224 protein-coding genes, 1 tRNA gene, 1 other RNA gene, 1 pseudogene and 1 riboswitch (2 of these 228 only partly in view) are annotated in these 224853 nt (G+C 70.1%); of the genes and pseudogenes, 118 read left to right on the top strand and 109 right to left on the bottom strand.

What is annotated here, in order from left to right:
- A protein-coding gene (locus ACGFY5_RS27150) for a PucR family transcriptional regulator (RefSeq protein WP_392724098.1) crosses the window boundary here: on the bottom strand, nt 1-965 show its 5' portion. 205 nt of this gene lie to the left of the window's left edge; 965 of the gene's 1170 nt are visible here — the first part of the coding sequence; the start codon lies at nt 963-965; the stop codon falls past the left edge of the window.
- A 68-nt stretch (nt 966-1033) separates the two neighbouring features.
- Between ACGFY5_RS27150 and ACGFY5_RS27155 the strand changes: the two genes are divergently transcribed.
- From ACGFY5_RS27155 to ACGFY5_RS27170, 4 genes are all read left to right on the top strand, one after another.
- Nucleotides 1034-1882, top strand: a complete 849-nt coding sequence (locus ACGFY5_RS27155) for an alpha/beta hydrolase family protein (RefSeq protein WP_392724100.1) — start codon at nt 1034-1036, stop codon at nt 1880-1882.
- Nucleotides 1863-2417, top strand: a complete 555-nt coding sequence (locus tag ACGFY5_RS27160; protein WP_392724101.1) for a PAS domain-containing protein — start codon at nt 1863-1865, stop codon at nt 2415-2417. The genes ACGFY5_RS27155 and ACGFY5_RS27160 overlap by 20 nt, the downstream gene beginning before the upstream one ends.
- A complete protein-coding gene (locus ACGFY5_RS27165) occupies nt 2414-3337 on the top strand; it encodes a methyl-accepting chemotaxis protein (RefSeq protein WP_392724102.1) in 924 nt (307 codons plus the stop codon). The genes ACGFY5_RS27160 and ACGFY5_RS27165 overlap by 4 nt, the downstream gene beginning before the upstream one ends.
- Before the next feature lie 125 nt (nt 3338-3462).
- Complete coding sequence (locus ACGFY5_RS27170) at nt 3463-3903, top strand: hypothetical protein (RefSeq protein WP_392724104.1); 441 nt, start codon at nt 3463-3465, stop codon at nt 3901-3903.
- Nucleotides 3904-3983: 80 nt separating this feature from the next.
- On the opposite strand, the gene ACGFY5_RS27175 is transcribed toward ACGFY5_RS27170, so the two are convergent.
- Together ACGFY5_RS27175 and ACGFY5_RS27180 are read right to left on the bottom strand one after the other, a co-directional pair.
- A complete protein-coding gene (locus ACGFY5_RS27175) occupies nt 3984-4856 on the bottom strand; it encodes an LLM class F420-dependent oxidoreductase (protein ID WP_392724105.1) in 873 nt (290 codons plus the stop codon).
- Between the two features lie 47 nt (nt 4857-4903).
- The gene (locus ACGFY5_RS27180; protein ID WP_392724107.1) at nt 4904-5215 is read right to left on the bottom strand and encodes a hypothetical protein; all 312 of its coding nucleotides are present in this window, start codon (nt 5213-5215) and stop codon (nt 4904-4906) included.
- Between the two features lie 170 nt (nt 5216-5385).
- On the opposite strand from ACGFY5_RS27180, the gene ACGFY5_RS27185 reads away from it, so the two are divergent.
- From ACGFY5_RS27185 to ACGFY5_RS27195, 3 genes are all read left to right on the top strand, one after another.
- The gene (locus ACGFY5_RS27185; RefSeq protein WP_392724108.1) at nt 5386-6459 is read left to right on the top strand and encodes a sensor histidine kinase; all 1074 of its coding nucleotides are present in this window, start codon (nt 5386-5388) and stop codon (nt 6457-6459) included.
- Nucleotides 6452-7105 carry a response regulator gene (locus ACGFY5_RS27190; RefSeq protein ID WP_392724110.1) on the top strand — a complete coding sequence of 218 codons (654 nt, stop codon included), beginning with the start codon at nt 6452-6454 and terminating at the stop codon, nt 7103-7105. Before ACGFY5_RS27185 ends, ACGFY5_RS27190 begins: the two co-directional genes overlap by 8 nt.
- Nucleotides 7106-7175: 70 nt before the next feature.
- Nucleotides 7176-8270: a glycosyltransferase 87 family protein gene (locus tag ACGFY5_RS27195; protein WP_392724111.1), complete on the top strand. Its 1095-nt coding sequence runs from the start codon at nt 7176-7178 to the stop codon at nt 8268-8270.
- Here the strand turns inward: ACGFY5_RS27195 and aceE are convergent.
- Nucleotides 8230-10965: a pyruvate dehydrogenase (acetyl-transferring), homodimeric type gene (aceE, locus tag ACGFY5_RS27200; protein ID WP_392724112.1), complete on the bottom strand. Its 2736-nt coding sequence runs from the start codon at nt 10963-10965 to the stop codon at nt 8230-8232. The two genes, ACGFY5_RS27195 and aceE, sit on opposite strands and share 41 nt — an antisense overlap.
- Before the next feature lie 221 nt (nt 10966-11186).
- On the opposite strand from aceE, the gene ACGFY5_RS27205 reads away from it, so the two are divergent.
- The 4 genes from ACGFY5_RS27205 (at nt 11187) to ACGFY5_RS27220 (ending at nt 12820) form a co-directional block, all read left to right on the top strand.
- The gene (locus tag ACGFY5_RS27205) at nt 11187-11591 is read left to right on the top strand and encodes a YjbQ family protein (RefSeq protein ID WP_392724114.1); all 405 of its coding nucleotides are present in this window, start codon (nt 11187-11189) and stop codon (nt 11589-11591) included.
- Between the two features lie 149 nt (nt 11592-11740).
- Complete coding sequence (locus tag ACGFY5_RS27210; protein ID WP_392724115.1) at nt 11741-12178, top strand: DUF3052 domain-containing protein; 438 nt, start codon at nt 11741-11743, stop codon at nt 12176-12178.
- A gap of 78 nt (nt 12179-12256) precedes the next feature.
- Nucleotides 12257-12721: a peroxiredoxin gene (locus ACGFY5_RS27215; RefSeq protein WP_392724116.1), complete on the top strand. Its 465-nt coding sequence runs from the start codon at nt 12257-12259 to the stop codon at nt 12719-12721.
- Nucleotides 12722-12748: 27 nt separating this feature from the next.
- Nucleotides 12749-12820: transfer RNA gene (locus tag ACGFY5_RS27220), tRNA-Val, on the top strand.
- On the opposite strand, the gene ACGFY5_RS27225 is transcribed toward ACGFY5_RS27220, so the two are convergent.
- Both ACGFY5_RS27225 and ACGFY5_RS27230 read right to left on the bottom strand, forming a co-directional pair.
- Entirely contained in the window at nt 12780-13250 is a 471-nt protein-coding gene (locus ACGFY5_RS27225) for a Fur family transcriptional regulator (protein ID WP_392725043.1), read from the bottom strand. The two genes, ACGFY5_RS27220 and ACGFY5_RS27225, sit on opposite strands and share 41 nt — an antisense overlap.
- Nucleotides 13251-13301: 51 nt before the next feature.
- Nucleotides 13302-13967 (bottom strand): FadR/GntR family transcriptional regulator, encoded by a 666-nt coding sequence (locus ACGFY5_RS27230; protein ID WP_392724118.1) that lies wholly within the window; start codon nt 13965-13967, stop codon nt 13302-13304.
- Between the two features lie 180 nt (nt 13968-14147).
- Between ACGFY5_RS27230 and ACGFY5_RS27235 the strand changes: the two are divergent.
- Nucleotides 14148-15452, top strand: a pseudogene (locus tag ACGFY5_RS27235) (2-isopropylmalate synthase); the annotation flags it as partial.
- Here ACGFY5_RS27235 and ACGFY5_RS27240 read toward each other — a convergent pair.
- The gene (locus tag ACGFY5_RS27240) at nt 15449-15835 is read right to left on the bottom strand and encodes an NUDIX domain-containing protein (protein ID WP_392724120.1); all 387 of its coding nucleotides are present in this window, start codon (nt 15833-15835) and stop codon (nt 15449-15451) included. The pseudogene ACGFY5_RS27235 and the gene ACGFY5_RS27240 sit on opposite strands and share 4 nt — an antisense overlap.
- 159 nt (nt 15836-15994) lie before the next feature.
- Nucleotides 15995-16912, bottom strand: a complete 918-nt coding sequence (locus ACGFY5_RS27245; protein WP_392724122.1) for an NAD-dependent epimerase/dehydratase family protein — start codon at nt 16910-16912, stop codon at nt 15995-15997.
- 208 nt (nt 16913-17120) lie between these two features.
- On the opposite strand from ACGFY5_RS27245, the gene ACGFY5_RS27250 reads away from it, so the two are divergent.
- From ACGFY5_RS27250 to ACGFY5_RS27280, 7 genes are all read left to right on the top strand, one after another.
- Nucleotides 17121-19709 carry a glutamate--cysteine ligase gene (locus tag ACGFY5_RS27250; RefSeq protein WP_392724123.1) on the top strand — a complete coding sequence of 863 codons (2589 nt, stop codon included), beginning with the start codon at nt 17121-17123 and terminating at the stop codon, nt 19707-19709.
- A 21-nt stretch (nt 19710-19730) separates the two neighbouring features.
- Nucleotides 19731-21506, top strand: a complete 1776-nt coding sequence (locus ACGFY5_RS27255; protein WP_392724124.1) for an N-acetylglutaminylglutamine amidotransferase — start codon at nt 19731-19733, stop codon at nt 21504-21506.
- Nucleotides 21503-23293 carry a S9 family peptidase gene (locus ACGFY5_RS27260; RefSeq protein ID WP_392724126.1) on the top strand — a complete coding sequence of 597 codons (1791 nt, stop codon included), beginning with the start codon at nt 21503-21505 and terminating at the stop codon, nt 23291-23293. Before ACGFY5_RS27255 ends, ACGFY5_RS27260 begins: the two co-directional genes overlap by 4 nt.
- Nucleotides 23294-23618: 325 nt before the next feature.
- Complete coding sequence (locus ACGFY5_RS27265; protein ID WP_392724127.1) at nt 23619-24497, top strand: aminoglycoside phosphotransferase family protein; 879 nt, start codon at nt 23619-23621, stop codon at nt 24495-24497.
- 40 nt (nt 24498-24537) lie between these two features.
- Nucleotides 24538-25440: a Nif3-like dinuclear metal center hexameric protein gene (locus ACGFY5_RS27270; protein WP_392724129.1), complete on the top strand. Its 903-nt coding sequence runs from the start codon at nt 24538-24540 to the stop codon at nt 25438-25440.
- A 94-nt stretch (nt 25441-25534) separates the two neighbouring features.
- A complete protein-coding gene (locus ACGFY5_RS27275; RefSeq protein WP_392724131.1) occupies nt 25535-26275 on the top strand; it encodes a zinc ribbon domain-containing protein in 741 nt (246 codons plus the stop codon).
- Nucleotides 26272-27660: a bifunctional RNase H/acid phosphatase gene (locus ACGFY5_RS27280; RefSeq protein WP_392724133.1), complete on the top strand. Its 1389-nt coding sequence runs from the start codon at nt 26272-26274 to the stop codon at nt 27658-27660. Before ACGFY5_RS27275 ends, ACGFY5_RS27280 begins: the two co-directional genes overlap by 4 nt.
- Here ACGFY5_RS27280 and ACGFY5_RS27285 read toward each other — a convergent pair.
- Nucleotides 27657-28112, bottom strand: a complete 456-nt coding sequence (locus ACGFY5_RS27285; protein ID WP_392724135.1) for a heme-binding protein — start codon at nt 28110-28112, stop codon at nt 27657-27659. The two genes, ACGFY5_RS27280 and ACGFY5_RS27285, sit on opposite strands and share 4 nt — an antisense overlap.
- On the opposite strand from ACGFY5_RS27285, the gene ACGFY5_RS27290 reads away from it, so the two are divergent.
- From ACGFY5_RS27290 to mctP, 3 genes are all read left to right on the top strand, one after another.
- Nucleotides 28111-28278, top strand: a complete 168-nt coding sequence (locus tag ACGFY5_RS27290) for a hypothetical protein (protein WP_392724137.1) — start codon at nt 28111-28113, stop codon at nt 28276-28278. The genes ACGFY5_RS27285 and ACGFY5_RS27290 overlap by 2 nt on opposite strands.
- A 130-nt stretch (nt 28279-28408) precedes the next feature.
- On the top strand, nt 28409-28636 hold the full coding sequence (locus ACGFY5_RS27295; RefSeq protein ID WP_392724139.1) for a DUF3311 domain-containing protein: 228 nt from the start codon (nt 28409-28411) through the stop codon (nt 28634-28636).
- A gap of 3 nt (nt 28637-28639) precedes the next feature.
- Nucleotides 28640-30292 (top strand): monocarboxylate uptake permease MctP, encoded by a 1653-nt coding sequence (mctP, locus tag ACGFY5_RS27300; RefSeq protein ID WP_392724141.1) that lies wholly within the window; start codon nt 28640-28642, stop codon nt 30290-30292.
- 17 nt (nt 30293-30309) lie between these two features.
- Here the strand turns inward: mctP and ACGFY5_RS27305 are convergent, their stop codons facing one another.
- Nucleotides 30310-31065, bottom strand: a complete 756-nt coding sequence (locus ACGFY5_RS27305; RefSeq protein WP_392725045.1) for a sulfite exporter TauE/SafE family protein — start codon at nt 31063-31065, stop codon at nt 30310-30312.
- 50 nt (nt 31066-31115) lie between these two features.
- Here ACGFY5_RS27305 and rnpB point away from each other — a divergent pair.
- From rnpB to ACGFY5_RS27325, 4 genes are all read left to right on the top strand, one after another.
- An RNA gene (gene rnpB, locus ACGFY5_RS27310) (RNase P RNA component class A) lies at nt 31116-31524 on the top strand.
- Nucleotides 31525-32293: 769 nt separating this feature from the next.
- On the top strand, nt 32294-33241 hold the full coding sequence (locus tag ACGFY5_RS27315) for a DNA adenine methylase (protein ID WP_392725047.1): 948 nt from the start codon (nt 32294-32296) through the stop codon (nt 33239-33241).
- On the top strand, nt 33234-35318 hold the full coding sequence (locus tag ACGFY5_RS27320; RefSeq protein WP_392724142.1) for an ATP-binding protein: 2085 nt from the start codon (nt 33234-33236) through the stop codon (nt 35316-35318). The genes ACGFY5_RS27315 and ACGFY5_RS27320 overlap by 8 nt, the downstream gene beginning before the upstream one ends.
- A gap of 743 nt (nt 35319-36061) precedes the next feature.
- The gene (locus tag ACGFY5_RS27325; RefSeq protein WP_392724144.1) at nt 36062-36739 is read left to right on the top strand and encodes a hypothetical protein; all 678 of its coding nucleotides are present in this window, start codon (nt 36062-36064) and stop codon (nt 36737-36739) included.
- 35 nt (nt 36740-36774) lie between these two features.
- Here ACGFY5_RS27325 and ACGFY5_RS27330 read toward each other — a convergent pair whose 3' ends face one another.
- Nucleotides 36775-37806, bottom strand: a complete 1032-nt coding sequence (locus ACGFY5_RS27330) for a DUF1152 domain-containing protein (protein ID WP_392724146.1) — start codon at nt 37804-37806, stop codon at nt 36775-36777.
- A 104-nt stretch (nt 37807-37910) separates the two neighbouring features.
- On the opposite strand from ACGFY5_RS27330, the gene ACGFY5_RS27335 reads away from it, so the two are divergent.
- From ACGFY5_RS27335 to ACGFY5_RS27380, 10 genes are all read left to right on the top strand, one after another.
- Nucleotides 37911-38654, top strand: a complete 744-nt coding sequence (locus tag ACGFY5_RS27335; protein ID WP_392724148.1) for a GntR family transcriptional regulator — start codon at nt 37911-37913, stop codon at nt 38652-38654.
- Between the two features lie 111 nt (nt 38655-38765).
- The gene (locus tag ACGFY5_RS27340; RefSeq protein WP_392724150.1) at nt 38766-38966 is read left to right on the top strand and encodes a hypothetical protein; all 201 of its coding nucleotides are present in this window, start codon (nt 38766-38768) and stop codon (nt 38964-38966) included.
- 21 nt (nt 38967-38987) lie between these two features.
- Complete coding sequence (locus tag ACGFY5_RS27345; RefSeq protein ID WP_392724151.1) at nt 38988-39206, top strand: hypothetical protein; 219 nt, start codon at nt 38988-38990, stop codon at nt 39204-39206.
- A gap of 263 nt (nt 39207-39469) precedes the next feature.
- Nucleotides 39470-39886 carry a hypothetical protein gene (locus ACGFY5_RS27350; protein ID WP_392724153.1) on the top strand — a complete coding sequence of 139 codons (417 nt, stop codon included), beginning with the start codon at nt 39470-39472 and terminating at the stop codon, nt 39884-39886.
- A gap of 68 nt (nt 39887-39954) precedes the next feature.
- Nucleotides 39955-41319 carry an FtsK/SpoIIIE domain-containing protein gene (locus ACGFY5_RS27355; protein WP_392724155.1) on the top strand — a complete coding sequence of 455 codons (1365 nt, stop codon included), beginning with the start codon at nt 39955-39957 and terminating at the stop codon, nt 41317-41319.
- A 6-nt stretch (nt 41320-41325) separates the two neighbouring features.
- Complete coding sequence (locus ACGFY5_RS27360; protein WP_392724156.1) at nt 41326-41688, top strand: hypothetical protein; 363 nt, start codon at nt 41326-41328, stop codon at nt 41686-41688.
- An 84-nt stretch (nt 41689-41772) separates the two neighbouring features.
- Nucleotides 41773-43437 (top strand): replication initiator, encoded by a 1665-nt coding sequence (locus tag ACGFY5_RS27365; RefSeq protein WP_392724158.1) that lies wholly within the window; start codon nt 41773-41775, stop codon nt 43435-43437.
- A gap of 16 nt (nt 43438-43453) precedes the next feature.
- Entirely contained in the window at nt 43454-43672 is a 219-nt protein-coding gene (locus ACGFY5_RS27370) for a helix-turn-helix transcriptional regulator (RefSeq protein ID WP_392724159.1), read from the top strand.
- Nucleotides 43672-44904: a tyrosine-type recombinase/integrase gene (locus ACGFY5_RS27375; RefSeq protein WP_392724161.1), complete on the top strand. Its 1233-nt coding sequence runs from the start codon at nt 43672-43674 to the stop codon at nt 44902-44904. Before ACGFY5_RS27370 ends, ACGFY5_RS27375 begins: the two co-directional genes overlap by 1 nt.
- 180 nt (nt 44905-45084) lie before the next feature.
- Nucleotides 45085-46575, top strand: coding sequence for a restriction endonuclease (locus tag ACGFY5_RS27380; RefSeq protein ID WP_392724162.1), 1491 nt, complete (start codon nt 45085-45087; stop codon nt 46573-46575).
- A gap of 107 nt (nt 46576-46682) precedes the next feature.
- Here ACGFY5_RS27380 and ACGFY5_RS27385 read toward each other — a convergent pair whose 3' ends face one another.
- Both ACGFY5_RS27385 and ACGFY5_RS27390 read right to left on the bottom strand, forming a co-directional pair.
- Nucleotides 46683-47078: a hypothetical protein gene (locus ACGFY5_RS27385; protein ID WP_392724164.1), complete on the bottom strand. Its 396-nt coding sequence runs from the start codon at nt 47076-47078 to the stop codon at nt 46683-46685.
- Nucleotides 47079-47113: 35 nt separating this feature from the next.
- Nucleotides 47114-47491, bottom strand: coding sequence for a hypothetical protein (locus ACGFY5_RS27390; RefSeq protein WP_392724166.1), 378 nt, complete (start codon nt 47489-47491; stop codon nt 47114-47116).
- A 433-nt stretch (nt 47492-47924) separates the two neighbouring features.
- Here ACGFY5_RS27390 and ACGFY5_RS27395 point away from each other — a divergent pair, with 433 nt between their 5' ends.
- A complete protein-coding gene (locus tag ACGFY5_RS27395; protein ID WP_392724167.1) occupies nt 47925-48170 on the top strand; it encodes a hypothetical protein in 246 nt (81 codons plus the stop codon).
- 12 nt (nt 48171-48182) lie between these two features.
- Here ACGFY5_RS27395 and ACGFY5_RS27400 read toward each other — a convergent pair whose 3' ends face one another.
- Entirely contained in the window at nt 48183-48551 is a 369-nt protein-coding gene (locus tag ACGFY5_RS27400) for a hypothetical protein (RefSeq protein WP_392724169.1), read from the bottom strand.
- 321 nt (nt 48552-48872) lie between these two features.
- Here ACGFY5_RS27400 and ACGFY5_RS27405 point away from each other — a divergent pair, with 321 nt between their 5' ends.
- The 7 genes from ACGFY5_RS27405 to ACGFY5_RS27435 all read left to right on the top strand — a co-directional run bounded on the left by ACGFY5_RS27405 (nt 48873) and on the right by ACGFY5_RS27435 (nt 55824).
- Nucleotides 48873-49379, top strand: coding sequence for a PadR family transcriptional regulator (locus ACGFY5_RS27405; protein ID WP_392724171.1), 507 nt, complete (start codon nt 48873-48875; stop codon nt 49377-49379).
- Nucleotides 49376-50104, top strand: coding sequence for an ABC transporter ATP-binding protein (locus ACGFY5_RS27410; RefSeq protein ID WP_392724173.1), 729 nt, complete (start codon nt 49376-49378; stop codon nt 50102-50104). The genes ACGFY5_RS27405 and ACGFY5_RS27410 overlap by 4 nt, the downstream gene beginning before the upstream one ends.
- 4 nt (nt 50105-50108) lie before the next feature.
- Nucleotides 50109-51911, top strand: a complete 1803-nt coding sequence (locus ACGFY5_RS27415) for an FtsX-like permease family protein (RefSeq protein ID WP_392724175.1) — start codon at nt 50109-50111, stop codon at nt 51909-51911.
- 543 nt (nt 51912-52454) lie between these two features.
- Nucleotides 52455-53447 (top strand): sensor histidine kinase, encoded by a 993-nt coding sequence (locus tag ACGFY5_RS27420; protein WP_392724177.1) that lies wholly within the window; start codon nt 52455-52457, stop codon nt 53445-53447.
- Entirely contained in the window at nt 53444-54064 is a 621-nt protein-coding gene (locus ACGFY5_RS27425) for a response regulator transcription factor (RefSeq protein ID WP_392724179.1), read from the top strand. Before ACGFY5_RS27420 ends, ACGFY5_RS27425 begins: the two co-directional genes overlap by 4 nt.
- Nucleotides 54065-54073: 9 nt before the next feature.
- Nucleotides 54074-54436: an ACT domain-containing protein gene (locus ACGFY5_RS27430; protein WP_392724180.1), complete on the top strand. Its 363-nt coding sequence runs from the start codon at nt 54074-54076 to the stop codon at nt 54434-54436.
- 2 nt (nt 54437-54438) lie between these two features.
- Complete coding sequence (locus tag ACGFY5_RS27435) at nt 54439-55824, top strand: tetratricopeptide repeat protein (protein ID WP_392724182.1); 1386 nt, start codon at nt 54439-54441, stop codon at nt 55822-55824.
- Here ACGFY5_RS27435 and ACGFY5_RS27440 read toward each other — a convergent pair.
- A complete protein-coding gene (locus tag ACGFY5_RS27440; RefSeq protein ID WP_392724183.1) occupies nt 55806-56465 on the bottom strand; it encodes an SDR family NAD(P)-dependent oxidoreductase in 660 nt (219 codons plus the stop codon). The genes ACGFY5_RS27435 and ACGFY5_RS27440 overlap by 19 nt on opposite strands.
- A 96-nt stretch (nt 56466-56561) precedes the next feature.
- On the opposite strand from ACGFY5_RS27440, the gene ACGFY5_RS27445 reads away from it, so the two are divergent.
- The 3 genes from ACGFY5_RS27445 to ACGFY5_RS27455 are packed head-to-tail and all read left to right on the top strand — an operon-like array spanning nt 56562 to nt 57849.
- The gene (locus tag ACGFY5_RS27445; RefSeq protein ID WP_392724184.1) at nt 56562-57191 is read left to right on the top strand and encodes a TetR family transcriptional regulator; all 630 of its coding nucleotides are present in this window, start codon (nt 56562-56564) and stop codon (nt 57189-57191) included.
- Nucleotides 57192-57196: 5 nt separating this feature from the next.
- On the top strand, nt 57197-57382 hold the full coding sequence (locus tag ACGFY5_RS27450) for a hypothetical protein (protein ID WP_392724185.1): 186 nt from the start codon (nt 57197-57199) through the stop codon (nt 57380-57382).
- Between the two features lie 50 nt (nt 57383-57432).
- Nucleotides 57433-57849 carry a DUF1707 domain-containing protein gene (locus ACGFY5_RS27455; RefSeq protein ID WP_392724187.1) on the top strand — a complete coding sequence of 139 codons (417 nt, stop codon included), beginning with the start codon at nt 57433-57435 and terminating at the stop codon, nt 57847-57849.
- A 2-nt stretch (nt 57850-57851) separates the two neighbouring features.
- Here ACGFY5_RS27455 and panB read toward each other — a convergent pair whose 3' ends face one another.
- The gene (panB, locus tag ACGFY5_RS27460; protein ID WP_392724188.1) at nt 57852-58685 is read right to left on the bottom strand and encodes a 3-methyl-2-oxobutanoate hydroxymethyltransferase; all 834 of its coding nucleotides are present in this window, start codon (nt 58683-58685) and stop codon (nt 57852-57854) included.
- Nucleotides 58686-58873: 188 nt separating this feature from the next.
- Between panB and ACGFY5_RS27465 the strand changes: the two genes are divergently transcribed.
- The 3 genes from ACGFY5_RS27465 to ACGFY5_RS27475 all read left to right on the top strand — a co-directional run bounded on the left by ACGFY5_RS27465 (nt 58874) and on the right by ACGFY5_RS27475 (nt 64183).
- Nucleotides 58874-60226, top strand: a complete 1353-nt coding sequence (locus tag ACGFY5_RS27465) for a glutamine synthetase family protein (RefSeq protein ID WP_392724190.1) — start codon at nt 58874-58876, stop codon at nt 60224-60226.
- A 23-nt stretch (nt 60227-60249) separates the two neighbouring features.
- Complete coding sequence (locus tag ACGFY5_RS27470; protein WP_392724191.1) at nt 60250-61008, top strand: type 1 glutamine amidotransferase; 759 nt, start codon at nt 60250-60252, stop codon at nt 61006-61008.
- Nucleotides 61009-61084: 76 nt separating this feature from the next.
- A complete protein-coding gene (locus ACGFY5_RS27475) occupies nt 61085-64183 on the top strand; it encodes a bifunctional [glutamine synthetase] adenylyltransferase/[glutamine synthetase]-adenylyl-L-tyrosine phosphorylase (RefSeq protein WP_392724193.1) in 3099 nt (1032 codons plus the stop codon).
- A gap of 1574 nt (nt 64184-65757) precedes the next feature.
- Here ACGFY5_RS27475 and ACGFY5_RS27480 read toward each other — a convergent pair.
- Complete coding sequence (locus ACGFY5_RS27480) at nt 65758-67020, bottom strand: helix-turn-helix domain-containing protein (RefSeq protein ID WP_392724195.1); 1263 nt, start codon at nt 67018-67020, stop codon at nt 65758-65760.
- A 202-nt stretch (nt 67021-67222) separates the two neighbouring features.
- On the opposite strand from ACGFY5_RS27480, the gene ACGFY5_RS27485 reads away from it, so the two are divergent.
- The 3 genes from ACGFY5_RS27485 (at nt 67223) to ACGFY5_RS27495 (ending at nt 69120) form a co-directional block, all read left to right on the top strand.
- The gene (locus ACGFY5_RS27485) at nt 67223-67519 is read left to right on the top strand and encodes a hypothetical protein (RefSeq protein ID WP_392724197.1); all 297 of its coding nucleotides are present in this window, start codon (nt 67223-67225) and stop codon (nt 67517-67519) included.
- Nucleotides 67520-67735: 216 nt separating this feature from the next.
- The gene (locus ACGFY5_RS27490) at nt 67736-68245 is read left to right on the top strand and encodes a DUF6932 family protein (RefSeq protein WP_392724199.1); all 510 of its coding nucleotides are present in this window, start codon (nt 67736-67738) and stop codon (nt 68243-68245) included.
- The gene (locus ACGFY5_RS27495; protein WP_392724201.1) at nt 68242-69120 is read left to right on the top strand and encodes a hypothetical protein; all 879 of its coding nucleotides are present in this window, start codon (nt 68242-68244) and stop codon (nt 69118-69120) included. The genes ACGFY5_RS27490 and ACGFY5_RS27495 overlap by 4 nt, the downstream gene beginning before the upstream one ends.
- A gap of 95 nt (nt 69121-69215) precedes the next feature.
- Here ACGFY5_RS27495 and glnA read toward each other — a convergent pair whose 3' ends face one another.
- Complete coding sequence (gene glnA / locus ACGFY5_RS27500) at nt 69216-70637, bottom strand: type I glutamate--ammonia ligase (RefSeq protein WP_392724202.1); 1422 nt, start codon at nt 70635-70637, stop codon at nt 69216-69218.
- A gap of 199 nt (nt 70638-70836) precedes the next feature.
- Here glnA and ACGFY5_RS27505 point away from each other — a divergent pair, with 199 nt between their 5' ends.
- Entirely contained in the window at nt 70837-71217 is a 381-nt protein-coding gene (locus ACGFY5_RS27505; protein ID WP_392724204.1) for an RDD family protein, read from the top strand.
- Between the two features lie 166 nt (nt 71218-71383).
- Here ACGFY5_RS27505 and ACGFY5_RS27510 read toward each other — a convergent pair whose 3' ends face one another.
- From ACGFY5_RS27510 to ACGFY5_RS27535, 6 genes are all read right to left on the bottom strand, one after another.
- Nucleotides 71384-72100, bottom strand: a complete 717-nt coding sequence (locus ACGFY5_RS27510) for a DUF4191 domain-containing protein (protein WP_392724206.1) — start codon at nt 72098-72100, stop codon at nt 71384-71386.
- A 47-nt stretch (nt 72101-72147) separates the two neighbouring features.
- Nucleotides 72148-72345, bottom strand: coding sequence for a hypothetical protein (locus ACGFY5_RS27515; RefSeq protein WP_392724207.1), 198 nt, complete (start codon nt 72343-72345; stop codon nt 72148-72150).
- A 93-nt stretch (nt 72346-72438) separates the two neighbouring features.
- Nucleotides 72439-73392, bottom strand: a complete 954-nt coding sequence (gene lipA, locus ACGFY5_RS27520; protein WP_392724209.1) for a lipoyl synthase — start codon at nt 73390-73392, stop codon at nt 72439-72441.
- Between the two features lie 38 nt (nt 73393-73430).
- Complete coding sequence (locus ACGFY5_RS27525) at nt 73431-73853, bottom strand: PPOX class F420-dependent oxidoreductase (protein ID WP_392724210.1); 423 nt, start codon at nt 73851-73853, stop codon at nt 73431-73433.
- Nucleotides 73854-73942: 89 nt separating this feature from the next.
- The gene (gene lipB / locus ACGFY5_RS27530; RefSeq protein WP_392724212.1) at nt 73943-74599 is read right to left on the bottom strand and encodes a lipoyl(octanoyl) transferase LipB; all 657 of its coding nucleotides are present in this window, start codon (nt 74597-74599) and stop codon (nt 73943-73945) included.
- Between the two features lie 10 nt (nt 74600-74609).
- Nucleotides 74610-75449 (bottom strand): HEAT repeat domain-containing protein, encoded by an 840-nt coding sequence (locus tag ACGFY5_RS27535; RefSeq protein ID WP_392724214.1) that lies wholly within the window; start codon nt 75447-75449, stop codon nt 74610-74612.
- 168 nt (nt 75450-75617) lie between these two features.
- Between ACGFY5_RS27535 and ACGFY5_RS27540 the strand changes: the two genes are divergently transcribed.
- On the top strand, nt 75618-75953 hold the full coding sequence (locus tag ACGFY5_RS27540; protein WP_392724216.1) for a hypothetical protein: 336 nt from the start codon (nt 75618-75620) through the stop codon (nt 75951-75953).
- Here the strand turns inward: ACGFY5_RS27540 and ACGFY5_RS27545 are convergent.
- The 3 genes from ACGFY5_RS27545 to lpdA all read right to left on the bottom strand — a co-directional run bounded on the left by ACGFY5_RS27545 (nt 75907) and on the right by lpdA (nt 80255).
- Entirely contained in the window at nt 75907-76800 is an 894-nt protein-coding gene (locus ACGFY5_RS27545; protein ID WP_392724218.1) for a TIGR01777 family oxidoreductase, read from the bottom strand. The two genes, ACGFY5_RS27540 and ACGFY5_RS27545, sit on opposite strands and share 47 nt — an antisense overlap.
- 191 nt (nt 76801-76991) lie before the next feature.
- A complete protein-coding gene (gene sucB, locus ACGFY5_RS27550; RefSeq protein ID WP_392724219.1) occupies nt 76992-78830 on the bottom strand; it encodes a 2-oxoglutarate dehydrogenase, E2 component, dihydrolipoamide succinyltransferase in 1839 nt (612 codons plus the stop codon).
- Nucleotides 78831-78875: 45 nt separating this feature from the next.
- Nucleotides 78876-80255 (bottom strand): dihydrolipoyl dehydrogenase, encoded by a 1380-nt coding sequence (gene lpdA / locus ACGFY5_RS27555; protein WP_392724221.1) that lies wholly within the window; start codon nt 80253-80255, stop codon nt 78876-78878.
- 126 nt (nt 80256-80381) lie between these two features.
- Between lpdA and ACGFY5_RS27560 the strand changes: the two genes are divergently transcribed.
- Nucleotides 80382-80705 (top strand): hypothetical protein, encoded by a 324-nt coding sequence (locus ACGFY5_RS27560; protein WP_392724223.1) that lies wholly within the window; start codon nt 80382-80384, stop codon nt 80703-80705.
- Nucleotides 80706-80808: 103 nt separating this feature from the next.
- Here the strand turns inward: ACGFY5_RS27560 and ACGFY5_RS27565 are convergent, their stop codons facing one another.
- Nucleotides 80809-82350: a leucyl aminopeptidase gene (locus ACGFY5_RS27565; protein ID WP_392724224.1), complete on the bottom strand. Its 1542-nt coding sequence runs from the start codon at nt 82348-82350 to the stop codon at nt 80809-80811.
- 91 nt (nt 82351-82441) lie between these two features.
- Here ACGFY5_RS27565 and gcvT point away from each other — a divergent pair, with 91 nt between their 5' ends.
- Complete coding sequence (gene gcvT, locus ACGFY5_RS27570) at nt 82442-83578, top strand: glycine cleavage system aminomethyltransferase GcvT (protein ID WP_392724225.1); 1137 nt, start codon at nt 82442-82444, stop codon at nt 83576-83578.
- A gap of 179 nt (nt 83579-83757) precedes the next feature.
- The gene (locus ACGFY5_RS27575) at nt 83758-85281 is read left to right on the top strand and encodes a hypothetical protein (protein WP_392724227.1); all 1524 of its coding nucleotides are present in this window, start codon (nt 83758-83760) and stop codon (nt 85279-85281) included.
- Nucleotides 85282-85327: 46 nt separating this feature from the next.
- Here ACGFY5_RS27575 and ACGFY5_RS27580 read toward each other — a convergent pair whose 3' ends face one another.
- The 3 genes from ACGFY5_RS27580 to ACGFY5_RS27590 are packed head-to-tail and all read right to left on the bottom strand — an operon-like array spanning nt 85328 to nt 87976.
- A complete protein-coding gene (locus ACGFY5_RS27580; RefSeq protein WP_392724229.1) occupies nt 85328-86125 on the bottom strand; it encodes an adenosylcobinamide-GDP ribazoletransferase in 798 nt (265 codons plus the stop codon).
- The gene (locus ACGFY5_RS27585; protein ID WP_392724231.1) at nt 86118-87413 is read right to left on the bottom strand and encodes a nicotinate-nucleotide--dimethylbenzimidazole phosphoribosyltransferase; all 1296 of its coding nucleotides are present in this window, start codon (nt 87411-87413) and stop codon (nt 86118-86120) included. Before ACGFY5_RS27585 ends, ACGFY5_RS27580 begins: the two co-directional genes overlap by 8 nt.
- Complete coding sequence (locus tag ACGFY5_RS27590) at nt 87410-87976, bottom strand: bifunctional adenosylcobinamide kinase/adenosylcobinamide-phosphate guanylyltransferase (protein WP_392724232.1); 567 nt, start codon at nt 87974-87976, stop codon at nt 87410-87412. The genes ACGFY5_RS27585 and ACGFY5_RS27590 overlap by 4 nt, the downstream gene beginning before the upstream one ends.
- A 25-nt stretch (nt 87977-88001) precedes the next feature.
- On the opposite strand from ACGFY5_RS27590, the gene ACGFY5_RS27595 reads away from it, so the two are divergent.
- Entirely contained in the window at nt 88002-88187 is a 186-nt protein-coding gene (locus ACGFY5_RS27595) for a hypothetical protein (protein ID WP_392724234.1), read from the top strand.
- Here ACGFY5_RS27595 and ACGFY5_RS27600 read toward each other — a convergent pair whose 3' ends face one another.
- On the bottom strand, nt 88188-89186 hold the full coding sequence (locus ACGFY5_RS27600) for an aldo/keto reductase family protein (RefSeq protein ID WP_392724236.1): 999 nt from the start codon (nt 89184-89186) through the stop codon (nt 88188-88190). It lies immediately after the preceding gene.
- 110 nt (nt 89187-89296) lie between these two features.
- Between ACGFY5_RS27600 and ACGFY5_RS27605 the strand changes: the two genes are divergently transcribed.
- The 3 genes from ACGFY5_RS27605 to ACGFY5_RS27615 are packed head-to-tail and all read left to right on the top strand — an operon-like array spanning nt 89297 to nt 91813.
- Nucleotides 89297-90076 carry an ABC transporter permease gene (locus tag ACGFY5_RS27605; protein ID WP_392724237.1) on the top strand — a complete coding sequence of 260 codons (780 nt, stop codon included), beginning with the start codon at nt 89297-89299 and terminating at the stop codon, nt 90074-90076.
- On the top strand, nt 90069-90866 hold the full coding sequence (locus ACGFY5_RS27610; protein WP_392724238.1) for an ABC transporter permease: 798 nt from the start codon (nt 90069-90071) through the stop codon (nt 90864-90866). Before ACGFY5_RS27605 ends, ACGFY5_RS27610 begins: the two co-directional genes overlap by 8 nt.
- Entirely contained in the window at nt 90863-91813 is a 951-nt protein-coding gene (locus tag ACGFY5_RS27615) for an ATP-binding cassette domain-containing protein (protein ID WP_392724240.1), read from the top strand. Before ACGFY5_RS27610 ends, ACGFY5_RS27615 begins: the two co-directional genes overlap by 4 nt.
- On the opposite strand, the gene ACGFY5_RS27620 is transcribed toward ACGFY5_RS27615, so the two are convergent.
- Both ACGFY5_RS27620 and nadA read right to left on the bottom strand, forming a co-directional pair.
- Nucleotides 91791-92402 carry a DUF3043 domain-containing protein gene (locus ACGFY5_RS27620; protein WP_392724241.1) on the bottom strand — a complete coding sequence of 204 codons (612 nt, stop codon included), beginning with the start codon at nt 92400-92402 and terminating at the stop codon, nt 91791-91793. The genes ACGFY5_RS27615 and ACGFY5_RS27620 overlap by 23 nt on opposite strands.
- Nucleotides 92403-92431: 29 nt before the next feature.
- Entirely contained in the window at nt 92432-93634 is a 1203-nt protein-coding gene (gene nadA / locus ACGFY5_RS27625) for a quinolinate synthase NadA (protein WP_392724243.1), read from the bottom strand.
- 125 nt (nt 93635-93759) lie between these two features.
- On the opposite strand from nadA, the gene ACGFY5_RS27630 reads away from it, so the two are divergent.
- From ACGFY5_RS27630 to ACGFY5_RS27640, 3 genes are all read left to right on the top strand, one after another.
- Nucleotides 93760-94890 (top strand): glycerate kinase, encoded by a 1131-nt coding sequence (locus ACGFY5_RS27630; protein WP_392724244.1) that lies wholly within the window; start codon nt 93760-93762, stop codon nt 94888-94890.
- A gap of 98 nt (nt 94891-94988) precedes the next feature.
- On the top strand, nt 94989-95351 hold the full coding sequence (locus tag ACGFY5_RS27635; RefSeq protein ID WP_035849970.1) for an iron-sulfur cluster assembly accessory protein: 363 nt from the start codon (nt 94989-94991) through the stop codon (nt 95349-95351).
- A 139-nt stretch (nt 95352-95490) separates the two neighbouring features.
- Nucleotides 95491-96462, top strand: coding sequence for a carbohydrate kinase family protein (locus ACGFY5_RS27640; RefSeq protein ID WP_392724246.1), 972 nt, complete (start codon nt 95491-95493; stop codon nt 96460-96462).
- A gap of 138 nt (nt 96463-96600) precedes the next feature.
- Here ACGFY5_RS27640 and ACGFY5_RS27645 read toward each other — a convergent pair whose 3' ends face one another.
- Together ACGFY5_RS27645 and ACGFY5_RS27650 are read right to left on the bottom strand one after the other, a co-directional pair.
- Nucleotides 96601-96819, bottom strand: coding sequence for a sulfurtransferase TusA family protein (locus tag ACGFY5_RS27645; RefSeq protein ID WP_392724247.1), 219 nt, complete (start codon nt 96817-96819; stop codon nt 96601-96603).
- Nucleotides 96816-97985 (bottom strand): cysteine desulfurase family protein, encoded by a 1170-nt coding sequence (locus tag ACGFY5_RS27650; protein ID WP_392724249.1) that lies wholly within the window; start codon nt 97983-97985, stop codon nt 96816-96818. Before ACGFY5_RS27650 ends, ACGFY5_RS27645 begins: the two co-directional genes overlap by 4 nt.
- A gap of 135 nt (nt 97986-98120) precedes the next feature.
- On the opposite strand from ACGFY5_RS27650, the gene coxB reads away from it, so the two are divergent.
- Entirely contained in the window at nt 98121-99020 is a 900-nt protein-coding gene (coxB, locus tag ACGFY5_RS27655; RefSeq protein ID WP_392724251.1) for a cytochrome c oxidase subunit II, read from the top strand.
- A gap of 11 nt (nt 99021-99031) precedes the next feature.
- Complete coding sequence (locus tag ACGFY5_RS27660) at nt 99032-99448, top strand: cytochrome c oxidase subunit 4 (RefSeq protein ID WP_392724252.1); 417 nt, start codon at nt 99032-99034, stop codon at nt 99446-99448.
- A gap of 91 nt (nt 99449-99539) precedes the next feature.
- Here the strand turns inward: ACGFY5_RS27660 and ACGFY5_RS27665 are convergent, their stop codons facing one another.
- The 4 genes from ACGFY5_RS27665 to ACGFY5_RS27680 all read right to left on the bottom strand — a co-directional run bounded on the left by ACGFY5_RS27665 (nt 99540) and on the right by ACGFY5_RS27680 (nt 102951).
- Nucleotides 99540-100307, bottom strand: a complete 768-nt coding sequence (locus ACGFY5_RS27665) for a nucleotidyltransferase domain-containing protein (RefSeq protein ID WP_392724254.1) — start codon at nt 100305-100307, stop codon at nt 99540-99542.
- Nucleotides 100308-100482: 175 nt separating this feature from the next.
- The gene (gene trpD / locus ACGFY5_RS27670) at nt 100483-101514 is read right to left on the bottom strand and encodes an anthranilate phosphoribosyltransferase (protein ID WP_392724256.1); all 1032 of its coding nucleotides are present in this window, start codon (nt 101512-101514) and stop codon (nt 100483-100485) included.
- Nucleotides 101511-101930, bottom strand: coding sequence for a hypothetical protein (locus tag ACGFY5_RS27675; protein ID WP_392724258.1), 420 nt, complete (start codon nt 101928-101930; stop codon nt 101511-101513). Before ACGFY5_RS27675 ends, trpD begins: the two co-directional genes overlap by 4 nt.
- 52 nt (nt 101931-101982) lie before the next feature.
- A complete protein-coding gene (locus ACGFY5_RS27680) occupies nt 101983-102951 on the bottom strand; it encodes a cytochrome c oxidase assembly protein (RefSeq protein ID WP_392724260.1) in 969 nt (322 codons plus the stop codon).
- Between the two features lie 143 nt (nt 102952-103094).
- On the opposite strand from ACGFY5_RS27680, the gene ACGFY5_RS27685 reads away from it, so the two are divergent.
- Genes ACGFY5_RS27685 through ACGFY5_RS27700 form a run of 4 tightly spaced genes read left to right on the top strand, consistent with a single transcriptional unit; the run spans nt 103095 to nt 107161 of the window.
- A complete protein-coding gene (locus ACGFY5_RS27685) occupies nt 103095-103643 on the top strand; it encodes a heme-copper oxidase subunit III (RefSeq protein ID WP_392725048.1) in 549 nt (182 codons plus the stop codon).
- Between the two features lie 49 nt (nt 103644-103692).
- Nucleotides 103693-104484 (top strand): c-type cytochrome, encoded by a 792-nt coding sequence (locus ACGFY5_RS27690; protein ID WP_392724262.1) that lies wholly within the window; start codon nt 103693-103695, stop codon nt 104482-104484.
- Complete coding sequence (locus tag ACGFY5_RS27695) at nt 104481-105545, top strand: ubiquinol-cytochrome c reductase iron-sulfur subunit (protein ID WP_392724263.1); 1065 nt, start codon at nt 104481-104483, stop codon at nt 105543-105545. The genes ACGFY5_RS27690 and ACGFY5_RS27695 overlap by 4 nt, the downstream gene beginning before the upstream one ends.
- Nucleotides 105545-107161 carry a cytochrome bc complex cytochrome b subunit gene (locus ACGFY5_RS27700; protein ID WP_392724265.1) on the top strand — a complete coding sequence of 539 codons (1617 nt, stop codon included), beginning with the start codon at nt 105545-105547 and terminating at the stop codon, nt 107159-107161. Before ACGFY5_RS27695 ends, ACGFY5_RS27700 begins: the two co-directional genes overlap by 1 nt.
- 59 nt (nt 107162-107220) lie before the next feature.
- On the opposite strand, the gene ACGFY5_RS27705 is transcribed toward ACGFY5_RS27700, so the two are convergent.
- The 4 genes from ACGFY5_RS27705 to ACGFY5_RS27720 all read right to left on the bottom strand — a co-directional run bounded on the left by ACGFY5_RS27705 (nt 107221) and on the right by ACGFY5_RS27720 (nt 110986).
- A complete protein-coding gene (locus ACGFY5_RS27705; RefSeq protein WP_035849987.1) occupies nt 107221-107508 on the bottom strand; it encodes an Lrp/AsnC family transcriptional regulator in 288 nt (95 codons plus the stop codon).
- A 64-nt stretch (nt 107509-107572) separates the two neighbouring features.
- Nucleotides 107573-108379 carry a sugar phosphate nucleotidyltransferase gene (locus ACGFY5_RS27710; RefSeq protein ID WP_392724266.1) on the bottom strand — a complete coding sequence of 269 codons (807 nt, stop codon included), beginning with the start codon at nt 108377-108379 and terminating at the stop codon, nt 107573-107575.
- Nucleotides 108376-109023 carry an NUDIX hydrolase gene (locus tag ACGFY5_RS27715; RefSeq protein WP_392724268.1) on the bottom strand — a complete coding sequence of 216 codons (648 nt, stop codon included), beginning with the start codon at nt 109021-109023 and terminating at the stop codon, nt 108376-108378. The genes ACGFY5_RS27710 and ACGFY5_RS27715 overlap by 4 nt, the downstream gene beginning before the upstream one ends.
- Nucleotides 109001-110986: a DEDD exonuclease domain-containing protein gene (locus ACGFY5_RS27720; RefSeq protein WP_392724270.1), complete on the bottom strand. Its 1986-nt coding sequence runs from the start codon at nt 110984-110986 to the stop codon at nt 109001-109003. Before ACGFY5_RS27720 ends, ACGFY5_RS27715 begins: the two co-directional genes overlap by 23 nt.
- A gap of 129 nt (nt 110987-111115) precedes the next feature.
- Here ACGFY5_RS27720 and ACGFY5_RS27725 point away from each other — a divergent pair, with 129 nt between their 5' ends.
- The 4 genes from ACGFY5_RS27725 (at nt 111116) to ACGFY5_RS27740 (ending at nt 115320) form a co-directional block, all read left to right on the top strand.
- On the top strand, nt 111116-112492 hold the full coding sequence (locus ACGFY5_RS27725; RefSeq protein WP_392724272.1) for an NYN domain-containing protein: 1377 nt from the start codon (nt 111116-111118) through the stop codon (nt 112490-112492).
- A gap of 71 nt (nt 112493-112563) precedes the next feature.
- On the top strand, nt 112564-112839 hold the full coding sequence (locus ACGFY5_RS27730) for a hypothetical protein (protein WP_392724273.1): 276 nt from the start codon (nt 112564-112566) through the stop codon (nt 112837-112839).
- Between the two features lie 73 nt (nt 112840-112912).
- Nucleotides 112913-114208, top strand: a complete 1296-nt coding sequence (locus ACGFY5_RS27735) for a M48 family metallopeptidase (protein ID WP_392724275.1) — start codon at nt 112913-112915, stop codon at nt 114206-114208.
- The gene (locus ACGFY5_RS27740; RefSeq protein WP_392724277.1) at nt 114205-115320 is read left to right on the top strand and encodes a glycosyltransferase family 4 protein; all 1116 of its coding nucleotides are present in this window, start codon (nt 114205-114207) and stop codon (nt 115318-115320) included. The genes ACGFY5_RS27735 and ACGFY5_RS27740 overlap by 4 nt, the downstream gene beginning before the upstream one ends.
- Nucleotides 115321-115364: 44 nt before the next feature.
- Here ACGFY5_RS27740 and ACGFY5_RS27745 read toward each other — a convergent pair whose 3' ends face one another.
- From ACGFY5_RS27745 to ACGFY5_RS27755, 3 genes are all read right to left on the bottom strand, one after another.
- Nucleotides 115365-116060, bottom strand: a complete 696-nt coding sequence (locus ACGFY5_RS27745; RefSeq protein WP_051569974.1) for a response regulator transcription factor — start codon at nt 116058-116060, stop codon at nt 115365-115367.
- 159 nt (nt 116061-116219) lie between these two features.
- Nucleotides 116220-117821 (bottom strand): GAF domain-containing sensor histidine kinase, encoded by a 1602-nt coding sequence (locus ACGFY5_RS27750; protein ID WP_392725049.1) that lies wholly within the window; start codon nt 117819-117821, stop codon nt 116220-116222.
- A gap of 97 nt (nt 117822-117918) precedes the next feature.
- Entirely contained in the window at nt 117919-119709 is a 1791-nt protein-coding gene (locus tag ACGFY5_RS27755; protein ID WP_392724279.1) for an AMP-dependent synthetase/ligase, read from the bottom strand.
- A gap of 98 nt (nt 119710-119807) precedes the next feature.
- On the opposite strand from ACGFY5_RS27755, the gene ACGFY5_RS27760 reads away from it, so the two are divergent.
- From ACGFY5_RS27760 to ACGFY5_RS27785, 6 genes are all read left to right on the top strand, one after another.
- On the top strand, nt 119808-120617 hold the full coding sequence (locus ACGFY5_RS27760) for a metallophosphoesterase (RefSeq protein ID WP_392724281.1): 810 nt from the start codon (nt 119808-119810) through the stop codon (nt 120615-120617).
- 9 nt (nt 120618-120626) lie between these two features.
- Nucleotides 120627-121064, top strand: coding sequence for an SRPBCC family protein (locus tag ACGFY5_RS27765; protein WP_392724283.1), 438 nt, complete (start codon nt 120627-120629; stop codon nt 121062-121064).
- Entirely contained in the window at nt 121061-122209 is a 1149-nt protein-coding gene (locus tag ACGFY5_RS27770; RefSeq protein WP_392724285.1) for an ArsA family ATPase, read from the top strand. The genes ACGFY5_RS27765 and ACGFY5_RS27770 overlap by 4 nt, the downstream gene beginning before the upstream one ends.
- Nucleotides 122206-122463, top strand: coding sequence for a hypothetical protein (locus ACGFY5_RS27775; protein ID WP_392724286.1), 258 nt, complete (start codon nt 122206-122208; stop codon nt 122461-122463). The genes ACGFY5_RS27770 and ACGFY5_RS27775 overlap by 4 nt, the downstream gene beginning before the upstream one ends.
- 106 nt (nt 122464-122569) lie before the next feature.
- Complete coding sequence (locus tag ACGFY5_RS27780; RefSeq protein WP_392724287.1) at nt 122570-123514, top strand: ROK family glucokinase; 945 nt, start codon at nt 122570-122572, stop codon at nt 123512-123514.
- Entirely contained in the window at nt 123511-124179 is a 669-nt protein-coding gene (locus ACGFY5_RS27785; RefSeq protein WP_392724289.1) for an endonuclease/exonuclease/phosphatase family protein, read from the top strand. The genes ACGFY5_RS27780 and ACGFY5_RS27785 overlap by 4 nt, the downstream gene beginning before the upstream one ends.
- Here the strand turns inward: ACGFY5_RS27785 and ACGFY5_RS27790 are convergent.
- The 3 genes from ACGFY5_RS27790 to ACGFY5_RS27800 form a co-directional block, all read right to left on the bottom strand.
- Nucleotides 124169-124390 (bottom strand): hypothetical protein, encoded by a 222-nt coding sequence (locus ACGFY5_RS27790; RefSeq protein WP_392724291.1) that lies wholly within the window; start codon nt 124388-124390, stop codon nt 124169-124171. The two genes, ACGFY5_RS27785 and ACGFY5_RS27790, sit on opposite strands and share 11 nt — an antisense overlap.
- Nucleotides 124391-124484: 94 nt before the next feature.
- Nucleotides 124485-125534, bottom strand: a complete 1050-nt coding sequence (locus ACGFY5_RS27795) for a hypothetical protein (protein WP_392724292.1) — start codon at nt 125532-125534, stop codon at nt 124485-124487.
- On the bottom strand, nt 125531-126310 hold the full coding sequence (locus ACGFY5_RS27800) for an alpha/beta hydrolase (RefSeq protein WP_392724294.1): 780 nt from the start codon (nt 126308-126310) through the stop codon (nt 125531-125533). The genes ACGFY5_RS27795 and ACGFY5_RS27800 overlap by 4 nt, the downstream gene beginning before the upstream one ends.
- Nucleotides 126311-126511: 201 nt before the next feature.
- On the opposite strand from ACGFY5_RS27800, the gene ACGFY5_RS27805 reads away from it, so the two are divergent.
- From ACGFY5_RS27805 to ACGFY5_RS27815, 3 genes are read left to right on the top strand one after another with little or no spacing between them, the layout of a single operon-like run.
- Nucleotides 126512-127222, top strand: coding sequence for a lysophospholipid acyltransferase family protein (locus ACGFY5_RS27805; RefSeq protein ID WP_392724296.1), 711 nt, complete (start codon nt 126512-126514; stop codon nt 127220-127222).
- Nucleotides 127197-128357, top strand: a complete 1161-nt coding sequence (macS, locus tag ACGFY5_RS27810; RefSeq protein WP_392724297.1) for a MacS family sensor histidine kinase — start codon at nt 127197-127199, stop codon at nt 128355-128357. Before ACGFY5_RS27805 ends, macS begins: the two co-directional genes overlap by 26 nt.
- Entirely contained in the window at nt 128344-128994 is a 651-nt protein-coding gene (locus ACGFY5_RS27815; protein WP_392724298.1) for a response regulator, read from the top strand. Before macS ends, ACGFY5_RS27815 begins: the two co-directional genes overlap by 14 nt.
- Here ACGFY5_RS27815 and ACGFY5_RS27820 read toward each other — a convergent pair.
- Entirely contained in the window at nt 128958-132566 is a 3609-nt protein-coding gene (locus tag ACGFY5_RS27820) for an adenylate/guanylate cyclase domain-containing protein (RefSeq protein ID WP_392725051.1), read from the bottom strand. The two genes, ACGFY5_RS27815 and ACGFY5_RS27820, sit on opposite strands and share 37 nt — an antisense overlap.
- 284 nt (nt 132567-132850) lie before the next feature.
- On the opposite strand from ACGFY5_RS27820, the gene ACGFY5_RS27825 reads away from it, so the two are divergent.
- Nucleotides 132851-133000, top strand: a complete 150-nt coding sequence (locus ACGFY5_RS27825) for a hypothetical protein (protein WP_392724300.1) — start codon at nt 132851-132853, stop codon at nt 132998-133000.
- Here ACGFY5_RS27825 and ACGFY5_RS27830 read toward each other — a convergent pair.
- On the bottom strand, nt 132997-133686 hold the full coding sequence (locus ACGFY5_RS27830; protein ID WP_392724301.1) for a Crp/Fnr family transcriptional regulator: 690 nt from the start codon (nt 133684-133686) through the stop codon (nt 132997-132999). The genes ACGFY5_RS27825 and ACGFY5_RS27830 overlap by 4 nt on opposite strands.
- A 161-nt stretch (nt 133687-133847) precedes the next feature.
- Here ACGFY5_RS27830 and uvrC point away from each other — a divergent pair, with 161 nt between their 5' ends.
- From uvrC to whiA, 4 genes are all read left to right on the top strand, one after another.
- Nucleotides 133848-135992: an excinuclease ABC subunit UvrC gene (gene uvrC, locus ACGFY5_RS27835; RefSeq protein ID WP_392724303.1), complete on the top strand. Its 2145-nt coding sequence runs from the start codon at nt 133848-133850 to the stop codon at nt 135990-135992.
- The gene (gene rapZ / locus ACGFY5_RS27840; RefSeq protein ID WP_392724305.1) at nt 135989-136915 is read left to right on the top strand and encodes an RNase adapter RapZ; all 927 of its coding nucleotides are present in this window, start codon (nt 135989-135991) and stop codon (nt 136913-136915) included. Before uvrC ends, rapZ begins: the two co-directional genes overlap by 4 nt.
- A gap of 142 nt (nt 136916-137057) precedes the next feature.
- On the top strand, nt 137058-137999 hold the full coding sequence (yvcK, locus tag ACGFY5_RS27845; RefSeq protein ID WP_392724306.1) for a uridine diphosphate-N-acetylglucosamine-binding protein YvcK: 942 nt from the start codon (nt 137058-137060) through the stop codon (nt 137997-137999).
- A gap of 66 nt (nt 138000-138065) precedes the next feature.
- A complete protein-coding gene (gene whiA / locus ACGFY5_RS27850) occupies nt 138066-139046 on the top strand; it encodes a DNA-binding protein WhiA (RefSeq protein ID WP_344649616.1) in 981 nt (326 codons plus the stop codon).
- A gap of 97 nt (nt 139047-139143) precedes the next feature.
- On the opposite strand, the gene ACGFY5_RS27855 is transcribed toward whiA, so the two are convergent.
- From ACGFY5_RS27855 to ACGFY5_RS27885, 7 genes are read right to left on the bottom strand one after another with little or no spacing between them, the layout of a single operon-like run.
- Nucleotides 139144-139452, bottom strand: coding sequence for an SCO4225 family membrane protein (locus ACGFY5_RS27855; protein ID WP_392724307.1), 309 nt, complete (start codon nt 139450-139452; stop codon nt 139144-139146).
- Between the two features lie 47 nt (nt 139453-139499).
- Entirely contained in the window at nt 139500-140348 is an 849-nt protein-coding gene (locus ACGFY5_RS27860; RefSeq protein ID WP_392724308.1) for an STM4011 family radical SAM protein, read from the bottom strand.
- A complete protein-coding gene (locus ACGFY5_RS27865) occupies nt 140348-141652 on the bottom strand; it encodes an STM4012 family radical SAM protein (protein WP_392724309.1) in 1305 nt (434 codons plus the stop codon). The genes ACGFY5_RS27860 and ACGFY5_RS27865 overlap by 1 nt, the downstream gene beginning before the upstream one ends.
- Nucleotides 141649-142440, bottom strand: coding sequence for an STM4013/SEN3800 family hydrolase (locus ACGFY5_RS27870; RefSeq protein ID WP_392724310.1), 792 nt, complete (start codon nt 142438-142440; stop codon nt 141649-141651). The genes ACGFY5_RS27865 and ACGFY5_RS27870 overlap by 4 nt, the downstream gene beginning before the upstream one ends.
- Nucleotides 142437-143528, bottom strand: a complete 1092-nt coding sequence (locus tag ACGFY5_RS27875; protein ID WP_392724311.1) for an STM4014 family protein — start codon at nt 143526-143528, stop codon at nt 142437-142439. The genes ACGFY5_RS27870 and ACGFY5_RS27875 overlap by 4 nt, the downstream gene beginning before the upstream one ends.
- Nucleotides 143525-144076, bottom strand: a complete 552-nt coding sequence (locus ACGFY5_RS27880) for a hypothetical protein (protein WP_392724312.1) — start codon at nt 144074-144076, stop codon at nt 143525-143527. Before ACGFY5_RS27880 ends, ACGFY5_RS27875 begins: the two co-directional genes overlap by 4 nt.
- Nucleotides 144077-144079: 3 nt before the next feature.
- Nucleotides 144080-144982 carry an STM4015 family protein gene (locus tag ACGFY5_RS27885; protein WP_392724313.1) on the bottom strand — a complete coding sequence of 301 codons (903 nt, stop codon included), beginning with the start codon at nt 144980-144982 and terminating at the stop codon, nt 144080-144082.
- Between the two features lie 189 nt (nt 144983-145171).
- On the opposite strand from ACGFY5_RS27885, the gene ACGFY5_RS27890 reads away from it, so the two are divergent.
- The 7 genes from ACGFY5_RS27890 to ACGFY5_RS27920 all read left to right on the top strand — a co-directional run bounded on the left by ACGFY5_RS27890 (nt 145172) and on the right by ACGFY5_RS27920 (nt 152505).
- On the top strand, nt 145172-145672 hold the full coding sequence (locus ACGFY5_RS27890; RefSeq protein WP_392724314.1) for an NADPH-dependent FMN reductase: 501 nt from the start codon (nt 145172-145174) through the stop codon (nt 145670-145672).
- Nucleotides 145669-146157, top strand: coding sequence for a flavin reductase family protein (locus ACGFY5_RS27895; protein ID WP_392724315.1), 489 nt, complete (start codon nt 145669-145671; stop codon nt 146155-146157). Before ACGFY5_RS27890 ends, ACGFY5_RS27895 begins: the two co-directional genes overlap by 4 nt.
- 85 nt (nt 146158-146242) lie before the next feature.
- A complete protein-coding gene (locus tag ACGFY5_RS27900) occupies nt 146243-148642 on the top strand; it encodes an Hsp70 family protein (RefSeq protein WP_392724316.1) in 2400 nt (799 codons plus the stop codon).
- A gap of 179 nt (nt 148643-148821) precedes the next feature.
- Nucleotides 148822-149826: a type I glyceraldehyde-3-phosphate dehydrogenase gene (gene gap, locus ACGFY5_RS27905; protein ID WP_392724317.1), complete on the top strand. Its 1005-nt coding sequence runs from the start codon at nt 148822-148824 to the stop codon at nt 149824-149826.
- A gap of 1 nt (nt 149827) precedes the next feature.
- Nucleotides 149828-151027 (top strand): phosphoglycerate kinase, encoded by a 1200-nt coding sequence (locus tag ACGFY5_RS27910; RefSeq protein ID WP_392724319.1) that lies wholly within the window; start codon nt 149828-149830, stop codon nt 151025-151027.
- 3 nt (nt 151028-151030) lie between these two features.
- Nucleotides 151031-151834, top strand: a complete 804-nt coding sequence (gene tpiA / locus ACGFY5_RS27915) for a triose-phosphate isomerase (RefSeq protein ID WP_392724320.1) — start codon at nt 151031-151033, stop codon at nt 151832-151834.
- Between the two features lie 50 nt (nt 151835-151884).
- The gene (locus tag ACGFY5_RS27920) at nt 151885-152505 is read left to right on the top strand and encodes a thiamine diphosphokinase (protein ID WP_392724322.1); all 621 of its coding nucleotides are present in this window, start codon (nt 151885-151887) and stop codon (nt 152503-152505) included.
- Nucleotides 152506-152544: 39 nt separating this feature from the next.
- Here ACGFY5_RS27920 and ACGFY5_RS27925 read toward each other — a convergent pair whose 3' ends face one another.
- From ACGFY5_RS27925 to ACGFY5_RS27955, 7 genes are all read right to left on the bottom strand, one after another.
- Entirely contained in the window at nt 152545-153264 is a 720-nt protein-coding gene (locus ACGFY5_RS27925; protein ID WP_392724324.1) for an ABC transporter permease, read from the bottom strand.
- A complete protein-coding gene (locus ACGFY5_RS27930) occupies nt 153264-154220 on the bottom strand; it encodes an ABC transporter ATP-binding protein (RefSeq protein ID WP_392724325.1) in 957 nt (318 codons plus the stop codon). Before ACGFY5_RS27930 ends, ACGFY5_RS27925 begins: the two co-directional genes overlap by 1 nt.
- Complete coding sequence (locus ACGFY5_RS27935) at nt 154217-155083, bottom strand: ABC transporter permease subunit (RefSeq protein WP_392724326.1); 867 nt, start codon at nt 155081-155083, stop codon at nt 154217-154219. Before ACGFY5_RS27935 ends, ACGFY5_RS27930 begins: the two co-directional genes overlap by 4 nt.
- Nucleotides 155080-156012 (bottom strand): ABC transporter ATP-binding protein, encoded by a 933-nt coding sequence (locus tag ACGFY5_RS27940; protein ID WP_392724328.1) that lies wholly within the window; start codon nt 156010-156012, stop codon nt 155080-155082. Before ACGFY5_RS27940 ends, ACGFY5_RS27935 begins: the two co-directional genes overlap by 4 nt.
- 378 nt (nt 156013-156390) lie before the next feature.
- Entirely contained in the window at nt 156391-156960 is a 570-nt protein-coding gene (locus ACGFY5_RS27945; protein ID WP_392724330.1) for a Uma2 family endonuclease, read from the bottom strand.
- A gap of 152 nt (nt 156961-157112) precedes the next feature.
- Nucleotides 157113-159203 carry a 3-hydroxyacyl-CoA dehydrogenase NAD-binding domain-containing protein gene (locus ACGFY5_RS27950; RefSeq protein ID WP_392724331.1) on the bottom strand — a complete coding sequence of 697 codons (2091 nt, stop codon included), beginning with the start codon at nt 159201-159203 and terminating at the stop codon, nt 157113-157115.
- The gene (locus tag ACGFY5_RS27955) at nt 159200-160399 is read right to left on the bottom strand and encodes a thiolase family protein (protein ID WP_392724333.1); all 1200 of its coding nucleotides are present in this window, start codon (nt 160397-160399) and stop codon (nt 159200-159202) included. The genes ACGFY5_RS27950 and ACGFY5_RS27955 overlap by 4 nt, the downstream gene beginning before the upstream one ends.
- Before the next feature lie 235 nt (nt 160400-160634).
- Nucleotides 160635-160729: riboswitch (ZMP/ZTP riboswitch) on the top strand.
- Between the two features lie 22 nt (nt 160730-160751).
- On the opposite strand from ACGFY5_RS27955, the gene glyA reads away from it, so the two are divergent.
- Nucleotides 160752-162008, top strand: coding sequence for a serine hydroxymethyltransferase (gene glyA / locus ACGFY5_RS27960; RefSeq protein WP_392724334.1), 1257 nt, complete (start codon nt 160752-160754; stop codon nt 162006-162008).
- A 133-nt stretch (nt 162009-162141) separates the two neighbouring features.
- Here the strand turns inward: glyA and ACGFY5_RS27965 are convergent, their stop codons facing one another.
- Nucleotides 162142-163407 (bottom strand): HRDC domain-containing protein, encoded by a 1266-nt coding sequence (locus ACGFY5_RS27965; protein WP_392725052.1) that lies wholly within the window; start codon nt 163405-163407, stop codon nt 162142-162144.
- Nucleotides 163408-163610: 203 nt separating this feature from the next.
- On the opposite strand from ACGFY5_RS27965, the gene ACGFY5_RS27970 reads away from it, so the two are divergent.
- Together ACGFY5_RS27970 and ACGFY5_RS27975 are read left to right on the top strand one after the other, a co-directional pair.
- Nucleotides 163611-164915, top strand: coding sequence for a S1C family serine protease (locus ACGFY5_RS27970; protein ID WP_392724335.1), 1305 nt, complete (start codon nt 163611-163613; stop codon nt 164913-164915).
- Nucleotides 164916-164955: 40 nt separating this feature from the next.
- Complete coding sequence (locus ACGFY5_RS27975) at nt 164956-165741, top strand: hypothetical protein (protein ID WP_392724336.1); 786 nt, start codon at nt 164956-164958, stop codon at nt 165739-165741.
- Here ACGFY5_RS27975 and ACGFY5_RS27980 read toward each other — a convergent pair whose 3' ends face one another.
- Nucleotides 165742-166314 carry a DUF3000 domain-containing protein gene (locus ACGFY5_RS27980; RefSeq protein WP_392724338.1) on the bottom strand — a complete coding sequence of 191 codons (573 nt, stop codon included), beginning with the start codon at nt 166312-166314 and terminating at the stop codon, nt 165742-165744.
- A 181-nt stretch (nt 166315-166495) separates the two neighbouring features.
- Here ACGFY5_RS27980 and hemE point away from each other — a divergent pair, with 181 nt between their 5' ends.
- The gene (gene hemE, locus ACGFY5_RS27985; protein WP_392724340.1) at nt 166496-167635 is read left to right on the top strand and encodes a uroporphyrinogen decarboxylase; all 1140 of its coding nucleotides are present in this window, start codon (nt 166496-166498) and stop codon (nt 167633-167635) included.
- Here the strand turns inward: hemE and ACGFY5_RS27990 are convergent.
- Complete coding sequence (locus tag ACGFY5_RS27990) at nt 167632-168594, bottom strand: DUF4349 domain-containing protein (protein ID WP_392724342.1); 963 nt, start codon at nt 168592-168594, stop codon at nt 167632-167634. The genes hemE and ACGFY5_RS27990 overlap by 4 nt on opposite strands.
- 190 nt (nt 168595-168784) lie before the next feature.
- Here ACGFY5_RS27990 and hemG point away from each other — a divergent pair, with 190 nt between their 5' ends.
- Both hemG and hemQ read left to right on the top strand, forming a co-directional pair.
- Nucleotides 168785-170317: a protoporphyrinogen oxidase gene (gene hemG / locus ACGFY5_RS27995; RefSeq protein ID WP_392725054.1), complete on the top strand. Its 1533-nt coding sequence runs from the start codon at nt 168785-168787 to the stop codon at nt 170315-170317.
- Nucleotides 170310-171017 (top strand): hydrogen peroxide-dependent heme synthase, encoded by a 708-nt coding sequence (gene hemQ / locus ACGFY5_RS28000; protein ID WP_392724344.1) that lies wholly within the window; start codon nt 170310-170312, stop codon nt 171015-171017. Before hemG ends, hemQ begins: the two co-directional genes overlap by 8 nt.
- A 31-nt stretch (nt 171018-171048) precedes the next feature.
- Here hemQ and msrB read toward each other — a convergent pair whose 3' ends face one another.
- The 3 genes from msrB to ACGFY5_RS28015 form a co-directional block, all read right to left on the bottom strand.
- Nucleotides 171049-171468 carry a peptide-methionine (R)-S-oxide reductase MsrB gene (msrB, locus tag ACGFY5_RS28005; protein WP_392724346.1) on the bottom strand — a complete coding sequence of 140 codons (420 nt, stop codon included), beginning with the start codon at nt 171466-171468 and terminating at the stop codon, nt 171049-171051.
- Between the two features lie 22 nt (nt 171469-171490).
- Nucleotides 171491-174028 carry a lamin tail domain-containing protein gene (locus ACGFY5_RS28010; protein WP_392724347.1) on the bottom strand — a complete coding sequence of 846 codons (2538 nt, stop codon included), beginning with the start codon at nt 174026-174028 and terminating at the stop codon, nt 171491-171493.
- Nucleotides 174029-174206: 178 nt separating this feature from the next.
- Nucleotides 174207-175550 (bottom strand): class I SAM-dependent methyltransferase, encoded by a 1344-nt coding sequence (locus tag ACGFY5_RS28015; protein ID WP_392724349.1) that lies wholly within the window; start codon nt 175548-175550, stop codon nt 174207-174209.
- 243 nt (nt 175551-175793) lie between these two features.
- Here ACGFY5_RS28015 and ligD point away from each other — a divergent pair, with 243 nt between their 5' ends.
- Both ligD and ACGFY5_RS28025 read left to right on the top strand, forming a co-directional pair.
- Nucleotides 175794-176831: a non-homologous end-joining DNA ligase gene (ligD, locus tag ACGFY5_RS28020; RefSeq protein ID WP_392724351.1), complete on the top strand. Its 1038-nt coding sequence runs from the start codon at nt 175794-175796 to the stop codon at nt 176829-176831.
- A 94-nt stretch (nt 176832-176925) separates the two neighbouring features.
- On the top strand, nt 176926-177669 hold the full coding sequence (locus tag ACGFY5_RS28025; RefSeq protein WP_392724352.1) for a dienelactone hydrolase family protein: 744 nt from the start codon (nt 176926-176928) through the stop codon (nt 177667-177669).
- 159 nt (nt 177670-177828) lie between these two features.
- On the opposite strand, the gene ACGFY5_RS28030 is transcribed toward ACGFY5_RS28025, so the two are convergent.
- The 3 genes from ACGFY5_RS28030 to ACGFY5_RS28040 are packed head-to-tail and all read right to left on the bottom strand — an operon-like array spanning nt 177829 to nt 181282.
- Complete coding sequence (locus tag ACGFY5_RS28030) at nt 177829-179412, bottom strand: alpha/beta hydrolase (RefSeq protein ID WP_392724354.1); 1584 nt, start codon at nt 179410-179412, stop codon at nt 177829-177831.
- Nucleotides 179409-180554 (bottom strand): ATP-dependent DNA ligase, encoded by a 1146-nt coding sequence (locus tag ACGFY5_RS28035; protein WP_392724356.1) that lies wholly within the window; start codon nt 180552-180554, stop codon nt 179409-179411. Before ACGFY5_RS28035 ends, ACGFY5_RS28030 begins: the two co-directional genes overlap by 4 nt.
- 5 nt (nt 180555-180559) lie before the next feature.
- On the bottom strand, nt 180560-181282 hold the full coding sequence (locus ACGFY5_RS28040; protein WP_392724358.1) for a pyrimidine reductase family protein: 723 nt from the start codon (nt 181280-181282) through the stop codon (nt 180560-180562).
- 24 nt (nt 181283-181306) lie between these two features.
- On the opposite strand from ACGFY5_RS28040, the gene zapE reads away from it, so the two are divergent.
- Both zapE and ACGFY5_RS28050 read left to right on the top strand, forming a co-directional pair.
- Nucleotides 181307-182359 carry a cell division protein ZapE gene (gene zapE / locus ACGFY5_RS28045; RefSeq protein ID WP_392724360.1) on the top strand — a complete coding sequence of 351 codons (1053 nt, stop codon included), beginning with the start codon at nt 181307-181309 and terminating at the stop codon, nt 182357-182359.
- Between the two features lie 214 nt (nt 182360-182573).
- The gene (locus ACGFY5_RS28050) at nt 182574-184415 is read left to right on the top strand and encodes an ATP-binding protein (RefSeq protein ID WP_392724361.1); all 1842 of its coding nucleotides are present in this window, start codon (nt 182574-182576) and stop codon (nt 184413-184415) included.
- Nucleotides 184416-184537: 122 nt separating this feature from the next.
- Here ACGFY5_RS28050 and ACGFY5_RS28055 read toward each other — a convergent pair whose 3' ends face one another.
- The gene (locus ACGFY5_RS28055; protein ID WP_035850071.1) at nt 184538-184906 is read right to left on the bottom strand and encodes a response regulator transcription factor; all 369 of its coding nucleotides are present in this window, start codon (nt 184904-184906) and stop codon (nt 184538-184540) included.
- A 136-nt stretch (nt 184907-185042) separates the two neighbouring features.
- On the opposite strand from ACGFY5_RS28055, the gene ACGFY5_RS28060 reads away from it, so the two are divergent.
- The 10 genes from ACGFY5_RS28060 to ACGFY5_RS28105 all read left to right on the top strand — a co-directional run bounded on the left by ACGFY5_RS28060 (nt 185043) and on the right by ACGFY5_RS28105 (nt 193138).
- Nucleotides 185043-187421 (top strand): chemotaxis protein CheW, encoded by a 2379-nt coding sequence (locus ACGFY5_RS28060; protein ID WP_392724363.1) that lies wholly within the window; start codon nt 185043-185045, stop codon nt 187419-187421.
- A complete protein-coding gene (locus ACGFY5_RS28065) occupies nt 187418-187870 on the top strand; it encodes a chemotaxis protein CheW (protein WP_392724364.1) in 453 nt (150 codons plus the stop codon). Before ACGFY5_RS28060 ends, ACGFY5_RS28065 begins: the two co-directional genes overlap by 4 nt.
- Nucleotides 187867-188142 carry a hypothetical protein gene (locus ACGFY5_RS28070; protein ID WP_392724366.1) on the top strand — a complete coding sequence of 92 codons (276 nt, stop codon included), beginning with the start codon at nt 187867-187869 and terminating at the stop codon, nt 188140-188142. Before ACGFY5_RS28065 ends, ACGFY5_RS28070 begins: the two co-directional genes overlap by 4 nt.
- 145 nt (nt 188143-188287) lie before the next feature.
- A complete protein-coding gene (locus ACGFY5_RS28075) occupies nt 188288-189256 on the top strand; it encodes a hypothetical protein (protein WP_392724368.1) in 969 nt (322 codons plus the stop codon).
- A 123-nt stretch (nt 189257-189379) separates the two neighbouring features.
- Nucleotides 189380-190564: a chemotaxis response regulator protein-glutamate methylesterase gene (locus ACGFY5_RS28080; protein WP_392724370.1), complete on the top strand. Its 1185-nt coding sequence runs from the start codon at nt 189380-189382 to the stop codon at nt 190562-190564.
- Nucleotides 190561-191412: a CheR family methyltransferase gene (locus ACGFY5_RS28085; RefSeq protein ID WP_392724371.1), complete on the top strand. Its 852-nt coding sequence runs from the start codon at nt 190561-190563 to the stop codon at nt 191410-191412. The genes ACGFY5_RS28080 and ACGFY5_RS28085 overlap by 4 nt, the downstream gene beginning before the upstream one ends.
- A gap of 5 nt (nt 191413-191417) precedes the next feature.
- On the top strand, nt 191418-191804 hold the full coding sequence (locus tag ACGFY5_RS28090) for a response regulator (RefSeq protein WP_392725055.1): 387 nt from the start codon (nt 191418-191420) through the stop codon (nt 191802-191804).
- Complete coding sequence (locus ACGFY5_RS28095; protein WP_392724373.1) at nt 191801-192277, top strand: chemotaxis protein CheX; 477 nt, start codon at nt 191801-191803, stop codon at nt 192275-192277. The genes ACGFY5_RS28090 and ACGFY5_RS28095 overlap by 4 nt, the downstream gene beginning before the upstream one ends.
- Nucleotides 192274-192636, top strand: coding sequence for a response regulator (locus ACGFY5_RS28100; RefSeq protein ID WP_392724375.1), 363 nt, complete (start codon nt 192274-192276; stop codon nt 192634-192636). The genes ACGFY5_RS28095 and ACGFY5_RS28100 overlap by 4 nt, the downstream gene beginning before the upstream one ends.
- Before the next feature lie 4 nt (nt 192637-192640).
- Entirely contained in the window at nt 192641-193138 is a 498-nt protein-coding gene (locus ACGFY5_RS28105; protein WP_392724377.1) for a hypothetical protein, read from the top strand.
- On the opposite strand, the gene ACGFY5_RS28110 is transcribed toward ACGFY5_RS28105, so the two are convergent.
- The 5 genes from ACGFY5_RS28110 to flhA are packed head-to-tail and all read right to left on the bottom strand — an operon-like array spanning nt 193099 to nt 199513.
- Nucleotides 193099-193998, bottom strand: a complete 900-nt coding sequence (locus ACGFY5_RS28110) for a helix-turn-helix domain-containing protein (protein ID WP_392724378.1) — start codon at nt 193996-193998, stop codon at nt 193099-193101. The genes ACGFY5_RS28105 and ACGFY5_RS28110 overlap by 40 nt on opposite strands.
- 4 nt (nt 193999-194002) lie before the next feature.
- Nucleotides 194003-194770, bottom strand: coding sequence for an alpha/beta fold hydrolase (locus ACGFY5_RS28115; protein WP_392724380.1), 768 nt, complete (start codon nt 194768-194770; stop codon nt 194003-194005).
- A 51-nt stretch (nt 194771-194821) separates the two neighbouring features.
- The gene (locus ACGFY5_RS28120; protein WP_392724382.1) at nt 194822-195115 is read right to left on the bottom strand and encodes a hypothetical protein; all 294 of its coding nucleotides are present in this window, start codon (nt 195113-195115) and stop codon (nt 194822-194824) included.
- Entirely contained in the window at nt 195115-197454 is a 2340-nt protein-coding gene (locus ACGFY5_RS28125) for a hypothetical protein (protein ID WP_392724384.1), read from the bottom strand. Before ACGFY5_RS28125 ends, ACGFY5_RS28120 begins: the two co-directional genes overlap by 1 nt.
- Entirely contained in the window at nt 197432-199513 is a 2082-nt protein-coding gene (gene flhA / locus ACGFY5_RS28130; protein ID WP_392724386.1) for a flagellar biosynthesis protein FlhA, read from the bottom strand. The genes ACGFY5_RS28125 and flhA overlap by 23 nt, the downstream gene beginning before the upstream one ends.
- Nucleotides 199514-199628: 115 nt before the next feature.
- Between flhA and ACGFY5_RS28135 the strand changes: the two genes are divergently transcribed.
- Nucleotides 199629-200879: an EAL and HDOD domain-containing protein gene (locus ACGFY5_RS28135; RefSeq protein WP_392724388.1), complete on the top strand. Its 1251-nt coding sequence runs from the start codon at nt 199629-199631 to the stop codon at nt 200877-200879.
- Here ACGFY5_RS28135 and ACGFY5_RS28140 read toward each other — a convergent pair.
- The 27 genes from ACGFY5_RS28140 to ACGFY5_RS28270 form a co-directional block, all read right to left on the bottom strand.
- Nucleotides 200869-201969, bottom strand: coding sequence for a flagellar biosynthesis protein FlhB (locus ACGFY5_RS28140; protein WP_392724390.1), 1101 nt, complete (start codon nt 201967-201969; stop codon nt 200869-200871). The genes ACGFY5_RS28135 and ACGFY5_RS28140 overlap by 11 nt on opposite strands.
- 3 nt (nt 201970-201972) lie before the next feature.
- Entirely contained in the window at nt 201973-202737 is a 765-nt protein-coding gene (gene fliR, locus ACGFY5_RS28145; protein WP_392724393.1) for a flagellar biosynthetic protein FliR, read from the bottom strand.
- On the bottom strand, nt 202734-203009 hold the full coding sequence (locus ACGFY5_RS28150; protein ID WP_392724394.1) for a flagellar biosynthetic protein FliQ: 276 nt from the start codon (nt 203007-203009) through the stop codon (nt 202734-202736). Before ACGFY5_RS28150 ends, fliR begins: the two co-directional genes overlap by 4 nt.
- A 9-nt stretch (nt 203010-203018) precedes the next feature.
- Nucleotides 203019-203828, bottom strand: a complete 810-nt coding sequence (gene fliP / locus ACGFY5_RS28155) for a flagellar type III secretion system pore protein FliP (RefSeq protein WP_392724396.1) — start codon at nt 203826-203828, stop codon at nt 203019-203021.
- Nucleotides 203825-204223, bottom strand: coding sequence for a flagellar biosynthetic protein FliO (gene fliO, locus ACGFY5_RS28160; RefSeq protein ID WP_392724398.1), 399 nt, complete (start codon nt 204221-204223; stop codon nt 203825-203827). The genes fliP and fliO overlap by 4 nt, the downstream gene beginning before the upstream one ends.
- Nucleotides 204220-204978, bottom strand: coding sequence for a flagellar motor switch protein FliN (gene fliN, locus ACGFY5_RS28165; RefSeq protein WP_392724400.1), 759 nt, complete (start codon nt 204976-204978; stop codon nt 204220-204222). Before fliN ends, fliO begins: the two co-directional genes overlap by 4 nt.
- Nucleotides 204975-205931 carry a flagellar motor switch protein FliM gene (locus ACGFY5_RS28170; RefSeq protein WP_392724401.1) on the bottom strand — a complete coding sequence of 319 codons (957 nt, stop codon included), beginning with the start codon at nt 205929-205931 and terminating at the stop codon, nt 204975-204977. The genes fliN and ACGFY5_RS28170 overlap by 4 nt, the downstream gene beginning before the upstream one ends.
- Before the next feature lie 76 nt (nt 205932-206007).
- The gene (gene fliL / locus ACGFY5_RS28175) at nt 206008-206466 is read right to left on the bottom strand and encodes a flagellar basal body-associated protein FliL (RefSeq protein WP_392724403.1); all 459 of its coding nucleotides are present in this window, start codon (nt 206464-206466) and stop codon (nt 206008-206010) included.
- Between the two features lie 85 nt (nt 206467-206551).
- Nucleotides 206552-207457, bottom strand: a complete 906-nt coding sequence (locus tag ACGFY5_RS28180) for a flagellar motor protein MotB (protein ID WP_392724404.1) — start codon at nt 207455-207457, stop codon at nt 206552-206554.
- A gap of 1 nt (nt 207458) precedes the next feature.
- Complete coding sequence (locus ACGFY5_RS28185) at nt 207459-208226, bottom strand: motility protein A (protein WP_392724405.1); 768 nt, start codon at nt 208224-208226, stop codon at nt 207459-207461.
- A complete protein-coding gene (locus ACGFY5_RS28190; RefSeq protein WP_392724406.1) occupies nt 208226-208501 on the bottom strand; it encodes a flagellar FlbD family protein in 276 nt (91 codons plus the stop codon). Before ACGFY5_RS28190 ends, ACGFY5_RS28185 begins: the two co-directional genes overlap by 1 nt.
- A gap of 96 nt (nt 208502-208597) precedes the next feature.
- Entirely contained in the window at nt 208598-209797 is a 1200-nt protein-coding gene (locus tag ACGFY5_RS28195) for a flagellar hook protein FlgE (RefSeq protein WP_392724408.1), read from the bottom strand.
- Nucleotides 209798-209829: 32 nt separating this feature from the next.
- Nucleotides 209830-210585 carry a flagellar hook capping FlgD N-terminal domain-containing protein gene (locus tag ACGFY5_RS28200; protein WP_392724410.1) on the bottom strand — a complete coding sequence of 252 codons (756 nt, stop codon included), beginning with the start codon at nt 210583-210585 and terminating at the stop codon, nt 209830-209832.
- A 2-nt stretch (nt 210586-210587) separates the two neighbouring features.
- Entirely contained in the window at nt 210588-212522 is a 1935-nt protein-coding gene (locus tag ACGFY5_RS28205) for a flagellar hook-length control protein FliK (protein WP_392724411.1), read from the bottom strand.
- A complete protein-coding gene (locus ACGFY5_RS28210; protein ID WP_392724412.1) occupies nt 212519-213625 on the bottom strand; it encodes a transglycosylase SLT domain-containing protein in 1107 nt (368 codons plus the stop codon). Before ACGFY5_RS28210 ends, ACGFY5_RS28205 begins: the two co-directional genes overlap by 4 nt.
- 22 nt (nt 213626-213647) lie before the next feature.
- On the bottom strand, nt 213648-214121 hold the full coding sequence (locus tag ACGFY5_RS28215) for a flagellar FliJ family protein (protein ID WP_392724413.1): 474 nt from the start codon (nt 214119-214121) through the stop codon (nt 213648-213650).
- Between the two features lie 99 nt (nt 214122-214220).
- The gene (locus ACGFY5_RS28220; RefSeq protein ID WP_392724415.1) at nt 214221-215570 is read right to left on the bottom strand and encodes a FliI/YscN family ATPase; all 1350 of its coding nucleotides are present in this window, start codon (nt 215568-215570) and stop codon (nt 214221-214223) included.
- Between the two features lie 7 nt (nt 215571-215577).
- Nucleotides 215578-216303: a FliH/SctL family protein gene (locus ACGFY5_RS28225; protein ID WP_392724417.1), complete on the bottom strand. Its 726-nt coding sequence runs from the start codon at nt 216301-216303 to the stop codon at nt 215578-215580.
- Nucleotides 216287-217306, bottom strand: a complete 1020-nt coding sequence (fliG, locus tag ACGFY5_RS28230; protein ID WP_392724418.1) for a flagellar motor switch protein FliG — start codon at nt 217304-217306, stop codon at nt 216287-216289. The genes ACGFY5_RS28225 and fliG overlap by 17 nt, the downstream gene beginning before the upstream one ends.
- Nucleotides 217306-218919, bottom strand: a complete 1614-nt coding sequence (gene fliF / locus ACGFY5_RS28235) for a flagellar basal-body MS-ring/collar protein FliF (RefSeq protein ID WP_392724420.1) — start codon at nt 218917-218919, stop codon at nt 217306-217308. The genes fliG and fliF overlap by 1 nt, the downstream gene beginning before the upstream one ends.
- Nucleotides 218920-218927: 8 nt before the next feature.
- Nucleotides 218928-219314: a flagellar hook-basal body complex protein FliE gene (gene fliE, locus ACGFY5_RS28240; RefSeq protein ID WP_392724422.1), complete on the bottom strand. Its 387-nt coding sequence runs from the start codon at nt 219312-219314 to the stop codon at nt 218928-218930.
- A gap of 3 nt (nt 219315-219317) precedes the next feature.
- The gene (locus ACGFY5_RS28245; protein WP_392724423.1) at nt 219318-219722 is read right to left on the bottom strand and encodes a flagellar basal body rod protein FlgC; all 405 of its coding nucleotides are present in this window, start codon (nt 219720-219722) and stop codon (nt 219318-219320) included.
- Between the two features lie 15 nt (nt 219723-219737).
- Entirely contained in the window at nt 219738-220133 is a 396-nt protein-coding gene (gene flgB / locus ACGFY5_RS28250; protein ID WP_392724425.1) for a flagellar basal body rod protein FlgB, read from the bottom strand.
- Between the two features lie 49 nt (nt 220134-220182).
- Complete coding sequence (locus ACGFY5_RS28255) at nt 220183-220503, bottom strand: hypothetical protein (protein ID WP_392724427.1); 321 nt, start codon at nt 220501-220503, stop codon at nt 220183-220185.
- A 2-nt stretch (nt 220504-220505) separates the two neighbouring features.
- Nucleotides 220506-220895 carry a flagellar export chaperone FliS gene (fliS, locus tag ACGFY5_RS28260; RefSeq protein ID WP_392724428.1) on the bottom strand — a complete coding sequence of 130 codons (390 nt, stop codon included), beginning with the start codon at nt 220893-220895 and terminating at the stop codon, nt 220506-220508.
- A 13-nt stretch (nt 220896-220908) separates the two neighbouring features.
- A complete protein-coding gene (gene fliD, locus ACGFY5_RS28265; RefSeq protein ID WP_392724430.1) occupies nt 220909-222231 on the bottom strand; it encodes a flagellar filament capping protein FliD in 1323 nt (440 codons plus the stop codon).
- Nucleotides 222232-222321: 90 nt separating this feature from the next.
- Nucleotides 222322-223182, bottom strand: coding sequence for a flagellin (locus tag ACGFY5_RS28270; RefSeq protein WP_392724431.1), 861 nt, complete (start codon nt 223180-223182; stop codon nt 222322-222324).
- A 172-nt stretch (nt 223183-223354) separates the two neighbouring features.
- Here ACGFY5_RS28270 and ACGFY5_RS28275 point away from each other — a divergent pair, with 172 nt between their 5' ends.
- Nucleotides 223355-224497, top strand: coding sequence for a sensor histidine kinase (locus ACGFY5_RS28275; RefSeq protein WP_392724433.1), 1143 nt, complete (start codon nt 223355-223357; stop codon nt 224495-224497).
- Here the strand turns inward: ACGFY5_RS28275 and ACGFY5_RS28280 are convergent.
- Nucleotides 224481-224853: the 3' portion of a PHP domain-containing protein gene (locus tag ACGFY5_RS28280; RefSeq protein ID WP_392724435.1), read on the bottom strand. The gene runs 476 nt beyond the window's last position; only the last 373 of its 849 coding nucleotides appear in the window; its start codon lies beyond the right edge, outside the window — the gene reads right to left on this strand; the stop codon is at nt 224481-224483. The genes ACGFY5_RS28275 and ACGFY5_RS28280 overlap by 17 nt on opposite strands.

A 224853-nucleotide genomic window follows, 5' to 3' on the forward strand; every position in this document is an offset into this window, starting at 1 on the left:
GGTCCGGCCGCGTCCAGCGGCTTGTAGACGTCGGACACCAGCCGACGTCGGGCTTCGGTGTCGCCGGCGAGCACCCGTTCGGGCAGGAGGTCGGCGGCCGCGACCGGGCGAGGTGCCGCGGGCCAGGCCGCGACCGCCCGCCAGCCCGCCTCGGCCGCGCGGGCGGACTCCGGAGCACCGGAGAGCGTCGGGACCGCGTGGCCGACGACCACCGGGCCTGTCCCGAACTCGGCGAGCAGCATCTGGGTGGCCCGGACCGGGTCGTCGGCGCCGCCGAGGACCGCGACCAGGCGCTGACCCTGCACGCCGGCGAGCACGTCGAGGCCGGAGCGGCGACCGATGTGCACGAGGCTGTCCACGATCTGGTCGGAATCCGCCACGGTGGCCGAGCCCGGCGCGGTGCCGATCACCACCGAGACGGGGGAGAGGTCCGTCCAGCCGAGGGCGGCGGCGCGACTGGCCAGCGCGTCCGCCGGATCGCCGCGCAGCAGGGCGTCGACCAGCAGGGCTTGAAGGCGCAGGTCCCACGCGCCGCGGGTCTCCGCTGCGCGGGCGTAGACCTCGGCGGTCGCGAAGGCGACCTCGCGGGAGTAGCGCAGGATCGCTTCCCGGAGCTCGGACTCCTCGCCGGGGGCGGCCAGCTCACCGGCCTGTTCCTCGGCGACCTCGACGGTGATCTTCACCATCGCGAGGGCCTGCTGGAGCGTGACCGAGCGGGCCATCTCGCGGGGGGCGGCGCCGAAGACGTCGCCGGTGACCTTCGGACGGCTGATCGGGCTGCGCATCCACTGCACGAGGGAGCCGATGCCGGCCTGGACGACGAGCGTCACCCAGGAGCGCTGGTCGGCGGGGAGAGCGCGGAACCAGGGGAGGGTGTCGTCCATCCTCGCCACGCTCCGTGTCGCCAGCGCGCCGGATGCGCGTTCTATCCGGCGGAGCGTCGCGGCGAGTGGAGCGGTGGTCACGGGCGAAGCGTGCCACGTCGGCGGAGCCGACCAGTAATCACAGAATCGACGTGACCGACAATCTTCGGATGAGCGAACCATTGCCGGAGGGCGGCGTGCCCGGTCGGTTGCTGGCGTACGGGCCCGGGCCGGAGCAGGTGGCCGAGTTCTATCCGGGGCGGGATCCGGGGGCGCTCGTGGTGTTCCTGCACGGGGGGTACTGGCGGGCGATGTACGACCGGTCGCACGCGCGTCCCTTGGCCGGGGCGCTGGCCGAGGCCGGGTATGCGGTGTTGCTCGCGGAGTACCGACGGGTCGGGCAGCCCGGGGGTGGGTATCCGGGCACGCTGCTCGACGTCGCTGCGCTTCTCGACACCCTTCCGGACGCGGTGGCGCCGGATCTGCCGGTGATCCTCGCCGGCCACTCCGCCGGCGGCCACCTGGCCCTCTGGGCCGCCGCCCGCCCGGCCCTCCCACCCGGCACCCCCGGGGCGCCGAGTGCGGCTGGTGCGCCGGGCGTGGCTGGAGGGCTCGGCCGGATCGTGGGGGTGTTGGCGCTTGCTCCGGTTGCCGACCTGGTGTCGGGGGCGGAACTAGGGCTGGGGGACGGGGCTGTCGAGGCGTTTCTCGGGGGGGTGCCGGGGGTCGTGCCCGAGCGGTACGCGGTGGCGGACCCCGCGAGCCTGCCCGCACCGGCCGTCCCGGTGACCATGCTGCACGGCGACGCCGACGACGTCGTGCCTCCGGACGTCGCGCGCAGCTACGCCGCGGACGGTCGCGCGACCCTCACCCTCCTCCCCGGAGCCGACCACTTCGGAGTGATCACTCCCGGCTCGCCCGACTGGTTGCACGTGCTAACCGCACTGGACGCTCTGAAATCCGTAAAATCGGCGGCAATTACGCCTAAGGGGGACTTTGGTGGCGGAGCGGACACGTAAGACGGTCGTGCCGAGCGGTGTCGAGCGCACCATCGCCGACGACGAGCTGATCGTCAGCAAGACCGACACCAAAGGGATAATGACCTACGTCAACGATGTGTTCCTCCGCGTCTCGGCATACCCCGAGAGCGAGGTGGTGGGCCAGCCGCACAACATGATCCGGCACCCCGACATGCCGCGCTGCGTGTTCAAGCTGCTCTGGGACACGATCAGGTCCGGGCAGGAGATCTTCGCCTACGTCGTGAACCTGGCCGGCGACGGCGCCCACTACTGGGTGCTCGCCCACGTCACGCCCTCGTTCGGCCCGGGCGGCCAGATCATCGGCTACCACTCGAACCGACGTACGCCCGACCGCGCGGGCATGGACGTCATCCGTCCGCTCTACGGCCAGCTGGTCGCCGAGGAGCGTCGGCACGCCAAGTCGTCCGAGGCGCTCGCCGCGTCGACCGCGATGCTCACCACGAAGGCCGAGGAGCTCGGCGGCTACGAGCGGTTCATCTGGTCTTTGGAGTCGGCGAAGGCGGGGGCGCGATGAAGCCGGACGCACAGTCCGAGCTCGAGGTCTACCGCGGTGCGCTGCGTGCGCTCGCCGTCGCGTGCGAGGCCACCGGCAAGGGCGACTTCGAGGTGCGGGTGCCGCAGTTGCCCGGCGAGGACCGCTATTCCGACGTCGTCACGATCCGGCACAGCCTCAACCACCTGCTCGACATGACCGACGCGTTCATCCGGGAAGCGGCAGCTTCGCTGGCCTCGGCTACCGAAGGGCGCTACCACCGGAAGTTCCTCGAGCGCGGTATGCAGGGCACGTTCCGCGCGGGCGCCCGGTCGATCAACGAGGCCCGGGACTCGATGCAGGCGAGCGCGCGGCAGGTGGAACAGGTGGCCGACCACCGCCTGGCGCTGGCGGCCGACTTCGAGAACGCGGTGCTCTCGGTGTCGGAGACCGTGGCCGCGGCGTCCACGCAGCTGGGCGCCTCGGCGCAGACGCTGGCCGGCGCCACGCGCAACGCAGTGGAAGCCACCGATCAGGCCACCGGCACGATCCAGACGATGAGCGAGGCGTCGGCGCAGATCGAGCAGATCGTTCAGATCATCACGAAGATCTCGGCGCAGACGCGGTTGCTGGCGCTCAACGCGACGATCGAGGCGGCGCGGGCCGGTGAGGCGGGGAAGGGATTCGGCGTCGTCGCGACCGAGGTCAAGCAGCTTGCCGACGAGACGTCGCGGGCGAGCGAGCGGATCCTCGAGCAGGTCACGAACGCGAGTTCGCGCACGGACGACGCGGTGACGGCGATTCGGAGCGTCACGGCGTCGGTGTCGGAGATGGATCAGATGGCGGCGGGGATCGCCGAGGCGGTCGAGGGTGGCGGGGGTGGTGGCGGGGGCCTTTCGCAGATGGCCGAAACGCTCAGCAGCGAGGTGACGAAGTTCCTCGGAGTGCTGCGCCAGGGCTGATCTGCTGAGACACGGCGCAATCACGGGTGTGTCACACTCGTGTAATTACGTCACAGAAGTTCTAATCTGTGCGCATGGCGAAGCATCGTGCGATTTGTCCGTCTCTGGTTACTGTCGCGTCTCTCTTGACCCTGTTGCTCGGGGCCGCGGTGATGGCCGAGGTTGCGGTCGCTGCGGTGCCGGGTGTTCTGATCTGGCAGTTGGCGGTGGCGTGGGTGGCGTGTTCGGTCGCTCTCGGCCTGCGCGAGGGCCGGTCCTGGGCGCTCTACGCCACCGCGATCCTGGCCGCGATCAGCCCCGGCCTGGCTATCGTCGCCGCCGACGTGGTCGGTCCGGTGGCTGCGGCGCCGTTCCTGTTGGCGCCCGCAGCCGTCGCGCTGCTCGTTCCCGAGCGCTCGGCGCGCTGGCTGCGGCGCCGCCGGCCGATCTCGTCTCCCACCGGGCGCATCATGGTCAGCACCCCGGTGCCCGGGAGCACGACCCGGACGTCGGCGGCGCTGGCGGTGCAGAGCGACTACGCGCTCGTCGGCGCCGCACCGGCCCACGGCTCAGCAGCCTCGGTCTAGCGCGCCCCACCCCGGCCGGGCAGCGTATTCACGCGCTGCCCGGCCGCTTCGCGTCCGCGGCCGAGAACGCGTGAGTCGCGTCAGATTTCGCTCAGGCGGGGGAGGACTCGGTCGCAGACCTCGGTGGTCCAGGACGCGGGGTCGTCGGTGCCGCGGTTGCTGACCCAGACCTGTCGGACGTCGATCTTGGCGTAGCTCTCCATCGTGCGGAGGAAGCCGTCGGTGTCGTCCAGCGGGTTCTGGCCGAAGATGATCGTCTTCTCGATCTCCGCCGGGTCGCGCCCCACGTCCGCGCAGTGCTGGTTCAGCACGTCGATCTTGTGGGCCACCGTCTCGACGTCCGGCGCGGACAGATTGCACAGGTCGCCGTACTGCGCGACCAGCCGCAGCGTCTTCTTCTCCCCGGACCCACCGATCATCACCGGCGGACCCGGCTGCTGAACGGGCTTGGGCCGGCACAGCGTCTCCGCCAGCTGGTAGTGCTTGCCCTCGAACGGGCCGTCGTCGTCACCGAACATCTGCCGGGTGATCCGGAGCGTCTCCTCGAGCCGCTCGAACCGCTCGGCGACCGGCGGGAACGGCACGCCCAGCGCCTTGTGCTCCTTCTCGTACCAGGCGGCGCCGATGCCGAACATCGCGCGACCCTCGGACAGCACGTCCAGCGTCGCGACGGTCTTGGCCAGCAGGCCCGGATAGCGGTAGGTGACGCCGGTGACCAGCAGGCCGAGCGTGATCCGCCGGGTGATCCCGGCCAGGAAGCCCAGGCTCGTGTAGCCCTCGAGCATCGGTTCGGTGGCCGGGGCGAAGGCCTCCATCTGGAACCAGTGGTCCATCAGCGTGAACGTGCTCGCGCCGCCCTCGTCAGCGGCGCGCGCGGTCGCGGCGAGCAGCGGCGCGATCGCGGTGTTCCCGCCCGGGAAGGAGAAGTTCGGGTAGTGGATCGCAAGTTTCACAGTGCAACCGTAAGTCCTCAGCCGGTGGTGCGCGCTGCCGTTCTCGCTCAGGACATCGTCGGCGGGGCGGCGCCCGGACGCTGGGTGGGGACGACGACGCCGGGCGGCGGGCCCGGAGGAGCGTCGGCGGCCGACGGTGGACGCTCGGGGGCGACGTTCCACGACACGGTCACCGAGACCGGTGCGCGGGCGCCGACGGTCGGGGTGTCGTAGTGGACGTCGACCCGGTCCGGCCGTCCCGGGGTGCCGTCGCAGATGCGTTCGGCGAGCCACGTGCCGGAGTGGGTCCGGTCGGGGCCGTCCGACGGGGCGTGGATGACCACCGCGGTTCCGTCGGAGAGTCTGACTTCAGAGGGCACGGGGGATCGCCTCCTTCAGGGCGTGCTGAATGGAGTAAGAAGAGCGGGGGGTTGTGTCACCGGGCGATAGCTGATGGTTACCCCGTCGCGCATTCGCTGAATCGGGGTAGCCCACGGGCTTACGTCTCCGGGCCGCTGTGCGGGCGATTCGCCGTGGCTACGTTGGCCTGATGCGACGTCTGCGTGTTGTCCCACTAGTCGTCATCGTGCTGCTGTGCGCGGTGATCGTCGCAGCCACCGGCAACCAAGGCGGCCCTCCGGCCGTGCCTCCGCTGTTCGTCGTGCTGGCGTGGCCGATCCTCCTGCGGAAGCGGCCGGTTCTCGCGTTGGGACTCGTGCTGCTGTTCACCGCTCTGCTGACGCCGCTGTACGACCCGGAGACGGTCGGCCCGGTGGGCTGCGTGGCCGTCCTGATCGCGGTCGGCAGGCTGGCCGCGGTACGGCCGTGGCGGGTGTCCGTACCGGGCGCTGCGGTGGCGTTGGTGGTGGTCGCGCTGCTCGGGACCGCGTTCTACGTGCGTGGCGGCGGCGCGATCAACACGGCGGGTGTCCTCGCGCTCGCGATCGTCAGCGTCTGGGCGGTGGGCAACACGATCCGGCAGGCGGGCGACAACGCTGCCGCGCGGCGGCGGGAGGAGACCGAACTGGCGGTCGCGGCCGAGCGGCTGCGGATCGCGCGGGAGCTGCACGACCTGGTCGCGCACAGCATGGGTGTCATCGCGTTCCAGGCCGGCGCCGGGCGGCGGGTGATCGACACCCGGCCGGTCGAGGCGCGCAACGCGCTGGACGCGATCGAGACGACCTCGCGCGAGGCGCTGGCCGAGCTGCGTCGGACGCTCGCCGCCCTGCGCCGCTCGGAGCCCGAAGGTGCACCGACCCTGCCGACGCCACGCCTGGCCGACCTCGACCGGCTGGCCGCATCCGTGCGGGTGGCGGTCGTGCGCACCGGTGAGGTCCGGGATCTGCCCGCTGACCTGGAACTATCGGCCTACCGGATCGTCCAGGAGTCCGTGACCAACGTGGTGCGTCACGCGGGCACCGACTCCTGCCGGGTGACGCTCGACTACCGCGACGACGCGCTGGCGATCGAGGTGCTGGATTCCGGCACCCCGGGAACGATGGGCACCGGCTACGGAATCATCGGCATGCGCGAACGGGTGACGCTGCTGAACGGTGAGTTCGAAGCCGGGCCCCGGCCCGAGGGCGGGTTCCGGGTAGCGGCGACAATTCCCATTCATGATTAGCGTCGTCCTGGCTGACGATCAGCCGCTGATCCGGTCCGCGCTGCGCGTCCTCCTCGCCGAGACGGCCGACCTCGCGCTGATCGGGGAGGCCGCGAACGGTGTGGAGGCCGTCGCGCTGGCCGAAGAGCACCGGCCCGACGTCGTCGTGATGGATCTGCGGATGCCGGAGATGGACGGCATCGCCGCGACCGCCGCGATCGCCGCAGCCCTGCCCGACACCCGCGTCCTCGTGCTGACGACGTTCGACGACGACGATTACGTGTACGGGGCACTGCGGGCCGGCGCCAGCGGCTTCCTGGTCAAGGACATGGGCCTCGACGACATCCTGGCCGCGATCCGGGTCGTGGCCGGCGGAGACGCGTTGATAGCGCCGAGCGTCACGCGGCGTCTCGTGGACACGCTGGCCGGCCGTAAGCCCGCGCCGGCGCCGCGCCCGTCGGTCGCCGGCATCACCGACCGGGAACGCGAAGTACTGACGCTCGTCGGGCGCGGCCTGTCGAACGCGGAGATCGCGGGGGAGCTGTTCATCAGCATCGCCACCGCCAAGGCCCACGTGGCCCGGCTGCTGACGAAACTCGACGCCCGCGACCGGGTGCAGCTGGTGATCCTGGCCTACGAGTGCGGGTTGGTCAGCCCCGGGGATTAAGTCCTGCGACCAGGGGTGATGTCGCCTCCAGCCCAATGTGGACGGACGATGATTTCGACACGGTTCTCGCATGGCGAAGCTCGTGTTCGGAATTCAGGTGGCCCTCGTCGTGGTGTTCGCGGTGCTGTGGAACCCACTCGACTTCTTCATCTACCGGCTCGGCGGCCAGGTCGTCGGCGACGGTGCCCGGCTCTACCTCGAGCAGCAGGCCGCCCACTGGTTCACCTACACGCCGTTCGCGGCGGTGCTGTTCGAGCCGCTGTCGTTCGTGCCGCTGGTGCCGGCGCGGGTGCTCTGGGAGCTGGCGTCGGTCGGGGCGTTCGTCGTCGCGTGCCGGCAGTGGGTGCCCCGCCGATACGTCCCGTGGGCGGTAGCCGGCGGGCTGATGCTCGAGCCGGTGTGGCACTCGCTGTTCCTCGGCCAGGTCAACCTGATCCTGCTCGCGGTGGTGGCGGTGGACTTCCGGCGGTTGGCTACCGGGCGCTCCGCCGGCATCGGGATCGGGATCGCGGCGGCGATCAAGCTCACGCCCGGCATCTTCATCGTGCTGCTACTGGCCGCCGGACGGGTGCGGCCGGCGGTCATCGCGGGGGTCACGTTCGTCGCGGCTACGGGGGCGGCCTGGCTCGTCGCGCCGGATGCGTCGCTCGTGTACTGGCGGGACACGTTCTACGACAGCTCGCGGGTCGGTGTTCCGTACGTCAGCAACCAGTCGCCGTTCGGAGCGTTGACGCGGGTGCTGGATGACGTCGGCGCTTGGTATTACGTCATTCCGTTGATGCTTTTGGTCTTTGGCGTGTTCGTTGGCTACGCCCGGCGCGAGGACTTCCTCGCCGTGTTCGCGGTGGCAGGGCTCACCGGCCTGCTCGTGTCGCCGATCTCGTGGAGTCACCACTGGGTGTGGGCGCTGCCGGCGCTGGTGGTGCTCGTCCGGGACGGCCACCGCACGCTCGCCATCGCCGCGACCACCGTGTTGACGCTGTCGCCGATGTGGGCGACGCGGCTCGTCGATCACCCGAACGACCTGTGGTACCTGCTGCCGATCCGGAACGCCTACCTGCTGGTCGGGCTGGTGCTCCTGGTGGCGCTGTGCCCCGGGGTGTTGCCGGGGCACAGCGCGCGGGTCAGGACGCCCCGCCGGTCTCTCCAGGAGGCGCGGCAGTGACGTCGTCGATGCGGTACTTCGCCAGCGCGTCCGCCGCGACCGAGGCCTCGACCTCGCCCCGCTTGGCCAGCGCCCGCAGCGTCGCCACCGCGATCGACTCGGCGTCCACCTTGAAGTGGCGACGCAGCGCGTGCCGGGTGTCGGACGCGCCGAACCCGTCGGTGCCGAGCGAGGTGTAGTCGCTCGGTACCCAGCGCGAGATCTGGTCCGGTACGGACCGCATCCAGTCGCTCGACGCGATGACCGGGCCCTCGGAGTCCGCCAGCTGGGCGGTGATCCACGGGGTCCGGGCCTCGCCGTCGGCCTGCACCAGCGCCTCTTCCTCCGCCTCGACGGCGTCCCGGCGGAGCTCCGTCCAAGAGGTGACCGACCAGACGTCGGCGGCGACGTTCCAGTCCTCGGCCAGGAGCTGCTGGGCCCGCAGGGCCCAGGGCAGCGCCACGCCGGACGCGAGCAGCTGGGCCTTGAGGGGGCTGTCCTTCGTCGCCGGTGCGTACTTGTACAGGCCCTTGAGGATGCCCTCCTCGTCCACGTGGTCCGGCATCGCCGGCATGACCATCGGCTCGTTGTAGACGGTGAAGTAGTAGAAGATGTTCTCCGGGTTCTCCCCGTACATCCGCCGTAGGCCGTCCTCGGTGATCACCGCGACCTCGTAGGCGTACGCCGGGTCGTACGCGACGACCGCCGGGTTCGTCGACGCCAGCAGCAGCGAGTGGCCGTCCTCGTGCTGGAGCCCCTCACCGTTGAGGGTGGTACGCCCGGCGGTGGCGCCGAGCACGAACCCGCGGCCCAGCTGGTCGGCAGCAGCCCAGAAGCCGTCACCGGTGCGCTGGAAGCCGAACATCGAGTAGAAGATGTAGATCGGGATCATCGGCTCGCCCTGCGTGGCGTACGACGTCGCCACGGCGGTGAACGACGCCACCGAGCCGGCCTCGTTGATGCCCTCGTGCAGGATCTGGCCCTGCTGGGACTCCTTGTAGGCCAGCATCAGCTCGCGGTCGACCGACGTGTACTGCTGGCCGTGCGGCGAATAGATTTTCGCCGTCGGGAACAGCGAGTCCATCCCGAAGGTGCGGGCCTCATCGGGAATGATCGGCACGAAGCGGTCGCCGATGTTCTTGTCCTTCATCAGGTCTTTCAGCAACCGGACGAAGGCCATCGTGGTGGCGATCTTCTGCTTGCCGGAGCCCTTCTTCAGCTGGGCGTACATCTCCTTGCCCGGCAGAGCCAGCGGCTTGCTGCGGTCGACCCGCTTCGGGATCGCGCCGCCGAGCTGGCGGCGACGCTCCATCAGGTACTGGTACTCGTCGGAGTCCTTGCCGGGGTGGTAGTACGGCGGCAGGTACTTGTCGAGTTTCTCGTCCGGGATGTCGAGGAAGAGCCGGTCCCGGAACTCCTTCAGGTCGTCCTCGGTCAGCTTCTTCATCTGGTGGGTGGCGTTGCGGGCCTCGAAGTGGCTGCCCAGCGTCCAACCCTTGATCGTCTTGGCGAGGATGACGGTGGGCTGCCCGGTGTGCTCGGTCGCCGACTTGTAGGCGGCGTAGAGCTTCCGGTAGTCGTGGCCACCCCGCTTGAGATTCCAGATCTCGTCGTCCGAGAGGTGCTCGACCATCTTGCGGGTACGCGGGTCGCGTCCGAAGAAGTGCTCGCGGACGAACGAACCGGACTCCGCCTTGTAGGTCTGGTAGTCACCGTCGGGCGTGGTGTTCATCAGGTTGACCAGCGCGCCGTCGGTGTCGGCGGCCAGCAGCGGGTCCCACTCGCGGCCCCAGACGACCTTGATGACGTTCCAGCCGGCGCCCCGGAAGAACGCCTCCAGCTCCTGCATGACCTTGCCGTTGCCGCGGACCGGCCCGTCGAGGCGCTGCAGGTTGCAGTTGATGACGAACGTCAGATTGTCGAGCTCTTCGCGGGCGGCCACGCCGATCGCGCCGAGCGACTCGACCTCGTCCATCTCGCCGTCGCCGAGGAACGCCCAGACGTGCTGCTGGCTGGTGTCCCTGATGCCGCGCGAGTGCAGGTACCGGTTGAACCGGGCCTGGTAGATCGCGTTGATCGGGCCGAGGCCCATCGAGACGGTCGGGAATTCCCAGAAGTCGGGCATGAGGCGCGGGTGCGGGTAGCTCGAGAGGCCGCCGCCCTGGTGCGAGAACTCCTGGCGGAAGCCGTCCATCTGGTGCTCGTTCAGCCGACCCTCGAGGAAGGCCCGCGCGTACATGCCGGGGGAGGCGTGCCCCTGGAAGTAGATCTGGTCGCCGCCACCCGGGTCGTCGTGACCGCGGAAGAAGTGGTTGAAGCCCACCTCGTAGAGGCTCGCGCTGGAGGCGTAGGTGGAGATGTGCCCGCCGACCCCGACACCCGGACGCTGGGCCCGGTGGACCATGATCGCGGCGTTCCATCGCATGTAGGCACGGAGGCGGCGCTCGATGTGCTCGTCACCCGGGAACCAGGGCTCCCGCTCCGGCGGGATGGTGTTGATGTAGTCGGTGCTCCGCAGGGCCGGGACCCCGACCTGCTTTTCCCGAGCCCGCTCCAGGAGACGCAGCATGATGTACCGGGCCCGCTGGCGACCGGCGTTGTCGATCACTGCATCCAGCGACTCGAGCCACTCGGACGTCTCCCCGGGATCGATGTCCGGGAGCTGACTGGGTAGCCCGTCGCTGATCACCGGGAGCCGTTCGCGTGAGTTCGCCACGTCGATCCTTCACACTCGTCGGTGGGTGGGGTCCGGTCGATCACGGTCGGCGACCGGCCGACGCCACTTCGCTTTACCGATCCATCCTGCCCCGTAGGCGCGCGGATGGTTAGCTCCGGGGGACCGTTACCGGCCGGTAGTGTGCGCCCCGCCCGTAGGGTGACATCGTTTCAGACCCACCCGATGCGCCAGGCGAACACGCGACGGGCAGGATAGAACACGTGGACAGCGAGATCATCACCGTCCGTACCGGATCTTCACCGGTCGTTCTGGACCTGACCGAGCGTGCCGCCGACTTCGTCCGGTCGCGGGGCGACGGGCTGCTGCACGCCTTCGTACCGCACGCCACCGCCGGGCTGGCCGTTCTCGAGACCGGAGCCGGCAGCGACGACGACCTGCTGGCGGCGCTGGCCGACCTGCTGCCTGCCGACGACCGGTGGCGGCACCGGCACGGCAGCCCCGGGCACGGGCGCAGCCACGTGATGCCGGCGCTGATCCCGCCGTACGCGACGCTGCCCGTGCTGGGTGGCCAGCTGGCGCTGGGAACGTGGCAGAGCCTCTGTCTGGTCGATCTCAATGTCGACAACCACGACCGGCAGGTACGGTTTTCGTTTCTCGGCGGCTGACCTGCGGGTAAGAACTGGTCCGTCAGGTACCGATGGGTGCGACGCGTGCGGTCTTATCGCTGGCAACACTTGCGTTGCGCTGGATGTATGTGTGGACTACCGGACTAGGCGGCGACGAGCCGCCATCAGTAGGAGGAGGGAACCGAAGAGTGAGCGCGACCGCGGGTCACGCCGACGGCGTCAAGAGCCCGGCAGACCGGCTCGGCATTCAGTCGGGCATGGTGGTCATGGAGATCGGATTCGACGACGACGGTGCTGACGATCTGCGTGACGCCGTCGCCGAACGGGTCGGTGACGATCTGGTCGACGAGGACTCCGACGAGGTCGTCGACGTCGTCATGCTCTGGTGGCGGGAGGACGACGGCGATCTGTTCGACGCACTGGTGAACGCGTTGAGCCCGCTGACCGACAACGGCGTCGTCTGGCTGTTGACGCCCAAGGCCGGTCGGCCGGGGCACGTGGAACCGAGCGACATCAGTGAGGTCGCCCCGACCGCGGGCCTGCAGCAGACCTCGAGCATCAGTGCTGCGCAGGACTGGTCCGGAGCGCGCCTGGTCGCGCCGAAGGCGGCGCGCTCCAAGCGCTGACCCTCGGCATTCCGCTGACACCGGCAGCGCGTGAGACGCGCTCCCGGTGCCGTTGCCGTGCCCTGAGAGGATCCAGCCATGCCTGTGGAAGTCGGCGACATCGCTCCGGGCTTCACGTTGCCGGACCAGAACCACCAGTTGGTGTCCCTCTCCGATTTCCAGGGTTCGCGCAGCGTGCTGGTCGTGTTCTATCCGCTGGCGTTCTCCCGGGTGTGTTCCGGGGAACTCGCCGCGATCCGCGACGACCTGTCGCGATTCCAGAACGACGCCGTGCAGACGCTGACGATCAGCGTCGACTCGTTCTTCGTCCACAACGTGTGGGCTTCGCAGGAGGGCTTCGGGTTTCCGCTGCTGTCGGACTTCTGGCCGCACGGTGCGGTGGCGCAGAGTTACGGCGTGTTCGACGAGCAGAAGGGGACCGCGCGGCGCGGAACGTTTTTGGTGGACGTTTCCGGCGTGGTGCGGTGGAAGGTGGTCACCGGGATCGGTGTCGCCCGCTCGGCCGACGACTACGCGACGGCCCTGGCGGCACTCGCCTCCTGAGTGGCCTCCGCTACCCTCGTTGGTGCAGGGCGCATAGCTCAGTGGGAGAGCACTCGCCTTACAAGCGAGGGGTCGTAGGTTCGAAACCTACTGCGCCCACCCTTTCACCTGCGGACCGACAAGGTCCGCAGGTGCCCCACCAGGTGATCTCGGCCTCGTGGAGGGTGAAGCCGTGGGACTCGCCGGGGACCAGGCACGGGGCCTCTCCCTCGGCGCAGTCGACGTCTTCGATGTGGCCGCAGGTGCGGCAGACCAGGTGGTGGTGGTTGTCGGCCACGCGCGCCTCGTACCGCCGCGCGCTTCCGGCCGGCTCGATCACCCGCGCCAACCCCGTCTCGACGAGCGCTCCGAGCACGTCGTAGACCGCCTGGGTCGACACCGCGCCGATCCGGGCGCGCACGGCGTCGGCCAACGAGTCGACGGTTGGATGACCACCCCCGGTCAGTTCCGTGAGCACGGCGAGCCGCGGGTTGGTCACCCGTAGGCCGGCCGCGCGCAGGCGCTCGCGGTTCTCGTCAAGGCTGGACACGGACGCGGGATACCTACCTGGAACTGTTCCATTCCTCGCGTGCCCGACTTTTTACGCGCGAAGGTGCTCCAGCGTCCGCCCGAGCTCGTCCTGGAGCACCGCTGTCGCTGCCGCCGCGTCGCCGCGCTCGATGGCGTCGACGAGGGCTGCGTGGCTGGTGTCGCCGGGGGTGCGGTCGGTGGTGCGCAGGCCCAGGAGTGCGACGAGGTCCACCAGCGCGCCTCGCAGCACCGGCGTGAACTCTCCGAAAAGGGCGGTGAGTGCCGGGTTACCCGCTGCGGTCACCACCGCACCGTGCAGCGCCACATCGGCGTCGACGAATGCGGCGTCGTCCCGGTCGGCGGCGTCCCGACGAGCTGCGAGTGCGTCCCGCAGCGCGGCTACGTCGGCCGGGGTGCGGCGCTGCGCGGCCAGGCCCGCTGCCTGCACCTCGAGCATCATCCGCACCTCATACACATCGGCCACCGCGGCGCGCTGGAGCCAGTCGTCGGCTGGCCGATCGGCCAGCACGAACACGCCGGCGCCCTGCCGCGCACGCACCATCCCCGCGCCGGCCAGCGCGCTCAGCGCCTCCCGCACCGTCGTCCGGCCGACGCCGAGCGTGCGGGCGAGCGTCGTCTCCCCCGGCAGCTTGCTGCCGACCGGCCACCGACCGGACTCGATTTCGCCTCGGAGGTACGCGACGGCCTGATCGACGAGGGGGCTGGGTTTCAACAACTTGTCTGAGGAGCTGACATGTGGCTACTGTACCGAGCATGTTCCGCGGACTTCTTCTCGGCTGCCGCGGCGGGGCCTGACTCGACCGGCACCCCGCCGCGGGTGTCGTGCTGCGCCGGTCGGTCCTCCCGACCGACGCGAAGGAACCCCGTGAACTGGAATCCGCAACAGCCCAGCGCCATGCCGCACGAGCGGTACCGATCGGTGTACGACCGGGTCGAGGTACCGAACACCGATCGTGCGTGGCCCGACAACCGCTTCGCGCACGCACCGCTCTGGGTGCCGGTCGACCTGCGCGACGGCAACCAGGCGCTGGCCGAGCCGATGGACACCGCCCGCAAGAGCCGCTTCTTCGACCTGCTGGTCCGGATGGGCTACAAGGAGATCGAAATCGGCTATCCGTCGGCCAGCCGCACCGATTTCGACTTCGTCCGGTCGCTGACCTCAATCCCGGACGACGTGACGGTGGTCGTGTTCACACCGGCCCGCGAGGACCTGATCGACCGGACGTTCGAGTCGATCCGGGGCCTGCCCCGCGCCGTCGTGCACCTGTACATGCCCACGGCTCCCACCTGGCGCGACGTCGTGCTCCACCGCAACCGCGACGAGGTGCACGCGGTGATCCGCGCGGCTGCGGAGCGGATGGCGCGCAACGCCGGAGACACGAACATCCGGTTCGAGTTCTCGCCCGAGGTCTTCAACCTCACCGAACCCGACTACGTGCTGGAGATCTGCAACGGGCTGACGTCGTTCTGGGACGCCTCGCCCGACCGGCCGGTCATCCACAACCTGCCGGCGACGGTGGAGGTGGCCACGCCGAACGTCTACGCCGACCAGATCGAGCACGTGCACCGGCACTTGGACCGCCGCGACTCCGTGATCCTCTCCGTCCATCCGCACAACGACCGCGGCACCGGCGTCGCCTGTGCGGAGCTGGCCGTCCTCGCCGGGGCGCAGCGCGTCGAGGGGTGTTTGTTCGGGAACGGCGAGCGCACCGGCAACGTCGACCTGGTGACGCTGGCGCTGAACCTGTACGCGCAGGGCGTCGACCCGATGATCGACTTCTCCGACATCGACGCGGTGCGGGCCGTCGTCGAGGAGTGCAATCGGATCCCGGTGCATCCACGGCATCCGTACGGGGGTGACCTCGTGTACACCGCGTTCTCCGGTACCCACCAGGACGCAATCAGCAAAGGCCTGGCCCGGCACGCCGCGGACGCGGCCGCCGCCGGCCTGCCGTCGGACCGGGCCTCGTGGGCGGTGCCGTACCTGCCGATCGACCCGGCCGACGTCGGACGCTCGTACGAGGCCGTGATTCGCGTCAACAGCCAGTCCGGTCGCGGCGGCATCGCACACGTGCTGCGGACGCGGTACGGAGTGGACCTGTCACCGCAGGAGCGCGCGAACTTCGCCCGGGTGGTGCAGGAGGTCACCGACGACACCGGCCGGGAGGCCACGCCCGACGAGCTGTGGAAGCTCTATCAGGAGAGCAGGCCGGCGTCGGACAGGTGAGCGAAGATCAACCGGTCGACCGGTGAGATCCGGCCGAGATCGGCTGTCGTGAGCCAGCCGATCTCGGCGATCTCGTTCGCGGCGACGAAGTCCCCGGTGTAGTCGGCCGTGTAACACGTCATGCGGACGTCGACGGGGTGACCGTGCGCCGGTGCTTCGAACGTGCCGAGGTGCTCGGCGCTCGCCCGGACGATGTGCACGGAGAGCTCTTCGTCGATCTCGCGCACGAGCGTGTCGAGGTCGGACTCGCCGGGCTCGCGCTTGCCGCCGGGCAGGTACCAGACGTCCTTACCCTGCGACCGGGTGCTCAGAATCCGGCCGTCCCGCAGGTGGATCCACGCGATCTTGTCGATCATCGCCGGAAGGGTACAGCGCCGGCGGCACCGCCGACGCCGGCATGACCGTCCTCAGGCCCACGCCGACACTGGTCACGGCCGCGGTGACCGGCCCGTCCACCGCACCGAAACAGCGCCGGTCGTCCGCCGCCTCAAGGGCGCCGGGACCCTCCAGGTGAGCTAGCAGGGCGCGAGCACCGTACTGGAAAACCACAGCGCTGCGAGCGAGTCGTCCAACGAGCGGGTCGGTGACCAGCCGAGGGTCTCGCGGGCCGCGGTGACGTCGGCGTGCTGGTAGGGAAGAGCGGTGGAGCCGCCACCGTCGGTGCGGTGGCCGCCCGTGAAGCCGGCGAGCCCGAGCAGCGCGTCCACCATCTCGCGCGTCGGCGTCGCCACGCCGCTCCCGACGTTCAGCACAACCGGCAGCGCCGCCTGCCCCCGCGGACGCACGGCCGCGGCCACGATCGCGTCCGCCACGTCGCGGATGTCGACGTAGTCCCGCACGTCGTCGAGCGGACCGGTCGTGACACCGCCCGCACCCGCCGCCTCGATCTGGCGCAGCTGCCCGACCAGCCGCCCGGCCAGCATCGACGAGGGCGTCCCCGGTCCGATCGGCGTCGTCACGCGCAGCGTCACCGCGTCCAGCCCGGCGGCCGCGGCGGTGCGGACGACGTGCGTCGCGGCGAGCTTCGTGAGGCCGTACGGCGTGACCGGGCGTTCCGGGCTGTCCTCCCGGGCGGCCTCCCCGCCCGGGATCCGCCCGTACTCCGCCACCGACCCGATGTGTACGAGCCGCAGCGGACGCCCGGCCGTCAGCATGGCGTCGACCAGGTTGCTGACGGCAACCAGGTTGTTGGCGGCCAGGGACGGCGGATCCCCGGCCGTCGACCCGGCGCAGTTCACGACCGTGTCCGGCGTGGTGTCGCGGAGCGCGTGCGCGACAGCGACGGCACTCTCGGCGAGGTCGAGCCGCACGTCCGCGGCGACGTCACCGCGGCGCGTCACAGTCGTCACCTCCACGTCCGGCTCCGCGGCGAGCCGTGTCCGGACGTGTTCGCCGACGAAACCGTCGGCCCCCAGCAACATCAACCGTGTCATGAGCCCCACCCCCACGGACTTGAATGCCCCCAAAGCGGAAAAACCACGCACGCGCAGAGTGACCGGTGCCGCAGTGGGTCGCGGTTCGCAGTGGTCTGCCCGGGGCACCATGAGACCTAGTTCTCGAAATGGTGCGGAGGATCCATGTGTTGCGGGGAATTTACCGGCACCTCACGGCTCAGGTACGCAAGGCAGAGATCGTGCGTCCATGACGGGTAACGATTTGGCGGACGCCGCGGCGTTTCCGGCGTCCGAGCAGCTCGACCTCGGCGTCGAGGAAGAGTTCCACGTCGTCGATCTGGACAGCCGTGAGCTGGTCCCGCGCGCGCCGGAGGTACTCGAACACCTCCCGGCCACCTCGTTCTCCCCGGAGCTGCACCGCTCCGTGGTCGAGACGAACACGAAGGTGCACCTGAGCCTCGAACGGCTGCGCGACGAACTGGTGGCCCTGCGTCGGCAGGCCTCCCAGGTCGCCGAATCGCTCGGCATGGGCATCGTGGCGGCCGGCACCGTTCCACTGGTGGACGTCGAGGAGCTCGCCGTCACCCCGAACGCGCGGTTCGAGCGGATGCTCGACGACTACCAGCTCCTCGCGCGCGAACAGCTGATCTGCGGCGCCCAGGTGCACGTCGGCATGCCCGACCGGGACGTCGCGGTCGCCGTCGCCCAGCGGGTGTCGCAGTACCTGCCGGCGCTGCTGGCGATCTCCGCGAGCTCCCCGTTCTGGATGGGGGAGGACACCGGCTACGCGAGCATCCGGTCGCTGCTCTGGCAGCGCTGGCCGACCGCCGGCGCCAGCGGCCTCGTCGAGACCGCTGAGGACCACGACTCGCTGGTGGCGGAGCTGATCGCCTCCGGCACGATCACCGACCCCGGCATGATCTATTTCGACGTCCGGCCGTCGGCCCACGTGCCCACGATCGAGCTCCGCGTCACCGACGCCTGCCCGTCGGTCGACACCGTCGTGCTGCTGGCCGCGCTGTTCCGGGCCCTGGTGCGGCGCGAACGGGACGCGGTGGCCAACCGCTACCCGCTGCCGCGAATCCGCGGGCCGCTGCAGCGCGCCGCGATGTGGCGCGCCGCCCGCTCCGGCCTGGAGGGCGACCTCGTCGACCTGTCCGGGTTCGCGCGCCCGGTGCCGGCGGGAGAGGCCGTCCGAGGCCTGGTCGACTCGCTGCGGCCCCAGCTGGAAGCCGCCGGGGACTGGGAGTACGTGTCCGCGCTCGCCGGTCAGGCGCTGGCCCGTGGGAGCGCGGCCGACCGTCAGCGACGCGTGTTCGCCCGCCGCGGTCGCCTCGCGGACGTCGTCGACATGTTGTTGGCGGAAACCCGGGCCGGAGGTGCGGTCACCGTCGGTGGGTTCGGCGGACAGGAAGCGCTGCTGGCCGGATACCAGGAGGAAGAGCCGCGCGGTGACGAGGTCATCGCCGCGGACGGCAGCGTCGTGCCGGTCTACGAACCGATGCTGCAGCTGCTGGAACGCCTCGGTGCCGGTGGGATCCGCGACCGCGAGAAGGAACGCGACGCCGAGCAGCGTTCGCACCGGATGACGTTCCGGGTCGCAGGCGAGACCACCGCCCGGCTGTTCCCGTTCGACGTCATTCCGCGGATCGTCTCCGGCGAGGACTGGGAGGCGCTCGGCCGCGGCCTGGTCCAGCGGGTCAGGGCTCTGGACGCGTTCCTCAAGGACGTCTACGCCGACCGCGAGGTCGTCGAGGACGGCGTCATCCCGGCCTGGGTCGTGGACGGCGCTCCGGGGCTGCTGCCGCTCGCCGCGCTGATCCGTCAGCCGACGCGTGCGCACATCGCGGGCATGGACCTGGTGCACGACGCCTCGGGCAACTGGAGCGTGCTCGAGGACAACCTGCGTGTGCCGTCCGGGCTCGGGTACGCGGTGGCCAACCGGCGACTGACCGACCACATCTGGCCCGATCTGCCGCGGCCGGCCGGGCTGCACCCGGTGGAGACGCTTCCGGCGTTACTGCGTACGACGCTGGAAGCCGCCGCGCCGCCGCGGATGGCCGGGCGAGGCGGCCCGCAGATCGTCGTCCTGAGCCAGGGACCGGTCGACTCGGCGTGGTTCGAGCACCAGTTGCTCGCCGAGGAGATGGGTGTGCCGGTCGTGCGCACCACCGATCTCGTCGTCGACGACCGGACGGTCTACCTGCACCGGCACGGAACCCGTCGCCGGGTGGACGTGATCTACCTGCGGTTGGACGAGGACACGCTGGTGCACGCGCCGGCCGGCGACGGTCGGCCGCTCGGGCCGCCGCTGCTCTCCGCGGTCGGCGCCGGCACCGTGACGCTCGCCAACGCACCGGGCAACGGCGTCGGCGACGACAAGGCGATCTACGCGTTCGTGCCCGACTTCATCGAGTACTACCTCGGGGAGAAGCCGATCCTGGCGCACGTGCCCACGTACCTGTGCGGCGATCAGGAACAGCGCGACGAGGTGCTCCGGCGTCTCGGTGAGCTGGTCGTGAAGCCGGTCGACGGGTACGGCGGCGAGGGCGTCCTGATCGGTCCGCGCGCGACCGAGGAGGAGCTCGACGCGGTCCGGCGGCAGATCAAGGCCGCACCGCACCGCTGGATCGCGCAGGAGACCATGCACCTGTCCACGCACCCCGTTTTCGACGGCAACCGGCTCACGCCGCGCCACGTCGACCTGCGGGCATTCGTCTTCATGGGGGAGACCCCGACCGTGGCGCCGGCCGCGCTGACCCGGGTGGCGCCCGAAGGCAGCTTGGTCGTCAACTCCTCGCGTGGCGGCGGTGCGAAAGACACCTGGATTTTGTAAGTCGACGCGAAGGAGAGCTCGATGTGCGGATTCGGCGGAGAGTTTCGTCTCGACGGGAGGGCCGCGGACGTCGACGCGGTCGCCCGGATGGTGCCCTGCCTGGTCGACCGGGGACCGGACAGCGGCGGGTACTGGTCCAAGGGACCACTCGCGCTGGCACACCGTCGGCTCCAGATCATCGACTTGTCCGAGGCCGGTGCGCAGCCGATGGTCGACGAGGAACTCGGCCTCGTGCTCGTGTTCAACGGGATCATCTACAACTACAAGCAGTTACGCGACGAACTGAAGGCCGCCGGCTACCGCTTCTTCTCGACGTCGGACACCGAAGTCGTCCTGAAGGCGTACCACCGCTGGGGCGAGCGGTGCGTCGAGAAGTTCCTCGGCATGTTCGCGTTCGTGATCAGCGACTGGGAGACCGGCCGGGTCGTGATGGGCCGCGACCGGCTCGGCATCAAGCCGCTGTACCTGTCCGAGGTTCCGGGGCGGTTGCGGTTCGCGTCGACGCTGCCCGCGCTGGTGGCCGCCGGTGACTTGGACACGTCGGTCGACCCGGTCGCGCTGCACCACTACCTGACGTTCCACTCGGTGGTGCCGGCGCCGCGGACGATCCTCAACGGGGTGCGGAAGCTGCCGCCGGCGACGGTCCGGGTGATCGAGCCGGACGGCACGACCGACGAGATCCTGTACTGGAAGCCCGAGCACACCCGGACGGGCTCCTTCTCCGACGAGGAGTGGCGGGAGCGAACGCTCGCCGCCCTGCGGCTCGCGGTGGAGCGGCGGATGGTCGCCGACGTGCCCGTGGGCGTCCTGCTCTCCGGTGGGCTCGACTCCAGCTTCGTCGTCGCGCTGCTGGCCGAATCCGGCCAGACCGGCCTGCAGACGTTCAGCATCGGGTTCGAGGACGCCGGCGGCGAGAGCGGCAACGAGTTCGTCTACTCCGACCTGATCGCTGAGCGGTTCGGCACCGACCACCACCAGATCCGGATCGAGACCCGCACCATGGTCCCCGCCGTCGACGCGGCGATCGGCGCGATGAGCGAACCGATGGTCAGCCACGACTGCGTCGCGTTCTACCTGCTCTCCGAGCAGGTCGCGAAACACGTGAAGGTGGTCCAGTCCGGCCAGGGCGCCGACGAGGTGTTCGCTGGTTACGACTGGTACCCGCCACTGGCCGACGTGCCGCGGCGGGACGCGCTGGACGCCTACCGCAACGTGTTCTTCGATCGAGGCCACGGCGCGCTCAACGATCTGCTCCAGCCCGACTGGCGGCTCTCGACCGACGTCAGCAAGGCGTTCGTGCAGGCGCATTTTGCGGTTCCGGGTGCGGAAGAGACGATTGATGCGGCGTTACGTCTCGACAGCCAGATCATGTTGGTGGACGATCCGGTCAAGCGGGTCGACAACATGACCATGGCATGGGGGCTCGAGGCCCGGGTACCGTTCCTGGACCACGAGTTGGTGGAGCTGGCGGCGGCGTGCCCGCCCCGGCTCAAACTCGCGTCGGGCGGCAAGGGCATCCTCAAGGCCGCCGCGCGAGGGGTGGTACCGGACGAGGTCATCGACCGGACGAAGGGGTATTTTCCCGTTCCGGCGATTCGGCACTTGTCCGGGCCGCTGCTGGAGCAGGTCGCCGACGCGTTGACGTCGGACGCGGCCAGGCAGCGGGGAATTTTCGACAGTGAGCAGGTAAGCGCGCTGCTCGACAAACCGAACGAGACCCGGACGACGCTCGGGTCCAACGCGCTCTGGCAACTGGGGTTGCTGGAGATGTGGTTGCAGACGAAGGGAGTTGGATGACCACTGGTCTCGACGGCGGGATTCGTCCGGCTGCTGCGCATTTCGCTGCGGATCCCGCGGCGGCGCCGGCCAGCTGGGGGCCTTCCCTTTCACCGTCCGGCGACACGATCGCTTACGTGTCGGACCGGAGCGGCGAGCCGAGGCTCTGGACGAGTTCCGTCGACGGCGGGAATCCGGTCCTGATCGAGACCGGACCCGAGCCAGTGGAACAGGTGCGGTGGTCACCGAGCGGCGAATGGATCGCCGTGCTGATCGCTCCCGGTGGGTCCGACCGGACGGAAATCTGGGTGATCCGTCCGGACGGTTCCGACCTGCACCAGATCGGCGGCTTCGGCCGCACCAACGGATGGTTCGGTCACTGGAGCCACGACGGCGCGTCGCTGGCCGTCGCCGAGGCCGACGCCATCGGGTGGAGTGCCGCCCACCTGATCGATCCGTCCACCGGGCGGCGGGTCACGGTCGGCGAGGCCGACCTTCGTGCTGCTCTCGACGTCAGTCGCGACGGGTCGTTGGCGCTGGTGCGGTGTGGACCGCGGAGCGCGCGGTGGCTGGAGGTCGTGCAGGTCGAGTCGGGCGAGGCGCGGCGGCTGTACCCGGGCGACGGCGAGGGCTCCACCGACCTCGGGCGTTTCTCGGGCGACGTCGTCTACGTGCGCACTGACGTCGGGCGTTCGCTGCCGGCGTTGGTCGCGGTGGGGCTGGGCGGCGGTTCACGCGTGGTCGCGTCCCGGGACGACGCGGAACTCGAGTACTTCTCGCTCAGCGAGGACGGCACGCTGGCCGCGCTGCTCTGGAACGTGTTCGGGGGCCGCAGCGAGGTGACGCTGCTCGACCTGGTGAGCGGGGAGCAGCGGAACATCACGGACCTGCCCGGTGACGTCGTGAGCCACCTCTCGCTGGCCGGTGACGCGTCGACGCTCGCGCTCACGGCGGAGGGGCCGTCGTTGCCACCGACGATCTGGACGGTGGAGGTCGCGTCGGGCGCGGCCAAGCCGGTGACCCATCCGCCGCTGTTGCCGGCGGCGTCGATCGCGCCGGAGTTGCATCGGTTCACGGCTCATGACGGGTTGTCTCTTTCGGGCTGGCTGTATCCGGCCGGTTCCGCTCCGGGCCCGACAGTGGTCCATTTCCACGGCGGGCCGGAAGCGCAGGAACGGCCGGTCTACAACCCGCTGTTCCGCGAGTTGGTGTCGCGGGGGATCTCGGTGTTCGCGCCGAACGTGCGAGGTTCGTCGGGGTTCGGACGTGCCTTCGTGAACGCGGACAATCTGGCTCGGCGCCACGACGGGATCGAGGACGTGCGGTCGTGCGCGCGTTATCTGCTCGACGCCGGGATCGCGGAGCCGGGGCGGCTGGGCGTGTTCGGGCGGTCGTACGGGGGCTATCTCACGCTGGTCGCCCTAACGTGGTTCCCCGATCTGTTCGCGGTCGGCGTCGACACGTGTGGAATGTCGGATCTGCAGACGTTCTACGAGCGCACGGAGCCGTGGGTCGCGGCTGCCGCGGTGAGCAAGTACGGCCATCCGGAGGATGACCGGGACCTGCTGCGGAACCTGTCGCCGATCCATCGCATCGACCGGTTGAAGGCGCCGTTGCTGGTGGTGCACGGGACCAACGACACGAACGTGCCGCTGTACGAGGCCGAGCAGGCGGTGGCGGCGTTGGAGGCGCGGAATGCGCCGGTGCAGTATTTGCGGTTCGAGGACGAGGGGCACGTCCTGCTGAAGAAGCCGAATCGAGTGGTGTACGTCCACATGGTCTCGGACTTTCTGAGTGCGCACCTTTAGTGCGGTGGTGACGCTCGGGTCCGAGTGTCTGGGGGAGGTCGGGCCGTTTTCCGTTTCACCGGTGTGGTGGGCGGAGGTGGGTCCGGTCGTCGTCTCTTTGAAGGCCTTTCTCGGTGTGCCGGTGACGGTTCTGCGGTTGCTCTCTGTGGTGGGTGGGGAGGGGGCGCGGGACGGGCACGTGACTTATCACGTGGAGGCTGGGGCTCGGCCGTCGGTGGCTTTTCACCCTGCGGTGGTGAGTGTTTCGAACCCACGTTTCCGGCTTCCGTGGGCTACGGCGTCCGGAGTGTCCGCGCTGTTGGCGTGGGCTGATTCGGTGGTGCCCTTGACAGGGCGGCCGGTGCAGCACAAGACGTGGAACCTGGCGGCGTTGTGGCGGTTGCCGGTGGTGGGTGGGTTCGCGTGGCTGAAGGCGACACCGCCGTTCGCCGCTGACGAGGCTGCGGCGATCGGGATGTTGGGTTCGGGGTTGGCGCCGCGGGTATTGGCGTCCGCGCCGGGGCGGGTGATTCTGGCGGAGGTTCCGGGGGAGGATCTCTGGGCTGCCACCGATGACCAGGTGACGAGCATGCTCGGCCGCTTCGTCGTCGCGCAAGCGATGATCGCGCGCGACGCGTCTCGTGGGGCTGACGCGGATTCGGGTGGGGTGGGGTCGGGTCGACAGGGCCTGGGTGCGGATTTACGGGACCGGCGGCCGCGGGTGCTCGTGGTGGAGGTCGAGCGGTTGCTCGATCGGCTCGCTGGAGGCGAGCTCGGCGCGGAGGAGGTCGCGCGGGCGCGGGGGTTGAACGAGCGCTGGGGTGCACTGGCGGAGTGCGGGCTGCCGGACACGTTCGTGCACGGGGACTTCCACCCGGGCAACTGGCGTGGCGCGCCGGGGGAGCCGCCGGTGGTGCTCGACTTCGCGGACGCCTACTGGGGCAACCCGGTCCAGGACGGGCTCCGGGCGATCGACTACCTACCGGCTTCACGCCGGGACACCGCTCGGCGGGCGTGGATCTCCGCCTGGGAGGAGGCGGCGCCCGGCTCCCGGCCGGACGAGGCGCTCCGGCTCGCCGAGCCGCTCGCCCACCTCGCCTATGCCGTCCGGTACCAGGAGTTCCTCGACAACATCGAGGAGTCCGAGCGGATCTACCACGACGGCGATCCCGAAGCCGCGATCAGGCACGCCCTCGCGGGGCTTGAACACTCTGGTGGGTCATAGGCCCCCAAGGTGTTCACGGCTCGGGTCGTAGCCTGGCGACGTGGCCACTATCGGAGATGTCGTCGAGGTGTTCGACAAGCTCTACCCGCCGGAGCTCGCCGAGAGCTGGGACGCGGTCGGGCTGGTGTGTGGTGATCCGTCGGCGGACGTGCGCAAGGTGTACTTCTGCGTCGACGTCGTCGCCGCCACGGTCGACGAGGCGCTGAACTGGGGCGCGGACCTGCTCGTCGCGCACCATCCGTTGCTGCTCCGCGGCGTCACCGCGATTCCGACGACCACGCCGAAGGGGCGCACGCTGCACCGCCTGATCCGCGCGGGCGCAGGCCTCTTCGTCGCCCACACGAACGCCGACTCCGCCGACCCAGGCGTCTCCGACGCCTTGGCCGCCCGCCTGAACCTCCACAGCCTCCGCCCTCTCCACCCCCACGCAGCCCTCTCCGCCCCCAAAGACGCCACCGGCCGCGACGCCACCGGCCGCGACGCCATCGGCCGCGACGCGGCTGGTCGGGATGCGGCTGGCGACGGGCGGGTCGGTATCGGGCGGATCGGTGTGCTGCCGGAGCCGATGACCGCGGGGGAGCTCGCCGCGCTCGCGGCGAAGGTGTTGCCGGCTACGCCGGGTGGGGTTCGGCTGGCCGGCGACCCGGCACGCGTCGTGCGGACGGTGGCCGTCAGCGGTGGGGCCGGTGATTCGTACCTGGGCGACGCCACGCGCGCGGGCGTCGACGCGTTCCTCACCGCCGACCTGCGGCACCACCCCGCTTCCGAGCACTCGGAAGCGGGCGGCCCCGTGCTGCTGGACGCCGCCCACTGGGCCACCGAACAGCCCTGGCTCGCACAGGCGGCCGCCGCCCTCGTTTCGTCGGTCGGGGCCGCTACGGTGGAGACCTTCGTATCCGACCTCGTCACCGACCCGTGGACCCGCGCCGTGGTGCCGGGCTGATCACCCTCCGCCGGTATCTCGTCACCGGCGCAGGCGACCCGTTGCCGAAGACCGTGCCCGTTGAAGACCGTGCCCGTTGAAGACCAGGAGAATCGTGAAGGCCCCTGCCGCTGACCAGCTGCGCCTGCTCGACCTGCAAGCGGTCGACCTCTCGATCGACCAGCTCGCGCACAAGAAGCGCACGCTGCCCGAACACGCCGAGATCGAGAAGACCGCCGCGTCGCTCGGCGAGTTGCGCGACGAGCTGGCCGGTGCCGAGTCGGTGGTCGAAGGGCTCGACACGAAGATCCGCAAACTGGAGACCGAGGTCGAGCAGGTGCGCGCCAAGGCCGAGCGTGACTCGCAGCGGATGCAGTCCGGTGCGGTCGGCGCGAAGGAGCTCGAGCGGCTGCAGCACGAGGTCGACACGCTCGGCGCGCGGCAGTCCGCGCTCGAGGACGACGAGCTCGTGCTGATGGAGGAGCGGGAGACCGCCGACACGGTCCGGTCCGCGGTGCAGAGCCGGTTCGACACCGCGAACGAAGGCCTGGCCACGCTCGAGGTGCGCCGCGACACGCTGGAGACCGAGATCGACGCCGACGTCGCCGCCCGCACGGCCGAGCGGGAGCCGATCGCCGCGTCGATCCCCGAGGACCTGCGAGCGCTGTACGAGAAGCTCCGCGCGTCCAGCGGGGGTATCGGTGCGGCCGCGCTGCGGGCCCGGCGCTGTGGCGGGTGCCGCATCGAGCTGTACGGCACCGCGCTGCAGGAGGCACGTTCCGCCGACGAGGACGAGGTGTTGCGCTGCGAGGAGTGTCGTCGCATTCTCGTGCGTACCGCGGAGTCCGGCCTGTGAGTTCGCTGCACGTCGTGGTCGAGGCCGACGGGGGTTCGCGGGGTAACCCGGGGGTCGCCGGGTACGGCGCGGTCGTGCTCGACGCCGGCACCGGCGCGGTGCTGGCCGAGCGCGCGGCCGGGCTCGGGGTCACGACGAACAACGTCGCGGAGTACTCGGGGTTGATTGCCGGGCTCGAAGCCGCGCAGGAGCTCGGGGCCGAGCGGGTGGACGTCCGGATGGACTCCAAACTGGTCATCGAGCAGTGCTCGGGGCGGTGGCAGGTCAAGCAGCCCCACCTGAAACCGCTGGTCAGCCGAGCCACCGAATTGCTGCGCTCGTTCGGCCAGACCTCACTGACCTGGATCCCGCGCGCCGACAACAAATCCGCCGACGCCTTGGCCAACGCAGCCATGGACGGCGAAACCATCCACCGCAACCACGCGTCAGCGTCCGTGCCCGCCGAAGACGGCGCCGCGACGACTGCCGCGGCCGGAGCCGCGACGACTGACGCGGCCGGAGCCGGGACGACTGCCGCGGCCGGAGCCGGGACGACTGCCGCGGCCGGAGCCGCGACGACTGACGCGGCCGGAGCCGGGACGACTGACGCGGCCGCCACCGCGACGACTGCCGCGGCTGGCCCCGCGACGACCGCCGCGGGGCGGGGTACTGACCCGATCGCGTCCGCGCCGGCGGAGGCGGTCGCGACCGGGGCCGCACAGGACCGTCCTGCGGTGGCAACCGGGCAGGCGTCGATCAAAACGCCTGGATGGAGCCGGGGGCCGCAACGGCGGGCCACCACGACGGTGCTGGTCCGGCATGCTTCCTCGGTGCTCTCGCCGGAGAAGCGGTTCTCCGGGCGGGGGGACGTGGAGTTGTCGGAGGTGGGGGTCGCGCAGGCGGAGCGGGTGGCGGCGCGGCTCGGCGCGCGCGAGGGGCTCGACCTGGTCGTGAGCTCGCCGCTGCGACGCACCCGGCACACCGCGGAGCTCATCGCGAAGGCGGCGGGGCTCGACGTGGTCTTCGACGACGATCTGGTCGAAACAGACTTCGGTGCCTGGGAGGGTATGACGTTCGCGGAGATTCAGGCCGCCGATCCGGAGGGGTTGGGTGCCTGGCTCGGCTCGGACGAAATCGCGCCGCCGGGGGGCGAGAGCTTCGCGCAGGTGGCCGAGCGGGTGATCAGAGCACGCAACCGCTTGATCGCTGAGCACGAAGGGAAAACGCTGGTCGTGGTGTCACACGTGACGCCGCTCAAGACCCTGCTGCGGCTCGCACTCGAGGCACCCCCGGTGATGCTCTACCGCCTGCAACTCGACGTCACTGGCGTCTCCGAGGTGGACTGGTACGCCGACGGCCCGGCGAACGTCCGCCTGGTCAACGACACCCACCACCTGGCCGGTTAGATCGCGGCGACACCTGCGCCGGCGCACTCGTCGTCGTGCTCGGGTGTCCCGCCACTGGCCGCGACGGCGCCCCACACCTCGTCCGCCCGCCGGATGAGCAGCGAACCGGCGCCGGCGAGCACCGGACGCGACGCAGCCACCCGGGCGAAGAACGCCGGCCAGGCCTCTTGCATCTGAAGCAACGCGGCACCGTCGCGCCGGAACAGCGCGACGCTGGCGGCCTTGGCCTCGGCGATCTGGGCGGAGAGCGGCGGCGCGCCGTCCATCCGTCCCAGCGCCACCAGGTGCCCGCCCTCGTCGACGACGGCGACCGTGACGCGCGCGCCCAACTCGCGAGCGCGCTCCTGCGCGGCGGCGACGACCGCCTGCGCGGCCCTCGCCGCCCGAACGCCCGCGGCCAGGGCGAGTTGCTGCGGGCTCGCGGGCACCGTGGCGGCCGTGCAGCGGTGCATGGACGCGCAGGTGGCGCGGTCGGGGGACGCGTTCACGGTCGCGCTCGACCTGCGCACCGCGGTCATCGGTGCGGTGTCCCTGCGGCTCAACGAACCCACCCTGCCGTGGCCGCCGCTGGACGAGCAGATCGATCGGTTCCTGCGCGGACTGGTAGGACTGACCTGACGGCGACCGTCGGGCGCGCCGGGTGCGCCGTTGAGCGCGGCGTCGGTTCCGGGTGGGGTATGTGCGGGCTAGTGTCTTGTGGCCTGTGTCACTGGAGCTCGTCACAGCGCGCACGTGAGGAGACCGCCACATGTCCACTACAGAGGAACGACCACCGGAGCCACCGGCCCGGTCCGACCGCAATCATTGGTACTGGCTGCTGCTCGTACCGATCATCGTTCCGCTGCTCCCGATGCTCTACAACGGCACGGATCCGACGCTGTGGGGCATTCCGCGGTTCTACTGGTTGCAGCTGCTGTTCGTCGTCCTGAGCGTCGTCGTGACGCTCGTCGTCTACCGGCAGACGCGGGGGCGATGAGCGATGGACGTCAAAGTCACCGAACTGGTCATCTTCTGCGTGCTGTTCGCGCTCGTCAGCGTGCTGGGGTTCGTGGCCTCGCGCTGGCGTCGGCCCGACAGCATGGAGCACCTCGACGAGTGGGGGCTCGGCGGCCGCAACTTCGGCGGCTGGATCACCTGGTTCCTCCTCGGCGGTGACCTCTACACCGCCTATACGTTCGTGGCGGTGCCCGCGCTGATGTACGGCGCCGGCGCGCTCGGCTTCTACGCGCTGCCGTACACCGTCGTGCTCTACCCGATCGTGCTCTTGCCGCTGGTGCGGCTGTGGTCGGTGTCGCACGTCCACGGGTTCGTGACGCCGGCCGACTTCGTCCGCGCCCGCTTCGGCTCGTCGACGCTCGCGCTGCTGGTGGCGATCACCGGCTTCATCGCGACGATGCCGTACATCGCGCTGCAGCTCGTCGGCATCGAGGCCGTGCTCAAGGCGATGGGCGTGGAAGGCAAGTGGCCGATCACGATCGCCTTCCTGATCCTGGCCATCTACACCTACAACTCGGGGCTACGGGCACCGGCGCTGATCGCGTTCGTCAAGGACACGCTCATCTACCTGACGGTGATCGTCGCGGTGATCGTGATCCCGGCGAAGCTCGGCGGCTGGGACGCGATCTTCGAGGCGGCGGGCGCGAAGTTCAGTGCTCCGGCCGCGCAGGCGGCGGGCTCCGGACTGTTGCTGAATGCGAACAACCAGCTGAACTACATCACGCTGGCGTTCGGCTCCGCGCTGGCGCTGTTCCTGTACCCGCACTCGCTGACCGGTGTGTTGGCGGCGAAGTCGCGGGACACCGTGAAGCGCAACATGGCCGCGCTGCCGGCGTACTCGTTCGTGCTGGGGCTGCTGGCGCTGCTGGGTCTGATGGCCATCGCGGCGAAGATCGTGCCGGTCGGTGCCGACCCGGACGCCGGTGTCGCCGGTGACCGGAACACAGTCGTGCCGCTGCTGTTCGACTGGGCGTTCCCGTCCTGGTTCACCGGCATCGCGCACGCGGCGGTCGGTATCGGTGCGCTGGTCCCGGCGGCGGTCATGTCGATCGCGGCCGCGAACCTGTTCACGCGGAACATCTACACCGAGTACATCCGCCCCTCGGCGTCCCCGGCCGAGGAGGCGCGGGTCTCGAAGCTGGCGTCGCTCGCGGTGAAGTTCGTCGCGGTGATCCTGGTGCTCGGTCTCGACACCCAGTACTCGATCGACCTGCAGCTCATCGGTGGTGTGATCATCCTGCAGACGCTCCCCGCGGTGGCGCTGGGCGTCTTCACCCGGTGGTTCCACAAGTGGGGCCTGGTCGCTGGCTGGGCCGTCGGTATGGCGGCCGGATTCTGGATGCTGTGGACGATCCCGAACCCGGCGACGAAGCGGGAACACTTCGGCGGGTCGGCGTTCAAGCTCTCCGAGTTGGGCCTCGACACCAAGTGGACGATCTACACCGGTTTCCTCGCGGTGGCGCTGAACCTGATCGTCGCGGTGCTGGTGACCTGGGGTCTGCGTGCCGCCAACGTGGCGGACGGCGAGGACCTCACCAAGCCGTCGGACTACACCGCCGAGCAGGGCGACCCGAAGGTGCACGACATCCCGGAGCTGGTCGCGGACGGCGCCGGGGACAGCAAGTCGTCGACCTGAGTCCGGCTCGTGCTGCTCTACCAGATCGCCTGGTAGAGCAGCACGAGGCCGATGACCGTGCCGAACACGACGATCGTGATGCGTAGCGCCTGGGCGGAGAGCCTCCGGGCGAGCCGGGCGCCGAGGTAGCCGCCGGCGACAGTGGCGGGCGCAGCCACCGTCACCCCCACCCAGGACACGGGCCCGAACAGCGCGTACACCGTGACGGTGACAATCCCCACGGCCGCCGACAACACGTTCTTCAGCGCGTTCACGCGCTGCAGCGTCTCGTCCAGAACAAGTGCAAGAACAGCAACCAGTACGACGCCGAGCGCGGCGCCGAAGTAGCCGCCGTAGGCGGAGCCCAGGAACGTGAGGGCCACCATCGTGACGTTCCTGCCCTTTCGGGTGGGGTGGCCGACCATGCTCTTGAGCTTGTTCTGGAAGCCCAGGACCGCGGTGGCGCTGAGCACCAGGAACGGGACGATGTACTCGAAGATGCTCTGCGGGGTGACGAGTAGCAGAGCGCAGCCGGCCGCAGCGCCGACGAACGCGATAGGGACGAGTGTGAGGGCTCGTCTGCGCTGGCCGTGCAGGTCCTTGCGGCTGCCGTAGACGCTCGAGAGGTAGCCGGGCGTCACGCTGACGGAGTTCGTCACGTTCGCGGAGACCGGCGGGAGCCCGGTGGCGATCAGCGCCGGGAACGTCAGGAGCGAACCGCCACCGGCGACGCCGTTGACGATTCCGGCCGCGAGACCCGCGACCACCAGCAGCGCGACATCGGGCAGCGACAGGTGCATCAGTGTGAGGTTTCCATGTTGCGTATCATCATGCGCGCGGTGGACGAGTCGGCTGGGCGGCCGCGTCAGCGTTTCTTCGGGAGCGTTGCCGAGGAACGTCCGGGCTCCACAGGGCAGGGTGGTTGTTAACGGCAACCCGGGGTGACCCGCGGGACAGTGCCACAGAAAACAGACCGCCGGTCGCACCATGCGGCCGGTAAGGGTGAAACGGTGGTGTAAGAGACCACCAGCGCCCCGGGTGACCGGGGCGGCTCGGTAAACCCCACCCGGAGCAAGGTCAAGAGGAGCGACTCCGGTCGCTCTGCGTGAACGTTCGAGGGCTGCTCGCCCGAGTTCACGGGTAGACCGCTAGAGCCTGTCGGCAACGGCAGGCCGAGATGGATGGCCGCTGGTCAGGGCAGTGCCGTGAGGTGCTCTGGCTGACAGAACCCGGCGTACAGGCCGACTCGTCCACCGCCCCTCTGGTCGAGGGGCGGCTTACGTCGCTGACCTCGCGGTTCGTTGGGTGAGCGTTGGTCGACAGTGGTCGGCTCCAGTCGTCATCTGACGCCCTGGGCGCACCCTGACGCCCTGGAGACGCCCTGAGATCCGCCCTTCCTGCATCCCGTCTGCCGTCGACCCACCGCTTGCGGGTGCGGGCCGGCAGTGGGCCGCCGCATGCCTTCGCGTCGTCCGCTGGGTGTCAAGAGGATGGCGGCCCCGGTGACGGTCTGCTCGGCTTGTCCTGGGTCGGCGGTAGGCGGGATGCCTTATCCCTGGAGCCTGAGTACCCGCTTGTCGTCTTGAGCGCGCCGGTACGGCGGGTGGGTCGCCGGCGGTGGCCAGCCGTCGCACGTCGTGTGCGACGCCGTGGCGGCGCGGCCGGTGACCGGCCGGAGGCCGCATGCTCCGGCCGCGAAACGCCAGCGGCGTCGACAGACGGCGGGGAGGCGCGCTGGCCGGCCGCAGGCCGGCCCTTGATCATCTACAGAGCAATTCGGCAACGCGGTTCAATCGCTCAATGTCCGGCTGGACAACGCAGTCGAGGTTCATCCAATGCGATCATCCAGTTTGAACAGATAGTCTCCAGGCTCAACGCCGCGGACCGTAGGCGGCTAAGCTGCTGACCACCTGAACGACAAGGGTATGGAGGGCGCCAACCTTGACCGAGGCTCTCAGCTATCCGTCTGAACCTGTCAATGCGCGGCTAGCGGGCTCAGGCCAGAGCAGCAAGAGGGTCAGCGTGACGCGGGCCGTTGAGGTAACCGGGGTTCCACGCGCAGCACCGGGGAATCAGCGTTTGCCATCTCCACTTCGCTACCCCGGAGCGAAAAGACAGCTCGTTCGAATGTTTAACGAGCTGTTGCTGGACCGACCAGCGCGCACATTTGTGGAACCATTTGCTGGGGGCGCTTCTATTGGGCTCCACGTGGCGGTCAATGGCCTTGCGGAGAAAGTTGTCTTGGGGGAGGCCGACGAGCTTCTCTACGCTTTCTGGGCCACGGCCTGCGCCGAGCCCGAATGGTTGATCGACGTGATTCAGTCCATCCCGGTTACAGTGGAGAATTGGGAAAGATTCAAGGCTAACCCAGGAAGCACCACGCGAGACAGGGCTACTTCCTGCCTATTTCTTAATCGGACGTCATTCTCGGGGATTCTCCATTGGCGCGCGGGCCCAATTGGCGGCCGAAAGCAGCAAAGCAAATATAAGATCGATTGCCGATTCCCGCGAGATGAGATCGCTCGCCGTGTGAAGGCAGTCGGCGAACTCGCCGCATCTGGTCGTATCGCTGACGTCGTCAAGGGCGACTATCAAGATGTACTCGGAGTAGCCAAACGCCAGTACGGCCCTGAATTACTGCTTTATCTCGATCCACCGTTCTTTGCCAAGGCGCAGACCCTCTACCGTTTGTCTTTTGAACAGTCCGATCACAAGCGCCTTGCGGATTACTTGCTCGGGTGTTCGATTCCTTGGGTGCTGTCGTACGACTACCATCCGGCGATCGAGGACCTCTACTCAACGCCGCTCGTTGTATTGCCAACGGATGAGGCGGATGCGCCCGCGTTTAAGCACCGCCTCGGTCGTCTGACGCTGAACTATTCTGCCCATTCGCGCCGCGGGTCCGGAAGCGAATACATCGTGACGAACATTCCGCGTTTGTTGGAGTACAGGGGGGTTTCAAGTGACTGACTTGACTACGAGTGCTCGACTCGAATCGTCGGTTCTCCATGCTCAACTGCTTTCGGGGGCGAAGCAGGTCGGCGGTATCTACCATCTTGACTTTCAAGACGCCTTAGTTTCCACGGATGACCGTTGGAAGGTTGATGCGGGCGGAATCCCTCAACACGCATTTCTCCTCGCAACAGTGATGCCCTTAGATTCGGCCGCCGACCCCGAGGATGAGGAGGTGCTTCTTCTCCGAGTCGACGACACCTGTCAGCTTCCGCGCCAAGCGGAGCTGGTGGAGGTCCGAGAGTTCACAATGCGTCAGATGCTGACCGACGGTAATCTGACGGTCGATGTCTTAACACAGCAGGAAATGCAGCGCTCCGGACTAAAGTGTAAAATTCTGGGTACCTTTTACCAGCGCGACTTGCATGATGGTCGATCACTCTTGGAATTCGGTGCCGACGTTGACAATATCTATTCGGCGAGCCGGTATCGCGTATATAAGCCGACGCCAGCATCGTTGGCGACGATTGTGTCCTACCCGGCTATCACGGAAGACGAGTTACGGACGGGTGATCGTCCGCACCTATTGCAGATTGGTGCTGTACGATACTCATCCACACGCCGCCGGGCACGAAATCAGCGGGAAGACACTGTTCCCGTTCACGTACGAGTCGATGACTTCATTGAGATGAAGTCTGCGGTATTCGGCATGACTCGCATGGGTAAGTCGAACACAATGAAGACCCTCGCCGTCGCAACCTATCGGCATAGCAAGAGCATCAATGTGCCTATCGGTCAGCTTCTATTTGACCCTCAAGGTGAATACGCAAATCCAAACTCGCAAGATGATGACACTGCGCTCGCTCAACTAGGCGACGACGTTGTCATATACCGCTTCGGGGCGCGGGATGGTGAGGAAGGCGCTCGGCCGTTACAGATCAACTTCTATGATCAACGGCAGATTACCGCTGCGCAAGAAATCATCGGAAATGTTCTAGCTTCGGTGACGACTGGAAACTACATCCAGAACTTCATTGGTGCGGACCTGGCGGAGCCACAGCCTGGACCCGACGGACGAGTCAGCTTTTCTCGTCGAAACCGTGCGAGTCGCGCACGTTTCTGCTTCTATGCGCTTCTCGGTAAGGCTGACTTCTCGGTCCGGCCGGGAACACGATTTTCGACGAGCATCAAAGCAGTGCTGGCGAACGCATTCAATGCAGATCAACAGGCCGCCGCGGAGGAAGCGCGGCGCAATGGAGACGATGATGTCGCGCCGGTTGTGCTAGAGAATGTCTCTGGGGGGTCGGCCCGCGTGGTCGGCATCGAGGGCGTACAGGCGGTCGTTGACTGGATCATTGATAGCGCAGAAAACGGTAACGCAGAAGCTGAGAAGTGGCTGAAGGATCAATCCGTTGAAGCCGTTCTTCAGCTGTACAACCCGACCGGCAACCAGAGGGGGTGGAGGTACCTTCGTGAGCTTAGGTCGTTCCACAGCCCTTACGCCGGCAACGACTACGCGGGACGAATTCACGATGACTTGGTCGAGGGCCGCATTGTCATCGTTGACCTCTCGCGCGGGACCGAGCAGGTGCTTCAGTTGCTTTCGGAGCGGATTATCAATCATATCCTTTCGCGAGCAACCGAGCGATTTACGAGTGGCGGAATCGCGCACCGGATGCAGATAGTAATTGAGGAAGCACATCGCCTGTTCGACCGGAAGGCGTACGATTCGACGACGCCTAATCCTTATGTGCGGTTGGCGAAAGAGGCGGCCAAGTTCAGGATTGGGCTTATCTATGCGACGCAAGAGGTCACCGCTGTCGCACCGGCCGTGCTCGCGAATACTAGCAACTGGGTTGTGGCGCATCTCAACAATTCTGACGAGATCCGAGCGCTCTCCAAGTACTACGATTTCAAGTCCTTTGAGTCAGCTATCCTCTCGTCGGAAGACCGTGGTTTTGTTCGAATAAAGACACGGTCGGGCAAGTATATTATTCCTGTTCAGGTTTCCAAATTTGATCGAAACATGATCAACGCTGCTCGGGTCGAAGCTGGATTTGGTCCTTTGCTGGCGCCGACCAACGGTGGGGCGTAGCTATGCCTTATATACGGCCTCATGGTGCACCGGAGCGCGCTAGCCGCCTTGGGCACGTCCGAACTGTTCTTGATCCGACTGTCCGAACTGCTTTGTCGTCGTTTCATGTGCCGCCGGCCGCTTCTGGGCCGCCGCCGATCGCTAGTTTACTTTTCGAAGCGACGACACTCGCGGTAAGTGGGCTGCCTGCGCCAACCTATGCGATCTCGGTCGACGGGTCATTTCAGGAAGTAGAGGTTCGGCCTGACTTCCCTTCTGCCAAGGTCGGGTTTACGCAGATAGCTGGTGTTTTTAGCAACCTAACGCGATTCGAGCCGCCATCGCCGGGATCTTTCGTTGACCCTCGTGCAATAGCGCAGGCCACGAATGCGGCATTAGTGAAAGGTGTCGTGCCGACCAGTGTAGTAACAATGCGGCCCGGCCAAACTAGCTACGAAGCATGGCGTCAGGCTGTGTCAGAACTCTTCGCGGGCTGCTTCTTAGAGGGTCCCGGTAGCGTCTCGACCTCCCTAGCTAGCGTATTCGCTCATGTCTTGGGCGGACCGAACTCGCCAGCCCGGAATGTGGTTCTTGAAAACTGTCCAGGCAGATTCGATCGTGACTGCGATAACGCGGATATAACTGTTCCATTCGGTGGCTCGGTCTGCCCAAACTGCGAGACTCCTCTGTATTTTAGCGATGCGACGAAGACTCACGAAGAGGTGAGTCCAGACGGATCGAATCAGACTGCTCTAGGTCGACTGATGAGCGTCCTAGAGGTTCTTGTTCTTCTCTGGCAGATTTGGATATTCAGAACGGCGGATTCGGGACGGATTCTTCCAAAAACAGCCTTTATTCTAGACGGTGCCCTTGCAATTTCGGGACGTCCGGCTGGTCTGAAGCGTTCTGCACTGCGGTTCCTCCAATCGATCAATCAATTGGAGTTGCAATCCGGTCGACCCGGCCTTCCGGTCGTCATTGGTGTGGAGAAAACTGGCGCGCTCGCCGACCACGCCGAGGCGATTCAAGAGCACATCCCGAGAGGCTACCTGCTCGCCCTTCCCGATGAGTACATTCGTACGCAGGTTCAGCAGCGGGTAGGAAAGCGTGCATATGGCTACGACACTGACTTCGGTAGACGATTCATCTATCGGACTCGCGATGGCCGAGTGATTGTCTTCAGTATCCCTCCATTGCACGGCGGGCCTCCGATAGACGACGCTGAGTCAGTTGATCTGTCCCACTATCCGGCTCTGGATACTGCGGTTAGTTTGCTTGACCGGGTCGGAACACTTCTCTACAAGAATGCCGTGATACCGGTTGCGCTTGCGCATAGCTTCGCATCATTGCCGCTTGGAACTGGATCTCAGGTTTTGACGTTCTTGGCGCAGGATCATTTGGGTCTACCTCGCCAACCAGCCCGGCCGACGCCAATCATGTGACTAATGCTAATGGTGCAATAGCTTGCGCCTGGGTGTTAGGTGTTTATGAGCAGATTTTTTGTGTCAACTTTCGAATTTCCTGTCAGTTCGGCAAGGCGGCGCGGCGTCAGGTACTCAGCACCGCGCCGCCGCGCGGCCGCCAGAGCATCCGAAGCGGTGCCGAGGTTTCTCCATTCGGTCGGTTCTGAACGTCGGCTCCTACTTTTAGTGAACTCATAGTCAAGTTCGGACTTTCCGACGCAGGTTAGTGTAATAGCGTTGGCTGACGAAAGTGTCTTTACATTCTTGAGTTCAAGTGCTAGTGTGTTTTCTTTTTCTGCCTGATCTGGCGCGAGGGCAAACACATAAGTGCTCGCATCGGTAATTTTGACTAGGCTCCCGTGGTCTCGTATCTCGACCGTCCCTCGATAGCCGCGGGCGGCCGCAACGAGCAATCGAGTCGCTTCGGTCGGATGCCAGTCGAGGGCGTCGCCGATGTTGTGCGTGTCGGCTGAGGTCAGCGTGCGGTGGAGTCGGCCGCCGAGTTCGTCGACTCGGGCTAGCGTTTCTGCCTCGGTGAGCTCTCCGTCGAGGCCAGGGCCAGCCATCCATACTCGGGTGAGCACACCTAGGTCTTGAACGGCGGCTATAACTAGGGCATCTGCCATGGGGGAGCGGAGGCCAGGTTCGTCACCTCGGGCGATGATGTCGCCCCCGACGTCAATGACCGTGACCTCGTCGGGCTTGAAGTAGTCGACTGCGGCGCGGATCTGTTCGTGCATGCCGATTGCTCCGCCGCTCGGGTCGAGCAGGAACAGGCGGGCATTCAGAGTCCCGGTGAGCCGGGGGAGCGGTGACCTGGCCGGCGGCCGGGCCTCGGTAGTCGCGAGTATCTCCGCGATCCCGGGCACGTCCTGGCCGAGACCCTCGAAGTCCTCGACGCTGCGTGGTCCAGGCACGGGATCGAGGATGAGGCGTTCCCAGGCGTAGGTGAGGATGACCGGTCGCGTGGTCGGATCGTCGTGGAGTAGCGCGGCGGCGATGGCGTCGCCTCCGCCCCCGGCGGCCACGTAGAGGCGCATGGTCATGATTCGACCGTACGGGGAAACTTCGCGGGCCCTGGTGAAGTTTTGGTTCGAGCGCCGCGCTGACGTAGGGTGGCCAGTGGCCTAGTCCACCTGCGAGGAAAGTAATGCCTGAGCTGCGGCACGTGGAACCCAAGTACCTGCAGATCGCGAACCACATCCGCGACCAGATCAACAACGGCACGCTGCGGCCGGGTGACGAGGTGCCCTCCGAGCGGCAGATCGCCGCTGACTGGAGCGTTGCGCGACCGACGGCGGCTCGGGCCCTCGAAGCGCTCAAGAACCAAGGTCTCGTGGAGTCGCGGCAAGGCGCCGGCACCTTCGTCAAGGATCAGCCGACTGCCCGTCGTGCCCGGGAGCGGTACGTGCGCTCGCGTCAGATCGGTCGGATCTACGCGCCGGGGGAGTACGCCGTCATTGTGTCGGCCGAGCTGGTCGAGGCTCCCGAGCATGTTGCGGAGACGCTGCGGCTCGCGTCTGGCGAGCAGGCGATTCGCCGCCAGCGGGTGACGCACTCCGAGGATGGCCCGGTGGAGTCGTCCGTCTCGTGGCTGTCCGGCGAGCTGGCCGAGACGGCACCGCTGCTGCTGGTCAAGGACCGGATCAAGATCGGCACTATCGCCTACGTCGAGAACGCGACCGGTCGTACGGCCGAGTACGCCTCCGACCGGGTGGCCGCGCGTCTGGCCACCGATGAGGAAGCCGCAGAGCTGGAGCTCGGCGAGGGTCCGCACGCGGTGCTGAACTACCGCCACACGGTCTACGACACCCAGGGTGGACCGATCGAGTTCGCCGAGTCCGTGTACCCGCCGGACCGGTGGACGTTCGAGCAGGACTACTCCGTCCGCTAGTCCCGAACTAGTCCCTTCACGGCGTGACCGTCCAAACGCCTTGCGTCAGTGGCATAGGCCAGTACTATAGAGGCCACTGGCATATGCCACCGACGCGAGACGGGACGAGACGTGATCAAGGGACGCATGCGAATCGAGATGGGCACGGCCTTCGCTGAAGGGCTGTTCGCGATGGCCGTCGAGCCCGAAGTGGACTTCGAGAAGCGCCAGTCGGGCGCCAACGACACCCAGAAGCGAGACAAGGACACCGGCGAGCGCATGTGGCCCGTGCGCTGCGTCGACGGCGACGAGGACGCACAGAAGCGCGGCTAGGCCGAACTGAAGGTCACCATCGTGGCCCCGGTTCAGCCGGTGCTCCCGGACGCACTGCCCGGGACGCCGTTCCGGCCGGTCGAGTTCGAGAACCTGACTGTCTTCCCCTACGTGGACGGCGCCCGGTGCAAGGGGAGTGGCCACCCGCAGTGCCGCGGGCGGGTCGCCTATTCGTTCCGCGCCACCGGCATGCGGTCACCGGCCCGGGGCGCGCACTCCGCGACCGGCAAGGCCGCGTGATCCCAGTTGACCGGGAGCGCGGCGTCGGAGGCTCTTCCCCTTCGTCTCCGGGCCGCGCTCCCTCCCCATCGTTGGGAGCACTTCGTGAGTGAGTACACCTCGGCTCGGCCCCGCGTTCGGGACTGCGCCACCTGTCGCGAACCGCATCCGGTCGGCGCGCTGGTCCGGGGCGAGTGCCCTCGCTGCGCTGGCCTGGTTGCACTGCCGCTGCGGGACGAGAAGGGCCGGTTCCTGCCCACGTCGGCGTGGTCGGGTGAGGCCGCGTGACCGAACCCGAGCACCTCTACCGACCGGAGCTGATCACGCAGGGGCCGGAGTGGCTCGCGCTGCGGGCCGGCATGCAGGCCGCCGTCTCGGCATACGTGACTCGGCTGCGCCCAATCCCTGGTCTCTGCGACCCGTCCCGCCGTGATCCGGCCGAACTGCGGTCGCGGTATTTGCTCCGGGTCGCTGCTGAACGCGCAGCGGCCGAACACCTCGACCGCCTCGCGATCAGCGCTGGTCAGTGGGCCATCCACTACGGCGCGACGCCCGAACAACTCGCCGCCGTCGGCGACACGACGTCCGACGAAGCGGCCGAGCGCTACGCGATCCCGGAGGACTACCGGGGTCAGAAGTTCCTTCCCCAACGGCCCGAATGGGCCGAATCCGACGCTGCCTGTCCGGGAGGCGATCAGTAGTGAAGGTCAACGGATATCGGGCCGACGACTTGGCGCGAGTCGGTCTCATCACGCGCGAACGTTGGGTCATGCCGCTGTGGATGTCGCTGCTCGGCGTCTGCTTCCGCGCGCTCTGGCGTGTTCTTGTCTGGCTGGTCCGGCGCGGTGCGATCACCGGCCCCGTGCTGGTGCTGCTGGTCGCCTACGGCAAGTGGGAATGGCCGGGTCCAGCGGCGCTCCTCACCGGCGCGGTGCTGTTCCTGGTCGCCTGGTTCCTGGCTCACCCGTCGAGCTTCAAGCGGGTGGTCGGTGCGCGATTACTCGGTCAGTGGCGGCTGATGGTCCGCTATCGGCGCCTGTGGCGTCCCGCGATGATCGGCGGCCAGCTCGCCGTCGTCCACGACGAGAAGCAATACCTTCCGGTCATCCGGCGCGTGCGCTCGACCCGGTGGGCCGACGAGCTACGGGTCCGGCTGCTCTACGGCCAGACCCCGGAACGGTTCGCGCTGGTCGCCGAGAACCTGCGGCACGTCTTCGGTGCCTACCGCTGCACCGCCCGCGAGGTGCGGCCCGGCGTCGTCGCGCTGCGGTTCTACCACCGTGACCCACTCGCGACTCCGCTCGGACCGCTGCCGATGCAGGATCTTCCGGACCTCCGCCGGATCGAGCTGGGCCGCACCGAGGATGCGGTGCCGTTCCTGCTCGCGCTCCTCGGGACTCACGTGCTGGTGGCCGGCGCTTCGGGTGCGGGGAAGGGCTCGGTGCTGTGGTCCCTGATCCGCGCGTTGGCTCCGCTGGTCGCTCAGCGGACGGTCGAGCTGTGGGTCATCGATCCCAAAGGCGGGATGGAGATGACGTTCGGTCGTCCGCTGTTCGCTCGCTACGAGGACACCGACGCCGAAGCGATGACGGAGCTGCTCGAAGAGGCGGCCGAGCGGATGCAGGCGCGGACCCAGCGCCTCAAGGGCATCACCCGCCAGCACACGCCGTCTCCGGGCGACCCGCTGATCGTGGTCCTGGTCGACGAACTCGCCGCGCTCACCGCGTACTTGCCGGATCGGAAGCTGCGAGACCGGATCAAGGCGGCGTTGTCGCTGCTGCTCTCGCAGGGCCGCGCGCCGGGCTTCCTCGTCGTCGCGGCGGTTCAGGACCCGAGGAAGGACGTCGTTCCGTTCCGGGACCTGTTCCCGACCCGGATCGGGCTTCGGCTCACCGAGGCGGAACAGGTCGACATGGTGCTCGGCGACGGTGCCCGCGACCGGGGCGCGCTCTGCGACCGCATCCCGCGTGCCCTGCCGGGCGTCGCCTACGTCCGCCTCGACGACGACCCCGACCCGGTGCGTGTTCGGTTCGGTTACCCGGACGACGACGCGATCGCCGAGACCTGCCAGCTCTACGCCCCCGACTTCACCCGCCGCCGGTTGGACTCGGCGCCTGATCAGGAAGCGGCCTGACTCCTCATGACCACCTTCTGGAGCGGCTCCCCGGGCGGCTACGACCCGGCGGACGGCTACCGGCCCTTCGGACGGGTTCTCCCCGACCCGTCCGAAACGCTCCAACCCTTCCTTCCCACCGGCTGGCTCACCCAACGCTCCTCGGCCCGCCGCTGGCTGGTGTACGGCCCGCAACGCCAGAACGGACCCTCCGCTGACGCCGCCGTGCTGGTGGGGGAGCTGGTGTGGCTCTCCGATCACGAATGGGGCGTCCAGCCGGTCGGCGAGTCGCTGGCCTGGGGCCGTTCCTTCCGCGCGGCCGTGTCCGCACTCGATGCCCTCGTCGCCTGGTGGAACCACGGCGGCCCGGACAGCGAGCCCACGACGTGATCGCCCCGTACTGCCCCGACCCGACGCCCGCCTCCCGGGCCTCGGCTGCCCCTTCGCGCTTCTCTGCCGGGAGAGGACCACCAGATGAACGCTGCCCCAGACCCCGAAACAACCCCGATCAAGCGCGCCGACGATCGGCGGCTCTCCCGCGTCGAGCGGGCCAAGATGCCCCGCGCGGTCGACGTCCTCACCGAGATCGCCGCGAACAACGGCGTCTGCTCCAACCTCGTCCCGATGCGCCGCACGGACACCGCGACGGGCGGGAGCTCGATCCTCGGCGTTCCCCGTGGCTCCACTCTCGCCAGCAAGTGCCCCGCCTGCGCGCAGCGCGCCAAACGGCTGCGGATGCAGCAATGCCGGGAGGGCTGGCACCTCGACGACGAACCCGACCTCCTCCCCGATGAGGCGACCGACGACCAGGTCGACTTGGTTACCTGGCGCGCGGCGCTCGAAGACATCCGCGCCGACGCCGACGAGGCCGACGACACCACCGACCGCGACCAGATCGACGACGAGATTTCGGCAGTCGACGAGCAGATGCTCAACGCCGGAATCCGCGGCTCACTACCGCACCCGGCCGCGCCTCCCAAGCCTCGCCGGGTGCGGTCGACGAAGCGACGCCAGGACGCGCCGAACCTTCCGTTCCGCAAGGTCGACGACTCGACGCTCGGCCGGACGTTCACCGGCAACGACGGCACGGTTTTCCGGCCCTCGACGTTCTTGACGCTGACCTGCGACACCTACGGGCGAGTCAAGGCAGATGGCACCCCGGTCAGCCCGAACACCTACGACTACCGGCGAGCTGCCCGGGACGCGATCCACTTCCCCCGGCTCGTCGACCGGTTCTGGCAGAACCTCCGCCGCGTCGTCGGCTACGACGTCCAATACTTCGCGGCCGTCGAGCCACAGAAGCGGCTGGCGCCGCACTTACACGCGGCCGTCCGGGGCACCTTCCCTCGTGCGTTGCTCAAGCAGGTCATCGCGGCCACGTATCACCAGGTCTGGTGGCCAGCACTCACCGAACCACGCTTCGACCCCAGCGCACCGAACACGTTCCCCGTCTGGGATCCGGAGGCCGGCTACGTCGATCCGGCGACCGGCGAAATTCTGCACACCTTCGACGACGCCCTCGACGAGCTACCCGACGACGCCGAACCATTGCACGTCGTCCGATTCGGACCCGTCGCGGACGTCCAGGGCGTCACCGCCGGTACCAAGTCGGCGAACACCTGCGTCGGCTACCTCACCAAGTACCTGACGAAGTCCGTCGCGGAGTGCCACGCACCCGAGACCGACGCGCAGAAAGCGCATGTCGACCGGCTCGCCGCTGCGCTCCGCTTCGAACCGTGCTCGGAACGCTGCGCCAATTGGCTGCTCTACGGCATCCAGCCCCGCAACGTGAAGCCCGGTCTGGTCCCTGGGCGCTGTTCCGGCAAAGCACACCGCCGGGAAACGCTCGGCTTCGTCGGGCGTCGTGTCCTGGTGTCCCGGAAGTGGTCCGGAAAGACGCTCACCGACCACCGCGCCGACCGGAAGCGGCACGTACTCCGCGTCCTCGGCGCCGTCGGGAAGCAGGTCGAGAACGCCGACGCCTACGTCTGGGAGCGCGCTCGGCCCGCCGACGAGGACTGCCCACCACTCGCGTCGCTGCTGATGCGCACGCTCACCGACCGCCTCCGCTGGAGACAGGAGTACGCCCACGCCCAAGACACCCTCGCCGACCTTTCGGCAAACGCCGACGCCGCCTGACCGGGGAGACGACGCCATGACGCACAAGGCCACTGTTTCAGCCATCACCGATGCCCCGTCGCTCTCCGACCGGCTCTGGACAGTCCAGGACGTCTCCGTCTACCTCGGCGTACCGGTGGAGACGCTCTACCGCTGGCGCAAGCACCGGACCGGCCCACCGGCTGCTCGGGTCGGCCGGCACCTCCGTTACGACCCGGCGGACGTCCGGGCCTGGGTGAGAGCGCAGGTCGCCTGATGGCCCACATCGAAGATCGCTGGTTCACCCCGCAACGCGACGACGACGGCAAGCTCGTGCTGAACGCGCGAGGCAAACCAGTCATGGCGCGGACGCCGCTGTACGGAACGGGCCTGCGTTACCGGGTTCGCTACATCGGTCCGGACGGGCGCGAGCGTAAGAAGTCGTTCCCCGACCGGGCCAAGCAGGCGGCTGAAGCGTTCATGGCGACCGTCGAAGCGGACAAGCACCGAGGCTCGTTCATCGACCCGGCTGCCGGTCGCATGCTGTTCGGTGAGTTCGCCGAGACCTGGCTGCGCACCCGGACCTACGACAAGTCGACGATGGAGAGCCTCGAGTTACGGGTGCGGAAGCACATCCTGCCGTTCTTCGGCTCCCGGCCGCTGGCGTCCATCAAGCCCAGCGCGGTCGCGGAATGGGACAGCGAGCTGGCCGGCGTCCTCGCGCAAGACACGCGGTCGGTCGCGTTCGCGTATCTGCGCATGATCCTCACGGCGGCCGTCGACGACGAGCGGATCGCCGAGAACCCGTGCTCGGCAAAGTCGGTCAAGCAACCGCGGCCGGTCGAGCGTCGGGTGGTCCCGTGGACGTACGACGAGATTTCGGCAATCCGCGCGAACCTGCTTCCGCGCTACCGGCCGGTCGTCGACCTCGGCGGCGGGTGCGGGATGCGACAGGGCGAAATCTTCGGGCTCGGCGTCGACGACGTGGACCTCGACGGCGGATGGGTGCACGTCCGGCGACAGGTGAAGCGCGTCAATTCGCGACTGGTGTTCGGGCTCCCGAAGAATGACAAGGATCGCCGGGTGCCGCTGCCCACATCGATCGCTGCGCCGCTCCGGGCGCATCTCGCCGAGTTCCCGACGGTGAAGGTCACGCTGCCGTGGGAGGACCCGTTCTCCGACGAGCTGGTGACCGTGCCCCTGGTCTTCGTCACGTCGCGGCGGGGCGCGATCAACCGGAGCCACTTCAACAGCAAGATCTGGCACCCGGCGCTCGCGGCGGTCGGCATCCCGCACACTCGGGCGACCGGCGTGCACGCGCTACGCCACTTCTACGCCTCGACGCTGCTCGACGCGGGGGAGAACGTCCGGGCGCTGGCGACGTACTTGGGTCACGCCGATCCGGGCTTCACGCTCCGGATCTACACGCACCTCATGCCGTCGAGCGAGGAGAGAACCCACCAAGCGATCGATGCGCTATTCGCGTCTGAGGCCGCGATGGCTGCATAAAATTTGCCACTTTGGCCACGCGAATCTTCGTTCGTCTCTCCACTTTCGATCAGTCGTTCGTATTTATCCCGGATCCGTTCTGGCGTTACATAGACCATGCCGAATCGCCTAGCCTGAGCTGCGGTCACTTGCGCTGGTGGGATGGTGAGCGCCCGCCTGCGCTGAAGTTCTGGGGGTAGCGTGGCGAAAAAGAAGTCACTTCTTGCGCAAATGTATGCCGAGCGGCAAAAGGCGAAGAGAGAACAACAGCGCGCCCAAGAGAAAATCCAGCGCGAATTCGAAGCTCAGATGCGGCGAGACGAGGCCGAGCAGCGGAAGCAAGCTGCTCAGGCGGAGCGAGAACGCGAGCGGGCGGAACGCCAGGAGGCCCTACAAGCGGAGCGCGAGGCTGCCGCTCGTGAGAAGGAAGCCCAGCGACTGGCGACCGAGCAAGCCAGGCAGCAGCGGCAGGCGCTGGCAGAGGCGGAACGCCAGGAGAAGCAGCGGGCTGCGGAGGAGAAGGCTCAGGCAGAGGAGCGCCGTCAGGCTGAGGCCGATTTTAGGACCGAGGCCGTTGCGAAGCTGGTGGATGGCTTCCAACGACTGCTAATTGATCGCAGTCGAATCTTCGCGCGTCGAAGTCGCGAGATCGAAGGGCTGTTCAACCGCGAGGGATCTCAGGCGTTCGTCGAGGCGCTTCAGCGTCACCTCGCAACCTCGCCGTACCCGGCAGAGCTGACAGGATCATGCGCCGCCGTGTTCAGGCCAGAGTCTCGTGAGCTGCTCGTCGAGTACGAACTACCGCGTGAGGACGTAGTGCCGGCAGTCTCGTCCTATCGGCACATGAGGCAGAAGAAGATAATCCAGCCCGTGCCACGAAAGGCGACCGAAGTAAAGTCGATTTATGGGGATCTACTGGCCCGGGTAACGCTGCGAACTCTCGCGGAAACCTTTGATTTGGCGTCTCCGACGCTCGTAACCCAGATTGTCTTCAACGGCTACGTCTCGGCGAAAGACAAAGCGACTGGAAAGCCGATACGCCCGCTCCTCATCAGTGTCCACGCGACCCGAGAGGCTTTCTCGGAGGTCGTCCTCGACGAACCGGAGCTCGACCCGGTCGCCTGTCTGCGTCAGTACTTGAACGCGATCGTCTCGCCGCACCCTGCTGACCTCGAACCCGTCCGGCCCGTGCTTGAGTTCGACCTGTCGAAGTACAAGTTCGTTGAGGAGATGGATGTCGTGGCCGGCCTGGACAGTCGGCCGGACCTGTTGGACCTCAAGCCGGTCGAGTTCGAGCACCTGATCCGGCAACTTTTCGAGAAGATCGGCATGAAGTCGTGGGTCACCCAGGCATCGAAGGACGAAGGCGTCGACGGCGTAGCGGTCAATGAGGACCCCATCGTCGGTGGCCTCTGCATCATCCAAGCCAAGCGGTACAGCAAGATCGTGGGACTGGAGGCGGTCCACGCGCTCGCGGGCGTGATGGAGGACAAGTCCGCGGCCAAGGGCGTGCTCGTGACGACGTCATGGGTGGGCAAGGCCAGTCGTGACTTTGCTGCACGCAACGGGCGTATCGAAATCATCGAAGGTCGGCAGCTCAAAGCGATGCTGCTGGAGCACCTTGGGCTCGACGTGCTGATCAGCCTTCCGAAGCTTCCGCCGGACTGGAAGGACAGCGACCTCGGCAGATAGCAAGGGCGGGACGCCCTGAGCCGCGAGAATACGGTGAAGTAGCTGGTGAGGGCGGTGCGGGAGCCAAACCCCGGCGTACAGGCCAACTCGTCCACCGCCCCAGCCGGTCAGAATTGGTCGGGGCGGTCGGCCGTCCAGTAGTACTCGCCGTTGGGGTCGATGCCGGAGAGATCCATCCGGCGAGCGCCGTGGACCGTGATTTTGTCGTCCCCCACCGTGATGATGGTGCCGGCTTGAGCCTTGCTGAGAACTTCCTCGTTGATGTGTACCAACAGCAGACGCAAGCCGCCCTCCTCGGGGTCCACGTCGGTCCACAGAGCTCGTGCGGAGGCGGCGCACGATTGCACGTAGTTGGCCACGGCATCGGCCGGGGCCACGATGACCGCAGGAGGCTGCAGCGGCTGGCCGTCAAGCGTGTCGAGGAGAATCTTTCCTGGCTGTTCGGACAACCTGACGGTTGCGTAGGTTGATAGGTCTTCGACGATCGCACCAATGACGTCCACGTGATTTACGTTACCAACCCCTACGTCCGTGGGACCTACTTGCACTGCTCCTTCGAAGGGAATGCGGTGATGATTCGCTTGCTTGATTCGGCGACGACTACGTGCGGGATATTCGTGCCGACGGTCTTGGCGGTCGTCTTGTCGACGAGGTAGACCACGCGCGAGAAGCAGTAGGTCTTTACCTTCGGGTTATAGGTGACCTTGTCGGGATCGCCGAGAACTGTCGCGATCGAGAAGTCGGCGATGTCACGCCAATTGCGCCGGACCAGGAAGGCTGCCTGTTCCCACTCGGCGCGGTGGCCGTCGAGGATGTGGCGGTAGCCGAACTTGTCGTTCCCACACAGCAGATTCGATTTCCCGCCTCGCAGGAAATGATTGGGTACGTTCGCCCGGAAACGGTCGAAGGTACGCACAATCTTATTCTCCGACGTGCGCCAACCGCAGGCGCGCCAAACGTCGGCGGACGCCCCGGGTAGCTGGGTCATAGCGTGTGCGGAGCCTGGTAACAGCAATCCGCCGATCACCATTAGCGCGGCGATCCCTGCACGAACTGGGCTCTTAGGCATAGTTCCCCCTGGGTGAAATGATTACGGCGCGTGCTTGTGCGGAGGCGCTCTGTGTTCACGGCGGAGGAGTGAGATGTGTTCACGAGCCTGTTCGGCGGGCTTGCCGCACTTGAGGCGGCAGGCACTCCGCGGACCTGGGCTCCGGCCGTCTATCCCGGCCGCGCCGACCCGGGCTTCACGCGCTGCCCGGTCATAGCTGCAACGGCTGTTCGCGACCGCAGACGCTAGAGAACCCGGTGGACTAGCCGACTCGTCCACTGCCCCCGCTAGCCTCGCTGGCATGACTCTGGGGCCCGAGGACAACGACATCTTCGTCGGCGGCATCGATGTGGAGGGTGGTGTTCTGGCGGGGCCGGACGCCGTCGTGCCCACCGTGATTCTGCATGTCACCGGGTTCGCGAGCCTGGAGGAGCGGCAGCCCGTGCAGTTGCGATTGCACTTCCAGGCAGAGGATCTGGCGGGTCTGGCGAAGGTGATCGAGGCGACTGCGGCTCAGTCGATCGCGAGTGCCCAGCGAGCTCGTTGACTCGGATACACCTCACCAGCACCAACTGAAAAAGTCGGCGGTCAAGCCTCCTTCGTCGCCCATTCTGAGCAAGCTGATGGCCATGACCAGGCCCGGCAGGCCGAGCGATCCGCCGATCAGGCCGGCGAGCGCCAGCCACGAGCCTCGCCGTCGTTGCCGTTCGCAGCGTCGGAACGCGATCGGGCTCAGCACCACGGCGGCCACCGAACACGATGCCAGGACCAGTCCGGTCGTGATCCCGGGCTCCACGAAGGCGAAGCCGATGCCGTACAGATCCAGGTACGGCAACCCGCCGAGGAACCCGAGAAGCCCGAGGACGAAGGCGATCACCGCGAGACGATCGCGCCCGGTCGGGTGCGGTGAAGCGACAGCCTCGGTCATGGGACACCACTCCTCTCCGAACTGATCGGCGGAGGGGAAGCTGGGTTGAGGATCAGAGATCGGCGGTCCGTCGAGGTCTGGCGGGTCCGCCCCGCATCGGTGTGCAGCGAATGCGCGGCAACCCCGCAAGACCGCACGTAGTCGGCCAGTGCCTCGGGCGGCTCGACGATCGCGCCCATGAGCGGGATCACGCGGTGGCTTGAATGGCGGACTGTCCCTGTGAGTGGTTGAACCGTCTCCCGTCATGGCAGGAAAAACCGTTCAACGACGGCGGCTCGGGGCTAACTGTTATATTGAGATAACCGTTAGGTAGGAGGGGTGATGCAGCAGGAAGTTGTGCTGGCGATGCTCGCCAAGGAGCCCTCACACGGCTACGAACTCCGCGCCCGCCTCCGGGACGCACTAGGCCCCCTCGGCGACGCCATGAACGCCGGCCACATCTACGTCACGCTCACCCGCCTCGAAAAAGCCGGCTACCTCGAAGCAAACGACCACGACGACCGCAAGGTCTACGCGCTCACCGCCGCGGGGCAGCAGCGCGTCGCCGAGTGGATCGCCGAGGTGAACTGGCCGAAGCCCGACCTCGCCGAGTTCCACCTCAAGCTCGTCGCCGCCGCTGCGGCCGGGCTCGCCGACCCGATCACGATCGTCGACACCCAGCGCCGCGAACTGCTCCGCCGCCTCCGGGACACCCAGCGCGCCGCGATGGCCGAGCCGGAAACAGACTCGGCGCTCCTGCTGGAGGGCATCGTACTGCGGCTCCAAGCGGACCTGCGCTGGCTCGAGGCCTGCGAAAAGCGCTGGACCCACCGAAGGAGCCGACGATGACCGTCTTACGCGCCCGCAACCTGCAAAAACACTACGGCAAGGGCGACGGTCTGGTGCGCGCCGTCGACCACGTGGACCTCGACGTCGCCGCGGGGGAGACGGTCGCGGTGATGGGGCCGAGCGGCTGCGGAAAGTCCACGTTGCTGCACCTGCTCGGCGGGCTCGACCGGCCGAACGAGGGCGAGATCCTGCTGAACGGCCGCCGCATCGACAACGCGAGCGAGAACGCACTGGCCAGAACCCGGCGCACCGACATCGGGTTCGTCTTCCAGTCCTTCCACCTGATGGAGGAGCTCACCGCGGTCGAGAACGTCGAGCTGTCGGCTCTGATGGCCGGGCACTCCCCGAGGGCCTCCCGGCGGCGCGCTCGTCAGCTTCTCGACGAGGTCGGGCTCGCCGACCGCGCCCAGTTCCTTCCGAGTGCGCTGTCCGGCGGTCAGCGGCAGCGGATCGCGGTCGCCAGGGCGCTGTGCAACGAACCGCTCGTCGTCCTCGCCGACGAACCGACCGGCAACCTCGACAGTGCCGCCACGATCGACGTCCTCCAGCTCTTCGAGCAGTTGCACGAACGCGGGCAGACGCTGGTCATCGTCACCCACGACGCGCGGATCGCAGCGACGGCGGACCGGCTGCTCACGATGCGCGACGGCGCGGTGGTGGACGAGACCCGCCTCACCGGAGGCACCACCGGCCAGCTCGGCGCGCTCCTCGGATTCGAGGAGTAGAGCCGTGGGCCGCCTCCTCCTGATCAGCCGTCTCGCCGTCCGCGACCTGCGGCGACGTCGTACCGAAGCCGCACTGCTCCTGGTCGCGATCATGGCCGCCACGACGACGTTGACGCTCGGGCTCGTGCTCCGCGACGCGGCGGACGACCCGTATCAGACCACCCGCGAGGCCACCCGGGGCCCGGATGTGATCGCCGCCGGCAAACTGGACACGCTGCACAGACTTCCAACAGACAACGGCGTCACCACCCACAGCGGCCCCTTCCCCGTCGTCTCCGCCGAACTGCAAACGCCCAATTCGACGTCAGGCGTGCAGGTCGTGGGGCGCGACACCGCAGCAACCGACGTGGACCAGCCCGAGGTTCGCGACGGCGGCTGGGTCCGGGACGGCGGAGTGGTCGTGGAAGCGGCCTATGCGAGCGAGGCCGGGATCCGGGTCGGCGACCGGGTCACGATCGGCGGCCGAGCGTTCGAGGTCGTGGGCACCGCGGTGACCGCGGCGCTGGCGCCCTACCCGGCGACGACGTGCCTGATGGCCTGTCTGCACGGCGACCCGAACGCCGACGGTGCGCCGGAGGGGGTGCTCGCGAACCCCGGACTGGTCTGGCTCACCCAGGGCGACGTGCGGAATCTCGGTGTCGAGGTGAGCACCTACGTGGTGAACCTGAGGCTCGCCGATCCGAATCAGGCCACCGCGTTCGTGGAGGCCCACGGCGCGGACGGGCCGATGCTCCGGTCCTGGCAGGAGATCCGCACCGAGGCTACCGAGCTGGCCCAGGACATCCAGATCCTGTTGCTGATCGGCGCCTGGCTTCTCGGACTGCTGGCGGTGGCCAGTCTTTCGGTGCTGGTCGGTGGTCGGATGGCCGATCAGACCCGGCGCGTCGGACTGCTCAAGGCCGTCGGGGGGACGCCGGGTCTCGTCGCCGGTGTGCTGCTGGCGGAGTACGTCCTGGTGTCGCTCGTCGCGGCCGCGGCCGGGTTGGTGATCGGCGCGGTGGTCGCGCCGCTGCTGATCGGGCCCGGCGCCGGGCTGCTCGGTACCGCGGGTACGCCGTCGTTGACGTTGTCGACGGTCGTCGTGGTGACCGTGTCGGCGCTCGGTGTCGCGAGCCTCGCGACAGTGGTTCCGGCGGTGAAGGCCGCGCGGGCCAGCACCGTCGACGCGCTTGCCGACGCGGCGCGTCCGCCTCGTCGCACCGGCTGGGCGATTCGGCTGTCGGCGCGCCTGCCGGTTCCGTTGCTGCTCGCGGTGCGGGTTGCCGCGCGACGGCCTCGGCGCGTGGTGCTGGGGATGGTGAGTGTGGCGATCACGGTCAGCGGGGTGTTCGTTGCGCTGGTGCTCGACGCGTTTCTGCGTGGGCAGCCGCTCGTCATCGGGTACGACGCTGCCCAGGTCGGGCAGTTGCGTCGGGTGTTGTTCGTGGTGATGGGGATCGTGGCGTGCCTGGCGGCGATCAACGCGATCGTTCTCACGTGGGCGACGGTGCTCGACAACCGCCACACGTCGGCGCTCGCCCGTGCGCTCGGGGCGACGCCTCGGGCGGTGAGTGCGGCGCTGGCGGCCGCCCAGGTGTTGCCCGCGCTCGCCGGTGCGATCCTGGGTGTCCCGGGCGGCCTGGCGTTCTTCGCGCTGATCATGGCGGCTACCGGCGGTGACAGCGACCGTGCCAGCTGGCCCTCACCGTGGCAAACGCTCGCCCTGGTGCTCGCGACCGGCCTCGTGGCCGCCGTCCTGACCGCGATCCCCGCCCGCCTCGCCAGCCGCCGCCCCGTCGCGAATTCCCTCCGAGCCGAGCCGGCCTGACGCCCCGACCGCGTCGGCCGCGCCGCGGGGAAGAGCCGCGCCGTGGGGAAGAGCCGCGCCGTGGGGAAGAGCCGCGCCGTGGGGAAGGGCCGCGCCGTGGGGAAGGGCCGCGCCGTGGGGAAGAGCCGCGCCGTGGGGAAGAGCCGCGCCGTGGGGAAGGGCCGCGCCGTGGGGAAGGGCCGCGCCGTGGGGAAGGGCCGCGCCGTGGGGAAGAGCCGCGCCGTGGGGAAGGGCCGCGCCGCGGGGAAGGGCCGCGCCGCGGGGAAGGGCCGCGCCGCGGCCCTCGGACGCTCGGCGGCGCTCGGCGTAGGCAGGACGACGCCCGGCGCGCGACCGGCGCGCCGCCGGGACCATGCCAGGGCGGCCAGAGCGAGTCCACAGAGAACCGCGAGCGCAACGCCGATCGGGCCGGGCGTGGCAGAGGCCACCAGACGGCGGCGAGGAGTCGAGATTTCATGCTCCGAGCGTCGAGTGGCCGCAGCGGGTGCGCCATCTGCCGATCGGCAGAGGCGAACTGTCGGTGCCTCGCTCTATCGTGGACGAATGACCAGGTCAAGGGTGCTCTTAGCGGCGGTGGGAGCGGCCGCGGTGCTGGCGTTGGCCCTCGTCGTCTCGCCGGAGTTCCGGCCGGTGCGGGACACGCCGACCGTGCTCGGTGTGCTCGTGCTCGCCACCCTGATCGCCACCTGGCCGGCGGGAAAGCGGACGCTGGGGCCGGTCGTCGGTGCCGTGGCGGTCGGGACGCTCGTCGGCGTCGGGTACTGGCTCCAGAACCCCACCATCGGCGGCGGCATCTGGTCGCTGGAGCAGACCGCGGTGCTGATGGTGCTGCTCGCGCTGCTCTGCCGCTGGGCGTCGCCGCGCTGGGTGCTGACGGTGGGGCCGGCCGCCGTCGTCGCGGAATCGCTGCTGATCCTGCAGACCACCGGTGCGCCGGTGATGACCGGCTGGGAAGCCGCCGGGGCCTGCGTGTTCTGGTCACTGGCCGGCCTGGTCGGCGCGGGCTCAGGTCTGTACCTGCGCCTGCTGGACGTCCGGCGGGCGGCCGCCGTCGCGAATGCCCGAAGACTCCAGCGCACGAGACTCGCTGCAGACCTGCACGACGGTGTCGCGCACGACGTCAGCGCGATGGTGCTGCAGGCGCAGGCCGCGCAGGTGCTGCTCGGCCAGCGCGCGGAGGACGTGCAGGAGGTGCTGAACCGCATCGAGGCCGATGGCGCCCGTGCGCTGGCGTCGATGCAGCGGTCGATCCGGGTGTTACGGGAGGGCGAGGCCGAGCGGCCGGTCGCCCAGCCCGAGTACCCGGTGGTCCAGCGGGTGATCGCGGAGGCGCTGCGGAACGCCGGCAAACACGGCGACGGAAACGGCGTGACGCTCACGATCACCAACGGGCTGCCGCCAGCGGCGATGCCGCGCGGCCCGGGGCTGAGATACGGCCTGAGCAGCCTCGCCGACGAGGTCACCGCAGCCGGGGGCACGTTCAGCGCCGGCCCGGACGGCGACCGGTGGACCGTCCGGATGGAGCTGCCGTCGTGATCCGGGTACTGATCGCCGACGACCAGGACGCCGTCCGGTTCAGCTTCCGCACCATCCTGAACGCCGCGCCGGGCATCAGCGTCGTCGCCGAAGCGGAGAACGGCACCAGAGCACTGGAGCTGGCCAAAGAGACCAAGCCGGACGTTGCGCTGGTCGACATTCGCATGCCGGGCATGGACGGCCTGGAACTGACCAGGGTGCTGTCCCCGACCACCAAGGTCGTCGTCGTCACCACCTACGACCTCGACGCGTACGTGCACACCGCGCTCCGCAACGGCGCCTGCGGATTCCTGCTGAAGCACTCCGGCGCCGCCCTGCTGGCCGAGGCCATCCGGGCCGCCGCGGCGGGGGACGCGCTGATCAGCCCCGAGATCACGGTGCGGCTGCTGCGCGAACTCACGCCGCGCACGGCGGACTCCAACCCCCTCACCGACCGGGAGCTCGACATCGTCGCGCTCGTCGCCGACGGCAGGACGAACGCCGAGATCGGCGCGGAGCTCTACATCACCGCCGGCACCGTGAAGACGCACCTGGCGCACGTCCAGCAGAAGCTCGGCGTCGCCAATCGGGTCGGAATCGCCGCGTGGGCATGGGAGACGGGGCACCGTCGGTCTTAGGCTCGACGTATGTCGACGTTCGTACCCCAAAGTCTTTCCCTACGACCGGATATCTTCGCGATCGAGCGTCACGACAGTGAGGACATCGTCGGCACCGCCGACTGGGTCGCGCTGGTCCGTGCTCCCGATGGCCTCACCGTGATCCGCACCGTGGCCGACACCGCGGACGGCTGGCGCGCGTTCCAGGGCCAGTCGTCGCACGACCTCGACGTCCCGGGCATGCTGCTCAGCATCCTGGCGCCGCTCGGCGAGGCCGGGCTGCCCGTGTTCGCCGCCTCCACCTACGACGCCGATCTGGTGCTGGTGCCCGCGTCCCACGCCGAGAAGGCCGTCGCGGTGCTGCGCACTGCCGGCCACGACGTCACGGCCTGACGATGGGCGTCGACCAACACGGACTGCAGACGACGACGGCGAGCACCACGGCGCTGGAGCACTACGACCGGGCGGTCGACGAACTGCTGCACTTCCGCGCCGAGGTCGTCGCCGAAACCGGCGCTGCGCTGGACGAGGACCCCACGTTCCCGATGGCGGTCGTGCTGCGCGGGTACCTCGGCCTGCTGACCACCGATCACGACGACGCGGTGGCCGCCCGCCAGCATCTGGCGAGCTCCGAGACGGGCACCGTGAATCCGCGCGAACGCGCCCACCTGGCGTCGGTGAACCAGCTCGCGGGAGGCGACTTCCACGGCGCCGGCCGCACGCTCCAGGACCTGACCGTCGAATATCCGCGCGACGCCCTCGCGCTCGCCGTCGGCCACCAGATCGACTTCTTCACCGGTAACGCGGTCAGCCTCCGCGACCGGGTCGGCGGGGCACTGAGCTCCTGGCACCCCGACGACCGCCACTACCCGAACGTCCTCGGCATGTACGCGTTCGGCCTCGAGGAGGCCGGGCACTACGACCGTTCCGAGGACGTCGGGCGGGAGGCGGTCGAGCGTGACCGCAGGGACGTCTGGGGCATCCACGCGGTCGCGCACACCTACGAGATGCAGGGCCGGTTCGGCGACGGCCTCCGCTACTTCGACGACCGGCTCGACGACTGGTCGACGGACACGTTCTTCAACGTCCACAACTGGTGGCACTACGCGCTCTACGCGATCGAGTCCGGCGACCGCACCCGCGCGCTGGAGATCTACGACGCGGCGATCAACGGCCCCGGAGCATCCGGGATCTCGCTTCAGCTCCTCGACGCCGCCGCGCTGCTGTGGCGCTTCGAGCTGGCGGGGGACCGGCAGACCGAACGGTTCGCCGCGCTCGTCGAGCCGTGGCAGCGCCGGGTGGAGAACCCGTTCTACGCGTTCAACGACGCCCACGCCGTGATGGCCTACGTCGGTGCCGGGCGTTTCGAGCTGGCCGAAGCGTTGATCGAGAACCGCATCCAGTGGCTGCGGGACGATCCCACCGTCACCAACCAGGCGATGACCGCACGCGTCGGCCTACCGGTCTGCCGGGCGCTCCTCGCGTTCGGACAGGGCCGCTACGACGACACCGTCGACCTGCTCCGTCCGATCCGGGGTCACGTCAACGAGTTCGGCGGCAGCCACGCCCAGCGGGACGCGGTCTACAAGACGCTGGTCGAGGCCGCGCTGCGGGCGAGAAGGCTCCCGCTGGCCCGGTCGCTGATCAGCGAGCGGCTGAACGTCCGGCCGTGCAGCCCGTACAACTGGCTCAAGCAGGCCGACCTGGCCCGCGCGCTCGGCGACGAGGCCGCGGCGGTCGCCGCCACGGCGAAAGCCCATGCCTACCAGGGCACCACCTGATCGTTGTAGTCCACGAAGAAGAAGCCGCCCTGGCCGGCTCGCTTCTCCACGGTGTCGACGACCGGCGGCACCGCTTCCTCCACCGTGCGCACCGCGCCGGGTCCTCCCAGCTCGGTCTGCACGTGGCCGGGATTGACCAGGAGAAGCGTGCGGGGGTCGTTTTCCCGTCGTACCGCGTAACACCGCATCAGCTGGTTGAGCGCGGACTTGCTCGCCCGGTACACCTCGTACCCGGCGTTCGTGTTCATCGCGATGCTCCCTTGCCGTGACGACATCACCGCGATCGTGCCGGTCGGCGGCACGAGGTCGTCGAGCGTCTCGACCGCGCGCATCGGGCTCAACACGTTCGTCACCATCACGTCGACGAAGTCTTGGGTCTCCACCGAAGCCGCCGGAGCGTCGGCGCTGGCGACAGCGGCGTTGACGAACAGCAGGTCGATGGTCTGACCGTCGAGGCGCTTCCGCAGGGCGGCGAGTTGCTCCTGGCTGGTGATGTCCAGCGTTTCCACTGTGACGTCGAGCGTGCGCAGGTCGCTAGGGGAGCGCTCCGTGCCGATCACCTGCCAGCCGCGTGCCTGGAACTCCTTCGCCATGCCGAGGCCCAGTCCGCGCGAGGCTCCGAGAATCAACGCTGTTTTCATGATGGCTCCTGGTCCATTCCAACGGTTGCGTTGGAAACGCTAGCCGTACTCGTCGCCAACGGCAACGTTGGAGTTGGCCACGATAGGGTGGCGTGCATGGCACGGGACGTGGAGTCGACGAAAAAGCGCCTGCGTGACGCGGCGCGGCAGGAGTTCGCCGAGCACGGCCTCCACGGCACCACCGTCGAGCGCATCGCGGCCAGGGCGAAGGCCAACAAGGAGCGTCTCTACAGCTACTTCGGCGACAAGAACGCTCTGTTCACCAGCATCCTCATCGAGGAGTTGGAGAAGGTCGCCGAAGCGGTCCCGGTTCGCGTGGAGCGCACCGAGGACTTCGGCGAGCTCGCCGGCCGCACGTTCGACTACCTGCGTACGCACCCGGAAGTACAGCGGTTGCTGATGTGGGAGGCCCTGGCCGACACCGGAGAGGTCGCCGACGAGCTGAACCGGCGCGTCCACTACCGGAGCAAGGTCGAGGCCCTCGAAGCGGCCCAGCGCGACGGTCTGCTCGACGACACGATCAGCGCCAACCACCTGCAGTTCCTGCTGTTGGCGCTGGCGAACTGGTGGTTCGCCGCTCCGCAGATCGCGCGCATGCTCACCGAGGGGTCGATCGACGAGGACGAGTGGGCCGGTCGGCGGCGCGCGGTGGTGGAGGCGGCGAACCGGATCGTTTGTGGAAAGAGCCCGTCGGGAAGTACGCGTTCGGATCGAGAGGACAGGTGATCACGATGGCCGAGGAAACCCAGTACTGGTGGAACCTCAAGCACAAGCGCGTCGAGACCGACGCCGACAAGGGCAAGGCTGCTGACCGCCTCGGCCCCTACTCGTCGCGGGAAGCCGCGGAGAAGGCACTCGACACGGTGGCCGCCCGCAACGCGGCCGCCGACGCCGAAGACAAGCGCTGGAACGACTGATCGCTCGAACTCCCGGGGTACCGTCAAAGGCGAGTACCTCGGGAGGCAGCATGGATTCCGATCGTCCGCCGGTTCGCGCGTCGGACAAAGACCGCGAGCGTGTCGTCGAACTGCTGCGGCAACACACGTCCGAGGGTCGGCTCACGATCGAGGAGTACGAGCAGCGCGTCGAGACGGCCTACGCGACCAAAACCGTCGCCGACCTGCGTCCGTTACTGGCCGACCTGCCGGTGCGGCTGGACGAGGTGCTTCCCGGCGCGGAAGTCGCCCACCCGCCGGCGCAGGTCGCGTGGCAGCGCGAACACCCCGACCGGTTGGCGCGTTACGCGCTCGGTGGCCTGGCGCTCCTGCTCATGGTCGTCGCGCTGTTCGCCGCCGCGCGCGGAGTCTTCGCGTTCTGGCCACTGCTGCTGATCGGGATCTTCGTGTTCGGTGGCGGCAGTGGGGGACACCGCCGCCACCGATGACATCAGTGGAACGTGTGTTCCTCGGCGGGGAACTTGCCTTCCCGCACGTCCTCGGCGAAGCGCCGCGCGGCGTCGTCCAGGATCGCGTCCATGTCCGCGTACTGCTTGACGAAACGCGGCAGCTTGCCGGTGCGCAGGCCCGCCATGTCCTGCCAGACGAGCACCTGGGCGTCGGTGTAGCCGCCGGCACCGATGCCGACCGTCGGTACCCGGATCGCGTCGGTGACCCGCTTGGCCACGTCCGAGGTCACCATCTCGAGCACCACGGCGATCGCGCCGGCCTCGGCGAGCGTCACCGCGTCCTCGACGATCCGGTCGGCGTCGTCGCCCCGGCCCTGAACGCGGTAGCCCGACAGCAGGTTCTCGTGCTGCGGCGTGAAGCCGACGTGCGCGAACACCGGAATGCCGGCGCCGGTCAGCGCGTCGACCTGCGGCGCGACCCGCGCGCCACCCTCGAGCTTGACCGCGTGCGCGCGGCCTTCCTTCAGGAAACGGACGCCGGTCGCGAGCGCCTGCTCCGGCCCGGATTCGAACGACCCGAACGGGAAATCAGCCACCACCATAGCCCGCGAAGCCGCGCCGCTCACCGCGCGGACCAGCGGAATCAGTTCGTCGACGGTCACCGGCAGCGAGGTCTCGTTGCCGAACACGTTGTTCGACGCGGAGTCGCCGACCAGGAGAACCGGAATGCCGACCCGGTCGAACAGGGCGGCTGTGTACTGGTCGTAGGAAGTGAGCATCGCCCACCGCTCGCCGCGCTCCTTGGCGGCGACCAGGTCACGGGCACGAACTCGGCGGTGCGAGGGACCGCCGTACAACGACGTCTCTTCGGACATCATCGTCCCCTTTCCTCCTCGAGGCCCACATGTGCGGGTCCCCGGGTACGGCCCAATCGTCGCACCGGATTTGCCCGCATGGGGGTGGGGTTCGTCACGATGGGTGCCCCGTCGTAACGTCGTCGTAACAGGGTCCCGGGAGACTCCGGGCAGCAGGTTGAAAGCACCAGAACGAGGGGAAGGCCGTCGTGGACCGTCAGCAGGATTTCGTGCTGCGCACGCTGGAAGAGCGAGACATTCGCTTCGTCCGGCTGTGGTTCACCGACGTGCTCGGGACGCTGAAGAGCGTCTCGGTCGCGCCGGCGGAGCTCGAGGCCGCATTCGAAGAGGGCATCGGCTTCGACGGCTCGGCGATCGAAGGCTTCACCCGGGTCTACGAGGCCGACATGGTCGCGATGCCCGACCCGTCGACGTTCCAGGTCTTCCCGTTCGAGGGCGCCGGCTCCGGCGAGAGCGCCCGGATGTTCTGCGACATCCAGATGCCCGACGGCTCGCCGTCCTGGGCCGATCCGCGGCACGTGCTGCGTCGCGCCCTGCGCAAGGCCGCCGACAAGGGGTTCACGTTCTACACGCACCCCGAGATCGAATTCTTCCTGCTCGCCGACCACCCCACCGACGGTCGTCGCCCCACCCCGGTCGACTCCGGCGGCTACTTCGACCACACCACGCACGCCACCGCGCGTGACTTCCGGCGGCAGGCCGTCCTGGCCCTGGAGCGCATCGGCATCTCGGTGGAGTTCAGCCACCACGAGACCGCGCCCGGCCAGCAGGAGATCGACCTGCGGTACGCCGACGCGCTGGCCACCGCCGACAACATCATGACGTTCCGGCACGTCATCAAGGAGGTCGCGCTGTTCCAGGGCGTCTCCGCGACGTTCATGCCGAAGCCGTTCACCGACCTGGCCGGTAACGGCATGCACACCCACCTGTCGCTGTTCGAGGGCGAGCGCAACGCGTTCCACGACCCGGGCGACCCGATGACGCTGTCGAAGACCGCGAAGGCGTTCATCGCGGGCATGCTGTTCCACGCCCGGGAATACACCGCCGTCACCAACCAGTGGGTGAACTCGTACAAGCGGCTGTTCGGCGCACCGCAGCACAACGTGGTCAACGAGGCGCCGAGCTCGATCAGCTGGGGGCACCTCAACCGGTCGGCGCTGGTCCGGGTGCCGCGCTACGGCAAGCCGCACTCGGCACGCGTCGAGATCCGCTCGGTGGACGCGGCCTGCAACCCGTACCTGACGTTCGCGGTGCTGCTGGCGGCCGGTCTCAAGGGCATCGAAGAGGGCTACGAGCTGCCTCCGGGCGCCGAGGACGACGTCTGGTCGCTCTCGCCCGAGGAGCGGCGTGCGCTGGGGTACGAGGACCTGCCGCACAACCTGTCCGAGGCGCTGGGCTACATGGAGAAGAGCGAGCTGGTCGCCGAGACGCTCGGCGAGCAGATCTTCGACTTCTTCCTCAAGAACAAGCGTGCGGAGTGGGACGACTACCGCCGTCAGGTCACCGCCTACGAACGGCGTCGGTACCTGCCGTTCTTGTGATGGGGACTCGATAGCCTGCAGGGGTGAGCAACCCACGGCTGCTGGTCGTCCGGAACGACGCCGAGGACGACGCCCGTCGACTCGGGGACTGGTTGGTCGAGGCAGGCGCCGAACTGCACGTCGTGAAAGCCGACGCGGGGGATGCGCTGCCCGACGACCTGACGGGATTCGACGGTCTGGTCGTGATGGGCGGCGCCCAGCCGGCCCACGGCGAACCGGCGTCGCCGTGGTTCCCGGCGTTGAAGAACCTGCTGCGCGAAGCGGTGCACAAGCGGGTGGCCACACTGGGCGTCTGCCTGGGTGGTCAGCTGCTCGCGGACGCGCTGGGCGGCCGGGTGGAGCCGGCCGCCAACGGGCCGGAGATCGGCGCGTTCCTGATCGCCAAGCGCGACGTCGCCGAGACCGATCCGCTGTTCGCGATGCTGCCGTTCACGCCCGACGTCTACCAGTGGCACGTCGACGAGATCACGGTGCTGCCGCCCGGCGCGGTGCTGCTGGCGTCGTCGCCGCGCGTTCCGCACCAGGCGTTCCGGCTCGGGCCGAAGGCCTGGGGCCTGCAGTTCCACATCGAGTGCGACGCCGCGATGCTGGCGGAGTGGGCGGTCAGCGACGACGGTTCCCTCGAGCGCGCGGGGCTGGACGCGGAGACCGTGCTGGCCCGCTGCGCCGCCGTGGAGGCCGACGTCGAAGAGGTGTGGCGTCCGTTCGCCGGCCGGTTCGTCGCGGTGGCCGCCGGTCGCGGAGCAGGTCCGGGCGTCCCCCTTCCGGTGGTGGAGGCATGACCGAGCGCTTGCGCGAGGTCCGGCTAGCAGAGTCCGACTCGGGGCACGCCGGCTCCGACCGTAGGGAGGAGCCGGCATGACCCGACCCGCCCCCGTCGGCACCAGCCGGCTGGCCCGCCTCGGCTTCCGCGACCCCAAGCGCGCCGCCGACCTGCTCGGCCCCGACGGCCTGGGCTGGTGGAGCCCGGAGACGTCCGGACCAGTCGGTTCCGACGGCGAGTTGCTGATCACCGAGCTTGCTGGCGCCGCCGACCCCGACCTGGCGGTGCTCACGCTGCACCGCTTGAACGCCAGCCAGAAGGATCCGGAGGCCCTCGCCGACGCGCTCCGCGACGACGTCGGGTTCCGCCACCGCCTGCTCGGCGTCCTGGGCGCGTCCGCCGCACTCGGGGACCACCTCTGTGCTTTTCCCGACGAGTGGCGCGCGCTCGCGACCGGCGTGTGGGAGCCCTCGCCCCCGTCGCCGGAACTGCTCCGCGAAATCTTGTTGGACGCAGTGGGCGCGCCGACCGACGCCGGGGAAACCTGGGGGAGCGGCGGGGTGAAGGCGCGGGGATCCGGCCCCGACGTCGTCGCCGACCTGCGCCTGGTCTACCGCCGGTGCCTGGTGCGTACCGTCGCCCGCGACCTGAGCGACGCCGGGCCGACCGGCCGGTCCGACGTCGCGATGATCGCCACCGAGCTCGCCGACCTGGCCGAGGCCACGGTGCGGGCCGCGCTCGCCGTGTCCGCGGCCGCGCTGCCCGACGACGCCCCCGCGGTGCGGCTCGGCGTCATCGGCATGGGTAAGTGCGGTGGCCGGGAGCTCAACTACCTCAGTGACGTCGACGTGGTCTTCGTCTTTGAGCCGGGTGCACCCGGCGACGAGTTCCCGGACACGGAGAACCCCGGGCCGGCGTTGCGGACGGCCTCCTCGCTGGCCAGCTCGATGATGCGGATCTGCAACGAGGTGGCCTGGCAGGTCGACGCCGCGCTCCGCCCGGAGGGCAAGGACGGGCCGCTGGTCCGGACGCTCGCCTCGCACGCCGCGTACTACAAGCAGTGGGCCCGCACCTGGGAGTTCCAGGCGCTGATCAAGGCCCGCCCGATCGCCGGCGACCTCGACCTGGGCATGGCCTGGATGGGTGAGGTCACGCCGCTGGTGTGGGGCACCACCACCGGCAAGTCACGCCGGGACGGTGCGGCCGGGCGCGAAGGCGCGGTCGCCGAGATCCGGGCGATGCGCCAGCGCGTGGAGCAGTCGCTGCCCGCGAAGGAAGCGGCCCGGGAGATCAAGCTCGGCCCCGGCGGCCTGCGCGACATCGAGTTCGCGGTCCAGCTGCTGCAACTCGTCCACGGCCGCGGCGACGCGACGCTGCGCAGCGGCAACACGCTCGACGCGCTGCGTGCGCTGATCGACGGCGGTTACGTCGGACGGCTCGACGGCGAGGCGCTCGACTCGTCGTACCGGTTCCTGCGCACTGTCGAGCACCGCCTGCAGTTGCAGCGGCTCCGCCGTACCCACAGCCTTCCGACCGACCACGACGAACTGCGCTGGCTGGCCGCGACGCTGGGCTACCGGGGTGGCGGCGACCCCGTCGAGGGCTTCCACGCCGAGTGGAGCCGGCACGCGCGGGAAGTCCGGCGGCTGCACGAGAAGCTGTTCTACCGGCCGCTGCTCGAGGCCGTGGCTGCCGTCTCCAACGAGAACCTGCGGATGATGCCGGAGTCGGCGCAGGCGCGGCTGGAGGCGCTCGGGTTCAGCGACCCGTCCGGTGCGCTCCGGCACGTCCAGGCGCTGACGCAGGGCGTGTCCCGGCGCGCGCACATCCAGCGGACGCTGCTCCCGGCGATGCTGAGGCTGTTCGCCGACGCCCCGGACCCCGACGCCGGCCTGCTGGCGTATCGGCAGGTGTCCGACCGGCTCGGCACGACGCCGTGGTTCCTGCGGCTGGTCCGTGACGAGGGGCTGGTCGCCGAACGGCTGCCGACGCTGCTCGGCACCAGCGTCTACGTCGCCGACCTGCTCACCCACGACCCGGAAGGCCTCCGGCTGCTCGCCGAGGACAGCGAGCTGCAGCCCCGGTCCCGCGACGTGCTGCACGGCGCGCTGCGCGCCGCCGCCACGCGCCACGCCGACGCGGAAACCTCGGTGGTCGCGGCGCGCGCGTTGCGTCGACGGGAGCTGTTGCGGACCGCGTTCGCGGACCTGCTCGGTGTCGACGACGTGGAGGCGGTCGGCCGGGCGCTCACCGACGTGTCCGACGCCGTGCTGGTGGCCGCGCTGGGCGTCGCGGAGCGCGTGGTGGCGGCCCAGCGGGCCGGCGAGCTGCCGATGCGCATGGCGATCATCGGCATGGGCCGCCTCGGCGGATCGGAGATGTCGTACTCCTCCGACGCCGACGTGATGTTCGTGCACGAGCCGCTGGAGGGGGCGTCGGAGCACGACGCCACAGTGGCGGCACGGGCCGTCGCCGAGGAGCTGCGGCGGCTGCTGTCGATGCCGGCGCCGGACCCGCCGCTGGGCATCGACGCGAACCTGCGCCCGGAGGGTCGGCAGGGGCCGCTGGTGCGGTCGTTCTCCTCGTACGCCGAGTACTACCGCCGCTGGTCGAAGCCGTGGGAGTGGCAGGCGCTGCTGCGTGCCCGCCCGGTGGCCGGAGACGACGACCTGGGCCGCCGGTTCGTCGAGATGATCGACCCGCTGCGCTACCCGGCCGAGGGTCTGGACGCGGCCGCGATCACCGAGATCCGCCGGATCAAAGCCCGGGTCGACGTCGAGCGGCTCCCGCGCGGCGCGGACCCGGCGACGCACACCAAGCTGGGGCGGGGCGGGCTGGCCGACGTCGAGTGGACAGTGCAGCTGCTGCAGCTGCGCTCCGCCGCGGAGGTGCCCGGCCTGCGCACGACGCAGACGATCGCGGCACTGGGTGCGGCGCGCGACGCGTCGCTGATCACCGGGGTCGACCACGATGCGCTGGTCGCGGCCTGGGAGCTCGCCGCGCAGGTGCGCAACGCCCTGATGCTGGTGCGGGGCCGGCCGTCGGACCAGCTGCCGCGGCACGGCCGGGAACTGACCGGGGTGGCGCGCGCGATCGGGTGGTCGGCCGACGCCGACACCGGCGAGTTCCTCGACGACTACCTGCGGACGATGCGACACGGCCGGCAAGCGGTGGAGCGAGTGTTCTATGCCTGACTCGGTGTCGTCCCCGTCAAAAGGGACGACAACCGGTGGTGTGAGCGTGCGACTGCCGGTGGGCTCCGAACCGCCGCGCTCCGGGCGGCGCTGGGACGGGCTGTCCACGCGCCTGCTGCCGGAGTCGCACCGGATGCCGGTCACCGTGACGTTCCTGACCTCGCTACTGCTCGCGGTCGGGTTCCTCTCGCTGCCGCTGGCCGGTACCGACCTCTCCGCACAGGTGGCCCGCGGCCACTTCTTCGACGAGCACGGCTGGGTGCCGATCGATTTCCGCTGGTACGGGGGCGTCTATCCGTTCGGGTACAGCGCGTTCACCGGCCCGGCGAACTCGCTGTTCGGCTCGCGGGGCGTCGGCGCGATCTCGGTCGTGGTGTCCGCGGTGGCGTTCGCCTGGTTGCTGGCCCAGGTCGGGGCCAAGCGCCCGCTCACGGCCGGTGTGCTCGGCGCGGTCACAGGTGTGTTCAACCTGGTCAGCGGTCGGACGACGTTCGCGATGGGCATCGCGCTCGGCATGCTGGCGCTCTGCGTCGTCGCCGCGTCCGCCCATCGCTACCGGCCCCCGCCCAGCGACTCCGCGCACTGGCTGCGTGCGCTGCTCCAACCACGCGCCAGCTGGTGGGAGATGGTGCTGGCGGGCACGCTCGCGGCGTTGAGCACCGCGGCGAGCCCGGTGGCCGGCCTGTTCGTCGGGCTGTGCGGCGCGGCGCTGCTGCTCTCGGGCGTGGTGGCCGAGGGCCTCGTGCTGGGCGTCGGCGCCGGGATCGCAATGACCGTGCCGACGTTCGTCTTCCACGACGGCGGGGTGCAGCCGTTCAGCGAAGAGTCGATGAAGGTGTGCGTGGCCGCGTGCCTCGCGGTGGTGCTGCTCGTGCCACGCCGTGGCTACCAGGCGGTGCGGATCGCGGCGGTGCTGTCCGCGGTCGGTGCCGCGCTCACGTACTACTCGCACAACCCGGTCGGCAGCAACGTCGTCCGGTTGTCGATGCTGTTCGCGGCGCCGGTCGTCGTCGCGATCTCGACGTTCGACCGGCGGCTGCTCGTCGGCGTCGTCGCGCTGCTGTGCTGGTGGCAGCCGCCGCTGATCGGCGGGGACCTGGCCTACGCCGGAGCGCGCGAGGCGACGAAGCTGTACTACCAGCCGCTGATGGACCAGCTGAAGCGCCGCGACCCGGTCGGCCGGATCGAGGTCGTGCCGCTGCGCGACCACTGGGAGTCGACGTACGTCGCGGACGTCGTCCCGATCGCGCGGGGCTGGGAACGGCAGGTCGACGTCGATCGCAACGCGCTGTTCTACGACGACACGCTCGCACCCGACACGTACCTGTCCTGGCTGTACGAGAACGCGGTCAGCTACGTGGCGGTGCCGCGCGGCGACACCCGGCTGGACCCCGCCGGACGCGAGGAGGCGGCGTTGATCGAGGCGAACCTCTCGTACCTGCGCAAGGAGTGGGAGAACTCCGACTGGTCGCTGTACCGGGTGGTGGGCGGTCCCTCCGTCGTGCCGTACCCGGCGCGGCTGGACTCCAGCGGCGCGACCGGCGTGCGGTTCACGAGCCCGGTGGCGACCGATCTCACCGTGCGGGTGCGGTGGTCGCCGTGGATGGTGCTGCGGGGGCCCGAGGGGTGCATTGAGCCGGACGGGACCTGGGTAAAGGTGCGGTTGAAGCGGGCGGGCAGCTACTTCCTGACCGGTTCGTTCGGCCAGCCCTGGCGGTCCCGCTGCTGAGTTCGGCCGGGGCCGGGGCCGGGGCCGGCGCTTCGGCCAGGGCCAGTACGGAGGCGGAGCCGGTGGCTTCGCCGATCGTTCGGCATTCGGCTGCGGCGCGGCGGCCCTCGTCGACGTCGCCGAGGCGCGCGCAGGCCTCGGCGAGCCGGCCGAGCACGAGGCCGCGGTTGCGGCGGTAGGCCGGGGCGAGCAGCGCCAGCGCCGTGCGGAGCGGCCCCACCGCGTCCGCCGGTGCATCGAGCCGGAGCGCGCATTCGCCGCGGGTGGCCAGCACCCACGCCCGGGTGCAGGAGCTGCCGTAGCCGGTGCGGTCGTCGCCGGTGGCCTCGCGCGCGTCCGCCAGCAGTGCGGCGCGGGTGAGCATGGCGTCGCAGCCGGGGCGGTCGGCGCGCTGCGCGAGCACCCGGGCGCACTGGACGTGCAGGGCGGCGGCCAGGGGACGCTGGGCGTCCGTGCCCTGGCGGAGCGCGGCCCGGCCGAGGGAGACGGCCCGCTCCGGCTCGCCGTGCTCCGCGAGCCGGCTCAGGCGGTGGAGTGCCCAGGCGATCGACGCCCGGTCGGCGCTCTCGTGGGCGAGTTCGAGCGCCTGGCCGGCCCACGACGCGGCGTCGCCCGGCAGCCCGGCGTCCTGGCAGAGCCACGAGGCGGTGACCGCGTACCGGGCGGACAGGCACCGCAGCGCGGTGCGGGCCGGGCCGGTGGCGCGCAGCGTCGTCAGCGTGCTCAGCGCCTCGAGGACGTCGGGCAGTGCGGCCCGCGGCCCGAGCAGGTTGTCGGTGCGCACGAGGTGGTGCCAGTGCCGGCGGAGGTGCTCGATCGCCTCGTCGGGCGGGACCGCGGAGAGGGGCCGTACCGGGCCCGGAGGCGCCGCCCGGCCGTCCAGCGCGGCCGGCGCGTCCAGCGCGGCGCGGGCGGCGCTGATCGCGCCGTCGGCGGCCAGAACCTCGTCGCACCGGCGGTAGAAGTCGGCCGATCGGACGTCGCCGGTCTCGGCGTTGGCGACAGTGGAGCGGCTGTACCCCACCCGGTGGGCCAGCTCCCGCTGGGTGAGCCCGGCCCGGGTGCGGTGGTGGCGCAGCAGCGCCGACGGTGAGGGAGTGCGGGGCACGCGGATTCCTCCTGCAGGACGGACGGGGCCGCCGGAGAGCTCCCCGACCGGCCCGATGACGTGTCCGGACCGGGACCGGCGATGTCCGGCCGTCCGTCCGGTGTCCGGCATCCTAGAAGCGCCGTCGGACATTTCGCCGGACCGACTTTCCTGCCCTGACGAACGCCGGAACCGCCGGCGCGCGAGGGGGAGGAGATTTCCGATGTCCGAGCGCAACCCCTGGTTCGAGCCGCCGGTCCGGCCGACGCCCCGGGAGGCCGAAGCGGCCGGTGGCGCCGCGTCGCCGTGGCGTCTCTGGCCCCTGGGGCGCAACCGCTGGCTCCTGCTCCGCGCGGGCGACCCGATCGCCGAGCTCGGGGTGCTCGGCACCACCGAGTGGTGGGTGTGTCCGATCGGGGAGGCCCTGCCGTGGGCCGAGACGTACGGCTGCCGGAGCGCCGCGAGCCGCGCGGTGATCGTGTGGTGGCTGCACACCCACCCGTTCGGGGAGGAGGCGTGACGCGCGAACGCAGCACTCGCGAGCAGCCTCCACAACGTCGGGCGGCCACGTCCTGACCGATGAAGCCGTCGTTCCGGTCATCGTCTATCGCTGACCAGGGTGCCACGCGTCGGGTGGCTCATCAGCGAAAAGGCGGCCGGACAGGCCAGATAGGACCTAGCATCATCACTTCGAGTGCTTGTGTGGTGACTATGAGAGCGTGATGTAAGGGCGGAGATGGATTTACCCCTATGGACTTCGGACGGCCTGCTTCCGCCGGGTCCGCACGCGGCTGACCTTTCTGCGATATACGAGCGCCTTGTTCTGGATGCCCCCTTTCGGGAACGGCGCGAACTTCTCTACGCGGCTCTCGCAGTGCACCTTCGCCTCATGCGCGAGCTGATCCCAGAAGGTAGGGCGTGGATAGGGGGCGGCTTTTGCGTGCGAAAAGATCAGCCGCCCGCCGACGTTGACGTAGTAATTCTCCCAGCCGAATGGGATGATTTGAGAAAAATAGACATTCGTGGTCGCATGCAGCTGCATGCGTTACTGACGCTTCAAGATGTCGCAGTCCGCACACCGCCGATCTGGTTCGGGCGCCTCCAACCTGTCGGTGGGGTCCTGGATGCTTTCATCTGCTCCCCGGATCGGGAGGAGTACTGGCACGGGGCCTGGTCTCGAGTGACCGACGCTCGCGGCGAGGTCATCGACGGTCTAGCCAAAGGATATGCGGAGGTGACTTGGTGAGCGGGCTGTTCTTCGGTGCGGCACATGACACTCCAGGTGCTTCGTGGCTCGAGGACTTGGCGGCGGCTTCGGTCGCAGCGGCCGAGACGAAGTTCGCTCGAGGGGCCGGCAAAGACTCTTTCCTGCGGATCGATTTTCTGGGAAAGCATCAAATCGAGGCGCATGCCTCGTACTTGGTTACAAAGGCGGTACAGGATGCGACGGCAAAACTAGGTCATGTCATCCGTGACCCGAGGACGGAGACTCTCCGAGTCAACGCTGGCGATCGCGATAAAGCGAGGCTGATTCAGCGTGCGCAGGCGGGCAATATGATTGTATTCAGCTTTCCTGAGGCTGATGTGAATGGCGACGACTACTTGCCGGACTCTCGCGTCGAGACCCTCTCTGAGCTAGCTGCGCGGGAGTTGGTGAACATCCTGCCGAGCTCAGCCGAGGATGACGCCTCGCTGGACGCGGTCTTGGGTCAGCGACAAACGGTGCGCAATGCGGTTAACGACATGGTTGACGCCGTGCGAAAGACTTCGAGCCTCGAATTCAGCTTTTTCCCAACCTTCGGAGAAATGGTTGGGTCGATTCTGTCGGTGGATCAGGCGGATGCTCTACACAACAGCCTGCAAGAAATCCGCACCGACCGCCGGACCGTCTCGATATCGGGTCGACTTGACGGTGTCAGAACGAAGCGGCGAATCTTCTATCTCGAACCGGACAGCGGGGGAGACGTTCAGGGCGCGCTGGGGCCGGAACTACTCGAAGACATCAGAGCAAATCTCGACAAGCGCGTGACGGCCGTGCTGGAGGAGGAGTTGGTGCAGACTCGCGCGGGTAGGCGAAGCCGGCCGGTCTACCGGCTTGTGGGCCTGACGCCCTCGGGGTAGGCCAAACGCCGAAAGCCGCCTCCCCGGGGAACGGGAGGCGGCCCAGCGACGGACTGACGGTGGTGTGCCGGGCTCAGGCCCGGCACACCGGTCGATCAGATGTCGTAGTACAGCGCGAACTCGTGCGGGGTCGGGCGCAGACGCACCGGGTCGACCTCGTTGGCCCGCTTGTACTCGATCCAGGTCGAGATGAGGTCCGGCGTGAACACGCCGCCCTCGAGCAGGTAGTCGTGGTCCACCTCGAGGCGGTCGAGCACCTCGGGGAGCGAACCGGGAACCTGCGAGACCTCGGCCAGCTCGTCCGGCGGGAGCTCGTAGAGGTCCTTGTCGACCGGCGTCGGCGGCTCGATCTTGTTCTTGATGCCGTCGAGGCCGGCCATCAGCATTGCGGAGAACGCGAGGTAGGGGTTGGCCGACGGGTCCGGCACGCGGAACTCGATGCGCTTGGCCTTCGGGCTGCTCACGATCGGGATACGCGTGCAGGCCGAGCGGTTGCGCTGCGAGTACACCAGGTTGACCGGGGCCTCGTAGCCCGGCACGAGGCGCCGGTACGAGTTGACGGTCGGGTTGGTGAACGCGAGCAGCGACGGGGCGTGCTTGAGCAGACCACCGATGTACCAGCGCGCGGTGTCCGAGAGACCGGCGTAGCCGACCTCGTCGTACATGAGCGGGTTGCCGTCTTTCCACAGGCTCTGGTGGGTGTGCATACCCGAGCCGTTGTCACCGAAGAGCGGCTTCGGCATGAAGGTGACGGTCTTGCCGGCGGCCCACGCGGTGTTCTTAATGATGTACTTGAACAGCATCAAGTTGTCGGCGGAGTGCAGCAGAGTCGAGAACTTGTAGTTGATCTCGGCCTGACCGGCGGTGCCGACCTCGTGGTGGCCACGCTCGACGCTGATGCCCACCTGCTGCAGGTTGTTCACCATGCTGTCGCGCAGGTCAGCGAAGTGGTCGATCGGCGGGACCGGGAAGTAACCGCCCTTGTAGTTGGTCTTGTAGCCCCGGTTGCCGCCCTCTTCCTCGCGGCCGCTGTTCCAGGCGCCCTCGACCGAGTCGACGTAGTAGTACGAGCTGTGCTGGTTGGTGTCGAAGCGGATCGAGTCGAAGATGTAGAACTCCGCCTCCGCACCGAAGTACGCGGTGTCCGCGATGCCGCTGCTGGCCAGGTACTGCTCGGCCTTCTTGGCGACGTTGCGCGGGTCGCGCGAGTAGGACTCGCGGGTGAACGGGTCGGCGATGAAGAAGTTCAGCGCGACCGTCTTGTTGACGCGGAACGGGTCGACGAAGGCCGTCGAGACGTCCGGCAGCAGGAGCATGTCCGACTCGTGGATCTGCTGGAAGCCGCGGATCGACGACCCGTCGAACGCCAGCCCCTCTTCGAGGATGTCCGTGTCGAACGACTCAACCGGGATCGTGAAGTGCTGCATGACACCCGGCAGGTCACAGAAACGGACGTCGACGAAGCGAACGCTCTCGTCCTGGATGAACCGGATCAGTTCGTCGGGCTGGGAAAACATCCATCCTCCGTCAGTGTGGGTCGCTGGCCACAACGTAGGAAGCGCCGGTTGCCTGCCAATGTCCCATCAGTTTCGCCGATGTTAACCAGGGTGACGGGACGAAGGCGGAGGCGCTCATTTTCGGACAGCTTAGGACGAACCCTACGGGCGGCGTAAGTCACGTTCTCGCCGGCGTCCCTGTCACCGCTAGGGTCGAGGGGTGAGCTCTACCGCCGTCGGCCTTCCGTCAACTGCTTCATTCGGACGCCGTGCCGCAGCATTTCTCGTGGACGGTGTCCTGTGCGCGATGGTCGCCGGGTTGTTCACGTACCCCGATCCGCCGGGGGGCTGGAGCACGCTGGTGTTCCTGGTGGCCTACACGGCGTTCATCGGGATCTTCGGTGAGTCGCCGGGCATGCGGCTACTGAAGATCCACTGCCAGGGTGTAGCCGACGGCCGCCCGATCGGCCTGGCCCGCGCACTCCTGCGCACCGCGCTGATCATCCTGCTGATCCCGGCCCTGCTCATCACGTCCGACGGCCGCCGCTGGCACGACAAAGTGACTGGGGCAATAGTCGTGCCCAATCAGCGCGACGCCTGACGTCGATCTCAAGCATTCACTCTAGAGCGCCGCTTCGGCGCGAGTAGTTGCTTGAACCTGGAGCCCGCTCAGGGCGACGCTGCCGATCGGGCGGCAGGACGCCGCGTATAAGTGATACTCAAGTCCTGCCGCCCGCTCGGCAGCGTCGTTCTGGGCGGGCCGCCCACTAACGGCCTCGGTACATTTGTTGTTTGGCGCCCTTCATGGCGCGGGCGCTCTTCGGCATGGGGCCCTTGGGGATGGGCGGGCGGGCGCCGCCGAGGCCCTGGAGGCGCTGGGCGACCTGGCCCACCTGGTTCGGCGTCAGGGTCTTCGGCATTTTCTGCAGGTGCGACTGCAGCTTGCGGATCGACACCTTGTCCTCGTCCTCGCCGACGATCACGTCGTGGATCGCGACATCGGTCAGCACCCGGCTGACCCGCTTCCGCTCGGTGCTGATCAGCTGCTTCACCCGGTGCGGGGCACCTTCGCCGAGCAGGACCACGCCCGGACGGCCGACCACTCGGTGGACGACGTCCTGCTGCTGGCTGACCTGCACGGCCGGCGTGAACTTCCAGTTCCGCTGGTTACGGTTGCCCGGCATCGACTCCAGCACCGCGAGCGCGGCTCCGGGCTGGCCCTCCACCTGCGCATACGTCGCCTTCTGGACGCGCCGGCTGAACACGATCAGCGTCGCGAGAACGGCGATCAGCACCGCGAGCGGCACGATGACCCACAGCCCGGTGAGCCAGGCGACGCCGATGCCGACGAGCAGGGGCACCAGGAACGCCGCGAGCATCAGCGGAACGATCAGACGATCGTGCCCCCGAACGAACTTGAACACCTGGAAGATCTGTCGGACCCGCTGGCGGAAGCCGACTTTTTCGGGGGTGGCGGAGGTCATGCTCCAAGTCTAGAGCGCGCCGTGAGCGCGCAAAATGGCGAGCCCGATCAGACGTGACGGTTGGCTCGCCGGGCCACCGCGCCCGGCACCGCGAAGGCAGCAGCGGCTTCCCGACGATCGCGGGCCCGACGGTTGTCCTCGCTCATCGCTGCCCAGGCGTTACGACGCGCGGTGCGCTGGCCCCCCTCGGGGAGCAGCGCGATCGCCGACGTGACCAGCTGGCGCAGTGGCTGAACGGCGGTCACGGCAACCTCCTGATTACTGAAAGTAATTTCACGTTTACGTTCCGCATACACATTCTGCCGGATCGCCGTGTCCGACGTGTGTCGAGTGCGTATCTAGACCGCGGCGATCGCGGTTGCCCGCGCGTCGATCGCCTGCTGGTAGAGCCGCCCGGCGCGGTACGACGAGCGCACCAGCGGCCCGGACAGCACGCCCGCGAAGCCGATCTCCTCGGCCTGCTCGCGGAACGCCACGAACTCCTCCGGCTTCACCCAGCGCGAGACCGGGTGGTGCAGCGCGGACGGGCGCAGGTACTGCGTGATCGTCACCAGGTCGCAGCCGGCGCTGTGCAGGTCGCGCAGCGCCTCGGTGACCTCCTCCGGCTCCTCGCCCATACCCAGGATCAGGTTGGACTTGGTGACCAGACCGGCCGCCCGCGCCTGCCGGATGACGTCCAGCGAGCGCTCGTACCGGAACCCCGGACGGATCCGCTTGAAGATCCGCGGAACGGTCTCGATGTTGTGCGCGAACACCTCGGGCGCGGACTCGAAGACCTCGCCGAGCAGCTCGGGGACGGCGTTGAAGTCGGGAGCCAGCAGCTCGACGCCGGTGCCCGGGTTCAGCTCGTGGATCTGCCGCACGGTCTCGGCGTAGAGCCACGCACCACCGTCGGGCAGGTCGTCGCGGGCGACGCCGGTGACCGTGGAGTAGCGCAGGCCCATCGCCTGGACGCTCTCCGCCACGCGGCGGGGCTCGTCACGGTCGAGCGCCTTCGGCTTGCCGGTGTCGATCTGGCAGAAGTCGCAGCGCCGGGTGCACTGGTCGCCACCGATCAGGAAGGTGGCTTCGCGGTCTTCCCAGCATTCGTAGATGTTCGGACAGCCGGCTTCTTCGCAGACCGTGTGCAGGCCTTCCCGTTTCACCAGACCCTTGAGGTCGGTGTACTCGGGCCCCATCTTGGCCGTTACGCGGATCCATGGTGGCTTGCGCTCGATCGGGGTCTCCGCGTTGCGGGCCTCCAACCGGAGCAGTTTGCGTCCATCGGGCTGCACCGTTGTCACAGCACGCAAGCCTACGCCGGTTTGAGGATCCAACGACGTGGCGCGGCTCACCCCTGATCGAGCGTGATCTCCAGGCCGATCTGCCCCCGCCTGCCGACGCCGATCAGGCGCCCGATCGCCGCGCCGAGGGCCGAGATGCGGAACTGCCAGCCGTACTTCGCCTTCAGCGCGGCGTCGAGCATGCGCTTTTCGTCGCGCCGCATGATGCGGACGTGTGCCGCCACGGGGTCGCCGAGCAGCGACCCGCTCTGGTCGCAGGGCGCGACCGTCGCCACGGGCTGGTTGCGCAGGCGCTTGACCTTCCCGGACTCGGCGCCGGTCCACACCAGGAGCCGGCCGCCGAACGGCGCCGCCCACACCGTCGTGGGGACGGCGGTGCCGTCGCGACGGAACGTGGTGAGGCTCAGATAGGGCTCGGTCGCCAACTCGGTGAACGTCTCGGAAGTGGGTCTTTCGTCCGTGTGAGACATCAGGCCACCTCCGGGAGGACGGATACGGTCGGGTTTGCCTACCACAAAAGTGGTCAGGTCGTCCGGCCGCTTCCCCCGAACCGGCTTGTTCAAACCCGGTCGGGACCGCCCGCAAGAGACGGCAGCCGCGGCTCCACCAGGGCGATCGCGTCGTCCACTGTCACGGTGCGGCCCAGCTCGGCCGAGAGCGACGTGACGCCCGCGTCCTGGATGCCGCACGGCACGATGTTGCCGAATCCGCGCAGCTCGGAGTTGCAGTTGAGCGCGAACCCGTGCATCGCCACGCGGCGGCTGACCCGCACGCCGATCGCGGCGATCTTGCGCTCCGGGCCCCGGTCGTCGGCGGGGAGCCAGACGCCGGTGCGGCCTTCGACGCGCGTGGTGGCGAGGCCGAACTCCGCGCAGACGTCGATCAGCATCGCTTCGATGCGCCGCACGTACGCGACGACGTCGAGCGGGCGGGGCAGCTGGACGATCGGGTAGCCGACCAGCTGGCCGGGACCGTGCCAGGTGATCTTGCCGCCGCGGTCGACGTCGACGACCGGGGTGCCGTCGAACGGGCGCTCGTGGTCCTCGGTGCGGCGACCGGCGGTGTAGACGTCGTGGTGCTCGAGCAGCAGCACGGTGTCGGGAATCTCGTCGGCGACGCGCAGCGCGTGCAGGCGACGCTGCTCCTCCCACACCTCGCGGTATTCGTTGAGGCCCGGCAGGCGTCGTACGTCGGTGGGGGCCGTAGCGAGCGTCATGCTCCGAAGGCTACGCCGCGCGGGGACCCACTCCGGCCCAGCCGTGCGTGCGGGCGATCGCGCCCAGCGTCGAGTCGTCGAGCACGTCCAGCGCGTGCTGGTCGCTGCCGAGACGCCCGGCGACCGCAGTGGCCAGCTCGGTCGCCCGGTACGGCGCCAGTTCGAGCAGGTCGAGCGCGATCCGCCACCAGCCGGGGTCGGCGTCGGCGGCCAGCGGGCCACCGCAGCGGTACCAGGCGGCCAGGCCGTCGATCAGGTCGGCGCCGATGCCGTCGGGGTCGGTGAGACGGGCCACCGCGGCCACCGTGCGGGCCGCTCCGCCGTCCCACCCGTCGAGGTGGCGGATCACCAGCGGGTGCAGCGAGCAATCGCCGAGCGCGCCGGCCGCCTCCACCTCCAGCAGCCACACGTCGGACCGGCACAGGGCCGCACGCACCGCGGGGAGCGCTCGGGCGTCACGCCGCCGCGCCAGGCCGATCAGCGCCTCGCGCCGGGCCTCACCGTGCCGGTCGGTGAGCCGCGCGGCTAGCGCCTCCCGGACCGTCGTTCCGTCGACCTCGTCCATCTGGGTACCCAGCCCGAAGCACGCCCAGTTGCGGACGTCACCGTGGGGATCGGCCGTGAGGCTGATCAGCGCGTCGACCGCGAGCGGTGCGAACGGGGCGTTGATCTCCATCGCCGCGAGGTGCGGCAGCGCGCGGGCCACTGCGGTGCGGACCGCCGGCGCGTCATGGTCGACGAGCCCCAGAACGGGCCCGAATGCCGCGACCTCTCCGGCGGCGGCGTCGACGGCGCCCGCCAGGTCGTCCGGCTCCGAGGTCGGGTCCCCGGCGAGTGTGATGAGGTCCATGCGATCACCGTCCCCCGAACGCGAACGCCTTACACCGGAACGATCGCACCGTCCCGTCGAGAAGAGACTACGGTGCGCCGTCCCCCGTGTGACCGTGCTTGTGGATAACCAAACACGGCTGTGGACGCCCGGCGCGGCGCCACCGCGATCGGCCTACCGTCCGACGTCATGGATGGAACCTCTCGATTACGGGTCGGCGAGGTGGTGGCGGTGTTCGCGCCCCTCGCCGAAGCGCTCGCACCCGGAGACGGGGCGGGTCACCTCGCGGCGCTCGCCGTGCGATCGCTGCTGGGCCTCCCGACGGGGCCCGCTCTTCCGGCCGAATGGCCCGAGCGGCTGGTCGCGAACGGAGTGCCGGCCGGGTTGGTGACGGTGCTGGCCGCGGCCGTCGCCGGGCGTCGCCCCACCGCCGGGGAAGTGGCCACCGCGTTGCGGGCCACCTGCGACCCCATCCCGCTCAGGCCAGTGAGTACCGCAGAGCCGAGGCGAGCGTGTTGTCGGTGAACGTGAACCCGGAGTCGAGCAGCACGCCCGGCACCGAGCGCTTGCTCGACAGGATGCCGTTGTCGGCGAAGTCGCCGAGCGCGAGGCGCAGCGCGAACGCCGGGACGGTGGCCAGCGCCGGTCGGTGCACCTGCCGGGCGAACTCCGCGGTGAACTCGGCGTTGGTGACCAGTTCGGGGCCCACCAGGTTCACCGGGCCGGCGACGTCCTCGGCGGTGAGCAGGAACTGGATCGCGGCCACCTCGTCGCGCAGCGAGATCCACGGCCACCACTGCTGCCCGGAGCCCAGGCGGCCACCGAGGCCAGCTTTGAACAGCGGCTTCAGGCGGCCCATCAGCCCGCCGGAGGGGCCCATCACGAGCCCGGAACGCAGATGGGCCACCCGGACACCGGCTTCCTCGGCCGGAGCGGTGGAGGCCTCCCAGACGCGGCACAGGTCGGCGAGGAACCCGGTGCCGAACGGGTGGTCCTCGCGGACCTCCTGGTCGCCGGTGTCGCCGTACGCGTCGATGCCGGACGCGGAGAGCAGCACCTTCGGTGGTTTCTCGGCTCGCGCGGCCGCGGTCGCGATCGTCCGCGTGGAGTCGACGCGGCTGTCGATGAGCGTCGCCTTGTACTTCGACGTCCACCGCCGGTCGCCGACGCCCGCACCGGAGAGGTGCACGATCGCGTCGGAACCGGAGAGGGCTTGCGGGTCCAGGTGCCCGGCGGCCGGGTCCCAGCGCACCTGGTCGGCGCCGGTCGGCTCGCGGCGCACCAGGCGGATCACCTCGTGCCCGTCCCCGCGCAGGGCGTCGGCCAGCGACGTCCCGATCAGGCCGCTCGCGCCACTCACCACGATCCTCATGACGCGATCCTCTCGCGCCAGACCGCGGCTCGCGACTCGAGGCGCGCGCGTCCGCAACATGTCTCGCCCGGCTCGGCCCGGCCCGGCTCGGCGCGCGCCCACGCGTGCTCGCCCGGGCCGGGCGAGCACGCCGTGCATCGGCACCGAATGCCGACGGCCCGCCCGGGAGGGGCGGGCCGTCGGAAGGACTGTCAGGCCAGGCCGAGTTCGCCCTCGAAGGCGCCGGCCTCGAGACGCTGCTTGATCGCGCCCAGGAAGCGAGCGGCGTCCGCGCCGTCCACGATCCGGTGGTCGTAGGAGAGCGCCAGGTAGATCATCGACCGCGGCGCGATGACCTCGCCGAGGTTCGGGTCGTTGATCACGACGGCACGCTTGACGACCGCGCCAGTGCCGAGGATGCCCGAGTTCGGCTGGAAGATGATCGGCGTGTCGAACAGGGCGCCCACGCTGCCGGTGTTGGTCAGCGTGAAGGTCGCCCCGGCCAGCTCGTCCGGAGTGACCTTGTTGTTGCGGGTGCGGTCCGCGAGGTCGGCGATTTTCCGGGCCATGCCGGCCAGGTTGAGGTCACCGGCGTCCCGCACGGTCGCCACCAGCAGGCCGCGCTCGGTGTCCACCGCGATGCCCAGGTGCTCGGCAGCCGGGTAGGTGACGGTGCCCTCGTCCATGTTGAGCACCGAGTTGAGCTGCGGGTACTGCTGCAGCGCCTCGACGGCCGCAACCGCGAAGAACGGCAGGAACGTCAGCTTCACGCCGTGCCGGGCCTGGAAGTCGTTCTTCGCCCGCTGCCGCAGCTGCGCGATCTTCGTGACGTCGACCTCGATGACCTGGGTCAGCTGGGCCGCGACCTGCAGCGACTCGACCATCCGCTGGGCGATCACCTTGCGCAGGCGGGTCAGCTTCTCGGTGCGGCCACGCAGCGGCGACGGCTGCGCCGGAGCCTTCGGCGCGGCGGCCGGAGCGGAGGCGGCGGGCGCTGCTGCCGCCGGGGCCGCAGCGGCGGCCTTCTTGGCCTCCGCGGCGTCGAGGATGTCCTGCTTGCGGATCCGGCCACCGACGCCGGTGCCCTTGACGCTGCCCAGGTCGATGCTGTGTTCCGCGGCGAGCTTGCGCACGAGCGGCGTCACATAGGCGCCCTGGCCGTTGTCGGCTGCGGGGGCCTCGGAGCTCTCCGGGGCCCGCGACGGCGCCGGGGCGGGAGCGGAGGCGGGTGCGGCGTCCTGCGGCGGCGTCGACTCGACGGCCGCGCGAGCCGGCTCCTCGGACTCCTCCGCCGTGGGGTTCTCGGGCTGCGCCGGCTGCGGCTCGGGCTTCGGCTCCGACTTGGGCTCCGACTTGGGCTCGGACTTGGGCGCCGGGGACGGCTCGGACTTGGTGGGGGCGGAGTCGGCCGAGCCGATCACGCCCAGCTCGCCGCCGACCTCGACGGTGGCGTCCTCGTCGGCGCTGATCGACAGCAGCGTGCCGGCGACCGGCGACGGGATCTCGGTGTCGACCTTGTCGGTCGAGACCTCGAGCAGCGGCTCGTCCACGGCGACGGAGTCGCCGACCTGCTTGAGCCAGCGGGTGACGGTGCCCTCGGTGACCGACTCGCCCAGCGCGGGCATCTTCACCGAGGTGCCCTCGCCGCCACCGCTCGGCGCGGCTTCGGCCTGTGGCGCGGTGGCCTCTTCGTCGGAGTCGGTGGAGGGGGCCTCGGCCGGCTCGTCGGCGGGCTCGTCGGTGGGCTCCTCGGCCGCGGCCTCGGCGGCCGGCTCCTCGGACGGGGCGGGGGCGCTCGAACCGGCGTCCTCACCCTCGTCGCCGATGACACCGAGCTCGCCGCCGACCTCGACGGTGGCGTCCTCGTCCGCGGTGATCGACAGCAGCGTGCCGGCGACGGGCGAGGGAATCTCGGTGTCGACCTTGTCGGTCGAGACCTCGAGCAGCGGCTCGTCGACGGCGACGGTGTCACCGACCTGCTTGAGCCAGCGGGTCACGGTGCCCTCGGTGACCGACTCGCCGAGTGCGGGCATCGATACGGAAGTCGGCATTGTCTGTGCGGCTCCTCGAACTATTTGATCGTTGGCGCGGGTGTGTCACCCGTGTACGTGCAACGGCTTTCCCGCCAGCGCGAGGTGAGCCTCACCGAGCGCTTCGGACTGGGTCGGATGCGGATGCAGGAGCGGCGCGACATCCTCGGGAAAAGCCTCCCAGTTGTAGATCAGCTGGGCCTCGGCTGCCAGTTCACCCATCCGGCTGCCGACCAGATGGACACCGAGTACCGGACCGTCCTTCGCGCGCAACACCGTTACCGCGCCGGAGGCCCGCAAAATCGTAGCCTTGCCGTTGCCGGCGAGGTCGTACTGGACTTCGTCGATGTCGTACCCCCGGGCGCGGGCTTCAGCCGTGGTCAACCCCACCGAGGCCACCTCCGGCTCGGAGTACGTGACGCGGGGCGCGCCCGCGTAGTCGATGGGCGTCACCGGCAGGCCGGCGATCCGCTCGGCCACCAGGATGCCCTCGGCGAACCCGACGTGCGCGAGCTGGGGCGTCGGGATCAGGTCTCCGACGGCCGAGATCGTCGGCACGTTCGTCGAGCACAGAGGGTCGACGAGGACGTGCCCGCGCTCCACCGCGACGCCGGCCTCCTCGTAGCCCAGGCCGGCCGAGACCGGTGCGCGGCCGACCGCGACCAGCAGGAGCTCGGCGTCCAGCACGGAATCGTCGGACAAGTGCACTTGGACGCCGGTGGCGGTGTTTTTGACATCGGCGAACCGGACGCCGGTACGGAAACCGATACCCCGGCGGCGGAACGCACGCTCGAGACGGTTGGACGAGGACTCCTCCTCGGCGGGCAGCAGCCGGGGAAGCGCCTCGACGATCGTCACGTCGACGCCGAGCGAGCGCCAGGCGCTGGCGAACTCCACGCCGATCACGCCGCCGCCGAGCACCACCGCGCTGGCCGGCAGCTGCGCGAGGCGCAGCGCGTGGTCGCTGGTGAGCACCCGCTGTCCGTCGATCTCCAGGCCCGGGAGCGTGCTCGGCGCCGAGCCGGTGGCCAGCACGAGGTGACGGCCCTCGTAGGTCTCGCCGTCGACCTCGACCGTCGTCGGGGACGTCAGCCGTCCGCGCCCGTTGACCACCGTGATGCCTCGGCTGCCCACCAGGCCCGTGAGGCCGCGGTACATCTTGTTGACGACGCCGTCCTGGTAGGCCAGCACCGCGGTGACGTCGATGCCGGAGAACTCGGCCTTGACGCCGAACCGGGCGGCCTCGCGAGTGGTGTCGGCCACCTCGCCCGCGTGCAGCAGGGCCTTGGTAGGGATGCAGCCGCGGTGCAGGCAGGTGCCACCGAGCTTGTCCTGCTCGATCAGAACGACCGACAGGCCCAGTTCCGCGGCCCGGAGTGCACAGGAGTAACCGCCACTACCACCGCCGAGTACGACGAGGTCGTGCGCTGGACCTCCGCCCACCATTTCTCCCGAGGCTCCCGAGCTTTTGACTCTTGCCCCAATCCTGTCACTAGCCGAAGTCGGATCGCGACGTGGGTTACCACCGCAGGTCGTGCAGGTTGCCTACACTCGGGGCAGGGAGGTGCCCCCGTGAGTTTCTTACGACGGAAGAAATCCCGGCCGGGGACGCCGCGCGGTGCGCAGCGTGAGGACATCGCGCACCTGGAGGAGTTCGCCAGGACCCGGCGCGGGGTAGAGGCGTACGTCGAGCCGCAGACGAACGTGACAGCGATGACGGTGATCCTCATCGCGACCGACGGCGAGTGGACGCGCCGCCGGATCGGCAGCCCGGACGATGCCCGCAAGCTGGGCCAACGCCTGGGCATGCCGGTCTACGACGTCGCCGCGGTCGGCTACCCCACCCGCATGCGCGAATGGTCTCGCAAGAGGGCGGCCCGCCCAGACCAAACCTGACAGGCGAGCGCGAACCCTTGAGTAGGCACCTATACGCGGCGGATTCGCGCTCGACTGTCAGCTTTGCCCTGGGCGGGCTCCAGGTTCAAGCCTGAAGCCTCGGTCAGCCGTTGTGGGCGATGTCTTCGACGGTCTCGATGAGCGTGCGGAGGGGGACTCCGGTGGCGCCCTTCGGGGTGTAGCCGTGCGGGGTCTTCGTGTTGTACGACGGCCCCGCGATGTCGATGTGTGCCCACTGGACCTCGTCCGGCACGAACCGCGACAGGAACGAGCCGCCCTGGAGCATGTGACCGGCCCGGTCGAACCCGGCGTTGATCTGCGTGACGTCGGCGATCGCGGAGTCCATGCCCGAGCGCACCTCGTCGGGCAGCGGCATCGGCCACATCGGCTCACCCGTGCGCGCACCGGCGTCCTTGAGGCGGGCCAGCAGCTCGGTCGAGCCCATCAGACCCGAGATGCGCTCGCCCAGCGAGACGACCTGGCCGCCGGTGAGCGTCGAGGTCTCCAGCAGGTAGTCCGGCTCGTCCTCGACGGCCCTGGCGATCGCGTCGGCCAGGATCATCCGGCCCTCGGCGTCGGTGTTGAGCACCTCGACCTTCGTGCCGCCGTACATCGTCACGACGTCACCCGGCCGGTACGCCGAGCCCGACGGCATGTTCTCGGCCATCGGCACGTACGCGGTGACCTTCACGGCCGGCTGCAACCGCGCGATCGCGGTCATCGCCGCGACCACGCACGCGGCGCCGGACATGTCGCTCTTCATGTCCTGCATGTTCTGCGCCGGCTTGATCGAGATACCGCCGGTGTCGAACGTGATGCCCTTGCCGACCAGCGCGACGTGCTTGTCGTACTCCGCCGGGGTGTAGGCGATCCGGACGAGCTGCGGGCCCGCCTCCGAACCCAGCCCGACGGCCAGGATGCCGCCGTACCCGCCCGCCCTCAGCGCGTCGGTATCGAGAACGTCGACTTCCAGACCGGCATCGGCCGCCGCCTCCGCCGCCTGAGCGGCGAACGCCGGCGGACGGAGGTCGTTCGGCGGGGTGTTGATCCAGTTGCGGGCCAGCCGGACCGCGTCGGTGACGGCCTTGACCCGGTCGGTCTCGCCCTGCAGCTCGATCTCGCCACGGCCGGTGGCGTCCGCGAGCAGCACGAGTTCGCGGACCGGCGGACGGTAGCTCGGGGGCAGCTCGCTCTTGTAGCCGACGAAGTCGTAGGCGCCGAGCGTGGCGCCCTCGAGCACCGGGCGGGTGAGCGACGGGTCGGAGTCGACGAGCGCCAGGCCGACCCGGTCGGTGCCGGTCAGCGCGCGGATCGCCGCACCGGCCGCACGCCGGTAGTTCTCGTGCGGGTCGGGGCTGCCGGGCTTCGGCTCGACCGGGCCGAGCCCCACCGCGGCCACGACCGGAGCGGTGGTGGCCCCGAGCGTGGCGACCTTCACGACCTCGCCGGTGACGCCGTTCGCTCCCAGTCTCGCGAGCACGTCGAGCAGGCGTCCGCCGAGCGCGGTGTCCACGGCGGCCGCGCCGGGGCCGAGACTGAGCTGCTCGCCGTCGCGATGGACGCCGATGACGACGGCGTCGACCTCGGCGTCGACGGCGCCGGCGCCGGACACGGTCAGGACAGCTGCCTCGGTGGGTCGCGTCATTCTCGCTCCAGATTCCGGTTGAGTGCCGTGGCGATGCTACGGCGCGACACCCGGGCCGACTGCGATCGACCCTGACGGTACGTTCGCCAGCATGACCAGCAGCGACCCGAGTAGCCATCACGCCGCGCCCGAATCGCCCCTGCGCCGTTCGCCGTTGCACGATCGGCACGTCGCGCTCGGCGCCAAGTTTGCCGAGTTCGGCGGCTGGGAGATGCCACTTCAGTATTCCGGCGTCATCGACGAGCACACGGCGGTGCGCACCGCGGTGGGGGTGTTCGACGTTTCGCACCTCGGCAAGGCGCTCGTCGCCGGGCCGGGCGCCGCGGAGTTCGTGAACGCGACCCTCTCCAACGACCTGGGCCGGATCGGACCGGGCAAGGCGCAGTACACGCTGTGCTGCGACGAGTCCGGCGGCGTGGTCGACGACCTGATCGCCTACTACGTCGCCGACGACCGGGTGTTCCTGGTGCCGAACGCGGCGAACACCGCGGCGGTGGTTTCGCGGTTGGCGGCCGCCGCGCCAGTCACGGTCCAGGTGACCGATCAGCACGCCGAGTACGCGGTGCTCGCGGTGCAGGGGCCGCGGTCGGCGGAGCTGCTCGCCGCGATCGGGCTGCCCGCCGACCACGACTACATGGGCTTCGTGGAGGCCGAGCACGAGGGCGTGCCGGTGATCGTCTGCCGCACCGGCTACACCGGCGAGCACGGCTACGAGCTGCTGCCGCGCTCGGAGTTCGCCGAGCCGCTGTGGGACGCGCTGCTCGGCGCCGGCGAGGCGTTGGGTGTGCGCCCGGCCGGGCTCGGCGCTCGGGACACGCTGCGCACCGAGATGGGTTATCCGCTGCACGGGCAGGACCTGTCACTGGAGATCAGCCCGCTGCAGGCCCGGAGCAGCTGGGCGGTCGGCTGGAAGAAGCCGTCGTTCTGGGGCCGGGATGCGCTGCTCGCGGAGAAGGAAGCCGGACCGGCGCGTCGCCTGGCGGGGCTGGAGGCGCTCGACCGGGGGATCCCGCGGGTCGGCATGGCCGTGCTCGACGCCGACGGTGGGCGGATCGGCACCGTCACGAGTGGCACGTTCTCGCCCACCCGGAAGGTGGGGATCGGGCTCGCGTTGCTCGATACGGCTGCCGGGGTGGCGGTGGGCGACGAGGTGACGATCGACGTCCGGGGACGGCGGTCGCGGGTGCGGGTCGTCGATCCGCCGTTCGTGCCGTCACACGTGAGGTGAGTCGCACGCTCGGTGACCTGCACCGTTGCGGTGCCCGGTCAAAAGCTCACGTTTGGGGACCCGATGATGTGTGTTCGCTAGGGGATCATCGGGTAGGCCGTCTGGGGCCGCGCCCGACGTGCGCGCCGACGTAGCCTGAATCTCCGTGACCCTGACCGTCCTCGACCTGCCGAAGGCGCATGACTGAGCCGAACCTGCCCGCCCGTCCCGATCCGCCCAGCCGTGAGACCGCTCCGGACGTGAACTCCACGTCGGCGTCACCGGCTCCGTCGACCACCGGCGGGGCCAGACGTGCTGATACGCCTGCGCTCGAGGAACCCACCACCCGGGGGATCGATTCGCTCGAGCTCCCGCCGTTGCCGCCGGTCACGACATCGGACTCGGCGCCCGTGGGGCACTCGCTGAAGACGCCCGGTGCGGCGTCTCCCGCGGCTACCCCGACGGCTGACGAGCCGATGAAACCCGCTGTTCCGCGGCCCGTGACCGCGGAGTCGGAGTTCCGCGGTGCGGCGGCCGCTGCGACCGGTGGTGCGCTGTCCACGGGATATCGGGGGTACTCGACGGGGTATTCCGGGTACACGTCGCGCGCGACCGGCAGCGGTCACGTGGCGCCCGCGACCGGTAGCCCGATCGCTGCCTCCCAGGTACCTCCGGCGCTGCGGGGGCCGGAGCAGCCGGAGGAGGAGCGGAAAGACGAGAAGAAGGGCTTCCTCGGGATCTCGGGGGGCCAGGTTCTCGCCGGTGCGATGGCGGCGTCCACGTCCGCTGTCGCCGCGTCCTACCTCGGCGTGGCCGGGACGGTGCTCGGCGCCGGGCTCGGCAGCGTGATCGCCACCGTGAGCACCGCCGTCTACCAGAAGTCCATCCAGCGGTCCGGCAAGGTGCTGCAGACCGTGGTGACGACGACGGTCGGCGGTGCGCAGGTGCCGGTGGACGACGTGCTGCACGAAGGTCGCGACTCGTCGACGGTGGCGCCGGATCCGAGCCTGCCGGGAGTGACGCAGGTCGGGCGTGGTCTGCCGGATCCGCACATGGCGGAGACGCACGTGATGGACGCGGTGCCGGAGGATGCCACGCGTCCGTTCGGGACACCCGTGGTCAGTGGGTCCGGGGTTTTCACGACGAACGGGACCGTGGGTGGCGCTGCTGGCGGCACCGCCTACGGGGCTGCTTCGGTGCCGCCGCCGGGTCGGCCGAACGGCGACGGAACCGTCTACGGCGGTAGGCCGGCCTGGTACGACGGGCTCCCGTGGAAACGGATGGCGCTGACCAGCGCCGCGCTGTTCCTGCTGGTGATGGGCATCATCACGACCATCGAACTGTTCGAGGGCCGCACCGTGGCCGACGCGGTGAACGGTCGACAGGGCAGCGGTACGACGTTCAACCACGTCGTGACCGGCGGCAACAACAGCGACACGAGCCCGACGCCGACGCCCTCGGACAGCGAGAGCAGCAGCGAGGACGCGACGCCGAGCGAGTCGCCGAGCGAGGACGTCAGCCCGTCCGACGAGGGCAGCGAGAGCCCGAGCGGCGAGCCGACCGAGTCGCCCGACCCCACCGAGGGTGACGTTCCGGCCGACGGGACGTCCGAGCAGCCGGCCCCGGACGAGACGCCGCAGCGCGGCGAGGCGTCCGCGTCGGCGCCGATCGCGCCGATGACCGACTCGGTCAGCACCCTCCCGAGCGCGAGCCCGCTCGACTGAGCTCCACCGCACTCTGACTGCCCGTCCGGATCATCCGGGCGGGCAGTCACCGTGTCAGGGGGAGGGAGACCGACCAGGGTTGGATCACGAGGACCACCAGGGCGGCGGTGGTGGCTACCTCGCAGGCGGCGCCCAGTACGTCGCCGGTGATGCCACCGAAGCGACGGACGCAGTGGCGGACGAGGGCCCAGGCGACGACGAGTCCGGCCGCCACGGCCAAGGGCCCACGCCAGAGGGTGGGGCCGCCGACACCGGTGGCGAGGGCTGCGGAGACGACCACCGCGCAGGTCGTCAGCGCGAGCGCGATCGGGGAGATCGTGCTGGCGACGAGCGCTCCCAACCCGTTCGGCCGTGCGGACGGGACGCCGACGCGGCACGCCCAGGTGATCGCCGTGCGGCCGGTCGCCGAGCCGACCGCCGGGAGTAGCAGCAGCGGCAGCACCGCGCGAGTCTCCGTGACCGACGCCAGGCACGCCACCTGGGCGACACCCACGAGGATCAGCGTGACGACGCCGAACGGGCCGATGTCGGGGGCCTTCATCACGGCCAGGGCGCGCTGCGGCTCGCCGTAGGAGCCGAGGCCGTCGGCGGTGTCGGCGAGCCCGTCGAGGTGCAGGCCGCGGGTGACGAGCGCCAGCGTGCCGACGCCGAGCACGCCCGCTGCCAGCGGAGGGATGCCGACGAGCGTCGCGATCAGCAGGACGACACCGGCGGCGAGGCCGACGGTCGCCCCGACGAGCGGGGCGAGCAGCATCGCGCCGCCCCCGGTCTCCCGGTCCATCCGGCCGGCGCGCACCGGAGCGACGGTGAGCATCGAGAACGCGAGCCGCGCGGCGTCACCCACCGCTCGGCGCGTCTCCCGCTCGCCTCACCGCATCCGTCGGTGCCGCGGGGTTCGCCGCCAGCGGCGTGGGATCGAGCGAGGGCTCAGGATCGACCGCAAGCGGATCAGCCGGGTCGAGCGGCTCGATCACCGCCGGGTCGACGTCCTCCGGCTGCACGATGGGCACGTCCGCCTCGGGGGCGCGCGGGCCGGCGTCATAGCCTCCGACGCCGCCGATCTCGTCGCCCGGGTCGACGGTGACCTCGACCTCGTCGGGGGTCTCCTCGACGCGTTGGGGGGCGGTACGGGTGAGTTCGATCGCCGCGGTGAGCACCGGGAGCGCCAACAGGGCGCCCGCACCGTCGCCGAGGCGGACGCCGAGGTTCACGGCGGGCTCGAGGCTCAGCATCGAGAACGCCTGCTTCTCGCCGGCGCGCCCGGACCCGTGCGGCGCGTACCACCAGCGAGGCGCCTCGAACGCGAGGGCTCGCGCGACCAGCGCGGCCGCGGCGGCGCCGACGCCGTCGAGCAGGGCGGGTGTGCGCCGGGCCGCGGTACGCACCAGAAAACCGGCAGCGGCGGCCAGGTCGGCGCCGCCGCCGATCGCGAGCAGACGCCGGGTGGCGAGGGTGGCCGCTGCCGTGGAGACGCGGCGCATGCCATCGCGGACGGCGGCGCAGCGTTCGATCCACACCGCGTCGGGGACGTGCGCGTCGTAGCCGAGTGCCCGCACCGGCTCGACGTCGCAGAGGGAACCGATGATCACGGTTGCGGGGATGAGGGCCGACTCGGTGAGGACGACCGGGATCACCAGGTCGGCACCGGCGTCGACCTCCTCGTCGGCTACTCGGGCGCCGAGGTCGAGCGCGGCGTCGACCTGTTCGGGGGTGAGCGGATCCTCGTGGTGGAGCGCGGGGCTGCCGGCCCGTACGCGCCGAGCCGAGACGTCGCCCGGCAGGGGGTCGCCGGCCAGCCCGGCGTCGATCAGGCGGATCGAGACCCCGGCCCGCTCCGCGAGCAGCGCCAACGCACCCTCCCCGGCCAACAGGGCCCGAGCCTCGTCCGCCCCGTCGGCCACGCCGTGGTCGGCGGCGAAGGCGATGAGGCGGATTCGATGGAACGGGGTGCCGTCCGGGCGCACGGTGCCTACCCAGCGGGCCACGTCGGCCAGGGTTCCGGTGGCGGTGCGCCAACCGGCCAGCCGCGCCTGAGCTGCCTCACCGGCCGCCCAGTCGGGGGCCACGGGCGTGAGGCTCTCCAGCAACGAAGGTTCGGGCGGTGGCGCGCCCTCGACGTCCGGCTCAGTCACGACAGGAGGCTATCCGCCCGGTCCGACAACCCGAGTGCCCGCCCGGCCACGATGAGTACCGCGTGTTCGCAGATCTCGGCCAGCCGCTGGTTCAGCGTGCCCTGGGCGTCGACGAAGACGCGGCCGGAGCGGGTCGCGGGGACGATGGTCCAGCCCACCTCCGGGCTGACCAGGACCAAGTCGGCCGGGCAGGCCGTGACGGCGTCCAGCAGGGCCGAGACGTCGGCGGCGATTGCTCCCCACGGGTCGGCGGCCTCCCACGCCGAAGCGGCGTCGAAAGCACCGACCAGCCAGCTCCCGATGTCGTCGACCAGCGCCACCGCGTCCGGTGGAAGCGTCCCCAGCGCTGCGGGCAGGTCTCCGGGGGAGCCACCGACCTCCACGGTGGTCCACGGCTCCGGCCGGCGTTCCCGATGCGCCCGCACGCGCTCCGCCCACTCCCGATCACCCGGCCGATCCGGCGCGGTGGCCAGATAGCACACCGCCCGAGCTGACCGGGCCGCCTCGCGTTCGGCCCACGCGGACTTACCGGAGCGGATCCCGCCGAGTACCAGCGTGTGCATCGAGAAGTCCTTGTAGGTTCGGGGAATGACATGGCAGTGGCGATACCAGGGCAGCAGCGAACCTTCGGTCTCGGAGGAGTTCCCGAGCCAGTCCGACGCCGAGAGCTGGCTCGGCGAACAGTGGCGCGAACTGCTGGCGTCCGGCATCGACGAGGTCACCCTGGAAGAGAACGGCCGCGTCGAGTACGCCATGCCCCTGACCGCCGAGTAGCTACGGACGGGTGCGGGGCGACCGGGTCAGACCGGCGTCCCGCTCCACCACCGGCTCCAGAACATCGTCGATCGCCGTCAACAGATCGGCGTCGAGCCGCACACCGGACGCCGCGACGTTCTCGGTCACCTGCTCCGGACGCGACGCGCCGATGATCGCCGCGGCCACGTTCGGGTTCTGCAGCACCCAGGCCACCGCCAGCTGCGCGAGCGTGAGCCCGGCCTGGTCGGCCAGCGGCTGCAGCTGCTGCACCCGGGTCAGCACGTCCTCGGCCATCCACCGCTTGACGAAGTTCGCGCCGCCCTTCTCGTCGGTGGCGCGGGAACCGGACGGCACCGGCTCGCCCGGCTTGTACTTGCCGGTGAGCACACCCTGGGCGATCGGCGAGAAGCAGATCTGCGAAAGACCCGCCTCGACGCTGGCCGGCACGACCTCGGCCTCGATGACCCGCCACAGCATGTTGTACTCGGGCTGGTTCGAGATGAGCGGGACGTGCAGCTCACGGGCCAGCTCGGCGGCGCGGGCGATCTCTTCGGCGCGCCACTCGGAGACGCCGATGTAGAGCGCCTTCCCGGCGCGGACGACGTCGGCGAACGCCAGCATCGTCTCCTCGAGCGGCGTCTCGTAGTCGTACCGGTGGGCCTGGTAGAGGTCGACGTAATCGGTGCCGAGGCGGCGGAGCGACCCGTTGATGCCCTCCATGATGTGCTTGCGGGAGAGACCGCGCGCGTTCCGACCCGACCCGACCGGGAAGTAGACCTTGGTGAACAGCTCGTAGTCGGCGCGGCGGACACCCTCCAGTGCCTTCGCCAGCACCGTCTCGGCGCGGGTCCCCGCATAGACGTCCGCGGTGTCGAACGTGGTGATTCCCAGGTCGAGCGCCGTGTGAACGCACGCGATCGCGGCGTCCTGCTCGACCTGCGACCCGTGGGTGATCCAGTTGCCGTAGGCGATTTCGGAGATGTAGAGCCCGGAACGACCAAGTGTGCGGAATTCCATGGGGCCGACGGTAGTACTACTCTGGACGTTCGCCGGCCGGCGGCGGGCACCCTTTCGCGGTGCGCGGCGTGGTGGCTCATCCGAGCACATCACCCGAGGGGAGAGCTGCGGTGCCGGCGTTTGCCGCCCTGGTCAGGGCAGGTTTCCGACGTCATGCCACGTATCGGCGGGCCACATTCGCGTCCGCGTTCACGAACTCGATCTTCGGGTTCCTCAAGACGTACGTGCTGCTGGCGGTGGCCGCGAACGGCGCCGCGGCCGGGTACGACGCCGCGGCGCTCGCGATGTTCGCGTGGGCGGGCCAGGGGCTGATCGGCGTCGTCCAGGTGTTCCAGTGGACGGAGCTGGCCGACCGCATCCGCACCGGCGAGATCGTCACCGACCTGCTGCGGCCGGTGGACCCACTGCTGTCGTTCCTCGCGGTCGACATCGGCCGCGCGCTCCATGCACTGGCGGTCCGGCTGACGGTGCCGATGGCCGTCGGAGCGCTGTTCTTTCCGTTGCGCTGGCCGGAGCACGCAACCACCTGGCTCGCCGTGGCGATCTCGGTCGTACTCGCCACCGTGACCAGCTTCGCGACGCGCTACCTGATCAACCTGCTCGCGTTCTGGTGGCTGGACGCCCGGGGACCCGGCTCGTTGTGGCTGGTCGGCGGCACGTTGTTCACCGGCCTGGCGGTGCCGATCCCGTTCTTCCCGGAGTGGGCCCAGGCGGTGCTGTGGTGCACGCCGTTCCCGTGGATGCTGCAGGCGCCGTTGGACGTGCTGCTGGAGCGGGGGAGCGCGGGGGCGTTGGTCGGCGGTGGAGCGGTCGCCGCCGGACTGACGCTGACGGCCGCGGCGCTGGCGCAGCGCGTCGCCGTGCGTCGGCTGGTGGTGCAGGGTGGCTGAGAATGCTTACGCCCGGCTGTTCCTGGCCCAGATCCGCGGCCAGACGCAGTACCGGCTCTCGTTCGCCGTCGACCTGGTCCTCAACGCCGGAATCACGACGATCGACGTGCTGGTCCTGCTCGCCGTGTTCCGGGTGACGCCGGAGCTGGCCGGCTTCGACATCGGCGACGTGCTGCTCATGACCGGCATCGCCCAGCTGGCGTTCCAGTTGGCCGACGTGTGCGTGGGCAACCTCGAGCGGGTGCCGCAGTACCTGCGCACCGGCCTGCTGGACGCCGTGCTGCTGCGACCGCTCTCGACGTTCGGGCAGTTGGTCGTCCTCGACTTCTCGATCCGGCGCGCGGGCCGGCTCATCCAGGGACTGACGACGTACGGCGTCGCGCTGAGCGTCGCCGACATCGAGTGGACGCCCCAGCGGGTGCTACTCGCCGCGATCGCGCCGCTCGCCGGAGCGGTCACGTACGGAGCGATCTTCACGGCCGGCGCCGCGACGATGTTCTGGCTGGTGGACGGAGGAGAAGTGGTGAACGCGGTGACCTACGGAGGTCGCGACTTCGCGAGTTATCCGACAGCGATGTACGGCGTGTGGTTCGGCAGGTTGTTCGGGTTCGCGCTGGGCCTGGCGTCGGTCGGCTACCTCCCGGCGCTCGCGCTGCTCGGACGCTCGGACCCGCTGGGCACCCCGGCGTGGACGCACTGGGGCGCGCCCGTCGTCGGCGTCTTTTGGGCGTTCGCCGCGGCCGGGATCTGGCGGGTCGGTGTCCGCCACTACCAGAGCACCGGCTCATGAGCGTCGTGGCCGCGGAGGGACTCCGCAAAGAGTTCACGGTGTGGGCCAAAGCGGGCCGGTTCCGGCGGGTCCGCCGCAGGGTGGACGCCGTGGACGGCGTCGACCTGCACATCGAGCCCGGCGAGATGGTCGGCTACCTCGGCCCGAACGGGGCGGGCAAGTCCACGACGCTCAAGATGTTCACCGGCATCCTGACGCCCTCGAGCGGCACGGTGCAGGTCTGCGGTCTCGATCCGGTGCCGGACCGGACCCGGCTGGCACGCCGGATCGGTGCCGTGTTCGGGCAGCGCAGTCAGCTCTGGTGGGACCTGCCGCTCGCCGAGTCCTTCACGCTGCTGCGGTCGGTGTACCGGGTGTCGGAGGCCGACCACACGAAGCGCCTGGACGAGTGCCGCGAACTCCTTGGCCTCGACGAGTTCCTGGCCACCCCCGTCCGCCAGCTCTCCCTGGGCCAGCGCATGCGCGGCGAGCTCACCGCCGCCCTGCTGCACGACCCCGAGCTGCTGTTCCTCGACGAACCGACGATCGGCTTGGACGTCGTCAGCAAGGAGGCAGTTCGTGGTTTCTTGGCCGAGCTGAACGAGCGGTACGGCACGACGCTGGTGCTCACCACGCATGACCTGGCCGACATCGAGCGGCTCTGCGGGCGGCTCGTCGTGGTCGACCACGGGCGGATCGTGCACGACGGCACACTCGCGGCCCTGCACGAGCGCTACGGGTCCCGCCGGCGCCTGATCGTCGAACTCGACGAAGCCTGGGCCCCGCTAGCCGTTCCGGGGGCGGTCACCGAACTCGTCGAAGCCGATGGACGCCGTCAGACGCTCGCGCTCGAAGGACCCCTACCGCCCGTGGTGGCCGCCGTCGCGGCAGCGGCCCCGCTCCGCGACCTCCGTGTCCTCGAACCAGCGATCGAAGACGTCGTGACTAAACTTTTTCGCCGATCTTGACCCGGGGGCCTGGGGTACGCATACGGCGGAACTGCACCGACCGCATGACGCCGTAGAACGTCAGGCCGCCCATCTTGTCGGGCGCGTTCGGGAACCGCTCCCGAACGTTCTTCCGGATCAGGCGCGAGATCAGGAACACGTCGGCCAGGATCGCGACGATCAGCAGCAGCCAGAGGATGTTCGCGCCGAACCGCACGGGCGCCGGCCACTGCGGCTGCGAGAACAGCAGCACGGCCAACGCACCGATCAGGAAGTACGAACCGACGTTGCGCCGCGAGTCGACCAGGTCGCGCACGAGCCGCCGCACCGGCCCCTTGTCACGGCCGCTGAGGTACTTCTCCTCGCCGCGGCGCATGCCCTCGTACGCCTTGGACCGCTCCTCGCGCATCTTCGTGCGCATCTCGGCCTTGGCGGCCTTCTTGTCCGCCGGTGCCGCGGACATCGTGCGGGGACGGCTGTTGGCCGTGCGCTTCGGCGTCGGACGGCCCTTGCCGGGGGTGTAGGCCCTCCCCGAAGGCGCTTCCACGGGCTCGACGGTCTCCGGAACGTCATCGGAGACGGGCGTGGACTTACGACGGAGGAGGCTCACCTGACCAGCGTATCGGCAGGTTTAAACGTTCATCCCGGCAGCGCCAGCATTTGATCGAGGGCAACCCGGGCGAAGTGTGCCGTTTCGGAATCTACGGTGATCCGGTTGACGACCTCGCCGCGCGCCAGCGACTCCAGCGACCACACCAGGTGCGGCAGGTCGATCCGGTTCATCGTCGAGCAGAAGCACACCGCACGGTCGAGGAACACGATCGTCTTGTCCGGGTGCGCGAGCGCGAGCCGGCGCACCAGGTTCAGCTCGGTGCCGATCGCCCAGCTCGAACCGGCCGGAGCTGCGTCCAGCATCTTGATGATGTACTCGGTCGAGCCGACGTAGTCCGCTGCGGTCACGACCTCGTGGCGGCACTCGGGGTGCACCAGCACGTTCACGCCGGGGATCCGATCGCGGACGTCGAGCACCGAGTCGAGGCTGAACCGGCCGTGCACCGAGCAGTGCCCGCGCCACAGGATCATCGTCGCGTCGCGGAGCTGCTGCGGCGTGAGGCCACCGCCGGGCCTGTGCGGGTCGAACAAGACACAGTCGCCTAGCTCCAGGCCCAGTTCCAGGACCGCGGTGTTCCGGCCCAGGTGCTGGTCAGGCAGGAACAGGACCTTCTCGCCCTGCGTAAAAGCCCAATCCAAAGCCCGCTTCGCGTTCGACGACGTGCAGATCGTGCCGCCGTGACGACCGGTGAACGCCTTGATCGCGGCGGAGGAGTTCATGTAGCTGACCGGCACCGTGGCAGCCGCGACACCGGCGTCCTTCAGCACCTCCCACGCTTCGTCGACCTGCTGGTCGGTGGCCATGTCGGCCATCGAACAGCCGGCCGCCAGGTCGGGGAGGATCACCTGCTGGTCGGGGCCGGTGAGGATGTCGGCCGACTCGGCCATGAAGTGCACACCACAGAACACGATGTACTCGGCGTCCGGGCGCGCGGCGGCGTCGCGGGCGAGCTTGAACGAGTCGCCGGTGACGTCGGCGAACTGGATGACCTCGTCGCGCTGGTAGTGGTGACCGAGGACGAACGCGCGGTCGCCGAGCTGCTCACGTGCCTTCGTGGCCCGCTCGACCAGACCGGGGTCGGACGCGGCGGGCAGGTCGCCCGGGCAGTCGACGCCCCGCTCGGAGTTGGCGTCGGTTCCTCTGCCGAGCAGGAGCAACGCGGCGGCGGTGGGGGAGGGCTCCGCGAATCCCTGAGCGGTCAGGGTCGGTAGCCCGAGGTCGGTGCTCACGTTCACTCCGATCGACGCGTATTACCGCGGGGTTAACCATGGTGTCATGCGGTCGCGTTTCGGCCAGTGGTGCTGATCACTTCGAGCACAACTCCCCGACCGCGCCGTACGGCACGATGTGGCGCATGCGCGTACTCGTGGCTCCGGACAGTTTTGGCGGGACGTTGTCGGCCGGTGAAGCAGCGGCCGCGATCGCGGCGGGCTGGGCCCGCGAAGCGCCCGACGACACCGTGGTGACGCGCCCGCTGTCCGACGGCGGCCCCGGCCTGGTCGACGTGATCCGCGCCACGCTCGGCGGCACGCTGGTACCGGTGTCGGCACGCGGTCCGCGGATGGAGGAGCTCGAGGCGTCGTTCCTGCTGCTGGACGACGTCGCGTACCTGGAGTGCGCGACGGTCGCAGGGCTCCAACTGGTGCCCAAGGACGAGCGTGACCCGAAGGTCACCACGACGTACGGGCTCGGATTGCTGCTCGCCGCCGCGGTGGAGTCCGGTGCCCGCAGGGCGGTGATCGGCCTCGGCGGCAGCGTCACCAACGACGGCGGAGCAGGGCTTTTGGCTGCTCTGGGGGCGGGACCGGTGGGTGTCTCGGGCACGGCGCTGCCGCCTGGCGGTGCGGCGTTGCGGGTGTGCGAGGGGCTCGCGGGTGTTCCCGCGCTGCGCGGCGTCGAGATCGTGGCGGCGACCGACGTCGACAACCCGCTGACCGGCATCCACGGCGCGTCGGCGGTGTACGGGCCGCAGAAGGGGGCGTCGGACAACGACGTCCAGATCCTGGACGCCGCTCTGGAGCACTGGGCCACGGTCCTGGAGCGTGACCTGCCGGGATGCCCGCCCGGGGTGGCGTCGTTGCCGGGCGCCGGCGCGGCGGGCGGCCTCGGCGTGGCGTTGCTCGCGCTCGGCGGCCGGCGGGAGGCCGGAATCGGGCTGGTCAGGCAGCTGATCGGCTTCGATGCCGCGGTCGCGGAGGTCGACCTGGTCATCACCGGCGAGGGCTCGTTCGACTACCAGTCCCTGCGCGGGAAGGTCGTCGCCGGAGTCGCGTCCGCGGCCGCCGAGCACGGCGCGCCGTGCGTCGTCCTGGCCGGGCAGGTGGCGGTGGGGCGGCAGGAAGCCGCCGCCGCCCACATCGACGAGGCGCGATCGCTGGTGGACCACGCAGGCTTGGACCGCGCGATGAATGATGCGGCCGCGGTCTTGACCGATCTGGCCGCGCGGACCGCCCGTGACTGGAGTCGGCCTCGATCAGTTCGCTGAATCTTGTGCAACCATGGGTCTGCACCCCTTCTTGGGGAACACCGGGACCCCTCCTCCAGTTGTCCCGGTAGTTGACCAGCGACACAACGGGAGCGATTGTGACCGTCTCCGACACCCACGAGCACGCCTCGACCACCGACGGGGTCGTCCTCACCGACGGCGCCGCCAGCAAGGTCAAGGCCCTGCTCGACCAGGAGGGCCGGGACGACCTGCGCTTGCGCATCGCCGTCCAGCCCGGTGGCTGCTCCGGCCTCCGGTACCAGCTCTTCTTCGACGAGCGTTCGCTCGACGGTGACACGATTCTCGACTTCAGCGGAGTCGAGGTCGCTGTCGACCGGATGAGCAAGCCCTACCTGGGCGGCGCGACGATCGACTTCGTCGACACGATCGAGAAGCAGGGCTTCACGATCGACAACCCGAACGCGACCGGGTCCTGCGCCTGCGGCGACTCGTTCCACTGAGTAACTAGCTTCTCGAGACGGCGCTCACCAGTGGTGGGCGCCGTTTCGTGTGCATTAGGCTGTTCGCCGTTTGCGCTCTCCGGGTAGTCCCCGGACGCGGTGCCCTCTTGCTGTTTACCCCGGATGGAGACAACCCCGGATGAAAATTGCTGTCACCGGGTCGATCGCTACCGATCACCTCATGCATTTCCCGGGCCGGTTCGCCACCCAGCTGATGCCCGACCAGCTCGACCGCGTTTCCCTGTCGTTCCTCGTGGACGACCTGGTCGTCCGGCGGGGCGGGGTGGCCGCCAACATCGCGTTCGGGATGGGGCAGCTCGGCCTGCGCGGCATCCTCGTCGGGGCGGTCGGCAACGACTTCGCCGACTACCGCTCCTGGCTGGAGCGCCACGGCGTCGACTGCGACTCCGTGCACGTTTCGGAGTACGCGCACACGTCGCGGTTCGTCTGCACGACCGACGACGACATGTGCCAGATCGCGTCGTTCTACGCGGGCGCGATGAGCGAGGCGCGCAACATCGAGCTCGGGCCGATCGACACGCGTGTCGGCGGGCTCGACCTGGTGCTGATCGGGGCGAACGACCCCGAGGCGATGGTGCGTCACACGGCCGAGTGCCGGCAGCGGGGGCTGCGGTTCGCTGCCGACCCGTCGCAGCAGCTCGCCCGCATGACCGGTGAGCAGACGCGGCAGTTGATCGACGGAGCCGCGTTCCTGTTCACGAACGAGTACGAGAAGACGCTGCTGGAAAGCAAGACCGGGTACTCGCAGGACGAGATCCTCGACCGGGTCGAGGTTCGGGTGACGACGCTCGGCAAGGACGGCGTCGAGATCGTCGGGCGGGGGATCGAGCGCATCCACGTGGAGTGCGCCACCGAGGCTGCCAAGGCCGACCCGACCGGGGTCGGGGACGGATTCCGGGCCGGCTTCCTCACGGCGTTGTCGTGGGGGCTGGATCTCCGGCGGGCCGCCGAGGTGGGCAACCTGCTCGCGACGTACGTGCTCGAGACGGTTGGTACGCAGGAGTACTCGGTCGACACCACCGAGTTCGTCAAGCGCCTCGGCGACGACTACGGCGACCTGGCCGCCGAGCAAGTAGCCGCGCACCTTTAGTGGGCGGCCCGCCGAGAACGACGCTGCCAGGCGAGCGCGAGCCCTTGAGTATCACCTATACGAGGCGGTCTCGCGCTCGACTGGCAGCGTCGCCCTCGGCGGGCTCCAGGTCAGAACGCAACGGCGGCTGCGCCGCCTTCAATTGCTGCGGCGGACGTCGTGCGCGGTGCCGTCGGAGTCGAGGTGCTCGTGCGACTTCAGGCGGCACCAGGCTGGAATGTCGGTTCGGGCGGCGGGATCGTCGGCCAGGACGCGGACGATCCCGCCGACCGGGACCTCGGTGATCCGGCGGGCCAGGTGGATCACCGGGAGCGGGCACCGCATGCCCCGGCAGTCCAGGATGAGGTCGGGCGTCACAGCCCCGTCACCCCCGCGATCGCCCGCAGATCGGCGACGATCGTCGGCAACTCGGCCAGGAACCGCTCTACCTCCGCCTCGGTGGTACCGGCGTGCAGCGAAACCCGCACGTTGCCGTGGGACAACACCCCCATCGCCTCCAGCACGTGCGACGGCGACAGCGTCGAGGACGTGCACGACGACCCGGACGACACCGCGAACCCCCGCGCGTCCAGCGCGTGCAGCAGCGCCTCGCCGTCCACGTACAAGCAGGAGAACGTGACCAGGTTCGGCAACCGGTCGACCGGGTCGCCCACCACCTCGACGTCCGGCACGGTGGCGGCAACGTGTGAGCGGATCCGATCCACCAGCGCGCGCAACCGGGCGTCCTCGGTGGCCGCCACCGCGTGCACAGCACGCAGTGACGCGGCGGCCGCGACGATCGCCGGCAGGTTCTGTGCCCCCGGGAAACGCCCGCGCTCCCGCTCGTCCGCGGGGTAGGGCGACGTCCAGCGCGTGCCGGTGCGCACGACGAGCACACCGACCCCGGCCGGACCGCCCCACTTCCGTGCACTCCCGGTCAGCAACGACCACCCGGTGGGCACCGGCGCACGACCCAGCGTCTGGGCGGCGTCCACATACAGGGGAACGCCCGCCGAGGCGCACGCCGCAGCCACCTCGGAGACGGGCTGCACGGTTCCCACCTCGTGGTTCGCGCTCATCAGCGCAGCCAGCGCGACGCCGGGCGCGCGGACCGCGTCGGCGAAGGCCGACGTGGACACGCGACCGGCGCGGTCCACTCCCACCGGTACGGCCGTACCGGCCGCGCCCGCGACGTGCTGCTCCGCCGCGTGGAGCAGGGCCGAATGCTCCACTGCCGAGTGGACGAACACCGAGCCGGCGCGGCGCCGTCCGGCCAGGCCGCCGAGGACGGCGAGGTGCGCGGCCATCGACCCGTTCGCGCAGAACGTGACCTCGTCCGCGCGGGCGCCGACCACCTCGGCGACCACGGCACGGGCGGCGTCGAGCAACTGCCCGGCCCGCCTGGCCTCGGTGTACAGGCGGGCGGGATCGGCCCAGCCGTCGTCCAGCGCGGCCCCGAAGGCCTGTTTGGCCACCGGGTGGAGCGGTACTGCCGTCGCAGCGTCGAAGTACGTCCGTACTGATGTTTCGCGAGCGTCGGACACGTCCCGAAACGCTACCCCCGGCGCGTCGGCGACCCCTGCGGGTCCGCGCTCAGGAGGTCCAGTAGTCTACGTTCGGTCGAAGGGATTGAGACCCGACTCAAGCAGGTCGTCGGGCGCCGATGAGGAGGGCGACTGGTGGGGGCAAACCCGTCAGCGAGTGCCGAGCGTCGTAGTCGGCGTTCTCGGGCCGGGCGCATCGCCGCTGTCACCGGCATTGCCGGCTCGACGGCGCTGCTGCTGTCCGGCTGCTCCACCGAGGAAGTGCTCCGGTTCGGGTGGCCCAAGGGCATCACCCCGCAGGCCGAGCAGATGATGGACCTCTGGACCGGCTCGGTCATCGCCGCGCTCGCGGTCGGTGTGTTCGTCTGGGGCCTGATCTTCTGGGCGGTCATCCGCTACCGCAAGAAGAGCGACGAACTGCCCGTGCAGACGCGGTTCAACCTGCCGATCGAGATCCTCTACACGGCGGTCCCGTTCCTGATCATCGCGGTGCTCTTCTACTACACCGCGATCGTGCAGACGTACGTCGACAAGCAGAAGGCCAACCCGGACGTCACGGTCTCGGTCGTCGCCTTCAAGTGGAACTGGCAGTTCCTCTACCCGGAGGAGCTCGACGCCGAGCGGCAGCCGATCGGCACCGTCGGGTCCACCGAGGAGATCCCGGTCCTGGTCGTGCCGACCGGCGAGCGGATCCGGTTCGTCGAGACCTCGAACGACGTCATCCACTCGTTCTGGGTGCCGGCGCTGCTGTTCAAGCGCGACGTCGTCCCGGGTCGTACGAACTCGTTCGAAGCGTCGATCAACCCCGGTGAAGAGGGCGCGTACGTCGGCCGGTGCGCCGAGCTGTGCGGCACCTACCACGCGAACATGAACTTCGAGCTCCGCGCGGTCACGTCGGAGAAGTTCGACCAGTTCATCGCCGCGAAGAAGGCCGGGGCGTCGACTCACGACGCGCTGCAGCAGATCGGTGAGTCGCCCGTCGCCACCACGACGACGCCGTTCAAGACCGAGCGCACCCTGCGTCAGCCGAGCTAGGAGAGGCAGCAATGAAGAGCGAATCCAGGATCTTCAACCTGCTCGCCCTGTTCCTGTTCGCGATGGCGGCGGTGTACGGCGTCTGGACGTCGAAGATCGACGAAGGTACCGAGTGGGTCGGCGTGGTCGCGCTGATCCTGTCGGGTCTGCTGTGCGGGATGTGTGGCCAGTTCTTCTCGCTGGTCGCGCGGCGCATCGAGGCCCGCCCCGAGGACCGGTCGGACGCCGAGATCTCCGACGGTGCCGGTGACCTCGGGTTCTTCAGCCCGGGTAGCTACTGGCCGTTCGGTATCGCGGTTGCGGCGAGCATCACCGGGCTGGGCGCCGCGTACTGGTTCCCCTGGCTGATCGCCCTAGGCGTCATCTCCGTCCTCTTCACGGTCAGCGGCCTCCTCTTCGAGTACTACACGAGGCCCGGAGAACACTGAGCAGGCGCAGCGAGCAAAGCCGGCCCCGAAGGGGCCGGCTTTTTGCGTGAACCTGGAGCCCGTCCAGGGCGCCGTTCTGGACGGGCCGCCCTCAAGCAGCGTGTTGGGCGGCCCAGGCTAGTTCGGCGGCGCTGCGGACCACGGCCTGCTGGTCGGGGGAAAGGTAGGGCTCCACTACCGGGGCCAGCTGGGCGTAGAGGCCCAGGGCGGCTCGGCAGGAGTCGGAGAGCTGCTCACCCTTGAGCGCCAAAGCCGCATCCTGCGAGCGACGCCACGACGGCCCCATGGCGTCGGCCACGAGATCGAACAGCCGGTGCTCGCTGTCGTACAGGATCCGGTGGTGCACCGCGGCGACCACGGGTAAACGGGTGGCCAGGCGGTTGCGGGTCACCGCGGCGGAGGTCCGCCGACCCGCGGCCAGCGACCCCACGAGCCGCTGCACGACCTCGGCCCGCCCGGTCATCTGACCGGCGATCCAGGCCCGGCGGGGGCCCTCGATGTCCGACCAGCGCCACGCCCCGGCCTCGGCCGTGAGCTCGTTCGCGTGCCCCTCGGCGTCGTGCAGGATCACCGCTCCGCGCCAGCCGGGAACCGTGCTCCCGGCGAGCTTGGGATCGGCGAACGACGCCCGGACGGCGTCCGCGGTGCGCCAGGACACCGACATCAGCAGGCCACCGATCTGGCGGTGGATGTACTCCGGCCCGTTTCCGAGCGCCACCAGGTCGACGTCACTGTGCTCGTGGGCGTCGCCCCGGCTCTGGCTACCGAGGAGGACGACGCCGGTGGTTCCGGCAGCAACCAAATCTGCGACTGTCGCCGCCACCGCGGCGGCAACCCGCGGGGGGAGAGGGGGCGGCACGGGCTAAGTGTCCCATCGGGTCCGGTCTGACGGAACGTTTCGTCAGCATTTCTTCACGCGCTGTTGTCTTCGGGCCGTGTGCTGTTCGCACGCGGCTCACCTGCGGCAACGCTAAACCGAGCGCCGCCGGGAAAGAGCCGCGTGCAAACGTCGTGTTGGTCACCCCGGGGGGTGGCTACTGCTGGGTCGCCACCGCGATCCACCGGTCCAGCGCGGTGTTGGCGGACCCGGAGTCGATAGCGGCGGCGGCCTGTTCCAGACCGGCCCGCAGGGACGCCTCCAGGCCCCCTGAGAAGCCGTTGAACGCCGCGATGCCCGTGGCGGCGTTGAGGACCACAGCCTCGCGTACAGGGCCGCGCTCGCCCGCCAGGACGGCCCGCGCCACCTTCGCGTTGAACGCCGCGTCGGCGCCGCGCAGGTCTTCGCGTGCCGCGCGCGGGATGCCGAGATCGGCGGCGTCCACGACGGTCTCGGTGACCGTGCCGTCAGTGACCACCCAGAGCCGCGTCGGCGCGGTGGTGGTGAACTCGTCCAGGCCGTCCTCGCCGCGCATGACCACTGCCGACGCGCCTCGCTGCGCGAAGACCTCGGCCATCACCGGGGCCATCCGCAGGTTCGCGCAGCCGACGGCGCTGGCCCGGACCCGGCCGGGGTTGGTGAGCGGCCCGAGGAAGTTGAAGAAAGTCGGGACGCCCATCTCCTTCCGCGGGACGCCGGCGTGCCGCATGCCGGGGTGGTAGATCGGCGCGAAGCAGAACGCGATGCCGGCCTCACGGACGCACACCGACGCCAGTTCGGGCGTCATCGAGATCGGCACACCGAGGTATTCGAGCAGGTCAGCGGCGCCGGTGCTGCTGGACGCCGCCCGGTTGCCGTGCTTCACCACGGGGATGCCCGCGCCGGCCACCACGATCGCGGCCATCGTCGAGATGTTGACGGTGTGCGCCTGGTCCCCGCCGGTACCGACGATGTCGACGGCGTCCGGCGAGACGTCGATCGGCGTCGCGGCGGCGAGCATGCCGGTGACCAGACCGCCGATCTCCGCCGCGGTCTCGCCCTTGGAGCGCAGCGCCATCGCGAACGCGGCGATCTGCACCGGGGTGGCGTCACCGGCCATGATCTGGCTCATCGCCCAGGTGGTCTGCTCCGGCGCGAGTGCCTCCCGGGCCAGCAGCGTGTTGAGCAGCGACGGCCAGGTATGCGTCATCGCGCGACGACGCCCAGCTGGGTGCGCAGGACGTCGGCCACGGTGGTGGCAGCGGCGACCGGGTCGAGCGGGTGGGACAGCACCGCGTCGGCCTCGGACCAGGTCGCGAGCCAGCGGTCGACCTTGCGCGCCAGCACCAGGCACACCGGCGGGCAGTCGTCGATCTCGTGCTTGAGCTGCCGCGAAATGCCCATGCCGCCGGTGGGCCACGCTTCGGCGTCGAGAAGGAGAAGGTCGAGCCCACCGGCGTCGGTCAGCCGGACGACCTCCTCGCCACGGCTGGCCTCGACCCAGGTGATCGGACCGATGTCGGCTGCGGGCCGACGGCCGACGGCCATCCGGATCCGCTCCCGGACGGCCGCGTCGTCGCTGTAGACGAGAACGGTCGCGGGCGACGCGCTGGCGGCGTTGGTCATGGTGGTGGGGCTCCCAACGTACGACGGCTGCGGGGGACGCTGTGAGCGGATCCTAGCGCTGCTCCGCGGCCGGCCTGCCCGCCAGTCGGGCCAGGTGGGCGTTGTAGGCCTCCAGCTCGTTGTCCTCGCCGGTCGTGCGGTCGAGCTGGCGGTCGATGCGGGCCGCGGTTCGCTCGTCGGAGCGGATCCACTGGGTGACGAACGCGGCGAGCATGAGCAGGCTGATGATGTCGCCGGAGGACCAGAGCAGGCCACCGCCGACCTGCTGGTCCATCTCCGGGGTGATCCAGCTCAGGTTCAGGCCCTCGTAGTACGAGGTGGCGATGCGGCCGGCCATCTGCATGATGATGACGCCGAGCACCGCGTGCAGCGGCATCGAGATGATCATCATCAGCGCCCGCGCCGGGTACGGCCACCGCCCGGGCAGCGGGTCGAGGCCGATCAGCGGCCAGAAGAACAGCGAGCCGACGATCATGAAGTGCACGTGCGTGAACTCGTGCAGCCAGGTGCTGGTCAGCGTCGCGGGGTACCAGCCGGAGAGGTACAGCGCGTAGGGCGTCGCGATGAAGAACGCGAACGCGATGAGCGGGTGGCTGACGAGCCGGAAGAAGCGGCTGTGCAGTAAGGCCAGCAGCCAGCTCTTGGGGTTTGCCGGCAGCGTGCGCAGGGCGAGCGTCACCGGCGCGCCGAGCGCCATCAGGATCGGCCCGACCATGCTCAGCAGCATGTGCTGCACCATGTGGGCGCTGAACAGCGTGTCGTCGTAGGTGCCGAGCCCGGAGAGCGTCGCCACCGCGACGGTGCCCAGCCCACCCGGCACGAACGCGAGTGTTCGTCCGATCGGCCAGCGGTCACCGCGCGCCCGCAGCTTGTGGACGCCGTACAGATAGAGCCCGGCGATCACCACGAGGGCGATCGCCATCCACTGGTCGAGGTTGGCGGCAGTGAACAGCGTTGCCGGAGTGAACGGCGGTAGCGCGTTGTTCGCCGAAATGCTGGTCAGGGCAGTGGTCGGCAACACGGTCTCCACCTTAGGCCGGAATCTACGACACGACGTAGGCACCCGGTGCGTGCGCTGGGATTCGTGCGGGACATAATGCTCCCGTGACGACGGCCACGACCACAATCGAGAAGAGCCAGATCCACTCGCTGACGCGGCCGAACATGGTCAGCGTCGGAACGATCGTGTGGCTCTCCAGCGAGCTCATGTTCTTCGCGGCTCTGTTCGCGATGTACTTCTCGATCCGAGCCTCCGGCCCGGGTCAGCGCCTCTGGGCTGAAGAGACACAGATGCTGGACGTCCCGTACGCGGTGGTGTTCACGGTCATCCTCGTGCTCTCGTCCGTGACGTGTCAGATGGGCGTGTTCCGCGCCGAGGTGGGTGACGTCTACGGGCTGCGGCGTTGGTTCGCACTGACCTTCGTGATGGGGCTCATCTTCGTCCTGGGTCAGGCGAACGAGTACCGGAACCTGGTCCACGAGGGCATCACGATCCAGGCCAACGGCTACGGGACGATGTTCTACCTGACCACCGGGTTCCACGGTCTCCACGTGATCGGTGGCTTGATCGCCTTCCTGCTGATGATGGGCCGGAGCACGCTCGGGCCGTTCACTCCGGCGCAGGCCACCAGCGCGATCGTCGTCTCCTACTACTGGCACTTCGTCGACGTGGTGTGGATCGGCCTCTGGGCCACGATCTACCTCGTCAAATGACGAAGTCGGCTGTCGTCGCAACTGGTTCCCCGACCGACAAGGTGAAGCCATGACCGCCTCCGCAGCCTCCCGTAAGGGTGGCCGCCGTAACCGAGCTGGGCGCCTGGGTCGCGTCGTCATGCTCGTGGTGGCGCTCGGTCTGTTCGGCGGCGCGTACGCCACATTCGCGCCTACCGGGCAGGCCGACGAGACCTCGAGCTCGATCGCGGTCCGCGAAGGGCAGAAGCTCTACAACGAGAGCTGCATCAGCTGCCACGGACAGAACGCCCAGGGCGTCAAGGACCGCGGACCCAGCCTGATCGGCGTGGGCTCCGCTTCGGTCGAGTTCCAGGTCGAGACCGGTCGGATGCCGCTCGCGCGGCAGGAGGCCCAGGCCCAGCGCAAGCAGCCGGCTTTCAACGACGAGCAGACCGACCAGCTCGCCGCGTACATCCAGTCGATCGGTGGCGGCCCGGAGATCCCGGACGGCGACCTGCGTGGCGACGAGGCCCTCGGCGGCGAGCTGTTCCGCGTGAACTGCTCCTCCTGCCACGCGTTCTCGTCCAACGGTGGCGCCCTCTCCTCCGGCAAGTACGCCCCGTCGCTGGAGCCCGCGAGCGACCGCGAGATCTACGCGGCCATGCTGACCGGCCCGCAGAACATGCCGGTCTTCGGCGAGAACCAGCTCACGCCGGACGAGAAGAAGGCGATCATCGCCTACGTCCAGACGCAGAAGACGGACGCCGACCCGGGTGGCTGGGGCATCGGCCGGACCGGCCCCGTGCCGGAGATGGTCGTGATCTTCGGAATCGGCATCGTGGTGTGTCTCTTCGGGGCGCTGTGGATTGCGGGTAAGTCATGAGTGAGTCTCACGGGGCCGGCACCGAGGTCGAGTTCGACCCGACCGACCCGAAGCACAGCCAGTTCGACCTGGTGCGGGAAGGCGCTCGGCGCGACGGCGTCGAGATCGTCCACTACCAGCCGCGGTTCGCGGTCGCCGGTACCAAGCGGGAGAAGCGGATCGAGCGGACGATCGCGTTCCTGCTCCTGCTGTCCGGCCTGTCCGCGCTGGCGTTCGTTGTCGTCTACCTGGCCTGGCCGTACGAGTACGAGCAGGGCTACCACGCCGACAAGCTGTACACGCCGCTGCTCGGCTTCACGATGGGCGTCGCGCTGTTCGCGATCGGCGCCGCGATCATCGTGTGGGTCAAGAAGTTGATGCCCGAAGAGGTGTCGGTCCAGGACCGGCACGACAACAACCCGAATCTCGACGAGCGGGCGCTGACCGCCGCGACGATCATGAACATGGTCGACGAGACCGGGATCAAGCGGCGCCCGCTCCTCAAGGGCGCGCTCGCGCTCGGTGCCGCGCCGCTGGGCATCATGGCGATCATGCCGCTGGGCGCCCTGATCAAGGACCCGCACCCGGACGGCGAGACCTCGCCGCTCTGGACGACCGGGTTCACCGAGGGCGTGCGCCTGGTCCGCGACGACGGCACGCCGATCCGGCCGGGCGAGGTCTCGGCCGGCGGTCTGGAGACGGTGTTCCCCGGCATCCCCGAGGGCACCACGCTGAAGTACGCGGACTCGCCGACGCTGCTCATCCACCTCCGTGAGGAGGACGCGGCGGAGTTCAAGCCCCGCAAGGGCTTCGAGAACGCGCACTACGGCAACTACTTCGCCTACTCGAAGATCTGCACGCACGCCGGTTGCCCGGCGAGCCTCTTCGAGCAGCAGACGAACCGGCTGCTGTGCCCGTGCCACCAGTCGCAGTTCGACGTCAAGGACAGCTGCCGGCCAGTTTTCGGTCCTGCCACCAGGCGGTTGCCGCAGCTTCCTATTACCGTGGATGAAGAGGGCTACTTCGTCGCGCAGAGCGACTTCAAGGAAGCCATCGGACCGGCCTTCTGGGAGCGTCCGTAATGCCGTTGCTGCCGAAGATCAAACCCGCCGCCGTAGGCACGTGGGCGGACGACCGCCTGGAAGCGTCCACCCCGGCCCGTCGACTGTTCAACAAGGTCTTCCCTGACCACTGGTCGTTCATGCTGGGCGAGATCGCGCTGTACTCGTTCATCATTCTGCTGCTGAGCGGCACGTTCCTGACGCTGTTCTTCACGCCGTCGCCGACCGAGGTCGTCTACGACGGCGCGTACACGCGGCTGCAGGGCATCGAGATGTCGAAGGCGTACGACTCGGCGCTGAACATCTCGTTCGAGGTCCGCGGTGGTCTGGTCATGCGCCAGATCCACCACTGGGCCGCGCTGATGTTCGTCGCGGCGATGCTCGTGCACATGTTCCGGACGTTCTTCACCGGTGCGTTCCGCCGCCCGCGTGAGCTCAACTGGGTCATCGGCATCACGCTGTTCGTCCTGGGCATGTTCGAGGGCTTCCTCGGCTACTCACTGCCGGACGACGCGCTGTCCGGTACCGGTCTGCGCATCGCGTCCGCGATCATCTACTCGATCCCGGTGGTCGGTACGTGGGTGTCGTTCGCGCTGTTCGGCGGCGAGTTCCCGGGTGAGTTCATCCTGGAGCGCTTCTACATCATCCACGTGCTGATCCTGCCCGCGGCGATCCTCGCCCTGGTCGGTGCGCACATGGGTCTGCTGGTCAAGCAGAAGCACACCCAGTTCCCCGGCCCGGGCCGCACCGAGCAGAACGTGGTCGGCCACCGGATGTTCCCCGGGTTCGCAGCGAAGGCCGGCGGCTTCTTCATGCTGGTGTTCGGCGTCATCGCCGGGCTCGGCGGCCTGGTGCAGATCAACCCGATCTGGCTGTTCGGTCCGTACGAGGCGGCGGTCGTCTCCGCCGGTTCGCAGCCCGACTTCTACATGATGTGGCTCGACGGCGCGGTGCGGCTGATGCCCGCCTGGGAGTTCCGCAGCTTCGGGTACACGATCCCTGCCATGTTCTGGCCATCGGTGGTCCTGGCCGGCGTGATGTTCACGCTCGCCGGTGCCTATCCCTGGCTGGAGCAGCGGTACAGCAAGGACCGTTCGCATCACAACCTGCTCCAGCGCCCGCGGGACGCGCCTGCCCGCACCGGCCTGGGCATGATGGCGATCAGCTTCTTCATCGTGCTGCTGCTCTCGGGCGGCAACGACATCATCGCCGACAAGTTCGACATCAGCCTCAACGCGACGACGTGGGCGGGCCGGATCGGTCTGTTCATCGTCCCGCCGCTGGCGTACTTCTTCACCTACCGCATCTGCCTCGGTCTGCAGCAGCACGACCGTGAGGTGCTGGCGCACGGTGTCGAGAGCGGCATGATCCGGCGCCTGCCGTCGGGTCAGTTCATCGAGGTGCACCAGCCGCTCGGCGAGGCCGACGAGCACGGTCACACGCACCTGGAGTACGTCGGTGCCGCGGTGCCGAAGAAGATGAACAAGCTGGGTGCCGGTGGGCGTGCGGTCCGGGGCTTCTTCATCCCGGTCGAGCGGCCGAAGGACGTCGAGAAGACCGCTGTGGGCGCGGGTTCGGACGGCAAGAAGCCGTCGGAGCTCAGCGGAGCGTCGTCCTCGGACTCCGGCAACTACTGACGCACGAACACGAAGGGCCCCGCCGGATCGGCGGGGCCCTTCGTCGTGTGCGGGGTGGGTCAGTCGGCGTCTTCGAGGCCGATCGAGAACGCGGCGTCGAGGTCGTGACGCGAGTAGGCGCGGAACGCGATGTGCGTCTCGGTGTCGACGATGCCCGGCACCTTGTTGATGCGCCCGGCGATGACTTCGGCGATGTCGTCGAACTGGTGGACGCGCACGATCGCGATCAGGTCGACGTTGCCCGCGGTGGAGTACACCTCGCTGACGCCGGGCAGGTCGGCGAGGGTCTGGGCGACCTCGGGGATCGAGTCGGTCTCGCAGCTGATCATCACGATCGACGTGATCACGGTGGACGCTCCTCGGACTCCTCCGCGGTCCGTCCCGCGGTGCGGCCAGCCTAACGACAGCGGATCAGGCGGGGACGGTGAGGCCGCCTTCGGCGCGGATGACGTCCGTGAGAGTTTCGTTCGCCTCGACGCGCGCGCCGGGCCAGATGACGCACCGGGTGACGAGGCCCTCGACGACGGCTCCGGCGCCGATCACGGAGTCGACGGCGCGGCCGGTCACGATCGCGCCGGGATCCGTGGCGGGGGCCAGGAGGTTGGCCTCCAGGTAGTCGGTGGGGGTGCCGCAGTCGACGAAGGTGCCGGGGAACGGGGTGAGTTGCAGCTGGTCCGCGGCCCAGGCGGCGCGCCAGACGACCTCGTAGAGGCCGGTGGGTTCGGGGCGCAGGCGGGCCGCGTCGGCGGCGGGGAGCAGGGACACGCCGGCGAACCGCCACGTGTCGAAGTCGCGGCGCCGGTCGCCGGCGGCGACGACGAGCAGCCGGGGCTGGTCGCCGGTCCACCCGTCGACGAAGTCGTCGGGGAACGGGCCGGCCAGGTAGGCGTCGGCGTTCACGACGAGGACGTCCCGACCGGCGACCCAGTCGCGGAGCGCGGCGATCGCGCCGGCGGTGCCGAGCGCTTCGGGCTGTTCGATCGAGAGCGTCGCTCGTCCGGCCACCGCGTCCGCGATCTGGTCGGCGTGGTGATGGGCGTTGACGGCGACGAAGTCGGGGCCGACCAGGTCGAGTGCGGCCAGCCGATCGAGCGCCCGGTCGAGCAGCGGCACGTTGCCGACCGGGCACAGCGCCTTGGGCAGCACGTCGGTGAGCGGCCGCAGCCGGCTACCCGCCCCCGCGGCCAACACGACCGCACAGAGCCCCCGCTCAGTCACGCGTTCTCGTCCCGACCGGCCCCGCTCGCGCTCCCGGGCGCCGCGGTGTCGGCCCGCTCGGTGGCTTCGGTGGCCTTGGTGGTCTCGGTGGCCTCGGGGTCGGCGAAGGCTTCGCCGGGTTCGGCGAGCACGGCGTCCGTGCGGTCGGCGCCACCGTCGAGCACTGCCCCCACGATCGTCGCCGGCGCCGCCCCCACGCTGGGCGGCTCCGCAGCCGGCGCCGGGGAGGGTTCCGGGGTGGCGGGGGTGGCGGGGGTGGCGGGGGTGGTGTCGGGGGAGACGAGGCCGGCGCGGCCCAGGAGACGGAACGTGGGGCCGGTGAGAGACGGCAGCGCGTCGAGCGCGAACCACTGCGCCTCGCCGATCTCCACCTCGTCGACCCGCAGCGCGATCTCACCCGCGTCCACGGTGGCGGTGAAGATCAGGTCGACCTGCTGCACCCACGGATTGACGTGCGCGTTCGGCACGATCGGCGTCACCGAGTCGGGCTCCAGCTCCACCCCGATCTCTTCGCGCACCTCGCGGACCGCGGCCTCCCGCGGGTGCTCGCGCCGGTCGAGCAGACCTCCCGGGAGCGACCACCCCGCCGCGGGCGGCTGGCGCACCAGCAGCAGCCGGTCGTCATGGTCGCGCAGAAGCACCACCGAGCCGAGGGTGTAGTTCGGCGTCCCCAACCGCACCAGGTTGCGGCGCACCCGCAGCGGGAGCCGCCGGAACACCCCGATCGCCGTGCGGTGCACCGCCGCCCGGACCGTAGGGAATCGACTCGGGTTCGCGGGCGCCATGACTGGACAGGTTAGAGCGCTCCGGTGTGGTCAGCGTGACGGGCACCCGCGGCGGACGCGACTCCATCCGCATGCGGCGCCGATCGCCGAACGGATCCGCACCCTGCCGCCCGGCCTCGATGCGGCTGAGTAGGTCGGCCCAGCGCCCCGCCCCGCGCGCCGGCGACGACCAGACCGTGTCGACCCTCACCAGCCGTGTCTCGGGACGCTCCACCCAGGCCAGCACCCGCTCCACCTCCTCGAGGTGGAGCCCCTCGGTGGCCGGATCACGCTCCACGGTCTCGGCCGACGCGACGAGCTGGTCGACGATCGGCATCGGCGGCACGCCGCGGGCAGCCACGCCGGCGGCCGCCAGTCGGCCGTGGCGCACGACGGAGATCTCCCAGCCGCCGCTCCCGTCGGCCCGCGCGGCGACCATCTCGGGCACGCTGCTGATCGCCTGGGTGCGCTGCGACCGGATGACAGCGCGCAGGAGCGCCGACAATCGGTTCCTGGCTACCGCGGCCTCCTCGTACCGCTGCCGGTCCGACAGCGACTCGATGCGGCCCAGCAACCGCTCCACCAGACGAGACGGGTCACCCTGGACCGCCTCCCGGAACGCTGCGGCGTGGCGCCCGTACGCCTCGACCGAGACGCGGTGCTCGCACGGCGCCTCGCACTTGCGGATCTCGGCCAGCGCGCACGCGGGGCTCGTCTTGCGCGTCGACAGGACGCCGCCGCACTGCCGCAGCGGCAGGACGTCGTACACGGCGGTGGCCGCGGCCTCCGCCGACCGCCGGGACGAGAACGGCCCCAGGTACGCCGTGCCGTCGTCGCGGGTCTGCCGCACCACCGAGAGCCGGGGGTAGGCGTCGGTTGTCAGACGCAGCCACAGCCGCCGCTCGGGGTGTTTCGACCGCCGGTTGTAAGGCGGCTTGTGCGCGGCGATCAGCCGGAGTTCGCGCACCTCGGCCTCGAGCGAGTGCGCGCACACGATGGCCTCGATGCGCTCGGCCGCGTTGATCATCTCGGCCATCCGCGACCGCTGCTCGGACGAGACGAAGTACTGGCGCACCCGCGAGCGCAGATCCTTGCTGGTGCCGACGTACAGCGGACGATCGCGGCCGTCGCGGAACAGGTAGACGCCGGGCGCGTTGGGTACTCCGACGGCCAGGTGCCGCTTGCGACGCTGGGCCTCGGAGACCTGCGTGGTGAAGGTCTCCAGCTCCTCCAGCGTCTGGATGCCCAGGTTGCCGAGGCGCTCCATCAGGCTGTGCAGGACGTGCACAGTGGCCTGCGCGTCGGCCAGCGCGCGGTGGACCGGCGTGGTGGGGGACCGGAAGAACTGGGCCAGCGTGCTGAGCTTGCAGTTGCGCACCTCGTCACGGCTGAGCGCCCGGCGGGCCAGCACGGCGGTGTCGACCTTCCGGAAGCCGGGCCAGACCATGTCGTGGGCCTCGCAGGCGGCTTTCAGGTGGCTCAGGTCGAACGGGGCGTTGTGCGCGACGAGCACGGAGCCGCGCGCGAACTCCAGAAAGGCCGGCAGCATCTCGCGGATCGGTGGTGCCGCGGCCACCATCGCGTCGGTGATACCGGTGAGCACCGTGATGAACGGTGGGATGCCGATACCGGGATCGACAAGGGTCTGGAACTCGCCGAGCACCTCGCCGCCACGCACCTTGACCGCGCCGATCTCGGTGATGGCCGAACCACCGGGAGCCCCGCCGGTGGTCTCGAGGTCGACCACGACGAACGTGGTCTCACGCAGCGGCTGGCCGAGTTCGTCGAACGTCGACTGGACCCATGCCTTGGGGGTTCTGGTCGACGAGGCGTGGTGTTGCATGGCCCGACCGTAGGGGGAGGGTGGGACAAAAACGCGAGGGGCCAGGTTCACCTGGTCAGACGTGGTCCGTCGTGCGGCCGTGAGCGGGCAGGAGTGGAAGACTGGAACCATGTCCACCTTGCGGCCACTGTGACCGGCGATCACCACAGAGAGGACGGCGTCACCGACGCCGCGATCGGTGCTGCCCACGAGCCGGACGCCGAGGTGGAGCCCACCCTTCCGGAGGCCGTCCGCGCGCGCGTCACCGCGATCGCCGTCGACCTGTTCCCCACCGTCGGCGCGGACGTCCTGCCGGCGTCCCTCAAACGGTTTGCGCAGTTCACGCCCGCCCGCCGCGCTCGGCTGGCCGGTCCGAGCGTGGTCGCGCAGCTCGCCGCCGACGCCGATTTCCGCGAGCGGCTGGCGGAGCGGGCCGTCGAAGCGGCCGGGCCGCTGGGTGCCGCGGTGGCCGCCGGCACACCGCCCGGTGCCGCCGATCCCGTCGAGGTGGCGGCGCTGGCCTACCTGGCCCGCCCGCCCCGCTGGACGACGCTCGTCGAGTCGGTGTCCGCTACCGTCACCGCCGCCGCCGAATCCGAACAGGTCCTGGCGGCGTCCCGGCAGATCGAACGCCTCACCGAGCAGCTGGACCGCGCCCGGGTCAACGCGAAAGCCGATACCGACAAACTGCGCGCCGACCTGTCGAACGTCCGCGCCGAAGCCGACGAGCTGCGGGCGCGCGTCCGGGAGCTCACCAAGGCACTCCGCGACTCCGAGCAGGACGTCCGGCGGCTCACCGACGCGGTCTCCACCGAGAAGGGCCGGGTCGCCGCCGCTTCCAGCACGTCCGATGCCGAGATCCGCCGGCTCCGCAGCCGGCTCGCCGACGCCGAGCGGGAGCTGGAGACGGCCAAGTCGTCCAGCCGCGCCGGGCGGGTCACCGACGACATGCGGCTGTGGCTGCTGCTGGAGACGCTCGGGAACGCCGCTCAGGGGCTCCGTCGCGAGCTCGCGCTCGGTCCCCCCGGAGTCTTGCCGGGTGACGTCGTCGCGGCCGACGTGGAGGCCGTCGCGGGGACGAAGACGAAGACCGGCAGCCAGCTGTGGGCCGCTGACGACCCGGCCCGGCTCGACCAGCTGCTCGCGCTGCCCCGCGTTCACCTGGTGATCGACGGGTACAACGTGACCAAGACCGGCTTCCCCGAGGCGGCGCTCGAGCAGCAGCGCACCCGGTTGGTGGCGAGCCTCGCCGGGCTCGCCGCGCAGACGAACGCCGAGATCACGGTGGTCTTCGATGGGGCCGGTCGGCTCGCGATCGCCCCCGGGAGCCCGCGTGGGGTGCGGGTGATCTTCAGCCCGGCGGGGGAGACCGCCGACGAGGTGATCCGCCGCCTGGTGCGTACCGAGCCGCAGGGCCGGCCGGTCGTCGTCGTGTCGTCGGACAAGGAAGTGGCCGACGGGATCCGCCGGGCCGGCGCCTACGCGGTGCCGTCGATCGTGCTGGTCAAGCGCCTGGATCGCGCGTAGAGCGGTTTTGTCGTACCCCCTGCCTACCGTGCGTGGTGGAAGGAACAGATGCACGGAAGGAGGCGACGACGATGCTCATCGATTGCGACGCGTGTGGGGTCCGTGGCTCAGGCTGCGCCGACTGCGTCATCACCGCGCTGGTCGGTGCCCCGCCGCCCGGTGTCGAACTGACCGAGATGCCGAACGGCGTCGAACTCGACGACGTGGAGGAGAACGCACTGCGCGCCCTGGTCTCCGCGGGCCTCGACCCCGAGTTCGTGTCGATCACCGCGAACGAGCCCACCCACGACCTGCGTCACCACACCGACTGGCTCGGTGGCCACCACGCCGACCGTCAGGCGGGCTGAGCGCCCCATCCACAAGTCCGCTCAGTCAGCAACCCCCGGCCGTCCAGCAGCGGGCGGCTGGGATGATCGGGAAGTGTCCAGCCGAGTGGTCGCCCTGATCGTGTTCCTGGTCCTCGGCGTCGCCGTGGTCCTGACGGCCGGTCTGCTCACCCCCTGGCGCACGGTTCCCGACGCGCACCCAGCCGTCGCGGAGAAGTCACCCGCCGACGCGTCCACCGACTTCACCGACGCCGAGATCAGCCGCGGGAGCGCGTTCCGCGCCGCGCTGCGGCCCTGGTCGCTGACCCGCCTCGCGCTGGGGCTGGTCATCGCGCTGGCCCTCGGCCTCACCCCGCTCGGCGCCCGGCTGATCGGCGCGGTCGCCCGCCCCCTCGGCGGCTCCTGGTGGGTCGAGGCCCTGCTCGGCGGCATCGTCCTCGGCGCCGTGGCGACGGTCCTCACGCTCCCGCTCGCCGCGCGCTCGGAGGCGCTGTTGCGCCGGTACGGCCTGTCCACGCAGAACTGGGGCGGCTGGCTGGCCGACCAGGCCAAGGGCTGGGCCATCTCGGCGCTGCTCACGGCCGTGCTCACGCTGGCGCTGTTCGCGCTGGTACGCGCCACGCCCAACTGGTGGTGGACGTGGGCCGCAGCGGGTGCCGCGGCGTTCGTGTTCGCGGCGTCGTTCGCGTTCCCCGTGCTGATCGAGCCGGTGTTCAACAAGTTCACGCCGATGCCCGATTCGGCGCTGCGCACCAGCCTGCTGCAGCTCGCCGACCGTGACGGCGAACCGGTCAAGGACGTGCTGGTCGCGGATGCCTCCCGGCGCACCACGGCGCTCAACGCGTACGTGTCCGGGTACGGCGCGTCCCGCCGGATCGTCGTCTACGACACGCTGCTCGAGCAGGCTCCGCCCGAGCAGGTCGAGTCGGTCGTCGCGCACGAGCTCGGCCACGCCGTGCACCGCGACGTCGTCACCGGCACCGTGCTCGGCGCGCTCGGGGCGGCAGCGGCCGTGTGCGGGCTGGCGGTACTCGGCAGCTCCACCTCGCTGCTGCGCCGCGCGGGCGTCGAGAGCCTCACCGACCCGCGGTCGCTCGCGCTGCTGCTGGCCGTCGTCGCGATCGTCGGGGCGCTCGCGACGCCGGTGCAGGGCCTGGTGTCGCGGAAGATCGAAGCGCGCGCCGACGAGCACGCGCTCGCCCTCACCCGAGATCCGGAGGCGTTCGTGTCGATGCAACGCGGGCTGGCCCTGCAAAACCGCGCGGACCTGCGCCCGAACCGGTTCTTCCAGCTCTGGTTCGGCACGCACCCCACCACTGTGGATCGCATTGCTGCCGCGCGGGACTTCGCGGCCCGCGAGCACCTTCCGATCCCGGCGCCGGCCCGATGACCCGGACCCTGCTCGTCACCAACGACTTCCCGCCCCGCCCGGGTGGTATCCAGACGTTCGTGCACGAACTGGCGGTCCGTCAGCCGCCCGGCGAACTGGTCGTCTACGCCTCGCGCTGGAAGGGCGCCGAGGAATTCGACGCCGAGCAGCCGTTCCCCGTGGTGCGTCACCCCACGTCGCTGCTGGTGCCCACCCCGGCGGCCGCGAACCGCGTCGTCAGGACCGCGGAGGAACACGGCTGCGAGACCGTCTGGTACGGCGCCGCGGCACCACTCGGCCTGCTGGCCCACACCCTCACGAAACGAGCCGGGGTCGTCCGCCAGGTCGCCCAGACCCACGGCCACGAAGCCGGCTGGGCGCAGCTGCCGGCGGCCCGTCAGCTGCTCACGCGCATCGCCGACGGCGTCGACGTCATCACCTATCTCGGCGCGTACACCCGGGGCAAGCTCGAAGGCCCCGTCAAGAACAAAGCCGAACTCGTGCACCTGCCCCCGGGCGTCAACACGAGCATGTTCCACCCCGGTGTGGACGGTGCGGCGGTCCGCGCGAAGTACGGGCTCGAGGACCGGCCCACGATCGTCTGTGTCTCCCGGCTCGTTCCCCGGAAGGGCCAGGACCAGCTGATCCGGGCGCTCCCGGCGATCCGTGAGAAGGTCCCGGGCGCTGCCCTGCTGCTCGTCAGCGGCGGTCCCTACCGGGAGACGCTCGAGAAGCTGGTCCGGCAGCACCACCTGGAGAACGACGTCACGTTCACCGGCTCGGTGCCGTGGGAGCAGCTCCCGGCGCACTACGCGGCCGGCGACGTCTTCGCGATGCCGTGCCGCACCCGGCGCAAGGGCCTCGACGTCGAGGGCCTGGGCATCGTCTACCTCGAGGCGTCGGCCACCGGTCTGCCGGTCATCGCCGGGAACTCCGGGGGAGCCCCGGACGCCGTTCTCGAAGGGGAGACCGGTTACGTGGTCGGCGACCGGACGACGCTCATCGCTCGGACCGTCGAACTGCTCGAGGATCGCGACAAGGCCCAGGCCATGGGCAAAGCGGGCCGCGCCTGGGTGGAACGCGACTGGCAGTGGGACGACCTCGCGGCCAGGATGACGACGCTCCTGGGCTGACAGACAGAACCGGCCCGGTCAGAAGACCGGGCCGGACCAGAGATTCACAGACCCGGAGTGTTCGGGGCCTCCAGCAGACCCAAGCGCAACGCGGTCATGAGTGCCTGAGCGCGGTTTCCCGCGCCGAGCTTCTCGTAGAGCTTCGAGATGTGTGTCTTGGCGGTGGATTCGCTGACGTAGAGCTGCTTCGCGATTCCGGCGACGCTCATTCCGTCGGCCAGCAGCCGCAGCACCTGGCTCTCGCGCGGCGACAGGTGCGGACCGCTCGGGGTGAGCCGCCGCTTCATCGCGCTGGCGAGGTCCGAGGCGGTGAACGCGTTCGGCGACGACGCGGCGTGCCGCGCGGACGCGACCACCTCGTCGGCCGGGGCGTTCTTCGGCACGAACGCCGAAGCGCCTGCCTCGAGCGCGCCGAACAGCTGGTCGTCACCGGCGTACATCGTGAGCACCACGATTCCGATGTCGGCCCGCGACGAGCGGAGCGCCTTCGTGGCCTCGAGACCGCTGCCGTCGGGCAGGCGCAGATCCATGATCACGACGTCGGGCTTGAGTTCGGCGGCTTTGCGGAGTGCGTCGGCGACCGACCCCGCCTCCCCGACGACCTCGAAACCCGGGTCGCGCTCGAATGCGTGGCGGAGCCCTTGCCGAATCAAGTCGTGGTCGTCGACGAGGAGAACAGTCGTTACCCCGCCGCTGGCCTCGCCCCCCGGCGGACTGGGGAAGGACCTGTTGTCAGTCACTGTCTGGCCGCACCTCCTGCAGCGTCACGTTATACGATCCGTCGCCTAAAGTTCTCATATCAGGGCCTCTGTAGGTGATGGCCAGCAAGAATGCATTCCGTCCGGCCATAGTGGACAGCCAAACGCCGGGAAAACGGTCGTTGATGCGAATTATGCCATTTAGCTGGCCGTTCCTTGACGGGATTTCCCGCCGAGGACAACACGCACCGTGGTCCCTTTGGGGGCACGTGGCACGATTTCCAACTCGGCTCGGACGCGATTGGCCCGTTCGGCCATGATCGTCATTCCGTAGCGACCCTCCGGACGGTCCCGGCCGAGCCCCTTGCCGTCGTCGCTGACCTCGATCTGGGCGTACGGCGGATCGACCTCGCAGGTGACCCAGAGGTTCGCCGCACCGGCGTGCTTGCGGGCGTTCGTCACCGCCTCCTGCGCGATCCGCAGCAGTTCGGACTCCACGGCGGCGGGTAGCCGGGCCGTGGACTCGTCCAGCGAGAGGTGCACCCGCAGCCCGGCGGACGACCCGATCGTCCGGGCGTAGTCGGCGATCGCGCTGCCCAGACCGCCGTGCCGGTCGACGTCGCTCCGCAGCTCGAACAGGCTCAGCCGCAGCTCGGTGATGACCCGGGTGACCTCGGCGCGCAGCAGGCGCAGCGTGCTCTCGGCCGCTTCGCTGCCGTCGGGGAGGTCGGCGATCGCGTTGTCGATCCCGTACCCCACCATCACCAGCTCCTGGGCGACGCCGTCGTGGATCTCCCTGGCCAGGCGCTGCCGTTCCTCCACCGTCGCCAGCCCGCGCACCTCGTCGAACAGCAATGCGGTCTCCAGCCGCAGCGCCGCGTTGCCGACGACCTCGACGGCCTCCGCGACCGCGGCGGCCGGGTAGGCGCCGGTGCGGTCGGACTCCAGGACGACCAGGCCGACCGTGCGCACGCCGGTGATCATCGGGAGCACCAGCACCGATACGGGTGTGCCGGGGCCTGCCCGGTCCAGCGTCCGGTTGGACAGCTGCGGCTGCTGGCTGGCCCAGGTGTCGGCCAGCGGGGTGTCGGCGTCGAACGACGTCTCCCACGCGACCCGGCCTGGCGCGCGCTGGGTGAGCACCTCGAGCCGGCCGCCGCCGCTGCCGGTGAGCACCGCGCTCCGGTCGGTCGCGGCGACCTGGTGCAGCTCCTCCAGGAGCCGGTCGCCCAGGCTGCCGGGGTCGAGGCCACCGGGGAGCTGGCGCGCGATCGTCCGGAGCTGGGTGAGCAGCCGCGCGGCCTGCACGAACTCGGGCTCGATGGCGTCGCTGCGGCTGCGGACCAGGCGGCGTACCGCGAGACCGACCACCCCGGCCATGGCTGCCAGCACGGTCCACTCGAGGGCTGCCAGAACGTAGGAGGAGGAGTCCAACTGGTCCTGCAGCGCCCCCGCCACGCCCGCCGCCACCGCCGCCACCGCGACCAGGGCACCGAGCTCGGCCAGCCCCGCGACCGCGCCGACCGCGAACGCCGGTGCGGCCAGGTAGGTCAGCACGAACGCCGGGTGGACGAACGCCTCTTCCTCCGGTGGGGTGGCGGCCGCCATCGCGACCACGATCACCTCGGCCAGCCAGCCGATCCGGGCCGGCCAGGGACGCTCCGGCGCCACCAGGCCGGGTGCCGCGGCGAGCGCGAACAGCGCGCACCAGAGCAGCGTCGGCGCGATCGAGCGGGTGCTCGCCAGCGACAGCACGATCACCAGCGCCAGCAGGCAACCGCGGATCAGGCGGGTCAGCGCCACGGTCTCCAGCAGATCCGACGCCGGAGGCAGCCCCCGGAGCCATGCGGGTCCGCTGCGCACCGGGGTACCCCGCGCGGGAGTGCCCCGGACGACCCGGTCAGGTGTAGATAGCGGCGATCTCGTCGGCGTACTCCTTCTCCACGACGGAGCGCTTCAGCTTCATGCTCGGCGTCAGCTCGCCCGTCTCTTCGGTGAAGTCGCGAGGCAGGATACGGAAGACTTTGACCTGTTCGGCGCGCGACACAGCCTTGTTGGCGTCGTCCACCGCGGCCTGGATCTCCGCCCGCAGCTCGGCATCGTCCGCGAGATCGCCCACCGTAGCGTCCGCCGGCTTTCCCTGCTTGTCCTTCCACGGCCCGAACGCGTCCGGGTCGACGGTCACGACCGCGCCGATGAACGGCTTGCCGTCGCCGACGACCATCGCCTGGCTGATCAGCGCGTGCGCCCGGATGCGGTCCTCGAGCACCGCCGGGGCGACGTTCTTGCCGCCGGCGGTGACGATCAGCTCCTTCTTGCGACCGGTGATCTTCAGGAAGCCCTCGTCGTCGAGCGTGCCGAGGTCGCCGGTGTGGAAGAAGCCGTCCTTGAGCGCCTCGGCGGTGGCTTCGGGGTTGTGCCAGTACTCGGAGAACACGTGGTCCCCGGCGATCAGCACCTCCCCGTCGTCGGCGATCCGGACCGTCATCCCGGGCAGTGGGCGACCGACCGTCCCGAGCTTCACCGCGTCGTCGACGTTGGCCGCCGTGGCGGGCGAGGTCTCGGTGAGCCCGTAGCCCTCGGAGACCCACAGGCCGATGCCGCGGAAGAAGTGGGCGAGCCGGGGGCCGAGCGGGGCGCCACCGGAGATCGCGTGCGTGCAGGAACCGCCGAGCGCGGCCCGCAGCTTCGCGTAGACGAGTTTGTCGAACAGTGCGTGCTGCAACCGCAGCACCAGCCCGGGGCCGGACGAGGAGTCGAGGGACTCCGAGTACGCCACCGCCACCCGGTCGGCACGGTCGAAGATCGCGCCCTTGCCCTCCTGGTGGGCCTTCTGCTTGGCGCCGTTGTAGACCTTCTCGAACACCCGGGGGACCGCCAGCACGAACGTCGGGCGGAACGTCTGCAGGTCGTTCATCAGGTTCTTGATGTCCGGTGCGTGGCCGAGCGTCGCGCGGGACTGCACCGCCCCGAGCTGGATCAGCCGCGCGAACGCGTGCGCCAGCGGGAGGAACAGCAGCGTGGCCGCACCCTCGTTGAACATGCTCGGCAGCATCGGCAGCGCGTTGCCGACCTCGAACAGCAGGTTCTTGTGGGTGAGCACGCAGCCCTTGGGGCGACCGGTGGTGCCCGAGGTGTAGATGATCGTGGCGGTATCGGCGGGGCCGAGCGCGTCTCGACGCGTCTGGACCTCCGAGTCCGGGATTTCCCGGCCGCCGGTGGTCAGGAGATCGACGGCCGACGCATCGATCTGCCAGACCTGGCGCAAGTCGGGCAGCGACCCCCGGACGGCCTCGACCTGCGACTGGTGGTCGGAGGTCTCGACGAAGACGCCCACCGCGCCGGAGTCGCCGAGGATCCACTGCACCTGCTCGGCCGACGAGGTCTCGTAGATCGGCACGGTGACGGCACCGGCGGCCCAGATCGCGTAGTCGACGAGCGTCCACTCGTAGCGGGTGCGGGCCATCAGGCCGACGCGGTCACCCGGCTCGATCCCGGACGCGATCAGACCTTTCGCGACGCCCACGACCTCGTCGCGGAACGCGGCGGCGGTGACGTCGGTCCACCCTGAACCGGCCGGCCGCCGGAACGTGACCTTGTCGGGCGCCTCCTCGGCGGCGCTCCACACCGCGTCGGTGAGGTTCGCCCCATCGGGCACGGTGTAGACGGCGGGCTGAGCGAACTCACGCACCACGGCCTCCCATTCGGTGTGTTCGAGCCTACTCAACGGTATCTGACCGTGGTGGGAGTCACGGTGGGCGCGTTCGCCTCCGGTGGCATGCTTCGAGGGTGCCCCGCCTCCACGTGGTCTCCGACGTCCACGGCCGCGCCGACGCGCTGGCCACCGCCGGTGACGGTGCCGACGGCCTCCTCGTTCTCGGCGACCTGCTGCTCTACCTCGACTACGCCGATCCGAGCCAGGGCATCCTCGCCGATCTGCTGGGCGCACAGGCCGGCGCGGAGTTCGCGGCGCTGCGCAAGGAGCACCGCTTCGGCGACCTGCGGTCGATCGGCGCCCAGCTGGTGAGCGTCGACGATCTGCCGGGTGCGGTCACCGCTGCAGCGAGGGCCCAGTACGCCGAGTTGTTCGAGATCATGCCGACGCCCGCGTACTGCACCTACGGCAACGTCGACATGCCGGCGCTCTGGCCGGAGTTCGTCGACGACAAGCACCGCATGTTCGACGCCGAGGTGGTCGAGATCGGCGGCTGGCGCTTCGGGTTCGTGGGCGGATGGCCCCGGAGGGTCCTCCCGGCGGCGCAACCGGTCACCCGGAAACCGCGGATTCCCGCCATTCCGTTCGGCGCCGACTTCTCACCGGAGGAGTTCGCCGCGAAAGTGGAGTCGCTCGGGCCGGTCGACGTCCTCTGCTCCCACGTGCCGCCTGCGGTTCCGGAACTGCGCTGGGACACCGTCACCCGGCGTCCGGAGGTGGCGTCCGAAGCGCTGCTGGCCGCGATCCACGAGCACCAGCCCCGGTACGCATTGTTCGGTCACGTCCACCAGCCGCTGCAGCGGCGGCTGCGCATCGGCCGCACCGAGTGCGTGAACGTCGGTCACTTCCGGGCGACCGGCAAACCCTTCGTGCTGGAGTGGTAAGCAGAACACATGGCGGACTCCTCTCAGCAGTCGATCACGATCGCCGCGCCGGTCGACACGATCGCGGCGGTCATCACCGACTTCGCGTCCTACCCCGAATGGGTCGACGCCGTGAAGAGCGTCGAGATCGTCAGTGAATACGAGGACGGCTACGCCCACCAGGCGACATTCGTCCTCGACGCGGGCGTGTTCAAGGACGAGTACACGCTGGAGTACGCGTACGCGGAGGACCTCACCCGCGTCGAGTGGACGCTCGTCGAGAGCACGATGATGAAAGTGCAGGACGGCAGTTACGACCTGGTCGACAACGGCGACGGCACCACGGAAGTCACGTACACGCTCACCGTGGACATCAACATGCCGATGCTCGGGATGTTCAAGCGCAAAGCCGAAAAACTGATCATGGACACCGCGCTGAAGGATTTGAAGAAGCGCGTGGAATCGTGAGGGTCGTCCTTTTCACGGGCAAAGGCGGAGTAGGCAAAACCACGTCCGCGGCGGCCACTGCCGTTCTCGCGGCCCGGGCCGGGGAGACGCTCGTCGTCTCGACCGACCCGGCGCACTCGCTCGCGGACGCGCTCGGTGTCCCCGTGGGCCCCGAGCCGACCCGGGTCGCCGACGGACTGCACGCCCAGCAGGTCGATCCGCAGGCGCGGTACGAGCAGTACTGGGGTGCGCTGCGCGGCTACCTCACCGCCGTGCTCCGCCACGGTGGCCTCTCGGGCGTCGCTGCCGAGGAGATCGTCGTCCCGCCCGGCCTGGACGATCTGTTCGCGCTGTTCGCGGTGCACGAGGAGGCCCGTTCCGGGCGGTGGGACACGGTCGTCGTCGACTGCGCGCCCACCGCGGAGACGCTGCGCCTGCTCACGCTTCCGGACGTGCTCGGCTGGTACACCGAGCGGCTCGCGCCGCTCCACCGCCGGTTGTCGGGCGTCGCGCGTCCGGTGCTCGGCCGCGAACTGCAGAACCTTCTTCCGGACGACGCCGTGGTGGCCGCGGTCACGCGGCTGCAGCTGGCTCTTGCCGACGTCCGAGAACTGCTGACCGATCCGGTGACCAGCGCGGTCCGGCTCGTGCTGACGCCGGAAGCCGTGGTGCTCGCGGAAGCGCGCCGCACGTTCACGGCGCTGGCGCTGCACGGGTTCGTCGTCGACGGCGTCGTGGTGAACCGGGTGATTCCCGACGGCGACGACCCCTGGCGGGCCGGCTGGGCCGCCGCGCAGCGGACCCAGCTGGCGGAAGCGGCCGAGAGCTTCGCCGGTGTGCCGCTGCGGACGGCGCCGTACCTGGCCACTGAGCCGGTCGGCGTCCCGGCGCTCGCGGAACTCGCGGAGGCGCTCTACGGCGACGACGACCCGGTGGCCGCCGTTCCGGTCGAACCACCGCTGCGCCTCGACGGAGACGCCGTGCTCTCGGTGGCCCTGCCGCTGGCCGACCGCTCCGAGGTCGCGCTGTCCCGCGTCGCCGACGATCTGATCCTCACGGTCGCCGGACGGCGTCAGCTGCTGGCCCTGCCGACGGTGCTGCGTCACCGGGCGGTCGCCGGCGCCCGGCTGCAGGACGGCCGCCTGGAAGTGAGGTTCGAGGCATGACAGTTCCTCCGCCCGGCCCGCTGGTCGACGAAGCCGTCAAGTTCGCCGAGGCGCTGCTGCAGCGCGTGCGCGGCGAGAGCGCTCCCGAACTGCCGCCGGAGCTCGTCGCCCGGTTCGGTGGCGCGGTCGCGGACGTCGCGGTCGCGGGTGCCGGCCTGCTGCAGGTCGTCGCCGAGGTGGCGCAGGAATGGGGACGGTCGGCGGCCGCGAAACCCGACGACGAGCCTCCCGTGGAGCGCATCGACATCGATTGACCGACTCGCCAAAGCCGGAGCGATGGGTGACCGCGCAGCGGCGTGCCATACGCTGCGCTGAAGCGTGACGCTGACCTGAAGGGTGCGTAGGTGTGGTGAGGGGCGCGTGAGCCTGACCGTCGGAGTCGACGTCGGAGGTACCAAGGTCCTGGCCGGAGTGGTGACTCCGGATGGGGAAGTGCTGGCCACGGTGCGGCGGCCTACCCCGAGTCAGGACGTCAACGACACCGCGCGCGTCATCGCCGAGGTCGTCCGCGAGCTCGACGAGGACTTCTCGATCGAGGCGGTCGGCGTCGGCGCAGCGGGCTGGATCGATGCATCCCGCTCGGTCGTGCTGCACGCGCCGAACCTCGCGTGGCGTCGTGAGCCGCTCCGCGACCGCATCCAGGAGCGCGTCGACCTGCCGGTCGTCGTCGAGAACGACGCGAACGCGGCTGCCTGGGCGGAGTACCGGTTCGGTGCGGGCCAGGACCAGCACCACCTGATCCTGATCACTGTCGGCACCGGCATCGGCGGCGGCGCGGTCGTCAACGGTGAGATCTACCGTGGGCACTTCGGCATGGCGGCCGAGTTCGGTCACGTCCGGGCCGTGCCGGACGGTCACCCGTGTGGCTGCGGTGCCAGTGGATGCTGGGAGCAGTACGCGAGCGGCAAGGCGCTGGTGCGGTTCGCGAAGCAGCGTGCGGGTGCGGACGCCTCCGCCGCCCGGGTGCTGCTGGAGATGGCCGGCGGCGAGGTCGGCAACATCGACGGCCCAATGGTGACCCGGGCCGCGCAGTCCGGCGACCCCGCGTCGATCGCGTCGTTCACCGAGCTCGGCGACTGGCTCGGCTGGGGCATGGCCGACCTGGTCTCCGGCTGGGACCCGCAGTGCATCATCCTCGGCGGCGGTGTCGCCGAGGCCGGTGACCTGATGTCGATCCCGGCCCGGGAGACCTACGCCAAGGTGACAGCGCTGCGCGGACGCACCGAGGTGGCGGAGGTACGGATCGCGGCGCTCGGCAACAAGGCCGGCCTGATCGGGGCAGCGGATCTGGCGCGTATTCGTTGACGGCCTGGTTGCGGGTCCTCGACTGGAACGTCCGGGGACTCCGTGACGACGTCGACGCGCTGGTGCGGACGGTGCGATCCGTCGAGCCGCACGTGGTCGTGGCGCAAGAAGCGCCCCGGGTGGTGCGCTGGCGGGCCCGGGCGGCGTCCCTGGCCCGCCGGTGTGGGCTGGTCGTCGTCCAGGGCGGCGCGTCCGGCAACCTGGTGCTGTCCTCGCTGGCGGTGACCGTGCGGGAGACCGCGGTCGTGCGGCTGCCGTTGACGCGGTTCCAGCATCCTCGGGCGGCCGTGGTGGTCCGCGGCGTGCTGGCCGGGGCGCCGTTCACAGTGGCCGGCGTCCACCTGGGACTGACCGAGCCCGAGCGGGTCGGGCACGTCCCTCCGCTGCTGCAGGCACTCGCCGGTGACGAGCCGGTCGTGCTCGCGGGTGACGTCAACGAGACCGCTGACGGCCCGGCCTGGCGTGCGTTGGCGTCGCAGCTGACCGACGCCGGTGCCGACGACCCGACGCCGACGTTCAGCACGCGGTCGCCGCGCCGCCGGATCGACGGGATCTTCGTCTCGCCCGGCGTCCCGGTGCGGAGCTATCGCGTCCTGACCACACCGGACGTTGCTCTGGCCAGCGACCATCGGCCGCTGGTAGCGGAGATCGGACTCACGCGCTGACGCGGGCGGCGGCGAGCCACCGCTCCAACGGAAGCGAGTTGCCGCGACGCACGGACTGACCGGCGTCGAGCAACACGGCGTCCGAAGTCTCGGCGAGTTTGGCGATCTCTCTGCGGGCCAGCAGCGCCTCGCGCTCCGGCTCTTCGAGCCACTCCGGGTCGTGCCCGGTGAGTACACACCAGAGAGCGAGCACCTGCTCGTGACGGGCCATCGTGACCACCTCCCACCGTTCACGGTGAGGGATGTTCGCTACGGGCTGCGAACCGCTACATGACCGTCCGGAAAAACTTCTCCCAACCGGGAACTCAGACCACGGCTCCGTCGTCCGGATCGTCGTCGTTCCAGCCGTCACGTAGACGCCACACCAGCGCGCCCGCGCCGCCGAGGATGCCGCAGAGCGAGAGCAACAGCCGGACGTGTTCGCTGAGTCCGAGCGTGTCGGAGCGGAACAGCAGCACCAGGCCGACCGCGATCGCCAGCAGCGCGCCGATGACGGGGGCGGACATCCGGGGAAGCGGCGGCGGGGGCGGGGGTTCGTAGCCCTCGTCCTCGTCGACCGGGAAGTCGCTCGGGGGAGCGTCGGTGCCGGTCAGCCGGTCGCGGCCGAGCGGACGCCCGATGAGGTCGCCAGGTGGGCGGACCAGCGCGGGCCCGCTGGACGCGCGACTCTCCGTGCCGGCGCTCCTGGTGGCATCACTCGTGGGGCCGGTGCCGCCGGTGCCGCTGCCGCTGTCGGGTTCTCCCGAAGGGTCCGGTGGGCGGTCTGCCGGAGGCTCGGTGGGCGGCGCTTCGGGTGCGCGGTCGGCCGGGGCGTCGGGGCGGACCGGCTGGTCGGCCGTGCCCGGCTTCCGGACGGGCAGCGGATCGGCCGTGGGGTCGCTCAGCGAGGGCGCTGCCGCGGTGCCGTCCGCGGCCGTTCCACCCTCGGACGGTTCGGATGGCGTACGGCGACGCGGCCGGTCGGGCGCTGCCGTCGCGTCGTAACCGGCGATGATGCGTTCCCATTCGACGTCGACATCGACTTCGACGGGGCGGGAGGTACCAGCGGGCTGGGTGCCGTCGGTGGGACGCGCAGCGTCGTCCTCCTGGACGGCTTCGAGCAGGCCACGCGCTTCGTCCAGCCGGTCGCGGTCGACCCAGAGCCGGTCGGTGGGACGGGCCGGCAGGGACGTCGACCGGACGACCGGGTTGAGGTCGGCGCTCGGCGCCAGGTATGCGGCGATACCGACGATGCCGAGGACGTCGAGCAGGTGCTCACCGATCCGCGGATCGACGTCGGCGAGCGCGACGAACTCCGTCGCGTCCAGGCCGTTGTCGCGCCGCCCCCGGTACGGACGCCCCGAGGTGCCACTCATCGGCTGCCTGCCGGTGACAGCAGTGACGCGACGAACTGCGCACTTCCCTCGAAGATCGTCGGTGCATCGTTGTCCAGCGTCGCCACGTGGTAACTCTCCCGCAACACAACTTCGGACTTCACGGCAGACCGGACTCCCGCCAGCAACTTCTCGCCGTTCGCCGGTTCGACGACGTGGTCCTCCAGGCTGCGGAACAGCCGTACCGGCGCGGTGACGCGGCCGAGGTCGGCGCTCACTGCCTTCCAGAGCTGAGACAACGACGCCGCGGCCTTGAGCGGGAGCCGGTCGTAGGCCAGCTCGTGCGCACCGGGCTTCTTGATGTCGTCGCTGATGCCGGGGAACGAGCCGAGGATGCGGCTGACCACCGGCAGGAGGGCGGCGTCCTTGCGCAGGGTGAGGTAGGAGGGGTTCACGAGCAGCAGGCCGACCGGCTCGGTGGCCTTCCCGGCGTGGACCTGGGCCAGCCGGGTGGCCAGGGTGCCGCCCATCGACAGGCCGCCGGCGACGACCGGCACTCCCCGGGCGTGCAACGACAGGTACTCGTCCTCGACGGCTTTGTACCAGTCGTGCCAGGTGGTGCGGTTCATGTCCTGCCAGCGGGTGCCGTGACCGGGCAGCAACGGGCACGAAACGGTGTAGCCGGCGGCACGGAGCGCCTCGCCCCACGGCCGGATCGACTGCGGGGTGCCGGTGAAGCCGTGGCTCAGCAGGACGGCCGCGGGCGCGTCCGGCCCAGCGTCGAAGAGGAATGGCTCTGCGCCCGGCAGCACGGACATTCCTCGCCTCCCCGAGAACTCGGCTCAGCAACCCGGTGCGGAGGGCGCGAGCGTCGGTTCCATCGTGACACGAGGCGGCGTCATCGGCCCCGCGTTCGGAGCACCTCAGCGAGATCGAGCGTGGTGAACGCCACTGTCGGGTAGACCGACGAGTGGGGCGGTGAGGGTACGCTCGACCGGCGCGGGTGACGAGGAGGAACGGTGTTTTACTGGGTGTGCAAATACATCCTGATTGGTCCGTTTCTCCGGCTTTTCTTCCGGCCGGTACTCGAGGGCGTGGAGAACATCCCCGCGTCCGGACCGGTCATTCTGGCCAGCAACCATCTCTCGTTCAGCGACTCGTTCTTCCTGCCGCTGATGGTGCCGCGGCGCATCGTCTTCCTGGCGAAAGCGGAGTACTTCACCGGAAAAGGCATCAAGGGTCTTTTCTCGCGGGTGTTCTTCAGCGCGGCCGGCTGCGTGCCGATCGACCGCACGTCCGGATCCGCGGCCGAGGCCGCGCTGATCACCGGCGCGCGCGTGCTCGGTGAGGGCCAGCCGCTGGGCATCTACCCGGAGGGCACCCGCTCTCCCGACGGCAAGCTGTACCGGGGCAAGACGGGCGTGGCCCGGCTCGCGCTGCAGACCGGGGTGCCGGTCGTGCCGGTGGCGATGCTCAACACCGACGAGGTGCAGCCGATCGGCCGCCTCGTCCCGAAGATCTTGCGGGTCCGGATGCGGGCCGGGAAGCCGCTGGACTTCTCCCGCTACGCGGGAATGGCCGGCAACCGGTTCGTGGAGCGGTCGGTGACCGACCAGATCATGTACGACCTGATGCAACTCTCCGGTCAGCAGTACAGCGACGTCTATGCTGCCTCCGTGAAGAACGGGTCCGACGCCGCGCGCCGTGCGCAGGAACCAGTTGCCGCCTGACCCGACGGCTGGTGACCGGCGCCCGGCCGGGTTCACCGTCGAGGTGTCCGGCTGGCGGGCGCTGGCAGCGTTCCGGTTCCTGACGCTGGTCTACGCGGTCGCGCTGAACCTGGACGACCTGGGCCGGGTGAGCAGTCCCGCCTGGTGCGTGGCGACGCTCGCGGTCATGGCGGCGTGGAGCGCCGTGGCCAGCTACTGCTACGCGCGTCCCCGGCTGCGCACGCCGGTGCTGCTCGTCGTCGACCTGGCCGTCACGCTCACCACCGTGCTGGCGACGCTGCTGGTCGAGACGCCCGAGCGGATCGCCGGTGGCGAGTTCACGGTGCCGACCGTGTGGGCCTCCACCGCGGTGATGGCGTGGGCGCTGCGTTGGGAGATCGTCGGGGGCCTGCTGGCCACGCTCGGGCTCGGCGTCGCGAACGTCGTCGTGGTCAGCGGTCAGCCGACCCGCGGAACCGTGCACAACATGATCCTGGTGCTGCTGGCCGCGATCGTCATCGGTTACGTCGCCGAGGTGCTCCGGCAGGTCGACCGGCTCATGGTCGACGCCTGGCAGGAACAGGGCGCGGTCGCCGAGCGCGACCGGCTGGCCCGGCACATCCACGACGGCGTGCTCCAGGTGCTGACACTGGTGAAGCGCCGGGGAGCCGCCCTGGACGGCGAGGGCCGGGAGTTGGCGGAGCTGGCCGGTCAGCAGGAATCCGCGTTGCGTGCGTTGATGACCGGCGGTTCGGCCACGCCGTCCGACGGGGTCGTGGACCTGACGGCGCTGGTGGCCCCGCTCGCGGCGTCGCCGGGAATCGAATTGGTGGCGCCGGCGGAGCCGGTGCTGCTGCCGGCGGACGCAGCCGGAGAGCTGGTGGCAGCGGTCGCCGCGGCGCTGCACAACGTCGCCGAGCACGCACCCGGCGCCCACGCCTGGGTCGCGATCGAGGACGAGCCCGACGCGGTGTCCGTGGTCATTCGTGACGACGGGCCCGGCATCCCGCCGGAGCGGCTCGCGGAGGCCGCGGCCGAGGGTCGACTGGGTGTGGTTCAGTCGATCCGCGGCCGGATCCGGGAGCTCGGCGGCACTGCCGTGATCACCAGTGCACCCGACGAAGGAACCGAGGTGGAGCTGAATGTCCCCCGTTAGGGTCATGGTCGTCGACGACCACCCCATGTGGCGGGACGCGGTGGCCCGCGACCTCGTGGACGCCGGCTTCGACGTGGTCGCGACCGCAGGCGACGGTGCGGCGGCGGTACGCATCGCGGCGGCGAGCCGTCCTTCGGTCGTCGTCATGGATCTGCAGTTGCCCGAGCTTTCCGGCGTGGAAGCGACAGCGCGGATCCTGGCCGCCGACCCGTCGTGCCGGGTACTGGTGCTCTCGGCCAGCGCGGAGCGGCCGGACGTACTGGAGGCGATCCGGGCCGGGGCCACGGGGTACCTGGTGAAGTCGGCGGGCGCCGGTGAGCTGATCGACGCCGTCACGCGCACCTCGCGCGGTGAGGCGGCGTTCACCGCGGGGCTGGCCGGCCTCGTGCTCGGTGAGTACCGGCGGCTCGCGGCGAGCCCGGAACCGGCTGCCGGCCCGGCGCTGACCAGCCGCGAGACCGAGGTGCTGCGGCTGGTGGCCCGGGGCTTGACCGCCAAGCAGGTCGCGACCCGGTTGAGCCTGTCGATCCGGACGGTGCAGAACCACCTGCAGAACGTCATGGACAAACTGCAGGTGCACAACCGTGCCGGGCTGGTGCGTTACGCGATCGAGGCGGGGCTCGACGACGGGTCCTGATCGGCCAGCGGCCCCGGGTCGTCCGGCACGTCGGGGCTGTCTAACGGATCAGTGGTCGCGAACCGCAGCAGCAGGCGGGCCCGGTTGCGCAGGCCGAACGTCGTCAGGCGGGTGGTGAGCTCCGGCACGGGCGCGACCTCGCCGGCCCTGGCGGCGCGCAGTGACCAGGCGGTGGCCAGCGCCGCGTCGGTGGCGTCGCCCATCCGCTCGTAGACCGAGGCCGCGACCGCGTGGTGCAGTGCCGCGGTACCGCGGTCGCCGTTGTGGGCGGCCTGGGCTCCGTTGACCACGGAGCGGGCGGCGCGTACCCAGAGCGTCTCGCGCGGTGCGCCGTCGAGGACGCCCTTCAGCCAGCCGGCGGACTCCTCGCCCTGCGCGCCGCACCGGACGCCGGTGAGCACAGCGGCGTGCGCGGCGGCGGCGAGCCACTCGCGGGGCGCCAGCGCTTCGGCGGAGTGTTCGGCCTCCAACCGGCGCAGCGCGATCGTGGCCTGCTCTGCCGAGCCGGTGACCGCGCGGTAGAGCGCGGCGTGGGCCAGCGCGTTGGCCATCGCCAGCCGGCTGCCGTGACGGGCGGCGGTCACGACGATCATCTCGGGGTTGAAGCCGGTGTCCTCGCCGCGGAGCGCCCGCAGCCAGGCCGCGAGCGTCCGCAGGTGCGCCCACTCGGCGTCCAGCGTCTCGTCGCCGGTGAACGCGGCGTCGGCGGAGGCCAGCGTCGCGTCCCAGTCGCCGTCGAAGTACGCGCGCATCGGCGTGTGGCCCGGGTGCGGGGCACCGCGGAAGCTCAGCGTCGTGGCCGCGGCCTCGTCGAGCAGCGCGAAGCTGCGCGCGATCTCGCCTTCCTCCTGTAGCGCGCTGGCCAGGTTCTCCGACGCTCGGCGCAGCGAGCGCAGGTGGTCGGTGCGGCTGCGGTCGACAGCGCGCTCGAGCAGCGTCAGCCCGGAGAGGTCGCCGGCCAGGTAACGGGCGGCGCCCTCGGTGATCTGCGCGTTCACCTCGAGCTCGGGCAGGCCGAGGCGTCGGGCCAGGTCACCCGCGGTCTTGGCGGCGGCGGTGGCCTCGTCTACCTCGTAGCTCATCATTCGCAGCCGGGCGAGCTCGGCGTGGGCCGCCGCACGCACCGGGCTCTCCTCACCGGCGCCGTACGGGGCCAGCGCCCGGTCGAGGTGGGCCAGCGCCGCGGTGCGGTCACCGCGGGCCCACGCGACCTGGCTGAGCAGGGTGCGGGCGGACGCTGCCGCGTCGCGGGCGCCCAGCACCTCGAGCTGGCTGGCGCACCGGGCGACGTCGACGGCACCCTGGAATTCGTCCGGAGATCCGGTGAAGCGAAGTTTCCACCGCAGTACCAGCGCGGACAGCCGGGAGACCTCGTCGTCCCTGGCCGCCGGGTGCTCGAGTGCTGCCAGCTCCTCGAGCGTCAGCGTGTTCGCGTCGTCCCAGAGCGCCAGCGCCTTGTCGAGCAGGTCGACGGCGGTGGGCGCGGCGTGCAGGCTGGCTGCACGCTCGGCGGCGGCCACCAGCGCGGTGCGGGCGGGCTGCAGGAACGGGCGGACGTCCATGTGCAGGGTGCGGGCGAGTTCCAGCGCGGCGACCCGGTGGTGCGCGACCGCGTCGACGGCCTCGGTGGTACGGCCGGTGACGTGGGATTGCAGCCAGCGGGCGGCGCGTTGGTGGCGCACGACGCGCAGCGCGCGGGGCTGACGGCGGTAGGCGAGGTCGCGGACGACCGCGTGGGAGAACGCCAGCGCCGGTTCGCCGGCCAGCACGTGACCGGTGGCCGGCCGGATGAAGGCCTTCGCGCGCAGCTCCGCCAGCAGCGTCTCGACCTCGTCGCGCGCCAGCTCGGCGACGGTGGCGACCGCACCGGGCCAGAACACTTCGCCGATGACCGCCGCGGCCTGCAACGCGCGCTGGGAGCGGGGTCCGAGCAGGTCGACGCGGCTGGCGACGACCGCGAGCACCGAGTCGGGCAGCGGGAGCGCCTCCTCGGTCTCGTCGCTGTGCTGGTCGGCGAGCATCCGGACGTACTCGTGGGCGTAGAGCGGCGTACCCGCGGCGAGCACGGTGAGGTGCTCGAGCGTCTCGTCGGGAATCGGCGAATCGCCGGAGAGCGCGCGGAACAGCGTCAGCGTGTCGTGCGGGTCGAGCGGTGGCAGCTCCACCAGGGCGTGCCGCGGGTGCGCGGCGTCGTACCAGGGGATCTGCCGGGTGGCCAGCAGCTCGGGCCGGGCCGTGCCGAGCACCAGCAGCGGTCCGTCGACGGTGTCGACGAGCTGCCGCAGGAAGTCCAGCAGCGGCGGCTCGGCCAGCGCGAGGTCCTCGATCACGATGACGAGGGGGCGCCGGGCCGCGAGCCGGGCGAAGAACATGCGCCAGGCGGCCTGCGCCTCGTCGGCCTCGACCGGGGGAGCGGTGTAGCCCACCAGCGGCGCCAGCGCGTCGACGACGCTCGTGCGCTCGGCGGTGGTGAGCAGGCCGTGCAGCGAGTCGACGACCTTGCGGCGGGCGGTGTCGGCGCTGTCGGACTCGAGTACCCCCGCGTACCCGGTGACGACCTCGGCGACCGCCGCGAACGGACCACCCTCGCCGCCGGCCAGGCAGCGTCCGCCGACCCAGCGGACGCCGACCGGCATCGCCTGCTCGGCGTGCCGGTTGAGCTCCCGGACCAGCCGGCTCTTGCCGACGCCGGCCGGGCCGACGACGGTGACCAGGCGCGGCGCCCGGTCGTCGACGGTCGCGCGGAGAAGCCCGGCGAGATGGTCGAGGTACGGGCCGCGGCCGACGAACGGGCCGTGGTCGCGGTGGCGGTCCCAGCGGCGCTGCACGAGCCGCAGCGGACGCCACACCGGCACCGGCCCGGCCTTGCCCTTGACCATGACCGGGGGCATCTCGGCGTACTCGACGTACTCGCGGCTGGCGCGCCAGGTGGCCGAGGAGACGACGATGCCACCGACCGGCGCGTGCGACTGCAGCCGGGAGGCGAGGTTGACGACGTCACCGGCGACCAGGGCCTGGCCGCCGTCGCGGATCGCGTCGAGGTCGACGACGACCTCGCCGGTGGCGATGCCGACGCGGGCGCGCAGCGGGCCGGACGGGCCGATGATTCGCCCGTCGAGGTCGGCCTGGAGCTCGAGGCCGACGCGCACCGCGCGGACGGCGTCGTCCTCCTGGGTGACCGGTGCGCCGAAGACGGCCATCACCGCGTCGCCGATGTACTTCTCGACGACGCCGCTGCGGCGACGGATCGCGCGCGCGACGGTGTCGAAGTAACGCTGCTGGAGGGCGCGGAGATCCTCCGGGTCGAGCCGCTCGCCGAGGTTGGTGAAGCCGGTGAGGTCGACGAACAGGATCGTCACGACCCGCCGTTCCTCGCGGGAGGCGACGCCGGGTACCGGCAGGCTGCGGGCGGCCGGATCGAGGTCGGCCGCGCAGTGCGGGCAGGTCTCGGCGGTCAGCTCCACGCCGGCGGTGCAGCTGGGGCATTTGCGGAGCAGCGCGGAGCCGCAGCGGCCGCAGAAGCGGTCGCCGGGGCGCCCGACCGCGGCGCAGCGTGCGCAGTGCGTATCGATGGGACGTTCACCCCCGCTCGCAACCTATTCCGTTACACCAAATCTGTCAGCGGTCGTGTATTTGCTGTGAATCGTCTCAGTGGCGTTGGCCGGGAGCCACCCATCCGACAAAGATCATCCGGTCGGAGCCTTTCTGAGTCGCCTACCGGACGCTCCGCTGACACGCCGGGGTGAGGCGTGACTACCGTGTGTGGCGACTTGAGCAGTGGGGTCCGGTGCGTCCGGTGAACCATGCCGGATGGAGGGGAATTCCCGCAATGCCCGGAATGTCGAGTATGGTCACCGTGACGTTGAAGACGGCGTGGACCGACTCCACGGGAATCGGCCACCCGCCGGGTTCGGCCGTCCGTGTTCCCGAGACGGTCCTGGACGAGTTGGTGTCCACCGGCGTGATCGTCACCGAACCGGTTGAGACGTGGGTCACCTGCGACTAGGTCATCCCCGCGCGGCGGCGGAGGGCCGGGATGTCGGTGACGACGATCTTGCGGCCCTCGGTGTGGAGCCAGCCGCGCGTCGCGAACGTTCCGAGTGCCTGGTTGACGCTCTGACGTGAACCGCCGGCCATCTCGGCGAGCTGCGTCTGGTTCAGGTCGATCGTCACGACCGGTGACCGGTTGTCGCCGACGAGGCGGATCAGCGTCTTCGCGACCCGGCCCGGCAGGTCCAGGAAGATGTGGTCGGACGTCTGGTCGGTCAGGCGCCGGATGAGTCCGCCGAACGAACGCATGACCCCGTCGAGGATCGGCGGCTGCGTGCGCACGAGCTCGAGGAACGCGCCCCGGGACAGCGCGAGGACGTGCGTCTCCTCCAGCGCCTCCGCCGACGCCGAGCGGCTTCCGCCGTCGAGCAGCGCCAACTCGCCCAGGACGCCGGGAGGCCGGACCACGTAGAGCAACGCGCGGTCACCGGTCGGGGCGGTGCGGAACACGGAGACGGCGCCGCGCCGTACCATGATCAGCGAATCACCGGGGTCCTTCTCCAGGAACAGCAACTGCCCACGCCGGTAGCTGCGCGGAACGGCCGCGGCAGCCACCCGGCTGCGCACGGCGGGCGCGAGGCCGGTGAAGAGATCGACTCCGGCCAGCGGGTCGTCGGCCTGCGGAGTGCCCGGCGTGGTCATCGCGGCCCTTTCGTTTGGGATCGTGGTCGCGTCGTCATCTGGCGACCCATGATGCCGTGTCGTGTCGGATGTCTGACAGCGGGATCGCCTGAAAGGCGATATGTGCGCTACGGACCCGCGCGTCGCTCGGACTGTCGGTGGGCCCGACTAGGCTTTCCACCGTGCCCGACCCGTCCACGTACCGCCCATCTCCGGGAACCATCCCGGAGTCTCCTGGTGTCTACCGTTTCCGGGATTCTCGGGGCACGGTCATCTATGTCGGTAAAGCGAAGAACCTCCGCAACCGTCTGAACTCGTACTTCGCCGATCCGGCCGGCCTCCACCCGCGTACCTATCAGATGGTCACGTCCGCGGCCAACGTCGACTGGGTCGTCGTCACCACCGAGGTGGAGGCGTTGCAGCTGGAGTACTCCTGGATCAAGGAGTACGACCCGCGCTTCAACGTCCGCTACCGCGACGACAAGAGCTACCCGAGCCTGGCGGTGACGCTCTACGAGGAGTACCCGCAGCTCCGGGTGATGCGCGGCCCGAAGAAGAAGGGCGTTCGGTACTTCGGCCCGTACGCGCACGCGTGGGCGATCCGCGAGACGCTCGACCTGCTGCTCCGGGTGTTCCCGGCCCGCACCTGCTCCAGCGGCGTGTTCAAGCGCGCCGGGCAGATCGGGCGGCCGTGCCTGCTCGGTTACATCGACAAGTGTTCGGCGCCGTGCGTCGGCCGGGTCTCGGCCGAGGAGCACCGGGAAATCGTCGAGGACTTCTGCGACTTCATGGCCGGCAAGACCGACCAGATGCTGCGCCGCCTCGAGCGCGAGATGCAGCGCGCCAGCGACGAGCTCGAGTTCGAACGGGCCGCCCGGCTGCGCGACGACATCGGGGCGCTGCGCCGGGCGATGGAGAAGCAGGCCGTCGTCTTCGGCGACGGCACCGACGCCGACGTGATCGCATTCGCCGACGATGGTCTGGAAGCCGCCGTGCAGGTGTTCCACGTCCGCGGCGGGCGGGTGCGTGGCCAGCGCGGCTGGGTCGTCGAGAAGGTGGAGGATCTCGGCGTCGGCGACCTGGTCGAGCAGTTCTGCCTGCAGATCTACGGCGGTGACGAGGTCAACGAGGCGGTGCCGCGGGAGGTGCTGGTCCCGGAGCTGCCGACCGACGCCAGGGTGCTGGAGGAGCTGCTCAGCGAGATGCGCGGTACCCGGGTGGCACTGCGGGTGCCGCAGCGCGGGGACAAGAAGACGCTGATGGAGACCGTCAAGCGCAATGCCGAGCAGGCGTTCACCCAGCACAAGCTGAAGCGAGCGAGCGATCTCACCGCGCGATCGAAGGCGCTCCAGGAGATCCAGGACGCGCTGCTGCTCGACGAGGCGCCGCTGCGGATCGAGTGTTACGACATCTCGCACGTGAGTGGCACGGACATCGTCGGCAGCATGGTGGTGTTCGAGGACGGGCTCGCGCGGAAGTCGGAGTACCGGCGGTTCGCGGTGCGCTCCGGGCCGGACGGGCCGCCCGACGACACGGCGTCGCTCGCGCAGGTGCTGCGCCGGCGCTTCAACCGCTACCTCGACGCCCACGCCGAATCCGGCGACCTTCCCGACGAGGACAAGGACGGGGACGACACGTCCGCCGATCGGGGTGTGCCGGTGGGGATCGATCCGAGCACGGGGCGGCCGCGGAAGTTCGCGTACCCGCCGAACCTCGTCGTCGTCGACGGTGGTGCGCCGCAGGTGGCGGCTGCCGCGCGGGTGCTCGCCGAGCTCGGGATCGACGACGTGGCGCTCTGTGGCCTCGCCAAGCGCCTCGAGGAGGTGTGGCTGCCCGGCGACGACTTCCCGCTCGTCCTGCCGCGCACCAGCGAGGGCCTGTACATGCTGCAGCGCGTCCGCGACGAGGCGCACCGCTTCGCGATCACCTATCACCGGCAGAAGCGCTCCAAGCGGATGACCGAGTCGGCCCTGGACGGGGTCCCGGGCCTCGGCGAGGCCCGGCGCAAGACGCTGCTGCGCCAGTTCGGGTCGCTGAAGCGGCTCAAGCAGGCCACCGCCGACGAACTCGTGTCCGTGCCCGGTATCGGCCGCCGCACGGCCGAGGCGATAGTCGCCGCCCTGGCCGGCGACGCCGCCCCGGCTGCCGGGGCGCCGCTGTCGGCGGACGCGGCGGAGGGCGTGCCGGCGGCTCGGACGGCTCCGGAGGCGTCCGATCGGCGACAAGCGCCCGGAATGTCTGGCGCGCGGGCTGCGGAAACTGGCGCCGACGCAGCAGAATCAGGGGTAACAACAACGCTGCGAGCTGGGGGACACGAAAACCGATGACGATCGGGGAACGGTCGCCGGACGCGGACGACCTCGGGGACGTGGACGGCATCGCCGCCGCACGCGCCGAGATGGACCTCGTGGTGGTCACCGGCTTGTCGGGGGCGGGCCGCAGCACGGTCGCCCGAGCGCTGGAGAACGTCGGCTACTACGTGGTCGACAACCTGCCGCAGACACTCATGGTCACGATGGCCGAACTCGCCTTCGCCTCCGGGGGAGCGGGTCGGCGCACCGCGATGACGCTCGACGTCCGCAGCCGGGCGTTCTCCACGGATCTGCTCGGCGCCGTGGCCGACCTGCGCACCCGGGGCTTCAATCCCCGGGTCGTGTTCGTCGACGCGTCCGACGACGTGCTGATCCGCCGCTTCGAGAGCGTGCGCCGCGCCCACCCGCTGCAAGGGGAGGGTCGGCTCGCCGACGGCATCGCCGCCGAGCGGGTGCTGCTCGCCAACGCGCGCGAACTCGCGGATGTGATCATCGACACCAGCCTGCTCAACGGCAACCAGCTCCGGGGCCGCATCGAGGAGTTGTTCGTCACTCCCGAGCGCACGCTCCACGTCACGACGCTGTCGTTCGGCTTCAAGTACGGGCTCCCGGCCGACGCCGACCTGGTCGTCGACATGCGCTGGCTCCCCAACCCCCACTGGGTGCCGGAGCTGCGGCCGTTCAGCGGCAAGGACCAGGCGGTCAGCGACTACGTGATGGCCCAGCCCGGTGCGGTCGAGTTCCTCGACCAGTACGCGGCGGTCGTCGCGATGGCCACTGACGGCTACAAACGCGAGGGCAAGCGTTACCTCACGATCGCCGTGGGGTGTACGGGCGGTAAGCACCGAAGTGTCGCCAGCGCCCTGGCACTGGCCGCGCGCCTGGAGGCCCGGGGCATCCCCACCACGGTGAGCCACCGGGACCTGGGCCGGGAGTGACCGCCGATGCGGAGCACGGTACCGTCCGCCTCCGCTACGCGTTGCAGGTGAAATTTGCAGTGCGGGGCACTAACGCCGCGAAGCGTTCCATCACGGACCTGCGGTGTTCCGGTGTTGTGCGGCAGATGGGAAGGCGAACGGCGTGATTGGGTCGGACACCGAGCGGCCTCCCCGAGTAGTGGCCTTCGGCGGTGGGCACGGGTTGTTCGCCTCGCTCAAAGCGCTCTGTCTGCTCGGGATCGAACCGACGGCCGTGGTGACGGTCGCCGACGACGGTGGCTCCAGCGGTCGGTTGCGCCGCGAATTCGGCGGAATTCCCCCGGGCGACCTGCGTCAGGCGCTGGTCGCGCTGGCCAACCCGGCTGATCCGGTGACCGCAGCGGTGTTCCAGCACCGCTTTCCCGGCAACGGAGAGCTGGGCGGGCACGCGATCGGAAACCTGATCCTCGCCGGGCTCAGCGACATCCTCGGCGGCACCGTGCAGGCGCTGGATCACGCGTCCCGCGTCCTGGGGTGCCGGGGGCGCGTGCTGCCGATGGCGTCCGAACCGCTCGACATCGAGGCCGACGTCGCCGGTGCGCTGGGCAACGTCATCACCGTCCACGGCCAGCACGAGGTCGCGACCACGAAGGGGCAGGTGCGGCGCGTCCGGGTCACCCCGGCGGACGCCCCGGCCTGCGAGGAAGCCGTCGAGGCCGTGAAGATGGCCGACGTGCTGGTGCTGGGCCCCGGATCCTGGTTCACGAGCGTTCTTCCGCACTTCCTGGTGCCAGAACTCGCCGACGCGATCGTCAGTTCGGCGGCTCAGCGGATCGTCGTCCTGAACCTCAGCACCGACGGCGAAACCAAGGGAATGCCGTTCGATGGCCACCTTTATGCCCTTGCTGAACACGCTCCGGCATTGAAAGTGGACGTCGTGCTGGCAGATCCACACATCGTCGGGGACCACACCGGTCTGTCGCGTGCGGCAGAATCTCTAGGGGGACGACTTGTCGTGGCGCCGGTAGCGGCGTCCGATGGAAGTCCGCGGCACGATCAGCAGGCTCTTGCCGGTGCACTCCGCGGAGTGCTCGGTACCGGCTGAAACCGGTCGGCTGGGGCCGCCGTTCGTGTCGTAACGGGGGCAGAGCGAGACGACTGGAGCAGCGCGATGGCGATGACGGCCGCGGTCAAGGACGAGTTGAGCCGGGTCGTGGTCACGAAACCCTGTTGCCGTAAATCGGAGATGGCAGCGCTGCTGAGATTCGCCGGTGGGCTGCACATCGTCGCCGGCCGGGTCGTGGTGGAGGCCGAGCTCGACACCGGCAACGCCGCCCGGCGGCTGCGGCAGAGCATCGCCGAGGTCTACGGCCACGGCAGCGAGGTGCACGTGCTGACCGCCGGTGGGCTGCGCAAGACCAGCCGCTACATCGTGCGGGTGGTGCGGGAGGGTGATTCGCTGGCCCGTCAAACCGGCCTTCTCGACGTCCGGGGACGCCCGGTGCGCGGGTTGCCGCCGCAGGTCGTGTCCGCGGCGGCGTGCTGCTCGGAAGCGGCGTGGCGAGGTGCGTTCCTCGCGCACGGCTCGCTCACCGAGCCCGGCCGCTCGGCCGCGCTGGAGATCACGTGCCCGGGTCCGGAGGCCGCGCTGGCGTTGGTCGGGGCCGCCCGGCGCATCGGCGTCACGGCCAAGGCGCGCGAGGTGCGTGGCGTCGACCGGGTCGTCGTCCGCGACGGGGACGCGATCGGCGCGCTGCTGACCCGCATCGGTGCCCACGCCAGTGTGCTGGCCTGGGAGGAACGGCGGATGCGCCGCGAGGTGCGGGCCACCGCCAATCGGCTGGCCAACTTCGACGACGCGAATCTGCGCCGGTCGGCACGGGCCGCGGTCGCGGCCGGTGCGCGGGTGGAGCGGGCGATGGAGATCCTCGGCGGAGACGCGCCGGAGCACCTGCTCGCGGCCGGCCGGCTGCGGCTGGCGCACGGCCAGGCATCGCTGGAGGAACTCGGTTCGCTGGCCGACCCGCCCCTGACGAAGGACGCTGTTGCCGGACGCATAAGGCGTCTGCTCGCCCTCGCCGACAAGCGCGCCCACGACACCGGCATTCCCGACACCGAGGCCAGCGTCACCCCGGAGATGCTCGCCCCCTGACCGTTCAGGTGGGCGGGCACTGCCAGCACGCGGCGGTTGTCGTCATCGGAGCGCGGTAGGCCGAGCGCTCCGACGGCGCCGGCCCGGTGGCCGGGGCTCAGTGGGCGGGGTGGCGGCGGGTGCGGCGGTAGAGGGCGACCATGGCGCCGATGGTCGCTGCGTTCGCGAACGCGGCGAGGGCGCAGGCGGCGTAGAACGTGACCGGGCCGAGCACCGAGTCGGGCGTGATCGCCAGGAGCGGCAGCGAGAACGGCAGCGTGACGAAGATGAGCCAGACGCCGGCCAGGTTGGCGTCGGGCTGGTCCCAGGTGAGGACGGTGACCGTGACGAACGCCGCGACCAGCGCGACGCCGATCAGGTAGGCGCGGGAGAACCAGTTGCCGAAGGCGAGCTGAAGGATTCGCATGCGTCTACTTTCGCCGGTAGCTTCTGCCCTGGCGTGAGTGCAAGTACTCAGAATCGGGCGGGTATTCGCTCCAGGATCCCGCCGGCGAAGACGTCGTAGAGCGGCAGCGTCTCCAGGTGCACGTAGCCGATGTGGCAGTCGCACACCGGCAGCGGACACGTCCGCGGGCGCAGCGCAGCCCGGTACGAGCCGTCGTACAGGTTCCCCAGAAGCGAGTCCACGAAGTGGCACCGCCGAACGCTCCCGTCGCCGCGCACCGACAGCACGGTGTCACCGGTGCGGCACGGCTGCCCGGCGGAGACGTGCGGCCGGACGCTGTAGGAGAACAGCGGATCGATCGCGGCCCAGACTCGCTCCTCACCCGGCGTGTAGACGTGTCCCTCGGCGGCGTTCACCCACAGGTAGACGTCCTCGGGTAACGCCTTCCGGAGCCACCGCGCGTCCTCGTAGTGCGCGGGCAGCCCCACGATGCCGACCGAGAACCGGACACCCCGGGACCGCAGCGTCTCGCAGCGCGCCAGGAAGTTGCCCTTCGCGATCTGCGTCGGGTGGTATGTGGCCCACAGCGCGAGACGCTCGAAGTCCGCGTCGGCCATCCACCCGAACTTCGCCGACAGGTTCGTCTGGATCGCCACCGTACCGACGTGCGGAAGCTGGGACAGGTCGGCCAGCGCCCGCTGGTACCACGTCCGCGTCAGGCCTTCGCCCCACGGCGTGAACAGCACCGAGAGCCGGTCGCCGTCAGGGTTGCGGGTCACCCAGTCGGTGAACCGCTCGAGCGCTTCCCGGTCGGCTCTCAACGTCGCCGGGCTGTCACGACGCTTGGCGAACGGGCAGTACGCGCAGTCGTAGTTGCAGCTCGCGAGCGGGCCGCGGTACAGGAGCGAGAGGTCCATCAGCGCATCACATGCTCTTCCATCGCGGCCCGCACCGCGCTCGACACCAGCCACGGGCCGATCGCATCGGCGCGTTCCAACCCGTCGTCGGTGAGCGCGACGAGAGTGGCGTCCCGCGTGAGCCATCCCCGCTCGGCGAGCTGGGAGAGCTGCGGGAAGTCGGTGTCGACAGAGGTCCCGAACCGGGCTCCGTAGTCGGCGGGCACCAGGCCCTCGGAGCGCAGCAGCGACTTCACCAGCCAGCGTCGCCGTTGTTCGGCGTCGTCGAGGTGGTACCCGACCTCGGCGTGGTCGAAGTCCGACGCCGGGCGGGCGAGGTAGTCGTCGATGATCGCCCGGACCTGGCCGATGCCGACCGCGTAGTCGAACGAGTAGTGGAGGTCGGTGGTGTACGAGCGGGCGCCGCAGCCGAGCCCGACCATGCCGTCGTCCTGGCAGTGGTAGTCGGTGGGGTCGTCGTCGGCGGGTCGTCGGAAGTGCCGGAGCGAGAGTTGTCGGTAGCCCGCGGCGCGGAGCCGGTCCCGACCCTGCCGGTAGAGCGCGAGGCGCTGGGCGTCCCAGGCCGGATCGCTTCCGTCCGGGCTGCGTCGCCCCAACCCCGTGAGCGGCCGGACGTAGAGCGGGTAGAGGAAGACCTCCTCCGGCGCCCACTCCAGCGCCGTGGCCAGCGAGTACTCCCAGCTCCGCTCGGTCTGCCCGTCGATGCCGTAGATCAGGTCGACGTTGAGTTCCGGGATGCCCGAGGCGCGGATCGCGTCGAGCGCACGATCGACCTCCGCGCGCTTCTGCGGACGCCCGGCCGCGTGGGCCTCGGCGTCGAGGAAGCTCTGCACACCGATGCTGACCCGGGTGGTGCCGCGCTCGGCGAGCACCGCCAGCCGGTCCGGCGTCGCGGTGGCCGGGGAGGTCTCGACGGCGGTGGGGACCGCCCCGCGGCCGAACGCGTCGAGCAGGTCGAACAGCTCGGTCAGCTCCGACGCGGTGAGGTAGGTCGGCGTGCCCCCGCCGACAGCGGCCTGCGCGACGGTCACCGGCCCCAGTGCGTCGGCCACCCGCCGGGTTTGCACCCGGAGCTGGGCGAGATACGCGCTGACCTGTTCGGCCGGTGGGTTGGCGCGGGTGAACAGGTTGCAGAATCCGCAGCGCATCTCGCAGAACGGCAGATGGGCGTAGAGGAACAGCGCGTCGGTGGGCTCGGCGCCCCAGACCTCGCCCAGCGCCGGGCGCGGCCGGAGCGGTCGGTAGGCGGTCTTGTGCGGGTAGGCGTAGAGGTAGCCCTGGTAGGGCGAGCCGTCGAGCGTCACGGGAGCACCACCTCCGCGTACGGCACGGTCCAGACCACCTCGTGGGCGACGCGGTGTCCGGTGTGGCCGCCCTCGCCGTAGGCCGTTCCGTGGTCGGACGTCAGGATCGCGGCCACCGAGCGGTTGCGGCCGGTGACCGCGTCGAACAGCCGGGGCAGGTGCGCGTCGACGTACTCCAGCGCGGCCGCGTGGGTCTCCCGCGAGTCGTGCCCGGCGCCCGACACGTAGTGCCGGTTGGGCTGGTGCACCGCGGCGACGTTGACGAAGAGGAACAGCGGTCGGTCACGATCGAGCTCCGCGGTGACCGTTTCGATCCGGTCGAGCTGGGCCTCGAAGCAGGCGGGGTTCGTCACGCCGAACGCGGGCTCCCAGTGCGCTTCGGCGAACAGCCCGGGCAGCACCCGGCCCAGCGCGGATTCCGGATTGAAGAAGCCGACGCCCCCGACGCACACCGTTCGGTAGCCGACGTCCCGGAGGGCGGTGACGAGGTCCGGGGCGTCGAACACCCAGGTGTCGTCGGTGGTGGATTCGCTGCCGGGGAACGCGGCGGCGAACCGGCGGGGGTGGGGGCCCGGTGTCGTCGGCGTCGGGAGGAAGCCGGCGAAGAAGGCCTGGTGAGCGGCGTAGGTGAAGCTTGCCGGGGTGTGGCGACGTTCCCACTGTCCGCCGGGGAGCACGTTCGCCAGGTTCGGGGTGCGACCGGCGGCGGCGAGTTCAGCCGCGACGTCGTACCGGAGCGTGTCGAACGTGACGAAGAGTAGGTCGTGCGTCCCGATCAGCCCTTTCATACCGGCACACCCAGCGCGGCGACCTGAGCCTCGTAGGTGCTGCGGCCGTGCTCGTCGAGGACGCCGGGCAGCAGGTCGCCGAACGCGTTGACCTCGGCCACCGCGTGGGTGCGCTTGTCCACACCGATCATCAGATCGACGCCGACGTGCGGGCTGCCCGGGAACACCGCCGCTGCCGCGACGCACGTGGCGAGCGCCGACTCGTACGCCGCCGGGCCGACCAGCGCGCGCACCGCTCCGACGTCACCGCGGGCGTTGCCGAGGTGGAGGTTGGTCAGCGGAGTGCGGCTGGTGCGCACCACGACGTGCCCCGGACGCCCGGCCACCACGAGCACACGCAGGTCGAACGAGCGCCCGCCGATCGACGCCTTGGGGAACCACCGCTCGACGTGCAGGCCGTCGGGAGCCAGTGCGTCGACGATCGTCGCGACCGAACGCTCGTCGGTGTACCGGCGCACCCGCAGGGAGTTGTACAGCCGCCCGTCGTCGGCGAGCTCCACCGACGTCGTGGCCGACAGCCGCCCGCGCCCGACCTGCAGTGCGATCACCCCGGACGCCGACGAGCCGTGCGCCGGCTTCGCGAACACCCGGGCATGTCCCGCCGCGCGCATCGCCGCCCGCAACTCGTCGTACCCACCGATCGAACCGCCCGGCGCGGCTCGGACGTCCCGGGAGGTGGCGGGAAGGGCGTCGGGCACTGGGACACCGGCCGCTCGGAGCCGCGCGTGGGCGACCCGTTTGTCGAACAGGACTGCGATCTCCCCGATGTCGTGGAGCAGTGTGGCGCCGGCCGCGTCCGCCGCCGCCTCGATCCGCCCCAGCGCGGCCCGGAACCCCCGGTACCAGGCCGCCCCGCCGTGGATCTCGCCGAAGACCGCGGGCCGGTCGGCACCCCGCAGCAGCCGATCGACCTCGGCGTCCTCACCGGAGGAGTCGATCCGCACCAACGCACCCGCGGGAACCGTCACCGGGCCGGCCGCGACCGCGCGCCACGGCAGCACCTCGACGTCGTGCCCGACCGCACGCGCCGCCGCGCCGAACATCGTCGCCCGGCGGTTCTCGGGATTGCCGACCACCACGATCATCATTCGCCGACCGCGACGTACCGCTCGTCTTCGGCTTCTTCGAACTGCGATTCGGAGGTGTCGATCCGGACGTCCGGCAGTGCGGTGCCCAGGCGCTCCAGTCCTTCCTCGCCGAACCAGAGCTCGAGGTGCTCCAGCGCGGGAAAGTCACTGGCGGCGACCGCCCGGGCCACCCCGGCCGGCAGGCCGCCCGTCTCGAACGCGAGCTCGCGGAGCGCGGTGTGCGTCACTGGTTGCATCTCCAGATTCTTCGAGCCGCGCACACGGAGCACTTCCAGCTTGGGGAAGGCGGCGAACAGCGGCGTGATGTCGCAGTGCTCGATCCAGGAGATCTCGCACTCGTCGGGCGTCATGTCGGCGAGAAATAGCGCCCGCAGGTCAGGCATTCGGTCGGCCAGCTCGGCGATCTCCGCGATCGGAGGCGCGGATTCGGCCGGATCTCCCCAGTTGCCGATCACCAGCGCCTGGATCGGCAAGCGGTCGATCAGCGTCGATTTCGGGGCCGATTCGCGGCGGACCGTAGCAAGCCCGACCGACAACTCGGTGAACACGAATCACTCGCCGACGGCGACGTACCGGTAGCGTTCGTTGAGCTGCGAATCCTCCGTGTCGAGCACGACGCCCGGCAGCGCGGCGGCCAGCTGGGCGAGCATCTCGTCGCTGACCAGATGGTGGTGCAGGTCGAGCCGCTCCAGCCCGGTGAGGGACTGCCCGGCCAGCAGCGCCGTCACGCCGGCGTCGCTCAGCAGCCCGAGAGACAGGTCGAGCGTCGTCAGGCGCGGCACGACCGGGGCCTGGGCGAGCGCGGCCGCGACGTCGTCGGCGATCTCGGCGTTGCGCAGCCCCAGGTGACGCAGTGCCGGGAGACGTTCACCGGACAGGATCCCGGCGAGATCCTCGACGCTGGTGTCGCCGCCGTAGTTCGGGGTGCCGAGCCACACCTCGAGGTGGCGGAGGGCCGGGAAGTCGCTCGCGCCGACGTCCCGCACCACCTGTGGCGGCAATCCGCCCGACTCGAAGGCGAGCTCGCGGAGCGTCTCGTGGCGCACGGTCCCCAGCTGCAGTGACTCGCTGCCCCTGATACGCAGTACCTCCAGGGAGGGGATTGCTGCGAGCAGCGGAGCGACGTCGCCGAGCTGGATCCAGGAGATCTCGCACTCCTCGTACGTCATCTCGCCGAGGAACAGCGCTCGGAGCTCCGGCAACCGCGGCGCCGCCGCGACGATGTCACCGATCGGTGCAGGGTTCTCGTAGCAATCGCCCCAGTCGCCGATGACCAGCGCCTCGACCGGATGCCGACCGATCAGTTCGTTGAGCTGGCGGACGAACTCACCGCGCGGCGCATCGAAGCCCGGGGAGATCCGCCAGGCCACCGATGTCTCGACCGGCTCACCGTCACCGGGCCACTCCCGTACCGGCAGCCCCGCGAACGTACTCACGTTCTCGTTGATCGTCACGCGCCGGACGCTAGCAATCCTGACCGACAGTTCGTTGCGGCTGTCCACAGGCCCGATCTGTCGCCGAAACTGTCGAATGCCCTTAACCAACGACGCTGTCGATTGGGATTGTGTGATGCAGGGCGCAACGTTGTCCCTGGACGACCGCCCGGTTCTGGCGGACGGTGTTATGGAGCGAGGGAGACCTGAATGAACGTGGCAGTGGTGGCCGGCAACCCCAAGCCGCAGTCGCGCACCCTCGACGCCGCGACCCGGGTGGCCCGCGAGCTGACCGGCCAGGAGCCCGACACCGTCGTGGACGTCATCACGCTCGGTGCCGGCCTGCTCGGCTGGGGTGACGCCGGGGTGGCCGCCGCTGTCGAGTCGGTGCGCTCGGCCGACGTCGCAGTGTTCGCCAGCCCCACGTTCAAAGCCACCTACACCGGCGTCCTCAAGCTGTTCCTCGACCAGTTCGCCACCGCCGAGGGGCTGGCCGGTGTCGTCGCCGTGCCGGTGATGCTCGGTGCTGGGCCCGGGCACGCGATGGCGCCCGACCTGCTGCTCAAGCCGGTACTCGTCGAGTTGGGTGCGTCCTGCCCGACGCCCGGCCTCTACCTGATCGACTCCACCTACACCGACAGCTCGGCGATCGCCGACTACGCGAAGCGGTGGGCGGGCGCGGTCGCCGGAACCGCATCAGGGCTGCGATGAGGACTGTCGCCGACGCGGCGCCCCGCGAACTCCGCGACGTCTACGGGGCGTTTCCCAGCGGTGTCGTCGGGCTCTGCGCGCTGGTCGAGGGCGTGCCGGTCGGCATGGCTGCCAGCAGCTTCGTCGCGGTGTCGCTCGAGCCGCCGTTGGTGGCGGTGTGCGTCCAGAAGACGTCGACGACCTGGCCGCGGCTCCGGAGCCTGCCACGCCTCGGCGTGAGCGTGCTGGGGGAGTCGCACGACCTGGCCGCCAAGCGGCTGGCCGCGAAGACCGGTGACCGGTTCGAAGGCCTGTCGATCGGCACCACCGACGGTGGGGCGGTGCTCATCGAGGGAGCCAGCGCGTGGCTCGAGTGCACTGTCGACCGCGAGGTGCCGGCCGGTGACCACGACATCGTCCTGCTGCGGATCGAGACGTTCGAGTACGAACCCGCTGTTGCGCCGCTGGTTTTCCACTCCAGCGGATTCCGGCGCCTGTCTGCCTGAAACCACTGGTGCCTGGTGGCACTGCCGCGTGACGCTACTGTCCGTCAGGTAACCCAGGGCTAGTCTTGTCACCTACTGTTGCGGCGTGGTTGTGGACTCCTATCGGCTCGGCATCGACTTCGGAACGTCCAGCACGGTTGCCGCGCTGGTCGGTGCGGACGGAAGGGTGCGCCCGCTTCTGTTCGACTCGTCCCCTTTGCTCTCTTCCGCCGTGTTCGTCGGCCCCGACGGGGTTCCGTTGACCGGTGCCGACGCCGAGCGCGCCGGGCTCTCGTTCGCGGCCGGACTGGAGCCCAACCCCAAGCGCCGGATCGACGACGGCACGCTCTGGCTGGGCGAACGGGAGATCGGCGTCGTCGATCTGATCGGTGTCGTGTTGCGTCGGGTCGCCGAGGAGGCCTATCGGGTGACCGGCCGGCGGCCCGCCGGGGTCGTTCTCACGCATCCGGCGGCGTGGCGGCAGACGCGGCTGGGGTCGCTGGCGTCCGCGGCCGCTGGGGCGGGGCTCGGTGAGGTGCGGTTCGTGCCGGAACCGGTGGCCGCTGCGGCGTACTTCGCCCGGGTGCTGGGGCACACGTTGCCTGCCGATCGCTGTCTCGTCGTCTACGACTTCGGCGCGGGGACGTTCGACGTCAGCGTCGTGCGGCCGGTCGGGCCCGGGTTCGAGGTCGTCGCCTCGGCCGGGTTGCCGGACGTGGGAGGGTTGGATCTGGACGCCGCTGTCGTTGCGCACGCCCGTGCGCTGACCGGTGGGGCCACTGACGCGTGGGCGCGTCTGGACTGGCCGCAGACGCCGGCCGACCAGCAGGCGCGGTACGCGTTGTGGCGAGCCGCGAAAGCGGCGAAAGAGCAGCTTTCGCGGCATCCGGCGACGGACCTGCACGTGCCGTTGGTCGGCTCTGACGTGCGGTTGACTCGCGAGGAGTTCGAGAAGCTCGCATCGCCGCTGCTGGACCGGACGTCGTCGTTGACGTTGGGGGTGCTGCGGGAGGCCCGGGTCGCGCCGGAGCAGGTCGGGGGTGTGTTCCTGGTCGGGGGCTCGTCGCGGATTCCGCTCGCGGCCACCCTGTTGCACCGGACGCTGCGCATCGCGCCCACCGCCCTCGACTACCCCGAACTCGTCGTCGCCGAAGGCAGCCTCCACGCCGTAGACGCGATCCCGACCGAGGCCCCACCCCCACCCCAGCCAGTCCCACCCGGCGCGGGCGCGCCCGCGCCGGGCGCCTACGGCGGCCGCGCCCCGGTCAGCAGCCCCGTATCCGGCGGCCCCGTCCCGACCGCGCAGTACACGGCCCCGTTATCCCCACCCGTCACTGGCGCATACGCCCAGGGTGCGGCAGCGCCCGCCCACGGCCCGCGTGCGCACGGCGCTGCCGCGCACGGCGGCCCCGGTGCGCACGGCGGTCCGCCGTCCTCCCGTGGGGGCGGGAAGGGAAAGCGGCTCGCGGTGGGGATCGGTGGAGTGGCGGTGCTGGTGGTGGTCGCGGTCGTGGCGACGCTGCTCGTGCTGCGGCCGTGGACGCAGAAACCGATCACCGGCGCCACGTACGTCGAAACCCTCGAGGGCCACACCGACGACGTCACAGCTGTCGCGTTCAGCGGCCCGGACGGCAACCTGCTCGCCAGCGCCAGCGACGACGACACGATCCGCTTCTGGAACGTCGAGGACGCCAAGAAGGACGGGCGCGACCTGACTGGCTTCACGCTTTCGCCGGAAAGGCTCGAGTTCAACCCCGACGGCAGCCGCCTGCTCACGCTGTCGGGCAGCTACGTCCAGATCTGGGACACCGCGGCCCGCCGCGGCGCATTCGACACCATCAACGAACTCGACACCGCGAGCGGCCTGCAGAGCCCCGGCTCGCTCCTCGACGTCACCTTCGTCAACGACGGCAAACAGGTCCAGGCCGCGTTCACCTACGGGTCGGTCGTCACCTGGAACACCTCCGACGGCAAGCGGGCCGGCACGTACCCGACCATCGCCGGTCCGGACAAGCTGTTCTCCGAGGTCGCGTCCAGCCCCGACGGAACGCGCCTCGCCACCGTCGCCAGCAAGGACGGGTTGCGCCTGTACGACGTCAAGAAGAAATCTTTGGTGGGCGGCGAACTGAAGACCCCGGACGACATCGGTTCGTTCGACAACCTGACCTTCAGCCCGGACGGCACGAAGCTCGCCGTCTCCAGCTCCTACGACGTGTTCGTGTTCGACCTCGACACCGGCAAGATCGTCGACACCGTCGAAGGCCACACGGCCTCGATCAACACGATCGCGTTCAGCCCCGACGGCAAGGTCCTCGCGTCGTCAGGGAACGACAACCGGATCCTGCTGTGGGACCTCGACGGCGACCGTCAGATCGGCGCGCCGGTGAAACGGGCGGCCAAGACCGGCACCTGGATCACCGGGCTCGCGTTCAGTGCGGACGGTGAACATTTGGCGAGCTCGAGCACGGACAAGACGGTCATTCTCTGGAAAATCACCCGTGAATAGTCGCATCGGTACGGAACATCGGCGCTGAATCGATTCGGCGGGACCGGTACGATGTGAGCCGCAGCTCCTCGATAGGCTCGACGTCGAGAACGACGTCTCGTCGCCGGTCGGGGGCTTACGGATCGCGGCCGTCCGAGGGGACGAAAGAGCCGCAATCACACATCGGCGAGGGAGTACGCGTGACCATCCGGGTAGGCATCAACGGGTTCGGACGTATCGGGCGCAACTTCTTCCGTGCCGCCCTGTCGTCGGGCGCCGACATCCAGGTCGTCGGGGTCAACGACCTCACCGACAACGCCACGCTGGCGCACCTGCTCAAGTACGACAGCATCCTGGGCCGGCTGCCCCACGAGGTGAAGGCCTCGGCGGACGAGATCTCGGTCGGCGGCCAGACGATCAAGGCCCTCGAGGAGCGCGACCCGGCCAAGCTGCCGTGGGGCGACCTCGGCGCGGACGTCGTCATCGAGTCGACCGGATTCTTCACCGACGCCACCAAGGCCAAGGCGCACATCGACGGCGGCGCGAAGAAGGTCATCATCTCGGCGCCGGCCAAGAACGAAGACGTCACCGTCGTCATGGGTGTCAACCACACCGACTACGACCCGGCGACGCACAACATCATCTCGAACGCGTCGTGCACCACGAACTGCCTCGGCCCGCTGGCCAAGGTGCTCAACGACGAGTTCGGCATCGTCAAGGGTCTGATGACCACGGTGCACGCCTACACGCAGGACCAGAACCTGCAGGACGGCCCGCACAAGGACCTGCGCCGCGCACGCGCCGCCGCGCTGAACGTCGTTCCCACCAGCACCGGTGCGGCCAAGGCCATCGGCCTGGTGCTGCCGGAGCTCAAGGGCAAGCTCGACGGTTACGCGCTGCGCGTGCCGATCCCGACCGGTTCGGCCACTGACCTCACGGTCGAGCTCGGCCGCGACGCCACGGTCGAGGAGATCAACGCCGCCTACCAGGCCGCCGCGAACGGCCCGCTGAAGGGCTACCTGTCCTACAACAGCGACCCGATCGTGTCGTCGGACATCGTCACGGACCCGGCGTCCTGCATCTACGACGCGCCGCTGACCAAGGTCATCGGCAACCAGGCCAAGGTCGTCGGCTGGTACGACAACGAGTGGGGCTACTCCAACCGCCTCGTCGACCTGGTCAACTACATCGGGAAGACCCTCTGACGTGAAGTCTCTCGACGACCTGCTCGCCGAGGGCGTTGCCGGTCGGCGCGTCCTGGTACGCGCCGACCTGAACGTCCCGCTCGACGGGCAGAAGATCACCGACGACGGCCGCATCCGCGCGGTGCTGCCGACGATCACCGCGCTCCGCGACGCCGGCGCGAAGGTGGTCGTGTTCTCCCACCTCGGCCGCCCGAAGGGTGCGCCGGACCCGAAGTACTCGCTGGAACCGGTCGCGCAGCGGCTGGACGAGCTGCTGGGCGCCCCGGTGACGTTCGCGACCGACACCGTCGGGCCCCAGGCCCAGGAGGCCGTCGCCGGCCTCGGCGACGGCGGCGTCGTGCTGCTGGAGAACCTCCGGTTCAACGCCGGGGAGACCAGCAAGGACGACGCCGAGCGCCGTGCGTTCGCGACGGAGCTGAGCCACTTCGCCGGCCAGGACGGCGCCTACGTGGACGACGCGTTCGGCGCCGTGCACCGCAAGCACGCCAGCGTCCACGACCTGGCCGAGCTGCTGCCGGCGTACGCCGGTGGCCTGGTGCGGCGCGAGCTCGAGGTGCTGCGGACGCTGACCGGCACGCCGGAGCGTCCGTACGTCGTCGTGCTCGGTGGCAGCAAGGTCTCCGACAAGCTCGGGGTCATCGACGCGCTGCTGCCGAAGGTCGACACGCTGCTCATCGGCGGCGGGATGTGCTTCACGTTCCTGGCCGCCCAGGGCCACGGCGTGGGTGACTCGCTGCTCGAGCAGGAGATGATCGACACCTGCCGCCGGCTGCTCGCCGAGGGTGGCGACAAGATCGTGCTGCCCACCGACGTCGTGCTCGCCGACGACTTCAGCGCGGACGCCAACACCAAGGTCGTTCCGGCCGACAAGCTCGAAGACGGCTGGAAGGGCCTGGACATCGGCCCGGAGTCCGTGCGTTTGTTCGCTGACAAGCTGGCCGGCGCGAAGACGGTGTTCTGGAACGGCCCGATGGGCGTGTTCGAGCTCGCTCCGTTCGCCGAGGGCACCCGCGGGGTGGCCGAAGCGGTCGCCTCCGTCGACGGCCTCACGATCGTCGGTGGTGGCGACTCCGCCGCCGCGGTCCGTCAGCTCGGCATCGACGAAGCGCGCTTCGGTCACATCTCGACCGGTGGCGGTGCCTCGCTGGAGTTCCTCGAGGGCAAGGAACTGCCCGGCGTCGCCGCACTCGAAAGGGCCTGACTGATGGCGAAGAAGGTCACTTTCGACAGGCGTCCGCTGATCGCGGGCAACTGGAAGATGAACCTGAACCACCTCGAGGCGATCTCGCTCACCCAGAAGGTGGCGATCAGCCTCACCGAAGAGCAGCTCGCCCTCGTCGAGGTCGCGGTCATCCCGCCGTTCACCGATCTGCGTAGCGTCCAGACGCTCGTCGACGGCGACAAGCTGCTCATCGTCTACGGTGCGCAGGATCTGTCGCAGTACGACAGCGGGGCGTACACCGGGGACATCTCCGGTGCGATGCTCGCGAAGCTCGGCTGCACGTACGTGGTGATCGGCCACTCCGAGCGGCGCGAGTACCACAACGAGGACGACGCGCTGGTCAACGCGAAGGTCAAGGCCGCGTTCAAGCACGGGATCACGCCGATCCTGTGCGTGGGCGAGGGTCTGGGAGTGCGGGAGGAAGCCCAGCACGTGTCGCACTGCACGTCGCAGCTCGACGCGGCGCTGGCGAAGATCACCGCCGAGCAGGTCAAGGACATCGTCATCGCGTACGAGCCGGTCTGGGCGATCGGCACCGGCAAGGTGGCGACGCCGGAGGACGCGCAGGAAGTCTGCGGCGCGATCCGGGCACGGCTGGCCGAAAAGTACTCGCAGGAGATCGCGGACGGCATCCGGATCCTCTACGGCGGCTCGGTCAAGGCGAAGAACGTCGCCGCGATCATGGCGCAGCCCGATGTGGACGGTGCGCTGGTGGGTGGCGCGAGCATCGACGCGGACGAGTTCGCGACGATCGCCCGCTTCCCCGAGCACGCGACCGCAAGCTGAGCAGTACATTCGAATCGGCCGGGGGCTCGCCCCCGGCCGATTCGTCTCTGGTGATTGTCGTCGCCGGCGGTGAGGCGCCTGTGGCCGCCGCGCTGGACGGGCTGCCTGCCGACGCGTTCGTGGTGGCCGCCGACTCGGGGGTGGACGGGGCCCACGGCATCGGGTTGCGGGTCGGGCTCGCGATCGGGGACTTCGATTCCGCGTCGGAGGGGGCCGCCGACCGCGTCCTCGCGGAGGGCGGCCGCGTCGAGCGGTACCCCGCGAAAAAGGACGCCACCGACCTGGAGTTGGCGCTGGACGCCGCGCTGGCTCGCACTCCGTCGCGGATCGTCGTGCTCGGCGGCGCCGGCGGCCGGTTCGACCACTGGCTCGCTGTCGCGTTCCTGCTCGCGTCCCCGCTGTACGAGGGCGTGGCGATCCAGGCCCGCTGGGCCGAGGCGACGGCGACGGTGGTGCGGGAGCCAGTCACTCTGACCGGGCACCCCGGCGACATCCTGACGCTTCTCCCGGTACACGGCCCGGCCCTCGGCGTGAGCGCCGAGGGCGTCGAGTGGCCGCTCCACGACGAAGACCTCGCCCCCGGCACGACCCGCGGCGTCTCCAACGTGCTGACCGGCACGGCTGCCCGTGTGGGCGTCCGCGCCGGAACGGTCCTCGCCATCCAGCCGTGAACGTTCTGGTGGGTCATAGCCCACCAGAACGTTCAGGCCTCAGCCGGTTTCGCCGCGGACCGAGTAGGCGCTGAGGCGGTCGATCGCCAGGGTGGTTGCCGATACGGCCAGCACTGCCGTGGCCAGGACCGCGTAGAGCGCGCTCAAGTTCGCGGTCACCAGGTCGGTCGCCGCTATGCGGTCACCCACCGCAACCGCGAACTGCCGGATCGAGAGCCACCGCACCCCGGACAGGATGCTGACCAGTGTCCCCTCCCAGATCACCAGGTACCCCAGCGCGATCAGCACCGGTCGGCGGCTGACGACGCTCAGCGCCACGAACAGGGTGCTGTACGCGACCGCACCGACGAACGCACCGACCGCCAGTCCGACGCCGAGCCGCACCGAGTCCACGATCACGCCCGCGATGAACATCGGCACCGCTGTCGTCACCGTGGTGATCGCGATCGCGACGCCGAGCTTCGTCAGCACGATGCGGCCGCGTGACACCGGCGTGGTCAGGATCGTGACCGCGCTGCCGTCTTCCAGTTCCGAGCCCAGCACGCCGGTGCCGACGATCATCGCGATGAGCGGCAACACCACGGCGAACCCGATCTGCGTCAGCACCGGGTCGGCCCACTTCTCGGGGTCGACCCCCGTCGCCCGCCCGATCAGCGTCGCCACGATCAGCAGTAGCGGAAGCGGAAGCAGCAGGAAGAAGCGACGCCGCCCGAGCAGCCCCCGGGTCGTGATCCGAGCGATCACGCCGACCTGCGACATCACTGGCCCCCTTCGATCAGGTACGAGAAGACGCTCTCCAGCGACTCGTCGGCGGGAAGCACCTGGTACAGGCGCACCCCGGCGTTCCGCGCCGTCGACGGCAGCGCCAGCGTGAACGCGCCGTAGTCGCGGGCACGCACGAGCAGCCCAGGCGGTTCCAGCTCGATGCCGGAGACACACTCCAAACCGAGCAGCGCCACACCCAGCGCCCGGTCGTCGCTCGACGCCAGCCGGAACTCGTGCGGCCGCTGCGTCATCAGGCGGCGGATCGCCCGGTGGTCGCCGGACGCGGCGAGCCGACCGGCCACCATCACCTGGATCTGCTGGGAGACCTGCTCGACCTCCTCCAGGATGTGCGAGCTGAACAGGACGGTCCGGCCCTCCGAACCCATCTGCTGGAGCAGCTCCATCAGGTCCAGGCGCTGGCGCGGGTCCATGCCGTTGAACGGCTCGTCGAGCAGCAGGACGGCCGGATCGTGCACCAGGGCGGCGGCCACGCGGGCACGCTGCCGCATGCCCTTGGAGTACGTGGCGACGCGCCGGTCGGCCGCGCTGCCCAGGCCCACCATCGCGATCGCCCGGTCGGCGGCGGCCCGCGGGTGTGGCAGCTTGTGCAGCGCCGCCGTGGCCTCGACCAGTTCCCTGGCGGACAGGAAGCCGTACGTGTCCTCGCGGTCGACGACCAGTCCGAGCGAGGCGTAGATTGCCGGATTTCGCCAGACCGGAGCGTCGCCCAGAAGAATGGAGCCACGGGAGGGCTGAAGCAGACCGGCCATCAGATGCAACAGCGTGGTTTTTCCGGCCCCGTTGGGGCCGAGCAGGCCGGTGACGCCGGTGCCGATCGACATCGAGATGTCGTTGACCGCGACGACGTTGCCGAACCAGCGCGAGACCCCGTTGATCTCCAGGACGGTTCGCGCCGGAGCGTCGGTTCGGGTGACGGTCGGCGTGCTCATGCCGGGACCTTCCGGTAGCGGGCCACCAGCAGTCCGATGCAGGCGGCGATGACGAGGGCGGCATAAACCAGGAACCACGGCCCGTGGACGATCTTCTCGTCGGTGAACTGCACGTGGCCGTCCGCGTAGAGCCACTGACTGAGGTAGGTCATCGCGGTGGGCGGGCTGATCATCGAGACCAGCTCGGTCGTGCCCTCGCTGCCGCCCAGCTCCTGGGCGACGCCGACTGCGGGGAGCGCCACCAGGAAGACCGCGACGACAGCAGCGGCGGCGATCGCGCGGCGCCGGATCAGCGACGCGACCAGCAGGCTGATCGACGTCAGCACGAGCGCGTGCGTGGCAGCGTGGGCGACGCCCTGGGCCCAGTCGACGGCCGCGTCCCCGACGCCGCCCGCGCCCTCCTTGGTGGAGAGCGCCCCACCGGCGAACATCAGTGTCAGCGGCCCGGCCAGCACCAGGAAGATCGCGGTGATCGCGCCGGTCAGCCGGGCCAGCGCGTAGTCCGACCGCCGCATCGGCCGGGCCAGGTACAGGCCCAGGACGCGGGTCTGCTGGTCACGTGAGGTCAGCTCGGGAGCGACAGCGGCCAGCAGCAGGATCAGCAGCGTCGCCATGTTGTCGACGAACTGCGGACCGGACATGACTGTCTCGCCGGTCTGCGCCCCGATCGCGGTGATGACGATGCCGACCGCGGCGATGATGCCGATGATCGACCAGCTGAAGATCTTGGCCTTGATGCCCCGGCCGAAACCGAACGCGGTCCGTACGGTGTGCACGTACAGGGTGCGGAACGCGTACCCGCGGCCGAGCCGCGGCCCGGTGTACCGCTGGTACCCGAGGTCATGGATGACGCCTGTGGTCACGAGGCCCTCGCAAAGAGTTCGGCGACGCGGTGGCGCCGCTGGTCGAGCCGGTGCAGGGCCAGGTGCAGGTCCGCGACGGCGTCCAGGATCGTGTCGTAGGTGCCCGCGTCGGTCAGCGGCACGACGACGGTGCGGCCGTCGTGCGCGGCCTCGACCCCACGGGTGCGCAGCAGCTCCGCGAGCCCCGCCGCCCCCTCGTCGACCTCGACGACGAGTTCGTTCTGGCCGGCGGTCATCGTGTCGACGCGGTCGGCGCGCAGGAGCTTGCCGCCGTCGAGCGCGACCAGGTAGTCGCAGATCCGCTCGATCTCGCCGAGCAGGTGCGAACAGATCACGACCGTGATGCCGAACTCGCTGCCGATGCGGTGGACCAGGTCGAGCATCGCGTCGCGGCCCGCCGGGTCCAGGCCGTTCGTCGGCTCGTCGAGAAGCAGCAGGTCGGGGTCGTGCACCAGCGCCTGAGCGAGCTTCACCCGCTGTTTCATGCCGGTGGAGTAGCCGCCGATCTGCCGGTAGCGCTCCTCGTAGAGGCCCACGTGCCGCAGCGTCTCGGACGCCCGCTCGCGTGCCGTCGCCTTCGGGAGGCCGCTGATCCGGCCGAAGTGCGTGACGAGTTCGGACGCGGAGATGTCCGGCGGCAGGCAGTCGTACTCGGGCATGTAACCCACCCGGGCGCGGACGAGTTCGCCGTCGACGGTGGGATCCATTCCGAGGACCTCGATCGTCCCGCTCGTGGGTGGAAGCAGCCCGAGGACGATTTTCAAGAACGTCGACTTCCCGGCGCCGTTCGCACCGACGAGGCCGACCACACCGCCGGTCTTCTCCAGTCCGGAGATGACTGCGGAGTCGATCGTGACGGACAGGTCGTCAAGCGCCCGCACGCCACCGTCGTACTGTTTCGCCAGGGATCGAGTCGTTATGACGGTCACGGCGGGAACTGTAGGGACCCATAGCTCGCCAGCACATCGGGAATGTCCCTGAGCGGGGCCCTTACGAAAGTAAGCCGCCCACCGGTAAGCACGGGCCTGAGCCCGTGCTTTACAGGTGGGCAACCACAACGGGCCAGCTGCGCAGCACGGGCCTGAGCCCGTGCTTTACAGGTGGGCAACGACAACGGGCCAGCTGCGCAGCACGGGCCTGAGCCCGTGCTTTACAGGTGGGCAACGACAACGGGCCAGCTGCGCAGCACGGGCCTGAGCCCGTTGCCCGCGGGGGTGTCGCGCGGGCAACGGGCGGCAACCGAGCGATGGATCCCGGACCGACCCCGCCGGTTCACCGGTCCGGTGGGTCCTACCGCTCGGAGGATTTCAGCGCCAGAGAGCGGGGTCGATCTGGATCTGGAACGGCTCTTCGAGCGTGAACAGATCGCGGTGCTCGGTGGGCTTCCCGTACGTCTTGTTGCCGCCGAGGCGGTAGGCGTAGCAGATGACCTCGGGCTCGGTCTCCAGCCGCAGATACAGCGGAATGCCCCACGCGGCGTACACGGCCACCTTCGTGGTGCGGTCGGGCGTGTAGGAATGGCGCGAGACGACCTCGGCCGCGAGCGAGACCTCGTGCGGATGTGCCCAGCCGCGGTGCGCACCTCGCCGGGTCAGTTCACGCGGGACGACGAGAATGTCGGGGGCGCGGAGTTCGGCCACGACCCGTCCGTCGTAGATGCGGACTTCGCCTTCCTGGACCGGCCAGTACTGGCTCGGGCACTGCTCCTCGAGGACGTTCGCCAACCGGCGGCACGCTTCCTGGTGCCAGAACGTGGGCCGGGGCGAGACGACCAGCCGGCCGTCCTCGATTTCGTAGTGCACGCCCTCGGGGACCTGCACCAGCTCGTCGTCGGACCATCCGTCCGGGGGTTCGTAGAGTCCTACCGCGGCTGTCATGCCGGTCACCGTAGAGACCGGTGTGTGCGTCGGCGATCCCTCCGCGTATGGGCGCACGTCTCACATGCATCAAATCGCGAAAGTCTTCGTCGGGAACTAGATGAGCGCGGCCCGGCACCCGTTGCGGGGTGCCGGGCCGATTCGAGCGGGTATCAGGCCGGGAGGCTGGCTACTCCCGGGGCCAGGAAGCGCTGGCCGGTCACCTTTTCGGAGACACCCACGCGGTCCAGGTACGGGGTGATGCCACCGAGATGGAACGGCCACCCGGCGCCGAGAATCATGCACAGGTCGATGTCCTGCGCGGCCGCGACGACCCCCTCGTCGAGCATCAGCCGGATCTCCTCGGCGAGCGCCGCCAGCGCCCGCTCACGGATCTCGTCCGCGGTCGGGCCGCCGTTCCGCGGTCCGTAGAGCTCGGCAACCGACGGATCCACCACCGGCGCACCCGACGACCAGTCGAGGAACGCGGTCTTCCCCGCCTCCACGACCTTCCGCATGTTCTCCGACACGTAGAACCGCGACGGGTACGCCGAGTGCAGCGTCTCCGACACGTGCAGCGCGATCGCGGGCCCGACCAGCTGCAACAGCAGCAGCGGGCTCATCGGCAGCCCCAGCGGCTCCAGCGCCCGGTCGGCCTCCAGGAAGTCCGTGCCCTCGTCGATCGAGCGCGTCACCTCCCCGAGGAATCGGGTCAGCAACCGGTTGACCACGAACGCCGGGGCGTCCTTGACCAGCACGCACGACTTGCCCAGCGACCTGCCGACCGCGAACGCGGTGGCCAGCGAGGCGTCGTCGGTCTGCTCGGCGCGGACGATCTCCAGCAGCGGCAGCACCGCGACCGGGTTGAAGAAGTGGAACCCGACGACCCGCTCCGGGTGCTGCAGCTTCGACGCCATCTCCGTCACCGACAGCGACGACGTGTTCGTCGCGAGCACGCACTCCGGCGAGACGACGGCCTCGACGTCGGCGAACACCTGCTGCTTGACGCCGATCTCCTCGAACACCGCCTCGATGACGAAGTCCGCGTCGGCGAACGCGTCCTTTGTCAGCGAGCCGGTGACCAGCGCCTTCAACCGGTTCGCCTGGTCCGGTGACACCCGCTTGCGCGAGAGCAGCTTGTCGATCTCGCCGTGCACGTAGCCGACGCCTTTGTCCAGCCGCGCCTGGTCGAGATCGGTCAGCACGACCGGCACCTCGAGCTTGCGGGCGAACAGCAGCGCGAGCTGACCGGCCATGAGTCCGGCGCCGACGACGCCGACCTTGGTCACCGGCCGGGCCAGCTTCCGGTCCGGCACTCCGACCGGCCGTTTCGCGCGCTTCTGCACCAGGTCGAACGAGTACAGGCCCGCGCGCAGCTCGTCGCCCATGATCAGGTCCGCGAGCGCCTCGTCCTCGGCGGCGGTGCCGTCTTCGAATGTCGACGTCTTGGCGCCCGCGATCAGGTCGAGGGCCCGGTACGGCGACGGGGAAGCGCCGTGCACCTTGCCGTCCGCGACCGCGCGGCCCCAGGCGACGGCGTCGTCCCAGGCCCGGCCGCGGTCGATTTCGGCGCGCGGCACGACGACGTCGCCGCGGAGGACCCCGGCCGCCCACTCGAGCGACCGCTCCAGGAAGTCGGCCGGCTCGAACAGAACGTCACCGATGCCCAGCTCCAGGTACTGCTTGGGCTTGAGCATCTTGTTCTGGTTGAGCGCGTTCTCGACGATCACCGTCACCGCGTTCCCGGCGCCGACGAGGTTCGGCAGCAGCCAGGTGCCACCCCAGCCCGGTACCAGACCGAGGAACACCTCGGGCAGTGCGAGCGCGGCGGCGCCGGACGAGATCGTCCGGTAGTCGCAGTGCAGGCCGATCTCGATGCCGCCGCCCATCGCGGCGCCGTTGACGAACGCGAACGTCGGCACGGTGGCGTTGCGGAGCCGCGCGAACGCCGCGTGGCCGAGACGCCCGATCTCCAGCGCCTGCGCACGGTCAGTGATCCGGGGGACGCCGTCCAGATCGGCGCCGACCGCGAAGACGAACGGCTTTCCGGTGACGGCGATGGCCCGGACCGCGGGGGAGTGGGCCTCGATCTCGTCGAGCGCCGTGGTCAACGACGCCAGACCGCCCGGGCCGAACGTCGAGGGCCGGGTGTGGTCCTTGCCGTTGTCCAGCGTGATCAGCGCGATCTCGCCGTCCAGGTCGGGCAGGGTGACGTAGCGGACGAACGCCTGCGTCACGATCTCGTCCGGGAATTCCAGACTCATTTGCCCTCCCAGTTCGGGTTCTCCCAGATGACCGCCCCGCCCATGCCGATGCCGATGCACATCGCGGTGAGGCCGTACCGCACGTCCGGACGCTCCGCGAAATGCCGCGACAGCTGGGTGAAGAGTCGGACGCCGGAGGACGCCAGCGGGTGACCGACCGCGATCGCGCCACCCCAGGGGTTCACGCGCTCGTCGTCGTCGGCGATGCCGAAGTGGTCGAGCAGCGCGAGGACCTGCACCGCGAACGCCTCGTTGAGCTCGAACAGGCCGATGTCGTCGATGCTCAGACCGGCCTTGGCCAGGGCCTTCTCGGTGGCGGGCACCGGACCGACGCCCATCACCTCGGGCTCCACGCCCACGAACGCGAAGCTGACCAGCCGGGCACCGATCGGGAGGCCCAGCTCGCGGGCGACGTCCTCGGCGGCCAGGATGCTCGCGGTCGCGCCGTCGTTGAGGCCGGCCGCGTTACCGGCGGTGACCCGGCCGTGCGGGCGGAACGGGGTCTTGAGGCCGGCCAGACCCTCGAGCGTCGTCTCGGGACGCGGCGGCTCGTCGGCGGTGGCCAGGCCCCAACCCTTCTCGGCGCTGCGGGTCGCGACGGTCACGAGATCCTGCTGGATCTTGCCGTCCGCCAGAGCTTTGGCGTACTTGTGCTGGCTCGCGAGCGCGAAAGCGTCAGCGCGTTCGCGGGTCAAGTGCGGGAAGCGGTCGTGCAGGTTCTCCGCGGTCTGGCCCATGACCAGCGCGGACGGGTCCACGATGCGCTCGGACAGGAATCGGGGGTTCGGGTCGACGCCCTCGCCCATCGGGTGGCGTCCCATATGTTCGACACCGCCGGCGATCGCGACGTCGTACGCGCCGAAGGCGATACCGCCGGCGACGCTGGTGGCGGCGGTCATCGCGCCGGCGCACATGCGGTCGACCGCGAAGCCGGGTACCGACTTCGGGAGGCCGGCCAGCAGCGCGGCGGTGCGGCCGATCGTGAGGCCCTGGTCACCGGTCTGGGTGGTCGCGGCAATGGCGACCTCGTCGATGCGCTCGGGCGGCAGCGACGGGTTACGGCGGAGCAACTCGCGGATGGTGCGGATCACGAGGTCGTCGGCGCGCGTCTCGGCGTAGATCCCCTTCGGCCCGGCTTTGCCGAACGGGGTGCGGACGCCGTCGACGAAGACCACGTCACGGCTCAGACGGGACACAGGTCCTCCACGGTTGGGAAGTAACTGGTGCGAATGCTACTCGCCGGTAACACCGGCCGGTAACACACTCAAAACGTGTGACGCGGCACACCGCCCATGTAACACGGCGTCGGGTGCTGCTCCCCTCGCCGCGAGGGTGGACGCGTCGCGACTGGCGTTTGTTGAGGGTGGAACCGACCGCTCGCCCGGGTGCGCGCAGCCGACAACGAACCCGTGCAGGGTGCACCCGATAGGGTTGGGTTGTCGCGACTGGCGTTTGTTGAAGGTGGAACCGACCACCGGGGAGCGACAACGAACCCGTACGAAACACCGTGCGCCTGGGTGGCGGGGCTGACGACATCAGGGAGTTTCGATGACGCTCAACCAACCGCCCACGCCCCATCTCGCCGCCGAGGACCCCGACGTGGCGCGGCTCGTCGAGGCCGAGGCCCAGCGCCAGCAGGACACGATCCGGCTGATCGCGTCCGAGAACTACGTGTCGGCGGCCGTGCTCGAGGCCACCGGTTCGGTGTTCACGAACAAGTACTCCGAGGGATACGCGGGCAAGCGCTACTACGAGGGCCAACAGCACGTCGACCCGCTCGAGGAGCTCGCGATCACCCGCGCGAAGTCGCTCTTCGGCGTGGAGCACGCGAACGTGCAGCCGTACTCGGGCTCGCCGGCGAACCTCGCGATCTACCTGGCGGTGCTCAAGCCCGGCGAGACCGTGATGGGCATGGGGCTGCCGAGCGGTGGGCACCTCACCCACGGCTGGAACGTGTCGGCGACCGGTAAGTGGTTCAACGCCGTGCACTACGGCGTGCGCAAGGAGACCGGTCGGGTCGACCTGGACGAGGTGCGCGACCTCGCGCTTCGTGAGCGTCCGAAGTTGATCTTCTGCGGTGGTACCGCGGTGCCGCGCACCATCGACTTCGCGGGGTTCGCTTCGATCGCGCGTGAGGTCGGGGCTGTGCTCGCTGCCGACGTCGCGCACATCGCCGGGCTGATCGCCGGTGGTGCGCACCCGTCGCCGGTCGGCTCCGCCGACATCATTTCGACGACGACGCACAAGACGCTGCGTGGGCCGCGCGGTGCGATGCTCATGTCGACGGAGGAATGGGCGAAGCCGCTGGACAAGGCGGTGTTCCCGGGGCTGCAAGGTGGGCCGCACAACCACACGACGGCGGCGATCGCGGTTGCGCTGAAGGAAGCGGCGACGCCGTCGTTCGCCGCCTATGCGCACCAGGTGGTGGCGAACGCTGCCGCGTTGGCCGACGCTCTGCTCGAGCGTGGCTTCGACCTGGTGTCGGGCGGTACCGACAACCACCTGATCCTGGCCGACCTGTCGCCGAAGGGGATCGGTGGGAAGCCGGCCGCCAAGGCGCTGGACCGGGCCGGGATCGAGCTCAACTACAACACTGTGCCGTTCGACCCGCGGAAGCCGTTCGACCCGTCCGGGATCCGGATCGGTACCGCGGCGGTCACCACGCGCGGGCTCGGCACGGCCGAGATGCCGCTGATCGCCGACTTCATCGACCGCGCCGTGGCTGCCGAGGGCGACGAGCCCGCCCTCGACGCCATCGCGTCCGAGGTCCGCACCCTCCTGGGCTCGTTCCCCGTCCCGGCCTGACGCCGAGCGCCGTCAGCGCTCGTATTGCTTGAACCCGGAGCCCGTCGAGGGTCGGGCGCGACCGCGCCGCGTATGTGGTGATACTCAAGCGGTCGCGCCCGCTCGGCAGCGCCACCCTCGACGGGCCGTGCACCTAGTCGGCTAGGGCTTCTAGGAGGCCGGGTCCGATGAGGGCTATTTGCCATTCGCGGGCGCCCAGGGTGCGCAGGGCCTGCTCCACGCCGGGGAGGTCCAGGGGGTCGGGTGGGCTCCAGCAGACGCGGCGGACCGTGTCGGGCGAGATCAGATTCTCGGCCGGGACGTTGTGTTCCGTCGAGAGCCCGCCGACGACGGCTTTCGCCCGCGTCAGGCGGGTTGCCGCCGCCGGGTCGCGGTCGGCCCAGCGATGGGCGGGCGGTGGCCCGTCCCCGCCCGTGGCCGTCGTCGGCAGTTCGTCCTGCGCGAGTTCCCGCGCGGAGTTCAACGCGCCCAACCACGTACCGGCCAGCCGCCGCGTCGCCCGCCCGGAGTAGACCGGCAGCGTGAGCAGCGCCCGCTCGTCGGCCGGGTCGGCCTGCGCCGCGGCCACGATCGCCGAATCCGGCAGCACCCGCCCCGGCGCGAGGTCACGGCGACGCGCGATCTCGTCCCGCGCCTCCCACAGCGCCCGGACGCGCGCCAGGCCACGCGCGGTACGCACCCGGTGGATCCCGGAGGTCCGACGCCACGGCTCGGCCCGCGGAGCCGGCGGTTTGCTCGCCACCAAAGCGGCGAACTCCTCGTCGGCCCACGCCTGCTTGCCCTGCCGCTCCAGCTCCTCGGCCAGCGCGTCGCGCAGCTCTACCAGCAGTTCGACGTCGAGCGCCGCGTACGTCAGCCACTCGACCGGCAGCGGCCGCGTGCTCCAGTCGGCCGCGGAGTGGCCCTTCTCCAGCGTCCGGCCCAGCACCCGTTCGGTCATCGCGCCGAGGCCGACCCGCTCGAATCCCGCCAGCCGACCCGCGAGCTCGGTGTCGAACAGCTTGCGCGGACGCAGGCCCAGCTCCGCGAGGCACGGAAGGTCCTGCGACGCCGCGTGCAGCACCCACTCGGTGTCGACGATCGCGGCGTCGACCACCGCCAGGTCGTCGAACGGCAGTGGATCGATCAGCACGGTGCGGCCGGCCGCCTCTCCGCCGCGCCGCAGTTGCACCAGGTAGGCGCGCTGGCCGTAGCGGTAGCCGGACGCGCGCTCGGCGTCCACCGCGACCGGGCCACTTGCGGCGGCCAGGCGCGCTGCCGCCTCGGCGAGTGCCTCGGCGGTGTCCACCGGATCGGGCGTGCCGTCGCGTGGAACCAGCAGGGGAACAGGAGCGGGAGCGTCGGACGGCGGTCCCTGATCCTCGCGCAACGTCGGCTGCTCCGTGTGGTCTGCACCCATGTTCGCCGCGTCGTTCACGCCTTCACCGTAGCGAGACGGTCGGTCGCGGTGGGTGTCGGCACGCTCTGTCGACCCCCGTGTGGGGGTCGACGAGGCGTCCGAGAGGCGTCGGATGGGCGTCAGAACCCCTTCGACGTGTCGACCTGGTCGACGCCGCTCGCTACGGTGAGTTCCGGTTAGCCGGTGGAGAAGGGCAGCTCACGATGTCAGACCGCGGGGACGACTCCTCCGCCACGCCCGCCCCACAGGGTGCGCCGACCGGTCCGTTACCGGGTCCGCGCCCACCGGTGAGCGGCTGGCCGCAACCACAGCAGTCGCAGTCGCCCCAGTACGGTGGCCCGGCCGCGCCCGGCCAGGCGCCCGGCCAGGGCACGAGCCGGCCGACCGAGGCGTTCGCCCACCAGACCAGAGCGTTCGCCCCGCCGACGAACGGCTACACCCCGGCCGCCAACGCGTTCCCCGCCGGCGCCCCGGCCTCCGCGCCACCCGCCTCCGCACCCCCGTACGGCAGCGGCTACGCCCTCCCCGGTACTCAGCCCCCCGGCTCGGCGGGTCCCGGCACGCAGAACCCGGGCATCCAGGGCCCTGCCTACCCGGGGTCCGGGTTTCCCGGGTCCGGTGGGCCGACCAGTGCCATTCCGTCGGGACCGTTCGGGGCTGGGCCGTTCGGGGCCGGGCCGCCGGGGGGCGGGTTACCGCCGGGCGCCGGCGACCGCCGCCCGCGGCCGTTCGGCCTGATCGGCCTCGTACTCGCGATCATCCTGCTGCTCGTCGTCATTGTGCAGGGCGTCTTCCTGGTGAAGACCTCCGGCGACCTCGACGACGCCCAGGCGGCGCAGAACAAGGCGGAGACCGCGTCCGCCAAGGACCGTGAGGACGTCTCGAACCTCACCAAACGCATCCAGGCCCTCGAGGAACGCACCGAGGGCACGCTCAACTCCACCGCGGTCGCGAAGAAGGTCCTCCCGTCGGTGTTCAGCGTGCGCGCCGGCCAGGCCACCGGCACGGCGTTCGCGTTCGGCACCGATCCCGACGGCGGCACGCTCCTGATCACGAACTACCACGTCGTGGACTCCCTGGTCTCCTCCGGCGGGAAGAACGCGACGATCACGCGCAACTCCGAGAGCTACCCGGTCACGATCGACCGCACGGACAAGAACCGCGACCTGGCGGTCCTCCGCACGAAGGCGAAGTTCACCCCGCTCAAGCCCTCCGAGGACGAGGTCGAGCCCGGCGACCCGGTGATCGTCGTCGGTGCGCCGCTCGGCCTCACCGACACCGTCACCACCGGCGTGGTCAGCGCGATCCGCAACGACGTCGAGGGCCTCGCGACCCGGGTCATCCAGTTCGACGCCGCGATCAACCCCGGTAACTCCGGGGGACCGGTGATCAACGCCGAGGGCGAGGTCGTCGGCATCGCGCAAGCCAAGATCATCGCCGAGGGAGCCGACGGACTCGGCCTCGCCATCCCCATCGGCGAAGCCTGCAAGGGCTTGATCACCTGCTGAATCTCCTGCTGACCGCCACGTGAACGACCAGGAGGCACCCGTGTCCACGCCACAGCAGCCATCCGACCCCTGGGCGCAACCGGCCGCCAGTCCGTTCCCGGTCAATCCCGCGCCCGGCAACGAGTACGCCGCGCCGGTGTCCGGTGCCGAGTACTCGGTGCCCACGTACCCGGCCCAGCAGGCACCTCCGCCCACGTCCGCACCTCCGGGGTACGGGACGCCGGGGTACGCCCCTCCGCCCGTGTCGGTGCCGCCGACGTCGGTGCCCCCGTCGTCGCCTCCGCCGCCCGGTTACGCGCCCGCGCCTCCGGGCGGTTACGCCACCGGGCCGATTCCGGCGGTCGGCGGGTACCCCACGGCGCCGTTACCCGGTTCGACCGAGGTGGGGCCGTCCGCGTACGGCCGTCCGCCAGGTGGCCGGAACCGCTGGGTGGTGATCCTCGCGGCGGCCACCGCGGTGCTGCTCGTCGTCGGGCTGACGATGACCGGGCTGTTCATCGCCAAGAACGGCGAGCAGAACGACACCCAGGCGAAGCTCACCGCGGCCGAGGGCACGCTCAAGGAGCGGGACGCCAAGGTCGCGACGCTCGAGAAGGACCTCACCGACACCAAGACCAAGCTGACGAACACCGAGCAGCAGCTGAGCGGCACGAAGGACTCGCTGGGCACGGCGAACGCCGACAAGCAGACCATCGCTCAGTGCCTGAAGCTCGTCATCCAGGCGCTGGACGCGATCGGCAAGAAGGACAAGGCGAAGACCGACTCGCTCATCGCCCAACTCGACGCTCCCTGCACGAAGGCGGAGAAGCTCCTGCCCGCGGAGTAGTCAGGCCGAGTGGTGGGCGGCCAGCACCGTGACGCCGGGGGGCGGCAGCCCGGCGGTGGAGGCCAAGAGGACGCACCACGCGTCGAGGTGTGGCGCGAGGTCCGGCGACGTGTCGAGCATCGGCGTCCAGGACGCCCGTACCTCGACGTCCGAGCTGGTCGGCGGCCCAGCCAGGTCACCGAAGCGGGTGGAGCTCACCTGCGTCACGGTGCCGCCGATCGCCGCGTACCGCGCGCCGGCGAGGTCCAGGGCGTCCAGGAGCCAACTCCAGCCGACCGCGGCGAGCATCGGGTCGGTGCCCATCTCGGACTCCAGCTCCGCGGTGACGTAGGAGACCACGCGCCAGTGCCCGTCCCAGGCCTCCTGGCCGGACGGGTCGTGCAGGACGATCAGCCGGCCGGTGGCGACCTCCTCGTCGCCGCGCACCACGGTTCCGGATAGGGCGAAGCTGCGCGGGGCGAGCCGCTGCGGTGCCGGAACTTCCTCCAGGAGGATCTCCGGCCGGGTCCGAACCGCGCGCAGCGTCGCCACGGCGCTTGCGAAGGGGTCTGGCTCGGCGCCGGTGGGGGCCATGCTCCAGAGGGTAGGGGGAGCGGCGGAGCCCGCGCAGCGCGGCGCGCCGTTCGGCGGCCACCCGCACGAGCCGTCGGTCCCGCGGCCGCGCCACCGGGCCCGCAGCGACGTTGCCGGCGGCAGGACCGCGCGCCCGGCGGCGCTGGGCAACCGCGGGCGGCGCCGTGAAACCATGGCCGACATGACTGACACCGCAACGCCCCTCGGCGGCTCGCCGCGCTCCGCGGCCGACATCGGCTCGGACTCCGGTGCGCGGCAGGTCACCGAGCGTGCGCCGGTCCCGGCCGAGCTGGCCGACGGGCCGTTCCTGCGGGCGTGCCGACGCGAGTCGGTGCCGCACACGCCGGTGTGGTTCATGCGTCAGGCGGGCCGTTCGCTGCCCGAGTACCGCAAGCTGCGCGAGGGCATCGGCATGCTCGACTCCTGCCGACGTGCCGATCTTGTGACTGAGATCACGCTGCAGCCGGTCCGTCGCCACCAGGTCGACGCCGCGATCTTCTACTCCGACATCGTCGTGCCGCTGATCGCTGTCGGCGTCGGCCTCGACATCGTCGCCGGCGTAGGGCCGGTCGTCGACGAGCCGTTCGGCTCGGCCGCCGACCTCGAGCGGTTGCGTCCGCTCGAGCCCGACGACGTCCCGTACGTCACCGAGGCGGTGGGCGCCCTCGTCGGCGAGCTGGGCGAGATCCCGCTGATCGGGTTCGCCGGTGCTCCGTTCACGCTGGCCAGCTACCTGGTGGAGGGCGGCCCGTCACGCACGCACGCCCGCACCAAGGCGCTGATGTACGGCGAGCCCGAGCTGTGGCACGCGCTCTGCGACCGGCTCGCGACGATCTCGTCGGCGTTCCTGCGGGTGCAGATCGCGGCCGGCGCGTCCGCCGTGCAGCTGTTCGACTCGTGGGCCGGTGCGCTGTCGGAGGCCGACTACCGCAGGTACGTCCAACCGCACTCGGCGCGGGTGCTGGCCGAGGTCGGTGTCACCGGCGTACCGCGGATCCACTTCGGCGTCGGAACCGCCGAGCTGCTTCCCGCGATGGGCGAGGCCGGTGCCGACGTGGTCGGCGTGGACTGGCGGACGCCGCTGGCCACCGCGTCCGCCCGGATCGGTCCCGATCACGCGGTGCAGGGCAACCTCGACCCCGCGGTGCTGCTGGCGGACCAGCGGGTCGTGGCCGAGCACGTCGAGCGGGTGCTCGCCGACGGGGCCGCCGCGCCAGGGCACATTTTCAACCTCGGGCACGGTGTCCTGCCGGAGACCGACCCGGGCGTCCTCACCCGGGTCGTCGAACTCGTCCACGAACACTCCCGCCGCGAAGGTTAGGAGTCCGCCTTCTCCTTCGCAGGTTCCTCCGGAGTGGGCTCGTCAATGGCGGTGTAGAGCGCCGACGGGGCCGGGGAGACCGGCTCCGGGCGGCGGGGACCGTACCGGCGCAGCGCCCACCAGATCGGCACGCCGACGATCGCGAGACCCAGCAGGAACGGCGCGAGCCACCCGAGGATCGTCAGCAGCACGACGACGGTCGTGACGAACGCGCTCCAGCCGTTCTGCAGCCCGACGAACAGCCCGCGCTCCTTCTTCGGCTCGGGCTTCGGCGGCGCGGACGGCTCGGTGAGCGACAGCGTCAGCGTCGAGTACGACACCTGGTCGGACAGCGTTCGCTTGGTCGCCTCGGACGTCGCCAGCTCGCTTTCCCGCGTGGTCAGCTCACGCTCGATCGTCGTCAGCTCGGTGATCGACGTCGCCCGGGAGAGCAGCGCGCGGACCCGGTTGACGCTGGCGCGCTGCGCGGCGATCCGCGCGTCGATGTCGATCGTCGAGGTCTGCAGGTCCTCGGTGCCCAGCTTGCGCGAGGTTTCGGTGCCGAGTTTGGCCAGCGCGTCGACGGTCCCGGTGAACCTCGTCGACGGCACCTTCAGCGTGAGCGTGGCGGAGATGTCGTCGTCCGGGCCGGTGACCTCGCGCTGGTCGGCGGCGACGTACCCACCGGCGGCCACCGTCGCCGAGATCGCCTTCGCGGCCGCGTCCGGGACGTTGCCCGCGGTCACCGCCAGCGAACCGGTGTAGATCAGCGGGCGACTGCGCGTGCCGAGCTGCGTCGGCCCGGTACCGGTCCCGCCGGGCTGCTGCTGCTCGGTCGCGCCCTGCCGGTCGGCCGGCGCAGCTGCGGGCATCGCGCCGCTGCTGGAATCCTCGCCGCTGTTGTCGCCGCTGCATCCGGCGAGCAGCAGCCCGGCCAGCAGTACCGCGATGAACGCCAGGAGGCGCCGTGGAACGTCCATGGTGGTCCCTCTCGTCGGGCTCGTGGATTTCCGACCTGCGCGAGTTCGACGTGAGAGTTACCTGTGCGGTTGCACGCCCGCGTGGTTCGTTGCCGCCTCGTGACCGGGTAGCAAGGCGAGCGTGACGCTGCCCACCTTCGGTGAGTTCGCAGGGGTCGGCGCGGGCGTCCCGCCCGCGGGGTGCGGCACGATGGGTTTCGTGCTGTTCGAGGACCGATTCACCCGACCCCCGCACGTCGTCGTGATCGGCGGTGGCATCGCCGGTCTCTCCGCCGCGCTCCGGCTGCGTGACGCCGCGCCGGACGGCGTGACGGTCACCGTCGTCGAGCAGACGGGCAGCGTCGGAGGGAAGCTCCGCACCGGTCGGGTGGCCGGCGTCCAGATCGAGGACGGCGCCGAGTCGTTCCTGCTGCGAGTGCCCGAGGCCCGTGCGCTGGCCGAGCGGGTGGGCCTCGCCGACGAGCTGGTCAGCCCCACCGCGGCGGGCGCCACGGTCTGGGTCGACGGGGCGCTGCGCCCGCTGCCGGCCGGCACGATGCTGGGCATCCCGGTCGACCTCGAGGCCGTCGCGGCATCCGGTGTCTTGAGCGACGCGGGACTGGCGCGCGTCCGTGCCGAGTGCGGCCTGCCGGGAACGCCGCTCGGCGACGGTGACGTCGCGGTCGGCGCGCTGATCTCCGAGAGGCTCGGGTCCGAGGTCGTCGACCGGCTGGTCGAGCCGCTGCTCGGCGGCGTCTACGCCGGGCAGGCCGACCGGCTGTCGCTGCGCGCGACGATGCCGGCCCTGGCCGCGGGGCTCGCCGATCAGCCGTCGCTGCTCAAGGCCGCGCGGGCCAACCGTGGCAAGGCCGCTCCCGGCACCCCGGTCTTCGGAACGATCCGCGGTGGGCTGTCCCGTCTGGTCACGACCGTCGCGCACGAGTCGAAGGCGGCGATCCGCACCGGCATGCCGGTCCGGTCGCTGCGCCGCACGACCGACGGCTGGCAACTGACTGTCGGCTCCGCCGGCTTGGGCGGCAGCTCCGCGATCCATGCCGACGCCGTCGTGCTCGCGGTGCCCGCCTCCCCGGCGTCGCGACTGTTGAACGACGTGAACCCGACCGCGGCGGGAACTGTCGGCGTACTGGAGTACGCGAGCGTGGCGCTCGTGTCGCTGGTCCTTCCGGGCCGGGTGGCGCTGCCGCCGGGCACCGGTGCACTGGTGCCCGCCAGCTCCGGACGGCTGGTCAAGGCCGTCACGTACGTGAACCAGAAGTGGGGCCACATCCTCGACGACGAACCGGTCACCGTGGTCCGCGCCTCGGTCGGCCGCTACGGCGAGGAGGCCGCGCTCCAGCTGGACGACGACTCGCTCGTCGCGGCCGTGCTCGGCGAACTGGGTTCACTGGTGCCGGTCGCGAGCGGCTGGCCGGCGCCGCTCGGCGTCAAAGTCAACCGCTGGGGCGGCGCGCTGCCGCAGTACGCGCCGGGCCACCTCGACCGGGTGGCCTCCGTGCGCGCCGCGCTGGCCGACGAGCCCACGCTGGCACTGGCCGGGGCCGCCTACGACGGCGTCGGCATCCCGGCCTGCATCCGCTCGGGGCAGGCCGCCGCTGACCGAATCTTGACGGCTCTGAGGGCCACCAGGAAGGGGGAGGCAATGAACTCTTTTCAACCTCCGAACAATCCACCCGTCACGCGATCTCTGAGGTCGCCGGTCGAAAAGAATTCATTCCATGGCTGAGGGAAACAACTCGAACGCGCAGCGGATCCGGGAGCTCAACGACTCGATCCGCTACACGATGTGGTCGGTGTTCCGGGCTTCGGATCGGCTCCCGGCCGACCGCACGGCGATCACGACCGAGGTCGAGGAGCTGGTCGAGCAGCTCGCGCAGAAGGACGTCGTGGTCCGCGGCATCTACGACGTGTCGGGCCTGCGTGCCGACGCCGACTTCATGGTGTGGTGGCACGCGTCGACCTCCGACGCGCTGCAGGAGGCGTACGCGCGGCTGCGGCGCACCGAGCTGGGCGCGCACCTGCAGCCGGTCTGGTCGCAGCTGGCGCTGCACCGGCCCGCCGAGTTCAACCGCAGCCACATCCCGGCGTTCCTGGCCGACGAGCACGCACGCGACTACGTCTGCGTGTACCCGTTCGTCCGGTCCTACGAGTGGTACCTGCTGCCGGACGAGGAGCGTCGCGCGATGCTCGCCGAGCACGGCAAGATGGCGCGGGGCTACGCCGACGTGCGGGCGAACACCGTGGCGTCGTTCGCGCTGGGCGACTACGAGTGGATGCTGGCGTTCGAGGCCGACGAACTGCACCGCATGGTCGACCTGATGCGTGATCTGCGGGCGTCGACCGCGCGGCGTCACGTCCGCGAAGAAGTGCCGTTCTACACCGGCCGACGCAAGCCGGTCGCCGAGATCGTCGCGTCGCTGCCGTGAAGATCCGGGGCCCTGAGAAGGGCCCCGGCAATCACTTCCCGGTGGGTTCCAGCGTCAACGAGATCGAGTTGATGCAGTATCGGTCGTCGGTCGGCGTCCCGTAGCCCTCGCCGTGGAAGACGTGCCCGAGGTGCGAGTTGCACGTCGCGCAGCGCACCTCCACGCGCTTCATTCCGAGCGTGTTGTCCTCGATCAGGACGACGTTCTTCGCGTCCGACGGCGCGTAGAAGCTCGGCCAGCCGCAGTGCGATTCGAACTTGGTGTCGGAGCGGAACAGCTCCGTCTGACAGGCACGGCAGTGGTAGACACCGATGGTCTTGGTGTCGGTGTATTCCCCCGTGAAGGCACGCTCGGTGCCGGCCTCACGAAGGACGTGGAACTCCTGCGGGGTGAGCTGAGCGCGCCACTCCGCATCCGACTTGACAACAGTCGGCCGCGTCTGCTGAGTCATGCACTCAACGGTACCGCGCGCTTCACGGAGTCGCCGGGCTCGAATCTTCCGGTGAGGGCTCCTTCGGCACGGTGACGTACCCGACCAGCGGGTCGCGGTCACTCCAGCGCGACGCGAACTCGCTCTGCGCGTGCACCGCGTCGACAGCGGTACCTCGCAGTGCCGGGCTGACGAGCACGTGGTCGAGCAGGAACGCGTTGCCCTCCGCGACCACGCTGTACCGGTCGGTGGCCGGCAGCTTCGCGGCGACGTCGTCCAGCGCTCCACCGTCGGTGAGCAGGCCGAGCGTGGGGGAGCCGTCGGTGTCGGCGATGCCGCCGACGACGACCACGGCGGCCTCGGAGTCGGCTTCCAGCAGCTGGTCGACGAACTCGCGGACGGCCGAGGCCTGACTGCCGCGCTGCTGCTCGGAGATGTGACGCGCGGGCTGCTGGCGGCCGTAGAGCGGTCCGTCGCCGCGACCGGAGACGAAGTGGTTGCCCACGACGAACACCGTGCGTCCCTGGAACCGGAACTCGCCCGCGAGCGACCTGCGTGCGTCGCGGAAAGCGGTGGCGTTCGGGGTGACCCGGCCCGGCGACAGCGTCAGCTCGACGCCCTCGTCCGTGACCTCGACCGCGGTGGCCTTCGTGGCGTCGCCGGCGCCGCGGTCAACGAACGAGACCCGCGCGGGGTTGAAGAGGAAGCCGATCCGGCGGTTCTCCGGCCCGGAGCCGTCGCGCCGGGTGACCGGGTCGATCTGGCGGAAGTCGTAGCGGGGGCCGCCGGCGCCACGGATCGCCCCGGTGAGCGCCGCCCAGCCCTTCTCGGCGCTGACCTCCGAGTCGTAGTTGGCCCCGTCGTCGTCCGGCATGTCCTCGACGACCAGGACATCCGGCGAGCCCAGGCCGCGGACGACGGTCGCGGCCAGCTGGCGCAGCCGGCCGCGCTCACCGTTGGGGTCGGCGCCGCTGACGTCGATGCTGGAGACGGTCAGCTCGTTCGGCTTCGCCGGCCGTGCGGTCTCGGGCTTGACCTTCCCGCTGCGGATGGTGGGCGTGGACAGCAGCTCGACGCGGTAGTCGCCGGCGCCGTAGTCCAGCACGCCGTCGAGCGAGCCCTGCAGCTGATCGCCCACGTTGGCCACCGGGAGCGGCGCCAGCAGGTCGTCGAGCACGATGCGTTCGGTGTTGGGGTCGGTGTCGGTCAGACGCAGCCCACCGTGTTTCGTCCGGGACGACCCCGCGCCGGCCGGGAGCACCGGCAACTGACCGTCGACGCTGGTGGGGCCCACGACGGTCGGATTGGTCAACCGCACCAGCATGCCCTCGAGCGACTCGTAGAAGTCGAGTGCGTTGAGCGTCGGCGCGAACAGCCGGGTGGCTTCGACGTCACCGGGCGCGTCGGTGCGGATCTGGGTCGGGGGCATCCGGCCGCCGGGTCCGATCAGGACCGGCACCGGTCGCCGGGCCGCGCTGGACACGACGGAGACCGTCGGCCGGATCAGTTCGGTGGTGGTCAGGTTGTCGGCACCCGCGGCGCCGCCCGGCCGGTACTCGGTGACCGTGCCCGCCACGTTGACGGTGTCACCACTCTGGACCCGCGGCGCGGTGCCGGTGTAGACGAACAGACCGTCGCTGGTGGCCGGGTCGTTGTCGGGTTCCGGGTCCTGCATCCAGAACCCGGTGCGCCCTACCGCGGTGACGACGCCGGGCACCGAGGTGACCAGCCGCCCGGCCAGCGGCGACATGTGCGAGCGCCCCTGGACGTCGGCGATCCGCGCGGTGCGTCCGGCCTTGTCGCCCTGGCCGCCGGGTGGCGCCGGCGTCGCGACGACGAAGTCCGCGGAGTTGCTGCCGCTGTCGACGCCGCCGCTGCCGTCGACACCGGGGACGCCGCGAGCCTGCTGCTTGGCGTTCTCGACGCCGGCCGGGCCGCCCGGGTCGTCCTCGATCGAGGACGTGCCCTGGTCGGCGGGGACCGTGATGTCGCGCCGCACGATCGAGGTGGTGTTGGACAGTGCCGGGGCGGGGCGCCCCTCGGCGTCGTCGGCGTTGCCGTACCCGACGAAGTCGCGGACGCCTTCGACGGTCGTGCAGCTGGCCACGCAGTGCAGGGGTTCCACCGCGTGGACCAGGGCGACCTTGCCGGTCGTCGAGCCGAGGTCGAGGGTGCCGGTGATGTCGGCCGTCGGGAGGTGGGTGGTGCCGTTCGGGCCGCCTGCCTGCGCGATCAGGTACCGGCCGCCGGCCGGGATGCTGCCCGAGAGTTCGGTGACGCCCCAACCCCGCTCGCGGGGAGGCGCGTACTGCACGCTCCAGCCGCGCAGGTTGACCGGTTCGTCGCCGCGGTTGGTCAGTTCGATGAAATCCGCGGTCCAGATCGAACCGGGCTCACCGCCGCCGCCGTAGATCTGACTGATGACGAGATCGGCGGGACGGGAGGCGGTGCCGATCGTCGACGAGGTGGCGGTCGCGCCGAGTGCGATCGCGACGAGCAGAGCGGGGAACGCGGTGGGTAAGTAGAACGAGAGCTTGGTGAACTCGTTGCGCCGAGCATGCCGCTGGGGACGCCTGGTCACCGCATGCCTTACCTGATGCGCATGCCTCCCCGACGTACGGTTCCGTCCCACGAGCGCACACGCTACCGGTGATTCTCGGCGTTTCGGGTACGCGTGTAGAGGGCCTTAACCCTAGGTAGCCGGTCCGGTGGTCTGGACCGGCTACCGGGGGATTAAAGGGTCATCCGAACGGGTGAGTTCAGCTCACAGTCGCGTACGACGCGCGCGTCGCCGGCATGTGGCTGTGGCCCTTCCGATCCGGACGCACCGCCAGTACCTGGTGGATCGCGATCCGGTTCCGGTCGAACGCGAGCGCCGAACCGGCCATGTAGAGCCGCCAGACCCGGGCCCGGCCGACGCTGGTCAGCCGCACGGCCTCGGACCAGTTCTGCTCCAGATTGCTCACCCACGCGCGCAGCGTCCGCGCGTAGTGCTCGCGCAGCGACTCGACGTCACGCACCTCGAACCCGACGGTCTCGAGCTGGTCGGAGATCCAGCCCACCGACTGCAGCTCGCCGTCCGGGAAGACGTACGCGGTGATGAACGTCCGCTCGGTCTTGCCCTGCCGGCGCGACTCGAGCGTGTCGGTCACCGTCGGCGGCTGGGTGATCTGGTGGCTGAGCAGCCGGCCGCCGGGCTTGAGCAGGCCGTAAAGCAGGGTCGCGTAGCCGCGCCACTGGTCGGTGCCCACGTGCTCGGCCATGCCGATGCTGGAGATCGCGTCGTACGGGCCGTCGTCGATGTCGCGGTAGTCCTGTTCGCGGATCTCGACCAGGTCGGCGACGCCGGCGGCCGCGGCGCGCTTGGCCGCACCGACCGCCTGCTCGTGGGAGTTGGTGACGCCCACGACCTGCACGCCGTACTCGCGCGCCGCGTGGATCGCCATCGTGCCCCAGCCGCAGCCGACGTCGAGCATCCGCATGCCGGGCTTGAGCCCCAGCTTGCGGGCGATCAGCTCGACCTTGTTGGTCTGCGCCTGCTCGAGCGTGGTGACCGGGTTCTCGGTGCCGAGGTCGGGCCAGTACGCGCACGAGTACGTCATCGACTCGCCGAGCACCAGCCGGTAGAAGTCGTTGCCGACGTTGTAGTGGTGGCCGATCGCCGCGGCGTCCCGCCGGATGCTGTGCAGCATGCCGGTCGTCGGGCGCATCTCCTCCGGCGGCGGCGGGGGATTGCTGCCGATCGCACCGAGTCGCAGCGCGGACGAGACGAGCATCCGCTTGTCGGCGCTGGATAGGTGCATGCCCTGCGTCGCGTCGAACAGGTGGAGCATCCGGTCGAGCGCACCGATGAAGTCGCCTTCGACGGTCAGGTCACCGGAGACGAAGGCCCGGGCCATCCCGACCTCGTTCGGCGACCAGACGAGTCGTCGCAGCGCGCGGCGGTTGCGGATGACGAGGGTGGGAACGTCGTCGTCGGAGGGGCCGAGAGTGCTGCCGTCCCAGGCCCGGATCCGGACGGGAGGCTCGGTCCCGAATATCGTGTTGACTACCGGGTGTAACCGGTCGGCCACCGTGGCATGCTCTGACGCCAGGTACGTCATAACTGCTGTCCTTTCGCTCACCCACCGTGGGAGCTCGGTGAAGTCACGAGGTCTTGTTGGCGCCCTCAACAATGAGGTTGCTCAAACCAACTTCTTTTGATTGATCATGCACCCAAAAGAGGGTCCGACGGGCCGAATAAATACGGTGATCGCGCACACAGCTGGTTCTCAGTGCTACCACCGTTCTTCTGGAAGGCGCAGCTGTTAACGGTCTGTGGGTATTCCCGCCGGTACCGTGCTGACATGGCGTCCAAAGCAGCGTCTCCGGCAGTTGAACTCACCGTCGGTGATCGGGCTGTGCGCATCAGCAACCCCGATCGGATCTACTTCGACGACCCGCACGCCACCAAGCTCGACATCGCGAAGTACTACCTGTCGGTCGGGGAGGGCATCGTCAGGGCGCTCCGGGAGCGGCCTTGCATGCTGCACCGCTACCCGGACGGCGTGTTCTCCGGCGGTGCCGAGGGCGAAAAGATCTACCAGAAGCGGATCCCCCGGGGCGCGCCCGACTGGGTGGAGAGCGTCCAGGTGAAGTTCCCGAGCGGGCGCAGCGCGGACGAGCTGTGCGTCACCGAGCTGGCGTCGGTGATCTGGGCGGTGCAGATGTCGACGGTGGAGTTCCACCCCTGGCATTCGCGGCGGGCGAACACCGAGCAGCCCGACGAGTTGCGCATCGACCTGGATCCGCAGCCCGGCACCGGGCTGGCCGAGGCGCGTCAGGTCGGCGGCGTCGTGCGCGAGATCCTCGCCGATCTCGGCTGGACCGGGTGGCCGAAGACGTCGGGCAACCGGGGGATCCACATCTACGTCCGGATTCGGCCCGACTGGACGTTCACCGAGGTGCGTCGGGCCGCGCTGGCGTTCGCCCGCGAGGTGGAGCGCCGTGTGCCGGAGCTCGCCACCACCGCCTGGTGGAAGGAGGAGCGCGGCGAGAAGGTGTTCGTCGACTTCAACCAGAACGCGCGCGACCGGACGATCGCCAGCGCCTACAGCATCCGCGGACGCCACGGCGCGTTGGTGTCGGCGCCGATCACGTGGGACGAGCTGCCGGACGTCGAGAGTGAGGACTTCACGATCCGGACCGTGCCGGCGCGGTTCGCTGAGCTGGGGGACCTGCACGCCGGGATCGACGACGAAGCGGTGGGCATCGAGCCGTTGCTGGAGTGGTCGGACCGGGACGCTCGAGACCTCGACCTGGGTGACGCCCCGTACCCTCCGAACTACCCGAAGATGGAAGGCGAGCCGATGCGGGTGCAGCCGTCGAGGGCCCGGAAAAAGTAGTTTTCCGGGTTCTGATGGTGACGCGGGCCACACCTTCGGGTCATGCTCGACGGTGACCGGCACTCCGGTGCGACCCGCCCCACAGGAGGCGCGCATGCCCGAGCAGGCCCGAACCCCACTCAATCGCCCGCAGCGGACGCTTTCGTCGCGCAGTCACCCGCAGGCCGGTGCCGGAAAGACGGCTCCGGTCGGCGCGGAGCACGTGTCCGACGTGCTGGTCCGGGTCAGCGACGCGGAGCTCCAGGGACGGCTCGGTCTTCCGGAGACCGCCCGGGGCGTGGTGGTGTTCGCGCACGGTTCGGGGAGTTCGCGCAACAGCCCGCGCAACCGTCAGGTGGCCAAGGCGCTCTACCGGGCGGGCTTCGCGGTGCTGCTCGTCGACCTGTTCACGGCCGTCGAGGAGCAGGAGGACCAGCGCACCGGCCGGGTGCGGTTCGACATCGACCTGCTCGCCCGGCGCGTGGACGACGCGGTGGGCTGGGTCGCCGAACACACCGACACCCGGGGGCTGCCGCTCGGGCTCTACGGCGCCAGCACCGGCGCCGCGGGTGCGCTGGCGGCCGCGGCGCAGCGTCCGGAGACCGTGCGCGCCGTGGTGAGCCGCGGTGGCCGGCCCGACCTGGCGAGCAGCTGGCTCACCACGGTCGCCGCCCCCACCCTGCTGGTGGTCGGTGCCCTGGACCATCCGGTCCTGGAACTCAACCGCCAGGCCGCCGACGCCCTGGGCGGCCTCGCCCGCGTAGAGGTCGTCCCGGGCGCCACCCACCTCTTCGAAGAACCAGGCTGCCTCGATCAGGTTGCGACTCTCACCACTTCGTGGTTCGCGACGCACCTCTGAGGGTGCGCGGCCCGCTCAGCGCGACGCTGCCAGGCGAGCGCGAACCCTTGAGTATCACCTATACGAGGCGGATTCGCGCTCGACTGGCAGCGCCGCGCTGAGCGGGCTCCAGGTTCAAGCACTCGCGCCTGGCGGCGCTCGAACCAACGTGGGCTGGCGTTAGTTCGCTGGGCAGGTGAGGCCGTCGGGTGGGGGGGTGGTGGTGAGCAGGTAGTTGCTGATGTTCTCGCGGACGCAGGTGGTCTGCGGGTACGCCGTGTGCCCCTCGCCCTGCCAGGTGACGATGTGGCCGGTGCCGAGCTCGCTCGCGAGCTTCGCGGTGTTGGCGTACGGCGTCGCCGGGTCACCGGTCGTGCCGACCACGACGATCGGCGGGGCGCCGAACGCCGCCCCCACCGGGTACGGGTCGTGCGAGCCGGGCCAGACCGCGCAGCTGAGCAGCGTCATCGCCAGCGGTGCGCCGAACAGCGGATACTTGCGCCGCCACTCGGTCTGCAGCTTGCGCACCGTCGCGATGGTCGGCGGGTTCCGGTCGTCGGTGCAGCCGATCGCGGTGAACGCGTCGGTCATGTTGTTGTACGTGCCGTCGGCGTTGCGCCCGGTGAAGCTGTCGTTCAGCGCGAACACTGCGGTGGGGTCGCCCTTGGACACGTCGGCGATCGCCTTCTCCAGCGCCGGCCACTGCGCCTTCACGTACAGCGCCGCGGTCACCGCGGAGAGGACGTGGCCGGTCGTCGCTGTCCGCTTCTCGCCCCCGGTTCCGGCCACCGGCTTCTTCTGGACGTTGATCAGCACGTCGTGCAGCGTCCGCCGGGCGTCGGGACCGATCGAGCACCCGGATCCCTTCGCCAGGCAGGCCGCCGCGAAGTTGTTGAACGCCTTCTCGAACCCGGCGGCCTGCCCCTCCGAGGCGGTGATGCCGTCGAGATTCGGGTCGACCGCGCCGTCGAGCACGAACGCTCGGATGCGCCCCGGGTACAGGTGGGCGTAGACCGCGCCGAGCAGCGTGCCGTACGAGTAGCCGAGGTAGGTCATCTTCGAATCGCCCACGGCTTCGCGGATCGCGTCCATGTCCCGCGCGGTCTGCTCGGTGCTGTAGTAGCTGAGCGACCGGCCGTACTTGCTCACGCAGGGGTCGATCGCCGAGCGCCAGATCTTGACCTGGTCGTCGAACTCCTTCTGCGGCGCCGGGTCGGGGTTCGCCGCCGTGGTGGCGTCCTTGCTGGAGGCGGGCAGGCAGTCGACCGGAGCGGACTTGCCGACGCCGCGCGGGTCGAACCCGATGACGTCGAAGCGCTCCATGATCTCGCCGGGCAGGAACAGCGGGGTCTGCGCGGCCAGTTCGATGCCCGAGGCGCCGGGGCCACCGGGGTTGACCAGCAGCGACCCGATGCGGTTCTTCTGCTGCTCGCGACGCACGCGCACCATCGCGACGTCGAACGTGCCGCCGGACGGGTTCGCCCAGTCCTGTGGGACGCGCACCGCACCACAGTCGACCCGCACTCCGGACAGCGACGTGCCGATCGACCGCTCGATCTCCGCCTTGCAGTCCGTCCACTTCGCAGTGCTCGTGTCGGGAGCCGACGACGGAGCAGCGGAGGGCGCCGCCGGGCTCGACGAGCCGGCGCGGGGGACGGACTTCCACTCACCGTCAGCGACGGTCGTGCCGCACGCGGACAACCCGACTGCGGCAGCGAGGCTGACTATCACGAGGGGGAGCCGGGGGGAGCGGCGCAACTTCACGGAGAGCCTTTCAACACGCGTTCCAGATCAAACCGGACAGGTCGGTCGAGCTGAGCATAAGTGCATGAACGGGGTTCCCGGTCGGGTCGCCAGCGTTCGAAACGCGCGGTATGCCGGAATCTGTCGCCCTCCATGTGGTCGTAGGCCACCTCGACGACGAGTTCGGGCCGCAGCGGCTGCCACGACAGGTCCTTCTTGCCGGTCCAGCGGCTGGGTGCGCCCGGCATCCGCGTTCCCGCCTCGGCTCCCGGCGCCGGTGGCTCCGCGGTCTGCTCGGCCCACGCCGACCAGGGGTGCTCGGACACATCGGACAGCCGGTACTGCTCCAATTCCTCGACGAGCTCCGCGCGGCGCTTCGCCGTGAACGACGCCGAGACGCCGACGTGATGCAGGTTCCCCTCGTCGTCGTAGAGGCCGAGCAGCAGTGAACCGACGATCGGGCCGGACTTGTGCCAGCGGAAGCCGGCGACCACGCAGTCGGCGGTGCGGGCGTGCTTCACCTTCTTCATCGTGCGCTTGCCGGGCTCGTACGGTCCGTCGGCCGCTTTCACGATCAGCCCGTCGAGCCCTGCGCCCTCGAACTGCTCGAACCACGACCGGGCGGTCTCCGGGTCGGTGGTGACCGGGGTCAGGTGGGTGCGGGGACCGGACGGACCGCCGTCCTCCGGGAAGATCCCGGCCAACCTGGACCGTCGCTCGGCGTACCCGGCTTCGAGCAGCGACTCGTCGCCGAGCGCCAGCACGTCGAACGCGATGAAGTGCGCCGGGGTCTGCTCGGCGAGCAGGTTGATGCGTGACGCCGCGGGGTGGATGCGCTGGGCCAGCGCATCGAAGTCGAGCCGGTCGTCGACGATCACCACGAGCTCGCCGTCGACGACGCACTTCTCCGGCAGGGAGGTGCGGACCTCCTCGACGACCTCGGGGAAGTACCGCTGCAGCTCCTTGTTGCCGCGGCTGCCGAGCACGATCCGATCGCCCTCGCGGAAGATCAGGCAGCGGAAGCCGTCGAACTTCGGCTCGTAGTGCAGACCCTCACCGGCCGGGATGCCCTTGACCGGACTGGCCAGCATCGGATCGATCGGCGGGGACAACGGCAGCCCCCACGGCTGCGCTTCTTCGTCACTGCCCGGATCTGGACTCATGCCGGTCAGTGAAGCAGAGACGGGCGACAGTAACGCAGCAACAGCACACCCGCGTCTTCGACGACGTGCGCGAGTGCGAGCGAACGGGGGTCGGGGGAGGGCGGACCGGCGCTGATCCGGCCCGGGCCGCCGCCGGTCAGCTGCGGGCTGATCGTCAGACAGATTTCATCGACGCCGTCCGCGGCCGTGAGTGAAGCGAACAGGCGGGGGCCGCCCTCGCAGAGGAGCTGGCTCAGACCACGCTCGTGCAGTGCCGCGGTGAAGTCGGCGTCGTCGATGACGTCGGCCACCGCCTCGATCGCGCGGCGCTTGTCGGCCGGCGCGTCCGGGCTCGTGACGACGATCGGGCGCACCGGTGCCTTGACCAGCGACGCGTGCGTCGGAGGGATCGAGAGCGACCCGGAGACCACGACCAGCGTCGGCACGGGGGCGAGGCCGAGAGCCTCCCGGCGGGCCCGGCGCCCGGCGTCGAGCGTCACCGGGCCGTAGTCCTCGGCCAGTGCGGTGCCCGCCGCGACGACGAGACCGTCGCACCAGCCGCGGAGCAGCTTGAACACGCGGTTGTCGGCCGGGCTCTGCAGGCCCGCGGAGACGCCGTCGACGCTGACGCCGCCGTCGACGCTCGCCACGAAGTTCATCCGTAGCCGCGGAACGCTCCGGTCGGTGGCGTACAGCTTCTCCAGCGCGGTGTCATCGAGTTCCGCGGAGAAGGGGAGGAGGGCGCGCATGCGTCCATCCCACCACCGCCGTCGGTGGGGCGACGGGCCGACCGTAGGCTCAGCGGCGTGTCCGCCAGCCCCCCGCGCCTCTCCGACCGGCAGCCACAGGTCGCGCCGGCGCGTCTGGTCGCCGAGCTGGTCCCGCCGCCACGTTTCGCCGCCGCGCGCTTCGACACCTACCGGCCCGACCCGAACGAGCCGTCGCAGACTCGGGCGCTGGACGCCGTCCGGGCGTTCGCCGAGCGGCTGTCCGCGCCACCGCCGCGCCGCGGGTTGTTCCGGCGTGCGGCAGCGCCGGAGGGCCGGCCCGGCATCTACCTCGACGGCGGCTTCGGCGTCGGCAAGACCCACCTGTTGACCTCGCTCTGGCACGCCGCGCCCAAGCCCGCCGGCTACGGCACGTTCGTCGAGCTCACCCACCTGGTCGGTGCGCTCGGCTTCGCCGGCACCGTGGATGCGCTCGGGTCACTGCGCCTGCTCTGCGTCGACGAGTTCGAGCTCGACGACCCGGGCGACACCGTGCTCGTGTCGTCGCTGCTCACCCGGCTGGTCGAGCGTGGGGTCGCGCTGGCCGCCACGTCGAACACGCTGCCCGACAAGCTCGGTGAGGGCCGCTTCGCCGCCGAGGACTTCCTCCGCGAGATCCAGGCGCTGTCCGCCCGCTTCGACGCGATCCGCGTCGACGGCCCGGACTACCGGCACCGGGACGCGGCCGAGGCGCCGGCGCCGCTCGACGAGGACGTCGTCGCCGAACGCGTCGCGGCACACCCGGCGGCGACCGTCGACGACTGGCCGACGCTGCTCGCGCACCTGGCGAGCCTCCACCCGTCCCGGTACGGCGCGCTGCTCGACGGCGTCGAGGCCGTCGGGCTCACCGGGCTGACGCCGGTTCCCGACCAGAACACCGCGCTGCGTGTCGTCGTGCTCGTCGACCGGCTCTACGACCGCAGCCTGCCGGTCTTCGCGTCCGGCTGCCCGGTCGACGCGATCTTCACCCCGGAGATGCTCGCCGGCGGCTACCGCAAGAAGTACCTCCGAGCCCTCAGCCGCCTCACCGCCCTCGCGCGGGAAGGCGCTACTCGGTAGAGGGCCCGTTCGGGCGTTCCGGTGGGCGGGGCCGGCGGTGCTGGCAGGCGCACCACGTGCCGCCTCGGCACTCGGCATGGCGACCCTCGCGACACGGCGGGCAGATCACGAAACCAGTGTGTGCCCAGCCAGGGTAGGCCTGGCAAGAGTCGTGAGTAATAATAAATCAACGCGAAAGGGATGTTCGGTCATGAAGGGGTGGTAACACCTGCGTATGACCTCAACGGCGAGCACCGTCCGCGCCGCTGTCGGCGCGCTGGTGGCGCTTCTCCTGCTTCTCGGTGGCGCGCGTCTGGCTGTCGGGCAGTACGTCGCGTCCAGTGTCGATCAACGGGTCGACCGCGCGACCGACGCCGCGACGGCGAACGACGACCTGCTCCGAGCCCTGACCGAGGCCCAGTCCGCCCTGCGCGGTTACCAGCTCACCGGCGATCCGTCGCTGCTCGAGCCGTACCGGCGCGGGCTCGCCGACTACGCGCTCGCGCGGACCGTCGTCAGCGACGCCGCGGCGAGCGAACCGCTGCGCTCGCTGGTGGCGGTCGAGCTCGGTGCGGCGGACGCCTGGACGACGTACAGCACGCCGCTCGCCGACACCGCGTCGCGGTCCGCAGCCGTGGTCGCGCAGGGTGAGGAGCTGTTCGGCCGCTTCCGGTCCGCGAACGCCCGCGCCGGGGCGAACTTCGACGCCGAACGCACCGCGCTGCTGAGCCGCGAGCGCACGATCGGCCTGGTCGGCGATCTCGTGACCGCGCTGCTGGCGATCGTCGCCATCGGGCTGGTACTCGTCCTCGGGCGGCGCGCCCGCCGCTCTGCCGGGCCGGTGGAGGAGATGCGGTCGGTCTTCGCGCGGCTCGAGACGGAGCGTGCGGAGGCCCGGCAGCGGGCGCACGACCTGGGCGCGAACGTGCGGTCGTCGCTCGACCCCGACGCGATAGTGGCCGAGGTCGTGGCCGGCCTCGGTGCGCTACTCGGCGCCGACCACGTGTACCTCCGGCTCGCCGACGGCACGGACCGGCTGTGGAGCCGTCCCGGGCATTCGGCGCCCCCGATCGAGTCGTTCCGCGCGGGCATCCCCGAGGGGCTGACGACGAGCTTCACCGTCGACGCCGACTCGGCCGGTTCGTTCCTGCTGCTGCGCGGTGAGCCGTGGACCGACGACGAGCGGGTCCTGCTCGAAACGGTCGCGGCCGACACCGGACGTGGGCTGCACGTCGCCCAGGTGTACGACCACCAGCGCGAGCTGGCCGAGCGCTTCCAGGACCTCGACCGGCAGAAGACCGACTTCATCTCGACGGTCTCGCACGAGCTCCGGACGCCGCTGACCAGCATCCTCGGCTACCTGGAGATCCTGCTCTCCGGCGACCAGGGTGAGATCACCGACGCGCAGGAGCGCAGCCTGAAGATCGTCGAGCGCAACGCCGAGCGGCTGCGTGAGCTGGTCGGGGATCTGCTGACGCTGTCGCGGATCGGGTCCGGGAACCTGGAGATGACCGCGACGCGGGTCGAGCTCGCGGCGCTGCTCGACGGGGTCCGGGAGGCGTTCGCGCAGCCGGCCGCCGACGGGGGGCTCACGATCGAGTGCGCGCAGGGCGGTGATCTCGCGGTGATCGGGGACGATCGGCAGCTCGAGCGGGTGCTGGCGAACGTCGTCGGCAACGCGGTGAAGTTCACGCCGTCGGGCGGGTCGGTGCGGGTCGCCGTGCGGACCGAGCCGGTGGGGTCGGGTGAGCGCGTGGTGATCGAGGTGGTCGACACCGGGATGGGGATCCCGGAGGCGGAGCAGGACAAGCTGTTCCAGCCGTTCCAGCGGGCCTCGAACGCGGTGAGCAGCGCAATCCAGGGGACCGGTCTGGGGCTCGCGATCGCACGCTCGATCGTCGAGCGCCACGGCGGCGAGGTGACGCTCGAGTCCACCCTGGGCAAGGGCACCGCGCTCACCATCGCGCTACCCCGCGCCCTGGGCGGCCCCACCGAGGCCGAATCCGCCGTCGACCCCCGCGAAGCCGCGATCCGTGCCGCGAAGGCGCGAGCCCTGTCACGCGCGTCAGCGCGCTGACTGCGGTCCCGTTCCGACGCGCCAGGACGCGCCTAAGTGGGCCCGCTCGGAGCGGCCCCATTTCGACGCGCAGGAGCGCGCCAGAGGGGGACCGCTTCAGCGGCGCCGCCGGAACGGGACCGCTACGCCGGGCCCAAGATCGCGGCGATTCGGGCGACCAGTTCGCGGGGGCTGAAGGGTTTGACGACGTAGTCGTCGGCGCCGACGTCGAAGCCGGCTTCGATGTCGGCCTCCTGCGCCCGCGCGGTGAGCAGAAGCACCGGCACCTTCGCGGTAGCGGTGTCCTTCCGCAGCTCCCGACACACCTCGAGCCCCGACATCCGCGGCATCGAGACGTCGAGCACCACCAAGTCGGGCGTGGTCTCCCGGGCAGCGGCCAGCGCCGCGGCACCGTCGGTGGCGGTCACGAGGTGATAACCCGCCTGCTTCACCTTGAAAGTGACAAGCGCCAAAATGTCCGGATCGTCGTCGGCGATCAGAACCGTACTCATCGAGGCCCCCAGTGCGCCGGACAGAGAACGGACATTACTAGGGTAATGGTACCGAAACGGTTGCTCGGGCGCGCCTTTCCCTCAGGTGAACCCCTGTCGCGTCGAAGAAGTGCGTGACGACTTAAGGGAGACAGACGTGGACGAGTTGGACGACATCGTTCAAGAGTTCCTGGTCGAGAGCCACGAGAACCTCGACCAACTCGACCGGGACCTGGTCGCGCTGGAGCAGCACCCGGACTCTCGCGAGCTGCTGTCCAGCATCTTCCGCACGATCCACACGATCAAAGGCACGAGCGGCTTCCTCGCGTTCCACCGTCTGGAGACGGTGACGCACGCGGGGGAGTCGCTGCTGTCCCGTCTGCGCGACGGCGCGCAGTCGATGAATGTGGAGAGCGCCAACGCGCTGCTCCGCATGGTCGACACCGTGCGTGGCCTGCTGACTCAGATCGAGGAGCAGGGCGCCGAGGGCGACATGGACGTGCAGAGCGTCATCGAGCAGGTCACGGCCTGCATCGAGGACGGCTCGGGCAAGCCCAAGGCCGCCCCGGCCCCGGCCGCTCCCGCAGCGGACGCCGCCGACGCGGCGCCGGCCGCCGGTGAGTCGGACGCCGCTGAGCCGGCCGCCGCCGAGGCCGAGGCCGCGCCGGAATCCGCACCGGAGCCGGCGCACGAGGAACCCGCGGAAGAGGCCAAGCCGCCGGCGCCCGCACAGCGTGCTGGGGGAGCGGCCGCACCCGCCGGACCCGGCGGACCGGCCGGACCCGGCGGCGGCCCGGAGCCGGGCGAGGAAGGCGCCGCCCCGCAGCGCCGGAGCGTCGCCGAGAGCTCGATCCGCGTCGACGTCGACCTGCTGGACGCGCTCATGCGGCTGGTCGGTGAGCTCGTGCTCACCCGTAACCAGCTGGTCCGCGGCGTCTCCGAGATGAGCGACCCGGCGCTCACCCGCACCACCCAGCGGCTCAACCTCATCACCTCCGAGCTGCAGGAATCGGTGATGAAGACCCGGATGCAGCCGATCGACCAGATCTGGTCGAAGCTGCCCCGAGTCGTCCGCGACCTCTCCAGCCAGCTCGGCCGCCAGATCCGCCTGGCGATGGAGGGCAAGGACACCGAGCTCGACCGGTCCCTGCTCGAGTCGGTGAAGGACCCGCTGACCCACCTCGTCCGCAACGCGGTCGACCACGGCATCGAACCGCCGGACGTCCGGCAGGCCGCGGGCAAGAACCCCGAGGGCACGCTGACGCTGCGCGCGTACCACGAGGGCGGCCACGTCGTGGTCGAGGTCGCCGACGACGGCGCGGGCATCGACCCGGAGCGGGTCGCGGCCACCGCGCTCGACCGGGGCGTCATCACCCGGGACCAGCTGGCGCGGATGGAGACCAACGACATCCTCCAGCTGCTGTTCCAGCCCGGTTTCTCCACGGCGAAGAAGGTCACGAACGTCTCCGGCCGCGGCGTCGGCATGGACGTCGTCAAGACCAACATCGAGAAGATCGGCGGCACCGTCGACGTCGACTCGACGCCGGGCCGCGGCACGGTCTGGCGGCTGACGATCCCGCTGACGCTGGCGATCATCCAGGCCCTGACCGTCGAGTGCAGCACCGAGCAGTACGCGATCCCGCAGATCGCCGTCGACGAGCTCGTGTTCGTTGACGGCTCCTCGGACAAGAACATCGAGCACGTCTCCGGTGCGCCGGTCTACCGGCTGCGCGGCAAGCTGCTGCCGCTCGTCCGCCTGGACGAGAGCCTCGGCCTGCCGGTGGGGTCGAACGACAAGGACGTCTACATCGCGGTTCTCCAGGCGGAGGGACGCCGGTTCGGCCTCGTCGTCGACCGGGTCCTCAACACCGAGGAGATCGTGGTCAAGCCGCTCGCGACGCTGCTTAAGGACATCGGCGTGTACCAGGGGTCGACGATCCTCGGCGACGGCAAGGTGGCTCTCATCCTCGACGTCCAGTCGCTCGCCCGGCGTTCGCTGCTGGCGGCCCAGGCCGTGGAGAAGTCCGGCCTCGGCGCCGACGCCCAGCAGTCGCAGAGCCGGCAGGGCAGCGGCAACCGCCTGCTCATCACCGGTGTCGGCGACCGCCGCGTCGCGGTGCCGCTGGACATGGTCACCCGGCTCGAGGAGTTCCCGATCGAGAAGATCGAGCGGGTCGGCAGCCGCGAGGTCGTGCAGTACCGGGGGCGGATCCTGCCGCTGGTGCGGCTGGCGCACCTGCTCGGTGCGTACCCGGCCGAGGACGGCGACTCGGTGCCGGTGGTCGTCTACAGCGAGCGCGGCCGCAGCGTCGCGCTCGCCGTCGAGAAGATCGTCGACATCGTCGAGGACTCGACCGACACCCACAGCGACCTGGACGACTCCGGTCTCACCGGCTCGGCGGTCATCCAGCAGCGTGTCACCGAGATGCTCGACGTCCGGCAGGCGATCCTGGCGGCTGACGTCAACTTCTTCGACGCGATGGACGAGTACGAGGACCAGTACGCCGGCGGTCTCGAGGAGATGAGCGCGGTATGACTAGTCGCCAATACACGACGTTCGAGGTGGCCGACCAGCTGTTCGGTGTCGACGTCGCCAAGGTCGTCGAGGTGCTGCGGTTCAGCGAGTACACCCGGGTCCCGCTGGCCGACAAGTCGGTCGGTGGCCTGATCAACCTACGTGGTCAGGTCATGGCGGCGGTGGACCTGCGGGTGCGGCTGGGCCTGGAGCCCCGCGACATGTCCAAGCCGTCGATGAACGTCATCGTGTCGGAGGAGGGCGAGGCGATCAGCCTGCTCGTCGACAAGATCGGTGACGTCGTCGAACTGCAGTCGGACACGTTCGAACCGCCGCCGGACACGCTCGCCGGACCGCTGCGGGAGCTGATCATCGGTGCGTTCAAGCTCGACAGCAGGCTGATGCTCGCGCTGGACGCGAAGCGCGCCGTCGACCTGGCGTCGAGCACCGCCAAGGCGGCGGCGAGGTGAGCACGTCCCGCGCGGAGACCCGGTCCCTGAGCGCCGAGGAACGTGCGGTGCTGGACTCGGTGAGCGAGCAGGCCCAGCTGCTGGCGATGCTCACCGGGTCGGTGCCGTCCGTCGAGGCGCCCCCGACCGGCACCGTGGACCTGATCGGCGCCCTCGGGCCGCTGGAGCACCCGGAGACCCCCGGCAGCGACCCGCTGCAGGCGTTCGGGCTCGTCGCGCCGCGGTTCGCGAAGGACGCCGAGAGCGTCGCCACCGAGCTCGGAGCAGCCTGAGCACATCACCGTCCGTGACGGTATGCCGTAGTTCACACGCGCGTTCGGCGCTCGCTCGACCCACCCGTCCAGAGTCCTGATAGGACGATGAACGGGTCCCGGTGAGCCCTTGGCGGAGCGGCGAACGGCTGTCAGACTGGCTTGCGTGTACAGCCTGGTCAGCGCCCCAGTCCTCGGCTTCGACCTCACCCGGATCGAGGGTGGGGCCGGCGTCTCCGACGTCCTGACGCGTTCGCTCGCGTTGACGCCGGACGATCTGGCGGTGCTCGCCGAGCACCGCGCCGACGACGGTCAGCGCGCCGATCTGTGGGCTGCGGTCGAGATCGCCACGACCGTTCAGCCTACGGTCCGTGATGTCGCCGGGCTGAGCAAAGCCGACCCCGACGCGTCGGTCGAGAAGCGCGCCAGCTCGGCGTTGAGCCTGCTGCAGCGGGCACCGCTGGGTACGGTGGACGGCCTGCTGCAGTGCGTCCGGTACGACGTCCTGGACTGGACGTGGAGCGCGGCCGACGGTTCGGAGCCGACGCGGGCCCCGCAGTTCCCGCCGGTGCAGCGCGACGGGGAGGCGGCGCCCAAGCCCGTGAAGGTCCAGTCGGAGACCGCGTCCGCGGCCACCGCGGTGATCTGTGACGCGCTCGTCGCCGGCTACCTGCGCTCCCAGCTCGACGACGACACCCGCCGACGCCTGGCGACGCCCTGGGTGGCAGCGAGCCGCCACCTGCCGGAGCGCCGGACCGCGCTCGGCCCCACCGAGCCGTCGGTGCGCGCGCTCCTCGACCGGGTCGGCAGCCTGAGCCAGCAGGACGGCACGCGGCTGTACAAGGCCGCGGAGGCCGGTCGGCGTGACTCCGCGAGCTGGGCACCCGCGATCCACTCGGCGTCCTGGGCGGTGCACCTGGCCGGCCGGATCCGCGAGGCGGCGGCGGCGCAGTTCTTACTGGTCCAGGCAGTGGAGACCAGTGGAATCCCGGTCACCGAGCGGGCCGCCGGAGTGTGGAACCTGCTCAGCGGCGCGATGCAGGCGCTCGCGGCGCGTGACCTCGTCGATGCCGCCACCGCGCACCGACTGCTCAGCCCTGTACTCGCCACGCTGGGGCCATCCGCGCTCGGCTAGACGTTTCACTCAGCCTGCTCGCGCGGTGACCGATAGGGACGCCGTGACGGCCCCGAGGTGCGTCCCGTCCTGCTGCGGCTGCGGCTCCGGTATTGGGGACCTCGGCACGGGAAGGCGGCGCGTGTGATCAAGGTTCTAGTGGTCGACGACTCGGTCGTCGTCCGACGCTTGATCGTGGACGCACTCAGCGACGATCCCGGCATCAACGTCGTCGGTACCGCGTCGAACGGGCGGCTCGCCCTGCAGAAGATCGACGAGCTCAAGCCGGACGTCATGACGCTGGACATCGAGATGCCGGTGCTCGACGGCATCGGAACGCTCAAGGAGCTGCGCCCGAAGCACAAGCGTCTCCCGGTGATCATGTTCAGCACGCTCACCGCGAACGGCGCGTCCGCGACGCTGGAGGCGCTGGCCGCCGGCGCCACCGACTACGTCACCAAGCCGGCCAACGTCGGCAGCGTCCGCGAGTCGATCAAGAGCGTTCGCGAGCAGCTGATCCCGCGGATCTACGCACTCGGCCCGAAGCAGCGGCCCGGCGCTGGTCCCACCCGTCCGGGGATGCCGCCGACCCGTCCCGGCGCGGCTCCTCCGCCCGGCCGCCCCGGAGCACCGCTCGCCGGCCGCCCGCCGCTCGGTACCCCGGCCGCCCCAGCTGGCGGCATCCGTCCACCGATGCGGCCGGCCAAGACCAAAACGCCTGGTCAACGAATCGACGTCATCGCTGTCGGCTGTTCCACCGGTGGACCGGACGCCCTGGCCAAGGTCGTCCAGGGCTTTCCCAAGGACCTCCCGGTCCCGGTGGTCGTCGTCCAACACATGCCGCCCATTTTTACCAAAATGTTCGCAGATCGCCTGGATCGGGCAAGTGCAGTGAAAGTGGTCGAAGCGACGGCGGACGTTCCCTTGGAGGCCGGCACGGTGTACATCGCGCCCGGCGACAAGCACATGGAAGTCGTCCGGAAAGGCACTTCCGTGCTCACCAAGCTGCACGAAGGGCCGCCGGAGAACTCCTGCCGGCCGGCGGTCGACCCACTGTTCCGCTCGGTGGCGTCGATCTTCGGAGCGCATGCCCTGACCGTCGTCCTCACCGGAATGGGACAGGACGGGAAGAAGGGCTGCGAGGTCCTGGCAAGGGTCGGTAGCGAAATCGTGGTCCAGGACGAGGAGACATCTGTGGTCTGGGGCATGCCCGGGGCCGTCGCGCAGGCCGGGCTCGCCGACGTGGTGCTGCCGCTCGGCGCGATATCCGACACTCTGCTCGCTCGCGTCGGCCACGGCCGAGCCAACCGGTTGGCGGTGGTCCGATGAGCCTCGCAGCGCACGAGTTCCAATTCGTGAGCAGCCTGGTCCGCCGTGAGGCGTCGATCGTGTTGGAACCCGGCAAGGAGTACCTGGTCGAGGCGCGGTTGCTGCCGCTGGCCCGCAAGGCGGGCCTGGCGTCGGTCACCGAGTTTCTGCTCCGGGCGCAGAGCCCGTCCGGTCGCCAGGACCGCGACGCCATCGTCGACGCGCTGACGACGAACGAGACCTCCTGGTTCCGCGACCGCGAACCGTTCACGGCGATGACCGAGCTGGTCATCCCGAACGTCGTGAAGTCGCGGGGCCCGTCGCGCCACCTGCGGGTCTGGTCGGCGGCGTCCTCCAGCGGCCAGGAGCCGTACACGCTGGCGATCCTGCTCAAGGAGAACCTGCCGCCGGGGTGGACCTACGAGATCCTCGGCACCGACATCTCCACCGAGATGCTGGCCAGGGCCGAACGCGGCCGGTACAGCCAGCTCGAGGTGAACCGCGGACTTCCCGCGCCCCTCCTGGTGAAGCACTTCACCCGGGCCGGCGCGGAATGGGAGGTCGCCGCCCCGATCAAGAAGGCGGTCTCCTTCAAACGGCTCAACTTGGCGGCGCCGTTCCCCCCGATGCCCGCCTTCGACGTGGTGTTCCTACGCAACGTCCTCATCTACTTCGACGTGGAGACCAAGCGGGGCGTGCTCAAGCGCATCCGCAATCTCCTGAAGCCGGATGGGTGGCTCTTCCTCGGCGCTGCCGAGACCACGATGGGAATCGACGACGGCTTCGAACGCGTCGTCACCGGACGGACGTCGGCCTACCGGCCGCGGACCGGTACTTCGGCGCCGGTCGGCGTCACGGGGAAGGGGTGAGGCGAGTGCTCTGCATGGTCATCGACGACTCGCGAGCGATGCGACTGATCCTTCGACGCATCGTTACCGGTCTGAACTTCGAGGTGGTCGAAGCAGGCAACGGGCGGGAGGCCATGGACCGCCTCGAGGAGCTCGAGGCCGTACCTGAGCTGGCCCTCATCGACTGGAACATGCCGGAGATGAACGGTCTGGAGTTCGTGACCGCCGTTCGCGCGGACAAGAAGTACCGGGGGATGACCCTGATGATGGTGACCACCGAGAGCGAGCACGGCCAGATCGTCCGTGCGCTCGCCGCGGGCGCCCACGAGTACGTGATCAAGCCGTTCACGCCCGACGCGATCGTCGACAAGCTCGTCATGCTCGGGCTGATCCCGGACGGAGCGCACGCGTGAGCGCGACGATGGCCCCGACCGGCGACGACCTGCAGCAGATCGCCGAGCAGGTGTGGGCCTCCTACCTCGACACCGACGGGGAGAAGCCGCTGGTGCCGCTGCCGCCGGACAAGCTCTCCAAGGACGTGGTGGCCGGTGTCGCGGTGAGCGGCGCCTGGCACGGCCTGGTGCTCGTGGCGTGCTCCGAGGTTGCGTCCAAGGAGGCGGCCGCGACGCTGCTCGGTATGGAGTCCGAGGACGTCACCGAGGGCGACGTCGACGACGCGCTGGGGGAGCTCGCGAACGTGATCGGCGGCAACGTCAAGAGCCTGCTGCCCGAGCCGTGCACGCTCGGCCTTCCCGAGGTGCACAACAACGCCGACAACGACCCATGGCTTGCCGGCGACGAAATCTGCCGGTTTGAGGCGACCTGGATGGGTGAGCCTATGGAGGTCAGCGTGCTGGAGAAGCCGCAAGGGGGAGGGACCGAATGAAGATCTTGATTGCCGACGACAGCCGGGTCATGCGCCAGATCGTCACCCGGACGCTGAGGCAGGCCGGTTACGACGGCCACGACCTGGTCGAGGCCGAAGACGGCGCACAACTGGTCGAGAAGGCGAACTCCGACAAGTTCGACCTGGTGCTGTCCGACTGGAACATGCCGAACCTGACCGGCATCGAGGCGCTCCGGGCGCTGCGGGCCGGTGGCAACAACACGCCGTTCGGCTTCGTGACGTCGGAAGGCACGCCGGAGATGCGCGACACCGCGGCCGCGGGCGGTGCGCTGTTCCTGATCGCGAAGCCGTTCACCGCCGAGATGTTCAAGGAACAGTTGGACTCGATCCTGGGGTGACCAGATGACACAAGCCACTACACAGCTGCCGTCCCCGAAGGACGTCCGGGACATGCTCGAGGAACTCCTCGGCAAGGACATCACGGTGGGCGACGGCGCTCCGCCCTCGGCGGCAGACCTGCAGAAGGCCACGGTCGCGGTCTACGTCGACGACGGCAACAAGGTCAGCGGCGTCAGCGGCATGGACCTGCCGCTGTCGGCCTGGATCGGCGCGGCGATCGGTCTGATCCCGAAGGGCGGCGCCGAGGCGTGCCTGGAGGACAAGGAACTCACCAAGATGGTGGGGGAGAACGTCCGCGAGGTCTGCAACATCATGGCCGCGCTGCTCAACCGCGAGGGCACTCCACACCTGCGGCTGGAGAAGGAAAGCGTGTACCTGCCAGGTGAGCAGGCGCCGGCGGACATCCAGGGGCGGTGCGTCGCGCTCGGTGCCCGGCTCGACCTGAACGTGACGGTGGCCGGCTACGGATCCGGGAAGCTCTGGGTCTCGCTGGCGGGATGAGGCATCGGGGAGGCCGCGCGGACGGTCACCCCGGAGGCCTGTCTGTTCGTCGCCGGCCAGGCCACGTCGTCGATGGCGAGAAACGGTTTGGCCGCGACGGCGGCCGGCGTGGCGTCGGCGAAAGCCAGTACCTCGCGGTGGAGGTGCGACTGGTCGGCGTAGCCACTCTCGGCCGCGACCACGGCGGCGCCGCGCCCCGCCGCGAGCCGGTGGGCGGCATCGTCGAAGCGGATGAGGCGGGCCGCGTGCTTGGGCGTGAGCCCGAGCTGCGACCGGAACCGTGACCACAGGCGCTTGCGGCTCCAGCCGACGTCGGCGGCCAGCCGATCGACGCGCACGCGCCCCCGTCGCATCCGCGCCCAACAGTGGGCGACCTCCGGGTCGACCGCACGGCCCGCCGCGATCCGGCGGGCCAGCGTCGTTTCGGCGATCGCGAACCGCTCGTCCCAGGTCTCCGCGGCGCGCAGCCGTTCCCGCAGTTCGACGGCGCCGCGTGCCCACAGGTCGTCGAGCCCGATTATCTGGCCGGTGAGGTGCTCGCCCAGCACCGCGTGGGCGATCACCGGCGAGAGCCTGATCTGCAGGCAGTCGAAACCGCCGGCGGGCCCGGTGCCCCGTGCGCTCCGGGGCGCGAGCCCGGCTACGACGCCCCCGCGCCGTTGGTTGCCGTCGCCGTCGGCGACCACCAGTGAGCCGTCACCCAGGTCGATGATCAGTGCGACGGCCGGGTGCGGCACCATCTCGACGTCGATCGGGTCTTCGGCATGGTCACTGAACGCCGCCATCGCGACCCCGGGCAGGCGGGAGCCGACCGGAACCGTGATGTCCCAGCCCGGTGCACCGGCGCGCGCGGATCGCACGGTCTCAGCGTACGAGCGTCGCGGCGAACGCGAGGAGGAGTGCGGCGGTGTCCTCCGGGGCCTCCACCGGTGGGGTGTGCCCGACGCCGGGCAGCAGTTCGATCCGGGCGCCGGGCACTGTCCGGTACGCCTCGGCCGACGACGCGCGCCAGCGTTCGTCGTCGGCGCCGAAGATGACCAGCAGCGGGACGTTCTTGTCGCGGAGCCGGTCGGGGAGGCTCCGTTCTTCGAGGTAGTCCGTGTAGGCGCCCATCATGCCCCGGAAGTCCCGGTGGGTCAGGAGCGCGAGGTGCTCGAACCAGGACTCCGGGATCTCGACGCCCTGGGCCGTGCCGCGGGCCGCCCTCACCATGTTCTTCGGGGTTCGCAGGCGCCAGAGCAGCGCGCCGGGGAAGCGGGCCCTGACCAGGCGGAAGAGCAGGCTCTCCGGCAGCTGGGCGGAGAGGTCGGGGCCCATGTCGAGGATGGCGACTGCCTCGACGAGGTCGGGGCGTATCTCGGTGAGAGCCGTGGCCAGCATGCAGCCGGAGGAGTGGCCGACCGCGGTCACGCGCCTCGTTCCGAGGCGGTCCACGACGGCGGCGATGCGGCGCGCCTGCGTGGGGACGTCGTAACGGTCGTGGCCGATCAGGTCGACGCGGACGACGTGGTGGCTCTCCGCGAGCGCCGGGACGATCGGGGTCCAGCTGGCGCTGGGGGCTGCTGCGTTGGTGAGGAGGAGCAGGGTGGAGGTGTTCGGGTCGCCGTCCTCCTGGACGTGTACGTCTGCCATACCGGAAGGGTCGCGCGGGGGCGGCAGGTGCGTCTTGAACGAATGTTCCCGTTACGCGGTTGCGGGGCCGTTGTTCTCGGCTTCGGCCTCGGCGGCGGCGCGGCGTTCGGCTTCCGCTTGGCGCATCTCCTCGAGTTGGCGCTCGGTCTCGTGTTCCTCGTGGATGCGTTGGTAGGTGGTGTAGAGCATCCGGAGGAACGCCAGCATGACGGCGGCGACCAGCACCGCGATCAGGTACCGGATGAGCGCGGTGTCGATGTCCAGGTCGCCGACGACGAACGCCTGCCAGAGGGCGGGAGCCGCGAGCAGTGCGGCGAGCAGGAGAACGGAGTACCGGGCGAACATCAGTAACCGCCCGGCCCCTCTTCCGGCCACCACACCCGCTGCCCCTGACCCGCCGCCCCTGCGTCGTACCCATTGATCACCGCGCCGTGGGGGGCGAAGCCGTTGAGGATGGCGCCGGTCGGGGCGTGGCCGTAGGTGGTGGGCGGTTCGTAGGCGGTCACGTAGTCGGTTTCGGGGGCTCGGTGGGTGGTTCGGCGGGAGCCGACCGGGTCCTCGGCGGCGGCCGCGTGGGCGCCCCGGTGGCCGGCCGGGAGCTCGAGGGGCATGATCGGCCCGATCGGGCCGTCGCCCGGGAGCGGGCCGCCGGTCAGCCGCTCGCACAGCAGCGTCGTCCACCGGCGCGCGGTGGCGGGGCGACCGTCCAGCATGACGACCGGCAACCCGAAGTGCAGCACGCTGCCGGGCTCGACGGTCTCGTCGGCGCCGTGCACCGCGAGTGCGTCGACCCGGTCCAACGCGTCCAGGAACCGCGCGGTGTCGGCGTTCTTGCGGGTCGCGTCCACGCACGCCCAGACCTGGGTCGGCGCGAGTGCCGCGATCGTCGCGCGGGGCGAACCGTCCGCGGACGGCGTCACCGCCGCCGGGCGGCCGATCGGCGAACCGGCGGTGGCTTCCACGACCACGATCCGGGGTCCGGCCGACGAGTGCAGCTCCGCGGATCGCCGGATCGCCTCGTCGGGTGACGAGATGCGGTGCGAGCGGCGCAGACCGGTGCCGGCGATCGAACCCGCGACGAGCGTCGCGGACGGGTCGATGGCCGCGGTCAGCGCGGCGATCTGCCCGGCGACCATCAGCGCCGGTTCGGTGTCGCCGACGATCACCAGCACCTCGCCGGGGCGGGACGGCACCGCCGGGGGATAGGGGAGTCCCGCGACCGCGCGGGCCACCGCGGTCCACGGGTCCGGGCCGACCGCGCGGGCGGCGATGTGCACCGGGACGCCGTTGCGGACCAGTTGCACCGCGGGGTGGTCGTAGCCGTTGCGGGCGGCAGGCTTCGGCGGCAGCCGCCGCACCGGCTGCACCGCAGTAGGCGGCCCATCTCCGTCCCCCGCACCACCCGGCGCGGCCGGTGCGGGGGGTCTGACGGGGTCGACGTGGGGGTGGGGAGGGACGGTGGCTCGACCGGTTGCTGCGGGGCGGTGGTCGTCCGGCTCCGCCGGTGGGGCTGGGCGGCGGGGGGCCGGTGACACCGGGTGGGCGCCGCGGGCCGTGCGTCGCCGGGGTTGCGGCCGGGGGATCGAGACCTCGGCGGTGACCGCGCTGTCCTCGTCGTCGTCACCCTCGGAGGCACGCGTGCCCGGCGCGTTCGGCCCCACCTCGACGATCTGCCCGTCGCGGTCGGTGGGGCGCTCCGGGGTCGTGGTGCCGGTCGGGGCCGCACGGAGTGATTTGGTGCCCGCCGAGGGTTCGGAGGTGGCCGGTGCGTCGGGAGCGTCCTCGTCGTCTGCGGGCTCGGACACGATGCGGATCCGTCCGTTGCGCCGACTCGCGGTGCGCTGCTCGGTCTCCGCGGCCTCGGCCGCGAGCTCCGCGGCCCGGCGACGTGCCCGCTCCGCGAGCTTCGCGGCCACCGAAGGCTCGCTCAACACCGGCCCCCCAGGCGAAAGCTTCACGGCCTCGTCGGCGCCGCCGACCCCGGGCCCGGCCGTTTCGCGCGCGGTGCCCCGTTGCTCGGCGGCTCCGTGGCCGGTGGCACCGGGCGCCCGTGCAGGTTCGTGGCTGGTGACACCGGGCGACCGTGCAGGCTCGTGGCCGGTGGCACCGGGCGCCTCGGTGGGAGCGGTGGTCGATCGGCGTGGGGGAGCATCGGCGCCGCTCGTGGCGTCGGCCAAACCCTCGAACACGCCGGAACGGGCCGCACCGGACGCCAGCGCCGGTCGAAGCTGGCCCGCAGGCTCGATCGTGCGCCGGGACGCCTCGCCAGCCCGCTCCGCCAACACCTCAGCGAATCGCGCCGCACTACCCGGCCGCCCGCTCGCCCCACCCGTAAACGCATCCCGCGGTTCGCCCAACGCGCTCTGCGCCCCACGCGCCGCGTCGCGCGCGCCGGACGAAGCGTCCCGGGCGCCCGGGCGGTCGATCGAATCTTGAGCCTCTGCCCGCGCCAGCAGCGCGGTCAACCCGTCCGCCGTCGGCGGCGCGGACTCGTCGTCGGGCGACTCGTCCGGGTCGAGAATGTCGACGGCGATCTCGAACCGCTGCTTCGCGAAGAAGCCGGCCAACCCCCCGGTCCGCACGCGCTCCGCGGACACGATCCGCGCGGCCGCGCCGTGTTCCTCCTTGATCTTCGCGAGCAGCGATTCCAGATCCGGGCCCTCAAGCAACAGCCGGGTAGACACCGCCCACCACCCCCACGGTCTCGATCTGGGCGGAGACGCCCGAGATCTCGGTGTACGACAGCACCGGGAGTCGCGGCGTCGCGAGCCGGACCAGCCGCTGCAGCGGCAACCTCAGAACCGGCGAGCAGACCAGCACCGCGGTGATGCCCCGCTGCTCCGCCGTGTCGAACAATCGATGTGCCTCGGTGACCAGCGCCTCGGCCCGCGCGGTGTCGACGCCGAGCTGGATCCCGCCCTCGCCGGGCCGCAGCGACTCCAACAGCGCCTGCTCGATCTGCGGATCGAGCGTCATGACCGGCAGCCGCCCGTCGGCGACGTAATGATTGGCGATCGCCGGGCCGAGCGAGCTGCGCGCGGCCTCGAGCAGCCCGTCGGGCGTGCTCCCGGCCTTCGCGGCCAGCGACAGAGCCTCGAAGATCCGCACCAGGTCGCGGATCGGCACCCCTTCGTCCAGCAGGTGCTGGAGCACCCGCTGGATCTCACCGAGGCTCAGCAGCGCCGGCGTCAGCTCCTCGATCACGACCGGGTGCGACCGCTTCACGACCTCGGTGAGGTTCCGGACGTCCTCCCGCCCGAGCAGCCGCGAAGCGTTCTGCCGGACGACCTCCGCGAGATGCGTGATCACCACCGAGGCCCGGTCGACGACCGTGGCACCCATGATCTCGGCCTGGTGCCGCAGCTCGGCCGGGATCCATTTGCCCTCCAGGCCGAACACGGGTTCGTGGCCGGCGCGCCCGGGTAGCGCCTCCAACCCGTCGCCGATCGCCAGCGCGGTGCCGGGCGGCGCCTGCCCCCGGGCCACTTCGACGCCGCTGATCCGGATGCCGTAGCTGGACAGCGGCAGGTCCAGGTCGTCGTGCGTGCGCACCGGCGGCATGATGATCCCGAGTTCGAGTGCGACTTTCCGGCGCAGCGCACGCACCCGGTCGAGCAGGTCGCCGCCGGACGTGTCGACGAGGTCGACGAGGTCCGGCGCGAGCGCGAGTTCCAGCGGGTCGACCCGCATCTCCCCGAGCAGCGCCTCCGGCGAGTCCGGTGACGGCGCGGTCGGAGCGGCCGTCGCTGCCTGCTCGGCGGCCTCGTCTTCCTTCTTCTGATCGGCCGACGGCAGGCGCTGCGCGAGGAACAGCGTCACGCCGCCCAACAGCAGGAACGGAAGTTTCGGCAGGCCGGGGATCAGACAGAGCCCGAGACAGGCGGCGCCGGCGATCTGCACCGCCCGTTTCTGCGCCCCGAGCTGGCTCACCACGGACGAACCCATGTCGCCGGACGTCGCCGACCGGGTCACGATCAGACCCGTCGACACCGACAGCAGCAGCGCCGGAATCTGCGAGACCAGGCCGTCACCGATGCTCAGGAGGCTGTAGGTGTTGACCGCCTCCATCGGGGCCATGCCCTTTTGCAGGATGCCGACGGTCATGCCGCCGATCAGGTTGATCGCGGTGATGACGATCGCGGCCATCGCGTCGCCCTTGACGAACTTCGAGGCACCGTCCATCGAGCCGTAGAAGTCCGCTTCGGCGGCGACGTCCTCGCGGCGGCGGCGCGCCTCGCCTTCGTCGATCAGCCCGGCGTTGAGGTCGGCGTCGATCGCCATCTGCTTACCGGGCATCGCGTCGAGCGTGAACCGGGCGCCGACCTCGGCGACACGCTCGGCACCCTTGGTGATGACCAGGAACTGGATCACGACCAGGATCAGGAACATGACCAGGCCGATGATCAGCGAGCCACCGACGACGAAGTGACCGAAGGCCTCGATGACGTGGCCGGCGAACCCGTCGAGCAGCACCAGGCGGGTGGCGCTGATGTTCAGCGCGAGCCGGAACAGCGTCGCGACGAGCAGCAGGGCGGGGAAGATCGAGAAGTCCAGCGGGCGCGTGACGTACAAGCTGACCAGCACGATCACCAGCGACAACGTGATGTTCAGCGCCAGCAGGATGTCGAGCAGAAAGGTCGGCAGCGGCACGACCATCATCACGATGATCGACACGATGCCGACCGGTACGGCGAACGGCCCGATCGCCTTGAAGTTCACGGCGCTCCGCAGGTACGACGACATGCCCGATCCATCGGGCTCCCCGCGCCGTCCTGGCTCGTGTCCCATCGGCCTCCGGCGCCGGTGCCTGAGGGATTCTTTTGCTTGACCCGGCGCGTCCTGAGCCGATGTCATCGACGTGCACCCAGTCCCCGCGCCGCCGCAGCCCGTCGCGGACAGCACAGAGACGCTCTACGTCGCCAGGCAGCCGATCGTCAACCGTGACGGTCGGCTGGTCGCCTACGAGCTGCTGTTCCGGGACGCCCCCGGCGCGACGATGTCCACCGAGCGCGCTGCGGCGGCCACCAGCCGGGTGCTGGTCAACGCGTTCGCGGAGTTCGGGCTGGAGCGCCTGGTCGGCGACCGGCTCGGGTTCGTCAACCTGACCGCGGAGTTCCTCGCGGGTGACCTGCCGCTGCCGTTCGCTCCCGATCTGGCCGTGCTCGAGGTACTGGAGACCGTCGAGGTGGACGACCGGGTGCTCGCCGGCGTCGTGGACCTCACCCGGCAGGGCTACGCGATCGCGCTCGACGACTTCGTCTGGGGCACCAGCATCGATCGCCTGATCGACTACGCGACGTACATCAAGTTCGAGGTCGCCGGTGTCGATCCGGAGATCCTCACCGAGCGGGTCGCGATCGCCCGCCAGCGCAAGCGGGGGATCAAGCTGCTCGCCGAGCGCCTCGAGACCGACGAGGACTACCAGCTCGCCCGCAACCTGGGCTTCGAGCTGTTCCAGGGGTACCTGCTCGGTCGACCCGAGACGTTGACCGCCGAGGCGATCAGTCCGTCAAAAGCGCGTCAGCTCGAGTTGCTCGGCCTTCTGACCAGCCCGGACGTCGATCTGCCGAAGTTGTCTGCGGTGATTGCCGCCGACCCCGGCCTGGCGCTGCGCATCCTCCGAGCGACGAACTCCGCGTCGGTCGGGCAGCGGCGGCGCATCGCGTCGATCCAGGACGCGGTGATCATCCTCGGGCTCGAGCGGCTGCGGCAGTGGCTCGCGGTGATGATCGTCAGCGACCTGTCGCAGGCCGGCGAGGCCGACCTGTCGATCCCGATGGTGCGCGGCCGCTGGATCCAGAACATCGCGACCCAGGCCCACCTGCCCGCCGACGTCGGCTTCACGATCGGGCTGCTGTCCGGCGTCGCCGAACTGCTCGGAGTCGACGCCAGGGACCTCGCCGACCGGCTCCCGCTCACCGACGAGGTGCAGGCCGCGCTGGTCGAGGAGCAGGGCGAATTCGGCGTGGTGCTGAACGCGATCCGCGCCTACGAGTCCGGCGCGCGGGGAATGGCGCGGGTGCAGAACAAGCTCTCGCTGGCCGTGCTGGCCAAGAGCTACCTGGAGGCGGCCGCCTGGCAGATCTCGACGTCCGCGGCTATTCACTAGGAAGCTTCACCCGCCGGTTCGCCGGCAGCGTGTGCGTACCGGCGGCGGCACCCTTGGCCTTGAGCGACATGACGAACGCGAGCACGGTCGCCACCGCGGTGTAGAGCTCCGGCGGGATCTCCTGGCCGATCTCGCACGCCTTGTACAGCGTGCGGGCCAGTGCGACGTCCTGGATCACCGGCACCCGGTTCTCGGCGCCGAGCTCGCGGATCTTCAGCGCGATCGTGCCCGTGCCCTTCGCGACGACGCGCGGAGCACCTTTCAGCGGGTCGTACCGGAGGGCGACCGCGTAGTGCGTCGGGTTGACCACGATCGCGTCCGCCTTCGGGACGTCGGACATCATCCGGCTGCGGGCCATCGCGAACTGCCTGGCCTTGATCGCACCCTTGACGTGCGGATCGCCCTCGGTCTTCTTGTGCTCCTCCTTGATGTCCTGCTTGCTCATTTTCAACTGCTTGTCGATCCGACGCTTGGCGACGACGTAGTCGGCGGCGGCCATCACGAGACCCGCCGCGGCCGCGGAACGGATCAGCCGTTCCACGGTGTTGACGACCTGCTCCATGATCACTTCGGTCGGGATCTGCCCCATCCCCATCAGCACCGGGATGACGTCCTTGAGAGACCAGTAGAGCACTGCGCCGATCACCGCGCTCTTGACGATCGTCTTGATCGCTTCCCACAGCGAGTGGGGGCCGAGGAGCTTCTTCAGGCCCGACAGCGGGTTGAGTTTGCTGAACTTCGGCTTCAGCATCTTCGTCGCGAAGTTCAGGCCGCCCTGCGCGGCGGTCGCGGCGACACCCATGAGAAGAATGCCGAGCGCGAGCGGGGCGACGGTGAGCCCGATCGCCGGCAGCAGCTCGGTCACCAGGCCGAGCGCGCGGTTCGCGTCGGCGTGCTCGACGACGGCGATGGCCCGTTCGAACAGCGTCCGGGCGCGTTCCATCATCGTGCGGATGACCCCCGGCAGCAGGAAGCTGGCCAGCAGCATCCCCACCCAGGCCCCCAGGTCGGGGGTCCGGGCTATCTGCCCCTCCTTCCGGGCCTTCTTCTTCTTTTGCGGTGTCGGCTTCTCGGTCTTCTCACCGGACACGGATCACGCCCGGACGACGGTCATCACTGCGACGACCGCGGTGTCGACGACTTCCTCGACCATGCCCGGCACGATCCCGATCGCCAGACCACCGAGCAGCATCGTCATCAGGATCTTGATCGGAAAACCGAGCGAGAACGCGTTGAGTGCCGGCGCGGCCCGGGTGAGCAGGCCCAGCGCGACGTCGGTGCAGAACAGCACCGCGATCAGCGGCCCGGCGATCTGCATCGCGGCGAGGAACATCTGCCCGATGCCTTCGGTGAGCACGTGCCCCAGGGCCGAGAACGACAGGATCCCGGTGAGCGGTATCGCGTCGTAGGACTCCGCGAACCCACGAATGACCAGCGCGTGGCCGCCGGTCGCGAACAGCAGCGTCGTCGCGAGCAGGTTGTAGAAGCGCCCGAACGGAGCGGTCTGGGTGTTCGCCATCGGGTCGTAGGCCATCGCGACCTGGAAACCGCCGAACATGTCGATCAGGTCACCGGCCACCTGGAACGCGGTGAACAGCAGCGACGTGATGTAGCCGAGCGCGGCACCGACGACGACCTGCTGCGCGGCGCTGGACACGACGGCGGCCCACTCCATCGGCGGTGCCTGGTCGCGAACGGCCGGCGTCACCGCGAGCGCGATCGACAGCGCCAGGATCGCCTTGATGCGCGGCGAGATCATCGGCGCCGCGAACGGGGGAGCCACGACCAGCCACGCCGACGCGCGGACCGTGGCCAGCAGCATCGCCACCAGCTGCGCCCCGTCGAAGCCCCAGGTCATGATCCAGCGAGCAGCGTCGGTATCCGGGCGTAGAGCTGGGCCGTGTACGAGACCAGCTCGTGCAGCATCCAGTTACCGCCCAGCAGCAGCGCCGCACCGGCGGCGATGGCCTTCGGCACGAACGAGAGCGTCTGCTCCTGGATCTGGGTCACCGACTGGAAAAGCGAAATCAGAAATCCGACGCCGAGCGTCGCCAGCAGCACCGGCGCACTGAGTTTCGCAATGATCGTCATCGTGAACAGGCCGATTTCGATGATCTGGGCGTCGGTCATCCGCGCCTCCTACCGGTAGCTCGCCACGAGGGCGGTCACGACGAGGGTCCAGCCGTTGGACATGACGAACAGCAGGAGCTTGAACGGCAGCGACACCATCACCGGCGGCAGCATCATCATGCCCAGCGACATCAGCGACGCCGACACGACCATGTCGACGACGATGAACGGCAGGAAGATGACGAAGCCGATGATGAACGCGGCGCGCAGCTCCGACAGCACGAACGCGGGGATCAGCACCGGCAGCGAGACGTCGTCCTTGTTCTTCGGCCGGGGCTTGTCCGCGACCCGGTTCATCAGTGCGATCTCGTCCTTGCGGGTGTGCTTCAGCATGAACTCGCGCAGCGGCTTCACGCCGTCCTGGAACGCTTCGGTCTGGCTCTTGGTGCCCTTCAGATAGGGCTGGACACCCTGCGAGTTCACCTGGCTGAGCACCGGCGTCATGATGAAGATGCTGATGAACAGCGCCAGGCCGGCGATGACCTGGTTCGGCGGGATCGTCTGCAGGCCGAGCGCGTTGCGCACGATGCTCAGTACGACGAAGACCTTCGTGAAGCACGTGCAGAGCAGCATCACCGACGGGGCGATCGACAGCACGGTCAGCGCGATCAGCAGCGTGATCGCCGTGCTGGGCTTGCCGTTCGGACCGTTGTTGACGTTGACCGTCACCTGACCGCCGGGTGGCACCGGAGGCGTGGGGGCGGCGGGTTCGACTACCGGGGCGGTCATCGGGGCCGCGGGCGCGGGAGCCGGATCGCCCCAGACGACCAGGGCGATGACGAAGCCGAGGAGCAGCAGCCCCGCCGCCCGACGCGTCATCGTTGGCGGCTCGCCCGCTCACGGACGAACCCGGCGACCTGCGTCCAGGTAGCGGGGGAGAGCACCGACCCCGCCAGTGGTCCGTTCGGTTTCGCCTCGAGAACGTCGTCGGTGTGGTCCGCGAGGACGTCCGCGAACGCCGGGCGTTCGAACGCGCTCAGTGGCGTCTCGGTGAGGTACGTGACCTGGGCGTCGGTCACCCCGAGCACCAGCGCCCGGTCGTCGACCTTGACGACGGCCACCGACGCGCCGCGGCTGAGCGGCTGCCGGGACAGCACCGACAGCGACGCGAGGCCGCGTCCGCCCGACGGGCGTCGCACCAGCCGGGCGAGGCCCCACATGAGGAACAACACGACGGTCAGCGAGAAGATCGCCCGGAGCGTGGCCTCGATCATGAGCCAGCCGGCCGGTCGCTGTCCGGCGTGATGATCTCCGTGACCCGGATACCGAAGTTCTCGTCGATGACCACGACCTCGCCGCGGCCGATCATGCGTCCGTTGACCAGCAGGTCCGCCGGGCTGCCGGCGAGCCGGTCCAGTTCGACGACGGAGCCGGGCGAGAGCGAGAGCAGGTCCCGCACTGTCATCCGGGTCTGGCCCAGCTCCGCAGTGACGTCCATCTCGACGCCGTGCAGAAGGTCCAGCCCGTGCTGCATCGGCGCGGCGGCGCCACCGCCCCCGCCACCCCCGGACGCGATGCTGGTCACCGACGTGATCAGCAGACCGATCAGGGCACGAACCCCGCTGTCATCGCTGAGCAGCACGAACGCCGCGTCGCCGGACTCGGACAGCGCGGTGAGCCCGGCCTCGAGGTCCGGCACCGGGATGCCCTGCTCGACGACTACGGCGCCGAGCGTCCCGGCGGCGGCCTCGGCGACCGGCTGGAGCGCCTGGGTGAGGTCGAGCGCGCCCATCGGGCTCTCGGCCAGCGCGTCGACGAGGTCCTGGCTGACCGCGACCAGCAGCTGACCCTGCGCCGCACCGGAGAAGCTGGCGAGGACACCCTGACCGACCAGACCACCACTCTCGGGCGTGACCTGGGGATCGCCCGCGGTGAGCGGATCGACCGCGGGCAGCAGCGGCAACGCCGCGGTGGCGGCGGCGCCGACCCGGGCGAGCACACTCGCTGCGGCCTCAGTGGATGCGGTCAACGCCTGGCGTCCTCTCTCGGGGGATCGACGACCAGGCAAGCCAGCCGCGCGCCGTGGTTACCGGGGACGGCATGGGCGAGGGTGATGCCGTTCGTGCTGACCGTCAGGGGCCGGTTGACCGGGTGGTTGAGCGACACCACGTCGCCCGGCTCGAGCGCGACGATCTGTTCCGGGTACATCTGCGTCGTGCCGAACCGCACGACGACCGGCAGTTTCGCGCCGAGCAGGCCGCCGGCGAGGTTGCGCAGCGTCAGCTCCTTGGCCATCCGCTCGGCAGGCGTCAGCGCTGTCGCTTCGTCCGCCTTCTGCAGCGCCAGCATCACCGCGGCGAACGGGTGGCAGATCGTCGCGATGCACTCCTGGCTGCCGACCTTCATCTCCAGCGAGACGACGACCATCGGGTCGGACGGCACCGCGGCCTGCGCGAACTGCGGGTTGTACTCGATCGCCCCCGCTTTCGGATCGATCTTCTTGACGGCCTCGAAGGAGTACCGGAACTCGCCGAGGATCCGGTCGAGCAGCCCGCGGAACAGGACGGTCTCGATCTCCGAGAGCTCACGCTGCGGCTGCGCTCCGCCGGGCCCGCCGAGCAGGTGGTCGATGCACGCGAGCGCCATGTCCACGGGGATCTCGAGCAGCGTGATCCCGGGCAGCGGGGCGAGCGTCACCATCGTGAGCAGCGTCGGGTTCCCGATCTGGGCGATGTACTCGTCGTAGGACAGCTGCTCGATCGAGACGAGGCTGACCTGCGAGATCGCCCGGAGACTCGACGTGAGCAGCGTCGTGTACTGCCGCGCGAACGTCTCGTAGGTCATCTGCAACGTTCGCGCGTGCTCCCGCGAGAGCTTCGTCGGCCGACGGAAGTCGTACGGCTGGGGACCAGCGCCCTTGGAACGTCGTGACAGCCGGCCGGCGGTTCGGGGGGCGCCGGCGGGCGCGGACGACGAAGTCACGTCGGCCCGATCGTCCGTGAGCGTTGCTTTCTGAGAAGAATGCGCTGTATGTGATTGTGAACGGCGATAGCGCTCGTCACTGGATGACGAACTCGGTGAAGTACACCGCCATCACGTATTCGAGCTCCTCCTCGGTATAGGCCTTGACGACCTTCTCGGTCAGTTCGGCCTTCTCCGCCTCGCGCTGTTTGTTCGTCGTCAACTCGGCCACTTCCAGGTTGCTGAACTGCGAGATGACGAGATCCAGGGCCTTGCTGGTGTCCACGGTCTCGGCGGCGTTCGTCGTGGTCTGCAGAGCGATAGCGATCTTCAGGTAGTGCCCGTCGGCGAGGTTGACCGTGATGGCGTCCGCCACGACGACGGCGCTGGGGGTCGGCTCGGGGTGCGCCTCCTCCTCGCCGGAGTGGGAGAAGAACGCGAAGTAGGCGCCGATGCCGCCGCCGATCAGCACCACGACCGCGGCCACGATGATGATGAGCAGCTTCTTCTTGCCGCCGCCCTTTTTCTCCTTGTCGCCCTCTTCTTCCTTAGCCATCAGCCATCCCGATCTTCATTTTTCGCACTTTAGTGGTGTGAATCGGTCTCCGTCGAGCTATCAGGGCTCGTGGCGGACCGGGGCGTCAGATCGACTCCGCGGCGGCGGGCAGCAGCGAGCTGGTGTCGTCCGGCAGATCGGAGAGCACGATGATCTCCACTCGGCGGTTCAGCTTGACCGAGCGCGGATCGCTCGGGCTGATCAGCGGTTTCGTGCCGGCGAAGCCGACCGCGCGCAGCCGCGTGGCGGCGATGGCCTCGTTGCCGATCAGGTACCGCACGACAGCGCTGGCCCGGGCCGTGGACAGCTCCCACGCCGACGGGTAGTTCCGCGTCGGCACCGGCAACTGGTTGGTGTGTCCGTCGACCTCGATGTCGTTGGGCAGCGATTTAAGCGTGGGGCCGACGGCATCCAGGATCTGCTGGCCGCCCGACCGGAGGACGGCGCTGTCACCGGAGAACACCACCGAACTCGTGACCACGGTGACCACCAGGCCGCGCGAGTCGATAGTGAACGACGCGTCGCCTTCGAGGTTCTTCTCTTTCAGCGCGGCTTTGATCTTCTTCTCGGCCTCGGAGAGGTTCTGCGCCTCGGCCTCCGCGGCCAGCATGCGCGTCTGCGCCTTCGCCAGCTCCGCCGCCGACACGGCCTTCTTCACGAGCGCCTTCTCGGACTCGGTCAGCTGACCGGCCGGGCCGGAGCCCGCCGCCATGTCGAGACCCGCGCTGTCCGATGCGCTGCTCTGCAGTACCGAGCTCGAGCCCTGCAGCACGGCGTTCGTGCCGAACGCCTGGTTGAAACCCTCCTGGAGCAGGATGACCTTCGTCTGGTCGACGTTGCTCATCGCGAAGAGCACCAGGAAGAGCACCATGAGCAGCGTCATCATGTCCGAGTAGCTGACCAGCCATCGTTCGTGATTGACGTGCTCTTCGTGCTCTTCGTGTTTTTTGCGCCTGCCGTCGTGGCCCCCGTGGCCCCCGCCACCGGACATGTCAGGCGGCCGCTTTGGCCGGTGCGGGGTTCGGGAGCAGGCTCTTCAGCTTCTGCGCGACCAGACGCGGGTTCGCGCCCGCCTGGATCGCCATGATGCCCTCGATCGAGAGATTCATCTGGTCGACCTCGAGCTCGCTCACCCGCTTGATCCGGTTGGAGATCGGCAGCCACATGAGGTTCGACGACAGCAGACCCCACAGCGTCGCGACGAACGCGGCCGCGATGACGTGACCGAGTTTCTCCGGCTCGGCGAGGTTCTCCAGCGCGTGGATCAGACCCGTGGTGGTACCGATGATGCCGATCGTGGGTGCGAACGCGCCGAGGTTCTCGAAGTACTTCGACGCGTTCTTGTCGCGCTTTTTCTTCGCCTCGATCTGCCCCTCGAGGATCTCGCGCAGCTCCTCCGGGTCGGTGCCGTCGACCGCCAGCTGCAGACCGTCCTTGAGGAACGGATCGTTGACTTCCTTGATCGCGTCCTCCAGCGCCAGCAGGCCCTCCTTGCGTGCCCGTTCGGCGAGCTTGACGATCGTGTCCACCGACGCGCCGGCGTCGACCTTCTTCGCGGTCAGCGCGGCGATGAAGTTTTTTCCGAAGGCGATCGTGTCCGGCAGCGTGCCACCGGTCATCGTCGCGCAGATCGCGCCACCGAACACCAACAGCAGCGGTGCGACGAGGAACAGCGACCCGATGTGGCCACCCTCGAGGATGACCGAGGTGAAGACGATCGCGAAGGCCGCGACCAAACCGATTATGGCGGCGGGGTCCATCAGCGCTCCGGACGGTGCAGCGGGACGACGATCTGCGAGGCAGGGTCGTCCATGGCGGTCAGGGTCGATTTCGCCGGCTCGAGTACGGCACGTTGGGCCTCGGCGATGACCGCGGCCCGGTACTGCCGGATGAGCTGGGTGACCTCGGTCAACGACTCGAGGACGACGTACTTCGTGTTGTCGACCAGCGTGATGACCGTGTCGGGCGTGCAGTCGGCGCGTTCGATCAAGTCCGGGTTCAGCGCGAACTCCTGGCCGTTCAGGCGCGTCAACACGATCACACCTGTGTCATCGGCGGGTGGCGCGCGAGGGTGAGGAAACGGTGCAGGACGGGTGCGAGCAGTGCCCGAACCCGTCCTGCGTCCGCTACGTCAGCGCTTCAGGTTGATCAGGTCGTTGAGCAGCTCGTCGGAGGTGCTGATGATCTTCGAGTTCGCCTGGAACCCGCGCTGAGCGATGATCAGGTTGGTGAACTCGCTGGCCAGGTCGACGTTCGACATCTCCAGCGTGCCGCCCATGATCGCGCCACGGCTGCCGCCACCGGGCGTGCCCATCTGCGGCACACCGGAGTTGACAGTGGTCCGGAACATCGACCCGCCGGCCTTCTCCAGGCCGGCCGCGTTGTTGAACGACGCCAGCGCGATCTGGCCGAGCGGCTTGCGCAGACCGTTGGTGAACGAGCCGACCAGCTGGCCGTCCTTGGTGATCGAGAAGCCCTGCAGCGACCCCATCGCGTAGCCGTCCTGCTTCTGCGGGGCCACGGTCGTCGTGCCGGCGTAGTTCGTCAGGCCGGCGAGGTCGACCGCGATGTCACCGGCCGCGGCCGGGAACGTGAGGCTCGTCGGACTCGGCGTCGTGCCGGTCGCGGAGAACGTGATGTCACCGCCGTCGTAGTCGGTGGTTCCGTCGCTGACCGACACGGCCCAGGTGTCCGTGCTGGCACCCTTGGTCAGCGTGATGGTCAGCTCGGACGGATTGCCGGACCCGTCGTAGATGGTGAGCGACGGGGTGATCACCGTGCCCTCTTTGGCGTCGCTGGGCAGGTTGCCGGAGAACGTCACCGCCGTGCTCTGCGACGGCGCGAGCAGGGTGTTGATCGGCAGCGACATGTCCGTCGGCGTGGTGTTCGACGCGATCGTGCCGTCCTTGTCGGCCACCCAGCCCTGGACGCGGTTGCCCTCGTTGGTGACCAGCGCGCCGTTGGCGTCGAACGAGAAGGAGCCGGAGCGGGTGTAGAGGGTCTCCGAGCCGGTCTTCACCGTGAAGAAGCCGTCGCCGCTGATCATCAGGTCGGTGCTGCGACCGGTGGTCTGGGCGGAGCCCTGAGTGAAGTTCGTGGAGATGCCGGCGAGCTGGACGCCGAGGCCGACCTGGGCGGGGTTCGTGCCGCCCTGGACGCTTCCCTGCGGCGAGGCCGGGGCCTTGAGCATCTGGTTGAGCGTGTCCTGGAACACCGCTTGGCTGGACTTGAAGCCGGCCGTGTTGACGTTGGCGATGTTGTTGCCGGTCACGTCCATCATCTGCTGGTGGGCGCGGAGACCGCTGATACCGGAGAACAGCGAGCGCAGCATAGATCGGTTCCTTTGCTTCGGTAGCGCGGGCGCTAAGCGCCGGGGTTGGAGGCGTCCGGGGCGGTGCCGGAGTTGGTCGGGCCGGGCGGCGTGGTCGGTGCCACCGTGGCGGGGTCCGGGCTGCCCGTGCTCACACCCGCCGAGGGCGCGGTCGCCGGAGTGTTCCCGCCGCCCGGTGCGGTGGCGCCGGGATCGACGGTGCCCGGGACCGTCGTGCCGGGAGCGGTGGTGCCCGGGGGTGTCGTGACCGGGGAGGTGGCGGTGGGTGGGAGGACGCCCGGGGTCGCGGCGCCGGGGACGGCGTCGCCGATGGGCGTGATCGCGTCCTGCTGGCCGCCGCCGATCGGCGACGTCGTCGCGAGACCGACCTTCCCGATCGCGACGACGCTCGACATCGGGATCGAGAGTCCGTTCACCGTGATGCTCGGGTTCGACCCGAGCGTCGCCCCGTCGACCTTCCCGCTCACCTGGTTGCCGGTGGCGTCGGTGTACGTCACTTCCTTGCCGACGAGATTCGCCGCGCCGAGCGTGAGCTGCGCGGTGAGCATCTGCTGCTGCACTTCGGCCAGGTCGGTGAGCTTCTCCACCGTCGTGAACTGAGCGGTCTGCGCGACGAACTCCGTACCCTGCGCCGGGTTCATCGGGTCCTGGTACTTCAGCTGCGCGACGAGAAGCTTGAGGAACGCGTCCTTGTCCAGGTCCGCCGACGGCGGTTTCGTCGGCTCCTGGCCGAGCACCTGGTTCAGCGCGGCACCGGTGTTGTGCGACTCGTTGATCGGGATCGTCATGGCTACACCTGCAGGTCGAGGCCGTGGCGGCCGGTGTCGGTCGGTGTCGGCTCGGGATACCCGGGGGCCCGCTGCGGGGCCGGGCGGCCGTTCTCGGCACCGCCCGTGTCACCGGTCTGTCCACCCCGGCCGGTCTGCCCCCCGGGCCCCTGGCCGGTGGTCGCGAACTGCTGCCGGTTCTGCTGCCCGGCGGGAGCGTCGCTGAAGTCGAACGCCGCCCCGGAGAACCCGGCGTCCTCGAGCTGCTGACGCAGCTCGGGCAGCGCCGCGCGCAGCGTCTCCCGGGTCATCTCGTTCGCTCCGCCGAAGTGCAGGTGCACCTGGCCGTTACGGATCTCCGCGACGACGCTGATCGTGCCGAGGTCGTTCGGGCGCAGCTCCATCGCGATGCGGTGGACGCCGTCGCCCTGCGTGCGCAGCGGAATGATCTGGTCGGCGACCTGTGTGGCCGGAGGCGGCGGGGGAGCCTGGTCCGGGGCGTTCGCGCCGGTCAGGTCGATCTGCTGGGCCTGGGTCAGGTCCGGGGTGTGCAGCGGCGTGAAGCCGGTCGCGTCGGGCGTCGCGGGGGTGTTCGCCGCGGCCAGTGCGTCGGTGAAGCCGTCGCCGCTGCCGCGTTCGGCGTCGCGGTCCGTGCCGGTGTCGCCGGTCGTTCCGGTATCGAGCGCTGCCCCCGGGACGTAGCCGGCCAGGTTCACCGGTGCGGGGATCGGGCCGCCGGGGCCGGGGACGGGGGCCGCCGTGAGCGTGGTGGCGTCGTCGGCGGCCAGGAACTGGCCGAGTTGTGCGGCGGTGGCCTGGACGGCCGCCACCTGGGCGGCTGCGTTCTGTGCGGCGGTGGCCTGGGTGGCCGCCAGCTCGGCGGCCGAGAGTTGGCGCCCGGATTTCGTCACGGGTGGCAGGCCCGCCGCCCCGAGCTCGAACCCCGGCCCGCCGGCCGAGCCGACACCACCGACGCCGCCAGCGTCGCCGGCACCGCCCGCGCCGAGACCGCCGGCACCGCCGGGCCCACCGGCACCGGCAGCCCCTATCCCGCCGGCACCGCCCGCGGCGCCCGTGCCACCTGCGCCCGGCACACCACCGCCGAGCCCGCCTGCTCCTGCGCCCGGCACACCACCGCCGGGCCCACCGGCACCGGGCAAGCCGAAGCCGGGCCCGCCGGTGCCCGAAGCGCCCGCGCCCGTCGCGTCGGTTCCGGGGGCGCCGGCGCCGAGCAGGGCCTCGGCGAAGGCCGCCAGGTCCACCTCGGCGAGCGCCGCCGCCGCCGCAGCGCTGTTCGCGTTGGCGGTGATCGCAGCCTCGACCGCCGGTCGCGCCTCCGCCGCGGGCACCACGGTCAGATCCGGCAGCCCGAACGCCCGGGTGCTCGGCGCACCCCCACCCGCGTCGGCCGCCCCAGGCGCGGGGAGCTCCGCGAGCCCTCTCGCGTTGAGCCCCAACGTCGCCGGGTTCAGCACCGGCCCGGTCACGATGCCACCTTCGCCCTCGGTGACGACACCGATCCCGACCACGGCCACCGGCGGAGCGTCGGCATCGATGTCACCGCCGGACGCACCGCCGAGCGCGAGCTGTCCGTGCGCGAGCAGCGCCGCGGGCAGCGCGAGCGCCCCCGCGGAGTCCGACGGCGGCATGCCGGTCATCGTCGTGTGCCACGCCTGAGCCAGGATCGCGCGCCGGCCGCTGTCCTCCTCCGGCGCCTTCGCGGGCTTCTGCTTCGTCCTGGGCCCCTCCGACGAGTCGTCCTCGGAGATCGTCGTGTCCTCGGCGCCCTTGCTGCTCGAGGCGGCCGACAGCGCGGAGACGAACTGCTCGTCGTCGTCCTGGCCCTGCCGGCCGGCGCCGTCCGTGTTCGCCTCGGCGGCCCCGCGCGCCGGCGCGGTGTGCGTCGCCATCATCAGCGCCATCGTGTTGTGCGACGCGGGAAGGGGAGAGATGCTCATGAGGCGTCCTTTCCGAGCGCACGCAGGGCGTTCTGCACCTTCACGACGTAGGCCCGCGTCTCCGCGTACGGCGGGATGCCGTCGTAGCGGCGGACCGCGCCCCCACCCGCGTTGTAGGCGGCGAGGGCCAACGGCAGCGACCCGAACTCGTTCAGGTGCTGCTTGAGCAGGCGAGCGGCACCGTCCACCGCCTGTCTGGCGTCGAACGGATCGACGCCCAGTTCCCGGGCGGTGGCGGGCATGATCTGCATCAGCCCGCGGGCGCCGGCGCGGCTCACGGCGTCGGGATCGTAGTTCGACTCGATCTTCGCGACCGCCGCCAGCAGCGCGGGGGAGATCCCGCGGCGGGCTCCGGCGGTGGTGAACAGATCGGCGAACGGGACACCGGAGAGCCGTCCGCCACCGGCCGCTGAGCCGCCCAGCGCCGCCGAACCGCCCAGCGCGCCCGCGCCTCCTACCGCTGCCGCGCCGCCCAGCGCGCCCGGGCCACCGAGCGCGGCGGTGCGCAGCAGATTCTCGGCGGCGTCACGTGCCGAAGTGCGTAGCTCCTCGGCCGGCAGCACGCGGCGGATCGACGTCGGCGTCTCGTAGACCGGCCCGACCTTGACCCGCTCCCCGGGCTCCGGCGCGTGCAGCATCTTGCCCTTGCCGACGTAGATGCCGATGTGCTCGTACCCGTCGAAGATCAGCAGGTCACCGGGCTTGGCCTGGCTGAGCGACGGCACCGCTGAGCCTTCCAGCCGCTGGTGGCGCACCAGCCGGGGCACCTCGATGCCGATGTCCTTGAACACCCGCTGCACCAGGCCGGAACAGTCCAGGCCCTTGGCCGGGTCGGTGCCGCCGAACACGTACGGCACCCCGAGGTACTTACGGGCGGCGGTGACGACGTCCGCGCCGGTCGGGCCGCTGGGGCTGAGTGCGCTCTCCACTCGGTCGACCGTGGTGCTCCCACCGGTACCACCCGTCGATTCCGCGGCACGCGCGGACTCGAGCGCACCGGCGAACCCGGTCGGTCCCAACCCGGCGCCGAACCGGGTCGCCGTCTGCGCGATCTGGCTCTGGATCGCCAGCATCCGCGACGAGACCTCCGCAAAACCGGTCACGCTGCCCCCTCGATTCCCTGCCTCAGGGGGCTTCGTCGCCCTCGGCAGAGTTCTCCGTGTTGTCCATCGGCGGTTTGGTCCGCGACCTTCGGGTTGTGGCCAACTCGTCGACGAGCATCTGGTCCTCTGCCAGCTCGGCCGCGGCCCGCTCAGCCTTGTACCGCTCCTCGAGCTTCTCCACCGCCCGCCGGGCCTGCGACGCGTCGGTGTACTCGCGCAGCTTCTCGGCGACGGCCTGCTCCGCGTCGGCGACGACCCGCTGGGCGGCGAACAGCTCACCGGCCAGCGCCTGCCGGGCCGAGATCGCGGCCATGTACGACCTGACGACCGCCGAGGAAGGCAGGTGCCGCCCGCGCAACGTCTCGCCGGTGCGTTCGGCCATTAGCTCCGCCTCCCGTAGCGCGGCCCGCGCGGCGAGCAGCTCGCCGCGGACCGCGTCCTCCTTCGCCTGCCGGGCCCGCAGCACGGTGGCGAGCCGGAACCGCTTCTTCGCCATCAGCCGGAGCTGAGCAGCTGGGCCATGGCGTCCCAGGCGGCACCGGCCGGGTGGCGGCAGAGTGCCCAGGCTCTGTCCTTAACCGTCATGGCGCGTCCTTCATCCGGAGCTGAGCAGCTGGGCCATGGCGTCCCAGGCGGCACCGGCCGGGTACGGGTCGCCCAGGCTCTGCCGCAGGAACGCGGTGATCGCCGGCCAGAGCTCCTTGGCGCGGTCGGCGTCGGGGTTCGTGCCCTGGACGTAGGCGCCGATCTCCAGCAGCTCGCGAACGTCGCGGTACGCGGCCATCAGCCGCCGGAGCTCGCTGGCCATCGCTTTCTGCTCGCGGGTCGTGATCGCGCCGGAGACACGCGAGACCGACTCCAGTACGTCGATCGCCGGGAAGTGGCCCGAGGTGGCGAGCTTGCGGTCGAGCACGACGTGGCCGTCGAGGATCGACCGGGCGGTGTCGGCGATCGGCTCGTTCTGGTCGTCACCCTCGACGAGCACGGTGTACAGACCGGTGATAGTTCCGGCCGCGCCGGGACCCGCGCGTTCGAGCAGGCGGGGGAGCAGCGCGAACACCGACGGCGGGTAGCCGCGGGTGGCGGGTGGCTCGCCGGCCGAGAGCCCGACCTCGCGCTGGGCCATCGCGGTACGGGTCAGGCTGTCCATCATCAGCAGGACGTCCTTGCCGCGGTCGCGGTACCACTCGGCGATCCGGGTCGCGACGAACCCGGCACGCAGGCGCACCAGCGGCGGGGTGTCGGAGGTCGCGACGACCACGACGGCCCGGGCCATGCCCTCCGGCCCCAGGTCGTGCTCGAGGAACTCGCGAACCTCACGGCCGCGTTCGCCGATCAGCGCGACGACCGTGATCTCGGCTTCGGTGCCGCGGGTGATCATGCTCATCAGGCTCGACTTACCGACGCCGGACCCGGCGAAGATGCCGATGCGCTGGCCCCGGCCGCACGGCACGAGCGTGTCGAGCGCCCGCACGCCGAGCGGCAGCGGGTAGCGGATCAGCCCGCGTTCCATCGCGGTCGGCGGCTCGCCCTCGACCGAGACCCACTCGGTGTTGGCGAGCGGCGGCCCGTTGTCCATCGGCCGTCCGAGGCCGTCCAGCACGCGGCCGCGCAGCGACTCGCCGACCTGGATCTGCAGCGGTGCGCCGGTGTTGACCGCTCGGTCCCCGGCGCCGACGCCGCCCAGCGGGCCCAGCGGCAGGCAGGCCAGGCGCGCGCCGTCGAGCGCCACGACCTCGGCGGCGATCGTGGGGCCCGCGGCTGCACCGCCCCGGATTCCGGCCATGCCACCGACGCCGCCGATCCGGACCAGGTCACCGACCCGGCCGGGAACGCCGACGACCGACACCGACAGACCCAGCACCGAGTCGACCCGCCCGGTCACCTCCGGCCGTGCCGCCCGGATCGCGGGAGCCAGCCGGTGCTGCAACAGCCGGCTAACCACGGCTTGCTCACCACGGTTGGTCCTCGGCGTCGACCATGCCCAACGCTTCGCCGACGCGTAGCAGCGCGGCGGACAGGCGCGCGTCGACGACCGTGGCGTCGCTCTCGGCGATCGCATCGCCGCTGGCCAGTGCCGCGTCCGGTTCCAGCGTCACGGTGCGGCCGTCGATGACCAGCGGTCCCTCGTGGTCGGCCTCGGCGGTCAGCGTCGCATGGTCGGCCGGGTTGACCCGCACCAGCACCGGCCGGCCGACCGGCACCAGCTCCAGCGCACGCGCCACGGCGTCGCGACCGGGGGAGTCGGCCAGCGCCAACTCCCGGCCCAGCACCGCCTCCGCGAGTACGAACGCGGCACTGACCAGCTCGTTCTCGATCTCCATCGCGCTCGGCGCGGCGCGCTGCTCCAGCGCGTTCGCCGCGGCCGCGATCGTCTGCAGTGCCCGCTGCAGACCAGCGGCACGCGCCTGCTGGAACCGCCGCGTCTCCTCGTCGGCGGCCCGCTGCGCGGCCTCCGACTCGACCTTCGCGGCGCGTTTGCCTTCGGCCCACCCGGCCGCGAACCCGGCGGCCTTCGCGGCCTCCTTCACGGCGGCCAGCTCGGCGTCCACGGCGGGCACCCGCGGCACCCTCCCGCCGACCCGGCCGAGGTCCGTGTGGAACGACGCGCTCACGGCGACGTCGGCCGCGGCTCCGCGCAGCACTCCGGCCGACGTCGGGTCAGGCGACGAACTCATCGTCGTCTCCCCGTCGGATCGTGATCTGACCGGAGGCTTCCAGCGCCCGGATGTTCTGGACGACCTTCGCCTGCGCCTCTTCGACCTGGCGGAGGCGGACCGGGCCGAGCATCTCGACCTCGTCCGCCAGGTTCTCGGCCGCGCGGCCGGAGAGGTTGCGCATGATCTTGTCGCGCACGGCGTCGTTGACGCCCTTGAGCGCGGTGGCCAGGTCGGCCGACTCCACCTGCCGGAGCACGAGCTGGATCGACCGGTCCTCGAGGCCGATGATGTCCTCGAACATGAACATCTTGCTGCGGACCTCTTCGGCCAGCTCCGGGTTGAGCGTCTCGAGGCCCTCCAGGATCATCTTCTCGGTGCCGCGGTCGGCGCGGTTGATGATCTCGACCAGCGGTTGCAGACCGCCGACCACCGACATCTCGGTGGGTTGCAGCACCGAGGACAGCTTGCGCTCGAGCGTCTCTTCGACCTGCCGGATCGTGTCCGGCGAGGTCCGGTCCATCACCGCGATCCGGTTCGCGACGTCGGCCTGCAGCGCGGGGGAGAGCCCGGACAGGATGCCGGACGCCTGGGTGGCGGTCATGTGGGCCAGCACCAGCGCGATCGTCTGCGGGTGCTCGTCCTGGAGGAACGAAAGCAGCTGGCGGGCCTCGGCCCGCTGCAGGAAGTTGAACGGGACGTCGGCGATGCTCTTGGAGAGCCGCCCGATGAGGTCCGCGGCCCGCTCCGCGCCGACCGAGGCCTCCAGGAGGTCGCGCGCGTAGTCCAGCCCACCCTGGCCGGCGTACTTGTTCGCGGTGGCCAGGTCGTGGAACTCGAACAGGACGTCGTCGGCGACCTCGGTCTCGATCTGACCGAGCCGCGCGATCTCGGCGGTCAGCTCCTCGATCTCGTTCTCGCGCATCTGCGCGAGGATCTTCGAGGATGCTTCCTTGCCCATCTGGACGAGGAGGATCGCGGTCTTGCGCAGCCCGGACAGGTCGGTGCCGGTGGAAACGGTCATTACCGCGACACCTCCCGCCGGTCACCGAGCCAGCTGCGCAGCAGCGCCGCCACCTCCTCGGGCTGCTTCTCGACCATCTCGGCGATCTCGCGCTGGCGGGTCTCCTTGTCGGGCCCGAGGCGGACCGGCCCGGCTTCGATCGCCTGCGGTGCGTTCGCCGCCTCGAGCTCGCGCATCCGTTCGCGTTCGAGCGCGGCCTGCATCTCCTCGAGTTGCAGGCGCTCGGACGGCGTCAGCGTCGTGCGCTGCTGCTTCTTGCGGTTCTTGCGGCTGACGAACGCGGCGATCAGCATCAGCAGCGCGATCAGACCGATCGCGGCGCCGCTCTTGATCGTCGACATCATCTGGGCCTGCTTCGCCGCCGACTGGGACTCGGCGAGTTCCTTGGCCGCGGCCTTCGCCGCCGACTCGTCGAACGGCAGCGCGGTGACCGCGAGACTGTCGCCGCGGGTGGTGTCCAGCGCGGCCGCGGACTGCACGAGTGTCTGGATCTTGGCGGTGTTCGCCGAGGCTGGGACATTGGAGTCCAGCAGCACCGCGATGCCCATCCGGCGGATGGCGCCCGGCGCGGAGTTGCGGGTCTCGGTCACCGAGTTGACCGCGTTGTTCTTCGTCGTCGTGCTGTTCTCGTAGTTGTTCGAGCCGTTGGACCCGCTCGGGACCTGGATGTTGTCGGGGCCCAGGACACCGCCCACGGCGTTGCCGTTGCCCGAGAACGTCTCGGTCTTCTGCGACTCGGCCAGCGGCTGCGTGTTCGCGTCCGAGTTGTAGGTCTGCGTCTTGGTCTCGGTGTCGTCGTAGTCGAGGTCGGCGGTGACCGTGACCGCCGCCTTGCCCTTGCCGACGACCTGCTCGAGCATCGAGCGGATCGACTCCTGCATCTTGCCCTCGAACGCGACCGTCTGTTTGCTGCTGGAGTCGCCGCCCGCCGCGGTCGTGGTCTGCCCGCCCTTGGCGAGCACCGAGCCGTCGGCGCCGGCCAGCGTGACGTCCGAGGACGTCATGCCCTCGACGCTGGAGGACACCAGGTTGATGATCGCCTGCACCTGGCTGTCGGTGAGGTCCTTGCCGGCGGCGGTCTTGACCAGCACCGAGGCGGTCGGTTTCTGCTGGTCGTCGGCGAAGACGTCCTTCTGCGGCAGCGCCAGGTGGACGGTGGCCGCCTCGACGCCGTCGATCGACTGGATCGTCGTGGCCAGCTCACCCTCGAGCGCACGCTGATAGCTGACGTGCTGCATGAACTCCGACGTCGTCACGCCCTGCTTGTCCAGCAGCGAGTAGCCGGTGTCCTCGCCGGCCGGCAGTCCCTGACCGGCCATCTGCAGCCGCAGGTCGTAGACCTGGTCGCGCGGCACCATGATCGTGGCGCCGCCGTCGGCGAGCTCGTACTGCACGTTCGCGGCGCCGAGCTTCTCCACGATCGCCGACGCGTCGGTGGGCGCGAGGTTGCTGAACAGCGAGGCCATCGTCGGTTTCGACGCCCACGTGGCGAAGAAGTAGCCGCCGACGACGAGGGCCAGGACCGCCACGACGAGCACGGCCTTCTGCCCCACGGAGAAGGACTTGAAGCCCTCGACTCCGCGGCGGAGCGCGCGCTTGAGACGGTCGACCATCGGCTAGTTCACTGCATCCGCATGATCTCTTGGAACGCGGCGACTGCCTTGTCCCGTACCGCGACGGTCAGCTGCGTGGCCAGCGAGGCCTCGGTCGCCGCGATCGTGTAGTCGTGCACGTCCGTGAGGCTGCCGGTGGCCGCCTTCACGGCCAGCTCGTCCTTGCGCGTCTGCACGGCCTGCAGGTTCTGCAGGCTGTCGGCGAGCAGAGAAGCGAAGTTCTCCCCGCTCTCCGACGTCTCGGTGCTGTTGCTCGCAGCGGTGAGGGACTGTCCGGCGCCGGTGACGCCTACTCCCGACGTGCCCACTCCCGACGTACTCAGCCCCGACGTCATGACGGGGGCGATCGGGTTGTAGGCGCCGAAGGAGCCGATCCCTTCGATGGGTGAAGTCACTTATCAGCCCTTCCCGAGTTGGATGGCCTGCGTGTAGGAGTCCTTCGCCCGGTCGATCACGGCCAGGTTCGACTGGTAACCGCGTTGCGCCATGAGCAGCTGACCCATCTGGTCGGCCAGGTCGATGTCCGGTAGCCGGACGTACCCCTCGACGTCGGCCAGCGCGTGGTCCGGCGCGTAGACGAGGCGGCCTTCGGCCGGTCCCTCGACGATGCCGCCGACCTGGACGCCGCTGTTGCCGTCGCCGTAGTCGACCGCCTGCGCGATCACCTGCTTGGCGCGGTAGGCCTCGCCGCTGGTCGGGCGGACGTCGTTGATGTTGGCCAGGTTGTCGGAGACCGCGTCCAGCCACTTGCGGTGCAGGGTGACGCCGGTGCTGGCGATACCCAAGGCAGGAAAGAGGGTCATTGTCCGCTCCTCGTGCTAGGCGCCGGTGGCGGCGACGGTGCGGATCCCGCCGTACTGGTCGTCCATCGCGCGGATCATCAGCTGGTACCGCAGCTGGGTGTCGACGTTCGAGATGACCTCGTGGTCGAGGTTGACGTTGTTGCCGTTGATGCGCGTCGGCTCGAGCGACCGGGCCATCGACGGCTGCGTGGCCTGGTCGGCGAGCGCCGCACGGCTGATCGCGGCCCGCATCTCGCCGTTGAAACCCTGACCAGCATCGACGGCCTGCCGCAGGGCGTCCTCGAACTGGACGCGGCCGGCCAGGAACTGTGGAGTGTCCACGTTGGCGACGTTGTCGGCCGTCACGCGCTGGCGCATCGCCAGGCCGTCCATGGCGGTCTTCAGCACGGTGGAAGTGACGGAATCGAACACGTATCCCCCTACGGCTCTCAAGAGCAGTTTCTGAGCAGTTCAGGAGCATTCACATTGCTTGATCCAGGTAGGCCGGGCGGGCGGAGCCGCTGTCGAACAGCTCGATCTTGTTCGTCAGCGCGGCCTGCTGACGGTTGGTGGCCATCAGCCGTGCCAGCCCCTCGGCGGCGGCGATCTGCCGGGCCAGGATGCGGTCGACCCGCGGCCGGAGGTCGAGCGGCAGCGGGCCGATCCCGTCCGGCGGCGCCCACGCATCCGCCGTCGGGGTGTCCCGCAGGAACTGATCGGTCCGCAGTCGCTCCTCGACCTCCGTGACGTCCGCCTCGAGGTGGTCGAGCGCGGCAACCCACGCCGACCGCCAGTCGGTCACCGTCAGGCCGATCCGACGGCCATCGCGGCCTCGCGCCACGCGTCACGCAGCTCGGTGGCCAGTTCGAGCGTCGACGCGGCCTTGCCTGCGTCCTGCTTGATGTTGGCCTGGACCAGTTCCGACAGCATCCACCGGTAGAGCGCCGCGACGTTCTCGGCGCCCTCCCACGCGGTCAGGTCGAGCGTGGCCAGCAGCTCGCTGACGATGTCCTGAGCGTGCATCAGACGTTCGCCGGCGATCAGCCGGTTGCCCTCGCGGATCGCCTGCTCGCCCTGGGAGACGTCCTGGACGAGCCGGTCGTAGAGCATGATCAGCAGCCGGGCCGGCGACGCGGTGCTGATGCTGTCTGCCATGTACCGGGCGCGCGCGGCGCCGGGTGGCGGGTACGTCATCACAGCCTCACTTCTAGGAGTTGCTGGCGTTGCTGGCCGCCGTCTGGCTACTGAGCCAGCTGGACTGGCTGGACACCTTGGCCAGAGCGCTCTCCATCGCGGAGAACTGGCGCTGCAGCGCGGTTCGCCGATCGGCCAGCTTGGTGTCCCAGTCGAGAATCTCCTTGTTCAGCCGGGAGATCATCGTCGTCCCGCTGCTGATCTTCTGGGTGAGCGTGCCGCTGATCTTGTCGGTGGCGGTGTCGGCGACCTTCTGCAGTCCGCCGGCCAGCCCGTCCGTCACGGCCTTCTGGATCTTCTCGGGATTCTCGTTGTAGGCCTTGAGGAAGTCGTCCTTCGTGAACTCCAGCTTGCCGCCCTGGGTGAGCTGGATACCCATCTGCTTGAAGCTGCCGAAGTCGGACATGCCCTGGCTGACCGTGCTGAGGATCTGGCTGGAGAGCTGGCGGACCGTGTAGTCGCCGGCCAGCGGTCCGCCCGACGACTTGGAGCCGGGCGACGTCGCGGCGCCGGCGGCCGACGACGAGCTGATCTGCGCGAGCGCGCCGTTGGCGGCGTCGACCAGTGCCTGCATTTTGGCCGCGACCGCATCGGTGTCCTTGTTGACGCCGATCGTCACGTCGGTGGCGAGCTTGCTCGCGGTGATCGTCACGCCGGGCATCACGCCGGTGAACGTGTTGCTGCTGCTGGAGACCTTGAAGCCGCCCTTGGTCGGGTCGCCGACCGTGAGCTCGGCGTTGCTGCCTTCGCTCATGACCTTCGCTTCGGACGTCAGTCCGCCGAGCTCGAACTTGTTCTCGCCACCGGTCTTCGTGGAGGCCAGCTGCAGCACCGGCCCGGAGTCGGTGGTCACGACCGAGGCGCGGACCGCCAGACCGGCCTTGTTGATCGCGTCGGCGACACCCTGGGGCGTGTTCTCCTCGACCGTGAGGGTCGTGGGGTCCTCGGTGCCGATCTTCAGGCTGAACGTGCCGCTGTCGGTCGCGACCGTGTCGTTGGCCGCGAACGCCGCGGTGACCCGGTGGGCGGCGGCCAGCTTCGTGACCGAGAACGTCATGTCGCCGGTCTGCGCGCCGGTCGACGCGGTCGCGACCACGTCGGTGGAGGAGGACGTGGCCTTGGCGCCCTTGAACGCGTCGAATTTCGTGAGCTCCTTCGCCGCGTCCTGGACGGCCTTCATCTTCCCGTTGACGGTCTGGTAGGCCGTGTTGTTCGTGGTGTAGTCGGAGACCTTGGTCTTGAGGTTCGTCTGGGGCGCGGACTCGGCCTGGATCAGCGCGTTGATCAGTGACGTCGTGTCCATGCCGCTGGAGAGGCCGCCGAGGCTGGTGACCATTGGGATTCCTTTCCCTTGCCGATCAGCGCTTGAACGGAGCAGGGGCGGTGCGCGGATGCGCACCGCCCCTGTCCGGATGGGTCAGACAGATCAGCCGAGGAGCTTGAGAACGCCCTGGCCGCTCTGGTTGGCCTGCGCCAGCATCGACGTACCGGCCTGCTGCAGGATCTGGTTCTTCGAGAACTTCACCATCTCCGACGCCATGTCGGTGTCGGTGATGCTCGACTTCGACGCGCTCAGGTTTTCGATCGCGACGTTGACGTTGTTGATCGTGTGCTCGAACCGGTTCTGCACGGCACCGATCTCGGACCGCGCGCTGGAGACGCCCTTGATCGCCTTGTCGAGGGCGTCGATCGCGCCGTCGGCGTCGGTGGTCAGGTCGAGCGACTTGGTGCCCAGACCCTGCGAATCCAGGCCGGTGATGTTGCCGCCGGCCGTCAGCTTCGAGGTGCTCAGGTCGACGTTGATCTGCGCACCGGTGTTGGAGGCCTTCGAGGCGGAGTCGACCTGGAACGCACCGTTGTAGTTGCCGTCGAGCAGCGACTGGCTACCGAACTTCGTGCTCGACACGATGCGGTCGAGTTCCGTGTTCAGCGCCTGGAACTCGGTGTTTGCCGCCTTCTTGGCGTCGGAGTCCTGCGAACCGGAGTTCGCGGCCTGCACCGACAGGTCACGCATGCGCTGCAGGATCGACGAGGTCTCGCTGAGCGCGCCGTCCGCGGTCTGGGCGACGTTGACGCCGTCCTGCGCGTTGCGGGCCGCGACCGTGAGGCCACCGATCTGCGACTTCAGACCCTCACTGACCGAGAGGCCGGCCGCGTCGTCCGCGGCGCGGTTGATCCGCAGACCGGAGGACAACTTCTCCATCGAGCCCGACACCGACTTGTCGTTGACCGACAGGTTCCGGTAGGCGTTGGCGGCCGAGACGTTGGTGTTGATGCGAAGCGACATTCTGGTGCTCCTCCTGGACGAATAGTGCTTCTGGTCGGACCGTCCGTGGACCGATCACTGACGACATCGCCCGTATCACCGCACGTCTGAGCGTTTCGCGAAAAACTTTCCCGGGAAGGTGTTTTCATGCGTGTTTCAGCGTATTCGGTGACTAACTGACACTATGAGCGACATGGATCTCCGGGCGGAGCCGGACTTCGACTCGATCGCGCAGCTCGCCGCGGAGATCTGCGGCGCGCCGATCGGGCTCGTCACGCTCATCGACGGTGAACGTCTGTGGTTCAAGGCGCGGGTCGGCTGCGACCAGACGCACACCGAGCTGAACTCCTCGTTCTGCAGCCGGGCGCTCGACGAGCCGGACCTGCTGGAGGTGCCGGACGCGCTCGCCGATCCGCGGTTCAGCGACAACCCGCTGGTCGCCGGGGAACCGTACGTCCGGTTCTACGCCGGGGCTCCGCTCCGCTCCGGCGACGAGACGTCCCTGGGCGCGGTGTGCGTGCTCGACCACCGCCCCCGCCGGCTGACCGAGTCGCAGCAGCGGGCACTGCGCGCGCTCGCCCGGCACGCGACCGCCGAGGTGGAGCTGCGCCGGTACGCGCGTGAGGCGTCCGGAGCCGCCGGCCGGGCCCGCGACCTCGAGGCGCTCGAGGAGCGCATCCTCACCACCGTGGGCCACGAGCTGCGGACGCCGCTCTCGTCGATCCGGGGGTACCTGGAGATCCTGCTCGACGACACCGAGCCGCTGGACCCCGCCACCGCGCGCCAGTTCCTCGGGGTCATGCAGCGCAACTCCGAGCGGCTGCTGCGGCTCGTCGACGACATGCTCACCGCCGCGGAGTTCAGCAGCGGCGGCATCTCGCTGCGGCTGGCGGACGTGGACCTGACCGAGCTGGTCACCTCCGTCGTCGAGCAGAGCCGTCCGCTCACCGCGCACTCGTCGGTGCGGTTGCTCTGGGACGCCCCGGGCACCGTCCGGGTCGCAGCCGCGCGCCGCCCCTTGGAGCAGGCGCTGCGTCACCTGCTGCTCAACGCGATCCGGTTCACGTCCGCGGGGGAGATCCGGGTCCGGGTGGAACCGTCGGTCCCGGCCGTGCTGGTGAGCGACACCGGAACCGGCATCGCGGCCGAGGACATGCCTCGCCTGTTCGACCCGTTCTACCGTTCGGCGTCGGCCGAGGCGGACGCCGTGCAGGGCGCCGGCCTCGGCCTGACCGTCGTGCGGGCGATCATCGAGGCGCACGGTGGCATGGTGGCGATCGACAGCACGCCGGACGTCGGCACCACCGTGCGCCTCACGCTCAATGCAGTGTCTTGAGCACGTAGAAGTCGTACGGGTGGGCGCCGGGGCTGAAGCCGTGGGCCGCGACCATCGCCGCGGCCTCCAGGAGCCCGTCGGCGAGCACTTCGGGGCGATGGGCGTCGCTGCCGAAGCTCAGTGAGCGGCCACCCTCCTCCCGCCACCACCGGACGATCACCGGGTCGAGCGGGTTGCGGGTGTTGACCTCGAGCGCGCGGCCGGTGCCGGCGAGCGCGCGCAGGGCGTAGCGGTACTCGTCCTCGAACGCGCGGGGGTCGCACGGCCCCGCGGACTCCGGCCAGTACCGGACCGGGAAGTCGATGTGCGCGAGCACGTGGAACATGTCCGAGCCGGTGGCCAGTTTCGCCACCTCG

This window comes from Cryptosporangium sp. NPDC048952 (assembly GCF_043197895.1).
Lineage (GTDB): Bacteria > Actinomycetota > Actinomycetes > Mycobacteriales > Cryptosporangiaceae > Cryptosporangium.

Coding starts and splice junctions, on each gene's coding strand:
- ACGFY5_RS27155 (WP_392724100.1), top strand. CDS start 1,034: ATGAGCGAACCATTGCCGGAGGGCGGCGTGCCCGGTCGGTTGCTGGCG.
- ACGFY5_RS27165 (WP_392724102.1), top strand. CDS start 2,414: ATGAAGCCGGACGCACAGTCCGAGCTCGAGGTCTACCGCGGTGCGCTG.
- ACGFY5_RS27185 (WP_392724108.1), top strand. CDS start 5,386: ATGCGACGTCTGCGTGTTGTCCCACTAGTCGTCATCGTGCTGCTGTGC.
- ACGFY5_RS27190 (WP_392724110.1), top strand. CDS start 6,452: ATGATTAGCGTCGTCCTGGCTGACGATCAGCCGCTGATCCGGTCCGCG.
- ACGFY5_RS27195 (WP_392724111.1), top strand. CDS start 7,176: ATGGCGAAGCTCGTGTTCGGAATTCAGGTGGCCCTCGTCGTGGTGTTC.
- ACGFY5_RS27215 (WP_392724116.1), top strand. CDS start 12,257: ATGCCTGTGGAAGTCGGCGACATCGCTCCGGGCTTCACGTTGCCGGAC.
- ACGFY5_RS27240 (WP_392724120.1), bottom strand. CDS start 15,835: ATGATCGACAAGATCGCGTGGATCCACCTGCGGGACGGCCGGATTCTG.
- ACGFY5_RS27245 (WP_392724122.1), bottom strand. CDS start 16,912: ATGACACGGTTGATGTTGCTGGGGGCCGACGGTTTCGTCGGCGAACAC.
- ACGFY5_RS27250 (WP_392724123.1), top strand. CDS start 17,121: ATGACGGGTAACGATTTGGCGGACGCCGCGGCGTTTCCGGCGTCCGAG.
- ACGFY5_RS27255 (WP_392724124.1), top strand. CDS start 19,731: ATGTGCGGATTCGGCGGAGAGTTTCGTCTCGACGGGAGGGCCGCGGAC.
- ACGFY5_RS27260 (WP_392724126.1), top strand. CDS start 21,503: ATGACCACTGGTCTCGACGGCGGGATTCGTCCGGCTGCTGCGCATTTC.
- ACGFY5_RS27290 (WP_392724137.1), top strand. CDS start 28,111: ATGGACGCGCAGGTGGCGCGGTCGGGGGACGCGTTCACGGTCGCGCTC.
- ACGFY5_RS27285 (WP_392724135.1), bottom strand. CDS start 28,112: ATGCACCGCTGCACGGCCGCCACGGTGCCCGCGAGCCCGCAGCAACTC.
- ACGFY5_RS27295 (WP_392724139.1), top strand. CDS start 28,409: ATGTCCACTACAGAGGAACGACCACCGGAGCCACCGGCCCGGTCCGAC.
- mctP (WP_392724141.1), top strand. CDS start 28,640: ATGGACGTCAAAGTCACCGAACTGGTCATCTTCTGCGTGCTGTTCGCG.
- ACGFY5_RS27325 (WP_392724144.1), top strand. CDS start 36,062: ATGAGCGTCCTAGAGGTTCTTGTTCTTCTCTGGCAGATTTGGATATTC.
- ACGFY5_RS27330 (WP_392724146.1), bottom strand. CDS start 37,806: ATGACCATGCGCCTCTACGTGGCCGCCGGGGGCGGAGGCGACGCCATC.
- ACGFY5_RS27335 (WP_392724148.1), top strand. CDS start 37,911: ATGCCTGAGCTGCGGCACGTGGAACCCAAGTACCTGCAGATCGCGAAC.
- ACGFY5_RS27355 (WP_392724155.1), top strand. CDS start 39,955: ATGCCGCTGTGGATGTCGCTGCTCGGCGTCTGCTTCCGCGCGCTCTGG.
- ACGFY5_RS27360 (WP_392724156.1), top strand. CDS start 41,326: ATGACCACCTTCTGGAGCGGCTCCCCGGGCGGCTACGACCCGGCGGAC.
- ACGFY5_RS27365 (WP_392724158.1), top strand. CDS start 41,773: ATGAACGCTGCCCCAGACCCCGAAACAACCCCGATCAAGCGCGCCGAC.
- ACGFY5_RS27370 (WP_392724159.1), top strand. CDS start 43,454: ATGACGCACAAGGCCACTGTTTCAGCCATCACCGATGCCCCGTCGCTC.
- ACGFY5_RS27375 (WP_392724161.1), top strand. CDS start 43,672: ATGGCCCACATCGAAGATCGCTGGTTCACCCCGCAACGCGACGACGAC.
- ACGFY5_RS27395 (WP_392724167.1), top strand. CDS start 47,925: ATGACTCTGGGGCCCGAGGACAACGACATCTTCGTCGGCGGCATCGAT.
- ACGFY5_RS27400 (WP_392724169.1), bottom strand. CDS start 48,551: ATGACCGAGGCTGTCGCTTCACCGCACCCGACCGGGCGCGATCGTCTC.
- ACGFY5_RS27405 (WP_392724171.1), top strand. CDS start 48,873: ATGCAGCAGGAAGTTGTGCTGGCGATGCTCGCCAAGGAGCCCTCACAC.
- ACGFY5_RS27410 (WP_392724173.1), top strand. CDS start 49,376: ATGACCGTCTTACGCGCCCGCAACCTGCAAAAACACTACGGCAAGGGC.
- ACGFY5_RS27420 (WP_392724177.1), top strand. CDS start 52,455: ATGACCAGGTCAAGGGTGCTCTTAGCGGCGGTGGGAGCGGCCGCGGTG.
- ACGFY5_RS27430 (WP_392724180.1), top strand. CDS start 54,074: ATGTCGACGTTCGTACCCCAAAGTCTTTCCCTACGACCGGATATCTTC.
- ACGFY5_RS27435 (WP_392724182.1), top strand. CDS start 54,439: ATGGGCGTCGACCAACACGGACTGCAGACGACGACGGCGAGCACCACG.
- ACGFY5_RS27440 (WP_392724183.1), bottom strand. CDS start 56,465: ATGAAAACAGCGTTGATTCTCGGAGCCTCGCGCGGACTGGGCCTCGGC.
- ACGFY5_RS27445 (WP_392724184.1), top strand. CDS start 56,562: ATGGCACGGGACGTGGAGTCGACGAAAAAGCGCCTGCGTGACGCGGCG.
- ACGFY5_RS27450 (WP_392724185.1), top strand. CDS start 57,197: ATGGCCGAGGAAACCCAGTACTGGTGGAACCTCAAGCACAAGCGCGTC.
- ACGFY5_RS27455 (WP_392724187.1), top strand. CDS start 57,433: ATGGATTCCGATCGTCCGCCGGTTCGCGCGTCGGACAAAGACCGCGAG.
- panB (WP_392724188.1), bottom strand. CDS start 58,685: ATGTCCGAAGAGACGTCGTTGTACGGCGGTCCCTCGCACCGCCGAGTT.
- ACGFY5_RS27475 (WP_392724193.1), top strand. CDS start 61,085: ATGACCCGACCCGCCCCCGTCGGCACCAGCCGGCTGGCCCGCCTCGGC.
- ACGFY5_RS27485 (WP_392724197.1), top strand. CDS start 67,223: ATGTCCGAGCGCAACCCCTGGTTCGAGCCGCCGGTCCGGCCGACGCCC.
- ACGFY5_RS27490 (WP_392724199.1), top strand. CDS start 67,736: ATGGATTTACCCCTATGGACTTCGGACGGCCTGCTTCCGCCGGGTCCG.
- glnA (WP_392724202.1), bottom strand. CDS start 70,637: ATGTTTTCCCAGCCCGACGAACTGATCCGGTTCATCCAGGACGAGAGC.
- ACGFY5_RS27510 (WP_392724206.1), bottom strand. CDS start 72,100: ATGACCTCCGCCACCCCCGAAAAAGTCGGCTTCCGCCAGCGGGTCCGA.
- ACGFY5_RS27525 (WP_392724210.1), bottom strand. CDS start 73,853: ATGTCTCACACGGACGAAAGACCCACTTCCGAGACGTTCACCGAGTTG.
- lipB (WP_392724212.1), bottom strand. CDS start 74,599: ATGACGCTCGCTACGGCCCCCACCGACGTACGACGCCTGCCGGGCCTC.
- ACGFY5_RS27535 (WP_392724214.1), bottom strand. CDS start 75,449: ATGGACCTCATCACACTCGCCGGGGACCCGACCTCGGAGCCGGACGAC.
- ACGFY5_RS27540 (WP_392724216.1), top strand. CDS start 75,618: ATGGATGGAACCTCTCGATTACGGGTCGGCGAGGTGGTGGCGGTGTTC.
- ACGFY5_RS27545 (WP_392724218.1), bottom strand. CDS start 76,800: ATGAGGATCGTGGTGAGTGGCGCGAGCGGCCTGATCGGGACGTCGCTG.
- sucB (WP_392724219.1), bottom strand. CDS start 78,830: ATGCCGACTTCCGTATCGATGCCCGCACTCGGCGAGTCGGTCACCGAG.
- lpdA (WP_392724221.1), bottom strand. CDS start 80,255: ATGGTGGGCGGAGGTCCAGCGCACGACCTCGTCGTACTCGGCGGTGGT.
- ACGFY5_RS27565 (WP_392724224.1), bottom strand. CDS start 82,350: ATGACGCGACCCACCGAGGCAGCTGTCCTGACCGTGTCCGGCGCCGGC.
- gcvT (WP_392724225.1), top strand. CDS start 82,442: ATGACCAGCAGCGACCCGAGTAGCCATCACGCCGCGCCCGAATCGCCC.
- ACGFY5_RS27575 (WP_392724227.1), top strand. CDS start 83,758: ATGACTGAGCCGAACCTGCCCGCCCGTCCCGATCCGCCCAGCCGTGAG.
- ACGFY5_RS27590 (WP_392724232.1), bottom strand. CDS start 87,976: ATGCACACGCTGGTACTCGGCGGGATCCGCTCCGGTAAGTCCGCGTGG.
- ACGFY5_RS27595 (WP_392724234.1), top strand. CDS start 88,002: ATGACATGGCAGTGGCGATACCAGGGCAGCAGCGAACCTTCGGTCTCG.
- ACGFY5_RS27600 (WP_392724236.1), bottom strand. CDS start 89,186: ATGGAATTCCGCACACTTGGTCGTTCCGGGCTCTACATCTCCGAAATC.
- ACGFY5_RS27615 (WP_392724240.1), top strand. CDS start 90,863: ATGAGCGTCGTGGCCGCGGAGGGACTCCGCAAAGAGTTCACGGTGTGG.
- ACGFY5_RS27630 (WP_392724244.1), top strand. CDS start 93,760: ATGCGCGTACTCGTGGCTCCGGACAGTTTTGGCGGGACGTTGTCGGCC.
- ACGFY5_RS27640 (WP_392724246.1), top strand. CDS start 95,491: ATGAAAATTGCTGTCACCGGGTCGATCGCTACCGATCACCTCATGCAT.
- ACGFY5_RS27660 (WP_392724252.1), top strand. CDS start 99,032: ATGAAGAGCGAATCCAGGATCTTCAACCTGCTCGCCCTGTTCCTGTTC.
- trpD (WP_392724256.1), bottom strand. CDS start 101,514: ATGACGCATACCTGGCCGTCGCTGCTCAACACGCTGCTGGCCCGGGAG.
- ACGFY5_RS27675 (WP_392724258.1), bottom strand. CDS start 101,930: ATGACCAACGCCGCCAGCGCGTCGCCCGCGACCGTTCTCGTCTACAGC.
- ACGFY5_RS27685 (WP_392725048.1), top strand. CDS start 103,095: ATGGTCAGCGTCGGAACGATCGTGTGGCTCTCCAGCGAGCTCATGTTC.
- ACGFY5_RS27690 (WP_392724262.1), top strand. CDS start 103,693: ATGACCGCCTCCGCAGCCTCCCGTAAGGGTGGCCGCCGTAACCGAGCT.
- ACGFY5_RS27695 (WP_392724263.1), top strand. CDS start 104,481: ATGAGTGAGTCTCACGGGGCCGGCACCGAGGTCGAGTTCGACCCGACC.
- ACGFY5_RS27700 (WP_392724265.1), top strand. CDS start 105,545: ATGCCGTTGCTGCCGAAGATCAAACCCGCCGCCGTAGGCACGTGGGCG.
- ACGFY5_RS27720 (WP_392724270.1), bottom strand. CDS start 110,986: ATGCAACACCACGCCTCGTCGACCAGAACCCCCAAGGCATGGGTCCAG.
- ACGFY5_RS27730 (WP_392724273.1), top strand. CDS start 112,564: ATGCTCATCGATTGCGACGCGTGTGGGGTCCGTGGCTCAGGCTGCGCC.
- ACGFY5_RS27740 (WP_392724277.1), top strand. CDS start 114,205: ATGACCCGGACCCTGCTCGTCACCAACGACTTCCCGCCCCGCCCGGGT.
- ACGFY5_RS27765 (WP_392724283.1), top strand. CDS start 120,627: ATGGCGGACTCCTCTCAGCAGTCGATCACGATCGCCGCGCCGGTCGAC.
- ACGFY5_RS27775 (WP_392724286.1), top strand. CDS start 122,206: ATGACAGTTCCTCCGCCCGGCCCGCTGGTCGACGAAGCCGTCAAGTTC.
- ACGFY5_RS27790 (WP_392724291.1), bottom strand. CDS start 124,390: ATGGCCCGTCACGAGCAGGTGCTCGCTCTCTGGTGTGTACTCACCGGG.
- ACGFY5_RS27795 (WP_392724292.1), bottom strand. CDS start 125,534: ATGAGTGGCACCTCGGGGCGTCCGTACCGGGGGCGGCGCGACAACGGC.
- ACGFY5_RS27800 (WP_392724294.1), bottom strand. CDS start 126,310: ATGTCCGTGCTGCCGGGCGCAGAGCCATTCCTCTTCGACGCTGGGCCG.
- ACGFY5_RS27815 (WP_392724298.1), top strand. CDS start 128,344: ATGTCCCCCGTTAGGGTCATGGTCGTCGACGACCACCCCATGTGGCGG.
- ACGFY5_RS27830 (WP_392724301.1), bottom strand. CDS start 133,686: ATGACCACGCCGGGCACTCCGCAGGCCGACGACCCGCTGGCCGGAGTC.
- rapZ (WP_392724305.1), top strand. CDS start 135,989: ATGACGATCGGGGAACGGTCGCCGGACGCGGACGACCTCGGGGACGTG.
- whiA (WP_344649616.1), top strand. CDS start 138,066: ATGGCGATGACGGCCGCGGTCAAGGACGAGTTGAGCCGGGTCGTGGTC.
- ACGFY5_RS27855 (WP_392724307.1), bottom strand. CDS start 139,452: ATGCGAATCCTTCAGCTCGCCTTCGGCAACTGGTTCTCCCGCGCCTAC.
- ACGFY5_RS27860 (WP_392724308.1), bottom strand. CDS start 140,348: ATGGACCTCTCGCTCCTGTACCGCGGCCCGCTCGCGAGCTGCAACTAC.
- ACGFY5_RS27870 (WP_392724310.1), bottom strand. CDS start 142,440: ATGAAAGGGCTGATCGGGACGCACGACCTACTCTTCGTCACGTTCGAC.
- ACGFY5_RS27875 (WP_392724311.1), bottom strand. CDS start 143,528: ATGATGATCGTGGTGGTCGGCAATCCCGAGAACCGCCGGGCGACGATG.
- ACGFY5_RS27890 (WP_392724314.1), top strand. CDS start 145,172: ATGAACGTGGCAGTGGTGGCCGGCAACCCCAAGCCGCAGTCGCGCACC.
- ACGFY5_RS27895 (WP_392724315.1), top strand. CDS start 145,669: ATGAGGACTGTCGCCGACGCGGCGCCCCGCGAACTCCGCGACGTCTAC.
- tpiA (WP_392724320.1), top strand. CDS start 151,031: ATGGCGAAGAAGGTCACTTTCGACAGGCGTCCGCTGATCGCGGGCAAC.
- ACGFY5_RS27925 (WP_392724324.1), bottom strand. CDS start 153,264: ATGTCGCAGGTCGGCGTGATCGCTCGGATCACGACCCGGGGGCTGCTC.
- ACGFY5_RS27930 (WP_392724325.1), bottom strand. CDS start 154,220: ATGAGCACGCCGACCGTCACCCGAACCGACGCTCCGGCGCGAACCGTC.
- ACGFY5_RS27945 (WP_392724330.1), bottom strand. CDS start 156,960: ATGACAGCCGCGGTAGGACTCTACGAACCCCCGGACGGATGGTCCGAC.
- ACGFY5_RS27950 (WP_392724331.1), bottom strand. CDS start 159,203: ATGAGTCTGGAATTCCCGGACGAGATCGTGACGCAGGCGTTCGTCCGC.
- glyA (WP_392724334.1), top strand. CDS start 160,752: ATGACGCTCAACCAACCGCCCACGCCCCATCTCGCCGCCGAGGACCCC.
- ACGFY5_RS27965 (WP_392725052.1), bottom strand. CDS start 163,407: ATGGGTGCAGACCACACGGAGCAGCCGACGTTGCGCGAGGATCAGGGA.
- ACGFY5_RS27970 (WP_392724335.1), top strand. CDS start 163,611: ATGTCAGACCGCGGGGACGACTCCTCCGCCACGCCCGCCCCACAGGGT.
- ACGFY5_RS27980 (WP_392724338.1), bottom strand. CDS start 166,314: ATGGCCCCCACCGGCGCCGAGCCAGACCCCTTCGCAAGCGCCGTGGCG.
- hemE (WP_392724340.1), top strand. CDS start 166,496: ATGACTGACACCGCAACGCCCCTCGGCGGCTCGCCGCGCTCCGCGGCC.
- ACGFY5_RS27990 (WP_392724342.1), bottom strand. CDS start 168,594: ATGGACGTTCCACGGCGCCTCCTGGCGTTCATCGCGGTACTGCTGGCC.
- hemG (WP_392725054.1), top strand. CDS start 168,785: ATGGGTTTCGTGCTGTTCGAGGACCGATTCACCCGACCCCCGCACGTC.
- hemQ (WP_392724344.1), top strand. CDS start 170,310: ATGGCTGAGGGAAACAACTCGAACGCGCAGCGGATCCGGGAGCTCAAC.
- msrB (WP_392724346.1), bottom strand. CDS start 171,468: ATGACTCAGCAGACGCGGCCGACTGTTGTCAAGTCGGATGCGGAGTGG.
- ACGFY5_RS28015 (WP_392724349.1), bottom strand. CDS start 175,550: ATGACGTACCTGGCGTCAGAGCATGCCACGGTGGCCGACCGGTTACAC.
- ligD (WP_392724351.1), top strand. CDS start 175,794: ATGGCGTCCAAAGCAGCGTCTCCGGCAGTTGAACTCACCGTCGGTGAT.
- ACGFY5_RS28025 (WP_392724352.1), top strand. CDS start 176,926: ATGCCCGAGCAGGCCCGAACCCCACTCAATCGCCCGCAGCGGACGCTT.
- ACGFY5_RS28035 (WP_392724356.1), bottom strand. CDS start 180,554: ATGAGTCCAGATCCGGGCAGTGACGAAGAAGCGCAGCCGTGGGGGCTG.
- ACGFY5_RS28040 (WP_392724358.1), bottom strand. CDS start 181,282: ATGCGCGCCCTCCTCCCCTTCTCCGCGGAACTCGATGACACCGCGCTG.
- ACGFY5_RS28050 (WP_392724361.1), top strand. CDS start 182,574: ATGACCTCAACGGCGAGCACCGTCCGCGCCGCTGTCGGCGCGCTGGTG.
- ACGFY5_RS28055 (WP_035850071.1), bottom strand. CDS start 184,906: ATGAGTACGGTTCTGATCGCCGACGACGATCCGGACATTTTGGCGCTT.
- ACGFY5_RS28065 (WP_392724364.1), top strand. CDS start 187,418: ATGACTAGTCGCCAATACACGACGTTCGAGGTGGCCGACCAGCTGTTC.
- ACGFY5_RS28085 (WP_392724371.1), top strand. CDS start 190,561: ATGAGCCTCGCAGCGCACGAGTTCCAATTCGTGAGCAGCCTGGTCCGC.
- ACGFY5_RS28100 (WP_392724375.1), top strand. CDS start 192,274: ATGAAGATCTTGATTGCCGACGACAGCCGGGTCATGCGCCAGATCGTC.
- ACGFY5_RS28105 (WP_392724377.1), top strand. CDS start 192,641: ATGACACAAGCCACTACACAGCTGCCGTCCCCGAAGGACGTCCGGGAC.
- ACGFY5_RS28115 (WP_392724380.1), bottom strand. CDS start 194,770: ATGGCAGACGTACACGTCCAGGAGGACGGCGACCCGAACACCTCCACC.
- ACGFY5_RS28120 (WP_392724382.1), bottom strand. CDS start 195,115: ATGTTCGCCCGGTACTCCGTTCTCCTGCTCGCCGCACTGCTCGCGGCT.
- flhA (WP_392724386.1), bottom strand. CDS start 199,513: ATGTCGTCGTACCTGCGGAGCGCCGTGAACTTCAAGGCGATCGGGCCG.
- fliR (WP_392724393.1), bottom strand. CDS start 202,737: ATGACCTGGGGCTTCGACGGGGCGCAGCTGGTGGCGATGCTGCTGGCC.
- ACGFY5_RS28150 (WP_392724394.1), bottom strand. CDS start 203,009: ATGACCGACGCCCAGATCATCGAAATCGGCCTGTTCACGATGACGATC.
- fliP (WP_392724396.1), bottom strand. CDS start 203,828: ATGACGCGTCGGGCGGCGGGGCTGCTGCTCCTCGGCTTCGTCATCGCC.
- fliO (WP_392724398.1), bottom strand. CDS start 204,223: ATGATCGAGGCCACGCTCCGGGCGATCTTCTCGCTGACCGTCGTGTTG.
- fliL (WP_392724403.1), bottom strand. CDS start 206,466: ATGGCTAAGGAAGAAGAGGGCGACAAGGAGAAAAAGGGCGGCGGCAAG.
- ACGFY5_RS28180 (WP_392724404.1), bottom strand. CDS start 207,457: ATGTCCGGTGGCGGGGGCCACGGGGGCCACGACGGCAGGCGCAAAAAA.
- ACGFY5_RS28185 (WP_392724405.1), bottom strand. CDS start 208,226: ATGGACCCCGCCGCCATAATCGGTTTGGTCGCGGCCTTCGCGATCGTC.
- ACGFY5_RS28195 (WP_392724408.1), bottom strand. CDS start 209,797: ATGCTGCGCTCGCTGTTCTCCGGTATCAGCGGTCTCCGCGCCCACCAG.
- ACGFY5_RS28200 (WP_392724410.1), bottom strand. CDS start 210,585: ATGACGATCCCGATCAACGAGTCGCACAACACCGGTGCCGCGCTGAAC.
- ACGFY5_RS28205 (WP_392724411.1), bottom strand. CDS start 212,522: ATGAGCATCTCTCCCCTTCCCGCGTCGCACAACACGATGGCGCTGATG.
- ACGFY5_RS28215 (WP_392724413.1), bottom strand. CDS start 214,121: ATGGCGAAGAAGCGGTTCCGGCTCGCCACCGTGCTGCGGGCCCGGCAG.
- ACGFY5_RS28225 (WP_392724417.1), bottom strand. CDS start 216,303: ATGAGTTCGTCGCCTGACCCGACGTCGGCCGGAGTGCTGCGCGGAGCC.
- fliG (WP_392724418.1), bottom strand. CDS start 217,306: ATGACCGTTTCCACCGGCACCGACCTGTCCGGGCTGCGCAAGACCGCG.
- fliF (WP_392724420.1), bottom strand. CDS start 218,919: ATGGTCGACCGTCTCAAGCGCGCGCTCCGCCGCGGAGTCGAGGGCTTC.
- ACGFY5_RS28245 (WP_392724423.1), bottom strand. CDS start 219,722: ATGACCCTCTTTCCTGCCTTGGGTATCGCCAGCACCGGCGTCACCCTG.
- fliS (WP_392724428.1), bottom strand. CDS start 220,895: ATGACGTACCCGCCACCCGGCGCCGCGCGCGCCCGGTACATGGCAGAC.
- fliD (WP_392724430.1), bottom strand. CDS start 222,231: ATGGTCACCAGCCTCGGCGGCCTCTCCAGCGGCATGGACACGACGTCA.
- ACGFY5_RS28270 (WP_392724431.1), bottom strand. CDS start 223,182: ATGTCGCTTCGCATCAACACCAACGTCTCGGCCGCCAACGCCTACCGG.
- ACGFY5_RS28275 (WP_392724433.1), top strand. CDS start 223,355: ATGGATCTCCGGGCGGAGCCGGACTTCGACTCGATCGCGCAGCTCGCC.